This window comes from Ruegeria sp. BHSB196 (assembly GCF_059613135.1).
On sequence record NZ_JBXWRY010000001.1, the window covers coordinates 1 to 220,976 of the forward strand.

216 protein-coding genes and 4 tRNA genes (1 of these 220 running past the window's edge) are annotated in these 220,976 nt (G+C 64.7%); 117 read left to right on the forward strand and 103 right to left on the reverse strand.

Annotated features, from left to right (window positions below; translation table 11 throughout):
- The 3 genes from AC2FNJ_RS00005 to AC2FNJ_RS00015 all read left to right on the forward strand — a co-directional run.
- On the forward strand, window positions 1-970 hold a 970-nt coding region (locus AC2FNJ_RS00005; RefSeq protein ID WP_496761528.1), incomplete at its 5' end, for an NAD(P)(+) transhydrogenase (Re/Si-specific) subunit beta.
- A gap of 101 nt (window positions 971-1,071) precedes the next feature.
- Window positions 1,072-1,428 carry a VOC family protein gene (locus tag AC2FNJ_RS00010; RefSeq protein WP_496761529.1) on the forward strand — a complete coding sequence of 119 codons (357 nt, stop codon included), beginning with the start codon at window positions 1,072-1,074 and terminating at the stop codon, window positions 1,426-1,428.
- 107 nt (window positions 1,429-1,535) lie between these two features.
- Window positions 1,536-2,825 (forward strand): DUF3422 family protein, encoded by a 1,290-nt coding sequence (locus AC2FNJ_RS00015; RefSeq protein WP_496761530.1) that lies wholly within the window; start codon window positions 1,536-1,538, stop codon window positions 2,823-2,825.
- A gap of 22 nt (window positions 2,826-2,847) precedes the next feature.
- Here the strand turns inward: AC2FNJ_RS00015 and AC2FNJ_RS00020 are convergent, their stop codons facing one another.
- From AC2FNJ_RS00020 to AC2FNJ_RS00030, 3 genes are all read right to left on the reverse strand, one after another.
- Window positions 2,848-3,828 carry an ABC transporter permease gene (locus AC2FNJ_RS00020; protein ID WP_496761531.1) on the reverse strand — a complete coding sequence of 327 codons (981 nt, stop codon included), beginning with the start codon at window positions 3,826-3,828 and terminating at the stop codon, window positions 2,848-2,850.
- Window positions 3,821-4,828 carry an ABC transporter permease gene (locus tag AC2FNJ_RS00025; protein WP_496761532.1) on the reverse strand — a complete coding sequence of 336 codons (1,008 nt, stop codon included), beginning with the start codon at window positions 4,826-4,828 and terminating at the stop codon, window positions 3,821-3,823. Before AC2FNJ_RS00025 ends, AC2FNJ_RS00020 begins: the two co-directional genes overlap by 8 nt.
- A 96-nt stretch (window positions 4,829-4,924) precedes the next feature.
- Window positions 4,925-6,634 carry a peptide ABC transporter substrate-binding protein gene (locus AC2FNJ_RS00030; RefSeq protein WP_496761533.1) on the reverse strand — a complete coding sequence of 570 codons (1,710 nt, stop codon included), beginning with the start codon at window positions 6,632-6,634 and terminating at the stop codon, window positions 4,925-4,927.
- Between the two features lie 284 nt (window positions 6,635-6,918).
- Here AC2FNJ_RS00030 and AC2FNJ_RS00035 point away from each other — a divergent pair, with 284 nt between their 5' ends.
- The 5 genes from AC2FNJ_RS00035 to AC2FNJ_RS00055 are packed head-to-tail and all read left to right on the forward strand — an operon-like array spanning window position 6,919 to window position 13,478.
- Complete coding sequence (locus tag AC2FNJ_RS00035; protein WP_496761534.1) at window positions 6,919-8,739, forward strand: ABC transporter ATP-binding protein; 1,821 nt, start codon at window positions 6,919-6,921, stop codon at window positions 8,737-8,739.
- A 4-nt stretch (window positions 8,740-8,743) separates the two neighbouring features.
- Window positions 8,744-9,910 carry an acetylornithine deacetylase gene (argE, locus tag AC2FNJ_RS00040; RefSeq protein WP_496761535.1) on the forward strand — a complete coding sequence of 389 codons (1,167 nt, stop codon included), beginning with the start codon at window positions 8,744-8,746 and terminating at the stop codon, window positions 9,908-9,910.
- A gap of 35 nt (window positions 9,911-9,945) precedes the next feature.
- A complete protein-coding gene (locus AC2FNJ_RS00045) occupies window positions 9,946-11,112 on the forward strand; it encodes a M20 aminoacylase family protein (RefSeq protein ID WP_496761536.1) in 1,167 nt (388 codons plus the stop codon).
- Between the two features lie 14 nt (window positions 11,113-11,126).
- Window positions 11,127-12,290, forward strand: coding sequence for a M20 aminoacylase family protein (locus tag AC2FNJ_RS00050; protein WP_496761537.1), 1,164 nt, complete (start codon window positions 11,127-11,129; stop codon window positions 12,288-12,290).
- A 24-nt stretch (window positions 12,291-12,314) separates the two neighbouring features.
- On the forward strand, window positions 12,315-13,478 hold the full coding sequence (locus AC2FNJ_RS00055) for a M20 aminoacylase family protein (RefSeq protein ID WP_496761538.1): 1,164 nt from the start codon (window positions 12,315-12,317) through the stop codon (window positions 13,476-13,478).
- Between the two features lie 36 nt (window positions 13,479-13,514).
- On the opposite strand, the gene AC2FNJ_RS00060 is transcribed toward AC2FNJ_RS00055, so the two are convergent.
- Entirely contained in the window at window positions 13,515-14,813 is a 1,299-nt protein-coding gene (locus AC2FNJ_RS00060; protein WP_496761539.1) for a 3-deoxy-D-manno-octulosonic acid transferase, read from the reverse strand.
- Window position 14,814: 1 nt separating this feature from the next.
- Entirely contained in the window at window positions 14,815-15,822 is a 1,008-nt protein-coding gene (gene moaA, locus AC2FNJ_RS00065) for a GTP 3',8-cyclase MoaA (RefSeq protein ID WP_496761861.1), read from the reverse strand.
- A gap of 90 nt (window positions 15,823-15,912) precedes the next feature.
- Between moaA and AC2FNJ_RS00070 the strand changes: the two genes are divergently transcribed.
- Window positions 15,913-16,353: a hypothetical protein gene (locus AC2FNJ_RS00070; protein ID WP_496761540.1), complete on the forward strand. Its 441-nt coding sequence runs from the start codon at window positions 15,913-15,915 to the stop codon at window positions 16,351-16,353.
- On the opposite strand, the gene AC2FNJ_RS00075 is transcribed toward AC2FNJ_RS00070, so the two are convergent.
- The 4 genes from AC2FNJ_RS00075 to glmU are packed head-to-tail and all read right to left on the reverse strand — an operon-like array spanning window position 16,341 to window position 20,756.
- Entirely contained in the window at window positions 16,341-17,027 is a 687-nt protein-coding gene (locus tag AC2FNJ_RS00075) for a DNA alkylation repair protein (protein WP_496761541.1), read from the reverse strand. The two genes, AC2FNJ_RS00070 and AC2FNJ_RS00075, sit on opposite strands and share 13 nt — an antisense overlap.
- Window positions 17,028-17,033: 6 nt before the next feature.
- Entirely contained in the window at window positions 17,034-17,576 is a 543-nt protein-coding gene (locus tag AC2FNJ_RS00080; RefSeq protein WP_496761542.1) for a pyridoxamine 5'-phosphate oxidase family protein, read from the reverse strand.
- A gap of 3 nt (window positions 17,577-17,579) precedes the next feature.
- Complete coding sequence (glmS, locus tag AC2FNJ_RS00085; protein ID WP_496761543.1) at window positions 17,580-19,400, reverse strand: glutamine--fructose-6-phosphate transaminase (isomerizing); 1,821 nt, start codon at window positions 19,398-19,400, stop codon at window positions 17,580-17,582.
- 3 nt (window positions 19,401-19,403) lie between these two features.
- Window positions 19,404-20,756, reverse strand: a complete 1,353-nt coding sequence (gene glmU, locus AC2FNJ_RS00090; RefSeq protein ID WP_496761544.1) for a bifunctional UDP-N-acetylglucosamine diphosphorylase/glucosamine-1-phosphate N-acetyltransferase GlmU — start codon at window positions 20,754-20,756, stop codon at window positions 19,404-19,406.
- A gap of 133 nt (window positions 20,757-20,889) precedes the next feature.
- Here glmU and AC2FNJ_RS00095 point away from each other — a divergent pair, with 133 nt between their 5' ends.
- From AC2FNJ_RS00095 to AC2FNJ_RS00105, 3 genes are all read left to right on the forward strand, one after another.
- Window positions 20,890-21,561 carry an HAD-IA family hydrolase gene (locus AC2FNJ_RS00095; protein WP_496761545.1) on the forward strand — a complete coding sequence of 224 codons (672 nt, stop codon included), beginning with the start codon at window positions 20,890-20,892 and terminating at the stop codon, window positions 21,559-21,561.
- 58 nt (window positions 21,562-21,619) lie between these two features.
- Entirely contained in the window at window positions 21,620-22,810 is a 1,191-nt protein-coding gene (locus AC2FNJ_RS00100) for a DegT/DnrJ/EryC1/StrS family aminotransferase (RefSeq protein WP_496761546.1), read from the forward strand.
- A gap of 173 nt (window positions 22,811-22,983) precedes the next feature.
- The gene (locus AC2FNJ_RS00105; protein WP_496761547.1) at window positions 22,984-24,147 is read left to right on the forward strand and encodes an isovaleryl-CoA dehydrogenase; all 1,164 of its coding nucleotides are present in this window, start codon (window positions 22,984-22,986) and stop codon (window positions 24,145-24,147) included.
- Window positions 24,148-24,219: 72 nt separating this feature from the next.
- Here the strand turns inward: AC2FNJ_RS00105 and AC2FNJ_RS00110 are convergent, their stop codons facing one another.
- Entirely contained in the window at window positions 24,220-24,825 is a 606-nt protein-coding gene (locus tag AC2FNJ_RS00110) for an OmpW/AlkL family protein (RefSeq protein WP_496761548.1), read from the reverse strand.
- 188 nt (window positions 24,826-25,013) lie between these two features.
- On the opposite strand from AC2FNJ_RS00110, the gene AC2FNJ_RS00115 reads away from it, so the two are divergent.
- The 31 genes from AC2FNJ_RS00115 to AC2FNJ_RS00265 all read left to right on the forward strand — a co-directional run bounded on the left by AC2FNJ_RS00115 (window position 25,014) and on the right by AC2FNJ_RS00265 (window position 54,531).
- The gene (locus tag AC2FNJ_RS00115; protein ID WP_496761549.1) at window positions 25,014-26,534 is read left to right on the forward strand and encodes an AMP-binding protein; all 1,521 of its coding nucleotides are present in this window, start codon (window positions 25,014-25,016) and stop codon (window positions 26,532-26,534) included.
- Complete coding sequence (locus AC2FNJ_RS00120) at window positions 26,527-27,327, forward strand: hypothetical protein (protein WP_496761550.1); 801 nt, start codon at window positions 26,527-26,529, stop codon at window positions 27,325-27,327. Before AC2FNJ_RS00115 ends, AC2FNJ_RS00120 begins: the two co-directional genes overlap by 8 nt.
- Window positions 27,324-28,928, forward strand: a complete 1,605-nt coding sequence (locus tag AC2FNJ_RS00125; RefSeq protein WP_496761551.1) for a carboxyl transferase domain-containing protein — start codon at window positions 27,324-27,326, stop codon at window positions 28,926-28,928. The genes AC2FNJ_RS00120 and AC2FNJ_RS00125 overlap by 4 nt, the downstream gene beginning before the upstream one ends.
- Window positions 28,929-29,014: 86 nt before the next feature.
- Complete coding sequence (locus tag AC2FNJ_RS00130; protein WP_496761552.1) at window positions 29,015-30,952, forward strand: acetyl/propionyl/methylcrotonyl-CoA carboxylase subunit alpha; 1,938 nt, start codon at window positions 29,015-29,017, stop codon at window positions 30,950-30,952.
- Window positions 30,953-31,021: 69 nt separating this feature from the next.
- Window positions 31,022-31,882 carry a hydroxymethylglutaryl-CoA lyase gene (locus AC2FNJ_RS00135; RefSeq protein WP_496761553.1) on the forward strand — a complete coding sequence of 287 codons (861 nt, stop codon included), beginning with the start codon at window positions 31,022-31,024 and terminating at the stop codon, window positions 31,880-31,882.
- Between the two features lie 3 nt (window positions 31,883-31,885).
- Complete coding sequence (locus AC2FNJ_RS00140; RefSeq protein WP_496761554.1) at window positions 31,886-32,680, forward strand: crotonase/enoyl-CoA hydratase family protein; 795 nt, start codon at window positions 31,886-31,888, stop codon at window positions 32,678-32,680.
- Window positions 32,681-32,782: 102 nt separating this feature from the next.
- A complete protein-coding gene (locus tag AC2FNJ_RS00145; protein WP_496761555.1) occupies window positions 32,783-33,232 on the forward strand; it encodes a VOC family protein in 450 nt (149 codons plus the stop codon).
- Between the two features lie 265 nt (window positions 33,233-33,497).
- Window positions 33,498-33,863: an NADH-quinone oxidoreductase subunit A gene (locus tag AC2FNJ_RS00150; RefSeq protein WP_496761556.1), complete on the forward strand. Its 366-nt coding sequence runs from the start codon at window positions 33,498-33,500 to the stop codon at window positions 33,861-33,863.
- Window positions 33,854-34,387 carry a NuoB/complex I 20 kDa subunit family protein gene (locus tag AC2FNJ_RS00155; protein ID WP_496761557.1) on the forward strand — a complete coding sequence of 178 codons (534 nt, stop codon included), beginning with the start codon at window positions 33,854-33,856 and terminating at the stop codon, window positions 34,385-34,387. Before AC2FNJ_RS00150 ends, AC2FNJ_RS00155 begins: the two co-directional genes overlap by 10 nt.
- Window positions 34,384-34,701 (forward strand): hypothetical protein, encoded by a 318-nt coding sequence (locus tag AC2FNJ_RS00160; protein WP_496761558.1) that lies wholly within the window; start codon window positions 34,384-34,386, stop codon window positions 34,699-34,701. Before AC2FNJ_RS00155 ends, AC2FNJ_RS00160 begins: the two co-directional genes overlap by 4 nt.
- Complete coding sequence (locus tag AC2FNJ_RS00165; RefSeq protein ID WP_496761559.1) at window positions 34,698-35,303, forward strand: NADH-quinone oxidoreductase subunit C; 606 nt, start codon at window positions 34,698-34,700, stop codon at window positions 35,301-35,303. Before AC2FNJ_RS00160 ends, AC2FNJ_RS00165 begins: the two co-directional genes overlap by 4 nt.
- Window positions 35,303-35,476: a hypothetical protein gene (locus AC2FNJ_RS00170; protein WP_496761560.1), complete on the forward strand. Its 174-nt coding sequence runs from the start codon at window positions 35,303-35,305 to the stop codon at window positions 35,474-35,476. The genes AC2FNJ_RS00165 and AC2FNJ_RS00170 overlap by 1 nt, the downstream gene beginning before the upstream one ends.
- Window positions 35,477-35,698: 222 nt before the next feature.
- Window positions 35,699-36,922, forward strand: a complete 1,224-nt coding sequence (locus tag AC2FNJ_RS00175) for an NADH-quinone oxidoreductase subunit D (RefSeq protein WP_496761862.1) — start codon at window positions 35,699-35,701, stop codon at window positions 36,920-36,922.
- Window positions 36,922-38,070, forward strand: coding sequence for an NADH-quinone oxidoreductase subunit E (locus AC2FNJ_RS00180; protein ID WP_496761561.1), 1,149 nt, complete (start codon window positions 36,922-36,924; stop codon window positions 38,068-38,070). Before AC2FNJ_RS00175 ends, AC2FNJ_RS00180 begins: the two co-directional genes overlap by 1 nt.
- A 56-nt stretch (window positions 38,071-38,126) precedes the next feature.
- On the forward strand, window positions 38,127-38,354 hold the full coding sequence (locus AC2FNJ_RS00185) for a DUF5337 domain-containing protein (protein WP_496761562.1): 228 nt from the start codon (window positions 38,127-38,129) through the stop codon (window positions 38,352-38,354).
- A 7-nt stretch (window positions 38,355-38,361) separates the two neighbouring features.
- A complete protein-coding gene (gene nuoF / locus AC2FNJ_RS00190; protein WP_496761563.1) occupies window positions 38,362-39,660 on the forward strand; it encodes an NADH-quinone oxidoreductase subunit NuoF in 1,299 nt (432 codons plus the stop codon).
- Between the two features lie 4 nt (window positions 39,661-39,664).
- On the forward strand, window positions 39,665-40,081 hold the full coding sequence (locus AC2FNJ_RS00195; RefSeq protein ID WP_496761564.1) for an MAPEG family protein: 417 nt from the start codon (window positions 39,665-39,667) through the stop codon (window positions 40,079-40,081).
- On the forward strand, window positions 40,078-40,512 hold the full coding sequence (locus AC2FNJ_RS00200) for a hypothetical protein (RefSeq protein ID WP_496761565.1): 435 nt from the start codon (window positions 40,078-40,080) through the stop codon (window positions 40,510-40,512). The genes AC2FNJ_RS00195 and AC2FNJ_RS00200 overlap by 4 nt, the downstream gene beginning before the upstream one ends.
- A gap of 98 nt (window positions 40,513-40,610) precedes the next feature.
- Window positions 40,611-41,018, forward strand: coding sequence for a DUF5333 domain-containing protein (locus tag AC2FNJ_RS00205; protein WP_496761566.1), 408 nt, complete (start codon window positions 40,611-40,613; stop codon window positions 41,016-41,018).
- 3 nt (window positions 41,019-41,021) lie between these two features.
- Entirely contained in the window at window positions 41,022-43,043 is a 2,022-nt protein-coding gene (nuoG, locus tag AC2FNJ_RS00210; RefSeq protein ID WP_496761567.1) for an NADH-quinone oxidoreductase subunit NuoG, read from the forward strand.
- A gap of 243 nt (window positions 43,044-43,286) precedes the next feature.
- Entirely contained in the window at window positions 43,287-44,324 is a 1,038-nt protein-coding gene (gene nuoH, locus AC2FNJ_RS00215; protein WP_496761568.1) for an NADH-quinone oxidoreductase subunit NuoH, read from the forward strand.
- A gap of 2 nt (window positions 44,325-44,326) precedes the next feature.
- Window positions 44,327-44,821, forward strand: coding sequence for an NADH-quinone oxidoreductase subunit NuoI (nuoI, locus tag AC2FNJ_RS00220; RefSeq protein WP_496761569.1), 495 nt, complete (start codon window positions 44,327-44,329; stop codon window positions 44,819-44,821).
- Window positions 44,818-45,228, forward strand: a complete 411-nt coding sequence (locus tag AC2FNJ_RS00225) for a carboxymuconolactone decarboxylase family protein (RefSeq protein WP_496761570.1) — start codon at window positions 44,818-44,820, stop codon at window positions 45,226-45,228. The genes nuoI and AC2FNJ_RS00225 overlap by 4 nt, the downstream gene beginning before the upstream one ends.
- On the forward strand, window positions 45,225-45,827 hold the full coding sequence (locus tag AC2FNJ_RS00230) for an NADH-quinone oxidoreductase subunit J (RefSeq protein WP_496761571.1): 603 nt from the start codon (window positions 45,225-45,227) through the stop codon (window positions 45,825-45,827). Before AC2FNJ_RS00225 ends, AC2FNJ_RS00230 begins: the two co-directional genes overlap by 4 nt.
- A 4-nt stretch (window positions 45,828-45,831) precedes the next feature.
- Window positions 45,832-46,137, forward strand: a complete 306-nt coding sequence (gene nuoK, locus AC2FNJ_RS00235; RefSeq protein WP_005984024.1) for an NADH-quinone oxidoreductase subunit NuoK — start codon at window positions 45,832-45,834, stop codon at window positions 46,135-46,137.
- Window positions 46,138-46,143: 6 nt separating this feature from the next.
- The gene (gene nuoL / locus AC2FNJ_RS00240; RefSeq protein ID WP_496761572.1) at window positions 46,144-48,270 is read left to right on the forward strand and encodes an NADH-quinone oxidoreductase subunit L; all 2,127 of its coding nucleotides are present in this window, start codon (window positions 46,144-46,146) and stop codon (window positions 48,268-48,270) included.
- Window positions 48,270-49,814 carry an NADH-quinone oxidoreductase subunit M gene (locus tag AC2FNJ_RS00245; protein WP_496761573.1) on the forward strand — a complete coding sequence of 515 codons (1,545 nt, stop codon included), beginning with the start codon at window positions 48,270-48,272 and terminating at the stop codon, window positions 49,812-49,814. Before nuoL ends, AC2FNJ_RS00245 begins: the two co-directional genes overlap by 1 nt.
- A gap of 15 nt (window positions 49,815-49,829) precedes the next feature.
- Window positions 49,830-51,272, forward strand: coding sequence for an NADH-quinone oxidoreductase subunit NuoN (gene nuoN / locus AC2FNJ_RS00250; protein ID WP_496761574.1), 1,443 nt, complete (start codon window positions 49,830-49,832; stop codon window positions 51,270-51,272).
- 53 nt (window positions 51,273-51,325) lie between these two features.
- Window positions 51,326-52,075, forward strand: coding sequence for a biotin--[acetyl-CoA-carboxylase] ligase (locus tag AC2FNJ_RS00255; protein ID WP_496761575.1), 750 nt, complete (start codon window positions 51,326-51,328; stop codon window positions 52,073-52,075).
- A 12-nt stretch (window positions 52,076-52,087) separates the two neighbouring features.
- Entirely contained in the window at window positions 52,088-52,867 is a 780-nt protein-coding gene (locus AC2FNJ_RS00260) for a type III pantothenate kinase (RefSeq protein WP_496761576.1), read from the forward strand.
- Window positions 52,864-54,531: a ribonuclease J gene (locus tag AC2FNJ_RS00265; protein WP_496761577.1), complete on the forward strand. Its 1,668-nt coding sequence runs from the start codon at window positions 52,864-52,866 to the stop codon at window positions 54,529-54,531. Before AC2FNJ_RS00260 ends, AC2FNJ_RS00265 begins: the two co-directional genes overlap by 4 nt.
- A gap of 10 nt (window positions 54,532-54,541) precedes the next feature.
- On the opposite strand, the gene AC2FNJ_RS00270 is transcribed toward AC2FNJ_RS00265, so the two are convergent.
- Window positions 54,542-55,243 carry an NUDIX hydrolase gene (locus AC2FNJ_RS00270; protein ID WP_496761578.1) on the reverse strand — a complete coding sequence of 234 codons (702 nt, stop codon included), beginning with the start codon at window positions 55,241-55,243 and terminating at the stop codon, window positions 54,542-54,544.
- A gap of 25 nt (window positions 55,244-55,268) precedes the next feature.
- A complete protein-coding gene (locus tag AC2FNJ_RS00275) occupies window positions 55,269-55,667 on the reverse strand; it encodes a DUF983 domain-containing protein (RefSeq protein ID WP_496761579.1) in 399 nt (132 codons plus the stop codon).
- 228 nt (window positions 55,668-55,895) lie between these two features.
- Here AC2FNJ_RS00275 and AC2FNJ_RS00280 point away from each other — a divergent pair, with 228 nt between their 5' ends.
- Genes AC2FNJ_RS00280 through AC2FNJ_RS00295 form a run of 4 tightly spaced genes read left to right on the forward strand, consistent with a single transcriptional unit; the run spans window position 55,896 to window position 57,804 of the window.
- Window positions 55,896-56,363 (forward strand): EF-hand domain-containing protein, encoded by a 468-nt coding sequence (locus AC2FNJ_RS00280; RefSeq protein ID WP_496761580.1) that lies wholly within the window; start codon window positions 55,896-55,898, stop codon window positions 56,361-56,363.
- 6 nt (window positions 56,364-56,369) lie between these two features.
- Complete coding sequence (locus tag AC2FNJ_RS00285; protein WP_496761581.1) at window positions 56,370-56,984, forward strand: RNA polymerase sigma factor; 615 nt, start codon at window positions 56,370-56,372, stop codon at window positions 56,982-56,984.
- Entirely contained in the window at window positions 56,977-57,330 is a 354-nt protein-coding gene (locus tag AC2FNJ_RS00290) for a hypothetical protein (protein ID WP_496761582.1), read from the forward strand. The genes AC2FNJ_RS00285 and AC2FNJ_RS00290 overlap by 8 nt, the downstream gene beginning before the upstream one ends.
- Window positions 57,331-57,804, forward strand: a complete 474-nt coding sequence (locus tag AC2FNJ_RS00295) for a periplasmic heavy metal sensor (RefSeq protein WP_496761583.1) — start codon at window positions 57,331-57,333, stop codon at window positions 57,802-57,804.
- 17 nt (window positions 57,805-57,821) lie between these two features.
- Here the strand turns inward: AC2FNJ_RS00295 and AC2FNJ_RS00300 are convergent, their stop codons facing one another.
- Entirely contained in the window at window positions 57,822-59,204 is a 1,383-nt protein-coding gene (locus tag AC2FNJ_RS00300; RefSeq protein WP_496761584.1) for a diguanylate cyclase, read from the reverse strand.
- Window positions 59,205-59,300: 96 nt separating this feature from the next.
- Here AC2FNJ_RS00300 and AC2FNJ_RS00305 point away from each other — a divergent pair, with 96 nt between their 5' ends.
- The 6 genes from AC2FNJ_RS00305 to AC2FNJ_RS00330 all read left to right on the forward strand — a co-directional run bounded on the left by AC2FNJ_RS00305 (window position 59,301) and on the right by AC2FNJ_RS00330 (window position 65,268).
- Window positions 59,301-59,585 (forward strand): DUF3572 domain-containing protein, encoded by a 285-nt coding sequence (locus AC2FNJ_RS00305; protein WP_496761585.1) that lies wholly within the window; start codon window positions 59,301-59,303, stop codon window positions 59,583-59,585.
- Between the two features lie 31 nt (window positions 59,586-59,616).
- Window positions 59,617-60,306, forward strand: a complete 690-nt coding sequence (locus AC2FNJ_RS00310; protein ID WP_496761586.1) for an HAD family hydrolase — start codon at window positions 59,617-59,619, stop codon at window positions 60,304-60,306.
- 122 nt (window positions 60,307-60,428) lie between these two features.
- Window positions 60,429-61,988 carry a trimethylamine methyltransferase family protein gene (locus tag AC2FNJ_RS00315; protein WP_496761587.1) on the forward strand — a complete coding sequence of 520 codons (1,560 nt, stop codon included), beginning with the start codon at window positions 60,429-60,431 and terminating at the stop codon, window positions 61,986-61,988.
- A gap of 198 nt (window positions 61,989-62,186) precedes the next feature.
- Window positions 62,187-62,774 carry a heme NO-binding domain-containing protein gene (locus AC2FNJ_RS00320; protein ID WP_496761588.1) on the forward strand — a complete coding sequence of 196 codons (588 nt, stop codon included), beginning with the start codon at window positions 62,187-62,189 and terminating at the stop codon, window positions 62,772-62,774.
- A complete protein-coding gene (locus tag AC2FNJ_RS00325; RefSeq protein WP_496761589.1) occupies window positions 62,771-63,790 on the forward strand; it encodes a diguanylate cyclase domain-containing protein in 1,020 nt (339 codons plus the stop codon). Before AC2FNJ_RS00320 ends, AC2FNJ_RS00325 begins: the two co-directional genes overlap by 4 nt.
- Before the next feature lie 185 nt (window positions 63,791-63,975).
- Window positions 63,976-65,268, forward strand: a complete 1,293-nt coding sequence (locus AC2FNJ_RS00330; protein WP_496761590.1) for a peptidoglycan-binding domain-containing protein — start codon at window positions 63,976-63,978, stop codon at window positions 65,266-65,268.
- A gap of 40 nt (window positions 65,269-65,308) precedes the next feature.
- Here the strand turns inward: AC2FNJ_RS00330 and AC2FNJ_RS00335 are convergent, their stop codons facing one another.
- The 30 genes from AC2FNJ_RS00335 to AC2FNJ_RS00480 form a co-directional block, all read right to left on the reverse strand.
- Window positions 65,309-66,034: a CbiX/SirB N-terminal domain-containing protein gene (locus tag AC2FNJ_RS00335; protein WP_496761591.1), complete on the reverse strand. Its 726-nt coding sequence runs from the start codon at window positions 66,032-66,034 to the stop codon at window positions 65,309-65,311.
- Between the two features lie 88 nt (window positions 66,035-66,122).
- Complete coding sequence (locus AC2FNJ_RS00340) at window positions 66,123-67,055, reverse strand: AEC family transporter (RefSeq protein ID WP_496761592.1); 933 nt, start codon at window positions 67,053-67,055, stop codon at window positions 66,123-66,125.
- 74 nt (window positions 67,056-67,129) lie between these two features.
- Complete coding sequence (locus AC2FNJ_RS00345) at window positions 67,130-67,930, reverse strand: MBL fold metallo-hydrolase (RefSeq protein ID WP_496761593.1); 801 nt, start codon at window positions 67,928-67,930, stop codon at window positions 67,130-67,132.
- A complete protein-coding gene (locus AC2FNJ_RS00350; protein ID WP_496761594.1) occupies window positions 67,927-68,739 on the reverse strand; it encodes a TatD family hydrolase in 813 nt (270 codons plus the stop codon). The genes AC2FNJ_RS00345 and AC2FNJ_RS00350 overlap by 4 nt, the downstream gene beginning before the upstream one ends.
- Window positions 68,736-69,854: a DNA polymerase III subunit delta' gene (locus tag AC2FNJ_RS00355; RefSeq protein ID WP_496761595.1), complete on the reverse strand. Its 1,119-nt coding sequence runs from the start codon at window positions 69,852-69,854 to the stop codon at window positions 68,736-68,738. Before AC2FNJ_RS00355 ends, AC2FNJ_RS00350 begins: the two co-directional genes overlap by 4 nt.
- 6 nt (window positions 69,855-69,860) lie before the next feature.
- On the reverse strand, window positions 69,861-70,487 hold the full coding sequence (gene tmk / locus AC2FNJ_RS00360; RefSeq protein ID WP_496761596.1) for a dTMP kinase: 627 nt from the start codon (window positions 70,485-70,487) through the stop codon (window positions 69,861-69,863).
- Window positions 70,484-71,611, reverse strand: coding sequence for a D-alanyl-D-alanine carboxypeptidase family protein (locus tag AC2FNJ_RS00365; RefSeq protein WP_496761864.1), 1,128 nt, complete (start codon window positions 71,609-71,611; stop codon window positions 70,484-70,486). Before AC2FNJ_RS00365 ends, tmk begins: the two co-directional genes overlap by 4 nt.
- A 51-nt stretch (window positions 71,612-71,662) precedes the next feature.
- On the reverse strand, window positions 71,663-72,553 hold the full coding sequence (locus AC2FNJ_RS00370) for an SPOR domain-containing protein (protein WP_496761597.1): 891 nt from the start codon (window positions 72,551-72,553) through the stop codon (window positions 71,663-71,665).
- A 303-nt stretch (window positions 72,554-72,856) separates the two neighbouring features.
- Window positions 72,857-72,946 (reverse strand) — tRNA-Ser (locus AC2FNJ_RS00375).
- Between the two features lie 107 nt (window positions 72,947-73,053).
- Window positions 73,054-75,405, reverse strand: coding sequence for an oxidoreductase (locus tag AC2FNJ_RS00380; protein ID WP_496761598.1), 2,352 nt, complete (start codon window positions 75,403-75,405; stop codon window positions 73,054-73,056).
- Window positions 75,406-75,524: 119 nt separating this feature from the next.
- Window positions 75,525-76,349: an alpha/beta hydrolase gene (locus AC2FNJ_RS00385; RefSeq protein WP_496761599.1), complete on the reverse strand. Its 825-nt coding sequence runs from the start codon at window positions 76,347-76,349 to the stop codon at window positions 75,525-75,527.
- 3 nt (window positions 76,350-76,352) lie between these two features.
- Entirely contained in the window at window positions 76,353-77,240 is an 888-nt protein-coding gene (locus AC2FNJ_RS00390; protein ID WP_496761600.1) for a tryptophan 2,3-dioxygenase, read from the reverse strand.
- Between the two features lie 47 nt (window positions 77,241-77,287).
- Complete coding sequence (locus tag AC2FNJ_RS00395) at window positions 77,288-77,689, reverse strand: RidA family protein (RefSeq protein WP_496761601.1); 402 nt, start codon at window positions 77,687-77,689, stop codon at window positions 77,288-77,290.
- Window positions 77,686-78,093, reverse strand: a complete 408-nt coding sequence (locus AC2FNJ_RS00400) for an acyl-CoA thioesterase (RefSeq protein WP_496761602.1) — start codon at window positions 78,091-78,093, stop codon at window positions 77,686-77,688. Before AC2FNJ_RS00400 ends, AC2FNJ_RS00395 begins: the two co-directional genes overlap by 4 nt.
- Before the next feature lie 2 nt (window positions 78,094-78,095).
- Window positions 78,096-78,785: an ABC transporter ATP-binding protein gene (locus AC2FNJ_RS00405; RefSeq protein ID WP_496761603.1), complete on the reverse strand. Its 690-nt coding sequence runs from the start codon at window positions 78,783-78,785 to the stop codon at window positions 78,096-78,098.
- Window positions 78,782-79,531, reverse strand: a complete 750-nt coding sequence (locus AC2FNJ_RS00410) for an ABC transporter ATP-binding protein (protein ID WP_496761604.1) — start codon at window positions 79,529-79,531, stop codon at window positions 78,782-78,784. Before AC2FNJ_RS00410 ends, AC2FNJ_RS00405 begins: the two co-directional genes overlap by 4 nt.
- Entirely contained in the window at window positions 79,524-80,507 is a 984-nt protein-coding gene (locus AC2FNJ_RS00415) for a branched-chain amino acid ABC transporter permease (RefSeq protein ID WP_496761605.1), read from the reverse strand. The genes AC2FNJ_RS00410 and AC2FNJ_RS00415 overlap by 8 nt, the downstream gene beginning before the upstream one ends.
- Window positions 80,504-81,424, reverse strand: coding sequence for a branched-chain amino acid ABC transporter permease (locus AC2FNJ_RS00420; RefSeq protein ID WP_496761606.1), 921 nt, complete (start codon window positions 81,422-81,424; stop codon window positions 80,504-80,506). Before AC2FNJ_RS00420 ends, AC2FNJ_RS00415 begins: the two co-directional genes overlap by 4 nt.
- Before the next feature lie 51 nt (window positions 81,425-81,475).
- Entirely contained in the window at window positions 81,476-82,618 is a 1,143-nt protein-coding gene (locus AC2FNJ_RS00425) for an ABC transporter substrate-binding protein (RefSeq protein ID WP_496761607.1), read from the reverse strand.
- A gap of 48 nt (window positions 82,619-82,666) precedes the next feature.
- Window positions 82,667-84,154 carry a flavin-containing monooxygenase gene (locus AC2FNJ_RS00430; protein ID WP_496761608.1) on the reverse strand — a complete coding sequence of 496 codons (1,488 nt, stop codon included), beginning with the start codon at window positions 84,152-84,154 and terminating at the stop codon, window positions 82,667-82,669.
- A gap of 10 nt (window positions 84,155-84,164) precedes the next feature.
- Window positions 84,165-84,611: a cupin domain-containing protein gene (locus tag AC2FNJ_RS00435; protein WP_496761609.1), complete on the reverse strand. Its 447-nt coding sequence runs from the start codon at window positions 84,609-84,611 to the stop codon at window positions 84,165-84,167.
- A gap of 65 nt (window positions 84,612-84,676) precedes the next feature.
- On the reverse strand, window positions 84,677-86,296 hold the full coding sequence (locus tag AC2FNJ_RS00440; protein ID WP_496761610.1) for an AMP-binding protein: 1,620 nt from the start codon (window positions 86,294-86,296) through the stop codon (window positions 84,677-84,679).
- Between the two features lies 1 nt (window position 86,297).
- Window positions 86,298-87,458, reverse strand: a complete 1,161-nt coding sequence (locus tag AC2FNJ_RS00445; protein ID WP_496761611.1) for an acyl-CoA dehydrogenase family protein — start codon at window positions 87,456-87,458, stop codon at window positions 86,298-86,300.
- Window positions 87,459-87,461: 3 nt separating this feature from the next.
- On the reverse strand, window positions 87,462-88,262 hold the full coding sequence (locus AC2FNJ_RS00450) for an enoyl-CoA hydratase family protein (RefSeq protein WP_496761865.1): 801 nt from the start codon (window positions 88,260-88,262) through the stop codon (window positions 87,462-87,464).
- A 5-nt stretch (window positions 88,263-88,267) separates the two neighbouring features.
- Window positions 88,268-88,738 carry a MarR family winged helix-turn-helix transcriptional regulator gene (locus tag AC2FNJ_RS00455; protein ID WP_496761612.1) on the reverse strand — a complete coding sequence of 157 codons (471 nt, stop codon included), beginning with the start codon at window positions 88,736-88,738 and terminating at the stop codon, window positions 88,268-88,270.
- Complete coding sequence (locus AC2FNJ_RS00460; RefSeq protein WP_496761613.1) at window positions 88,735-89,478, reverse strand: SDR family NAD(P)-dependent oxidoreductase; 744 nt, start codon at window positions 89,476-89,478, stop codon at window positions 88,735-88,737. The genes AC2FNJ_RS00455 and AC2FNJ_RS00460 overlap by 4 nt, the downstream gene beginning before the upstream one ends.
- 199 nt (window positions 89,479-89,677) lie before the next feature.
- The gene (locus AC2FNJ_RS00465; protein ID WP_496761614.1) at window positions 89,678-92,338 is read right to left on the reverse strand and encodes an adenylate/guanylate cyclase domain-containing protein; all 2,661 of its coding nucleotides are present in this window, start codon (window positions 92,336-92,338) and stop codon (window positions 89,678-89,680) included.
- Window positions 92,335-93,591 (reverse strand): TfuA-like protein, encoded by a 1,257-nt coding sequence (locus AC2FNJ_RS00470; protein ID WP_496761615.1) that lies wholly within the window; start codon window positions 93,589-93,591, stop codon window positions 92,335-92,337. The genes AC2FNJ_RS00465 and AC2FNJ_RS00470 overlap by 4 nt, the downstream gene beginning before the upstream one ends.
- On the reverse strand, window positions 93,579-94,814 hold the full coding sequence (locus tag AC2FNJ_RS00475) for a YcaO-like family protein (RefSeq protein ID WP_496761616.1): 1,236 nt from the start codon (window positions 94,812-94,814) through the stop codon (window positions 93,579-93,581). The genes AC2FNJ_RS00470 and AC2FNJ_RS00475 overlap by 13 nt, the downstream gene beginning before the upstream one ends.
- Window positions 94,815-94,824: 10 nt before the next feature.
- The gene (locus AC2FNJ_RS00480; RefSeq protein WP_496761617.1) at window positions 94,825-95,028 is read right to left on the reverse strand and encodes a hypothetical protein; all 204 of its coding nucleotides are present in this window, start codon (window positions 95,026-95,028) and stop codon (window positions 94,825-94,827) included.
- Window positions 95,029-95,187: 159 nt separating this feature from the next.
- Between AC2FNJ_RS00480 and AC2FNJ_RS00485 the strand changes: the two genes are divergently transcribed.
- Together AC2FNJ_RS00485 and AC2FNJ_RS00490 are read left to right on the forward strand one after the other, a co-directional pair.
- The gene (locus tag AC2FNJ_RS00485) at window positions 95,188-95,898 is read left to right on the forward strand and encodes an iron-containing redox enzyme family protein (RefSeq protein ID WP_496761618.1); all 711 of its coding nucleotides are present in this window, start codon (window positions 95,188-95,190) and stop codon (window positions 95,896-95,898) included.
- 55 nt (window positions 95,899-95,953) lie between these two features.
- Entirely contained in the window at window positions 95,954-98,140 is a 2,187-nt protein-coding gene (locus AC2FNJ_RS00490; protein ID WP_496761619.1) for a S41 family peptidase, read from the forward strand.
- Window positions 98,141-98,163: 23 nt separating this feature from the next.
- Here the strand turns inward: AC2FNJ_RS00490 and AC2FNJ_RS00495 are convergent, their stop codons facing one another.
- Window positions 98,164-98,925, reverse strand: a complete 762-nt coding sequence (locus AC2FNJ_RS00495; protein ID WP_496761620.1) for a DeoR/GlpR family DNA-binding transcription regulator — start codon at window positions 98,923-98,925, stop codon at window positions 98,164-98,166.
- Window positions 98,926-99,213: 288 nt separating this feature from the next.
- Between AC2FNJ_RS00495 and glpD the strand changes: the two genes are divergently transcribed.
- On the forward strand, window positions 99,214-100,809 hold the full coding sequence (gene glpD / locus AC2FNJ_RS00500) for a glycerol-3-phosphate dehydrogenase (protein ID WP_496761621.1): 1,596 nt from the start codon (window positions 99,214-99,216) through the stop codon (window positions 100,807-100,809).
- 25 nt (window positions 100,810-100,834) lie between these two features.
- Here the strand turns inward: glpD and AC2FNJ_RS00505 are convergent, their stop codons facing one another.
- The 9 genes from AC2FNJ_RS00505 to AC2FNJ_RS00545 all read right to left on the reverse strand — a co-directional run bounded on the left by AC2FNJ_RS00505 (window position 100,835) and on the right by AC2FNJ_RS00545 (window position 112,509).
- Entirely contained in the window at window positions 100,835-103,981 is a 3,147-nt protein-coding gene (locus AC2FNJ_RS00505; RefSeq protein ID WP_496761622.1) for an efflux RND transporter permease subunit, read from the reverse strand.
- A 3-nt stretch (window positions 103,982-103,984) separates the two neighbouring features.
- Complete coding sequence (locus tag AC2FNJ_RS00510; protein ID WP_496761623.1) at window positions 103,985-105,157, reverse strand: efflux RND transporter periplasmic adaptor subunit; 1,173 nt, start codon at window positions 105,155-105,157, stop codon at window positions 103,985-103,987.
- A gap of 229 nt (window positions 105,158-105,386) precedes the next feature.
- Entirely contained in the window at window positions 105,387-107,105 is a 1,719-nt protein-coding gene (gene metG, locus AC2FNJ_RS00515) for a methionine--tRNA ligase (RefSeq protein ID WP_496761624.1), read from the reverse strand.
- Between the two features lie 116 nt (window positions 107,106-107,221).
- On the reverse strand, window positions 107,222-108,445 hold the full coding sequence (locus AC2FNJ_RS00520) for an MFS transporter (protein ID WP_496761625.1): 1,224 nt from the start codon (window positions 108,443-108,445) through the stop codon (window positions 107,222-107,224).
- Between the two features lie 82 nt (window positions 108,446-108,527).
- Entirely contained in the window at window positions 108,528-109,115 is a 588-nt protein-coding gene (locus AC2FNJ_RS00525) for a YceI family protein (protein WP_496761626.1), read from the reverse strand.
- A 14-nt stretch (window positions 109,116-109,129) separates the two neighbouring features.
- Window positions 109,130-110,344, reverse strand: a complete 1,215-nt coding sequence (locus AC2FNJ_RS00530; protein WP_496761627.1) for an MFS transporter — start codon at window positions 110,342-110,344, stop codon at window positions 109,130-109,132.
- Between the two features lie 62 nt (window positions 110,345-110,406).
- The gene (locus tag AC2FNJ_RS00535; RefSeq protein WP_496761628.1) at window positions 110,407-111,015 is read right to left on the reverse strand and encodes an ImuA family protein; all 609 of its coding nucleotides are present in this window, start codon (window positions 111,013-111,015) and stop codon (window positions 110,407-110,409) included.
- Window positions 111,016-111,110: 95 nt separating this feature from the next.
- The gene (locus AC2FNJ_RS00540; protein WP_496761629.1) at window positions 111,111-111,929 is read right to left on the reverse strand and encodes a DUF2189 domain-containing protein; all 819 of its coding nucleotides are present in this window, start codon (window positions 111,927-111,929) and stop codon (window positions 111,111-111,113) included.
- Window positions 111,930-112,110: 181 nt separating this feature from the next.
- A complete protein-coding gene (locus AC2FNJ_RS00545) occupies window positions 112,111-112,509 on the reverse strand; it encodes a rhodanese-like domain-containing protein (RefSeq protein ID WP_496761630.1) in 399 nt (132 codons plus the stop codon).
- Window positions 112,510-112,622: 113 nt separating this feature from the next.
- Between AC2FNJ_RS00545 and AC2FNJ_RS00550 the strand changes: the two genes are divergently transcribed.
- Window positions 112,623-113,669 (forward strand): aldo/keto reductase, encoded by a 1,047-nt coding sequence (locus AC2FNJ_RS00550; protein WP_496761631.1) that lies wholly within the window; start codon window positions 112,623-112,625, stop codon window positions 113,667-113,669.
- Window positions 113,670-113,740: 71 nt separating this feature from the next.
- Here the strand turns inward: AC2FNJ_RS00550 and AC2FNJ_RS00555 are convergent, their stop codons facing one another.
- Window positions 113,741-114,727: a GlxA family transcriptional regulator gene (locus AC2FNJ_RS00555; RefSeq protein ID WP_496761632.1), complete on the reverse strand. Its 987-nt coding sequence runs from the start codon at window positions 114,725-114,727 to the stop codon at window positions 113,741-113,743.
- A 133-nt stretch (window positions 114,728-114,860) separates the two neighbouring features.
- Between AC2FNJ_RS00555 and bcoG the strand changes: the two genes are divergently transcribed.
- Genes bcoG through AC2FNJ_RS00570 form a run of 3 tightly spaced genes read left to right on the forward strand, consistent with a single transcriptional unit; the run spans window position 114,861 to window position 118,037 of the window.
- Window positions 114,861-115,784 (forward strand): 3-dehydrocarnitine:acetyl-CoA trimethylamine transferase BcoG, encoded by a 924-nt coding sequence (bcoG, locus tag AC2FNJ_RS00560; protein ID WP_496761633.1) that lies wholly within the window; start codon window positions 114,861-114,863, stop codon window positions 115,782-115,784.
- Window positions 115,785-115,812: 28 nt separating this feature from the next.
- On the forward strand, window positions 115,813-117,279 hold the full coding sequence (locus AC2FNJ_RS00565) for a carnitine 3-dehydrogenase (protein WP_496761634.1): 1,467 nt from the start codon (window positions 115,813-115,815) through the stop codon (window positions 117,277-117,279).
- Window positions 117,276-118,037 (forward strand): SDR family oxidoreductase, encoded by a 762-nt coding sequence (locus AC2FNJ_RS00570; protein WP_496761635.1) that lies wholly within the window; start codon window positions 117,276-117,278, stop codon window positions 118,035-118,037. The genes AC2FNJ_RS00565 and AC2FNJ_RS00570 overlap by 4 nt, the downstream gene beginning before the upstream one ends.
- Window positions 118,038-118,094: 57 nt before the next feature.
- On the opposite strand, the gene AC2FNJ_RS00575 is transcribed toward AC2FNJ_RS00570, so the two are convergent.
- Together AC2FNJ_RS00575 and AC2FNJ_RS00580 are read right to left on the reverse strand one after the other, a co-directional pair.
- On the reverse strand, window positions 118,095-118,277 hold the full coding sequence (locus tag AC2FNJ_RS00575) for a hypothetical protein (RefSeq protein ID WP_496761636.1): 183 nt from the start codon (window positions 118,275-118,277) through the stop codon (window positions 118,095-118,097).
- Between the two features lie 114 nt (window positions 118,278-118,391).
- Window positions 118,392-119,255, reverse strand: coding sequence for a helix-turn-helix domain-containing protein (locus AC2FNJ_RS00580; protein WP_496761637.1), 864 nt, complete (start codon window positions 119,253-119,255; stop codon window positions 118,392-118,394).
- Window positions 119,256-119,365: 110 nt separating this feature from the next.
- Here AC2FNJ_RS00580 and AC2FNJ_RS00585 point away from each other — a divergent pair, with 110 nt between their 5' ends.
- Genes AC2FNJ_RS00585 through AC2FNJ_RS00595 form a run of 3 tightly spaced genes read left to right on the forward strand, consistent with a single transcriptional unit; the run spans window position 119,366 to window position 121,391 of the window.
- Window positions 119,366-119,569: a DUF2061 domain-containing protein gene (locus tag AC2FNJ_RS00585; RefSeq protein ID WP_496761638.1), complete on the forward strand. Its 204-nt coding sequence runs from the start codon at window positions 119,366-119,368 to the stop codon at window positions 119,567-119,569.
- A complete protein-coding gene (locus AC2FNJ_RS00590; protein WP_496761639.1) occupies window positions 119,562-120,467 on the forward strand; it encodes a fatty acid desaturase in 906 nt (301 codons plus the stop codon). Before AC2FNJ_RS00585 ends, AC2FNJ_RS00590 begins: the two co-directional genes overlap by 8 nt.
- Window positions 120,468-120,488: 21 nt before the next feature.
- Window positions 120,489-121,391: an EamA family transporter gene (locus AC2FNJ_RS00595; RefSeq protein WP_496761640.1), complete on the forward strand. Its 903-nt coding sequence runs from the start codon at window positions 120,489-120,491 to the stop codon at window positions 121,389-121,391.
- Between the two features lie 37 nt (window positions 121,392-121,428).
- Here AC2FNJ_RS00595 and AC2FNJ_RS00600 read toward each other — a convergent pair whose 3' ends face one another.
- From AC2FNJ_RS00600 to AC2FNJ_RS00610, 3 genes are all read right to left on the reverse strand, one after another.
- Window positions 121,429-122,793 (reverse strand): DEAD/DEAH box helicase, encoded by a 1,365-nt coding sequence (locus tag AC2FNJ_RS00600; RefSeq protein ID WP_496761866.1) that lies wholly within the window; start codon window positions 122,791-122,793, stop codon window positions 121,429-121,431.
- Between the two features lie 183 nt (window positions 122,794-122,976).
- On the reverse strand, window positions 122,977-123,912 hold the full coding sequence (locus tag AC2FNJ_RS00605) for a glycosyltransferase family 2 protein (protein WP_496761641.1): 936 nt from the start codon (window positions 123,910-123,912) through the stop codon (window positions 122,977-122,979).
- 67 nt (window positions 123,913-123,979) lie between these two features.
- Window positions 123,980-125,587, reverse strand: coding sequence for a peptide chain release factor 3 (locus tag AC2FNJ_RS00610; protein ID WP_496761642.1), 1,608 nt, complete (start codon window positions 125,585-125,587; stop codon window positions 123,980-123,982).
- Window positions 125,588-125,697: 110 nt separating this feature from the next.
- Between AC2FNJ_RS00610 and AC2FNJ_RS00615 the strand changes: the two genes are divergently transcribed.
- The 7 genes from AC2FNJ_RS00615 to AC2FNJ_RS00645 all read left to right on the forward strand — a co-directional run bounded on the left by AC2FNJ_RS00615 (window position 125,698) and on the right by AC2FNJ_RS00645 (window position 132,086).
- A complete protein-coding gene (locus AC2FNJ_RS00615; protein ID WP_496761643.1) occupies window positions 125,698-126,060 on the forward strand; it encodes a SnoaL-like domain-containing protein in 363 nt (120 codons plus the stop codon).
- A 74-nt stretch (window positions 126,061-126,134) separates the two neighbouring features.
- On the forward strand, window positions 126,135-126,914 hold the full coding sequence (locus AC2FNJ_RS00620; protein WP_496761644.1) for an SDR family oxidoreductase: 780 nt from the start codon (window positions 126,135-126,137) through the stop codon (window positions 126,912-126,914).
- A gap of 2 nt (window positions 126,915-126,916) precedes the next feature.
- Window positions 126,917-128,029 carry a YhaZ family DNA alkylation repair protein gene (locus AC2FNJ_RS00625; RefSeq protein WP_496761645.1) on the forward strand — a complete coding sequence of 371 codons (1,113 nt, stop codon included), beginning with the start codon at window positions 126,917-126,919 and terminating at the stop codon, window positions 128,027-128,029.
- 232 nt (window positions 128,030-128,261) lie between these two features.
- Window positions 128,262-129,281, forward strand: a complete 1,020-nt coding sequence (locus AC2FNJ_RS00630; RefSeq protein ID WP_496761867.1) for an ABC transporter ATP-binding protein — start codon at window positions 128,262-128,264, stop codon at window positions 129,279-129,281.
- Between the two features lie 151 nt (window positions 129,282-129,432).
- A complete protein-coding gene (gene surE / locus AC2FNJ_RS00635) occupies window positions 129,433-130,215 on the forward strand; it encodes a 5'/3'-nucleotidase SurE (RefSeq protein WP_496761646.1) in 783 nt (260 codons plus the stop codon).
- Window positions 130,212-130,862, forward strand: a complete 651-nt coding sequence (locus AC2FNJ_RS00640; RefSeq protein ID WP_496761647.1) for a protein-L-isoaspartate(D-aspartate) O-methyltransferase — start codon at window positions 130,212-130,214, stop codon at window positions 130,860-130,862. Before surE ends, AC2FNJ_RS00640 begins: the two co-directional genes overlap by 4 nt.
- 63 nt (window positions 130,863-130,925) lie before the next feature.
- A complete protein-coding gene (locus tag AC2FNJ_RS00645) occupies window positions 130,926-132,086 on the forward strand; it encodes a peptidoglycan DD-metalloendopeptidase family protein (RefSeq protein WP_496761648.1) in 1,161 nt (386 codons plus the stop codon).
- Between the two features lie 22 nt (window positions 132,087-132,108).
- Here AC2FNJ_RS00645 and AC2FNJ_RS00650 read toward each other — a convergent pair whose 3' ends face one another.
- Together AC2FNJ_RS00650 and AC2FNJ_RS00655 are read right to left on the reverse strand one after the other, a co-directional pair.
- Entirely contained in the window at window positions 132,109-132,774 is a 666-nt protein-coding gene (locus tag AC2FNJ_RS00650; protein ID WP_496761649.1) for a helix-turn-helix transcriptional regulator, read from the reverse strand.
- Window positions 132,775-132,807: 33 nt separating this feature from the next.
- Window positions 132,808-133,113 carry a hypothetical protein gene (locus AC2FNJ_RS00655; RefSeq protein WP_496761650.1) on the reverse strand — a complete coding sequence of 102 codons (306 nt, stop codon included), beginning with the start codon at window positions 133,111-133,113 and terminating at the stop codon, window positions 132,808-132,810.
- 220 nt (window positions 133,114-133,333) lie between these two features.
- Here AC2FNJ_RS00655 and AC2FNJ_RS00660 point away from each other — a divergent pair, with 220 nt between their 5' ends.
- The 4 genes from AC2FNJ_RS00660 (at window position 133,334) to AC2FNJ_RS00675 (ending at window position 135,865) form a co-directional block, all read left to right on the forward strand.
- Window positions 133,334-133,549, forward strand: a complete 216-nt coding sequence (locus AC2FNJ_RS00660; protein WP_496761651.1) for a twin-arginine translocase TatA/TatE family subunit — start codon at window positions 133,334-133,336, stop codon at window positions 133,547-133,549.
- Between the two features lie 6 nt (window positions 133,550-133,555).
- Window positions 133,556-134,029, forward strand: a complete 474-nt coding sequence (tatB, locus tag AC2FNJ_RS00665) for a Sec-independent protein translocase protein TatB (protein WP_496761652.1) — start codon at window positions 133,556-133,558, stop codon at window positions 134,027-134,029.
- On the forward strand, window positions 134,026-134,904 hold the full coding sequence (gene tatC / locus AC2FNJ_RS00670; protein WP_496761653.1) for a twin-arginine translocase subunit TatC: 879 nt from the start codon (window positions 134,026-134,028) through the stop codon (window positions 134,902-134,904). The genes tatB and tatC overlap by 4 nt, the downstream gene beginning before the upstream one ends.
- Before the next feature lie 118 nt (window positions 134,905-135,022).
- A complete protein-coding gene (locus tag AC2FNJ_RS00675) occupies window positions 135,023-135,865 on the forward strand; it encodes an ATP-binding protein (protein ID WP_496761654.1) in 843 nt (280 codons plus the stop codon).
- A 43-nt stretch (window positions 135,866-135,908) separates the two neighbouring features.
- Here the strand turns inward: AC2FNJ_RS00675 and AC2FNJ_RS00680 are convergent, their stop codons facing one another.
- The 10 genes from AC2FNJ_RS00680 to alr form a co-directional block, all read right to left on the reverse strand.
- Window positions 135,909-136,553, reverse strand: coding sequence for an SDR family NAD(P)-dependent oxidoreductase (locus AC2FNJ_RS00680; RefSeq protein WP_496761655.1), 645 nt, complete (start codon window positions 136,551-136,553; stop codon window positions 135,909-135,911).
- Between the two features lie 42 nt (window positions 136,554-136,595).
- Window positions 136,596-136,844 (reverse strand): hypothetical protein, encoded by a 249-nt coding sequence (locus AC2FNJ_RS00685; protein ID WP_496761656.1) that lies wholly within the window; start codon window positions 136,842-136,844, stop codon window positions 136,596-136,598.
- A gap of 155 nt (window positions 136,845-136,999) precedes the next feature.
- Window positions 137,000-138,460, reverse strand: coding sequence for an amidophosphoribosyltransferase (gene purF / locus AC2FNJ_RS00690; protein WP_496761657.1), 1,461 nt, complete (start codon window positions 138,458-138,460; stop codon window positions 137,000-137,002).
- A 177-nt stretch (window positions 138,461-138,637) separates the two neighbouring features.
- Window positions 138,638-139,204, reverse strand: a complete 567-nt coding sequence (locus AC2FNJ_RS00695) for a CvpA family protein (RefSeq protein ID WP_496761658.1) — start codon at window positions 139,202-139,204, stop codon at window positions 138,638-138,640.
- A gap of 39 nt (window positions 139,205-139,243) precedes the next feature.
- Complete coding sequence (radA, locus tag AC2FNJ_RS00700) at window positions 139,244-140,608, reverse strand: DNA repair protein RadA (RefSeq protein ID WP_496761659.1); 1,365 nt, start codon at window positions 140,606-140,608, stop codon at window positions 139,244-139,246.
- A gap of 39 nt (window positions 140,609-140,647) precedes the next feature.
- On the reverse strand, window positions 140,648-141,082 hold the full coding sequence (locus AC2FNJ_RS00705; RefSeq protein ID WP_496761660.1) for a paraquat-inducible protein A: 435 nt from the start codon (window positions 141,080-141,082) through the stop codon (window positions 140,648-140,650).
- Window positions 141,083-141,159: 77 nt separating this feature from the next.
- Entirely contained in the window at window positions 141,160-141,642 is a 483-nt protein-coding gene (locus AC2FNJ_RS00710) for a cytochrome b (protein ID WP_496761661.1), read from the reverse strand.
- A 105-nt stretch (window positions 141,643-141,747) separates the two neighbouring features.
- Window positions 141,748-142,494, reverse strand: coding sequence for an ABC transporter ATP-binding protein (locus tag AC2FNJ_RS00715; protein ID WP_496761662.1), 747 nt, complete (start codon window positions 142,492-142,494; stop codon window positions 141,748-141,750).
- Entirely contained in the window at window positions 142,491-143,273 is a 783-nt protein-coding gene (locus tag AC2FNJ_RS00720; RefSeq protein WP_496761663.1) for an MlaE family ABC transporter permease, read from the reverse strand. The genes AC2FNJ_RS00715 and AC2FNJ_RS00720 overlap by 4 nt, the downstream gene beginning before the upstream one ends.
- Window positions 143,270-144,304, reverse strand: a complete 1,035-nt coding sequence (gene alr / locus AC2FNJ_RS00725) for an alanine racemase (RefSeq protein WP_496761664.1) — start codon at window positions 144,302-144,304, stop codon at window positions 143,270-143,272. Before alr ends, AC2FNJ_RS00720 begins: the two co-directional genes overlap by 4 nt.
- Window positions 144,305-144,484: 180 nt before the next feature.
- Here alr and AC2FNJ_RS00730 point away from each other — a divergent pair, with 180 nt between their 5' ends.
- A complete protein-coding gene (locus tag AC2FNJ_RS00730) occupies window positions 144,485-145,234 on the forward strand; it encodes a sulfite exporter TauE/SafE family protein (RefSeq protein ID WP_496761665.1) in 750 nt (249 codons plus the stop codon).
- On the opposite strand, the gene AC2FNJ_RS00735 is transcribed toward AC2FNJ_RS00730, so the two are convergent.
- The 3 genes from AC2FNJ_RS00735 to pyrC form a co-directional block, all read right to left on the reverse strand.
- Window positions 145,228-146,718 carry a replicative DNA helicase gene (locus AC2FNJ_RS00735; protein WP_496761666.1) on the reverse strand — a complete coding sequence of 497 codons (1,491 nt, stop codon included), beginning with the start codon at window positions 146,716-146,718 and terminating at the stop codon, window positions 145,228-145,230. The genes AC2FNJ_RS00730 and AC2FNJ_RS00735 overlap by 7 nt on opposite strands.
- Window positions 146,719-146,977: 259 nt before the next feature.
- Complete coding sequence (locus AC2FNJ_RS00740) at window positions 146,978-147,655, reverse strand: orotate phosphoribosyltransferase (RefSeq protein ID WP_496761667.1); 678 nt, start codon at window positions 147,653-147,655, stop codon at window positions 146,978-146,980.
- A 70-nt stretch (window positions 147,656-147,725) separates the two neighbouring features.
- Window positions 147,726-148,763: a dihydroorotase gene (gene pyrC, locus AC2FNJ_RS00745; protein WP_496761668.1), complete on the reverse strand. Its 1,038-nt coding sequence runs from the start codon at window positions 148,761-148,763 to the stop codon at window positions 147,726-147,728.
- A 118-nt stretch (window positions 148,764-148,881) separates the two neighbouring features.
- Here pyrC and AC2FNJ_RS00750 point away from each other — a divergent pair, with 118 nt between their 5' ends.
- The 3 genes from AC2FNJ_RS00750 to AC2FNJ_RS00760 all read left to right on the forward strand — a co-directional run bounded on the left by AC2FNJ_RS00750 (window position 148,882) and on the right by AC2FNJ_RS00760 (window position 151,653).
- Window positions 148,882-149,319: an SRPBCC family protein gene (locus AC2FNJ_RS00750; protein ID WP_496761669.1), complete on the forward strand. Its 438-nt coding sequence runs from the start codon at window positions 148,882-148,884 to the stop codon at window positions 149,317-149,319.
- A gap of 107 nt (window positions 149,320-149,426) precedes the next feature.
- Window positions 149,427-150,335, forward strand: a complete 909-nt coding sequence (locus tag AC2FNJ_RS00755; RefSeq protein ID WP_496761670.1) for an AAA family ATPase — start codon at window positions 149,427-149,429, stop codon at window positions 150,333-150,335.
- Window positions 150,336-150,393: 58 nt separating this feature from the next.
- Window positions 150,394-151,653, forward strand: coding sequence for a vWA domain-containing protein (locus tag AC2FNJ_RS00760; protein WP_496761671.1), 1,260 nt, complete (start codon window positions 150,394-150,396; stop codon window positions 151,651-151,653).
- A 177-nt stretch (window positions 151,654-151,830) separates the two neighbouring features.
- Here the strand turns inward: AC2FNJ_RS00760 and AC2FNJ_RS00765 are convergent, their stop codons facing one another.
- On the reverse strand, window positions 151,831-152,322 hold the full coding sequence (locus AC2FNJ_RS00765) for a hypothetical protein (RefSeq protein ID WP_496761672.1): 492 nt from the start codon (window positions 152,320-152,322) through the stop codon (window positions 151,831-151,833).
- 206 nt (window positions 152,323-152,528) lie between these two features.
- Here AC2FNJ_RS00765 and AC2FNJ_RS00770 point away from each other — a divergent pair, with 206 nt between their 5' ends.
- The 7 genes from AC2FNJ_RS00770 (at window position 152,529) to AC2FNJ_RS00800 (ending at window position 159,758) form a co-directional block, all read left to right on the forward strand.
- Window positions 152,529-153,080 (forward strand): YeeE/YedE thiosulfate transporter family protein, encoded by a 552-nt coding sequence (locus tag AC2FNJ_RS00770; protein WP_496761673.1) that lies wholly within the window; start codon window positions 152,529-152,531, stop codon window positions 153,078-153,080.
- Window positions 153,081-153,083: 3 nt separating this feature from the next.
- Window positions 153,084-153,674, forward strand: coding sequence for a DUF6691 family protein (locus tag AC2FNJ_RS00775; protein WP_496761674.1), 591 nt, complete (start codon window positions 153,084-153,086; stop codon window positions 153,672-153,674).
- 138 nt (window positions 153,675-153,812) lie between these two features.
- Window positions 153,813-154,781 carry an XdhC family protein gene (locus AC2FNJ_RS00780; RefSeq protein WP_496761675.1) on the forward strand — a complete coding sequence of 323 codons (969 nt, stop codon included), beginning with the start codon at window positions 153,813-153,815 and terminating at the stop codon, window positions 154,779-154,781.
- A complete protein-coding gene (locus AC2FNJ_RS00785; protein ID WP_496761676.1) occupies window positions 154,778-155,779 on the forward strand; it encodes a molybdopterin-binding protein in 1,002 nt (333 codons plus the stop codon). The genes AC2FNJ_RS00780 and AC2FNJ_RS00785 overlap by 4 nt, the downstream gene beginning before the upstream one ends.
- Before the next feature lie 153 nt (window positions 155,780-155,932).
- The gene (locus AC2FNJ_RS00790) at window positions 155,933-156,418 is read left to right on the forward strand and encodes a (2Fe-2S)-binding protein (protein WP_496761677.1); all 486 of its coding nucleotides are present in this window, start codon (window positions 155,933-155,935) and stop codon (window positions 156,416-156,418) included.
- An 83-nt stretch (window positions 156,419-156,501) separates the two neighbouring features.
- The gene (locus AC2FNJ_RS00795) at window positions 156,502-158,865 is read left to right on the forward strand and encodes a xanthine dehydrogenase family protein molybdopterin-binding subunit (protein ID WP_496761678.1); all 2,364 of its coding nucleotides are present in this window, start codon (window positions 156,502-156,504) and stop codon (window positions 158,863-158,865) included.
- Window positions 158,866-158,966: 101 nt separating this feature from the next.
- Entirely contained in the window at window positions 158,967-159,758 is a 792-nt protein-coding gene (locus AC2FNJ_RS00800; protein WP_496761679.1) for an FAD binding domain-containing protein, read from the forward strand.
- A 43-nt stretch (window positions 159,759-159,801) separates the two neighbouring features.
- On the opposite strand, the gene AC2FNJ_RS00805 is transcribed toward AC2FNJ_RS00800, so the two are convergent.
- On the reverse strand, window positions 159,802-160,704 hold the full coding sequence (locus AC2FNJ_RS00805; RefSeq protein WP_496761680.1) for a MurR/RpiR family transcriptional regulator: 903 nt from the start codon (window positions 160,702-160,704) through the stop codon (window positions 159,802-159,804).
- 76 nt (window positions 160,705-160,780) lie between these two features.
- Here AC2FNJ_RS00805 and AC2FNJ_RS00810 point away from each other — a divergent pair, with 76 nt between their 5' ends.
- Entirely contained in the window at window positions 160,781-161,590 is an 810-nt protein-coding gene (locus AC2FNJ_RS00810) for a beta-keto acid cleavage family enzyme (RefSeq protein WP_496761681.1), read from the forward strand.
- Window positions 161,587-162,909, forward strand: a complete 1,323-nt coding sequence (locus AC2FNJ_RS00815) for an aspartate aminotransferase family protein (RefSeq protein ID WP_496761682.1) — start codon at window positions 161,587-161,589, stop codon at window positions 162,907-162,909. The genes AC2FNJ_RS00810 and AC2FNJ_RS00815 overlap by 4 nt, the downstream gene beginning before the upstream one ends.
- Before the next feature lie 72 nt (window positions 162,910-162,981).
- Here AC2FNJ_RS00815 and infC read toward each other — a convergent pair whose 3' ends face one another.
- The 7 genes from infC to cobA form a co-directional block, all read right to left on the reverse strand.
- Window positions 162,982-163,530 (reverse strand): translation initiation factor IF-3, encoded by a 549-nt coding sequence (gene infC, locus AC2FNJ_RS00820; protein WP_496761868.1) that lies wholly within the window; start codon window positions 163,528-163,530, stop codon window positions 162,982-162,984.
- 156 nt (window positions 163,531-163,686) lie between these two features.
- Window positions 163,687-164,520, reverse strand: a complete 834-nt coding sequence (locus AC2FNJ_RS00825) for a ferredoxin--NADP reductase (RefSeq protein ID WP_496761683.1) — start codon at window positions 164,518-164,520, stop codon at window positions 163,687-163,689.
- Window positions 164,521-164,627: 107 nt separating this feature from the next.
- Window positions 164,628-165,035, reverse strand: coding sequence for a DUF934 domain-containing protein (locus AC2FNJ_RS00830; protein ID WP_496761684.1), 408 nt, complete (start codon window positions 165,033-165,035; stop codon window positions 164,628-164,630).
- Entirely contained in the window at window positions 165,032-165,793 is a 762-nt protein-coding gene (locus AC2FNJ_RS00835) for a phosphoadenylyl-sulfate reductase (protein WP_496761685.1), read from the reverse strand. Before AC2FNJ_RS00835 ends, AC2FNJ_RS00830 begins: the two co-directional genes overlap by 4 nt.
- The gene (locus tag AC2FNJ_RS00840; RefSeq protein WP_496761686.1) at window positions 165,783-167,447 is read right to left on the reverse strand and encodes a nitrite/sulfite reductase; all 1,665 of its coding nucleotides are present in this window, start codon (window positions 167,445-167,447) and stop codon (window positions 165,783-165,785) included. The genes AC2FNJ_RS00835 and AC2FNJ_RS00840 overlap by 11 nt, the downstream gene beginning before the upstream one ends.
- Window positions 167,448-167,515: 68 nt before the next feature.
- Window positions 167,516-167,830, reverse strand: a complete 315-nt coding sequence (locus tag AC2FNJ_RS00845; RefSeq protein ID WP_496761687.1) for a DUF2849 domain-containing protein — start codon at window positions 167,828-167,830, stop codon at window positions 167,516-167,518.
- On the reverse strand, window positions 167,830-168,606 hold the full coding sequence (gene cobA / locus AC2FNJ_RS00850) for a uroporphyrinogen-III C-methyltransferase (protein ID WP_496761688.1): 777 nt from the start codon (window positions 168,604-168,606) through the stop codon (window positions 167,830-167,832). The genes AC2FNJ_RS00845 and cobA overlap by 1 nt, the downstream gene beginning before the upstream one ends.
- A 143-nt stretch (window positions 168,607-168,749) precedes the next feature.
- On the opposite strand from cobA, the gene AC2FNJ_RS00855 reads away from it, so the two are divergent.
- Entirely contained in the window at window positions 168,750-169,226 is a 477-nt protein-coding gene (locus AC2FNJ_RS00855) for an Lrp/AsnC family transcriptional regulator (RefSeq protein WP_496761689.1), read from the forward strand.
- Between the two features lie 32 nt (window positions 169,227-169,258).
- Here AC2FNJ_RS00855 and AC2FNJ_RS00860 read toward each other — a convergent pair whose 3' ends face one another.
- Window positions 169,259-170,440: a cytochrome P450 gene (locus AC2FNJ_RS00860; RefSeq protein ID WP_496761690.1), complete on the reverse strand. Its 1,182-nt coding sequence runs from the start codon at window positions 170,438-170,440 to the stop codon at window positions 169,259-169,261.
- Between the two features lie 46 nt (window positions 170,441-170,486).
- Here AC2FNJ_RS00860 and AC2FNJ_RS00865 point away from each other — a divergent pair, with 46 nt between their 5' ends.
- The 7 genes from AC2FNJ_RS00865 to AC2FNJ_RS00895 all read left to right on the forward strand — a co-directional run bounded on the left by AC2FNJ_RS00865 (window position 170,487) and on the right by AC2FNJ_RS00895 (window position 177,975).
- Entirely contained in the window at window positions 170,487-172,220 is a 1,734-nt protein-coding gene (locus AC2FNJ_RS00865) for a sensor histidine kinase (RefSeq protein WP_496761691.1), read from the forward strand.
- The gene (locus AC2FNJ_RS00870) at window positions 172,217-173,446 is read left to right on the forward strand and encodes a sigma-54-dependent transcriptional regulator (protein WP_496761692.1); all 1,230 of its coding nucleotides are present in this window, start codon (window positions 172,217-172,219) and stop codon (window positions 173,444-173,446) included. The genes AC2FNJ_RS00865 and AC2FNJ_RS00870 overlap by 4 nt, the downstream gene beginning before the upstream one ends.
- Window positions 173,447-173,783: 337 nt before the next feature.
- On the forward strand, window positions 173,784-174,785 hold the full coding sequence (locus AC2FNJ_RS00875; protein WP_496761693.1) for a DctP family TRAP transporter solute-binding subunit: 1,002 nt from the start codon (window positions 173,784-173,786) through the stop codon (window positions 174,783-174,785).
- Between the two features lie 114 nt (window positions 174,786-174,899).
- Window positions 174,900-175,577, forward strand: coding sequence for a TRAP transporter small permease (locus tag AC2FNJ_RS00880; protein ID WP_496761694.1), 678 nt, complete (start codon window positions 174,900-174,902; stop codon window positions 175,575-175,577).
- Window positions 175,577-176,953, forward strand: coding sequence for a TRAP transporter large permease (locus AC2FNJ_RS00885; protein WP_496761695.1), 1,377 nt, complete (start codon window positions 175,577-175,579; stop codon window positions 176,951-176,953). Before AC2FNJ_RS00880 ends, AC2FNJ_RS00885 begins: the two co-directional genes overlap by 1 nt.
- Before the next feature lie 151 nt (window positions 176,954-177,104).
- Window positions 177,105-177,416 carry a DMT family transporter gene (locus AC2FNJ_RS00890; RefSeq protein WP_496761696.1) on the forward strand — a complete coding sequence of 104 codons (312 nt, stop codon included), beginning with the start codon at window positions 177,105-177,107 and terminating at the stop codon, window positions 177,414-177,416.
- Window positions 177,417-177,528: 112 nt separating this feature from the next.
- Window positions 177,529-177,975: a nucleoside deaminase gene (locus AC2FNJ_RS00895; protein ID WP_496761697.1), complete on the forward strand. Its 447-nt coding sequence runs from the start codon at window positions 177,529-177,531 to the stop codon at window positions 177,973-177,975.
- A gap of 30 nt (window positions 177,976-178,005) precedes the next feature.
- Here AC2FNJ_RS00895 and tpiA read toward each other — a convergent pair whose 3' ends face one another.
- The 4 genes from tpiA to AC2FNJ_RS00915 form a co-directional block, all read right to left on the reverse strand.
- The gene (tpiA, locus tag AC2FNJ_RS00900; RefSeq protein WP_496761698.1) at window positions 178,006-178,755 is read right to left on the reverse strand and encodes a triose-phosphate isomerase; all 750 of its coding nucleotides are present in this window, start codon (window positions 178,753-178,755) and stop codon (window positions 178,006-178,008) included.
- Between the two features lie 118 nt (window positions 178,756-178,873).
- Entirely contained in the window at window positions 178,874-179,239 is a 366-nt protein-coding gene (locus tag AC2FNJ_RS00905; protein WP_496761699.1) for a HesB/IscA family protein, read from the reverse strand.
- A gap of 123 nt (window positions 179,240-179,362) precedes the next feature.
- A complete protein-coding gene (locus AC2FNJ_RS00910; RefSeq protein ID WP_496761700.1) occupies window positions 179,363-179,632 on the reverse strand; it encodes a hypothetical protein in 270 nt (89 codons plus the stop codon).
- A 568-nt stretch (window positions 179,633-180,200) separates the two neighbouring features.
- Window positions 180,201-180,563: an SUF system Fe-S cluster assembly protein gene (locus AC2FNJ_RS00915; protein WP_496761701.1), complete on the reverse strand. Its 363-nt coding sequence runs from the start codon at window positions 180,561-180,563 to the stop codon at window positions 180,201-180,203.
- A 254-nt stretch (window positions 180,564-180,817) separates the two neighbouring features.
- Here AC2FNJ_RS00915 and AC2FNJ_RS00920 point away from each other — a divergent pair, with 254 nt between their 5' ends.
- Both AC2FNJ_RS00920 and AC2FNJ_RS00925 read left to right on the forward strand, forming a co-directional pair.
- The gene (locus tag AC2FNJ_RS00920) at window positions 180,818-181,750 is read left to right on the forward strand and encodes a hypothetical protein (RefSeq protein WP_496761702.1); all 933 of its coding nucleotides are present in this window, start codon (window positions 180,818-180,820) and stop codon (window positions 181,748-181,750) included.
- 4 nt (window positions 181,751-181,754) lie between these two features.
- Window positions 181,755-181,967, forward strand: a complete 213-nt coding sequence (locus tag AC2FNJ_RS00925; RefSeq protein WP_496761703.1) for a hypothetical protein — start codon at window positions 181,755-181,757, stop codon at window positions 181,965-181,967.
- A gap of 54 nt (window positions 181,968-182,021) precedes the next feature.
- On the opposite strand, the gene AC2FNJ_RS00930 is transcribed toward AC2FNJ_RS00925, so the two are convergent.
- Both AC2FNJ_RS00930 and AC2FNJ_RS00935 read right to left on the reverse strand, forming a co-directional pair.
- On the reverse strand, window positions 182,022-182,300 hold the full coding sequence (locus tag AC2FNJ_RS00930) for an NfeD family protein (RefSeq protein WP_496761704.1): 279 nt from the start codon (window positions 182,298-182,300) through the stop codon (window positions 182,022-182,024).
- A complete protein-coding gene (locus AC2FNJ_RS00935) occupies window positions 182,297-183,190 on the reverse strand; it encodes an SPFH domain-containing protein (protein WP_496761705.1) in 894 nt (297 codons plus the stop codon). The genes AC2FNJ_RS00930 and AC2FNJ_RS00935 overlap by 4 nt, the downstream gene beginning before the upstream one ends.
- Window positions 183,191-183,453: 263 nt before the next feature.
- On the opposite strand from AC2FNJ_RS00935, the gene tgt reads away from it, so the two are divergent.
- Entirely contained in the window at window positions 183,454-184,584 is a 1,131-nt protein-coding gene (gene tgt, locus AC2FNJ_RS00940) for a tRNA guanosine(34) transglycosylase Tgt (RefSeq protein ID WP_496761706.1), read from the forward strand.
- Window positions 184,585-184,592: 8 nt separating this feature from the next.
- Here the strand turns inward: tgt and AC2FNJ_RS00945 are convergent, their stop codons facing one another.
- Entirely contained in the window at window positions 184,593-185,246 is a 654-nt protein-coding gene (locus AC2FNJ_RS00945) for an isochorismatase family protein (protein ID WP_496761707.1), read from the reverse strand.
- Between the two features lie 306 nt (window positions 185,247-185,552).
- Here AC2FNJ_RS00945 and lon point away from each other — a divergent pair, with 306 nt between their 5' ends.
- From lon to AC2FNJ_RS00975, 6 genes are all read left to right on the forward strand, one after another.
- Window positions 185,553-187,961, forward strand: a complete 2,409-nt coding sequence (gene lon / locus AC2FNJ_RS00950) for an endopeptidase La (protein WP_496761708.1) — start codon at window positions 185,553-185,555, stop codon at window positions 187,959-187,961.
- 135 nt (window positions 187,962-188,096) lie between these two features.
- Window positions 188,097-188,171: transfer RNA gene (locus AC2FNJ_RS00955), tRNA-Val, on the forward strand.
- A gap of 210 nt (window positions 188,172-188,381) precedes the next feature.
- The gene (locus AC2FNJ_RS00960; RefSeq protein WP_496761709.1) at window positions 188,382-189,320 is read left to right on the forward strand and encodes a pirin family protein; all 939 of its coding nucleotides are present in this window, start codon (window positions 188,382-188,384) and stop codon (window positions 189,318-189,320) included.
- Between the two features lie 21 nt (window positions 189,321-189,341).
- A complete protein-coding gene (locus AC2FNJ_RS00965) occupies window positions 189,342-189,839 on the forward strand; it encodes a GNAT family N-acetyltransferase (RefSeq protein ID WP_496761710.1) in 498 nt (165 codons plus the stop codon).
- Between the two features lie 84 nt (window positions 189,840-189,923).
- Window positions 189,924-190,000, forward strand: a tRNA-Asp gene (locus tag AC2FNJ_RS00970).
- A gap of 45 nt (window positions 190,001-190,045) precedes the next feature.
- Window positions 190,046-190,122 (forward strand) — tRNA-Asp (locus tag AC2FNJ_RS00975).
- 86 nt (window positions 190,123-190,208) lie between these two features.
- Here AC2FNJ_RS00975 and AC2FNJ_RS00980 read toward each other — a convergent pair.
- Window positions 190,209-191,594, reverse strand: a complete 1,386-nt coding sequence (locus AC2FNJ_RS00980; RefSeq protein ID WP_496761711.1) for a M20/M25/M40 family metallo-hydrolase — start codon at window positions 191,592-191,594, stop codon at window positions 190,209-190,211.
- A gap of 343 nt (window positions 191,595-191,937) precedes the next feature.
- Here AC2FNJ_RS00980 and hemA point away from each other — a divergent pair, with 343 nt between their 5' ends.
- From hemA to ispG, 3 genes are all read left to right on the forward strand, one after another.
- Window positions 191,938-193,161, forward strand: a complete 1,224-nt coding sequence (hemA, locus tag AC2FNJ_RS00985) for a 5-aminolevulinate synthase (RefSeq protein ID WP_496761712.1) — start codon at window positions 191,938-191,940, stop codon at window positions 193,159-193,161.
- Between the two features lie 129 nt (window positions 193,162-193,290).
- Window positions 193,291-194,502 (forward strand): helix-turn-helix domain-containing protein, encoded by a 1,212-nt coding sequence (locus tag AC2FNJ_RS00990; protein WP_496761713.1) that lies wholly within the window; start codon window positions 193,291-193,293, stop codon window positions 194,500-194,502.
- Window positions 194,503-194,573: 71 nt separating this feature from the next.
- A complete protein-coding gene (gene ispG, locus AC2FNJ_RS00995) occupies window positions 194,574-195,695 on the forward strand; it encodes a flavodoxin-dependent (E)-4-hydroxy-3-methylbut-2-enyl-diphosphate synthase (protein WP_496761714.1) in 1,122 nt (373 codons plus the stop codon).
- A 55-nt stretch (window positions 195,696-195,750) separates the two neighbouring features.
- Here the strand turns inward: ispG and AC2FNJ_RS01000 are convergent, their stop codons facing one another.
- Window positions 195,751-196,506, reverse strand: a complete 756-nt coding sequence (locus tag AC2FNJ_RS01000; RefSeq protein ID WP_496761715.1) for a DsbA family protein — start codon at window positions 196,504-196,506, stop codon at window positions 195,751-195,753.
- Window positions 196,506-197,879 (reverse strand): M48 family metalloprotease, encoded by a 1,374-nt coding sequence (locus tag AC2FNJ_RS01005; RefSeq protein WP_496761716.1) that lies wholly within the window; start codon window positions 197,877-197,879, stop codon window positions 196,506-196,508. Before AC2FNJ_RS01005 ends, AC2FNJ_RS01000 begins: the two co-directional genes overlap by 1 nt.
- On the opposite strand from AC2FNJ_RS01005, the gene AC2FNJ_RS01010 reads away from it, so the two are divergent.
- The 6 genes from AC2FNJ_RS01010 (at window position 197,878) to AC2FNJ_RS01035 (ending at window position 206,461) form a co-directional block, all read left to right on the forward strand.
- On the forward strand, window positions 197,878-199,023 hold the full coding sequence (locus AC2FNJ_RS01010; protein WP_496761717.1) for a pyridoxal phosphate-dependent aminotransferase: 1,146 nt from the start codon (window positions 197,878-197,880) through the stop codon (window positions 199,021-199,023). The genes AC2FNJ_RS01005 and AC2FNJ_RS01010 overlap by 2 nt on opposite strands.
- Before the next feature lie 81 nt (window positions 199,024-199,104).
- Window positions 199,105-200,325 carry an N-acetylmuramoyl-L-alanine amidase gene (locus AC2FNJ_RS01015; protein ID WP_496761718.1) on the forward strand — a complete coding sequence of 407 codons (1,221 nt, stop codon included), beginning with the start codon at window positions 199,105-199,107 and terminating at the stop codon, window positions 200,323-200,325.
- 138 nt (window positions 200,326-200,463) lie between these two features.
- A complete protein-coding gene (locus AC2FNJ_RS01020; protein ID WP_496761719.1) occupies window positions 200,464-202,953 on the forward strand; it encodes a penicillin-binding protein 1A in 2,490 nt (829 codons plus the stop codon).
- Window positions 202,954-203,021: 68 nt separating this feature from the next.
- The gene (gene prfB, locus AC2FNJ_RS01025; protein WP_496761720.1) at window positions 203,022-204,149 is read left to right on the forward strand and encodes a peptide chain release factor 2; all 1,128 of its coding nucleotides are present in this window, start codon (window positions 203,022-203,024) and stop codon (window positions 204,147-204,149) included.
- An 84-nt stretch (window positions 204,150-204,233) separates the two neighbouring features.
- Window positions 204,234-205,631 carry an amidase gene (locus AC2FNJ_RS01030; RefSeq protein ID WP_496761721.1) on the forward strand — a complete coding sequence of 466 codons (1,398 nt, stop codon included), beginning with the start codon at window positions 204,234-204,236 and terminating at the stop codon, window positions 205,629-205,631.
- A gap of 26 nt (window positions 205,632-205,657) precedes the next feature.
- Window positions 205,658-206,461, forward strand: a complete 804-nt coding sequence (locus AC2FNJ_RS01035; protein WP_496761722.1) for a DUF2189 domain-containing protein — start codon at window positions 205,658-205,660, stop codon at window positions 206,459-206,461.
- Between the two features lie 91 nt (window positions 206,462-206,552).
- On the opposite strand, the gene AC2FNJ_RS01040 is transcribed toward AC2FNJ_RS01035, so the two are convergent.
- The 5 genes from AC2FNJ_RS01040 to AC2FNJ_RS01060 form a co-directional block, all read right to left on the reverse strand.
- Window positions 206,553-206,771: a hypothetical protein gene (locus AC2FNJ_RS01040; RefSeq protein ID WP_496761723.1), complete on the reverse strand. Its 219-nt coding sequence runs from the start codon at window positions 206,769-206,771 to the stop codon at window positions 206,553-206,555.
- Window positions 206,768-207,913, reverse strand: a complete 1,146-nt coding sequence (locus AC2FNJ_RS01045; protein WP_496761724.1) for an aromatic ring-hydroxylating oxygenase subunit alpha — start codon at window positions 207,911-207,913, stop codon at window positions 206,768-206,770. Before AC2FNJ_RS01045 ends, AC2FNJ_RS01040 begins: the two co-directional genes overlap by 4 nt.
- 127 nt (window positions 207,914-208,040) lie before the next feature.
- On the reverse strand, window positions 208,041-208,601 hold the full coding sequence (gene ilvN / locus AC2FNJ_RS01050) for an acetolactate synthase small subunit (RefSeq protein ID WP_496761725.1): 561 nt from the start codon (window positions 208,599-208,601) through the stop codon (window positions 208,041-208,043).
- Complete coding sequence (locus tag AC2FNJ_RS01055; protein WP_496761726.1) at window positions 208,598-209,860, reverse strand: glycosyltransferase family 87 protein; 1,263 nt, start codon at window positions 209,858-209,860, stop codon at window positions 208,598-208,600. Before AC2FNJ_RS01055 ends, ilvN begins: the two co-directional genes overlap by 4 nt.
- Window positions 209,861-209,903: 43 nt before the next feature.
- A complete protein-coding gene (locus AC2FNJ_RS01060; RefSeq protein ID WP_496761727.1) occupies window positions 209,904-211,655 on the reverse strand; it encodes an acetolactate synthase 3 large subunit in 1,752 nt (583 codons plus the stop codon).
- 423 nt (window positions 211,656-212,078) lie between these two features.
- On the opposite strand from AC2FNJ_RS01060, the gene AC2FNJ_RS01065 reads away from it, so the two are divergent.
- On the forward strand, window positions 212,079-212,924 hold the full coding sequence (locus tag AC2FNJ_RS01065) for a HalD/BesD family halogenase (protein WP_496761869.1): 846 nt from the start codon (window positions 212,079-212,081) through the stop codon (window positions 212,922-212,924).
- Between the two features lie 2 nt (window positions 212,925-212,926).
- On the opposite strand, the gene AC2FNJ_RS01070 is transcribed toward AC2FNJ_RS01065, so the two are convergent.
- The 3 genes from AC2FNJ_RS01070 to AC2FNJ_RS01080 are packed head-to-tail and all read right to left on the reverse strand — an operon-like array spanning window position 212,927 to window position 216,009.
- Window positions 212,927-213,874, reverse strand: a complete 948-nt coding sequence (locus tag AC2FNJ_RS01070) for a calcium/sodium antiporter (protein WP_496761728.1) — start codon at window positions 213,872-213,874, stop codon at window positions 212,927-212,929.
- A gap of 57 nt (window positions 213,875-213,931) precedes the next feature.
- Window positions 213,932-214,579: a response regulator transcription factor gene (locus tag AC2FNJ_RS01075; RefSeq protein WP_496761729.1), complete on the reverse strand. Its 648-nt coding sequence runs from the start codon at window positions 214,577-214,579 to the stop codon at window positions 213,932-213,934.
- Window positions 214,576-216,009 carry a cache domain-containing protein gene (locus tag AC2FNJ_RS01080; RefSeq protein WP_496761730.1) on the reverse strand — a complete coding sequence of 478 codons (1,434 nt, stop codon included), beginning with the start codon at window positions 216,007-216,009 and terminating at the stop codon, window positions 214,576-214,578. The genes AC2FNJ_RS01075 and AC2FNJ_RS01080 overlap by 4 nt, the downstream gene beginning before the upstream one ends.
- Before the next feature lie 254 nt (window positions 216,010-216,263).
- Here AC2FNJ_RS01080 and AC2FNJ_RS01085 point away from each other — a divergent pair, with 254 nt between their 5' ends.
- From AC2FNJ_RS01085 to AC2FNJ_RS01095, 3 genes are all read left to right on the forward strand, one after another.
- Window positions 216,264-217,346 (forward strand): TRAP transporter substrate-binding protein, encoded by a 1,083-nt coding sequence (locus AC2FNJ_RS01085; RefSeq protein WP_496761731.1) that lies wholly within the window; start codon window positions 216,264-216,266, stop codon window positions 217,344-217,346.
- Window positions 217,347-217,463: 117 nt separating this feature from the next.
- Window positions 217,464-218,390: a TRAP transporter small permease subunit gene (locus AC2FNJ_RS01090; RefSeq protein WP_496761732.1), complete on the forward strand. Its 927-nt coding sequence runs from the start codon at window positions 217,464-217,466 to the stop codon at window positions 218,388-218,390.
- 18 nt (window positions 218,391-218,408) lie between these two features.
- Window positions 218,409-220,763: a TRAP transporter large permease gene (locus AC2FNJ_RS01095; protein ID WP_496761733.1), complete on the forward strand. Its 2,355-nt coding sequence runs from the start codon at window positions 218,409-218,411 to the stop codon at window positions 220,761-220,763.
- A 70-nt stretch (window positions 220,764-220,833) separates the two neighbouring features.
- Here the strand turns inward: AC2FNJ_RS01095 and AC2FNJ_RS01100 are convergent, their stop codons facing one another.
- On the reverse strand, window positions 220,834-220,976 hold the end of the coding sequence (locus AC2FNJ_RS01100; protein WP_496761734.1) for an arginyltransferase. Its footprint extends 682 nt past the window's final position; 143 of the gene's 825 nt are visible here — the last part of the coding sequence; its start codon lies beyond the right edge, outside the window — the gene reads right to left on this strand; the stop codon is at window positions 220,834-220,836.

Below are 220,976 nucleotides of genomic sequence, written 5' to 3' on the forward strand. Positions count from 1 at the left end.
CTTCACCGGCTCGGTCATCGCCTATGGCAAGCTGGCGGGCAAGGTCACGTCTGCGGCCACCAAGCTGCCGGGCGGGCACATGCTGAATGCCGGCGCGGCGGCGCTGTCGCTGATCTGCCTGATCTGGTACTTCAACACCGGCGGCTTCTTTCCGCTGTTCCTGATGACGCTGGCGGCGCTGTTCATCGGCTATCACCTGATCATGGGCATCGGCGGCGCCGACATGCCGGTGGTGGTGTCGATGCTCAACTCCTACTCGGGCTGGGCGGCGGCGGCCATCGGCTTCAGCCTCGGCAACGACCTGCTGATCGTGGTGGGGGCGCTGGTGGGCTCATCCGGTGCCATCCTCAGCTACATCATGTGCAAGGCGATGAACCGGCATTTCGTCAGCGTGATCCTCGGCGGCTTCGGCAACACATCCGGCCCCGCGATGGAGGTCGAGGGCGAGCAGATCGCCATCGAGGCCGATGGCGTGGCCGCGGCATTGAACGATGCCGACAGCGTGATCATCGTGCCCGGATACGGCATGGCGGTGGCGCAGGCGCAGCAGTCGGTCAGCGAACTGGTCCGCAAGCTGCGGGCCAAGGGCAAGACCGTCCGCTTCGCCATCCACCCCGTCGCGGGCCGTCTGCCGGGCCACATGAACGTGCTGTTGGCCGAGGCCAAGGTTCCCTACGACATCGTGCTGGAGATGGACGAGATCAACGACGATTTCCCCGATACGGATGTGGCCATCGTCATCGGTTCGAACGACATCGTGAACCCGGCGGCGCAGGAGGATCCCAACAGCCCCATCGCCGGGATGCCGGTTCTGGAAGTGTGGAAGGCCAAGCAGGTCTTCGTCAGCAAGCGCGGCCAGGGCACCGGGTATTCGGGCATCGAAAACCCGCTATTCTTCAAGGAAAACACCCGGATGTTCTATGGCGACGCCAAGCAGTCGCTGGACAAGCTGTTGCCGATGATCGACTGAGGCCGGCTCCGACGCAATCGGAAGAGGCGCTCGGCTCGGGCGCCTTTTCTTTTGCGAACCCGGCCCTGACCAAGCTACCGTCGCCCTTGCGGAGGTGGCCCATGGAACAGGTGAACGGAATTGGCGGTGTCTTCTTTCGCGCCCGCGATCCCGAGAGGCTGGCGGAATGGTACGAAACCCATCTGGGCGTGACACGGTTCACCGCCGGTCCCTGGCGGCAGCGTGCGGGGCAGACGATGTTTGCGCCTTTTGCCGAAGACACGGAATATTTCGGCGATACCCGGCGGCAGTGGATGTTCAATTTTCGGGTGAACGACCTGGAGGCGATGATCGCACAGTTGCAGGCCGCTGGCATTGCCGTCGAAACCCGCACCGAGTGGGACGGCGACATCGGCCGGTTCGCCCGGCTTCACGATCCCGAGGGCAACCCGATCGAACTGTGGGAGCCGAAAGGCTGAAAAGGTCGCTTTTGTATACGGCGGTATTCCGCTAAACATCTGAAATAAAACGGAATTGATGTCTTTCCGGGATCGCGTATAGTGGCCCGCATCCGCAGGAGCTTGTCATGACGCCGATCCAGGACCATCCGTTGCGCTACGCGCTGGCCAATGAGCTGCACGCTCGGCCCTTTCCGGCGGCATCGGCACCCTGCACCGTGGTCTTTCTGGCCATCAAGCAGCCTGTGGAGGCCGCGGCGCGGGACAAGGCCCGCGATCTCGCGCATCTGATCGATCTGCTCGACCGGCACGGCGTTCCGCACCCGCAGCCCGACGCCACGCATTATGCCGGGCAGATCGGACGGCACTGGCTCAAATGGGAGCAGCATACCGAATTCGTCACCTACACGGCGATTTCCCAAACCGTCAGCGAGCGGGCCTTCAACCCTGCGGATTTCGAGATCTTTCCGCAGGACTGGCTGATGCAAAGTCCGGGCCAAAGGGTCACGTCGGCGATGGTGCGGGTCGTGGACCATCCGGGCGAAGATCGGATCGACGAGGCTTTGGGGGAATGGTTCGAGGCCGAAAGCCTTGCCGTGGCGCGGGTGCTGGACGATGCCGCGGTGGCCGCCAGCGATTTCCGCATCGATCCGGCCGGGCACATGCGCTTTGCCCTCTTCGTGGCCCGCGAAACCGGACGCCGCCGCACGGGCAGGATCATCCAGCGCCTGTGCGAGATCGAAACCTACAAGGCGATGTCGATGCTTGGCTTTGCGCGGGTCAAGGCGCTGACGCCGCGCATCGGGGAACTCGACGGCCGGCTGACGGCCCTGATGACCGAGATGACTGGCGGAGGGGCGCAGGCCGACGAGTTGCTGCCGCAGCTCCTTTCGACCTCGGCCGAGCTCGAAACCCTGTCGGCGCGCTGCGCCTTTCGCTTCGGCGCCACCGGGGCCTATGAGGCCATCGTGAACCAGCGGATCGAAGTCCTGCGCGAAGAACGGTACCAGGGCCGCCAGACTTTTGCGGATTTCATGATGCGCCGCTACGAACCGGCGATGCGCACCGTCAAATCGACCGAAAAGCGGCTGGAGGCGCTGTCCGACCGCGCCATTCGGGCGGGCGAACTGCTTCGGACCCGCGTGGACGTTGAGCGCAGCGCGCAGAACCAGGCGCTGCTGGAGAGCATGGATCGGCGTGCCGATCTTGCCCTGAGGCTTCAGCACACGGTCGAAGGGCTGTCCGTGGTGGCGATCAGCTATTACGCGGTGTCGCTCGCGGGATACCTGCTCTACCCGTTGACCGGGGCCGGGATCAGCAAGGGGACGCTGACGGCGGCGATCACGGTGCCGGTCGTCGCCGCGGTCTGGTGGTCGGTCCGCCGGATCCGCAGAAAACTGGAAACCAAACCGTCCTGATCGGACAGCCGGTCGGGGCCGGTCAGCGGCCCCGAATCCTCGGGTCGAGCGCGTCGCGCAGGCCGTCACCCAGATAGTTGACGCTGAGCACGGTCAGCGAGATCGCCAGCCCCGGCCAGAACACCCGCTCGGGGTATTGCTGCAGGTAATCGACGCCATCGAACAGCAGGCGGCCCCAGGTCGGGAAATCGGGCGGGAAGCCCAGCCCCAGGAAGGACAGCGCACTTTCGGTGATGATTGCCGTGGCGATGCCCAGCGTGGCCGACACCATGATAGGCGACAGCACGTTGGGCAGGATGTGCCGGGTGATGATCTGGGTGTTGCTGGTGCCGATCGAGCGGGCGGCCAGAACGAACTCGCGTTCCTTGATGGCCAGCACGTCGCCGCGCACGATCCGCGCCGTCGGCATCCACGAGGTGATTCCGATGGCGCAGACGATCAGGATGAAGATCCCGCGTTCCAGCCCGAAGGCGGCCGAAAGCGGCTCGCGGAACAGCAGCATCATCACCAGCAGCAGCGGCAGCAGGGGTAGTGCCAGGAACAGGTCGGTCAGGCGCATCAACGGTCCGTCGAGCCGCCGGAAGAACCCGGCCAGCACCCCGATCAGCGAACCGAGGAGCAGCGCCAGCAGCATCGCGGTGATCCCGACCGAAACCGAGGTCTGGCCCCCCGCCATCATGCGCGCCAGTATGTCGCGACCGAGCTGATCGGTTCCGAAGGGATGTGCCCAGCTCGGGCCCTGGTTCCGTTCGCGGATCGCGGTCTGGGTCGGGTCGATGTCCCAGAAGAACGGGCCGAGATAGACCGAAGCGACGATCAGGATGAACAGGATCGCGCCGATCATGGCGCCGCGGTGGGTCTTGAACTGATCCCAGACATCCCGCCACTGGCTGCGCGGCGGGCTGACCAGTTCATCCATGACGCCGGCCGTGGGCAGCGCGGTCGAGGCCGGTACGAGTCCTTCGTCAGGGACCAGCGTGTCTGTGCGATCCTTCTCAGTCATAGCGGATCCTCGGGTCCAGAATGCCGTAAAGGACGTCGGCGACCAGATTGAACAAAACGATCAGCACGGCAAAGATGAATGTGAGGGTTTGTACCATCGGCAGGTCGTTGGCCTGGATCGCGCCGATCAGCAGCTGGCCGATCCCGTTCACCTTGAACACCTGTTCGGTGATGATGGCGCCGCCGAAGATCGCCGGAATCCCGAGGGCGATAACGGTGACGACCGGGATCATCGAGTTGCGCAGCACGTGGACCATGACCACCGTGTATTCGCTCAGGCCCTTGGCGCGGGCGGTGCGCACGTAATCCTGGTTCAGGTTGTCCAGCATCGATGCGCGCATGAACCGGCTCAGCTGCGCGGTGATCTGCAGGGCCAGCACCATCACCGGCATGATCATCTGCTGAAGCTGGATCACGAAGCTGTCCCAGTCCGTGACCTTGTGGGTGGTGTCGTAGATCGACGGGAACCAGCCCAATTGCACCGAGAAGATCACGATGACCAGAACCCCCGAGAAGAACGGCGGCACCGAGAACCCTACCATCGACACGAAGGTGCCCATCTGATCGAACCAGGAATACTGCCGATAGGCGGAATAGATGCCGATCGGCAGGGCGATGATGATGGCCACGACATAGGCCGTACCGACGACCCAGAGGGTCTGCGGGATGCGCTGAACGACAATGTCCATGACCGGCGAGCGGGTCTGCCACGAGATCACCCGCAGGTCGCCTTGCGAAAACGTCGTTCCGAAAATGTGGTCGATGAGAACCTGCGGCTCGATCCAGAAGAACTGCACGATCCATTTCCAGAACCGGATGTGCATGGGTTGGCCCAGCCCCAGCGCCTCGCGCATCTTTTCCTTCACTTCCGGCGGCACCGTCAGCGGCACCTGCGCCATCGGATCTCCGGGCGCGAGTTCGAGAAGCAGGAAGATGACAAGACTGATGAACAAAAGCGTCGGGACAGCCAGGACCAGACGTCGGATGGTGAAGGTCAGCATTCAGGTGCGCCTTGGTTTACGAGTCTTTTTCTTGCGGCCGCTTGTCAGAGGCCGCGCCCCGATACGAGTCGGAGCGCGGCATTGCAAGTGCAGTGATCAGGAACCGGTCTTGCGGAACCAGTCGGCAGCGTTCCAAAGCTCGCTGTCCCACACGTTCAGCACGACGCCGCCCAACGTGGTCGAATGCGCGGACAGACGGCCACGGTGCACCAGCGGGATCATCGCGCCGCCTTCGATCGCCATGTCGTTCAGCTGTTTGGCGATTTCGGCGCGTGCCTCGGCACCGGCGGTCTCGGCCAGCTTGGCATGCAGCGCGTCATACTCCGGGTTGCACCAGCGCGAGATGTTCTCGCCCTGCCACTGGGTTTCGGGGCGAGGCGCCTTGTCGCAAAGCAGGTTGCCCAGATAGGACTGCGGGTCGGTACCGTTGAAGGTGTTGGCGTACATCTGCACGTCGGCGTAGAACTTCTGGAAGGTGTCGGGCGAGCCCGGATCACCGCCGAAGAAGACCGAAGCGTTGATGTTGCGCAGTTCGGTCTCGATGCCGATCTGGGCCCACCACTCCTTGATCAGCGCCTGGAAGTCCTGACGCACGGCGTTGGTCGAGGTCTGGTAGACGACCTTCATCGGAACACCGTCGGGCGTTTCGCGCACGCCGTCGCCGTTGGTGTCCTTGTAGCCTGCGTCTTCCAGCAGCTGGTTGGCCGCATCCAGATCCTGTGTGTCGCAGGTGAAGGTGTCGGAATTGACCGCGGCAGGTGCGGGCACCCAGTTGCAGGTCACCTGACCGGCCTTGCCGTATCCGATTTCGACCAGCAGCGGACGGTCGATGGCCAGGGACATCGCCTTGTAGACCGCCGGGTCGGTTAGGAACGGATGCGGATGCGCGGCCGTCGAACGCTCGCCTTCCGGCAGGTCCGGCGACGGGTTCGTCTGGTTCAGCATGATGCGTTCGACCAGCGGACCGAAACCAGCCACCGGAATGCCTTTGCCGCCCGCTTCCATCTGCGCGATCACTTCCGGCGCCAGCTGCAGGTTCCAGGCATAGTCGAACTCGCCTGTTTCCATCACCGCGCGACCGGCCGCGGTGGCATCGCCGCCGCCCTTGAAGGTCAGCGTGGCAAAGGCCGGCTTGTTCGGATCACGATAGTTCGGGTTGGCCGACATGGTGATCACGTCGTTCGGCTTGAATTCGTCCACCACGAAGGGGCCGGTGCCGATCGGGCCGAAATTCTGCTCGGTGCATTCCGGGGCCTTGGCGCCGATGCAGTTCTCGAACTGGGCCTTCTGGATGATCGGGCTTTCGCCGCCGACGAACGGGCCGTAGGGGAAGGGCGTCGGGGCCTCGAACGTCACCTTGACGGTCATGTCGTCAACCGCCTCGACCGAGGTCACGCCTTCGAACTTGGTCAACTGCGCGCAGCCGCCTTCGGGGTGCATGCAGTAATCGGCCGTGAACTTCACGTCATGCGCGGTGAAAGGCGTGCCGTCCGACCAGACGATTCCCGGTGCGATCTTCCAGGTGATCGAGGTCAGGTCTTCGCTGACGCCGCCGTTCTCGACGGTCGGAATCTCGGCGGCCAGATAGGGCACCATGTTGCCGTCCTGGTCGTACCGGGCCAGCGGTTCGATGATCAGGGACGAGGATTCCACGTCCTTGGTGCCGCCCGACAGGAACGGGTTCAGGATCGACGGGGCCTGCCAGTAGATGATGCTGACATTGCCGTCCGATCCACGCTCGGCAAAGGCCGCCGGGGCCAGCGCCGTGCTTGCGATCGCACCAAGTAAAAGGGCTTTGGTTTTCATTCTACACTCCATGTTGGACACGAATGTGCCGCGTCTATCTCCGCATTGCCTGCGGATTTGGCGTTGCCGGTCGTAAGGTAAAGTATTGAAAACAAACGGTGCGCAAGCTGCGCGTCGTGGTTTTCGTTCTCTCCCCAGGAACGGTTACGAAGCGTATCGAAACAGAGTTTCCGAAAATTGCAAGCCTTGCCGTGGGGAAAATCTGCAATGGGTTTGACTTTCCCCTCCGAGCGGTCATAGCGTTTGTCGCACGACAGATAAGGGCGACCGAGGGGAGCGCGCGCGTGCTGGATCAGCCTATTGCACAGATCAGAAAACTCCGGGTCGAGTTCCAGACCAAGGATGGCCCCGTGGTGGGGGTCGAGGATGTCTCGTTCGAGGTCAGACCAGGCGAAACCGTTTGTATCGTTGGAGAATCCGGGTCTGGCAAGTCGGTGTCGTCGCTGTCGCTGATGCGGCTGGTCGAATTCGGCGGCGGCGAAATCGCCGGCGGCCAGCTGCTGTTCGACCGCCGCGACGGCGAGGAACTGGATCTGTCGAAGGTCGATCAGGATCTGATGAAGCAGATTCGCGGCAACGAGATCGGAATGATCTTTCAGGAGCCGATGACGGCGCTCAATCCCGTCTTCACGGTGGGCCGGCAGCTGACCGAGGGTCTGCGCATCCACAAGGACATGTCCAAGGCCGCGGCCGAAGCGCGGGCGCTCGAACTGCTGAGGCAGGTCCGCATTCCCGAACCGGAACGCAGGCTGCGGCAGTATCCACATGAACTGTCGGGCGGGATGCGCCAGCGGGTGGTGATCGCGATGGCGATGGCTTGCGAGCCGCGCCTGCTGATCGCCGACGAACCGACGACGGCGCTGGACGTGACCATCCAGGCCGAGATCCTGGCCTTGATGGACCGGCTCAAGCGTGAAACCGGAACAGCGGTGATGTTCATCACGCATGACATGGCGGTTGTGGCCCAGATGGCCGACCGCGTGGTGGTCATGTATCGCGGCAACAAGGTCGAAGAGGGGACCGTCACCGAAATCTTCGAGAACCCGCAGCACGACTACACCAAGGCGCTGCTGGCTGCCGTGCCGAAACTCGGGGAGATGCGGGGCAAGGCGGCGCCCGAGCCGATGAAGCTGTTGGGGGCCGAAAACCAGACCATCGCGCCGATCCCGGGCACGAACGAAGTGCTTTTGACCGTCAGGAACCTGACGACGCGGTTCCCGGTCAAGGGCGGCCTGTTGCGGCGCACGGTCGCGAACGTGCATGCGGTCGAGGATGTCTCGTTCACGCTCAACCGCGGCCAGACCCTCAGCCTCGTGGGCGAATCCGGCTGCGGAAAGTCCTCGGCGGGGCGCTCCATCCTGCGGCTGGTCGAGCCGATGGCGGGTGAGATCAACCTTGACGGCGTCGACATCATGAAGCTGGATCAGGCCGGCCTGCGCAGGGCGCGCCTGGACATGCAGATGATCTTTCAGGATCCCTTCGCGTCGCTCAACCCGCAGATGCAGCTTGTCGACCAGGTGGCCGAGCCGCTCAAGAACTACAACGTCGCCAGCGGCTCCGAACTGCAGGACCGCGTCGCGCATCTGTTCGACCGCGTGCAGCTGCCGCGCAGCTTCATGCGCCGGTTTCCGCACGAAATGTCAGGCGGACAGCGGCAGCGCATCGCCATCGCCCGCGCGCTGGCGTTGAACCCCAAGCTGATCATCGCGGACGAGGCGGTGTCGGCGCTCGACGTGTCGGTGCAGGCGCAGGTTCTGAACCTGATGATGGAGCTTCAGGCCGAGCTGGGGCTGAGCTATCTGTTCATCAGCCATGACATGGCGGTTGTGGAGCGGGTCAGCCATTACGTGGGGGTCATGTATCTGGGCCGGATCGTTGAACTCGGGCCGCGTGCGCGGGTTTTCGAGAACCCGCAGCACCCCTATACCCAAGCCTTGATGAAGGCGGTTCCGATCGCGGATCCGCACAAGCGCAAGTCGGAAAAGGATTTGAATTTCAAGCCGATACCGTCACCAATTCATCCTCTGAACTACCAGCCCGAACCTTCGGAGTACCGCGAGGTCGAACCGGGGCACCTGATCCTGACGACCGACAGCGGGTACTGATGGCATGACCCCGCGCCTCACGCCCCTTGAGATCATGACCAGGTTGATCTCGTTTCCGACCGTGAGCCGTGAAACCAACCTGCCGCTGGTCGATTGGGTCGAGGACTATCTTCGGGGTCACGGCATCGAGACCCATCGCTGGCCCGACCCGGACCAGCCGCACAAGGCGGCCTTGGTGGCGCATGTGGGACCAAGGGAGGAGGGGGCCATCGTACTGTCGGGGCATACCGATGTGGTGCCGGTCGATGGCCAGCCCTGGGAGACCGATCCATTCGAAGTCGTCGAGCGTGACGGAAAGTATTTCGGGCGCGGCACCTGCGACATGAAGGGGTTCGACGCGCTGGCGATCTGGGCGATGGTCGAGGCGCAGAACCGCAACATCTCCCGCCCGCTGCAACTGGCGCTCAGCTTCGATGAGGAAGTCGGGTGCACCGGAGCCCCGCCGATGATCCGGGCCATGCAGGACATGGTGCCGAAAGGCTCGGCCGTGATCGTCGGTGAGCCGTCGATGATGCAGGCGGTGACGGGGCACAAGGGCGGCTTCGGATACGATACCCACGTCGTGGGGTTCGAAGTCCACAGTTCGATCATGCATACGGGCGTCAATGCGGTGATGTCCGCGGCCCCGCTGATTGACTGGGCCAACCACCGAAACGCCGCGAACAGGGCGACAGAGCCGTCGGGAATGGCGGCGCTGTTCGATCCGCCCTGGACAACCTGTCATGTCGGGCAGATCAGCGGCGGCACGGCGCACAACATCACCGCCAAGGATTGCCGGTTCATGATGGATTTCCGCGTCGTGCCGGGCGAGGATCCTGCAAGCTGGCGGAACGCCTACCTGACCGAGGTGCGCGCGGTCGAGGCCGAGATGCGGGCGGTTCACCCGGAGGCGCGGATCGACGTGTCCGAGCATTTCGCCGTGCCGGCCCTGGAACCGGAGCAGGATGGCGAGGCCGAGACGCTGGTGCGCGCCATTACCGGCGACAATGCGCGCCACGTGGTCAGCTATGGGACCGAGGCGGGCCACTTTCAGCAGGCGGGCTATTCGGCGGTCATTTGCGGACCCGGCGACATTGCGCAGGCGCACCAGCCCAACGAATTCATCACCGTGGCCCAGTTCCAGGCGGGCCAGGGCTTCATGGAGCGGCTGTTGGACCGGCTGACCGGCTAGCGCCGCAAGACGCGTCAATCAGGGGAGGACTGGACATGCCGATCAAGAACCGGCTGGCCGAGATGCATGACGAAATCACCGGATGGCGCCGCCATCTGCACGCCCATCCCGAACTCATGTACGACGTGCACGAGACCGCCGCTTTCGTCGTCGCGCGTCTGAAGGAATTCGGAATCGAGGACATCACCACCGGTGTCGGCAAGACCGGGGTCGTGGCGGTGATCAAAGGCAGGACCGATACCAAAGGCCGCGTCGTGGGCCTGCGCGCCGACATGGATGCCCTGCCGATCGAGGAGGCGACGGGTGCCGACTATGCCTCGACCGTGCCGGGCAAGATGCATGCCTGCGGCCATGACGGGCACACCTCGATGTTGCTGGGGGCCGCGAAATACCTTGCGGAGACACGGAATTTCGACGGCACGGCGGTGCTGATCTTCCAGCCCGCCGAAGAGGGCGGCGCAGGCGGTCTTGCCATGTGCCAGGACGGGCTGATGGAGCGTTGGGGCATTCAGGAGGTCTATGGCATGCACAACATGCCCGGCCTGCCGGTGGGCGAATTCGCGATCCGGCCCGGCGCGTTGCTGGCCTCGTCCGACGAATTCGAGATCGTCGTGACGGGCAAGGGCGGCCATGCCGCCGCGCCGCACGAGGCGGTGGACACCACACTGGTTGCGTCGCATATCGTCGTCGCCCTGCAATCGGTGGTGTCGCGCACGGTGGACCCGATCAAGCGCGTGGTGCTGACGGTGGGGACATTCGAAACCGACAGCGTCGCCTCGAACGTGATCGCGCATACCGTGACCCTCAAGGGGACGGTCCGGACGCTGGACCCGGAATACCGGAGCATCGCCGAGGAGCGGGTGCGCCGGATCGCCGAGGATACGGCCTCGGCCTTTGGCGCCAGGGCCGAGGTGACATGGACGCCTGGCTATCCCGTCACGGTCAATTCCGAAGCCGAGACCGCCCATGCGGCAGAGGCGGCCGAAGCGGTGGCAGGCAAGGTGAATTCGGACACCGATCCCATCATGCCGTCCGAAGATTTCGCCTACATGCTTGAACAGCGGCCCGGAGCCTACATCTTTGTCGGCAACGGCGACACGGCGATGTGCCATCATCCCGCGTATGATTTCGACGACGATGCCATTCCGGCCGGGTGCAGCTGGTTCGCCGAATTGGTCGAACGCCGCATGCCGGCGGCGTGACGGGGAGAAAAAAGATGCCGATCAAGAATCGCCTTGCGGAAATGCATGCAGAGATCACGGCCTGGCGGCGTGACATCCACGAAAACCCCGAAATCCTGTATGACACGCACCGCACCAGCGCGCTGGTGGCCGAAAAACTGCGGGAATTCGGTTGCGACGAGGTGGTGACGGGCATCGGACGTACCGGAGTGGTTGGTGTGATCAAGGGCAAATCCGACACCCAGGGACGGGTGATCGGGCTGCGGGCCGACATGGACGCTTTGCCGATGCAGGAGCAGACCGGGCTCGACCACGCTTCGAAAACGCCGGGCGCGATGCATGCCTGCGGCCATGACGGGCACACGGCCATGGTGCTTGGGGCGGCGAAGTATCTGGCTGAGACGCGGAATTTCGACGGCACCGCCGTGGTGATCTTTCAGCCGGCCGAAGAGGGCGGTAACGGTGCCGAGGCGATGTGCCAGGACGGGCTGATGGACCGGTTCGGGATTCAGGAGGTCTATGCCATGCACAACGTGCCCGGCCTGCCGACCGGACAGTTCGCGATCCGTTCGGGGCCGTTGCTGGCGGCGGCGGACGAATTCGACATCCGGCTGGAAGGGCGGGGCGGGCATGCGGCCAAACCCCAGGAAACGGTGGATACGACGGTGATGCTGTCTCAGGTGATCGTTGCCTTGCAGACGATCGTGTCGCGCAACGTGGATCCGACCCTGCAGGCGGTCGTGTCCGTTACGTCGGTGGAAACCTCTTCGACGGCCTTCAACGTGATCCCGCAATCCGCACGGCTGCGCGGCACGGTCCGGACCCATTCCAACGAGGCTCGGTCGCTGATAGAAACGCGGCTGAAAGAGGTTGTCGAGGGTATCGCGGCTTCGTTGGGAGGCCGCGCCGAGATCCGCTACAGCCACGGCGTGCCGGTGACGATCAATGCCGAGGCGCAGACGCAATTCGCTGCCGAGGCGGCCATTGCCGTGGGCGGCAGCTGTACCGAGGCGCCGATGGTGATGGGGGGCGAGGATTTTTCCTTCATGCTGCAGGAGCGCCCGGGCGCCTTCATCGTTCTGGGCAACGGGGACACTGCCGGGCTGCACCACCCTGAATACGATTTCAACGACGAGATCATCCCGCTGGGATGCTCGTGGTTCGCCGAAATGGTCGAGCGCCGGATGCCGGCGGCCTGACCCATCCAAGGAGAGTTGAGACACATGCCAGTCAAGAACCGGTTCGCCGAATTGCACGATGAGATCACCGCATGGCGACGCGACATTCACGAAAACCCCGAGATCCTGTTCGATACCCATCGCACCAGCGCGCTCGTGGCCGAGAAACTTCAGGAATTCGGCTGCGACGAGGTGGTGACGGGCATCGGACGCACCGGCGTGGTGGGCGTGATCAAGGGCAAATCCGATACCAGGGGCCGGGTGATCGGCCTGCGCGCGGACATGGATGCGCTGCCGATTCACGAGGCGACGGGGGTGGACCATGCCTCGAAAACGCCGGGCGCGATGCATGCCTGCGGCCATGACGGACACACCGCCATGCTGCTCGGCGCGGCCAAGTACCTCGCCGAGACCCGCAATTTCGATGGCACCGTCGTGGTCATCTTCCAGCCCGCCGAGGAAGGCGGCGGCGGCGGCCGCGAAATGTGCGAAGACGGGATGATGGAGCGCTGGAACATCCAGGAAGTCTATGGAATGCACAACTGGCCCGGGAAACCCGTCGGCAGCTTCGCGATCCGGCCGGGCGCATTCTTTGCGGCGACGGATCAGTTCGACATCACCTTCGAGGGCCGTGGGGGTCACGCCGCGAAGCCACAGGAAACCGTGGACACCACGGTAATGACCGCGCAGGCGGTTCTGGCGCTGCAGACCATTGCATCGCGCAACGCCGATCCGATCGATCAGGTCGTTGTTTCGGTGACCTCCTTCGAGACCTCGTCCAAGGCGTTCAACGTGATCCCGCAAAAGGTCCAGATCAAGGGCACGGTTCGGACCATGAGCAAGGAGATGCGGGAACTTGCGGAAACCCGCATCAAGGAAATCTGTCAGGGGGTCGCCACGACGTTCGGCGGCACGGTGGATGTGAATTACATCCGCGGCTATCCGGTGATGGTCAACCACGACGAACATACCGAGTTCGCCGCCGAGGTGGCGCGGGCGGTGTCAGGCGATTGCGAAGAGGCGCCATTGGTGATGGGCGGCGAGGATTTCGCGTTCATGCTGGAAGAGCGGCCCGGGGCCTATATTCTGGTCGGCAATGGCGACACGGCGATGGTGCACCACCCCGAATACGACTTCAACGACGAGGCCATCCCGGCCGGGTGCAGCTGGTGGGCGGAAATCGTGGAACGGCGCATGCCGGCCGCGTGACGCAACGCGAAGGAACACTTGGGATACGTGAACGGCTCAGCCGAGTCGGAGCCGTTCGCAGAGCGCGTCCATGACGCCGTCCAGTGCGTGTTTCTGATCCGAGACGCATTCCCGCGCCGCGGTGCGGGCGGCTTCAAGGGCCGCATCGTCCTCCAGCCAGTGCGCGACCGCCTGGGCCAGATCCTCGGCGGTGTGCACCTCGACCGCGCCGCCGCTTTCGACGAGCGGCTTGTAGGTTTCCGCAAAGTTGAAATAGCCCGGTCCGGTGATCACCGCCGCCCCGGCCTGGGCCGGTTCGAACGGGTTGTGCCCGCCGATCTCCCTGAGCGAACCGCCCAGAAAGACAAGCGGGCAGAGCGCGTACCAGGTGCCCGTTTCGCCGAGCGTGTCTGCCAGGTAGACCTGCGTTTCGGACTCGATCCCCTGGCGCAAAGTGCGCCGGGCCATGCTCAGGCCGGCCTTGGAGATCAGTGCAGACACGTCGTCGCCCCGTTCGGGATGGCGCGGGATCAGCAACAGCAGAAGGTCGGGCCGGCGCGCCAGCAGCGCGGAATGCGCGGCCAGCACGATATCCTCTTCGCCTGCGTGGGTGGAACTGGCGACCCAGACGGGGCGTGCGCCGATCTGGTCGCGAACCTGCGCCAGCGTGTCCGCATCGACGGGCAGCGGATCGGACATCGCCTTGAGATTGGTGCCCGGCCTGACGCGCGCCGGATCCGCCCCCATCGCAACAAGGTTGGCGGCGGTCTTGTCGTTCTGGGTCAGAAACAATTGAAAGTGGTCAAGTACGAAGCGCGCGGTGTCGGGCCGGCGTTTCCACTGTTGCACCGACTTCTCCGAAAGGCGCGCGTTCAGCAGCGCCAGCGGCACGGCGCGCCGCGCGCTTTCCACGACCAGCCTGGGCCAGATCTCGCTTTCGACGAATATCCCGGCATCCGGCCGCCAGTGATCCAGAAACCGGCTCACCGGGGCCGGGGTGTCCAGGGGCGGATACTGGTGACGGGTCCGAGGCGGCAGGCGCTTGGCAATCAGCGCGGCCGACGTGGGGGTGCCGGAGGTGATCAGGAACTCGGCCTGCGGCAGACGTTCGCCGATGCGCCGGATCAGGCTCAGGACCGACAGGCTTTCACCGACGCTGGCGGCGTGAAACCAGATCACCTTCGCGTCGGGGCGCGGCATGCTGGGCTGGCCCAGCCGTTCCCGTTGACGGTCACGCGAAACACCGGCCCGCTCCAGCTTGCGTCGCACGACGGACCATGCAAGCGGCGCCAGAAGCGCGGTGGCGCCCCGATAGACCGAATAGAGCAGCGGTTCCTTGCTGCGCGGGTCTGGCACCCTAGCCGCCCGTGTGGCTCATGTGGCGGGGCATCTGCCCGGCGATCTGCTGGCGGGAATAGTCGAAATCGTGCCCCTTGGGCTTGCGGTCGATGGCGGCGCGAATGGCGTCTTGCAACGGCGCGTCGGTGTCCGGGTGATCGCGCAGGGGCTTGCGCAGATCGGCCATGTCTTCCTGCCCGAGGCACATGTAGAGCTCGCCCGTGCAGGTCAGGCGCACCCGATTGCAACTTTCGCAGAAATTGTGGCTGAGCGGGGTGATGAAGCCGATTTTCTGGCCCGTTTCTTCCAGCCGGACATAGCGCGCGGGGCCACCGCTCCGTTCGGCCAGATCCGAAACGCGGTAGTGCTTTTCATATTCGGCGCGCACATCCTTGAGCGACCAGTACTGATCCAGCCGGTTTTCGTTGCCGATATCGCCCATCGGCATGACCTCGATCCAGGTCAGGTCCATGTCCCGTTCGGCGCACCATTCGGTGAGGCGCGGAAGCTCGGCCTCGTTGAAGCCCTTCAGCGCCACCGCATTGATCTTGACGCGCATTCCTGCCTTTTGCGCCGCGTCGATGCCGCCCAGCACCTGCTTCAGGCGGCCCCAGCGGGTAACTTCGGCGAATTTCGCCTCGTCCAGGGTGTCCAGCGAAACGTTCACGCGCCGCACGCCTGAGTCGTAGAGCTGATCGGCAAAGCGGGACAGTTGCGAGCCGTTGGTCGTCAGGGTCAGCTCCTTCAGCGCCCCGCTGTCCAGATGACGGGTCATCGAGCGGAAGAAGGTCATGATGTCCCGGCGCACCAGCGGTTCGCCCCCGGTGATCCGCAGTTTCTGAACGCCCATGCGGACAAAGGTCGAACACATGCGGTCCAGTTCTTCCAGGGTCAGCAGATCCTTCTTGGGCAGAAAGGTCATGTTCTCAGACATGCAATAGACGCAGCGAAAATCGCAGCGATCCGTGACGGAAACACGGAGATAGGTGATGGCGCGCGCAAACGGGTCGATCAACGGAGCAGTCATGCGATATAGGTAAAGCGGAGAGCGGCCTGCGGCAAGAGCCAACCGTCTTTCGGCTGGCATGTCCCAAGCCTGAGAGATAGGGTCGCGGCCATGAAACATGTCCTTCTGATCCTGCTGATGCTGGGGGCCGGGTGTTCGGCCGTTCGCACGACGACGGACCGGTGGTTCGGCGAAGCGCAGGATCCCGCGATCTCGGCCGATGAACAGGCATTGCCCGAAGCGGAGCGGGCGGAACCCGCGCCGGAGGAAGACGCGGTGCCGGTGGCCGACAATCCGGGTTGGGAAGGCGCCAGACGGACGGTCGCCGGCCTTGGCGATCCGACACGCCCCGGACGCTGGATGGAAACGCCGCTGGTGTCGTCCGAGGTCAATGGCCGGGTGGTCACGCGGAGGACCGGGGCGCAGGCCTTCGTGCTGCTGATCCCGGCGCCGGGCCCGCAAGGCGGCGGCAGCCTTCTGTCGCTGGAAGCGATGCAGGCCATGCTGGTGCCGCTGGACGAGCTGGTGGAACTGGACGTTTATTCCGACTGATCGGCCAGGTATTTCGCCGCTTCCCTGCGGGCAAACGGTTTCATGTCCTCGCCATGGTCGTCCAGAAACGCGATGACGCGCTGCGCGTCGTGTTTCGACAGTTCGCGCAGCCACCAGGCGACGGCCTTCTGAATGAACCAGTCCCGATCCCGCACATATCCGGCGGCCCAGCCCAGAATGCGGTCGCGCCGGGCCAGATCGTCCGGCTTGGGGTGGTTCTGCTTGGTCCAGGGCAGGGTGGCGACCAGCACGGCGCGGCGCGTCCACATGTGGTCTGAGCGCGTCCAGTCCTGAACCTGATCCAGCCGCGCGGGATCGGCGACCAGCCGTTTCTGCATCGCCATGCAGGCGTGATCGGCCACCGCCCAGGCGTCGAAATCCGGCAACCAGCTCGTCAGCAGGGTCCAGACCTCCGGGTCGGGCCGGATCCGCGCCTGGGTCAGCAGTTTCGCGGCGGCCAGGCGTGCTTCGTGGATGTTCGTCCGCCACAGGGAATCGGCCAGTTCGACTCGTTCACCGACGGTTAGTTGCCGCCGCCACGCCTTGGTCAGGTCGTTCAGAACCGGATTGCCGACGCCCAGATACGGTCGGTCGGCCTTGTGATAGGAGGCCATCTGGGCGGCGCGCTCCGGATCGGCATGGGCCTTGATCTGGTCGAGATAGGGCGCAAGCATCGTGGATCAGTCCGGAACGCCGGTGGGCTTTCCGTCGATCGTCGAACGGTTCCTTTCGACCCAGTAGGCACGGATCTCGTCATCGGACTTTCCGTCCACCCATTTCTGCATCGTATCGCGCTCGGACCTGTAGTCCATGAACGGTACAGCGTAGCCGCAGGAGGTCTGCACCAGGTCCACCGCCATGTCGAAGATCTGCCGGGCGCTGCGATGGGCCGGAAACTGCGCGCCAAGCTCCGCCCAGTCGGCATCACCCGGCTGAACGGTTCGGGCGGTACCATAGGCGCGCAGGATCAGCGGGCGCGTCGTGAACGAACACCACATCAGGGTCATCCGATCGCTTTCGAGCAGATGACCCGCGGTTTCGTTGCCGCTGCCGGTCAGGTTCATCCACAGGATGCGGTTCGGGCCAAGGACGCGCAGCGAGTCCATCCCTTTGGGCGAGATATTCACCCGGCCCTCCGGTGCGGCCGTGCCGGTGAAGAACAGATGCTGCTCTTCGATGAATTTCCGATGGGCCGCGTCAAGCGCGGGAAACTGTTTGGCCATGCGTCACTCCACCGTCACGGATTTTGCCAGGTTGCGCGGCTGATCGACATCCGTCCCCTTGGCCACCGCCGTGTGATAGGCGAGAAGCTGGGCCGGTATGGCATATAGGATCGGCGTCAGGCTGTCATGGATGTGCGGCATCCGGATCGTGGTCCAGACGCCATCCTCGGCCTTCGCGATGCCGTCGTCGTCGGAGACAAGGATCACCTTGCCCTTGCGCGCCATGACCTCCTGCATGTTGGATACGGTCTTGTCGAACAGCGCATCGTGCGGGGCCATCACGACCACGGGCATATGCTTGTCGATCAGCGCGATGGGCCCATGCTTGAGTTCGCCCGAGGCATATCCTTCGGCATGGATGTAGCTTATTTCCTTGAGCTTCAGCGCACCTTCCAATGCCAGCGGATACATCACGCCCCGACCCAGGAACAGCACGTCGCGCGCCTCGCTCAGTCGCTGCGCGGCTTTGCGTATCGGCTCGTTCTGGTCGAGCGCGGCGTTCAGGGCTGAGGGCAGGCCCCGCAGCGCCGCCGCGTGATCCGCCATGTCCTCGGCCGACAGCGTGCCCCGGTCGGCCGCCGCCTTGAGCGCCAGCAGCAAGAGCACGGTCAGCTGACAGGTGAACGCCTTGGTGGAGGCCACGCCGATCTCGACACCGGCATGGATCGGCAGGGCGAGGTCGCTTTCGCGCGCGATCGAGCTTTCCGGTACGTTGACGACCGACACGATCCTGTCCGCCTTGCCGTCGCAATAACGCAACGCCGCCAGCGTGTCGGCGGTCTCGCCGGACTGGCTGACGAACAGCGCCAGCGTTTTGTCGGCCAAGGGCGGTTCGCGATAGCGAAACTCCGAAGCGATGTCGACTTCGACCGGGATCCGGGCCAGGGTCTCGAACCAGTATTTGGCGGTGAGGCAAGCATAGAAGGCGGTTCCGCACGCGACCATGACCAGCCGATCCAGCTTGGAGAAATCCAGCTCCGCCGGCAGGTTCACCCGGTCGCTGCCCGTGGGCAGGTAGGACCGGACCGCATCGGCCACGACAACCGGCTGCTCGGCGATTTCCTTGGCCATGTAATGTTTGTAGCCGTCCTTGCCGGACCGGGCCCGGTCCAACTTGATCTTGCGGATTTCGCGGTTGGCGAGTTCCCCGGATTCGGTCCGTATCTCCAACGACTCGCGTGTCACGACCGCGCGGTCGCCTTCCTCGAGATAGGTGATGCGATTCGTCAACGGCGCCAGCGCGATGGCGTCCGATCCGATGAACATTTCGCCGTCGCCATGGCCAACCGCCAGAGGCGATCCCTTGCGCGCCGCAACGATCAGGTCATCCTCACCGTCGAACAGAAAGGCAAGCGCGAACGCTCCTTCCAACCGGTCGATCGTCTTGAACGCCGCCTCGACCGGTTCCAACCCGCCCTGGATGTAGCGTTCGGTCATCAGCGCGACCGTTTCGGTGTCGGTTTGTGTCTGGAACGCGATGCCGGCTTCGGCCAGTTCGGCCCGCAGTTCGCGATAGTTCTCGACGATACCGTTGTGCACCACGGCGACCGACCCGGCCCGGTGCGGGTGGGCATTGGTCACGGACGGAGCACCATGCGTGGCCCATCTGGTATGACCGATGCCGGATTTTCCGGGCAGCGGATCGTGAACCAGCAGATCGCTCAGGTTCACGAGTTTTCCGACCGCGCGCCGACGGTCGAGGACACCGTTGTTGACCGTGGCGATGCCGGCGCTGTCATACCCGCGGTATTCCAGCCGCTTCAAGGCTTCGACGAGAATGGGCGCAACTTCGTGGTTGCCCAGCACACCAACTATGCCGCACATCCGTCAGACCCCCTCGCCTTGGCGGGTCTTTCGTGCCCTCAGCATCTCGAACAATCTGCGCGCGTGTCCCGGCTTGTTTTCCTGCCGCGCGCGGGCGACCGCCAGCGCGTCGGCCTCGACATCTCGCGTCACCACCGTCCCGGTCGCCGTCATGGCGCCGGCGCCCACGGCGACGGGTGCCACTAGCATCGTGTTCGAGCCGATGAACGCGTCCCTGCCGATGACGGTACGGTGCTTCATGACCCCATCGTAGTTGCAGGTGATGGTACCCGCACCGATGTTCGCGCCCGCGCCGATCGAGGCATCTCCCACATAGCTCAGGTGGTTGACCTTGGCGCCTTCGCCGATTTCGGCATTCTTGATCTCGACGAAATTCCCGATCCGCGCGGCTTCGGCAATCTCTGCGCCGGGCCGCAACCGCGCATAGGGTCCGACGACCGCGCCGCGGCTGACATGGCAACCTTCGAGGTGGGAAAACGCGCGGATCGTCGCGCCGCTTTCCACTGTTACGCCGGGGCCGAACACGACATTGGGCTCGATCACCGTATCGCGGCCGATCACCGTATCCGCGGCCAGAAAGACGGTTTCCGGAGCCATCAATGTCACGCCAAGCTCCAGCAGCTCCGCCCGGGCCCGCGCCTGAAATACCGCGTCGGCCGCGGCGAGTTCGGCCCTTGAGTTGACCCCGAGCGTTTCCTCTTCGGCGCATGTCACGGCCGTCACCTTCAACCCGCGCCGCCCCGCGATCTCGACGATGTCGGTCAGATAGTATTCGCCGGCCGCATTTTCGTTGCGGACTTCTTCGACGAGGGACAGAATGTTCGCGGCGTCACAGGCCATCAGCCCTGAATTGCAGAAGGTTATGGCGCGTTCCTGATCCGTTGCGTCCTTGAACTCGACGATCCTCTCCAAACGGTCGCCGCTCATGACCAGTCGGCCATAGCGGGCGGGATTCGCCGCTTCGAACCCGAGAATGACCAGATCGTGGGTCTTTCGGGCCGCCAGCATCCGTTCGAGCGTATCCGGCCGCAGAAACGGCGTGTCTCCGTAGAGCACGACAACGTCGCCCCGAAACCCCGCCAGCGCCTCGCTTGCGCAGCCGACCGCATGAGCCGTGCCAAGCTGTTCGTCCTGATGCACGACAATTGCGGTTTCGTCTTCGGCCGCTGCAGCCGCTTTGACCAGATCCGCACCGTGCCCGGCCACGATGATGGTGCGCTCGGGCTCGAGAGCCGCGCCGGCGCGCATCGTGTGGATCAGCATGGGAACCTGGGCGATGGGATGCAGTACCTTCGGCAAGTCCGAATTCATCCTGGTGCCTTGTCCGGCCGCAAGGATGACAAGTGCGATGCTCATGAATGCGTTTTCTCTTTTGTTTTGTCGGCAACCGTTTTATCCGCTGGTTTCCAAGGCGCAAGCGGTTCATCCATCAAACAACATTGCCGTTTGCAACACGCAAAGGCGGAAACTCGCCGAAGCCGGAGGCAGGATGCGCACGGTCATTTTCGATCTCGACGGCACGCTGGCGGACACGTCCGGCGATCTTCTGGCGGCCGCAAACCACTGTTTCCGGCTGATGGGGCACGGCGACGTATTGGTTGAGGATGGGGATGCCGCGATCGCCCTGCGCGGCGGCCGGATGATGTTGACCCGCGGGCTGGAACGCCTGGGCGTCTACGATGCCGCGACGGTGGATCAATACTATCCGGTGCTGCTGTCGGCCTATGGCGAGGCCATCGATCGCCACACCTTTTTCTATCCCGGTGCGCTGGATGCGGTCGAGGCGCTCAGGTCGGCCGGCTACGGGGTGGGAATCTGCACGAACAAGCCCGAAGGGCTGGCCGATCTGCTGTTGCGGCGCCTCGGCGTGCGCGAGGTGTTCGGCTCGCTGGTCGGGGCCGACACGCTGCCGGTGCGCAAACCGGATCCGGAACCGTTGCGCGAGGCGGCGCGGCGCGCCGGCGGCGATCCCGCAAGGTGCGTGCTGATCGGGGATTCCGATACTGACCGGCATACGGCGCGCGCCGCCGGCGTGCCTTCGGTTCTGGTGACGTTCGGGCCGTCCGGCGAAGACATGGCGGCGCTGGAGCCCGACGCGCTGCTGCATCATTTCGACGATTTGCCGGATCTGGTCGCGGAACTGATCGGCGACGCGGCGTAGATTGCGCCTCCGGCGCGATGCCCCTTGACCGGGCGAGGCCAGCGCCCCACAAGACGGTATGACCGAACGTTTCACCGGCAGTTTCACGCAGCAGGAACCGATCCCAGACGATGCGATCGAGGCCGCCGTGGCCGTACTGCGCCACGGTCGCCTGCACCGCTACAATGTCGCGTCCGGGGAGTTGAGCGAAACCGCGCTGCTGGAACGGGAGTTCGCGGATTTGATGGGTGCCCGGTACTGTCTGGCGGTGGCTTCGGGCGGCTATGCGCTGGCCACCGCGCTGCGTGCCGCCGGCGTCGGGCCGGGCGATCCCGTGCTGACCAACGCCTTCACGCTGGCCCCGGTGCCCGGTTCCATCGCATCGGTCGGCGCGCATCCGGTCTTCGTGGACGTGACCGAAGCCCTGACCATCGATCTCGACGACCTGGCGGCCAAGGCGGATCAGGCCAGGGTTCTGATGCTCAGCCACATGCGCGGCCATCTGTGCGACATGGATCGGCTGATGGAGATCTGTGACGGCGCGGGTGTTCTGGTGATCGAAGACTGCGCCCACACGATGGGTGCGCGCTGGAACGGCGTCTTGTCGGGGCGTCATGGCGCCATCGCCTGCTATTCCTGCCAGACCTACAAACACGTGAATTCGGGCGAGGGCGGGTTGCTGATCACCGATGACGAGGATCTCGCCGCCAGGGCGGTGATGTTGTCCGGATCCTACATGCTGTACGAGCGGCATCTGGCCGCGCCGCGCCCCGAGGTGTTCGAGCGGATCAAATACGACACGCCCAACATCTCCGGCCGGATGGACAACCTGCGGGCGGCGATCCTCAGACCGCAACTCCGGAACCTCGATACTCAGGTGGCGCGGTGGAACGAGCGCTATTTCGAAATCGAGTCCGGGCTGCGCGGCACGCCCGGCCTGACAATCGTCGAGCGGCCCGAGGCCGAGGCAATTGTCGGATCCTCCATCCAGTTTCTTCTGCTCGACTGGGCCGCCGAACGGGTGAGTGAGGTCATCCGTCGCTGCGCGGCGCGCGGGGTCGAGCTGAAATGGTTCGGCGGGGCGGAGCCCACGGGCTTCACCTCCCGCTATGACAGCTGGCGCTATGCCAAAAGCGCGCCATTGCCCAGAAGCGACCGGATTCTGGCAGGCATCATCGACATGCGCGTGCCCTTGACCTTTTCGCTGGAGGATTGCCGCCTGATCGCGCGCATCATCCGCGCCGAGGTTGGCGCGGTGTACCAGTCGTGAGGCGGCCGGCCGCCTAGGTTTCTTGCGGCACGCCGATCGGGCGCCATCCGGAACGGATCGGCGCCCTTTTTTCCTGTATGGCTGGCGGTGCGCGACGCAACCGTTGACCGGCGGGAGATTCGCTGGTATCTGATTATTGAACAGTTGTTCATTAACGCGGGAGGAAAGCGCAGATGTTCACTGCCACCATGCAATTCGACCTGGGCGAAGACGTGAATGCCCTGCGCGAGATGGTGCATCGCTGGGCCCAGGAGCGCATCAAGCCGATGGCCGCCGAAATCGACAAGTCCAACGCGTTTCCGAACGAGTTGTGGAAAGAGATGGGTGAGTTGGGACTGCTGGGCATCACCGTGCCCGAGGAGTATGGCGGCGCGGGAATGTCCTATCTGGCGCATACGGTTGCGGTCGAAGAGATCGCACGGGCGTCCGCCTCGGTCTCGCTGTCCTATGGCGCGCATTCAAATCTTTGCGTGAACCAGATCAAGCTGAACGGCACCGCAGAACAGAAGCAGAAATACCTGCCACGCCTGATTTCCGGCGAACATGTCGGCGCACTGGCCATGTCCGAGCCTTCGGCCGGGTCCGATGTGGTGTCGATGAAGCTGCGCGCCGAGAAGCGCAATGACCATTACCGGCTGAACGGCAACAAGTACTGGATCACCAACGGGCCGGATGCCGATACGCTTGTCGTATATGCCAAGACGGATCCGGATGCGGGGTCCAAGGGGATCACGGCCTTTCTGATCGAAAAGGAGATGAAGGGATTCTCCACCTCGCCCCATTTTGACAAGCTTGGGATGCGCGGGTCGAATACAGCGGAATTGATCTTCGATGATGTCGAAGTGCCGTTCGAGAACGTTTTGGGTGAAGAAGGCAAGGGCGTCGCGGTGCTGATGTCCGGCCTGGACTATGAACGGGTGGTTCTGGCCGGGATCGGAACGGGCATCATGGCAGCCTGTCTGGACGAGATCATGCCCTATCTGGCCGAGCGCAAGCAGTTCGGCAAACCCATCGGCACCTTCCAGTTGATGCAGGGCAAGATCGCCGACATGTACACCGCGATGAACTCGGCGCGGGCCTACATCTACGAGGTCGCCAAGGCCTGCGACCGTGGCGACGTGACCCGTCAGGACGCGGCTGCATGTTGTCTCTATGCCTCCGAACAGGCGATGTCGCAGGCGCATCAGGCGGTGCAGGCCATGGGGGGCGCAGGGTTTCTGTCCGATGCACCCGTCAGCCGCATCTTCCGCGATGCCAAGCTGATGGAGATCGGCGCGGGCACCAGCGAGATCCGCAGGATGCTGATCGGTCGCGAACTGATGAGCGAGATGCTCTGAAAACGGACGCCCCGCGACCGGGAGGGGCGCGGGGCGCGATGATCGGCGGCGAGGCCGGCCGATACCGGGAGATCAGAAACGGTGCACGTAGGAGAAGCCAACCAGAATCGGGTCGATCTCGGCGGTGCCGATCGGTGCGCCGTTGAGCGTTGCGTCGGAATCGATGTCGAACCAGCGCACATTGAGCCTGACGGCGCCTGCGGCACTGAGTTGGTAATCCACGCCGGCCTGAACTGCCACGCCAAAGGAATCGTCAAGTTCCAGCGTTCCCAGCGACGATTGCTCGTCGAAGAACGTGGTATAGTTCAGACCCACGCCGACATAGGGCGTCCATGCGCTGTTGTTCGCGAAGTGATAGTTCAGCGACAGGGTGGGCGGCAGGTGCTTGACCGAGCCGATATCCCCCAATCCGGCCAGAGAGATGTCGTGCTCGAACGGCGTCGCGGCCAACAGCTCGATCCCCAGATTGTCGCGGATGAAATATTCCACGGTGAAGATGGGGCGGGTATCGGCGTCGATCGTGGCGCTCAGCCCGGCCAGCGTTCCGTTGTCGGATTTCGGGTCGAGATAGCCAACGCCGACACCAACCGTCCAGTCGCCTTGCGACTGCGCAAGGGCCGGAACGGCGAGGGCGGTCAATGCAGTGGTCAGCACCAGGGCGGCGGCTGTCGTTTTCATGGTGACTCCTGTTCTTGTTCAGTGGTTTCACGCGTCGAAGTCAATTCTTTCAGTCGGCGGCAGCCGCACTCTGATCTGGATCAAAACGCCCATCTGGAACAGCGCGTCAGGGTGGCAAGAAGGTTCAGGAAACAGGCACAAGTACATGATAATAGTCAAAATTTAAAAACATCCCGCGGGGCCTATTCATGAGGCGCATACCGGGTTTGCAGGAAACGGGAGGCTGGGACATTCCCGCGCGGCTCAACATGGCGCGGCAATGCCTGTCTCGGCCGGACCAGGAAACGGCGATCATCGATCTTGCAGGTGCCACGCGCACCGAAGTGACCTACGGCGCGTTGCGGCACAAGGTGGATGCGCTGGCCCGCCGCCTTCTGCGCGACGTTGCGCCCGGCGACCAGGTGGGCGTGCTGCTCAGCCAGTCTCCCTGGTGTGCCGCCGCGCACCTGGCGATCTGGAAGATCGGCGCGATCTCGGTGCCTCTGTTCAAGCTCTTCAAGCGGGATGCCCTGCATTCACGCATCGACGATGCCGGGGTCCGGCTAGTCCTTACGGATCCCGAGGGCGCGGCCCAGCTGGGCGATCTGGCCAATGCCCTGATCGCCGCCGAAGCCGGCGAAGCGGGCCAGCAGGTGGCCTTTGCCGATACCGGCCCCGAGGATCCGGCGGTATTGATCTATACCTCGGGCACCACCGGCCGCCCCAAAGGTGCAGTGCACGGCCATCGGGTTTTGACCGGGCATTTGCCGGGCGTTTCGATCAGCCACAACCACCTGCGCGGCGGCGATTGCCTCTGGACGCCGGCCGACTGGGCCTGGATCGGCGGGCTGTTCGACGTGCTGATGCCGGGGCTTGCCCTGGGCATCCCGGTCGTGGCGGCGCGCCTGGACAAGTTTTTGCCGGAGGCTTGCGCCGACGTGATTGCCCGCGGCGGCGTGCGCAACGTGTTCTTCCCGCCGACCGCGTTGCGGATGCTCAAGGCCGCGGATCAGGCGATTCCCGGTCTGCGCTCGGTCGCCTCGGGCGGAGAGCCGCTGGGGGCCGAGATGCTGGCCTGGGGAGAGAAGGCGTTCGGCCTGACCATCAACGAATTCTACGGTCAGACCGAGTGCAACATGGTGGTCTCCTCCTGCGCCGAGGATTTCCCGGTGCGCCCGGGGTGCATCGGCAAGCCGGTGCCCGGTCACGACGTGGCGGTGATCGACCAGGACGGCAACCCCACCGGGGAAGAGGGCGATGTGGCCATCCGGCGCGGTTCGGCCTCGATGCTGCTGGAGTATTGGAACAATCCGCAGGCCACGGCCGAAAAGTTTCGCGGAGACTGGCTGGTCACCGGTGATCGCGGCATCTGGGAGGGCGACTATCTGCGTTTCGTCGGGCGCGAGGATGACGTGATCACCTCGGCCGGGTATCGCATCGGCCCCTCCGAGATCGAGGATTGCCTGCTGACCCACCCGGCGGTGGCGACGGTGGGCGTGGTGGGCAAACCCGACCCGCTGCGGACCGAGATCGTCAAGGCCTACGTGGTGCTGAAACCGGGGGCTGTGGCGTCAGAGACCGAGTTGCAGAGCTGGGTCAAGGACCGGCTGGCGCATTATTCCTACCCGCGCGAAGTGGCTTTCGTGCAAGGATTGCCGATGACCGTAACCGGAAAAGTCATTCGCAAGGACTTGAAACGCCTCGCGTCCGAGGAGGAAAGCCATGGCTGAAAAATCCAGCTTCAGAACGGGTATCGAATTCAGCGCAGCCGTTATTGCCGTGGTCGGCGCCGTCTGGGCAGGCGTGACCTATCTTGAATCGTGGATGCGGCGAACGATTGACGAGGCGGTGGAAGAAAAAGTCGTCGTTATCGAACAACTGCAATTGTCGGATCTGCTCGTCTACTACGACTATCCGGACGATGCCATTGTCGAACTGCGAAAGATCGTCGACAGAATGGCCGGAGTACCTGGGGAGGACAGACGGAAGATCGCGTTTTACGACAACTACCTGGAAGCGATTTCGCAATCCGAGAACACCCTCAAATACGAGCCCGAAATCCGGATGCTCAGAGATGTCTTCAGCACAGAGATGCAGACACACGGGTGGCACGACGAGAAACTGGCCTATGTTTCGATGTTTCTGCCCGAGGCGCGCGCGGAGAAGACCTTTTTTGATGGTCAGGTCATCGGCCGGCTGAACTCTGCGGTGCACCAATATGAGGTTGATGGCGATCTGGAGGGATTGGAAAGCGCATTTCACACCCTTGCACTGGCCTACCTGTGCCGGGGCGATCAGACGAGTGCGCAGGAGTCCATCGACCGCGCAGCCGAGTTTCTGCCGTTCGATTATTTCCTGATAAACCCGTTGATTGGCAGCGAAGAACTCGCTGACGATCCGGCGATCAAGAAGCTGAACGCAGTCTGCCCGAACGATGTTTCCCGCGGTTACGGTGTTCTGCTGCAGAACCTTGCCGGCGGCGAAAACCCAATTCGCGACTTGATAAGAGAGTATTCTGAATGAAGCTGCAATCTTCTGCTCTGCCCTCGTCCCAAGGGTTTCAACAAAACCGCGCCGCCCATCTGGAGGCGCTGGCCCAGGTCGCGGCCGCCGCCGAAGCCGCCCGGATGGGCGGGGGCGAGAAGTCCCGCGCGCGCCACGAGGCCCGCGGCAAGATGCTGCCGCGGCGCCGGGTGGCGAACCTGCTCGATCCCGGTTCGCCGTTCCTCGAAATCGGCGCGACGGCGGCGCATGGCATGTATGACGGTGCCGCCCCCTGCGCCGGCGTCATCGCCGGCATCGGCCGGGTCGAGGGGCAGGAGGTCATGGTGGTCTGCAACGACGCCACGGTGAAGGGCGGCACCTACTACCCGATGACGGTCAAGAAACACCTGCGCGCGCAGGAGATCGCCGAGGAAAACCATCTGCCCTGCATCTATCTGGTGGACAGCGGCGGCGCCAACCTGCCCAACCAGGACGAGGTGTTTCCCGACCGCGACCATTTCGGCCGCATCTTCTACAACCAGGCGCGGATGAGCGCCAAGGGCATTCCGCAGATCGCCGTGGTCATGGGGTCGTGCACAGCCGGCGGCGCCTACGTCCCGGCCATGTCGGATGTCACCATCATCGTCCGAGATCAGGGCACCATCTTTCTCGCCGGTCCGCCACTGGTGAAGGCCGCCACCGGCGAGGTGGTCAGCGCCGAGGATCTGGGCGGCGGCGACGTGCACACGCGGCTTTCCGGCGTGGCGGACTATCTGGCCGAGGATGACGCCCACGCCCTGGCGCTCGCGCGCCGCGCCGTCCGGTCGTTGAACCGGCGCAACCCGCAGACGGTGGACTGGGCCAGCCCCGAAGAGCCCGCCTACGATCCCGAGGAAATCCTCGGCGTCGTTCCCGCCGACCTGCGCACGCCCTATGACATCCGCGAGGTGATCGCGCGGCTGGTGGATGGTTCGCGCTTCGACGAATTCAAACCGCGCTTCGGCGAGACGCTCGTGACCGGCTTCGCCCACGTAAAGGGCTGCCCCGTCGGGATCATCGCCAACAACGGGGTGCTGTTCTCCGAGGCCGCGCAGAAGGGCGCGCATTTCGTCGAACTGTGCAGCCAACGCAAGATCCCGCTGGTCTTCCTGCAGAACATCACCGGCTTCATGGTCGGGCGCAAATACGAGAACGAAGGCATCGCGCGCCACGGAGCCAAGATGGTGACGGCGGTGGCCACGACCTCGGTGCCCAAGATCACCATGCTGGTGGGCGGCTCGTTCGGGGCCGGCAACTACGGAATGGCCGGGCGCGCCTATCAACCGCGCTTCCTGTGGACCTGGCCCAATTCCCGAATCTCGGTGATGGGCGGCGAACAGGCGGCAGGCGTGCTGGCCACGGTCAAGCGCGACGGCATCGAGCGGGCGGGCGGCACCTGGACGGCCGAGGAGGAAGCCGAATTCAAGCGGCCCACGCTGGAAATGTTCGAGCACCAGTCCCACCCGCTCTACGCCTCGGCACGGCTCTGGGACGACGGCATCATCGACCCGCGCAAGAGCCGCGACGTACTGACCCTGTCGCTGAGCGCGACGCTGAACGCGCCCATCCCCGACACCCGCTTCGGCGTGTTCCGGATGTGAGGGCGCATGCTTCATCTTGCTGAAAATACTCCGGGGGTCCGGGGGCAGCGCCCCCGGTCCGACGCGAGACACAAAGGACCAACCCCATGTTCGACAAGATCCTGATAGCCAACCGCGGCGAGATCGCCTGCCGCGTCATGGAAACGGCCCGCAAGATGGGCGTGGCCTGCGTGGCGGTCTATTCGGACGCGGATGCGACCGCACGGCATGTGCAGATGGCCGACGAAGCGGTCCATATCGGCGGCGCGGCGCCGGCCGAAAGCTATCTCAAGGGCGATGCCATCGTCCAGGCGGCATTGGACACGGGGGCCCAGGCCATACACCCCGGTTATGGGTTCCTGTCCGAGAACCCCGATTTCGTCGAGGCAGTGGAGGCAGCGGGTCTGACCTTCATCGGCCCGTCGGCGGATGCGATCCGCAAGATGGGGCTCAAGGACGCGGCCAAGGCATTGATGGAAAAGGCGGGCGTGCCGGTCGTGCCGGGCTATCACGGCGACAACCAGGACCCCGAACACCTGTCGGGCGCTGCGGACGCCATCGGTTATCCGGTCCTGATCAAGGCGGTCGCGGGTGGCGGCGGCAAGGGAATGCGGCTGGTCGAACGGCCGGCGGATTTTGCCGCGGCCCTCGACAGCGCGCGGGGAGAGGCGCGCACGGCCTTCGGCAATGACGCGGTGCTGGTCGAGAAATACGTGGCCAAGCCGCGCCATATCGAGGTGCAGGTCTTTGGCGACGGCACCCATGCCGTCCATCTCTTCGAGCGAGACTGTTCCCTGCAGCGCCGACACCAGAAGGTGATCGAGGAGGCCCCGGCGCCGGGCATGACGCCCGAGATGCGCGAGGCGATGGGCCAGGCGGGCGTGCGCGCCGCCGAGGCGATCGGCTACAGGGGGGCCGGCACGGTCGAGTTCATCGTGGACGCCTCCGAGGGGCTGCGCCCCGACCGGTTCTGGTTCATGGAGATGAACACCCGCCTGCAGGTCGAGCATCCCGTGACCGAGGCGATCACCGGCATCGATCTGGTCGAATGGCAGCTGCGCGTGGCGGCGGGCGAGAGCCTGCCGAAACGGCAGGAGGATCTGGCGATCGACGGGCACGCCTTCGAGGCGCGCCTCTATGCCGAGGACGTGGCAAAAGGGTTCCTGCCCGCCACGGGCACCTTGACGCACCTGTGCTTCCCGCCGGAATGCCGGGCCGACAGCGGCGTGCGCGCCGGCGACACGATCAGCCCCTGGTACGATCCGATGATCGCCAAGATCGTCGTGCACGGACCGACCCGCGCGGTGGCTCTGGCCAGCTTGTCCCGGGCGCTGCGCGGGACGCAGGTTGCGGGCACCGTCACCAATCTGGCCTTTCTGGGCGCGCTGACCCGGCACGAAGGTTTTGCCGCCGGCGATGTGGATACCGGGTTGATCGGCCGCGATCTGGACGGGCTGGCGCAGAGCCCCGTTCCGCAGCCGCGTCACAAGGTGGCCGCGGCGATGGCGGCGCTGGGCCTGGTCGATACGTCCGACCTGGCGGGCTTCACGCTTTGGGCGCCTTTGCATCGGGCCGTGCACCTGTCCTGGCAGGGGGAACCGTTCGATGCCGACGTTCAGGTGGAGGGTCCGGACCGGCAGGTCTGGCAGGTCGAGGGCTCCGAGATCGTGGCGGAACGGCGCGGAGGGCGCTGGCATATTGACGGCTGGCCGATGCCGCCGGCAGCGGTTGCGGGATCGGTGGTCACCGTGTTCGACCGGTTCGGCCTGGCATTCGGGGTCATCGATCCGCTCGACCGCGATTCGCGCGCGGCCGGCGATACGAACGTGATCGACGCGCCCATGCCCGGCCTGGTCAAGGCCGTGTTCGCAGCGCCGGGGCAGCCGGTGAAGGCCGGCGACAGGCTGGCGATTCTCGAGGCGATGAAGATGGAGCATTCGCTGCTGGCGGCGCGGGACGGCCAGGTTGCAGAGGTGCTGGCCCGGGCCGGAGATCAGGTCGAAGCGGGGGCGGCGCTGGTGCGGCTCGAGGAAGATGGCGCCTGACGCCGCGCTTCTGGCCGGTTGCGGGATTTGTTGGGTATTTTTGACCAGAAAGAAGCAGGAGACACACCCATGGGAGAGCGCGTCGAAATCTTCGAGGTCGGGCCGCGGGACGGTTTGCAGAACGAGAAACGCGCGATACCGGTTTCCGAAAAGGTGGCGCTGGTCGACTGCCTGAGCCGCGCCGGATTCAACCGGATCGAGGTGGCGAGCTTCGTGTCTCCGAAATGGGTGCCGCAGATGGCCGGGTCGGCCGAGGTTCTGGCGGGGATCCGGCGCGTCGAAGGCATCCGCTATGCGGCGCTGACGCCGAACATGCGCGGCTATGAGGACGCGCTGGCGGCCGGCGCCGACGAGATCGCGGTCTTCGCGTCGGCCTCCGAAGGGTTTTCGAAGGCCAACATCAACGCCACGATCGAGGAGAGCATTGCGCGTTTCGTGCCGATTCTCGAGGCCGCGCGGCATATCGACCTGCCGGTGCGGGGCTATGTTTCCTGCGTCACCGACTGCCCCTATGACGGGCCCACGCCGCCCGACAAGGTGGCCGACGTGGCCGACCGGCTGTTTTCGTTGGGCTGTTACGAGATTTCCCTCGGCGATACCATCGGTCAGGGCACGCCGGATTCCATCGCGCGGATGCTTCTGGCGGTGCGCGAGAGAGTGCCGGTGACGCGGCTGGCGGGCCATTATCATGACACGGCCGGGCGTGCGCTGGACAATATCGACGCGTCGCTGGCGCTGGGGGTGCGGGTTTTCGATGCGGCCGTCGGCGGACTGGGCGGGTGTCCCTATGCGCCCGGCGCGGCCGGAAACGTGGCCACCGAAGCGGTGGCGGCGCATCTGGAGCGGCTCGGCTATGAAACGGGGCTCGATGCAGCGGTTCTGGAAGAGGCGGCGGACCTGGCCCGCGGGATGCGGACGGATGAGGGGTAACTCATGTTTGAAACGATTGCACTGGAAACCGATGCGCGGGGCGTGGCCACGCTGACGCTTGACCGCCCGGACAAGCACAATGCCATGTCGGCACGGATGCTGCAGGACCTGAGTGAAGCGGCGCGACGCCTGGCGGCGGATGACCGGGTCCGCGTGGTGGTACTGACCGGGGCGGGCAAGAGCTTTTGCGCCGGCGGCGATCTGGGCTGGATGCAGGATCAGATGGCGGCGGATCCCGCGACCCGGTTTTCAGAGGCCCGCAAACTGGCGGAGATGCTGCAGGCGCTCAATAGCTTACCGAAACCCGTGATCGGCGCCCTGCAGGGCAACGCCTTCGGCGGCGGCGTGGGCATGGCCGCCGTCTGCGATGTCGCCATCGGCGTCGACAGTTTGAAGATGGGCCTGACGGAAACCCGCCTGGGACTGATCCCGGCGACCATCGGACCCTATGTGATCGCCCGGATGGGCGAGGCCCGCGCGCGGCGCGTCTTCATGTCGGGCCGTCTGTTCGGCGCGGCCGAAGCGGTGGAGCTTGGGCTGCTGGCCAGGGCGGTTCCGGCCGAGCGGTTGACCGAGGCCACCGAGGCCGAGATCGAACCCTACCTCTCCTGCGCGCCGGGTGCGGTGGCTGCGGCAAAGGCGCTGGTCCGCGGGCTTGGTCCGACGGTGGATGACGCCGTGATCGACCAGACGATCCAGGCGCTGGTGGACCGATGGGAAACCGAAGAGGCGCGCGAGGGGATCGCCGCGTTTTTCGACCGGAGGCCCGCGTCTTTCGCCGCCAAGAAGTCCAAATAGCGCCGATCGGAGGGCGGTGGGCGGAGGGTGCCACGCGCATGTGACAGGCGCCCCTGTTATCGGTTATCCTGGGGTTTTCGTGTCCTCGCCCGGGAGAAGCCGATGTCCATCACCCCCAACCACATGTCGATCGTCGTGCGCGAGGTCGAGCCTGCAAAAGCCTTTCTTGCCTTGCTGGGGTTCGAGGAGGTTGAGACCAAGATCATTTCCGGACCGGTCATGGAGGAATATCTGGGTGTTCCCGGCATCGAGGCCGAACACGTCACCATGGTTCTGAAAGGTGCGGACCCGTATTTCGACATTCAGTTGCTCAGATATCGGACTCCGAAATCACCGGAGAACGCGCATATCCGCGATCTGTCGGCGGTCGGCTTCAATCACTTTGCCTTTGCGGTTGACGATCTGGATTCAACGCTTGCGCGGCTCGAGAAGGGCGGCGTGAAGATGCGCAACAAGGTCATGGAGTTTCGCAGCTACCGAATGGCGTTCGTCTGGGGGCCGGAGGGGCTTACCTTCGAACTGGTGGAGCATCTGGACGGCTCCGGACGATAACGGCGATTGCCGGTGGATTTTCGTTCGTCGGCGGGGCAAAGGCGACCGGACCCGGGGGCGACGAAACGGTAGCCGGAGGTGGTCGAATTGCGGGTTTCCGCGGCCGGGGGCGTGCATCGCGAATTCCCCATGACATTTGCCGGATCGCCCCCGCGCAAATGGTCGCGCTCGGTTGACCCCCTGACCGCGCAGGGATAGAGAATGTCCAGTCAACTCGCCAATTGACGGCGTGTCCCGGGTCGGACGCGCAGGAAAGGAGCCACTCGTGGAAGAGCTGTTGCGGGAATACCTCCCGATCCTGGTGTTTCTGGCCGTTGCCGTCGGCCTTGGACTCGTCCTGATTCTGGCCGCTGTCGTTCTGGCCGTCCGCAACCCCGACCCCGAAAAGGTCAGCGCCTATGAATGCGGTTTCAACGCCTTCGACGACGCGCGGATGAAGTTCGACGTGCGGTTCTATCTGGTCTCGATCCTGTTCATCATCTTCGACCTGGAAATCGCCATGCTGTTTCCCTGGGCCGTCGCGTTCCGGGACGTCAGCGACGTGGGATTCTGGTCGATGATGGCGTTTCTGGCGGTTCTGACCATCGGCTTTGCCTATGAATGGAAGAAGGGGGCCATGGAATGGGAGTGATGACCGGAGCCAACACCGCCGGAGCGGACAAGGAGGCCGCCACCAAGGCCCTTAATGCCGAGTTGCAGGACAAGGGCTTTCTGCTCACTTCGACCGAGGACATCATCAACTGGGCCCGCACCGGCTCGCTGCACTGGATGACCTTCGGTCTGGCCTGCTGCGCGGTCGAGATGATGCACACCTCGATGCCGCGCTATGACGCGGAACGGTTCGGAATCGCCCCGCGCGCCTCTCCGCGCCAATCCGACGTGATGATCGTGGCCGGAACGCTCACCAACAAGATGGCCCCCGCGCTGCGCAAGGTCTACGACCAGATGCCCGAGCCGCGCTATGTGGTTTCGATGGGTTCCTGCGCAAATGGCGGCGGATACTACCATTATTCCTACTCGGTGGTGCGGGGATGCGACCGGATCGTTCCGGTTGACATCTACGTGCCGGGCTGCCCGCCGACGGCCGAGGCGCTGCTCTATGGCCTGCTGCAGTTGCAGCGCAAGATCCGCCGCACAGGGACGATCGTACGATGACCGTCGTCCGCCGCTGGGAAGCAAAAGTGGCCCGGGCCGATCTTGGTGACTGGGTTGCCACCTATCGCGAGAGGGTTCTGCCTGACGTGCGCGAGATCGATGGATTCGAGAGCGTGACCTTTCTGGCCGGGCGCGAAGGCGATCCTGCGCCGGTGACGGTGCTCATGCGCTGGCGCGACATGGACGCGATCAAGAGCTTTGCCGGGAAAGACCCGGCCAAGACCGTGCTGCCGGATTTCATGGCGCGATTCCTGCCAGAGTACGATGAGCGCGCCACCTTCCACGACGAATTGCTTCTGGAGACCAAGGCATGACCGAAGCCCTGAGCGAACTCGGCGCACATATCGAGCTCAAGCGTCCCGATTGCGTCCTGGCCTGGGATGTGAGCGTCGGTGAGTTGAACGTGGATGTCGCGCCGTCCAGCCTTGTGGACTTCGTCGAATTCCTCAAGGCCGATCCCAACTGCAAGTTCTCAACGCTTGTGGACATCACCGCGGTGGACTACCCCGAGCGGGCCAAGCGGTTCGACGTGGTCTATCATTTCCTGTCGATGTATCAGAACCAGCGCATTCGGCTGCGGGTGTCGATCCGCGAGGAAGACATGGTACCGTCGATCGTGGACGTACACCCCTCGGCCAACTGGTTCGAGCGGGAAGTGTTCGACATGTTCGGGATCCTGTTTTCCGGCCATCCCGATCTGCGGCGCATCCTGACCGATTACGGATTTCGCGGCTATCCGCTGCGCAAGGACTTCCCGACCACCGGCTATACCGAGGTGCGCTATGACGAGGCGCAAAAACGGGTCGTCTATGAACCGGTTTCTCTGGTTCAGGAGTACCGTCAATTCGATTTCATGAGCCCGTGGGAAGGGGCGACCTATATTCTGCCGGGAGACGAAAAGCAGGAGAAAACGTGATGGGTGGCATCTGGTGGCTGGTCCTTTCTGCCCTGACCATCATCCCGATGGTCAAGCTGCTTCCGTTCTTCGGGATCAACAAGTACTGGGCCCTGGCCTGTCTGGTCCCGTTCGGAACCATCGCCCTGTTGTGGTGGATGGGGATCAAATTGCAGGAATTGGAGCGGCGCTGACATGCTGGCGGTGGTAGGTGAATTGATGGTCGTCGCTGCGTTTGGGGTGCTGCTTGCAACAGTCGCGGCAAGACCGGCCCGGGCCAAACGGGTACGCGCCCTTGCCAAGCGCGGAAAGAACATGCGGGGCCGGCATTGAGTCCGACCCGGAACTCCGGCTCCGGCCGGATGCGGACCGATTGACTATGCCGGGCCTTGCGCCCGGACAGGAGAGACAGGATGATGGACGGCTCGAGATATGACGACGGCAGCACCGACGCGCTGATCGGCGAGCAGAAGATCCGCAATTTCAACATCAACTTCGGCCCGCAACACCCTGCGGCACATGGCGTTTTGCGGTTGGTGCTCGAACTGGACGGCGAGATCGTCGAGCGCTGCGACCCGCATATCGGGTTGCTGCACCGTGGCACCGAAAAGCTCATGGAAAGCCGGACCTATCTGCAGAACCTGCCGTATTTCGACCGGCTGGACTATGTGGCGCCGATGAACCAGGAGCACGCCTGGTGCCTGGCCATCGAAAGGCTGACCGGGGTCGAGGTGCCGCGCCGGGCCTCGCTGATCCGGGTTCTGTATTCCGAGATCGGCCGCATTCTGAACCACCTGCTGAACGTGACCACGCAGGCCATGGACGTGGGCGCGCTGACCCCGCCCTTGTGGGGCTTTGAAGAGCGCGAAAAGCTGATGGTGTTCTACGAGCGCGCCTGTGGCGCCCGCCTGCACGCGGCGTATTTCCGCCCCGGCGGCGTGCATCAGGATCTGCCGCCGGAACTGCTGGACGACATCGAGGCCTGGAGCCACGAATTCCCCGACGTGCTGGACGACATCGACGGTCTGCTGACGGAAAACCGCATCTTCAAGCAGCGCAACTGCGATATCGGTGTCGTCACCGAGGACGACATTCAGAAATACGGCTTTTCCGGCGTCATGGTGCGGGGCTCGGGGCTGGCGTGGGACTTGCGCCGTGCGCAGCCCTATGAATGCTATGACGAGTTCGAGTTCCAGATCCCCATCGGCAAGAACGGCGACTGCTACGACCGTTATCTGGTCCGGATGGAAGAGATGCGCCAGTCGATCTCGATCATCCGTCAGGCCATCGCCAAGCTGCGCGAAACGCCGGGAGACATCCTGGCGCGCGGCAAGATCACCCCGCCCAGCCGGACGGACATGAAAACGTCGATGGAGGCGTTGATCCATCACTTCAAGCTGTACACCGAAGGGTTCCACGTGCCGGCGGGCGAGGTCTATGCCGCCGTCGAGGCGCCCAAGGGCGAGTTCGGCGTCTATCTGGTTGCCGACGGCACCAACAAACCCTACCGCGCCAAGCTGCGCGCGCCCGGCTATCTGCACCTGCAAGCCATGGATCACGTCGCCAAGGGCCACCAACTGGCCGACGTGGCCGCCATCATTGGCACCATGGATGTCGTTTTTGGAGAGATCGACCGCTAATGCTCCGCCGTCTGCATCCCGAACAACCCGAAAGCTTCGCCTTCACCGCTGCCAACCAGCAATGGGCCGAGGCGCAGATCACCAAATACCCCGAGGGCCGTCAGGCCAGCGCCATCATCCCTCTGCTCTGGCGGGCGCAGGAGCAGGAAGGGTGGCTGACCCGGCCTGCCATCGAGTACGTGGCCGACATGCTGAACATGGCCTATATCCGGGCGCTGGAAGTCGCCTCGTTCTACTTCATGTTTCAGCTGCAACCGGTCGGGTCCGTGGCGCATATTCAGGTTTGCGGCACCACCTCCTGCATGATCTGCGGGGCCGAGGATCTGATCGCGGTGTGCAAGGAAAAGATCGCCGCGAAACCGCATGAACTGTCCGCCGATGGCAAGTTGTCCTGGGAAGAGGTGGAATGCCTCGGATCCTGCGCCAATGCGCCGATGGCCCAGATCGGCAAGGATTACTACGAGGATCTGACGGCGGACAGCTTTGCCCGGATCATCGACGATCTGGCTGCGGGAAAGGTGCCGGTGCCAGGCCCGCAGAACGGCCGATACGGGGCCGAACCGCTCAAGGGACTCACCAGCCTGACCGAGTACGAAAGCGGCCGGACCCAGTACAATGCCAGCGTTCAATTGGCGACCGACATCGGCGATACCGTCAAGCGCATCGACGGGACCGAGGTACCCTTGCTGACGCCATGGCTCGGCACGGACGGCAAGGCCGGCGGCGCGGCGGCCAGGGCGCAGCCCCCCAAAGCGCCGGCGACCCCGAAGCCCGCCGTCAAGCAGGCCGCCGAGGTCAAGAAGGCCGCTGTCGCCGAGCCGTCCTCGCCCGAAGGTGCGGCGGCCAGGGCAACCGAAGACGCCAAGCCCGAAACGCTGTCCGAAGCGCGCGGGGGTAAGGCCGACGACCTCAAGCTGCTCAAGGGTGTGGGGCCGAAGCTGGAGCAGACGCTCAACGATCTGGGCTTTTTCCACTTCGACCAGATCGCGGCCTGGACGCCGGAACAGGTGGCCTGGGTCGATGCGCGGCTGAAGTTCAAGGGCCGGATCGAGCGGGATGGCTGGATCGAGCAGGCGGCCAGACTGGCCAAAGGCGAAGAAACCGAATTCGCCAAGCGCGCCAAAAAGGACGGTTTGTACGACGAATAGGCGTCGGGATGTGATGCGAGTGGCGCCCGTACGGGCGTCGGGATGAAACGAAAGCGATGGACACGGAAAAGGAACGCGCCATAGCCCGCAAGGGCCGACATATCGGCCTGGTCATCGCCGTGACGATGATCGGGTGGCTTGCGCTGTCGCTGTTCATCGGCCCGGCGCTGAACCTGCCGGACCGCTATGCGTTTCTTTTCGATTTCGCCGCTCTGGCCGGCCTCATCTATGCGGTCGTCAACATATTTCAACTCTGGCGCATGCGTCAGGACAGCCAAAGGTAATCAGGCGATGCTGAAGGATCAGGACAGGATCTTCACCAACATCTACGGGATGCACGACCGCAGCCTGAAAGGCGCGCAGGCCCGCGGGCATTGGGACGGCACCGCTGACCTGATGGCCAAGGGGCGCGACTGGATCATCCAGACGATGAAGGATTCCGGCCTGCGCGGTCGTGGCGGCGCGGGCTTTCCCACCGGCCTGAAATGGTCATTCATGCCCAAGGAAAGCGACGGCCGCCCGGCCTACCTGGTGGTGAACGCCGACGAGTCCGAACCGGGCACCTGCAAGGACCGCGAGATCATGCGCCACGATCCTCACACGCTGATCGAAGGCTGTCTGATCGCCTCTTTCGCGATGAACGCCCATACCTGCTATATCTACATCCGCGGCGAATACATCCGCGAGCGCGAGGTGCTGCAGGCCGCCATCGACGAGGCCTATGACGCCGGTCTGCTGGGCAGGAACGCGGCCGGATCGGGCTGGGATTTCGACCTGTTCCTGCATCACGGCGCGGGCGCCTACATCTGCGGCGAGGAAACCGCGCTCCTGGAAAGCCTCGAAGGCAAGAAGGGGATGCCGCGCATGAAGCCGCCGTTCCCCGCCGGTGCGGGCCTCTATGGCTGCCCGACCACCGTGAACAACGTGGAGTCCATCGCCGTTGTGCCGACCATCCTGCGGCGCGGCGCCGACTGGTTTGCGGGTTTTGGGCGCCAGAACAATTCCGGCACCAAGCTTTTCGCCATTTCAGGCCATGTGAACAACCCCTGCGTGGTCGAAGAGGCGATGTCGATCAGCTTCGAGGAACTGATCGAAACCCATTGCGGCGGCATTCGCGGCGGCTGGGACAACCTGCTGGCGGTGATCCCAGGCGGGTCGTCGGTGCCCTGCGTGCGCGGCGAGCACATGCGCGACGCGATCATGGATTTCGACCACCTGCGCAGTGAGTTGGGCTCGGGTCTGGGAACCGCGGCGGTGATCGTGATGGACAAGTCCACCGACATCATCAAGGCGATCTGGCGGCTGTCGAAATTCTACAAGCACGAAAGCTGCGGCCAGTGCACGCCCTGCCGCGAAGGCACCGGCTGGATGATGCGGGTGATGGATCGCCTGGTGCGCGGAGAGGCGGAGCTGGAAGAGATCGACATGCTGTTCGACGTGACCAAACAGGTCGAGGGTCACACGATCTGTGCCCTGGGGGATGCGGCAGCCTGGCCGATCCAGGGCCTGATCCGGAATTTCCGGGAAGAAATCGAAGACCGCATCAAGGCCCGGAAATCGGGCCGCATGGGTGCGATGGCGGCGGAGTAGACCCATGGAATCCCTGGCCGCATATTCTCATGCGATCGCCGCGCTGGTGATCTTCGCCCTGATCGTTCTTGCGCTGTCGCCGTTCTCGGCCCTGGCCAAGGCGGGCAAGGGGCTGGCGCCGGGCGCAACGCCCGAGCAGGACTATGCCGACCGGGCCTATCGCCTGAACCGGGCTTATCTGAACGGCTGCGAGACGCTGCCGGCGTTTCTGACCGTGACCGTGGCGGCGATCCTGGCCGGGGCCAGCCCGTTCTGGGTCAACCTTCTGGCCTCGGTCGCCTTGCTGGCTCGGATCGTGATGCTGGTCATCCATTTGCGCGGCATCGGCAAGCCTCACAGCGGTGTGCGCTCGGTCTTCTACGTCATCGCCTGGGCCTGCATGGTCGTCCTGGCGCTCTTGGCATTGGTGGGGTTGCTGTGATCGGGATCACGTCATATCACGAGGCTGAACCGGCCCCCGGTGCCGGCTGCGACTCCACTTCGCCGGCGCGGAAACGCAGCCGGGCGCGCACGATCCTGACCGTCGGCCTGATCTCCGCCATGACCGCGACCGCAGGGTGCGGGCAGAGAAACGAAGAGAACCAGGTGCTGTTTGACGGGCATTTTTTCCGGACCAAGGCGCAGGTCGTGGACAAGAAGGTCACGCTGGCCGACTTCACGGTCCGGATCGACGACGTGGCCGCGTCGCTCGACGGCGCGCGCGAGGCGGGGCGCTATGCCGGAACCCGCTACTGCATCGAGAATTACGGCTCGTCCAAGATCGACTGGAAGGTGGGGCCGGATACCGAGCCGCAGCAACTGCGGATCGTGGACAACACGCTGACCTTTTCGGGAACCTGTCAGAGGCCATGAAGGGCGGGCTGGCATATCCCTGCCGGGTGGCGACGGCGTTATTGCATAGCGCCGCGGCGTCTTCTTGCCTGAGCAAGCTCGGGACGAAAGGAAATGCCATGCCATCGAAACTGCTTGCCGCCATTCTTGCCGGGGGGCTTGCGCTCCCCGCCCTGGCCAACGCGAAACCCCCGCTGCGCGACGTGCCGCAGATTGCCGACGGGATCTTCACCATCGTGGTCGCGAACGAGATCCGCCGCCACTGCGACGACATAAACGGCCGCATCTTCAAGGGGATCGGCGAAATCCGCCGTCTCAAGTCCAAGGCCAATGCGCTGGGCTATTCCGACGCTGAAATCCGCGCCGTGCTTGATTCGGATCAGGAGAAGGAGCTGATGCGCGCGCGTGGACGGAAATACATGTCCCAGCTGGGGCTGGACTATGACAAGCCGGGCGATCTGTGCCGGCTGGGCCGGCTGGAAATCGAAAGAAAAAGTGCCATCGGCGCTTTATTGAGGGCGAATTAGATCATGTCTGACCTCCGCAAGATCATCATCGACGGGCGGGAAATCGAAGTCGAAGGCGCGATGACCCTGATCCAGGCTTGCGAACAGGCCGGTGTCGAGGTGCCGCGCTTTTGCTATCACGAACGCCTGTCGATCGCGGGCAACTGCCGAATGTGCCTGGTCGAGGTCGTGGGAGGCCCGCCGAAACCGGCCGCGTCCTGCGCCATGCAGGTGCGCGACCTGCGTCCCGGCCCGGAAGGCCAGCCACCGGTGGTCAAGACCAACTCGCCCATGGTCAAGAAGGCCCGTGAAGGGGTGATGGAGTTTCTGCTGATCAACCACCCGCTGGACTGCCCGATCTGCGATCAGGGCGGCGAGTGCGACCTCCAGGACCAGGCGATGGCCTATGGCGTGGATTTCAGCCGGTTCCGCGAGGCCAAGCGCGCGGTGGACGATCTGGACCTCGGGCCTCTGGTCGAAACGCACATGACGCGCTGCATCTCGTGCACCCGATGCGTGCGTTTCACGACCGAGGTGGCCGGGATCACCCAGATGGGCCAGACAGGCCGCGGCGAGGATGCCGAGATCACGTCCTATCTGGGTGAAACGCTGGACTCGAACCTGCAGGGCAACATCATCGATCTGTGTCCGGTGGGCGCGCTGACCTCGAAACCCTATGCGTTCACCGCGCGTCCGTGGGAACTGACCAAGACCGAAACCATCGACGTGATGGACGCTCTGGGCTCGAACATCCGTGTCGATACCAAGGGCCGCGAGGTGATGCGCATCCTGCCGCGCAACCACGACGGCGTGAACGAGGAATGGATTTCCGACAAGACGCGCTTTGTCTGGGACGGGCTGCGCCGTCAGCGTCTGGACCGCCCCTATGTGCGCGAGAACGGCAAGCTGCGTCCGGCAAGCTGGCCCGAGGCTCTGGGCAAGGCGGCCGAGGCCCTGAAGGGGGCGGCAAAGCCCGCCGGTCTCGTGGGTGATCTGGCCCCGGTGGAGGCGGTGTTTGCCCTGAAACAGGTGATCGAAGGTCTGGGCGGCATCGTCGAGTGCCGAACCGACGGTGCCAGACTGCCGGCGGGCAATCGGGGCGCCTATGTCGGAACGGCGGCCATCGAGGACATCGACACCGCCGAACGGATTCTGCTCATCGGCACCAACCCGCGTGACGAGGCGCCGGTGCTGAACGCCCGGATCCGCAAGGCCTGGATCCACGGTGCCGAGGTCGCGCTGGTCGGCCCGGCCGTCGATCTGACCTACGACTACCGCCATATCGGCGACGACCGCGCCGCATTGCAAAGCGTCGTGGAGATGGGCGGCGATGACGAGATCAGGGCGAAGCGTTCGCTGGTGATCGTGGGGCAGGGCGCCCTGCAGGAAGCCGACGGCGCCGCCGTTGTGGCCGCCGCCCAGGCCGTCGCGGCCAATACGGAAAGCGGCCTGCTGATCCTGCACACCGCCGCATCGCGGGTCGGCGCCATGGATGTGGATGCGACCAACGACGGCGGCATGGACGCGATTGGCGAGGCGGATGTGATCTACAACCTCGGCGCGGACGAGGTGGAGATCGGCGAAGGCGCCTTCGTGATCTATCAGGGCAGCCATGGCGACCGGGGCGCCCATCGTGCCGACGTGATCCTGCCGGGCGCGGCCTATACCGAAGAGAACGGGCTGTTCGTCAACACCGAAGGCCGGCCGCAGCTGGCCATGCGCGCCGGCTTTGCGCCGGGCGAGGCCAAGGAGAACTGGGCGATCCTGCGGGCGCTTTCGGCGGAACTGGGCCACACACTGCCCTATGACTCGCTGGCGCAACTGCGCATGGCGCTGGTCGAGGCGGTGCCGCATCTGGCCCGGATCGACGAGGTCATCGAGAACGAGGTTCAGCCGCTGGCGGCAGGTCCGTTGGGCCAGGCTGCCTTCCGCCCTGCGATCAAGGACTTTTACCTGACCAACCCGGTTGCGCGCGCCTCGCAGCTGATGGCCGAGCTGTCCGCGCAGTCCAGGGCGCGCAAGGCCGAGAAGATCGCGGCGGAATGAGGGCGCTGACCGGCATATCAGGCGCCACGGCCTTCGCGGGGGCGACGCGAGGCGCGGTCGCGCTCCGGCGCGGCCATGTGGCGCGGGGAATGCGCGGGAATGCAAAGAAAAAGGGTGGCGTCCGGACGGCGAATGCTGTTTACACCAACGCGCCATCCCAACCGCAGGACATGCGGGTTTCCGGTGCGGCTGCCGGAAATCGCAGGTCTGGCGGAAAACGGAATACCCACGGTGTGAGGACCAATGGCTGATTTCTTTACCACCCCAGGCGGCATCGCCGTGATCATCCTGGCGCAAGTGATTGCAGTCGTGGCCTTCGTGATGATCTCGCTGCTCTTCCTCGTCTACGGCGACCGCAAGATCTGGGCCGCGGTCCAGATGCGCCGGGGTCCGAACGTGGTGGGCGTCTACGGCTTGCTGCAATCGGTGGCCGACGCACTGAAATACGTGGTGAAAGAGGTGGTGATCCCCGCCGGCGCCGACCGCACGGTGTTCATTCTGGCGCCGCTCACATCCTTTGTTCTGGCCATGATCGCCTGGGCGGTGATCCCGTTCAACGACGGCTGGGTGCTGTCGGACATCAACGTGGCCATCCTTTATGTCTTCGCGGTGTCCTCGCTGGAAGTCTACGGCGTGATCATGGGCGGGTGGGCGTCGAACTCGAAATACCCGTTCCTGGGCTCGCTGCGCTCGGCCGCGCAGATGATTTCCTATGAGGTCTCCATCGGCCTGATCATCATCGGGGTGATCATCTCGACCGGGTCGATGAACTTCGGCGACATCGTGCGGGCGCAGGACACCGGATGGGGCTTTTTCGGCTGGTACTGGCTGCCGCATTTCCCGATGGTGTTTCTGTTCTTCATCTCGGCGCTGGCCGAGACCAACCGGCCGCCGTTTGACCTGCCGGAGGCGGAATCGGAACTGGTCGCGGGCTATCAGGTCGAATACTCGGCCACGCCCTTCCTGCTGTTCATGGCCGGTGAATACATCGCCATCTTCCTGATGTGCGCGCTGACCACGCTGCTGTTCTTCGGCGGCTGGCTGTCGCCGATCCCGGGCCTGCCCGATGGCGTGCTGTGGATGGTCGGCAAGATGGCGTTCTTCTTCTTCCTCTTTGCAATGGTCAAGGCGATCACGCCGCGCTACCGCTATGACCAACTGATGCGGCTGGGCTGGAAAGTCTTCCTGCCCTTCTCGCTGGCCTGGGTGGTGTTCGTGGCCTTTGCGGCGAGGTTCGACTGGTTCTGGGGGATCTTCGCCCGTTGGAGCATAGGAGGCTGACAATGGCAAATATCGACTATACCCGCGCCGCCAAGTACTTCCTGCTCCAGGACTTCTGGGTCGGTTTCAAGCTGGGGATGAAATACTTCTTTGCGCCCAAGGCCACCGTGAACTACCCCCATGAAAAAGGCCCGCTCAGCCCGCGGTTCCGGGGCGAGCACGCGCTGCGCCGCTATCCGAACGGCGAGGAACGCTGCATCGCCTGCAAACTCTGCGAGGCGATCTGCCCGGCCCAGGCGATCACCATCGACGCAGAACCGCGCGAGGACGGCTCGCGCAGAACGACGCGCTATGACATCGACATGACCAAATGCATCTATTGCGGCTTTTGCCAGGAGGCGTGCCCGGTCGATGCCATCGTCGAAGGCCCGAACTTCGAATTCGCCACGGAGACCCGCGAAGAGTTGTTCTATGACAAGCAGAAACTGCTTGAGAACGGCGACCGCTGGGAGGCCGAGATCGCCCGCAATCTGGAATTGGATGCGCCCTACCGATGAGTGATCCGGCCAAAAACCCGTTCGAGCTGATGATGCAGCAAGCCCAGGACATGGCCAAGGCGTTCAACCCGGCCCTGGAGAACTTTTCGCCCAAGGGGTTCGAGGCGCTGTGGCCGACCATGCCCAAAGAGGTCATGGAGATGATGTTCGGCAACGCCGTCAACAAGGATGGTCTGGACGCCAAGACCCGGCTGCTGCTGACATTGGCCGGGCTGACCATGCAGGGCGCTCAGGCGGACACGGCGGTGCGGCAGACCGTGCGCCATGCGATCGAGGCGGGTGCGAGAAAGCAGGAGATCGTGGAAACGATCGGTCAGATGTCGGTCTTTGCCGGCATCCCGGCCATGACCCGCGCGCTGGATCTGGCGCGGGAGGCCATGGGCGAAGAAGGGGACGATGACCAATGAGCGTGTTTGCCTTTTACCTGTTTGCCATCAGCGCCATCACCGGAGGGCTGTTCACCGTGATCAGCCGCCAGCCGGTGCATTCGGTGCTGTGGCTGATCCTGTCCTTCATCTCGTCGGCGGGGCTGTTCGTCCTGCTTGGGGCGGAATTCGTGGCCATGCTGCTGATCATCGTCTATGTCGGCGCGGTCGCGGTTCTGTTCCTGTTCGTGGTGATGATGCTGGACGTGGACTTCGCCGAGTTGAAGGCCGAGATGGCGCGCTATATGCCGCTGGCTCTGCTGATCGGGCTGATCATCCTGATGCAGTTCGTCATGGCCTATGGGGCCTGGGACACCGCCGAAGGCGCCGCCACCAACCTGGCCCAGCCGGTGCCCGAGGGCCGTCACAACACCGAGGCGCTGGGCCTCATCCTCTACGATCAATACTTCCTTCTGTTCCAGCTTGCGGGGCTGATCCTGCTGGTCGCCATGATCGGCGCCATCGTGCTGACCCTGCGCCACCGCCAGGACATCAAGCGTCAGGACATCGTCGGCCAGATGATGCGCGACCCGGCCAAGGCGATGGAACTGAGGGACGTGAAACCGGGGCAGGGACTTTGAGACGATGATCGGACTTGAACACTATCTTACGGTCGCGGCGACGCTGTTCGTCATCGGCATCTTCGGTCTCTTCCTGAACCGCAAGAACGTCATCATCCTGCTGATGAGCATCGAGTTGATGCTACTGGCGGTGAACATCAACCTCGTGGCGTTTTCCAGTTTCCTCGGCGATCTGGTCGGGCAGGTCTTTACGCTCTTCGTTCTGACCGTCGCCGCCGCCGAGGCTGCCATCGGGCTGGCCATCCTGGTCTGCTTCTTCCGCAACCGCGGCACCATCGCGGTGGAAGATGTCAACATGATGAAGGGGTAAGGGATCATGGAAACGACCATCCTGTTTGCCCCGCTCGTGGGTGCCATCCTCTGCGGCTTCGGCTGGAAGTTCATCGGAGAGAAGGCGGCGCTCTGGACCGCCACGGGCCTGCTGTTCCTGGCCTGCCTGCTGTCATGGATCGTGTTCTTCACCTTTGACGGCCAGACCCAGCAGATCGAGATTCTGCGCTGGATCGAAAGCGGATCGCTGTCCACGTCCTGGGCGATCCGGCTGGACCGGCTGACGGCGATCATGCTGATCGTGGTGACGACGGTTTCGGCGCTCGTGCACCTGTATTCGTTCGGCTACATGGATCACGACCCGCAGTGGCGCGAAGGCGAAAGCTACAAGCCGCGATTCTTCGCCTATCTCAGCTTTTTCACCTTCGCCATGCTGATGCTGGTGACTTCGGACAACCTGGTGCAGATGTTCTTTGGCTGGGAAGGCGTGGGCGTTGCCTCGTATCTGCTGATCGGCTTCTACTACCGCAAGCCCACGGCCAACGCGGCCGCCATCAAGGCGTTCATCGTCAACCGGGTGGGCGATTTCGGCTTTGCCCTGGGGATTTTCGCGTTGTTCTTCCTGGTGGACAGCATCAATCTCTCCGACATCTTCGCAGCCGCGCCGTCGCTGGCGGAAAGCCAGTTGACCTTCCTCTGGGGCGAATGGACCTCGATCGAGGTGGTCTGCGTGCTGCTGTTCATCGGTGCGATGGGCAAGTCGGCGCAGCTGATCCTGCACACCTGGCTTCCGGACGCGATGGAAGGCCCGACGCCGGTTTCCGCGCTGATCCATGCCGCAACCATGGTGACGGCGGGCGTCTTCCTGGTCTGCCGCATGTCGCCGCTCTATGAGTTCGCGCCCGGCGCTGCCGGGTTCGTGACGGTATTGGGCGCCTCGACGGCCTTTTTTGCCGCCACCGTCGGACTGGTTCAGACCGACATCAAGCGGGTGATCGCCTATTCGACCTGTTCGCAGCTGGGTTACATGTTCGTGGCCGCCGGTGTGGGCATGTATTCGGCGGCGATGTTCCACCTGTTCACCCACGCCTTCTTCAAGGCGCTGCTGTTTCTTGGGGCCGGCTCGGTGATCCACGCCATGCATCACGAGCAGGACATGATGAATTACGGCGGGTTGCGGAAAAAGATCCCCTATACCTTTTGGGCGATGATGATCGGAACGCTGGCGATCACCGGCGTCGGCATTCCGCTGACGCAGATCGGCTTTGCCGGCTTCCTCAGCAAGGACGCCATCATCGAAAGCGCCTATGCAGGCGGGTCTTCCTATGGGTTCTGGCTGCTGGTCATCGCGGCCGCCTTCACCGCCTTCTATTCCTGGCGCCTGATCTTCCTGACATTCTATGGCGAGGAACGCGGCGACAAGCACACGCATGAGCACGCGCATGAAAGCCCGATGACCATGCTGGTGCCCTTGGGCGCGCTGTCGCTGGGGGCGGTGTTCGCGGGCATGATCTGGTACAACAACTTCTTCGGTCATGCCGATCAGGTCGGCAAGTTCTACGGCATCCCGGTGGCCGAAGCTCATGCCGAGGGCGGTGATCAGGCCAAGGCCGACGACCATGGCGGCGACGCGCATGCCACGGACTCGCAGGGCGACGACGCTGCACATGGCGACAAGGCCAAGGGTGGGGATCACCACTATGCCTTTGTCGGAAAGCCGGGCGAGGGCGCGTTGTATGTCGCGCCGGACAACCACGTTCTGGACGACGCGCACGCGGCGCCGAAATGGGTCAAGGTCTCGCCTTTCGTCGCGATGGCTCTGGGGCTTGCGCTGGCCTACCTGTTCTACATCGTGAACCCGGCGCTGCCGCGGAAACTGGCCGAAAACCAGCGCCCGCTATACCTGTTTCTCAAGAACAAGTGGTACTTCGACGAGATCTATGACGCGATCCTTGTCAAACCCACGGTGGCGCTGGGCCGGTTCCTGTGGAAACGCGGCGACGGCAACACGATTGACGGATTCCTGAACGGAGTGGCAATGGGCGTCGTACCGTTCTTCACCCGCCTCGCAGGCAAGGCGCAGTCGGGCTACATCTTTACCTACGCCTTCTGGATGGTTTTGGGCATCGCCGCCCTTGTCACCTGGATGTCGATCGGCGGGGGGGCGCAGTGATGGACAATATCCTATCCATTGTCACCTTCATTCCGGCGGTCGCTGCGCTGATCCTCGGCGTTTTCCTGAGAGGCGAGGATGCGGCCGCGCAACGCAACGCGAAATGGGCGGCGCTGTTCGCGACCACTGTGACCTTTCTTGTGTCCATCGGCATCTACACCGGCTTCGATCCCTCGAATACCGGCTTCCAGATGGTGGAAGAGGGCGAATGGCTGCTGGGCCTCAAATACAAGATGGGCGTGGACGGCATCAGCATCCTGTTCGTTCTGCTGACGACCTTCATCATGCCGCTGACCATTCTGGCCAGCTGGCACGTGACCGACCGGGTCAAGGAATACATGATCGCCTTCCTGCTGCTGGAAACCCTGATGCTGGGCGTGTTCATGGCGCTGGATCTGGTGCTGTTCTACCTGTTCTTCGAGGGTGGCCTGATCCCGATGTTCCTGATCATCGGCATCTGGGGCGGCAAGGACCGGATCTATGCCAGCTTCAAATTCTTCCTCTACACCTTCCTCGGCTCGGTGCTGATGCTCGTCGCCATGGTGGCGATGTATGCGGACGCGGGCACGACGGATATCGAGGCGCTGATGAGCCACCAGTTCTCGTCCGAGAGCTTCAGTGTCCTGGGCATCCATATCTTGGGCGGCATGCAGACGCTGATGTTCCTGGCCTTCTTCGCCTCGTTCGCGGTGAAAATGCCGATGTGGCCGGTCCATACCTGGTTGCCGGACGCGCACGTGCAGGCGCCCACGGCCGGGTCGGTGGTGCTGGCCGCGATCCTGTTGAAGATGGGCGGCTATGGTTTCCTGCGCTTCAGCCTGCCGATGTTCCCCGTCGGCTCGGCGGTGATGACCGACGTGGTCCTGTGGATGTCCGCGATCGCCGTCGTCTACACCTCGCTGGTCGCGCTGGTGCAGGAGGACATGAAAAAGCTGATCGCCTATTCCTCGGTCGCGCATATGGGGTTCGTGACCATGGGCATCTTTGCGGCGAACCAGCAGGGCATCGACGGGGCCATCTTCCAGATGCTCAGTCACGGTTTCATCTCGGCGGCGCTCTTTTTGATCGTCGGCGTGATCTATGACCGGATGCACACCCGCGACATTGACGCCTATGGCGGTCTGGTGATCCGGATGCCGGCCTATGCGTTGGTCTTCATGCTGTTCACGATGGCGAATGTGGGCCTGCCCGGCACCTCGGGCTTCATCGGCGAGTTCCTGACGCTGATGGGTGCCTTCCAGGTCAACACCTGGGTCACGGCCGTTGCCGCGTCGGGCGTCATCTTTTCGGCGGCCTATGCGCTGTGGCTCTACCGGCGTGTGGTCTTTGGCGATCTGATCAAGGAAAGCCTGAAATCCATCACCGACATGAGCGCGCGCGAACGCCTCGTCTTTGCCCCGCTGGTCGTCATGACCATCCTGTTGGGCGTCTATCCGTCGCTGGTGACCGATGTGATCGGCGATTCCACCGCCGCGCTGATTTCGAACTATGACTCGGCACTGGCCGCGGCCGAAGCCGCGACCCAATACGCCGCTTCGCATTAAGGGAGCTTTGGAGGCATGATCCAGGCTGATCTCACCATAATCCTGCCGGAAATCGTTCTGGCGATCTATGCGATGGTGGCGCTGCTCGGGGCGGTCTACACGACCAAGGACGCGCTGGGCCCGCTGCTGGTCTGGACGACGGCGGGGTTGATGGCGGTCCTGTCCTTCTGGATCGCGACCAACGGCGGTGGCACCAGGGTGGCATTCAACGGCATGTTCATCGACGACGGCTTTGCCCGGTTCTCGAAGGTTGCGATCCTTCTGGCCGCGGCCTCGGTCCTGGTGATGAGCCAGGACTACATGGCGCGCCGGGGGCTTTTGCGGTTCGAGTTTCCCTTGCTGGTGGCGCTGGCCGCGGTCGGCATGATGATGATGGTCAGCGCGGGCGATCTGATGGCCCTGTACATGGGGCTGGAGCTGCAGTCCCTGGCGCTCTACGTGATCGCGGCGCTGCGCCGGGACAGCGCGAAATCGACCGAAGCCGGCCTCAAGTATTTCGTGCTGGGCGCGCTGAGTTCGGGCCTGCTGCTCTATGGCGCATCTCTGGTCTACGGCTATACCGGCACGACCCTGTTCACCGGCATCATCGACACCGCCAGACATGACGAGGTTTCCCTGGGGCTGCTGTTCGGCCTGATCTTCCTGATCTCGGGCCTGGCCTTCAAGGTGTCGGCGGTGCCGTTCCACATGTGGACCCCCGACGTCTACGAAGGGTCGCCCACGCCGATCACGGCCTTCTTCGCGACGGCGCCCAAGGTGGCGGCGATGGCGCTGTTTGCCCGCGTCCTGCATGATGCCTTTGGCGGCGCTGTCGCGGATTGGCAGCAGGTGATCGTGCTGCTTTCGGTTCTGTCGATGTTCCTTGGCGCGATCGCCGCCATCGGACAGCGCGACATCAAACGGCTGATGGCCTATTCCTCGATCGCCCATATGGGCTATGCGCTGATCGGACTCGCGGCGGGCACCGAAATGGGCATCAAGGCGATGCTGATGTATCTGGCGATCTACGTCACCATGAATGTCGGCACCTTCGCGTTCATCCTGATGATGGAGCGCGACGGAAAGCCCGTCACCGACATCGACGCGCTGCGCCAATACTCCCGGCGCGATCCCGGCAAGGCGCTGGCCGTATTGATCCTGATGTTCAGCCTGGCCGGGGTGCCGCCGATGCTGGGGTTCTTCGCCAAGTTCGGCGTCTGGCAGGCGGGTATCGATGCGGGGCTGACCGGTCTGGTCATCGCCTCGGCCATCGCCTCGGTCATCGGCGCGTTCTATTATCTGCGGATCGTGTTCTACATGTATTTCGGGGACGAGAACGAAGACCCGATCGAGACCCGTTCCACGCCGGTGCTCTGGGCTGCGCTGATGGGCTCGGCCGCCCTGATGCTGGTCGGCGTGTTCTATCAGTTCGGTGTGGAAGGCGCGGCTGCGGCCGCGGCAGCGACGCTTGTCAACTGATCCGGCGTTCTCGGTCGTGCCTTGGGGCCGGTCCCTGAAACGGGCCTTTTGACATGAGCGGCTGGCCGCAGGGATACGGGCTCCACGTCCTGGAAGAGGTGGACAGCACCCTCAACGAGGCGGCGCGCATCGCGCCGACGGCCCGCGGCCCGGTCTGGATCATGGCGCATCGCCAGACGGCGGCCCGCGGACGCCGGGGGCGCGGTTGGACCCAGCCGCTGGGAAATCTGGCGGCGACGCTGCTGATGCAGCCTCAGGGGTCGCCGGAACAAGCGGCGTTGCGCAGCTTCGTTGCGGCGCTGGCGCTCTACGATGCGTGCGTGGCCGTCACGGGCCGGACCGAGGGGCTGGCCCTGAAATGGCCCAATGACGTGCTCCTCAATGGCGGAAAGCTGGCCGGGATCCTGCTGGAAAGCACCGGCAGGAACGGGGGCGTTTCGCATCTGGCCATCGGTATCGGCGTGAACCTGGTGGACGCCCCGCCGCCTGGCGCGGTCGAACCAGGGGCCGTTCGCCCGGTGTCGCTGCTGTCTGAAACCGGGGCGCGGGTCGAAACCGACGACTTTCTGACCGAACTGGCCACCGCCTTTGCGCATTACGAAACCCAGTTTTCGACCTTTGGGTTCGAGCCAATCCGGTCCGCCTGGCTGGCGCGCGCCGCGCGGCTGGGCGAGGTGATCACCGCCCGTACCGTGGCGTCGGAGACAGTCGGAACCTTCGAGACGGTGGACGCGGACGGCAACCTTGTCCTAAACACCGCCAAGGGCCGCCTCCGCATCCCCGCGGCCGAAGTCTATTTCTGAAAGGGTCGCCCAATGCTTCTGGCGATAGATTGCGGCAATACCAACACGGTCTTTTCGATCTGGGACGGCGAGCGTTTCCTGTGCACGCTGCGCACCTCGACGCATCATGCGCGCACGGCGGATGCCTATTTCACCTGGTATTCGACGCTGGTGCGACACTACGGCATCGAGGCGGATATTACCGATGTCATCATTGCTTCGACCGTCCCGCGGGTGGTGTTCAATCTGCGTGTCTTTGCGGATCGGTTCTTCGGTTGCCGGCCCCTGGTCGTTGGCAAGCCAGACTGCTTGCTGCCGGTCAACCCCCGTGTGGACGAAGGGACCATTCCCGGCCCCGACCGGTTGGCGAACGCCGCAGGCGCCTTCGACCGCCACGGCGGAAATGTCGTCGTCGTCGATTTCGGTACGGCGACGAATTTCGACGTGGTTGCCGCGGACGGAGCGTATGTGGGGGGAATCATTGCGCCGGGTGTGAACCTCAGTCTGGAAGCCTTGCACCAGGGCGCGGCGGCGCTTCCGCATATCGATGTCACGCGTCCGGAAAAGGTGATCGGGACGAATACCGTGGGCTGCATCCAATCCGGCGTGTATTGGGGATATTCCGGCCTGATCGAGGGCTTGATCGCCCGCATCAAGGACGAATATGGAATGCCGATGAAAGTTGTGGGGACCGGCGGGCTGGCACCGTTGTTCGACCAGGCGGATGTGGGGTTCGACACAATTGAAGACGATCTGACGATGCACGGCCTGACCGTGATCCATCGCTACAACAAGGAAAACGGCTCGGCATGAGCAAGGAAAGATTGATCTACCTGCCCCTCGGCGGGGCGGGTGAAATTGGCATGAACGCCTATGTCTATGGCTATGGCAAACCTGGGAAGGAGCGGCTGATCCTCGTCGATCTCGGCGTGGCCTTCCCCGACATGGACAGTTCGCCCGGTGTGGAGGTGATCTTTGCCGACATCACCTGGCTCAAGGAGCGCGCCGACCGGCTCGAGGCGATCTTCGTCACACACGCGCATGAAGATCATGTCGGGGCCGTGGCGCATTGTTACGACGCGCTCCGTGCACCCGTCTATGCGCGCGCCTTCACCGCCAATATTGCGCGCCGGAAGATGGAAGAGTACGGCCATCCGGTCGAGGCCGTCAGAACCGTGTCCGCCTGGCCGGAACAGGTCACGGCAGGGCCTTTCACGGTCGGATACCTGCCGGTCTCGCATTCGATCCCCGAAAGCGCGGGCCTCGTGATCGACACCCCGGCCGGCCGGATCGTGCATTCCGGCGATTTCAAGCTCGACCCGGAACCCGTGGTCGGCGAACCCTTCGATCCCGACCTGTGGGCCGAGGCGGCCAAGCCGGGCGTCAAGGCGTTGGTCTGCGACAGCACCAATGTGTTTTCGCCGCACCCGGGCCGATCCGAGTCCGAACTCGCTCCGGAAATCACCCGGCTGGTCGCAGAGGCACAGGGCATGGTGGTCGCGACGACCTTCGCCTCGAATGTGGCCAGGGTCAAAACGCTGGCCGAGGCCGGGGCACGGGCGGGGCGGTCCATCGTGCTTCTCGGCCGGGCCATGCGCCGCATGATCGAGGCGGCGACCGAAACAGGATTGCTTTCGGACTTTCCCCGCATGATCAGCGCCGAGGAAGCCGTCGATATGCCGCGCCAGAACCTGATGCTCATCGTCACCGGCAGCCAGGGCGAACGCCGGGCCGCCAGCGCGCAGCTGGCGCGCGGCAAGTATCGCGGGTTGGAGATGGCCGAAGGCGATCTGTTCCTGTTCTCGTCCAAGACCATTCCGGGCAACGAACGCGGGGTGATCCGGGTCATCAACCAGTTCAGCGAAAAAGGCGTGGATGTGGTCGATGACAGTTCGGGCCTCTATCATGTATCGGGCCATGCCAACCGCCCGGATCTGGAGCGCATCCACGCGATTGTCGATCCGCAGATCGTGATCCCCATGCATGGCGAGCACCGCCACCTGCGCGAACATGCGAGGCTGGCGGAAGCCGGCGGGCGCACCGGGATCGTCGCGGTCAACGGGATGATGCTGGATTTGTCCGGAAACACGCCCAAGGTGGCCGAATACATCGAAAGCGGCCGGACCTATCTGGACGGTACCGTGCAGATCGGCGCGCTCGACGGCGTCGTGCGCGACCGCATCCGCATGGCGCTGAACGGTCACGTCACGGTGACGGCCATTCTGGACGAGGAAGACGAACCGATGGGCGAGCCCTGGTGCGACACGATCGGCCTGCCGGAAACCGGCAGTTCCCGGGCGGGACTCGTCGAGGTGCTGGAAGAAGACCTGAGCCAGTTCCTGATGCGCGCCGAGGCCAAGACGCTGGGCGACGATGACAAGCTGGAAGAGGCGCTGCGCCGGATCGTGCGGCAGACCGCACAAAACGAGATCGGCAAGAAACCCGAAGTTACCGTCGTGATCAGCCGGATCCGCTAGGTCGCAGGGCTCAGGGCGTGTCGGGCATCGGGTAGCCGCGCAGACGCAGGAACAGGCTGGCCTCGTCATTGTTGCGGAAGTACGGAACCGAAGTCGGCGGCGCGCGGTCGGTCACACGCGCGGCCACTTCGGCCAGCACCACCTCGGTGATGAAGGGCAGGTCGAAGGCGCGGGCATCGCTCAGCCGGATCCATTGCAGGTGGGACAACTCATCCGAGGCATGGGTGAAATCGTCCAGATCGCCCTGGATTTCATCCGCATCCACCAGGAAGAACCGCGCGTCGAACCGGCGGGGGCGTCCCGGTGGGGTCAGCGCGCGGAACACGAACTGCAGCGCATCGGCCGCGGGAAGATGGCCGGTGGCCGCAAAGCTCTGCCAGTCGGAGGGGACATCGCCCGCCCAGGCGCCGGGCTTGCCGAGGATCAGCCCGGTTTCCTCCCAAAGCTCCCGGACCGCCGCCACCGCCAGCGCGTTCTGCAACCCTTCGGGCGCCATTTCGCCCAGTCTTTCGTGGCAGACCTTGGGCAGGGGCGCGGCCAGTGGCACCTCGGCGTCCACCGCATCGACCGCGCCGCCGGGAAACACGAACTTGTTGGGCATGAAGGCGGCCTTGGCGCCGCGCTGCCCCATAAGGATGGCCGGATCGTCCATGCGGTCGCGCAGGACGATAACCGTGGCCGCGTCGCGGATCGCTGTCTTGTCGGTGCTCATGCCCCCTCCTGCCGCGCCGGAAGGGTCAAGCGGCCTTGTCAAAGCCGTGCATCCGTTTCGCCCATTGATAGGCGACGACCATCCCCTTCAGCCTGGGCAGAAGGTAAAGCGACAGCGCCAGACAACCAAGGGCAAAAACCAGGAACAGGGTCATGGGCTCGGGGCGCCACTGTACATAGGACACATGCAGGGCCGGGGCCATCAGGTGCCCGACGATCAGAATGGTCAGATAGGCCGGGCCGTCATCGGCGCGGTGGTGGAACAGTTCCTGTCCGCAGTTCGCGCAGGTGTCGTTGACCTTGAGATAGCTGTGCAGCAGCCGGCCTTGACCGCAGTTCGGGCATTTGCCGCGAAACCCCTTGGCGATGGCGGGCCAGGTCGGGCGATCCGGCCCGGCGGCGGTTTCGATGGTCTGATCGGTCATGCTGTCACTCGTGCGTTTGGATGTTCCAATTGTGGGGTTGTTTGCCCCGGATCGGAAGGGGGCGCGCCAGGCTTGCGTCGCGATGTCGCAAAACCGGCTTTTGGGAGTCAGGTTTCGGTTCGCGCGGTGTCGCAGGTTTTTTCCTGACGGGCGACGGAATCGGCTCCTTGCCGCGTATCAGGTTCAGGAACGGCGACACGGGGTTGCCGAACAAAGGGAAGAACCGACATGAAACATGCAGGCGTGATATCGGGACTCATCGTGGCGGCTTTGGCGGTGGGGGGTACGACCGCATCGGCCATGGGGCCGCGCGATGGCAAGCCCGCGACCTTTCAGGAACTGGATGCGGACGGAAACGGCGAAATCACCCAATCCGAACTGGACGCGCACCGCGCCGCCAGATTCGGTGCCGCTGATGCGGACGGCGATGGCAAGATAAGTACCGAGGAGATGCAGGCCGCAGCGACGGAACGCGCCAAGACGCAGGTGTCGCGGATGTTCGAACGTCACGACGCCGACAAGGACGGGTATCTGACCCAGGAGGAGCTGCCCAAGCCGCGCCGGTCCGGGCGTTTCTTCGAGCGGATGGATGCCGACGGCAACGGGTCGATTTCCGAACAGGAGTTTGCTGATATGCAGGACCGCATGACTCGGCATTTCGGAAAGCGCGGCCATGGCCCGAGCGACGACAACTGACGCGGAATGGAGGATTTGACCTCCGAACCGGGATCCAGCCGTGGCGGCACGTCCGCCACGGCCCTGACGGGCGACGACGCCCTGTTGACGCTGTTCGCCAATGGGGATCAAGCGGCCGCACGCGAATTGACCGCGCGCATGGGGCCGCGCGCCTATTCGGTGGCCCTGCGCGTGCTCGGGAACCGGGCCGAGGCGGAAGATGTTGCGCAGGAGGCGATGATGCGGTTGTGGCAAATTGCGCCCGAATGGCGGTCCCGACAGGCGAAGGTAACGACCTGGCTCTATCGCGTGACGGTGAACCTTTGTCTGGATCGCAAGCGCCGGAAGCGGCACGAGCCCCTGGACGCCGCGCCCGAGCCACGGGACGAGACCAGATCCGTGCCGGAGCGGATGCAGGACGCGGCGCGCATCGACGCATTGCAGCAGGCCCTCATGTCGCTGCCTGAGCGTCAGAGGCAGGCCGTCGTGCTGCGCCATATCGAGGAACTGCCGAACCCCGAAATCGCGCGCATCATGGATGTTTCGGTGGAGGCGGTCGAGAGCCTGACCGCAAGAGGAAAACGGGCGTTGGTCCAGGCCCTGTCGAGCCGGCGCGAAGAATTGGGATACGAAAATGGTTGAGAACGACAAGGAACTGGAGACCCATTTCCGCGCAGCGCGCCAGGCGCGCGACGACCTGCCGGCGGAACTGGCGGCGCGGATGCTTGCTGACGCGGCTGATGTCCAGGCCGCGCTCCGGCCATCCGTGGCGCGACACGAACGCCGACCGGTTCTGGCGCAGATCGCAGAAATGCTCGGTGGCTGGCCCGGCCTTGGCGGCCTCGCCACGGCCTGTGCGGCAGGGATCTGGATCGGCCTTGCGCCGCCGACCTTCCTGCCCGATCCGGCCGGTCTGCTGGTGCCCGAGGCGGAACCGGACCTGATCTGGGATCTGGGCCTGACGGAACTGGATGTGGAGGCCGAATAGATGACGCAGGAGACACCGAAAAAGACCCGGAGATGGATGCCCGTCCTGCTGGTGATATCGCTGGCGCTCAACCTGCTGGTAATCGGCGTGATCGTCGGAACCGTTCTGCGGTTCCACGGCGCGGGTACTCGGACGCCGCCCAGCTTCGGACCCGCCCTGTACCGGGCGTTGCCGGATGCGGATCGCGCGGCGCTGCGAGAGCGGATGCACCAGGAACGCGAGTCGGGGCGCAAGATGCGTCAAGGGGAATTCGAGGCCCTGACGGCCGCCTTGCGGGCGGTGCCGTTCGATCGGGCTGCGGTCGCAACCGTGATCGAGGCTCAGGCCGTCGCCCGGGACAGGGCACAGGAGGCGCTCAATGCTGCCTGGCTGGCGCGCGTGTCCGACATGACCGACGCGGATCGGGCCGCCTATGCGGACCGAATCGAGGAGGTTGCAAAACGCGGAAAACGGCGGTGGGGGCCGCGCGACTGAGGCGCGACCCGCCGCTCCTACATCAGCGAAACGCGATTTCGCCCGGTTTCCTTCGCGGCGTAGAGCGCGCGATCGGCCTGTTCGATCAGGGATGTGACGATATCGCAGGGTGCCCGCGCCTTGGAGTTCACCGGGTCAAAGATCTTCAGACCAAAGCTCGCGGTCACATGGATCGGCTCGGATTTGCCGGGTACGCGGAACGGACGGCCGCCAATCTCCTCGCACAGAGTTCGCGCCACCCGCAGAGCGTCCGCCCTGCCGGTTTTCGGCAACGCGATCAGGAACTCCTCGCCGCCGTAGCGCGCGGCCATGTCCTGTGGCCGCAAGACGTTGCGAAACCGGTTTGCGGTCTCGACCAGCACCGCATTTCCCGCCTGATGGCCGAAACGGTCGTTGACGTGTTTGAAATGGTCCAGATCGACCATGATCAGGGCCAGGCATTCGGTCGTTTCGCGGGCCTTGCCGGTCAGCTCCCTGAGCGCCGACAGGGCGTAGCGGGCGTTGTGCAGACCGGTGAGCCCGTCGCTCAGCGCGGCCCGCAGACCTGCGCGCACCGAGGCCCGGTGCAGATCGCCGCGCGCCTTGCGATCGATCTGCGTGGACAGGTGCAAGGCAAGCTCATCGGCGCGGGTATCGCACCCGAGCACGACATTCGCGCCCCGGTCCAATGCCTCGGCGGCCAGCGCGTCGCCAGCCCGGTCCAGCACGGCGATCAGGGCCGTGTGCCGGGTCACGGCGCGGGCGCGCAGATCGGCGATCAGGTCGATGCCCAGGCGATCCGCGCGCAACGGCACGACCACGGCATCCGGCACGCTTCCACTGAACAGCGAGCCGATTTCGCAGCTTTGGACCCAGCGGATCCGGTGATGCGTCAGTCGTTCCAGCCCGGTCTGCCAATCCGCCGCCTGAGGCGCGTCGTCCGTCAGGATGCAGACCGATGCCGGGGCTTGCCGGGCGCGGAAACGGCCGGCCGGTTCACCGAAGCCAAGCGCCTGAGCCTCCGCTGCCCAGTTCCAGTCGTCCGTTTCGGAACGCAGGCGCAGCAAACTCCGAATCCGCGCCAGCAACAGCTTGTCGTTGTAGGGTTGTTCCAGCACGTCATCCGCCCCCGCGGCAAGCGCGCGCAGGCGGGCGTTGCGGTCGTTCTGCGGCACGGTCGCGACGATCGGGATGCGGTCGATCTCGCCCCGCGCTTCCAGCAGGCGGCGCACCTCGTGCACACCGCCATCCGGCAACGCGGCCGCCGTCAGCACCAGATCCGGCGAGCCATGCTGCAGAACCGCGTCCAGACCGGCGACGCGATCCGCCTGAATGACACGGTAGCAGGCTGCCGCCAACTGGACATTCAGCATGATGCGATTGGTCGATACGCCGTCGAGGACAAGAACCGTTCCCTGCACGCGCCTGGCCTTTCCGATGATGCTTTGGAGCGATACAGAAGGTTTGACCATTCTGGTTAACAAACCCTTGCCGCCGTCGTAAAACGAGGTTCCCCTATGCCGATTTCCGCCGACTCCGCCGAAACGCTTGCTCTCCGGGCGCTGACCTGGCTGGTCGGCAACGACGAATTGCTGCCGGTCTTCCTCGGATCCACCGGCGTTTCTGAGGCGGATCTGCGGACGCGCGCCGCCGATCCCGAGTTCCTGGCCTCGGTGCTCGATTTTCTGATGCTTGACGACGCCTGGGTTGTGGCGTTTTGTGACGCCGGTTCGGTGCCCTACGACCTGCCCGGGCAAGCCCGCACGGCCTTGTCCGGCGGCGCGGACATGCATTGGACCTGAGTCAGTGGAAATGGTCCAGCGGAGCGCCCGGATGCCCATCAAAGCCCTGTTGTTCGACAAGGACGGCACGTTGTTCGATTTTGCCGCCACCTGGGGGGCATTTGCGCAGAGTTTTCTTTCGCGCCTCAGCGGCGACGATCCGGCGCGCGCCGCACATCTGGGCCAGGTGATGGGGTTCGATCTGGAAACCGGGCTCTATGCCCGTGACAGCGTGACGATCGCCGGAACACCGGCCGAGATCGCGGACGTGCTTTTGCCGGAACTGGATGGCCTGAGCCATGCGGCGCTGGTCGCGATAATCAACCAAGAGGCGTCCAACGCGCCTCAGGTTCCGGCGGTCCCGCTTGTCCCGTTCTTCGATGGCCTGCGGGCGTCGGGCTTGAAACTCGGCGTAGCGACCAACGACGCCGAGGGTCCGGCAATGACTCATCTGGCCTCGGTCGGAATTCGCGATCACTTCGATTTCATTGCCGGGTTCGACAGCGGGCACGGCGCCAAGCCGGGGCCGGGCCAGTTGCTCGCCTTTGCCCGCCATGTCGATATAGCGCCAGTGGAGATCGCGATGGTGGGCGATAGCCGGCACGATCTGGAGGCGGGCCGCGCCGCCGGCATGACGACCGTTGCGGTTCTGACCGGCCTTGCCCGGACCGAGGAACTGTCGGATCTGGCGGATGCGGTTCTACCGGATATCGGACACCTTCCGGCTTGGCTGGAGGTCTGAGATAACGGGCGTTCCAAAACGCCGCAGTTTCGAACGAAAACGACACGGCCTGTCGCAGATGGAGCGGCCAATCGGGCGCAGTTGGGGCCTTGCTTGAGTCAGAGCAAGCGAAAGAGATGCCCATGTCCGACAGTTTGACCCGCAGACGCCGTGGCGGCGGGCGCGCCGGTGCAGCAGCGCGCCGGGGCGCGGCCGTCATCGATCAGATGCCCTGGAACCCGCCCGTCAACATCGACCGGCCGACGGAACCGCTGGATCAGGACGGCATCGAGGCCATCCACGACGGGGCGATGCGCATTCTGGAAGAGATCGGCATCGCCTTCTACAACGAAGAGGCGCTGGGTATCCTGCGCGAGGCGGGATGCATCGTCGATGGCGACAATGTCCGCATGGGGCGGGACTTTGTGATGGAGATGATCGCCAAGGCGCCTGCGCGGTTCACCATCTCGCCCCGCAACCCGGATCGGACCATCGAGATCGGCGGCCGGACGATGCTGTTCGGAAACGTGTCTTCGCCGCCGAACTATTGGGACATGGAGATCGGCAGGAAGGTGCCCGGCAATCGTGAAATGTGCCGCAACCTTCTGAAATTGACGCAATATTTCAACTGCATCCACTTTGCCGGCGGATATCCGGTGGAACCGGTGGACATCCACGCAAGCGTCCGGCACCTCGACGTTCTCTACGACAAGCTGACCCTCAGCGACAAGGCGATGCATGCCTATTCGCTGGGCAAGGAGCGGGTCGAGGACGTGATGGAGATGGTGCGCATCGCGGGCGGCTTGAGTCATGAAGAGTTCGAAGCCACGCCGCGCATGTACACCAACATCAACTCCACATCGCCGCTCAAGCACGACCATCCGATGATCGACGGGTGCCTGCGGCTGGCCCGTCGGGGTCAGGCGATCGTGGTCACGCCGTTTACCCTGGCCGGGGCCATGGCGCCGGTGACGATGGCGGGCGCCGTGGCGCAATCTCTGGCCGAGGCGCTGTGCGCGATCGCGCTCTTCCAATACGTGCGTCCGGGCATCCCCTGCGTGATCGGCACGTTCACGTCGAATGTGGACATGAAGTCGGGGGCGCCGGCCTTTGGCACGCCGGAATACATGCGCTCGACCCAGATGACCGGGCAGATGGCCCGCCATTATGGCTTGCCGATGCGGTCTTCGGGCGTATGCGCGGCGAATGTGCCCGACGGGCAGGCGATGTGGGAAACGTCGAACTCGCTCTGGGCGGCGGTGCAGTCGGGCACGAACATGGTCTATCACGCGGCGGGCTGGCTGGAGGGCGGCCTGATCGCATCGCCCGAGAAGTTCATCATGGATTGCGAGGTGCTGCAGCAGATCCAGCGCTACATGCAGCCCGAGATCACCGCCACCGGACCCGACGAGATCGCGCTCGACGCGATCAGGTCGGTCGGCACCGACGGGCATTTCTTTGGCATCCAGCATACGCAGGACCGCTATACCACGGCCTTCTATCAGCCGTTTCTGAGCGACTGGAAGAACTTCGAAGGCTGGCAGGCGGCCGGGGGGATCTGGACCCCGGAGCGCGCCCATCACATCTTCAAGGAGATCATCGGCAGCTTCGAAGAACCGCCCATGGACATCGCCATCCGCGAGGAACTGGCGGATTTCGTGGCGCGGCGAAAGGCCGAAGGCGGCGCCCCCACCGATTTCTGAGACGAGATCCGCTGCGCCGGGCCTCTCGATCCGGTTCTCCGGCAATCCGGTCTTGCCCTGCGGACCGTTTCGCCGGATAACCCGTTCGGCAAAATTTGACCCAAAAAGGGCCGGGCCGGGCCTTCACGCGCGGCAGGTCTTGGCGTTTTGTTAACGGTTCTGGCGGCAACCTGTCGTCAGGTGGTTCAGGGGTGTCCGATGCACGGGTTGATAAACAAGGCGATTCAGTCCTTTGTGAGCAACACCTATGGCGTGAATCGCTGGGTCCGCGTGACCGAAAACGCCCAGCTGGGTTTCGTCGAGTTCGAGGCGATGCTCGTCTACAAGGACGAGGCCACATTTCGCGTTCTCGACGCATTGTGCCGCGAACTCGGGCGGCCGCAGAACGAAATTCTCGAGGATCTGGGCACCTACCTCGTTTCGAACCCGAACACCGAATCCCTGCGGCGCTTGCTGCGCTTCGGCGGCGTGAACTACGTTGAGTTCCTGCATTCGCTCGACGATCTCGCGGATCGGGCGAGGCTGGCGGTTTCGGATCTGGAACTGCCCGCTCTGGAACTATGGGAACAAAATCCGGCGGATTTCACATTGACGTGCCATCCGGGCCTGCCCGGCTATGCCGATGTCATGATCGGCATCCTGCGCGCCATGGCCGACGACTACGGCACGCTGGCCGTATTCCAGCACATGGGGCGCCAGCGCAAGGGCGAGGCCATATCGATCCAACTGATCGAAACGGCGTTCTCCAAGGGACGGCGGTTCGAGCTGGGAGCGCGCGCCGTATGATGGACAGCGACGACCTTTCGGAGCTGCTCGACCGGCTGTGTCCCATGTTCATGCTGCTGGATGGGGCGGGACGCATCTGCCGGGCGGGGCGGACCCTGCGCAAGTTGCGAGCCGAGGGGGCGATCGAAGGCGCGCCCTTTCTGGACCGGTTCGAGCTGCTGCGCCCGCGATCCGTTTCGACCGCGCATGACCTTCTGGATGCTCCGGGCGGCAAGCTGCATCTGCGGTTTCGCGATGCGCCCGCCACCGCCTTCAAGGGCCTCATCGTACCGCTGCCGCATCGATCCGGCGCCGTCATCAACCTGTCCTTCGGTATCTCCCTGCTGGATGCGGTGCGCGACTACGCCCTCACCAGTTCGGATTTTTCGGGCACGGACCTGGCGATCGAGCTTTTGTACCTGGTCGAGGCGAAATCGGCGGCGATGGAATCGTCGCGGCAACTGAATCTGCGCTTGCAGGGCGCACGGATCGCGGCGGAGGAGCAGGCCTATACCGACACCTTGACCGGCCTCAAGAACCGCCGCGCGATGGAGCATGTCCTGAACCGGTACCGCCTGGCTTCGACCCCTTATGCCCTGATGCATCTGGATCTGGATTTCTTCAAGTCGGTCAACGACACGCTGGGTCATGCGGCCGGCGATCACGTTCTGCAATGCGTGGCCAGGATCATGGTCGAGGAAATCCGCGAAGAGGACACCGTGGCCCGGATCGGCGGCGATGAATTCGTGCTGATCTTCCGGGATCTTCTGGACCGGGTCATCCTTGAATCAATCGCGGAACGGTTGATCGCGCGGCTGGAGGAACCGGTGCCCTATGAAGGCAAGGCGTGCCGGATTTCCGCAAGCATCGGCATGGCGCTGTCCTCGGAGTTCGGCACGCCCGACCCGGCACAGATCCTGAACGCGGCGGATCTCGCGCTTTACGCGGCCAAGCGGGCGGGCCGCGCGCAGCACCGGTTTTTCACGTCGGAGCTCGCCGGAGTCGCCGCCGGCGAAACGCCCCTGCGCCAAGGCTGAACCGGTTCGCCCCCGCGCATTCTTGCGCAGCTCGAACCAGCGCCGCGCGCGCGCTTGACAAAGCAGAGCAGGTTTGTTCGCCTTGTGATATACTAAAGTCATTCAGTGTTCTCGGGTCCGCACCTTTCGGGCCCGCGGAAAAGCGAGGTTTTACAATGTTTGCAAAGTATCTATGCGCAACCGCAATGGCAGCGAGCGTTGCGCTCGTGCCGGCACGGGAATCACAGGCCGACGAAGCGGCGGCCTTTCTGGGCGGCGCCCTGCTTGGCGGTCTGGTGGTGAACGAGGTTCACAAGAACAAGCAGCGCAAGCAGCAACAGGCGACCCGGTCCACCGGCTACAAGTCCTCGGGCATCTCATCGGCGCAAAGACAGCAGAACCGCGAAGTGCAGACGGCCCTGAACTATTTCGGCTACAATGTCGGTGTCGTGGACGGTGCTCTGGGGCGCCGCAGCCGCGCTGGCATTTCGCAATACCAGGCCGATATGGGCTACAATATCGACGGGTATCTGGACGACTACGAACGGAATTTCTTGCTGACATCCTACAACCGCGCGTTGTCCAGCTCCCATGTTGCGCCCTACAACCAGATCGTGGCGACCCAGGGTCCGGGCGGTCTGTTGCGGACCTATCGCAATGAACAGCTTGGAATCGCGACGCCGCAGGCAACCGGGCAGTCGCAGCCTCAGCTGGTGACGGCGCCCCAGCCCGCCGCGCCCGCGCCGATCACCGCCCCGACCCTGGGGGGTGAAACGACGGTGACGGCGCGCGCGGATACGGGCGGGCAGTTGCCGACCTTCGCCTTTGCGGCGCCGACGGGGCAGTCCGCAAACGATCTGTGCAACGACACCAACGTGCTGTCCGCCTCGGCCGGCGGCGCCACCCAGCCCGGATCGGTGACCAATGCGGAACTCGCGCTCAATGAACAGTTCTGTCAGGCACGAACGCAGGCGATGGTGGAGTCCTCCAAACTGGAAGAGGCGATCCCCAACATGACCGCGCCCCAGATCGAGGCCCAGTGCAAGCAACTGACTGACGCGATCGCGCCGAAACTTGCCGGCATCGACAGTCAGTCTCCGGATCAGGTGATTGCGGCCACGTCGGCCGTGCTCACGCAATCCGGCAATTCCATGGACCAACTGATTTCGGGCGGCAAGGTCTGTCTGGGGGTTGGATACCGCACGGATGACGCGCAGATGGCGCTGGCATCGGCGGTCATGCTCGTGGCGGCAGGTCAGAAAGGCTATGCCGAGATGGTCAGCCACCAGTTGCGGGAAGGCGTCGGCGTTGCCAAGGCAGCCGGGGCGCAACCGAAGGAATGGATGCAGATGGCGCTGAATGCGGCGGATTCGGGCAGCCCGGTGCTGGGTCAGACACCTGACCGTGTCGCCGTCCTGACCGAGGCGTCGGGCGGCGGTGGCGGTGCCGGCGGCGGCTCCACGACCTTGCCGATCTTCTCGACGACATCCAGCGACTGACCGGAGCAGGAAGAGAAACGCATCAAGGCGGGTGACGCGTTCACCCGCCTTTTTCTCTGCCCGCGACATGCGCGGTGTGAAAATGTGCGTGCAGGCGTCGGCCGATATGGGCGGGAACCGGTTCAAGCTCTCCCAGGACCGGCAGCGTCTGCCCCTGAAACGCCGCGGCAGTGAGCGCGCGCGGCACGTCTTCCAACGCGTGTCCGCCGGAACAGGCGAAGAACGGCAGGCACAGGGATGTCACCCCTGCATCACGCGCGGCCTCGGTGATGTCCGGCCGCTCCTCGACGAAACCGACCCGTATCGACTTCACGGCCAGCAAACCCGCGAGTTCATCCGCGAAAGCTCGTGCCACCCGCGCCGGGTTTCTGCTGCGGCCCGAACCGTGCGCCGCAAGAACGAGTGCCGTGTCCTCAACCCTCCAGCCAAGATCTTGCAACCGGTCCGCCAGGGCTGACGCCGCGAGTTGCGGCAAGTTCGGATCCGTTCCCAGCGGGTCGAGAATGGTGCGGCGCCTGGCTCCGATGCGCTTGGGCAGCACGCTGTCCACGAACCAGCCGCGCGCCATGAAGAGCGGATAGATGACCGTGTCATCGGGCAGGGCGTCCAGCGCCGCCTCGAACCGGCCCGGCGCGGCCAAGGTCGCCGAATGTACCGCCAGGTCCGAAACCGTGGCCTCGACGCGCGCCGCAAACGCCTCGAGCGCCGCCTCGGCGGGGTTCGGATCAGAGGGTTGGCCATGAGCGACGATCAGAGCGTGGTGCATGAGTCCTTCCGCATTGGTTCAGGGCAAGATGTGCCGCGCGGGCGCAATGTCAATCGCTTGCATGGCGCAGGCGGCGTTCGGGCAACGCCTAACCCAGCAGGATCAGCCATATCCAGACCGTCAGAATCGACGCGCCGGTGGCCACCAAAACCGACGAGGCCGCCACCCGCTTGGCTCGCCCATAGATGCTGGCGAAGATATAGGCGTTGAAGCCAGGCGCCATCGCGGCGTTGAGCACCCCGGAGCGGAACAGATCCTGCGGCAGGGACAGCGCCTTGCCGAAGGTCCAGACCAGGGCGGGATGCAGCATCAGCGAGACGCAGCAGACGAACAGTATGGTGCGCATGTCGCCTTCGGGTCGATACTGAACCAGCACGCCCCCGAGGGCGAACAGCGCACCGGGCAGCGCCGCCAGGATGACAAGGTCCAATGCCTGGTTGGCCACCTCGGGAATCGGGAGTCCGGTCAGGTTCACCACGAATCCCAGCGCGATGCCCAGGATCAGGACGTTCCGGAACATCGCGTTCAGAACCGCGCCGATCATGCGGCGGCCGCCCAGACCGCGATTGCGCACGAATTCCATCACCGTGATGCCGACGCCGTAACAGAACGGCGAATGGAACGCGATGATGGCGTAGTTGCCGGTCAGGTTCTCGGGGCCATAGGCGCGCTCGGTGATCGGCAGGCCCAGCAGCACGGAATTCGAGAACAGACAGCAGAAACCGATGGCCACGCTGTCCTCCCAGTCGCGCTTGAACAGGACATGCGCGCCGATCATGCCGATCGCGAAACACAGGCCCGCGCCGCCAAAGAAGCTGGCCAGCAGACGCGGATCGAAACTGGCCTGCAAATCCAGCGAGGCGATGGCGCGAAACAGCAGGCACGGGATCGCGAAGCCCTGGGTGAACCGCATGATCCCGTCGATATGCTCGGGGCGAAAATACCCGGCGCGCGTCACGGCATAGCCCGCACCGATCACAAGAAAGACCGGCAGAATGACGTCAATCAGGCTCTGAAACATGGCCAAGCTCTTCTTTCGTCGGCCATGGCGGCCTCGGCTTCGGACGGGCCAAGCCGATGGACGGGCGCAACCGCCTAGATCGGATAGCGGATCACCATGCCGTCATAGGCGGGTGTGATGTGATCCGGAGTTTCCGCATCGACGGTGGCATAATCAAGGTCGATATGCATGTTGGTCAGAACCGCGCGCTTGGGCCGGGCGCGTGCGATCCATTCCAGCGACTGTTCCAGATGGGCATGGGTCGGGTGCGGGTTCCGGCGCAGGGCGTCGAGAATCCAGCAGTCCAAATTCTCAAGCTCCTCCCATGCCTCGTCTTCGATCTCCGAGGCGTCGGGAAGATAGGCGACCCCGCCGATCCGGAAACCCAGTGAATCGATATTGCCATGGCGCACCCAGAAGGGCCGGAACGGGATCGGGCCGCCGGGGCCGGGCACTTCGAACGGCCCGTCGATGGTCTTGAGTTCCAGGATCGGCGGGTAGGGCGAGCCTTCGGGCTGGACGAAGGCGTAACCGAACCGGCTGAGCAAGGCGTTCTGGGTGTCGCCATCCGCCCAGACGGGGATTCGGGCGCGCATGTTGAAGACGATCATGCGCAGATCGTCGATACCGTGCACATGGTCGGCGTGGGAATGGGTGTACAGCACGCCGTCCAGCCGCCCGGTGCCGGAATCGAGCAACTGGCTGCGCATGTCGGGCGTGGTGTCGATCAGCACGGTGGTCACGCCGTCCGGGCCTTCGCGTTCGACCAGCAGGGAACAGCGGCGGCGGCTGTTTCTGGGATTGGACGGATCGCAATCGCCCCAATGACCGCCGAGCCGCGGCACCCCGCCGGACGACCCGCAGCCGAGTATGGTGAACCGCAGCTCGTCGCTCATGCGGCGGCCTTGTAGGCTGCGGCCTTGGGGAACAGCCGGTCGAAATTCTCCTGCGTCTGCGCGGCGAAGGCCGCGTAGTCCATGCCGAATATCTCGGCGCCCTTGCGGGCGGTATGGGCGGTATAGGCAGGTTCGTTGCGCTTGCCGCGATGCGGCGGCGGCGCAAGGTAGGGCGCGTCCGTCTCGATCAGGATGCGGTCGATCGGGGCGGCGGCGAAAATGTCGCGCAGCTCCTGACTTTTGGGAAAGGCGGCGATGCCCGACATGGACAGATAGAACCCCAGGTCCAGCGCCGCGCGTGCCAGTTCACGCGAGGACGAAAAGCAGTGCATGACGCAGGTGTAGGGCGCGTTGCGGAACTCCTCGGTCAGGATGCGCGCCATGTCGTCATCTGCCGCGCGGGCATGCACGATCAGGGGCAATCCGGTGCGGCGGGCCGCCTCGATATGGATGCGCAGAGACTGTTTCTGCGCTTCTGCGCTCTCTGCCGTGTAGTGATAGTCCAGCCCGGTTTCCCCGATGCCGATGAACTTGGGATGCCGCGCCAATTGCTCCAAATCCTCGACTGTGGCCATGGGTTCTTGGGCCGCGCTCATGGGGTGGGTTCCGGCGGCGTAGAAAACCGGCGCATATGCCTCGGCAATCGCGCGCACGCCGGGTTCGTTGCGCAACCGTGTGCAGATCGTCACCATGCGGGTCACGCCGGCTGCGGCCGCGCGCGCCACGATATCATCCAGTTGGCCCTCGAAATCGGGAAAATCCAGATGACAATGGCTGTCGGTGATGACCGGGGGTGTCGTTTCGCTCATCTGCTCTGACCGGCGGTTTCCTGCATTTTGAACACCGTATCTAGGACGAGCGCCGCGGGGTCAAGGTTCACCGCCCGTCCGTGGCGGGTGCGGGCGGTGATGGTGGCCGCAGCCTCGGCCCACAGACGCCCGGAACGGGGCGTGGCGGCCAGCCGTCCGAGCATGTCGGCCTCGCCCGGCGCCGCCTCGGGCAGCGGCGGCTGACCCGTGGCCCCGGTGCGGGACAGGCGCGCCAGCAGAATGTCGAACAGCGACAGCAACAGGTCGAAGCGGTCCGCCGCGCCGCGCTGGGCGGCGGCCTCGGCCAGAGCCAGGGCGCGCGACCGGTCCAGGCGGGGCAGGCTGCCGAGGATCGCGACGAGTTCCGCATAGATGTCCATCCCGCCCAGATTGATCAGCCGGATCGCATCCCCGACCGAACCCCCGGACAACGCCGCCAAGGCATCGGCCCGCTCGGGCAGGACAGCGCCGCATTGCGCCAGCGCCGCCTGCATGTCCTGCGGCGCCAGCGGGGACAGGCGCAGCATCCGGCAGCGCGACCGGATCGTCGGCAACAGGCGCGACGGCTGATGCGACACCAGCAGGATGGTCGTGCGCGCCGGCGGCTCTTCCAGCATCTTCAGCAGGGCGTTGGCCGCGTTGACGTTCATCTCGTCCGCGCTGTCCACGATGACCACCCGCCGGCCCCCGTCCGTTGCCGAAAGACCGAAGAACCGGCCGAGTTTCCGGATGTCTTCGACCACGATCTCGGCGCGCAGCTTGCCCTGATCGTTGGGTGTGCGCGTGACCGCGGCAAGGCCCGGTTCCGCCCCGGCCAGAATACGGCGCGCGACCGGGTGTTCGGGGTCCGTGTCCAACGATTCAGGCGGCGGTGGCGCGCCGAACAACCCGTCGTCCGCAGGCGGCGTCGCCAGCAGGAACCGCGCGATGCGCCAGGCCAGCGTCGCCTTGCCGACGCCGCGCGGTCCGGTCAGCAGCCAGCCATGATGCAGCCGGTCCGAGTTGAATGCGGTCAGAAAGGCGTGTTCCGCCTCCGACTGCCCGAACAGCCGTTCGGTCTCGCGCGGGTGCGGGGCGCCGGGCGCCTGATCCGGGGTCGGAGTGTCGTCTGCCATTCGTGCCTATCGCAATGCCTGCATCACGATGTGTGACACATCCCTTGCGACGCTGTCCATGTCGCGGTTGCCGTCGATCACGCGGAACCGGGCAGGGAACTCGTCCGCCAGCGACAGGAACCCCGCGCGCATCCGCTGTTGCAATTCCGGGCCGAAATCCTCGAACCGCTCTTCCGAACCCTGCCGGCCCTTGGCGCGCGACAGGCCGGTGTCGGGATCCATGTCGATCAGCAAAGTCAGATCCGGCTCGCGCCCGATCATCAGGTCATGCAACGTATCGACCAGATCCCGCAGATCGCCGCGGGACAATCCCTGATACATGCGCGTGCTGTCGGCAAACCGGTCGCAGATCACCACCTTGCCCTGGGCCAGCGCCGGCGCTATGGTGCGCTCCAGATGGTCCCGCCGCGCAGCCGTGAACAGCAGGATTTCGGTTTCCGCCGACCATCGCTCGGGATCGCCTTCAAGCACGAGTTTGCGGATTTCCTCGGCCCCCGGCGACCCGCCCGGCTCGCGGGTCAGAACGACCTCGCGTCCCCGCGCGCGCAGGTGTTCGGCCAGAAGACGCGCCTGTGTGGATTTTCCCGATCCGTCGATTCCTTCGAAGGTCAGAAACAGACCTTGTTGCGTCACATCGCCTCCAGCGGGCGGTTGATGAAGTCCTTCATCAGAATGCCGGCAACGGTTGAAATGCGAACGACGAAGCCACCGAGGGGCACGGCCTCCGCCGCCACCAGCGGGCGGCGGATTTCCGGCAGGCCTTCGGGCCGGATGACGAGCTCGGCCAGCTTCTGGCCCTTTTCCACTGGGGCGTTGACCGGACCGTCATAGACCACCTCGGCCTCGAGCGTCTTGCCACCCAGCACCGGCAAGAGCAGGTTCAGATCCCCGTCCGGGACCAGGGCTACCGATCGCTTTGCCCCCATCCAGACCTTTGCGTCCGCGATTGGGGTGTCGGCACGGGCAACGGTTTTCTCGACAAAGTGGCGAAAGGACCAGTTTATGATCGCTTCCGCCTCCTCCGCGCGGCGGGCCTGGGTGTCGATGCCGGTCAGAACGAAAATGACACGCCGGTCGCCCTGCTTGGCCGATCCCACAAGGCCATATCCGGCTTCGGATGTGTGGCCGGTCTTGAGCCCGTCCGCGCCGATGCCGAGTTTCAGCAGCGGGTTGCGGTTGCGCGTGTTCGACGGCGCGCGGCCGTCGAACTCATACACTTCTTCGGCGAACAGCGGATAGTATTCCGGGAAATCGGTGATCAGCCGGTCCGCAAGGATCGCCAGATCCTTGACCGACATCATGTGCCCGGCGGCGGGCCAGCCGTTGGAATTGGCAAAGTTGGACTGCGTCAATCCCAGTTGCTTGCCCCGCTGCGTCATGTAGCGCGAAAACCCGGCTTCGGTGCCGTCAGGGCTCAGCGCCTCGGCGATCACCACGCAGGCATCGTTGCCCGAGAGCACGATGATGCCCCGCAGCAGATCCTCGACTCTTACGCGATCCTGGGTATTGAGGAACATGGTCGATCCGCCATAGCTCATCGCGTGTTCCGACACCGGCAGCTCTTCGTCGAGCGTCAGCCGCCCGTCGCGCAATGCCTCGAAGGCCACGTACAGCGTCATGAGCTTGGACATGGAGGCCGGTGGCAGCGGCAGATCGGCCTCTTTCGACAGCAGCACCGTGCCGGTCGTCTGATCCAGCACATAGGCGGCCTTGGCGGATGTGTCGAAGGCCAGCGCAGGCAAGGCCGCCAGGGCCATGCCGACGGACAGTGCGGTTGAGCGAAGCAGGGTCAACAAGGTGCTTCCTCCTCAGTTCTTGACGATATAGGCATCGGCATAGCCGAGTTCGCGAACCTGCGTCAGCAATTCGCGGCGTTCGGATCGGGTCTGCGCGGGCCCGGCCAGGACGCGCCAGAACGGCTTGTCGTCTTTCGACCCGTCCTTGATTTCCACACCCAACTCCGCCCCCTGAAGGGTTTCGGCGGCCTTCTTGGCGTTCTCCTCGACACTGAAGATGCCGACCTGGACATAGGGTTTCGACAGGGGAATGAGACTGGTCTGCGTATCCGCCGCCGCCACCTCGGTACTTTCTGCGGCGGTCTCGTCGGTGGCTTCCGAAGCCGCGATCGCGGCCGCGGCGCCTCCGGCAACCGGGTCGAGCTTGGTTTCGGTGATCTCGGTGCCGGGTTCGATCGCCTCCGCGGTGTCGGGGGCTTCGTCGACTTCGGGCGGTTCCGGCTCGATCACCTCGCGTTTCAGCGCCACCACCGTCAACTGCGCCGGCGCGCCGGCCAGCATCTCCAGTTCGACCGCCGCATCGGACGAGACCTGCAGGCGCGGCCCCGGCAGATTGAGTTCGCGGCGGAACAGGGCGCCCACGACGCTCTTGTTGTTGTCGTCATTCTTGATCATCACGCGCTGCGGTTCGGTCACGTCGGGGTGGGCGACCCAGACACCGCCAAGCGACGGGCGACCGTCCCAAAGGCCCTTTTCAACGGTCTGAAACACCTCCGGTGCTTCCACGTCGCGCTCAATCACGTCGCCCGCGCGACTTGTGCCGGCGGATTCGGTCGCGGCTTGGTCCTTGGCCTCCAGGAAAGGAAGCTTCGCGCCTTCTTCGCAGCCGGCCAGTGCCCCAAGTCCCAAGGCCAGCACCACCAGCCGAATAGGCCTGTTGCGTGTCGCCGTCGCTCGTTTCATGTCGTCTTCGCCTCTTGCCTGTTTCCGGGCCGTTTCTACCCGTGTCGCCGGTTGACCGGTCGTTACCTTTCAAGGCCCCACACTGACTGCGCCCGAATAATAACCCGCGCCCGGAACTATTGAAAGCCTGCCTGAATGGCCTCGGCAAGTTTTCCCACCCGGGCTTGCCGGTGCACCGAGCGTGAAGACCCCGCGCCCTTCCTGGCCGCCCGCCTGGTTGCCGAACCGGACAAAAACGCGGCGTGCGACTTGCGCGCAGTCGCCCCAGGCCACGGCCTGCAGATCGAAAGATGTCGGCTAGGCTGGCGGAAGCGGTGGGATTCGAACCCACGGTACGCTCTCGCGTACGCCGGTTTTCAAGACCGGTAGTTTAAACCACTCACTCACGCTTCCGATCTGCGGTCAGGTAGCATGGCGGCCAAGCCACCGCAAGCGGCGGCCCGTCCCGGTCGGGGTCGATTGCCGGACTAAGATGAAGAACGATGGCAAACGTCCTGATTTCAAAAAGATCTTGCATGCCGGCCTGGGGCGGCCTTGCGTTGCAGTTCCAGCATCTTGTCGCGGTTCTTCTCGGCCTCGCGGAACGCCTGCGCCCCTCCCGACAGGTACTGTTTGGGCCAGGCCGCTTCGTTCCTGACGCCATACCAGGCGGCGGCCTGATGCGTGAAAAACGGGTTCCAGAGGTGCGGGCGGCCCAGTGCAACCAGATCGGCGCGGCGCGTGTGCAGGATCGTGTTGACCTGTGCAGCCTCGGTGATGGCGCCGACGGCCATGGTGGCGATCTTGGGCACGTTGCGGACCGCCTCGGCCAGATGCGCCTGGAACATCCGGCCATAGACCGGCTCCTGATCGGGAACCGTCTGACCGGCAGAAACGTCGATCAGATCGCAGCCTGCGTCCCGGAAGGCCTCGGCGATGCCGAACAGGTCGGACTCGGTCAGCCCTCCGTCTTTCCAGTCGGTGCCGGACACCCGGACCGACATCGGACGTTCCGCGGGCCAGACGGCGCGCATGGCGGCAAAGACCTCCAGAGGAAAGCGCAGCCGGTTTTCCAGACTGCCGCCATAGTCGTCGCTGCGCCGGTTGGTCAGCGGCGACAGGAACGAGGCCAACAGGTAGCCGTGCGCACAATGGAGTTCGAGCATGTCGAACCCGGCGCGCGCCGCCCGTTCGGCGGCCTGCACGAAATCGGCCCTGATCCGGTCCATCCCGGCCCGGTCCAGTTCCGCCGGAACCTGGCTTTCGCCCTCGAACCACGGAATCGGCGAGGCCGAGACCAGCGGCCAGTTGCGCCGCGGGTCGGCGATCGGGTGATCCGCGCGTTCCCATCCCAACTGGGTCGACCCCTTGCGCCCGGCATGGCCCAGCTGCATCGCCACCTTGGCCGCCGAGTTGGCGTGGATGAAATCGACGATCTCTTTCCAGCGGGCCTCATGCTCGTCCGTCCACATGCCGGCACAGCCCTCGGTGATGCGGGCCTCGGCCGAGGGACAGGTCATCTCGGTAAAGATCAACCCCATGCCCCCCATCGCGTGGCTACAGTAGTGCACCTTGTGCCACTCTGTCGGATTGCCGTTCTCGTCCGCCGAATACTGCGCCATCGGCGACATCACCACGCGGTTCATCACCTCCATGTCGCGCAGCTTGAACTTGGCGAACATCGGGGTCGGGCGGGTCTTGGTCAGATCCTCGCCGGTCTCGCGCAGGTGGCGGGCGTACCATTCGTCATCCGCCTTCTCGACGAAACCGGGATCGCGCAGGATGAGGTTGTCATAGGTGATCGACTTGGCCCGGCACATGACCACCATGGCGAACTGATAGGGCTCCATGTCCCAGGACCGGTTCATGTGTTCGAACCAGGCCAGCGAGACATCTGCATTGTGCTGGATGATCTGGCAGGGCGTGCGGCGCGCGTCGTCATAGGCCCGGAACGCGGCCTGCACATCGGTTTCGGCATGATCAACCAGCGCATCCGACAGCGCGATCGCGCATTCCATCGCCAGTTTCGTGCCCGACCCGATCGAGAAATGCGCGCTGGCCTTGGCGTCGCCCAGAATGACGATGTTGTCGACATACCAGTTCTCGCAGAAGATCCGGGGAAAGTTGCGCCAGTTCGACCGGTTCAGCAGCAGCGGGTGGCCTTGCAGTTCCTCGGCAAAGATCGCCTCCAGCTTGGCCTTGGACCCTTCCTCGTCGAACTCCTTGAACCCGTGGCCCTGCCAGGTGGCCTCGTCCATTTCGAACACCCAGGTCGAATGGTTCCTGTCGTATTGATAGCAATGGGCGACCATCTGGCCGTGCTCGGTCTCGCGGAAGAAATAGTTGAACTCGTCCATCGGCCGCGTCGAGCCCATCCAGCAGAACCGGTTGGACTTCCAGGTGGTGGTGGGGCGAAACCCGTCCTTGTAGTGCTCGCGGATCGCCGAGTTGATCCCGTCGCTGGCCACGATCACGTCCGAGTCGGGAAACTGCGCCCTGAGATTGCCGGCGTCGATCTCGGCGCCAAACGTCATCCTGACGCCCAGCTCGGCGCAGCGCTCCTGCAGGATGCGCAGCAGGGTGTGCCGCGAGGTGCCGCAGAACCCGTTTCCGGCGCAGCGCATTTCCCGGCCCTTGAAATGCACCGCCACATCGTCCCAATAGGCGAACTGGTCGCGCATCCGGTCGAACACGGGTTTGTCGCGGCTCAGGAACTCGTCGAGCGTTTCGTCAGAGAACACGACGCCAAAACCGAACGTGTCATCGGCCCGGTTGCGCTCAAAGACCTCGATCTCCCAGTCCGGGCGCGCCTTCTTGGTCAGAAGCGCCGTGTAAAGCCCGCCGGGTCCGCCCCCGATAACCGTGATCTTCATTGCCGTTCTCCCCGCGTTTCAACCGTCGCGTCCCTGAATTGGGTATCACATCCGCACAGATAATTTAAGTATGAAATATTTATGCATGCAGAATTTTCCAGCCTGCCCATGCCTGTCTCCTAGTTCGACCCCAGAAAGGTTCCCGGATGCAGGATGATGTCAAAGTGGTGCAGGCCCGGTTGCAGATCGAAGCTGACCGAATGACCCGCCTTGCGCAGGCGTTCGGCATAGTCCCGGCTCTGCCGGATGAACTCGGCCGTATCCCGTTCGGCCACCGTCACGCGATACTGCGGCCCGGCCTCCGGCAGATGCAGAACCGGCGACAACGCCTCGATTTCCCCGGCACTCAGTTGCAGCGGATCGTTGACTGGGGTCAGCGCGATAGGCTCCAGGTCGAACACGCCGCTGATCAGGATGACGTTGCGCACCGTCAGGCCCGCCTGCGCCAGCGCGGCCCGCGACGTGGCCATCACCATCGCGGCCAGATGCCCGCCGGCGCTGTGCCCCGAGAGGGTGACATTTGACGCGTCAAACCCCAGTTCCCCCGCCGCGCCCGCCAGCCAGATCAGGGCGTCACGGCATTCCGACACCATGTCGCTTAGACGCGCACCGGGGGCGATGGTGTAGTTCAACGTCGCGAAAGCGTGGCCGGTTTCGATCAGTCCCGGCGCCATCATCGCCGACTCGCGCTGGCTCAGCGCCTGCCAGTACCCGCCGTGGATGAAAACGTGCAACGGGGCGCCGGGCCGGTTGGCGGGAAAGTAGTCGAGAAGGTGGGTGTCACCGGGGCCGTAAGACAGGTTCTCGCGTACCGACAGCCTCTCGCGGGACTGCGCGCTCAGCGCCGCATAGCTTGCCAGATAGGGCGTGATGTCGCCCCCCACCATGGCGCTGGGAGAGTATTCCCGCGCCAGTTCGTCCTTGGAGAATCCGCGATACAGCACGCGTCAGGCCCCCTGGTTGTACATCAGTTCGGTCCGCATGTCGTAGAGGTCGTGGAAGAACTTGAGCTCCAGCGCCTTCTTGAGGAAGGCCACGCCGCTCGATCCGCCCGTGCCGGGCTGCATGCCGATCACCCGTTCCACGGCATTGGCATGGTCGAACCGCCAGCGCTGGAACAGCGATTCCACATCCATCAGCTTTTCCGCCAGGGCATAGAGATCCCAGTATTTGTCCGTGTTCCTGAACACTTCCACCCAGATCTTCACGATGCGCGGATCGCCGGAATAGGGCTGCGAATAGTCGCGGTCCAACAGTTCCTGCGGCACGTCGAATCCCTGCCGCGCCAGCATGTGCAGAACCTCGTCATAGAGCGAGGGTTTGGTCAGGGCCGCATTCAGCATCTCCATCACTTCGGGATCGTGTTCGTGGACCTTCAGCGTCGAGGTGTCCTTGTTGCCCAGAATGAACTCGATCTGGCGATAGCCGTAGCTCTGGAACCCCGACGAGTTGCCCAGCGCGCCGCGGAACGTCAGGTAGTCGGCCGGCGTCATAGTCAGCAGCGTGTCCCACGCCGCGATCAGCTGCCGCTGGATCGCCTTGATGCGGTCGAGGTTCTTCATCGCCGGGCCGAAATCGTCCTGCTGCAGGAACCGGCGCACTTCGACCAGTTGGTGGTGCATCAGTTTCAGCCACAATTCGCTGACCTGATGAATGATGATGAACAGCATCTCGTCCGGCTGCGCCGGATCCTGAAAGGTCTTCTGGATGCTCAACAGCGTCTTGAGTTCCAGGAAATCGCCATAGCTCTTGCGGTGCGTATTGGCGAAATCGGTGACCAGCGAATCCTCGATCCCGCGTTTGAGCAGCCGTTCCTTCTTGTCTTCGTCCGCCATCTCGTTTCTCCGGATCACAAATGGGCGTCCCGCCGCGACGGGCGCGGTCAGCGGGGCAACAGCTTGGCCGTCGCCTCGATCTCGACCAGCGCCTCGTCTTCGATCAGCCCGGCCACGACCACCATGGTCATCGCCGGGAAATGCCGCCCCATCACCGCGCGATAGGCTTCACCGACCTCGCGCTGTCGCGCCAGGTATTCGCGCTTGTCGGTCACGTACCATGTCAGCCGCGTGATGTCCTCGATTCGGCCGCCCGCGGCCAGAACCACGTCCACGACATTCTGCAGGGCCTGCCGCATCTGGCCGATGAAATCGTGGCTTTCGAACCTCTGCGCGGCGGTCCAGCCGATCTGGCCGCCCACGTACAGCGTCCCGTCCGCGCTCAGAATGCCGTTGGCATAGCCCTTGGCCGGGGCCCAGCCCTCGGGATGTATCACCGTGTTGCTCATTGCGGATCTCCGATCATCTGGGAAATCTTCTCCTTCACGTCCCGCGGCCAGGGGGCCGAGGCGTAGTTTCGGGTATGGACCAGCGTCGCATTCGCGCTCAGCCGGGTTTCGCCGTCGCAGGTCGCCACCATGGCAAAGTCGAAGCTGCTGCGTCCGACGCGCCGAGGCTGCAGCACGAAGTCCAGCCAGTCGCCATGCCGGCTGATGGCCTGAAACGTGGTTTCGATCCGCACCGTCGGTGCGCCTGCGTCGATCTTGTGAAAGTCTTCGAACGGATAGGCCAGCGCGTCGAAAAAGAACGCCTCGACGCAGTCGTTGATCATCTCGAAATAGCGCGGATAGAACACGATCCCGGCCGGATCGCAGTGTTTGAACAGTATTTTCTGCCGCCAGCGATAGCCCATCTTCAAACCCCCAGGTACCTGTCGGTGATGTCCGCGCTCAGAGCGTCCATCGTGCCGTGCCAGACGGTTTCACCCCGTTGCAGCACCACGGCCTCGTCGGCGACTTTCGCCAGTTCGTTCAGCGACTTGTCCACGACCAGAATGGCCAGCCCGGTCTCGCGTTTCAGCGTGGCGATGGCGGCCCAGATCTCCTGGCGGACGATCGGGGCCAGCCCCTCGGTCGCTTCGTCCAGGATCAGCAGGCGCGGATTGGTCATCAAGGCGCGGCCGATGGCCAGCATCTGCTGCTCGCCGCCCGAAAGCGAGGCCGCCGATTGCGACCGGCGCTCTTCCAGGCGCGGAAACAGATGGGCGACGCGCTTGAAATCCCAATGGCCGGGCCGCGCCGCCGCGATCAGGTTTTCCTCGACGCTGAGATTGGGAAAACAGCGGCGGCCCTCGGGCACCAGGCCCAGACCCAGCCGGGCGGCCTTGTGGCTCGGCAGGCGGCGCAGGTCGTGCCCGTCGAACATCACCTCGCCGCCCGAAACCGGCAGCATCCGCAGGATCGTCTTGATCGTCGTGGTCTTGCCCATGCCGTTGCGCCCCATCAGGGCGACGACCGCGCCTTCCTCGACCCGCAGGCTCACCTTGAACAGGGCCTGCGAGGCGCCGTAGAAGGCCGAGACATTGGTCAGCGTGAGAAGGCTCATGCGTCTTCTCCCAGATAGGCGCGGCGCACGTCCGGATGGGTGCGGATCTCATCGACCGAACCGGTCGCGATCACCTCGCCATAGACCAGAACGCTGATCCGGTCGGCCAGGGCGAACACGGCGTCCATGTCATGCTCCACCAGCAGGATCGGCGCCTCGTGCCGCAGCTCGTCCAGAAACCCGGTCAGCCGTTTGGAGCCGCTCGTGCCGAGCCCGGCCATCGGTTCGTCCATGATGAAGGCGCGGGGGTTGAGCGTCAGGGCCACGGCCACCTCCAACTGGCGGCGCTGCCCGTGCGACAGGTCCGAGGTCCGGATCGCCGCGTGCTCCTGCAGCCCGACCCGTTCCAGCGCGCGTTCGGCAACCTGGCGCAGCGCCCTGTCGCCCAAGACGGGGCGGAAGAACCGATAGGTTTGGCCACTGGCCCCCAGGGCGCCCAGCATGGCGTTCTGCAGAACCGTATCCTCCATCGCCAGGGCCGAGATCTGGAAGGTGCGTCCCAACCCCATCCGGGCGCGCTGCACGGTGTTCAGCCCGGTCACGTCCCGGCCCAGGAACTCCACGCGACCGCTGTCCGGCTTCAATCCCCCCGCGATCTGCTGGATCAGCGTCGATTTGCCGGCCCCGTTCGGGCCGATCAGGGCATGGATTTCACCGGGAAACAGGTCGAGGTTCACATCGTTGGACGCGACGACCGCACCAAAGCGTTTGGACAGGTTGCGCACGGAAAGGACGGGTTCAGTCATGCTTGACCTCCTGTCCCGCCAGCGTGCCGATGATGCCGCCCCGCGCATACAGGACCACGGCCAGCAGCAGCAGACCCAGATAGATGTGCCAGAATTCCGACAGCCCGCCCAGAACGTGTTCAAGCGTGATGAACAGCGCCGCCCCCGCGACCGGGCCGAACAGCCGTGCGGTGCCCCCCAGAATGACCAGGATCATGATCTCGCCCGAGGTCTGCCAGCTGAACATCGTCGGGCTGACGAAGCGGTTGAGATCGGCGAACAGCGCGCCGGCAAGACCGGTGATCATGCCCGACAGGACAAAGGCGGTCAGGCGCAGCCGATAGGGCGCGATCCCCACCGTTTCCACCCGCGCCGGCGTCTGCCGCGCGGCGTTCAGGGCCAGCCCGAACGGCGATTTCGCCAGGCGCGCCGACAAAAACAGCGCCAGCGCAAGCAGGACATAGGCGATCAGGAAGAACTGGATCGGATCCAGCGTGTTGAGGCCGGGAAAACTGTTGCGCACATAGATCGACAGCCCGTCCTCGCCGCCATAGGCGGGCCAGCTGATGGCGAAGTAGAACAGCATCTGGCCAAAGGCGAGGGTGATCATGATGAAATAGACGCCCGAGGTGCGCAGCGACAGCGCGCCGATCACCAGCGCCGCCAGCGCCGAGGCGGCCAGCGCCACCAGCCAGATCACCGGCATGGATTTGGTGCCCTCGATCAGGAACGGCGTTTCCATCAACGGCGCATAGTTCTGGGCGTGGCTGGCCAGAATGCCCATCGCATAGCCGCCGATGCCGAAAAAGGCCGCGTGCCCCAGGCTGACCAGCCCTCCCAGACCCAGGGCGAGGTTCAGCCCCACGCCCGCCAGCGCAAGGATCGCGACGCGGGTGGACAGCGTGATCATGAACGGCTCGTCCGCCATGTAGGCCCAGAGCGGGAACAGCAGCAGGCCCAGCGCCAGCACGGCGTTCAGAATGGTCTCTCGGCTCATGCGCGCGCTCCGTAAAGGCCGGTGGGCTTCACGATCAGGACGATCGCCATGAGGATGTAGATCAGCATCGAGGCCAGCGCCGACCCGACCGACGTGGCGGCCGACGGTTCCATGAACAGTTTGAAGGTCTCGGGCAGCAGAACGCCGCCCAGCGTGTCGGTGACGCCGACCAGTATCGAGCCGACCAGCGCCCCCTTGATCGAGCCGATGCCGCCGATGACGATGACGACGAAGGCGAGGATCAGAACCGGCTCGCCCATGCCCACCTGCACCGACTGGATCGCGCCCACCAGGGCGCCCGCCAGACCGGCCAGCGCCGCGCCAAGCGCGAAGACGATCGTATAAAGCCGGGTGATGTCGATCCCCAGCGCGGCGATCATCTCGCGATCGCTCTCGCCGGCGCGGATCTGGATGCCCAGCCGGGTGCGGGCGATCAACAGGAACAGGCCCAGCGCGATCAGCAGGCCGACGGCGATGATGGTCAGGCGATAGACCGGGTACTCGATGCCGCCGGGCAGGGTGATCGGCCCAGACAGTGCCTCGGGAATGTTGAGATAGAGCGGGAACGACCCGAACAGCCAGCGGGTGCCTTCGGAAAAGATCAGGATCAGCGCGAAGGTCGCCAGAACCTGATCCAGGTGGTCGCGGTTGTAGAGCCGCCGGATCACCACGATCTCGACCAGCGCGCCGGCGGCGGCCGCGGCGGCTAGACTGGCGGCCAGGGCCAGCAGAAAGCTGCCCGTCGCCGCCGCTGTGGCCGCCGCCGCAAACGCCCCGATCATGAACAGCGACCCGTGGGCGAGGTTGATCAGCCCCATGACCCCGAAGACCAGGGTCAGGCCGGCCGCCGTCAGAAACAGCATCACCCCGAATTGCAAGCCGTTCAGGATCTGTTCGATCAGAAGGATAAGGGACATTTCGCTACCCGTTGCTGCGGCGCAGGGCCGTGGCCCCGCGCCGCAAGGCGGTTACATATTGCACTCGCCCGCATAGGCGTCGGCATGGTCTTCCAGTGCCACACCAAGGATCTTGTTGGTGAACACGTCGCCTTCCTGCACCACTTCGCGGACATAGATGTCCTGGATCGGATGGTGGTTCGGGCCGAACCTGAAGTCGCCGCGCACCGAGTCGAACTCGGCCGCCTTGAGCGCGGCGCGGAAGGCGTCCGGATCGCTGACATCGGCCTTTGCCATGGCCGACAGGATCAGGTTGGCGGTGTCGTAGCCCTGGCTGGCGTAAAGCGAGGGCAGGCGGCCGTATTCGGCCTGGAACGCCTCGACGAACGCCTTGTTGGCCGGGTTGTCGATGTCCTTGTTCCACTGGCTGGTATTCTTGACGCCCAGGGCGGCGGCTCCGACCGCCTGCAGGATGCCCTGATCAAAGCTGAAGGCCGGCCCGACCACCGGCAGATCGACACCGCTGTCGGCATATTGCTTGAGGAACGAGATCCCCATGCCGCCGGGCAGGAAGAAGAACACGCTGTCCGCGTCCGACGCGCGGATCTGCGCGATCTCGGCCGCGTAGTCGGTCTGGCCCAGCTGGGTATAGATCTCGCCCGCAAGATCGCCCTCGTACATCCGCTTGTATCCGGCCAGCGCGTCCTGACCGGCCGGATAGTTCGGGGCCAGGATGAAGCTGTTCTTGAACCCTGCGGATTTCGCATAGGCGCCGGCGGCTTCGTGCAGGTTGTCGTTCTGCCAGGCCACGTTGAAATAATTCGGATGGCAGCCCTTGCCCGCCAGCGCCGACGGCCCGGCATTGGGCGACAGATAGAACTTGCCCTGTGCGGTGGCCGACGGCACCACGGCCATCGCCAGGTTCGACCAGATGATGCCGGTCAGGATGTCCACCTTTTCGGACTGGATCATCCGGTCGGCCAGCTGCACGGCGATGTCGGGCTTGCGCTGGTCATCCTCGACCACGACCTCCAGATCGGTGTTCCCCGATTGCTTGACCGCCAGCAAGAAGCCGTCGCGCACATCGATGCCCAGCCCGGCGCCGCCGCCCGACAGGGTGGTGATCATGCCGACCTTGACCGGTTCGGCCGCGACCGGGGCGGCCAGGGCGGTCGCCGCAAAAAGCGCCGTTAAGCTCAGTTTCTTCAGGTTCATGTTTTCACTCCCAGTTGGTACGGGCGGGCGTTGCGCCCCCGCCCTTCGTCATTGCGCCACATATTGCGGTGCAGAGGCCAGAAAGGTGCCATAGGCCCGCGCGTTTGGATAGGAGAATTGTTCGGCCAAGGGATTGCTGCGCTTGCGTTTTGTGGCGCCGATGTCTCGCAGCAGCTCGTCGAAATGCTTGAAGTGGAAAGGCGCCGAGCAGAGCCCGCCATAGACCTTTGCCGCAGGCCGTTCCCGTCGGCGCCAGTCCAGCATCATCTCGATGTTGTCCCGCATCTCCTGATCCGTCGGCTGATGCGCCAGCTGCCCGTCGGCATAGCGCACCAGCCAGTTCGCGATCATCTCGGCCGACAGGATGGTGCAGAAGCTGGAATTGAAACCGACAAAGCCCATGTCCGGCAGATCCGGATTCACCGCCAGGCGATAGACCCGGTACTGGCCGTCGTCGTCGATCAGCTTCCGGCGGTATTCCTCGGGGATGATCGGCACGCCCAGCTTCCATCCGACCGCCAGCACCGAAACGTCGCACGGCACCCGGTCGCCGGTGGTCAGCACCACATGGCCGTCCTCGTAATGGTCGTAGGTGCCCTGGATCGGCTTGATCGAGCCGTCCTTGAACCCCTCGAACAGGCCCGGCGTCACGATCGGGACCGAGCATGACACGTCCTTTTCGATCGGCACCTTGGGCACCATGTTCCATTTCTTCAGACCCAGCTGGGTCTTCAGGATCATCTCGAGCGCCCGGAAATTGGCCCAGACCAGCGGCTTGAACACCGCCGCGACCACCCGTTGCAGCGGAGACTTGCCCCAGGCGTTGAACTGCTGCTCCTGCGCCCGCATGTAGAGCAGCCGCTTGAAGTTGATGCCGCCCACGAAATAGGGGATCCGCCAGACCGGCTCGCGATAGACCAGCGTGACCTGTCTGGCGCCGTTCTCGGCAGCATTCACCGCCAGATCGGTCGCGGATTTCGAGCCGCCCAGAACCACCACGTTCTTGCCGCGGGCAATCTCGGGGTCGTTGTAGTCCGACGAGTGCAACACCTGACCGCCCCGGGCGACGAATTCGTCCTGCCCCGGATGCGTGATGATGTTCTTGTCGGAAAACTGCCCGGTGCAGATGGCGACGAAATCGAAATCCTCCTCCCGCGTCCGGCCCGCCTCGTCGATGGTCAGGGTCCAGCCCGGCTGCCCGTCCGCGCGCCGCTGCATCGCGGTGATGTTGCTGTTCAGACGGAACAGGCGCGACAGCTTGTGCTTGTCGGCATAGGAATGCAGATAGGCATGCACCTGCGGCCCCTTGGGCCATTCCGGATAGTCGTCCGGCATCGGATGGTCGGTGAAGCAGTACAGATCCTTGGGCGATTGCGTCTGTACGCCGGGATAGGACCGCGACAGTTCCCACACGCCGCCGAAATCCTGCGTGCGCTCGAAACCGGTCACCCGGTGCCCGCGCTCGTCGAACGCCTTGGCGGCGGCGAGGCCCGAGACCCCGCCTCCGATCACGGCGACATTCTTTCGCTTGACCATGGGCGTCGCCTCAGGCTGCGTCCGGGGGCGGCAGGAAATCGACCTCGTGCAGGGCCGACAGGCGCACCAGCTCCTCGGGATCGGTCACGCCGTCCAGCGCGATGAACAGATCGAACAACTTGCGCGCCGGGGCCACGCCGAAGACGCAGGTCGCCTCGGCACCGGAACGGTTGAAGATGCCATGCGCGATGCCCTTGGGCATACGGATCGTGTCGCCGGCGCCGGCCTTGTGCACGTCCGGCCCGAATTCGCATTCCAGTTCGCCGCTCAGCACCGTGATCCATTCGTCCTGGGTCGGGTGGATGTGCGGCGGAACGAAGGTGCCGTCCGGAATCACCGCATGCCAGATGAAGACGTTGTCGGAATGTACCTTGGGCGTGTACGTGTGGCCGACGACGTTCCACGACAGCCCTTCGAGGCCGGAATTGGCGGGGGTTACACCTGGGGTTTCTTTCATGGTCCTCTCCTTGTTGAAATACGGGTGATCGATCACCTCTTTTTGTTTTTGTTGATTGGCGCGGGTCACTCCCGCTGCCGCAACTGGAACCGCTGGATCTTGCCCGTCGCGGTTTTCGGCAGCGCCTCGGTGAACACCACGCTGCGCGGGTACTTGTAGGGGGCGATGGTGGCCTTGACGTGATCCTGCAGGGCCTTGACGGTCGTTTCGTCGGGCACGGCGCCGTCGGTCAGAACCACATGCGCCTGCACGATGTTGCCGCGGGCCTCGTCCGGCGTTCCGACGACGGCGCATTCCGCCACCGCCGGGTGCGACAGCAGCGCCGCTTCGACTTCGGGGCCCGAGATGTTGTAGCCCGAACTCAGGATCATGTCGTCGTTGCGGGCGCAGAAATGCAGATAGCCGTCCGCATCCATGGTGAAGCTGTCGCCGGTGATGTTCCAGCCGTTCAGCACGTAATCCGTCTGCCGCGCATCGTTCAGATAGCGGCACCCGGTCGGCCCGCGCACCGCCAGCCGGCCGACCTCGCCGCGCGGAACCTCGTTGCCGTCATCGTCGATCACGCGGGCCTCGTAGCCGGTGACGGGTTTGCCGGTGCAGGCGGGGCGGTGATCCGAGAACCGGTTGGTGACGAAGATATGCAGCAATTCCGTGGCGCCGATGCCGTCCAGCATCGGCTTGCCGGTCTTGGCCATCCAGTCCCGGTAGATCGGCGCGGGCAGGGTCTCGCCCGCCGACACCGCCGCGCGCAGGCTGGTCAGGTCCGCGCCTTCCTCCATCGCCGCCAGCATGGTGCGATAGGCGGTGGGCGCGGTGAAACACACCGTCGCCTTGTAGGTCTGGATGATCTCGATCAGGTTCGGAGGCGAGGCGTTCTCCAGCAGCGCCGCCGCCGCACCGAACCGCAGCGGAAAGATCGCCAGCCCGCCAAGGCCAAAGGTAAAGGCCAGCGGCGGCGAGCCGACGAACACATCCTCGGGCGTGACGTTCAACACCTCTTTGGCATAGCCGTCGGCGATGATCAGCAGGTCGCGGTGGAAATGCATCGTGGCCTTGGGCGACCCGGTGGTGCCGGAGGTGAATCCCAGCAGCGCCACGTCGTCCTGGCTGGTCTCCACCGCGTCGAAATGCACCGGCTTCTGCAGCGCCAGCCGGTCAAGCTCGGCATCATGGTTCGCGGTTCCGTCGAAACCCACGACCGTCTTCAGGAACTTCGAGGTTTTGGCGCAGGCGACAAGCTCGTCCTTCAGGCGGGTGTCGCACAGGGCATGGCTGATCTCGGCCTTGTCCACGATGGCGGTCAGTTCGCCGGCCCGCAGCATGGGCATCGTGTTCACCACGACCGCACCGGCCTTGGTCGCGGCCAGCCAGCACGCCACCATGGCCGGGTTGTTGGCCGAGCGGATCAGCACGCGGTTGCCGGGCACGATCCCCAGGTCTTCGACCAGCACATGGGCGATGCGGTTGCTCCAGTCGGACAGCTCCTTGTAGGTCCGGCGGCGGCCATTGCCGATCAGCGCCGTGTGATCGCCAAAGCCCTTTTCAACCATCCGGTCGGTGAGTTCCACCGCCGCGTTCAGGCGGTCGGGATAGTCGAACCCGTCCAGCAGCAGATCGGGCCATTGGTCCCTGGGCGGCAGATTGTCCCGCGCGAACGTATCCTTGTGGGCCGAAGGTCCGAGCATGTCATCCTCCCTGATGCGCGCCCAGGGTCTGCCGCGCGATCACCACGCGCTGCACGTCCGAGGCGCCTTCGTAAATGCGCAGAGCCCGTATTTCCCGGTACAGCTTTTCGACCGTCTCGCCGGATTTCACACCATCGCCGCCGAACAGCTGCACCGCCCGGTCGATGACCTGCTGGGCCTGCTCGGTGGCGAACAGCTTGGCCATGGCCGCCTCGCGCGTCACGCGCGGCGCGCCCGCATCCTTGGTCCAGGCGGCGCGGTAGACGAGCAGGGCGGCGGCATCCACATCCAGCGCCATGTCGGCGATATGGCCCTGAACCATCTGCAGATCGAACAGCGGCGCCCCTCCGATCCGGCGCGCCTGAACCCGGTGCAGCGCCTCGTCCAGCGCGCGCCGGGCAAAGCCCAGCGCGGCTGCGGCCACGGTGGCGCGAAACACGTCCAGCACCGACATGGCGATGGCAAAGCCCTGACCCGGCGCGCCGATCATCGCGCTGGCCGGCACCCGGCAATCGGCAAAGCGCAGGGTCGCCAGCGGGTGCGGCGCGATGGTGTCCAGCCGTTCGACGATCTCGAAACCGGGCAGGCCGGCGGGCAGGACGAAGGCGGACAATCCCTTGGCCCCCGGTGCCTCGCCGGTGCGGGCGAACAGCGTGTAGACATCCGCAATGCCGCCATTGGAGATCCAGGTCTTCTCGCCGTTGAGCACGAAACCGTCGCCGTCCCGCGTGGCGGTCATCGTGGAGTGGGCCACGTCCGATCCCGATTGCGGCTCGGTCAGGGCAAAGGCCGAAATCGCCTGTCCCGACCGCGTCAGCGGCAGCCATTCCGATTTCTGCGCCTCCGATCCGAACAGCGAAATCGCCCCGGTGCCAAGCCCTTGCATCGCAAAGGAAAAGTCTGCCAGCCCGTCATGGCGCGCCAGGGTCTCGCGGATCAGGCACAGGGTCCGCACGTCGAGCGTTTCCCCGGCGGCGGCAGTTCCGGTATGCGACAGCCAGCCGTCGCGCCCCAGCGCCGCGACCAGGTCGCGGCAGGCGCGATCCGTGTCCGCATGATCGATCCCCGCCAGTTCCCGGCCGGCCCACGACTCCAGCGCCGCCGCCAGGTCGCGATGCTTGTCGTCGAAAAACGGCCAGGACAGGAAGGACCGGTCGGGCATCGCTCAATCCCCCTCGAAAACCGGTTTCTCGCGCGCCACGAAGGCGTTGTAGGCGCGTTCGAAGTCGCCGGTCTGCATGCAGATCGCCTGTGCCTGCGCCTCGGCCTCGATCGCCTGTTCGATCGACATCGACCATTCCTGCGCCAGCATGGTCTTGGTCATCATATGCGCGAAATTCGGACCCGCGGCCAGCCGCGCGGCCAACGCCTGCGCGGCGCCGTCCAGGTCCGCCGCCGCGACCAGCCGGTTGAAGAATCCCCAGCGTTCGCCTTCCTCGGCGCTCATCGACCGGCCGGTGTAGAGCAGTTCCGCCGCGCGCCCCTGGCCGATGATCCGGGGCAGGATCGCGCAGGCGCCCATGTCGCACCCGGCCAGACCGACCCGCGTGAACAGAAACGCGGTCTTGGCCTCGGGCGTCGCGATCCGCAGATCGCTGGCCATCGCGATGATCGCCCCGGCGCCGACACAGACCCCGTCCACCGCCGCGATGACCGGCTTGCCGCAGTTCACCATCGCCTTGACCAGATCGCCGGTCATCCGGGTGAAGGCCAGCAGATCCTTCATGCTCATCCGGGTCAGCGGCCCGATGATGTCGTGCACGTCGCCGCCCGAGCTGAAATTGCCGCCGTTCGAGGCAAAGACCACCGCCTTGATGTCGTCGGAATAGGCCAGATCGCGGAACCAGTCGCGCAACTCGGCATAGCTGTCGAAGGTCAGCGGGTTCTTGCGGTCGGGACGGTCCAGTGACACCGTGGCGATACCGTCGGTGATGCGGCACAGAAAATGCGTCGTGTCGCTGCGCATATCCATCAATTCCTCCCGTCCATGGACTTGATCAGTTCCTCGAGCCGCGCGGAAAAGGCTGCGGCCTCGTCGGCGTCCAGCGTTCCGAGGATCTCGTCGATCCAGCTTTCGTGCGCGGCGGCTTGGGTCGCGAAATCGGCCTGTCCCTTGGGTGTCAGGCGCACCAGCGAGGCCCGCCGGTCGCCCTTGACGGCCACGCGCATGACCAGCCCTTCCTCGACCAGCCGATCGACGATTCCCGTGACATTGCCGTTGGACACCCGCAGCACGCCGGACAGTTCGCTCATCTTCAGCCCGTCCTTGTGCCGCGACAGCGCGGCCATCACGTCGAAACGGGGCAGGGTCGAGCCGAACTCGCTGCGCAGGTTGGCGCGCAGCTTCGTCTCGATCCCGCGCGAGACCTTGAGCAGGCGCAACCACAGGCGCAGGCGTTCCTTGCTGGGCGTCGCCACCGGTTTCGGATCGGGGCGGGTCATGTCTCGCCTCCCGACAGGGTCAGCGTGTGTCCGTTGACGCTGCGCGCCGCTTCCGAACACAGCCACAGCGCCGCGCCGGCCACCTCGTCCACTTCGACGAACCGGTTCTGGGGATTGCCCCGTTTCAACGCCTGTTCGGCGGCTTCCCGATCCGCGCCGGTCTTTTCCATGATGGTTTCGATGGACCGCTCCAGCATCGGCGTGGCCACGAATCCGGGGCAGATCGCATTGACCGTGATGCCGGACGGCGCAAGTTCGATGGCCAGGGCGCGGGTCAGGCCGACGACCCCATGCTTGGCCGCACAATAGCCCGCGACGTAAGGATAGCCCTTGAGACCCGCCGTCGAGGCGACCGCGATCATGCGCCCGCCGCCGGCCTCCTGCATGTCCGGCAGCGCCGCCTTGAAGCAGTGGAACACCCCGGCCAGGTTCACGTCCAGGGTTTCGCGAAACCCGTCGGCCGTCATCCTGGCAAAGGGCGCGCTGGGCGCGACGCCGGCATTGGCGATGATCGCCCCGATGCGCCCGCGTTCGCGGCGCGCGGTGGAAAAGGCGGCCTCTACCTGATCCGGATCGGTCACGTCGCAAACCGCATAGGGCATGTCCTGCGCGCGCAGCCGGTCCTCGTTCCGGCCCAGGATCGTGACCCGCGCACCCGCTGCGGCGAACTGGCGGGCGCATTCCGCGCCGACACCGGAGCCACCGCCCGTCACAATCACATGGGTCTCGGTTAGATCCATCTCGCACCTCGGTTTCGGAAAAGCTTAGCAAGGCGAATTTATTTCAACAATAGAAATTTTGTGCTTGAAGTAAATTGGCGGAAATCGAGCCAGATCAGGACTTGGCGGCTCAAACCGTCAGGGTTCTGGCGAAGGCAATGACAAAACGGACGGCGCCGCGGCCTGCGCGGCGCATCGCAGGACGGGGACGGATCCGACGTTAACCGGCGCCGTAGGCGCGCGCTTCCTCGCGCATGGTCTCCCACGGCACCGCGGCGCCCGCCTGGGCGCATTCGTCGTATTTCGCGCGCCCCAGAACCTCGATGGCCCGGGCCACGTACCCGTCCACGTCGGCCTTGTCGGTCGGTTCGAACTTGGCGCCGATCTTCGACAGATTGTGCTCGACCGCGCCCAGGAACCGTGCCGCGGTTTCCGCGTCGCCCCTGGCCAGCGCCAGGCCGCCATAGGCCGCGACGCACAGGTTGATGACGATCGGATAGTCGAAGTCGCGCCCCAGATCAAAGGCCTCGGCTAGATAGGTCTGCGCCTCGTCCGTCTTGCCCTCGGCGATGCGGAAATGCGCGATGTTCTGCTTCAACAGCCCGGGCCAGAACGTGTTGCGCTCCACCGCCAGCAGGTCCAGCGCCTGACCATAGCAGTCCTCGGCCGCCTCCTTCATGCCTTCCATCCGTGCGCCTTCCCCCATGATCAGAAGGCCCAGGGCGGTGAAATAGTTGTCGCCCTTCTGCTGCATATGCGCGATGCAGCCCATGATGGCTTCGCTGGGGTCTTCGATGTTGCCGGTGGCCGCGCCGCAGATCGCATGGATCATCGCCGCCTTCTTGGCTTGGTCCTCTTCCCCAAGTTCGGCGAACATGCGCTCGGCCTTCTGACCGTGCCCATAGGCCCCTTCGTAATCGCCCGCCATCGCCTTGGTATAGGCCGCCGCAAGGTTGATCTTGGCCGCCGCCGCGCTGTCGCCCAGCTTTCCGGCAAGGTCGTCGGCCTGGCGAATCCAGTCCAGGCTCTCGGTGAACTGCCCCTGCGAGATCCAGTACCAATACAGCGATTCGACGATCCGGGCGCAGGTGTCGATATCCTTTCGCTGCAGCGACACCCGCAGCGCGGCGCGAACGTTGTCCGCCTCGTCGCTCAGGCGGGTGACGTGCCGTTTCTGCTCTTCCGTCAGTACCAGCGCACCGCAGCTTTCGCAGAGCGTGGCGAAATGTTCGATGAACGCGTCCTGAACCGCATCGGCGTCACCGGCGCGCTGCAGGGCGTCCTGCGCGAATTCCCGCACCATGTCATACATGCCGAAACGCGGCGCGCCGTTGACGATCCGCCGATACAGCAGGTTCTTGGAGGTCAGCGATGACACCGCGTCCAGCACATCCGCATCGAAACCGGGCACTTCCAGCAGCGCATCCTCGGCATCGTCCACGCGGAACCCGCCCGAAAACGCCGAGAGCGCCATGAAGGTCTGGCGCTCTTCGTCATTGAGCAGGCTCTCGCTCCATTCGATCGCCTTGCGCAGCGTCCGGTGGCGGCCCGAATCCTGCTGCGAACTGCGCAGCAGCTTCAGCTTTTCGTCCAGCCGTTCCAGCAGTTGCGCCGGCGACAGCAGCGACATGCGCGCCGCCGCGAGGTTGAGCGCCAGCGGGATGCCTTCGAGCCGGGTCACGATCCGGGCCACGGTGTCGCGGTTTTCGCTGGTGATCTCGAAGCCGGGGGTCTCGGCCTGAACCGCCTCGACAAAGACCCGCATCGCGCCGCTGGTTTCCGGGGTCGGATCGCCGGGCTGGGGCAGTTTGAGCGGATCGAGGACATATGTCTTTTCCGAGGCGATCCGCAATTCGGCCCGGCTCGTGACCAGCAAGCGCAGATTGGGGCACTCGTTCAGCAGGTCGGACAGGGCCACCGCCGCATCCAGGACATGCTCGAACGTGTCGAGCACCAGCAACATGCGGCTGGTGCCGATGAACGACGCGATGTCCAGATAGATCGGGCGGCCCGGATAGTCCCGAACGCCCAGCGCCTGCGCAATGCTGGGCAGAACCAGGCCGGGATTGTCCAGCCCGCCGAAATCCACGAAATAGGCGCCGTCCTCGGTATCGCGCAGCCAGAGCGCCGCCACCCGCTGCGCCACGGTGGTCTTGCCGGTGCCGCCCATGCCGGTGACGGTCACAAGGCGGCTGTCGCCTTCGTTCAGCAGGCCCATGATCTCGGCGGTCTCGCGGTCGCGGCCGACGATCGGCCCGCGCGGCTGCGAGATGTTCGTCCGACGCACGTCCAGCGTCCGAAGCGGCGGAAAGTCGATGCAGATTTCCGGATCGACGATGTCGAACAGCGTTTCGGGATAGCGGATCGCCTTGAGGCGGTGCACGCCGAGCGGGCGCACCTTCACGCCCCAGGACGCGAAATCGCTCTCGTCGAGCAGCTGATAGGCGTTGCGCGACAGCACGATCTGCCCGCCGTGCCCGGTATCGCCGATGCGGGCGGCCAGGTGCAGGTCATAACCGACCAGCTGCTGCCCGAGTTTCTCGACCGGGCCTTCGTGCAGCCCGATCCGCACCCGCAGATCGATGCCGCGCGGCCAGGTTTCGGCCTTGAGCCTGCGCTGAATCTCGATCGCCGCGCCCAGCGCCTGCCGGGGCGAGTCGAACAACACCAGAAAGGAATCCCCCTGGGTGCCGTCCTCATCTCCGCCAAAGGGGGCGTAACAGGCCCGGATGATGTCCTGGTGACGCCTGAGAACGGCCGGGTACTGATCGCCAAGGGCCTGCAGCAGGGCGGTCGAGGCCTCGATGTCCGTGAACATCATGGTCCTGCTTACCGGGCCCGTTCGGTGCTCGGTCGTTTGCTCCATCAGGGTTTCGCTCATTGTCCGTTCCGTTCGTGTTCTTTTTGTCGTGCGACCGCGGTTCTAGCCTGCGCCCACCGGAATGTCAGGTCCGAAATCAGGTTCCGCACCTCTGGAGAGGCGGCGGCCATCAGCCCGGCCCAGTCATCGGCCCCGTGCGCGACCGCGAGTCGGTTTCGCGTCAGCCACAACTCTTTATCCTGCGGAGCCCCGGTTCCGGCGCTCCCGATATGCTCGCAAACGGCCTTGTAACGAAATCGTTCCGATACAATGTCGCCCGAAGCCGTGATGCGGTCAATCAGTAAACCCGAAATTGCCGCTGCCTGATCAACGTCTTCGCAGTTGACGTCGCGCCAGTTCAACCGGTCATGGCGCGCCATCCAGCCGGCTGGAGGAACCGGTCCGGTCCGGTTCAGCCGGTTCAGCGCGGCCCGCGGGTCGTCAAGCCACCTGTTGGCGCGTCCCGAAAGCAGCAGCCACAGCACGAACCCGGCCTCCGCGCCCCCCGTGTCCGGGCCCAGCGCCGCCGCCGGAGCGCGCGCCCGCCGCGCGTCGAGATCGACGAAAGGCGCGCGTGTCGCCCGGGGCCGCCTGCACCGGTCCGGATCGCGGCGCAGGGTTCGCGCCGCCAGATGCAAGGTCTGGCGGGCGTCCTCGCGCTTGGGATCCTGGCGCCGCAGCCAGTCCATCAGCGCCGCCGGGGCCTCCGCGCCGTGGGCCTGCCGAAAGATGGCGCGCCAGCTGCGCTCGGAATAATGCAGGCGCCGCGCCGCCGAAAACAGTCGGTCGGCCTCGGCCGCGCCCATCCGGCCTTGCCGCACCGCGCGCCGCAGGGCGATCCGGATTCCGGCCAGCGGCAGGGTCAGGGCCGGCCAGGGCGCGTCGGGGTTGAAGGTGACGGCGACCTCATCCTCGCTGTCGATCAGCCCGCGCCGGAACATCCGGTAGATGCGCCCGGCGCCGCGCGCGCCCAGGGGGGCGCAATCCACCGCGCGCAGCGCCCCCATGCTGGCGCCGCCGATCACCAGGGCGCCGTCGCGCAGCACGTCCGCGACCTCGCGCGGAGACAGCGCATCGGTCTGGGCGAACACGCCGTCCAGGATCACGAAGACCGAATAGCGCAGCATCCGGGCCAGGTGCAGATCACCGCGCCGGACCGGCGGCCGCACTTCGGCCTCCGGCAGGATCTGCCGCACCTCCGCGGCAGGCAGCGACGGGCCGACAAAGACCAGTGGCGGCGTCGCCGGGGCAAGAGGCGCGTTCACAGCAGCCATCTGAGGTCTCGCCTGGACACGCGGCTGTGGTCCACCAGAAACACGCTCAATCCCGGCACGCAGACACGGACCACCGCCACCGGCAGGTCCGGGCGCGACAGATCGGCAAAACATGCGGTCGAAAATCCCGCGCCCGCCAGCGCGGCAAGGATGTGGTTCAGATCATCCGCCAGATCGACGCTCGTCAGGCTGGGAATGTCGTCCCAACCCACCGTTGCCGGCTCCTGCGCCGGGTTCGGGGCCGCACTCCGCCGGCTGGGCGTCAGGTTGAAACTGTCGCGCGCGCCCTGAATCCGCGCCAGCCGCGACTGCACGGCCTCGGTCAGCGCGCGCGACAGGGCAACGCCGGCATTCGGATGGCATCCCAGACCGCGAAACTTCATTGCGCGCGGGCCGGTAGGCGTCGGATAGGCCGGATCGAGGATGGTCGCGCGCAGCACCGGAACCGTGATGTCCTGCGTGACATCCTCGATCCCGACCGACATGCCCTGCGCGCGCATCGCGTCCACCAGCTCCCGGCAGTCCCGCGGCAGGGCCGCATCCGCCGCGATGGCCCGGCACTTCGGGGCGGCGTCACCGGCCTCTCCGAACAGTTCGGCAAACACAAGCTGCCCGATCGCGTCGCGCTCGATCACTTCGCACAAGCCGTGAACCACCGCCTCCAGCCGGGTATTGCCCGATGCCAGCCCATTCGTGTCGGGCAGGCGCAGCAATCCGTCATTGGGCGGGCAGACGACCATATCCGCGGGCAGCCAGACCTCGTCCGACATGAACAGATCGGTTGCCGGCACCCAGCCGCATTCGGCCTTCGGTGCAAACCCGGTGTCGGGGGGCAGGGTGAAGGCGCGCGGGTCCAGAAACCGTCGGCCTTCCGATGTCAGCGCCGCAACGCTGGCGCGCCGGGCCGTGTCGGGCAGGGTTTCCGCCGTCACGCGCTCGCAGGCTTCCATGACGGCGCTCGCCTTGGCCGCCGCCGCGTCGCGCCCCTTGCCCATATGCGTGGTCAGATCCCGGGCCAGGGGCGTCACCGCGCAATAGACCGGAAGCCCCAGCCGATCCAACGGCGTTAGATCGGCAAGCCGGGTGATCGGCAGCGCCGACCGGATCCGGTCAAGATGGTCCAGCGTGCACTCCGCCGTCACCGTACGCGGAATGTTCGCGGCAATCTTGATCGTGTTTTCATGTGCGAAAAGGTGCCGTACGGCGTGGGTCGTGCACGGCACTCAGATCACCTCAGAGCGCGGCCATGCCGCCGTCGTCATCCCCGTCGGACGAGAAAGGCATGCCGGTGATCTTGTCCTTGAGCTTGATGATCGCGTCAACTTCTTCCTTCGAGAATTCCTCATTCAGGATCCGCTTGTGCTCGTCCGAAACGTGGCTCGCGTCCTTGACTGCACCCGCGTCGATCAGACGATCCAGATTTGAAGCTTCGGCCATTTTCTTTCTCCCCTAGGCTGAGTCTTTGCTTGCATATTGATATTCGTTAACAGTTTCCATGCACGACGATTATCGGCGGCATGTCAACGAATATTGTTGTATCTCTGCCATTTCCAATCGTAACTTCACAAGAGCTTAATGTACGGGGGGTAGGTGCCGATGAACGAAAAGCTTTCAGCGGTGGGTGAATTGACCAACAGCCAGATCGTGCGCACCAAGATGCGGCTCACCTGCCATGCCGCCAACGCGGCCTTCGCGCAGTTCTGGGCGCGGCCCGACCTGCCCGAGATGCTGCCGGGCTTTCTGGTGACATTGCAGCAGATCATGCGCGCGACCGTTCCGCTGATGGAGGCCGCCCGCGACCGTGCCGCGGACATGGCCGAGCGCGACGCGCTCTGCCGCCATCTGCGCGACTATTTCGCAAAGCACGTGGATGAAGAGCGCGATCACGACCTCTGGGCGCTCGAAGACCTCGAGGCGGCCGGATTTGCCCGCGCCGAGGTGCTGGACGTGCTGCCGCTGCCGGACGTGGCCTCGATGATGGGGGCGCAGTACTACTGGATCCACCACTATCACCCGGTGATGCTGCTGGGCTGCATCGCGCTGCTGGAATCCGGGCCGCCCAGCGACAGCCTGATCGAGAAACTCGAACGCGAGAGCGGCCTGCCAAAAGAGGCGTTCCGCACCTATCATTTTCACGGCCGGGTCGATCCGCATCACCGCGACGACCTGGACAAGGCGCTCGATGGGATGCCGCTCAGCCGGCGGCATCTGGGTCTGATCGGGATCAGCGCGACGCATACCGCCAACACGCTCGCCTCAATCGTCGAACGGATCTCTCCGACCGACGCTCCCCAAAGACGGATCTGACAGCGCGCCCCGCGGTTTCGGGGGGGATCGCGGGCCGCAGAAACAGGAGTCCACTGTGTCTGAACGCGGAAACGGTCCGCTGCGAAACCCGATGGTTTTGCGCGGCAGCCCCTATGCGGACGATGCCGTCGATCGCATTGCCGAGGTTGAAATTCCGGCGCTGGCCAAGGCGCTGGAAAGCATCGGCACCACCTGTTCGGTGGGCGAGGCGCTGGCCATGCCCGAAACCCGGCCGCTTTCGACCAACGAACGCCGCAAGATCATCGACCAGGCGATCCTGGTGCTGAGCGAACTCTACGTTCACCGCGAACTCAAGCGGACCAAGCACGCGGTCGATCCCGTCACCGCCCTGCGCCAGCTCAAACGCCGGTGCGAGAAACTCGACGGCTACGAGTTCCACAACCAGATCATGAAGATCTTCAAGGGCCTGCGCGACATCCACACGGCCTATGTCATGCCGCCGCCCTATTCCAACATGGTGGCGTTCCTGCCGTTCCTGCTGGACGCGCATGTCATTCCCGGCAACGCCCCGGTTCACGGCCAGGTGTGCGAGATCGAGGATCTCAGCGAGGACAGCTTCAACCCCGAGGCGGAGCGCTGCGTGATCGTCACCGGCCTGCTGGCCGATTTCAAGCACCCGCATTTCAAACCCGGCGCCGAGATCCTCAGCTGGAACGGAATGCCGATACACGAGGCGATCCGGCGCATCGGCGAAGAAGAGCAGGGGTCCAACATCTACGCTCAGTTCGCTTTGGGCCTGCGGTTGATGACCGTGCGGTGGTTCGGCGGCTCGCTGCCGCCCAGCGAATATTTCGTGACCATCGCCTACCGCAGCGAGGACGGCAAGATCCGCGAAATCCGGTTCCCCTGGCGGGTCATCCTGGATGACGAGGCCAAGGATCGCGTCGCCTCGGTGCAGGCGATGTGGGAGCTGAAGAAGAACTTTCAGAACAACACCACGTCCGACCCCTCCATCGAACACCGGTCGCTGTATGAGTCCACGGTGCGCAACACGCTGTTTGACAGACAAAGGGAAATCGACCGCAAGGAACGCATCATCAAGATCCCGGCCGAGATCGACGGCTTGCCCGAAGGCGTCTTCACCGTCCACAACGTCAAGGTCGATCACGGCCCCCGGGGGTTCAAGTTCGGGCTGGTCAAGATCAACCACTTCAACTGCTCGCCCAGGAAGTTCGTCGAAGCCTTCCTCAAGATCCTGTACAGCATTCCCCAGACCGGACTGCTCATCGACATCCGCTCCAATCCCGGCGGGCAGGTGGTGGCGGCCGAACGGATCCTGCAACTGCTGACCCCGCGGGTCATCACCCCGCTGCCGTTCCAGTTTCTGGCCACCACGCTGGTCGAACAGATCGTCTGGTCGCCGAAAAGCAGCGCCAAAAAGCTCCACTCCTGGCAGAACCGGGTGTCGCCGGCCGTGGATGTCGGCAACCAGTTCTCGGGGCAGGGGCCGCTGACCGACCCCGCCCAGGCCAACGATCTGGGCCAGTACTACTACGGTCCGGTCGCGCTGGTGACGAACGCCATCACCTACAGCTCCGGCGACATCTTCGCCGCCAGTTTCCAGGACCACGAAATCGGCCCCGTCATCGGCGTCGATCCCAGCACCGGCGGCGGCGGCGCGAACATGTGGACGCATCGCTATTGCGTCGATCTGGTCGATCCCGGCGAAACGCTGGATTTCCTCCCGCCGCGGTCCCTCAGGAACGAGCCCAAACCGCATTACGCGGTCCGGCGCTGCACGCGGGTCGGCAAGAATCAGGGCATGCCGATCGAAGAGGACGGCGTGCGCCGCGACCATTTCCACAATCTGACCCGCGACGACCTGCTGGGCGGCAACGTGGACCTGATCCGGCACGCCGCCAAGGTGCTGAGCGAGATCCCGAAACAGCAATTCGACATGACCGTCCGCATCGACGGGCAGGAGGTGCCGCTGAACAGGCCGGTTCTCGACGTCCAGACCCAGAAGCAGAAGGTCCGGGTCGAAATCGAAGTGGATGTCGGCAAGCGTTTCGGCGGGCTCCAGTTCATCCTGTCGGTCGATGGGCGTCCGGTCTATCTTCAGATCCCGACCCAGAGAAAGACCAGGATGACCTTTGAGCTTGAGACCAGCCGCCCCGCGGACATCCGGCTCGAAGCGCATGACTTCGACATCGTCAGCGGCCACAGCTCGGGCGTCGTCGCGTCGTTCCGGCGCAAGGTGGCTTTCGCCTCGGTCGGATAGCGGCGCAATGCCCGTGGCCGGGCTCAGCCGCAGATCACCACCTGCGTGTTCCAGTCCCGGCACCGCGCGGCCAGACCGGGTGGCACCGGAGCGTCGGTGAAAAAGCTGTCGATCCGCGCCAGCGAGGCGATGCGCGCCGGGGCCGCGCGCTGAAACTTGGAACTGTCGGCAACCAGGAACGTGTGCCGCGCCTGCGCGATGATGGTCTGGCTGACATGGACCTCCTGAAAATCGAAATCCAGCAGATCTCCCTCCGCGTCCAGCGCCGAACAGCCGATCACCGCATAGTCGAACTTGAACCGCTCGATGGTCGAAACCGTGAGGTTCCCGATCAGACCGCCATCCGACCGCCGCAGCACCCCGCCCGCGACCACGATCCGGCAATCGGGATTGGCCACCAGGATGTTGGCCACGTTCATGTTGTTGGTCACGACCATCAGGTTCCTGTGCGACAAGAGCGCCCGCGCCACGGCTTCGGTCGAAGTGCCGATGTTCAGAAACAGCGACGCGCCATCGGGAATCGCGCGCACGCATTTGGCGGCGATCCGCTCCTTGGCGTCTTCGTTCAGACCGCGGCGATCCTCATAGCCGATATTGGTCACGCCGGACCTCAGCACCGCGCCGCCATGGACCCGCTCCAGCTTGCCGGCATCCGCCAATTCGCCAAGGTCGCGGCGGATTGTCTGCACCGTGACCCCGAACCGCTCGGCCAGATCCTCGACCGTGACCCGGCCCTCGCTGCGGGCAATCTCCAGAATGTCCGACTGTCTGAACGAAAACGACATGGTTCCTGTCCCGTGGCGAAGCGGCGCGCACCGGAACTTTGCCGCGTTGTTCCGCATATGCAAGGAGTTTCGTTTTTCTTCCGTTGCGCTCTGTGTGCATTTCGCCAGGGTCGTGGCCCCTTGAACGCGGTTTGCCTGTTTTTCAATGATCGCAGGCCGATGCCCCTGCCATCCAGGCGCCTACCCGTTCTCGCGTATGCAAAAACGAAAGATTACGAAAAAAGACATTGACCATTCGAAGGGCGCTGGCATTAGTATCCGCCGTCATCCCCGCATGGAGAATCGCCCATGTCCGAGCCGGACCCTCAGCCCTGCGACCTTTTCGTGATCGGCGGCGGCATCAACGGATGCGGGATCGCGCGCGATGCGGCCGGGCGCGGCCTGTCGGTGGTTCTGGCCGAGATGAACGATCTTGCCTCCGCCACGTCCTCCGCCTCGACTAAGCTGTTTCACGGCGGCTTGCGCTATCTGGAATATTTCGAGTTCAGGCTTGTGCGCGAGGCGCTGATCGAGCGGGAAACGCTGCTCAGGGCCATGCCGCATATCAGCTGGCCGATGCGTTTCGTGCTGCCCTATCACCCCGAGATGCGGTTCGACGCCGAAACCCCCACTTCGCGCCTGCTGAAGACGGTGATGCCCTGGATGCACGGCCGGCGCCCGGCCTGGCTCATTCGCCTCGGCCTGCTCCTCTACGATCATCTGGGCGGGCGCAAGATCCTGCCCGGAACCAGTTCGGTCGATCTCCGCACCGTGCCCGAGGGGGCGCCGTTGCAGGACAGGTTCCATCGCGCCTACGAATATTCCGATTGCTGGGTCGAGGACACCCGCCTCGTGGTTCTCAACGCGCGCGACGCCCAAGCCCGCGGCGCGAAAATCCTGGTGCGGACCGAGGTCGTGTCCGCCGAACGGACCGGCAGGGTCTGGACCGTGACCGTGCGGGACCGTGACCGGGACACGACCCGAACCCATCGCGCCCGCATGCTGGTGAATGCGGGCGGGCCCTGGGTCGGCGACATCCTGCAGACGCGAATCCGGTCGAACGCCCACGACCGGGTGCGGCTGGTCCGCGGCAGTCACATCGTGACCCGGCGGCTTTACGACCACGACAAGTGCTATTTCTTTCAGGGCGCGGACGGGCGCATCATCTTTGCGATCCCCTACGAACGCGATTTCACCCTGATCGGGACGACCGATCACGACCACCCGGACCTGTCGGAGCCGCCGGTCTGCACCGACGCGGAACAGGACTATCTCTGCGCCTTCGCGTCGAACTATTTCAAACGGCCCGTCACCCGGCAGGACATCGTATGGACCTATTCCGGGGTCCGGCCGCTCTATGACGACGGCGAAGGCAGCGCCACCGCCGCCACGCGGGACTACACGCTCAAGGTCGAGGATGGCGGCGGCGTGCCGGTGCTGAACGTGTTCGGCGGCAAGATCACCACCTACCGCCGCCTGGCCGAAAGCGCGATGGAAAAGATCGGCGCGCATTTCCCGAACCTGCCGGGGCCATGGACGGCGGGCGTGCCGCTGCCCGGCGGCGATTTCCCGGTCGATGGCTTTGCCGATCTGGTGTCGCGGCTGGCGGCGGACCATCCATACCTGAACGACGTCTGGGCCGACCGCCTGGTGCGCGCCTACGGGACCGAGGCCTGGGACGTGTTGGGGTCTGCCACGACACCGGCGGATCTGGGCGAGGATTTCGGGGCCACCCTGACCGGGCGCGAGGTCGCGTGGCTGATGGACCGCGAATTCGCCCGCACCGCCGAGGATGTGGTGTGGCGGCGCAGCAAGCTCGGCCTGCGCCTGACCGCCGCGCAGATCGCGGCGCTGGACCGGTGGATGGCGCGGCACCGGCAGAACGGATCCCCGACCGCCGCCTGACACCGGGCCGCGCGGCGCGCCGGCGTCACCCGGCCGAGGCCGCCGCGTCGTCGGACGGGTCCGGATCCTTGTGGCCTTTGATCCGTTCGCGCAGCCCCTGCATCACCGCATAGAGCACCGGAACCAGGATCACCCCGACCAGGGTCGCCATCAGCATCCCGCCAAAGACCGCCACGCCGATCGCCCTCTGGCTGGCCGCGCCGGCGCCGCTCGCCGCAAGCAGGGGCACGACGCCCAGAAGGAAGGACAGCGCGGTCATCATCACCGCCCGGAACCGCTGATGCGCGGCCTCGGCCGCGGCCTCGAGGATCGACAGACCCTTGGCCCGCTGCTCCATCGCGAATTCGACGATCAGAATGCCGTTCTTCGACGCAAGCCCGACCAGCATGATCATCCCGATCTGCGTATACAGGTTGATGTCGCTGCCGACGATGGCCACCGCCGCCACGGCGCCGAACAGGGCGACGATGACCGACAGCAGGATCGAAACCGGCATCGTCCAGCTTTCGTACTGTCCGACGAGGAACAGATAGCCGAAGGTGATCGCCAGGATCAGGATGACGACGACGAGGTTGCCCGAGGCGAGCTGCTGCTGCGCCGTCCCGGTCCATTCAAAGGCATAGCCCGCGGGCAGGGCGGTCGCCGATTCCTCGGTCATGACGTTGATCGCGTCACCCGTGGACAGCCCTTCGGCCGGAACCGCCGTCACGGTCGCGGACCGGAACAGGTTGTGCCGCTTCAGCAGCACCGGTCCCAGCACGTTTTCCACATCGACCAGCGTCCCAAGCGGCACCATCTCGCCGGTCTCGGAGCGGACATAGAGGTTCGAGATGTCCTCGACCTTGTCGCGATAGCTGCCCTCGGCCTGGATCATCACCCGATAGACGCGCCCGAACAGGTTGAAGTCGTTGACGTAATACGACCCGAGCTGCGCCTGCATGGTCTGGAAGATCTCGGCGATCGAGACCTGCAGCGTCTTGGCCTTTTCGCGGTCCAGATCGACGAACAGCTGCGGGACATTGGCGCGGAAGGTGGTATAGGCCTGCGCGATCTCGGGCCGCTGGTTGGCCGCATAGACGAACGAGCCGACCGCCGAGGCCAGATCCTGCGCGCTGCCGCCGCCGGTCTGCTGCACCTCCATCTCGACGCCCGCCGACATCCCCAGGCCCTGGATCGGCGGCGGGTTGAAGGCGACGATCGACGCCGCGGATTCGCCGAAGGCGATGGCCAGAACCTTTTGCAGGATCGCATCGGCGCTCAGATCGTCCTCCTGCCGTTCGTCCCAGTTGTCCAGGTTGACGATGATCATCGCGCCATTGGCGGTCAGGCCGTTCAGCAACGAAAAGCCGTTGACCAGCACCGTGTTGGCCACGCCGTCGATCTGCTGAATCTGCTCGTTGACGCGCGCGGTGACGATTTCGGTCCGCTGCAGCGTCGCCGCGTCCGGCAGCTGCACATCCACGAACAGATACCCGTTGTCCTCCAGCGGGATGAACCCCTTCGAGGTGTTGCCCATGATCGTCCAGGCGCTTGCGCCGATGGCGGCCACGATGACCAGCGAGATCACCGGCAGGCGCAGCAGGCGCCGGACGATGGCCACGTATCCGCCACGCATGGTGCCGATGAATCCCTCGAACAGCGCCAGAAGCCCCCGCGGCGGACCCGAACGCGCCTTCAGCACCAGGCCGCACAGGGCCGGCGACAAGGTCAGCGCATTGATCGACGAGATCACCACCGCGGTCGAGATGGTGACGGCGAATTGCGAATAGAGCCGCCCGGAAATGCCGGGCATGAATGTGACCGGAACGAACACGGCCAGCAGCACCAGGGTGGTCGCGATCACCGGGCCGGTGATCTGCCCCATCGCCTTGCGCGTGGCCTCGGGCGGGCTCAGACCCTCCTCGGCGATGATGCGCTCGACGTTTTCGACCACCACGATGGCGTCATCCACCACGATGCCGATGGCCAGAACCAGCGCGAACAGCGAAATCGTGTTGAGCGACATGCCGAAGGCCAGCAGAAACGCGAAGGTGCCGATCAGCGACACCGGAATGGCCACGGCGGGAATGATCGTCGCCCGCCAGCTGCCCAGAAAGATGAACACGACCGAGATCACCAGGGTGAAGGTGAGCATCAGGGTCGTCACCACGTCGTTCAGCGACTGTTCGACGAAATCGGTTGTGTTGAACGGGATCTGGTATTCCAGATCGTCGGGAAAGGCCCGCGACAGGCGTTCCAGCTCGGCTGTCACCCGGTCCGACACGGCCAGCGCGTTGGCGCCGGGGGCCTGGTAGATGCCCAGAACGGTCGCGGGCTGGCCCTGGAAAAAGCCCGAGGCGCTGTAGAACTCCGCGCCCAGTTCGACCCGCGCCACGTCCTTGACCCGGACGATGGCGCCGGCATCGCCGGTGCGGATGACGATGTTGCCGAATTCCTCCGGCGTGCTCAGACGGCCCTTGGTCTTGATCGTGTACTGAAACGTCTGGCCCTCGGGCGCGGGCGGCGAGCCGATGGCGCCGGCCGAAACCTCGATGTTCTGTTCGCGGATCGCGTTGATCAGGTCGCCCGGCGTGATCGACAGCGCCGCCATCTTGTCCGGGTTCATCCACATCCGCATGGCGTATTCGAGATTGGTCAGAACGTCCGCCTTGCCCACGCCCTGAACCCGTGCCAGCGCATCCTTGAGATTGATCGAGGCGTAGTTAGACAGGAACACGCTGTCATAGGTGCCGTTCGGCGATGTCAGCGTCACCACCATCAGCATGTTGGTGGACGCCTTCTGCGTGACCACGCCCGAGGCAGTGACCTCGGTCGGCAGCGACGCCATGGCCTGCGCCACGCGGTTCTGCACGTTGACCGAGGCGATGTCGGGATCGGTGCCGACCTCGAAGGTCACGTTCAGCGAATAGGAACCGTTGTCGGCCGAGGTGGAGGTCATGTAGATCATGTCGTCCACCCCGTTCACCTGCGCCTCGATCGGCGCGGCGACGGTGTTCTCCACGGTTTCCGCATTCGCGCCGGTGTAGTTGGCCGAAACACTGACCACGGGCGGCGTGATGTCGGGGAACTGCGCGACCGGCAGCACCAGATAGGCGATGCCGCCCATGATGGTCAGGACCAGCGAAATGACGAGCGCCAGCTTGGGCCGGCTGATGAAAAGCGCCGAGAACATGGCTTATTCCCCGCCGCTCTCGGAGGCCACGACGGCATCGACCGCCACGCCGGGGCGCACCCGCTGCAGGCCCTCGACGATCACGCTTTCTCCCTCGCGCAGCCCGTCCAGCACGATGATCGCGCTGCCCACGCTGTCGCCGGTGGTGATGTAGCGCTGCTCGACCATCTGCTTGTCGTTGACCACCAGCACGAAATCGCCGCGCTGGTCGCGCTGCAGCGCGGCCTGCGGGATCAGAACGCGGAGCGTCGGCTCCAGCGCCTGAATGCGCACCTGCACATAGGCGCCGTCCACGATCAGGCGACCCGCATTTGCGAATTCCGCCCGCACCAGGATCGCGCCGGTCAGCGGGTCGATGCGGTTGTCCACGAAAACGATCTGACCGGTCTCATCCAGTTCCGAGCCGTTCGGCAGGTTGACGTGGACTTCGGGGCTCTGGGGGCTGTCCGCCAGCGAGCCGCTGGTCTGGCCCAGCTGCTCCAGCACGTCCACCAGCTGTTTCTCGGTCAGCGAAAAACTGACATAGATCGGCGCTTCGCGCACCATCGTCACCAGCGGCGGGTTGTTGGGGCCGACCACGTCGCCGACGCTCGTCGCCACCCGCCCGATCCGGCCGGGAAAAGGCGCATGGATCTTGGTATAGCTCAGATCCAGTTCGGCCTGCTGGATCGCCGCCTTGGCCGCCTTCACCTCGGCCTCGGCCACCAGTTCGTTCGCCCTGGCCACGTCCACCTCGGATTCGGGCACCGCGTCGCGCCGCAGCAGCTCGGTTTTCCGCGCCAGGTCCACCTTGGCGAGTTCCAGATTGGCCTCGGCGCGGTCCAGATCGGCCTTGCGGGCCTCCAGCGTGGCCTCGTACAGGTCCGGTTCGATCTCGAACAGCAGCTCCCCTTCCTCGACCGAGGCGCCATCCGGCACGTTCTGCTCCTGCAGGAAGCCGTTCACGCGGGCGACGATATCGACCTTGTCGATCGCCTCGCCGCGCCCGATGAACACCGCCTCGTCAACGATCTCTTCGGCATAGGCCGCGGCGATCGAGACCTTGGGCGCCGGCGCCGCCGCGTCGTCCTGGGCCATCGCGGTGCCGGAACCCAGCAGCGCCATCAGCGCGAATGCTGCAACCAGGCGCAGCGCAAGGCCGCCGTTGTTCATCGGATTTCGGGAAGCGATTGGCATGAAAGGGGCCTCGTTCAAAAGGGGTCGCCACAGGGTCACGGCAGTGGCGTGACAGGCCGAGTCAGCGGATTCGGCCTCAGGATGGACGCAAACCGGAAATTACTCAAGGCAAGCGTCCCCGCCCTTGCCCTTGAATCGCCAATGAAATCCGTCAGGGGCGGCCGCACCCGCCTGCGGGCCGCGGACAACCCCTTGCCCCGCAACCGGCAGAACCCGCCGCGACCGGCCCTCAGCCCCGCTGGCCGGCGAACCGCTCCTGCCACGCTTCGCGCTGTTCGTCGGTGATCTTGGCAAACAGCACTTCGGGCACACTGAAGGCATGTCCGGCAGGCAGCGCGTTCAGCGCCGCCCCGACATCTTCGGGCCAGCTGTCATCGGTCGTGTTCATCGCCTCCAGCATCCGGGCCGAGGCATGCGGGATGAACGGCGCGCTCAGCACGGCATAAAGCCGGATCAGGTTCAGACCCAGCCGCACCTGCGCCGCCGCGCGGTCGGGGTCTTCCTTGAAGGTCGACCAGGGCGCGGCAGCCTGCAGGTATTCGTTGCCCGCCACCCAGATCGCCCGCAATTCCTGCGCCGACTTGCGCACTTCCATCGCGTCCATATGGCCCTCATAGGCCCGGATGCGGCGGGTCAGCTCGGCGATCAGCGCCCGTTCCCGCTCGCCGTAATCGCCGCCCTCCGGCACCGCCTCGCCGAATTTCGACCGGCAGAACTTGGTGATGCGGCTGACGAAATTGCCCAGCACGTCGGCCAGATCCTTGTTGACCGACGCCTGGAAGTTTTCCCAGGTGAACTCGCTGTCGCTCGACTCCGGCGCGTGACTCAACAGCCACCAGCGCCAGTAATCCGCCGGCAGGATCTCCAGCGCCTGATCCATGAACACGCCGCGGCCCTGGCTGGTCGAGAACTGCCCGCCGTCATAGTTCAGAAAGTTGAAGGACTTCAGGTGATCGACCATCTTCCACGGCTCGCCCGAGCCCAGAATGGTCGCCGGAAAGCTGAGCGTATGGAACGGCACGTTGTCCTTGCCCATGAACTGCACATAGCGCACGTCATCGGCGCCCTTGTCGGTCCGCCACCAGCGTTCCCATTCGGCATCCGCCTTGCCGTTGGCATCCGCCCATTCCCGGGCGCAGGCGATGTATTCGATCGGAGCGTCGAACCAGACATAGAAAACCTTGCCTTCCATGCCCGGCCAATCCTCGTCCCCCCGCTTGACCGGAATGCCCCAATCCAGATCGCGGGTGATGCCGCGATCCTGCAACCCGTCGCCGTCATGCAGCCATTTCTTGGCGATCGAGGTGGTCAGCACCGGCCAGTCGGTCTTGCTGTCGATCCAGGCATCCAGCGCGTCCTTCATGGCCGACTGGCGCAGATACAGGTGCTTGGTCTCGCGCACCTCCAGATCGGTCGAACCGGAAATGGCGCTGCGCGGCTCGATCAGGTCGGTCGGGTCCAGCTGCTTGGTGCAGTTCTCGCACTGATCGCCGCGGGCGCGTTCATAGCCGCAATTGGGGCAGGTGCCCTCGATGTAGCGGTCCGGCAGGAACCGGCCGTCGGCCTTGGAATAGACCTGTTTTTCATTCACCTCGCGGATCAGCCCGGCCTCGGCCAGCTTGCCGGCGAAATGCTGCGTCAGCCTGTGGTTCTGCGGGCTGGACGAGCGGCCGAAATGGTCGAAGCTCAGGCCGAACCGCCTGGCGATGTCGGCCTGCACCTCGTGCATCTCGGCGCAGTATTCGGCCACCGGCTTGCCCGCCTTGGCCGCGGCCAGTTCCGCCGGGGTGCCGTGCTCGTCGGTCGCGCACAGGAACATGACCTCGTTGCCCCGGCCGCGCTGATAGCGTGCGTACAGATCGGCGGGCAGCTGGCTGCCGATCAGGTTGCCGAGATGCTTGATCCCGTTGATGTAGGGGATCGCCGAGGTGATGAGAATCCGAGCCATGTTCCGTATCCGCGTAACTGTCTGCGCGCCCGTCTAACCCATGTTGCGGCGCAGAAAAAGCCCGGCTTTGCGCGGGCAACGGGATTTGCACCGGCAAGCGGGCCGGTTGCCCGGGCCTACCGGCCTTCGCGCGACCGTTTCAGCAGACGGCCGATGGTGAAGGACGTGCGCGGCGCATAGACATAGCGCGTGCGGTCCTCGGGCGTCGGGCGGGCGCGCATCCGCGTCAGGCCGAACACGATCAGGACGACATGCCCCAGCGCCACGAAGGCGAACAGCGCGCCGGGACCGAAGGACTGGATCAGCGACGAGGACACATAGGGCGACGCGATGGCCCCCAGCGCGAAGAAGAACATCAGCGCCGCCGACAGCTCGACCCGCTGTTCCGAGGTCGCGAAATCGTTGGCATGGGCCGCCGAGACCGAGAAGATCGGAAAGGTGGTAAAGCCGAAGAACCCGGCGGCCAGCATGACGCCCACCGTGCCCGATCCGCTGGCCGCCATGGTCACGCCGCAACTCAGCACGGCGGCGGCGGACAGCCAGATCAGAACCCAGCGCCGGTCGTACTTGTCCGCAAGCCACCCCATCGGATACTGCGCGACCGCGCCGCCCAGCACGAAGGAGGCGAGGAAAAAGGCGATCTGATCGACCCGCAGCCCGACCTCCTGACCATAGACCGGGCCGACCATCCGAAAGGAGGCCGAACTCAGCGCCGCCACGATCACGCCGGCCACCGCCAGCGGCGAACAGCTCCAGGCCAGCTTCGGGCGCAGGCGCGGCGCGTCCGGCGTTTCCGGCTGACTCGCGCGGGTGAGCGTCAGCGGCAGCAGCGCGGCGCAGCAGAGAATGGCCAGGATGTTGTAGGACACGTAGGAGGCCGGCGGCAGAACCGCGATGATGAGCTGCGCACAGAGCGAGGCGCTCATGTCCACGATCCGGTAGATGCCGGTCGCGCGCCCCCGCGTCGCGTTCGTGACCTTGGCGTTCAGCCACGCCTCGATCACCGTATAGCAGCCGGCGACGCAGGTGCCCGACGCGATCCGCAACAGCGCCCAGACATAGGGGTTTTCCGTCAGGGTATGGCCCAGCAGGCCCATCGCGCCCAACGCCGTGCAGACCGCGAAGGCGCGGGAATGGCCGACGGTGCCCATCAGCCGCGGCGCCCACCAGCAGCCGATGAAAAAGCCCAGGAAATGCGCCGATCCCAACAGACCGATCTGCTCGGTCGAGAAGTCGAGCGTCAGCCCCGAGATCGCGTCCAGCGGGCCGACCCCTCCGGTGGAAAGCTGCAGCAGGATGACGGACAGGAAAAGGGCGGCAAAGGAAAGGATCGTACGCATGACATGCCCAAAATGACGGTCTGGTTTCGATGTGCTTGATCGTTCTCGACTTTTGGGCGTCGGTTTTGGCCAAAGCCGGGTCTCAGGCCCCGCGCGCGATCACCGCGCGGATGTCCAGATCGACGGCGTCCGCCACCAGTTCGGGATAGCCCTCGGCCCCGAACGCGCTGCGGCTGATCCGGCCCGTCAGGGCAAAACTCAGCTCCCCCAGCTCGGTCGCCGCCGTGCCCCGCTGCCGGTATAGGCTGGCCTCCAGGGTGACGGGCCGGGTGACGCCGCGCAGGGTCAGGTCGCCGGTGACGCGCGCCCCGTCCGACAGCCGCCCGCCGTCGCCAAGCTGGATGCGGGTCGAAACGAAACGGATAGTCGGGAAGCGGGCGGCGTTCAGAACCTGCGCCCCCAGCATGGCGCTGCGGGCAAAGGCGAACCGGGTCTCGGCCCCGCTCACATCCATCACCACATCCACGCGGCTCCGCGCCAGATCGCTCAGGTCGATGCGGATGTCGGCGGATCTGACCGGCATGGTGCCGACCTGGCGCGTGCCCGCCAGGGTGAACAGGAACCCGACCTCCGATTTCCCGATGTCCAGGTCATACGGGGTCAGCGCGGCCCGCAGCGGCGCCGCCGCCACCGCAGCCGCCGCCAGACACAGCAGGGTCCGCCGGGACATGGCGCCGGACCCGCTCACGCCAGCGCCTCTCGCCGGCGCGGGCGCGACCGCGCCAGCAGCATCAGCATGATCGCGATGTTCAGGCCGTTCCAGGCGATGCCGTTGATGAAGGCCAGCTGATAATTCCCGGTCACGTCGTAGATCCAGCCCGACATCCACCCGCCCAGCGCCATGCCGAGGATCGTCATCATCATCACGAACCCGACCCGCGCGCCCGCCTCGCGCGGCGGCATGTATTCCCGCACGATCAGCGCATAGCTCGGCACGATCCCGCCCTGCGCCAGGCCGAACAGCGCGCTCACCAGATAGAGCGAGACCAGCCCGTCATAGGGCAGGAACAGGAACAGGGCGATGCACTGCAGCACCGACCCGATCAGCAGGGTGCGCACGCCGCCCAGCCGGTCGGCGACCAGGCCCGAGATCACCCGGCTGACCACGCCGCCCAGCAGCATCAGCGACAGCATCTCGGCCCCGGCCACGGGACCATAGCCCAGGCCCACGCAATAGGCGACGATATGGACCTGCGGCATCGACATCGCCACGCAGCAGCCGATCCCGGCCAGCCCCAGCACGTATTGCAGCGCCCGCGGCGACAGGCCGGCGCTCTTGGCGTTCAGGCGGGCCGCGGTCGCCGCGGTGTCATGGGCATCGGCCGGCAACGACCGGCGCAGCAGCAGCGCCAACGGGATGACCGCCACCAGCGTGATGCCGGCAAGGTTCAGATAGACCTGCTGCCAGCCATGCTCGGCCAGGGTGCTCGCCAGCAGGGTGGGCCAGATCGCGCCGGACAGATAGTTGCCGCTGGCCACCAGCGCCACGGCGATGCCGCGCCGGCGGATGAACCAGTGCGAGATGTCGGCGATCAGCGGGCCGAACCCGACGGCGGTGCCCAGCCCCAGCAGCAGATGCGCCGCCGCCAGCAGCGTCATCGACGGCGCCAGCGTGGACAGCACATAGCTGGCCGCGCTCACCCCGGCCGCGCCGATCAGCGCCCAGGTGACGCCCAGCCGGTCGACCAGCCGCCCCAGCCACAGATTGCCCAGCGCAAAGCCGATCATCGTCAGCGTGTAGGGCAGCGAGGCTTCGGCCCGCCCGGCGCCGAACTGCACCTCGATATCCGGCATGACCACGATCACCGCCCACATGCCCACATTCGCCACCGTCGCGATGGCCAGCGTGACCAGCAGGCGGAACCAGGAATATCGGCTGTCATGGATCGGGTGGGTCATGCGCGCACGCTAAGCAGGCCGGGTTCGTTTGACCAGTAACAAGTTGCGTGAACCGGGCCGCGTCAATCCGCGCCGATCCGTTCCAGCGTCAGCCGGGTGCGCGGGGCGGTCTGCGTGACCCGCCACGCCGCCGGGGGCAGGGCGCGGGCGCGGCGGCGGGCCAGGGTCCAGCGGCGCGCCTCGCCGTGATGCGCCGGGGCCATGTGCCAGCGCGTCTCGATCCCCTGCGCGCCGCCCTCGCCGGGGGTCAGCAGCAGCCCCAGCGGCGCCCGTCCCATCGCACCGCCCTGTTCGGCGGCCAGATGCATCCGCCGCACCGGCGTCAGGCCCGGCGCCTCGGGCAGATCGCCCACCACCAGCGGCACCGCGCCGCTGCGCAGCGCCTCTTCCAGGCACCACAGCAGATCCTCGGCCCGGGTGGGGTGCACGAACAGGAACCGCGCCGGATCGGCAAAGGGCATCATCCCGTCCGGGTTCAGCTGATCGGCGCCCCAGGCGGGCGCGATCCACAGCACCGGCCCCTGCATCTGTCCCGCCAGCCACATGGCGAAACTGCGCCGGGCCGGGCCGCAGGCTTCGTGTACGCGGGCCAGCGCCAGGCTGATTTCCGGATGCAGGACCAGCGCCGGCACATCGCGGGCGGGCTTGCGGCTGAGCAGGTGAGTCGACATGGAAAGACTCTATCGTGTTCCCTTTTTGTTCTCAATGCCGGAATGAGGGCGGGCCGGGGCGCGGCCCGCGACCGGGAAGGACCGGCTTCACCGGATCATGCCTCGGCAGGTGGCACCGCCCGCTGATAGAGATGCCATGTGGCGTGGCCCAGGATCGGCAGGGTAAGGACCAGGCCCAGAAAGGCCGGAACCAGCGACACCAGCATGGTGATCGAGATGATCGCCGCCCAGGTCAGCATGACCACCGGGCTTTCCGAAACCACGCGCAGCGACGTGAGCATGGCGGAAACGAAATCGGTTTCCCGGTCGAGCAGCATCGGCATGGCGATGACTGTCACCGAGAACAGGACCGCCGACAGAAACGCGCCGACACAGGTGCCGACGGCAAGAAAGGCCCAGCCCTGCGGCGTGAAGAAGACCGAGTTCAAAAACCCGTCAAGACTCGAAAAGGAGGCATCCTTCAGGATTATCGCCAGCCAAAGCCGCACCTGATAGATCCACACCCAGAAAATGAACAGGGTGACAAAGGCCATCCAGCCCATTTCGCGCTTGCGCTGACTGGCCATGACGCTGAGGATTTCAGACCAGCCGAAACTTTCCCCCTTCTGCATCCGGCGGGACATTTCATACAGCCCGGCGGCGGCGAAAGGCGCGACCAGCGGAAAGCCCACGGCGGCGGGAATGATCATCCAGACCGCGCCGAGCCAGACCAGACACCAGACGAACAGAATACCGAAAAGCGCATAGAACAGGCCGAAGAAGCCGCTCATGACGGGGCGGGCCAGAAAGTCCGAAAACCCGGCCTTCAGCGACGCGGTGACATCGTCCCAGGTCACCCTGTGGACCTCGGGCATGTTGCGCTGCTGCGGCGTCAGATTGTCCGGCGGCGTGGAGCCCGCGGTCTTGGATGTCATGACATACGCCTCCCAAAGCATGGCGCCGCGCTGGTCCGGTTGCCGACCGGCGCGGCGGTGAAACAGACATCCCTCCTCCACCACAAAGTCTGCAACAGGCGAGGCTCAAGGGCAAGCGGGGCGTATGCCGGCCGGGTCCGCGGTCCGGTCCTCGAACCCGACGGACACAGGCCGCGCCGCCTCACGCCCGTTTTTCCACCGGCCCGCCCTGTTTCACCCATTCCGTGAACCCGCCTTCCAGATGCAGCACCGGGCTCAGCCCCATCTCCTGCGCCACCTTGGCGCTCAGCGCCGAGCGCCAGGCGCTGGCGCAGTAGAAGACATAGGTCTTGTCCTGGTTGAAAACCTCCTTGTGATAGGGGCTTTCCGGGTCGATCCAGAATTCCAGCATCCCGCGCGGGCAGGAAAACGCGCCGGGAATCCGGCCCGTGCGCTGCAGCTCGCGGATGTCGCGCAGATCGACGAAGACATGGCCGGGGTCGTCGAACAATGTCCTGGCCTCGGCCACCGGCATGATCCGGACCACAGCGTTCGCCTCGTCCAGCAACGCCTTGATCCCCTTGGTGATGGTCTGCGCCATGGCTGGTCTCCTTCCATCCGCAAGGCTGTCGGAAACCGGCGCGCATCACAAGGGGGTTGCCCCCGGAAACCGGCCCGTTAGGGTTGCGCCGGCAGCAGCAGGAGGATCAGGCCATGAAACGCAAGCCGCTGGGACGCACCGGCGTGATGGTGTCGGAACTGTGCCTTGGCACGATGACCTTCGGCACCCAGACGCCCGAGGCCGAGGCGCATGCCCAGATCGACATGGCCCTGGCTGCCGGGATCAACTTTGTCGATACCGCCGAGATGTACCCGGTGAACCCGGTCTCGAAAGAGACCGTGGGCCGCACCGAAGAGATCGTCGGAACCTGGAACGCCGCCCATCCGGGCCGGCGCGGCGACTATGTGCTGGCCACCAAGCATTCCGGTGCGGGGTTCATGGGCGCGCGTGACGGCGCGCCGATTTCGGCGCGGACCATACCGCAGGCCATCGAGGGATCGCTGCGGCGCCTGCAGACCGATTACATCGACCTCTACCAGTTCCACTGGCCCAACCGCGGCAGCTACATGTTCCGGCAGAACTGGACCTACGATCCGTCCGGCCAGGATCGCGCGGCGACGCTGGCCAACATGGAGGAGTGCCTCGAAGCCCTGCAGCACGAGGTGGACAGGGGCCGGATCCGCGCCTTCGGCCTCAGCAACGAAAGCGCCTGGGGCACGGCGCAGTGGCTGCGCATCGCCGAAGCGCGCGGATGGCCGCGCGTGGCGTCTGTACAAAACGAATACTCGCTGCTCTGTCGCCTGTACGATACGGACATGTCTGAACTGAGCGTTAACGAAGACGTGGGCCTGATGGCCTTTTCACCCTTGGGCGCCGGATTTCTGACCGGCAAGTATCAGGGCGGCACGGTCCCCCACGGCTCGCGCATGTCCCTGGTGCCCGAGATGGGCGGGCGCAAATCATCCCGTGTTTTCAATGCGGTGGAGGCCTATCTTGAGATCGCCCGGCGGCACGGGCTGGACCCGGTCCACATGGCCCTGGCCTGGTGTCACACCCGGCCCTTCATGATGTCGGCGATCTTCGGGGCCACAACCCGGACCCAACTGGAGCACATCCTGCACGGCGCCGACCTGCAACTGTCCGATGCCGTTCTCGACGAGATTTCGGCGGCCCACCGCGCGCATCCGATGCCGTATTGAGTGGGAAGGGGGCCGGCCCCCTCTTGCCCTTCGGGCAATTCACCCCCGGAGTATTTCCGGCAAGATGAAGATCAGGGCTGTGGCGCGCCCGCGCGTTCCTGCCGCAGGTCGCGGGCCGAGAGCCCGTGGGCGGTGCGGAAGGCGCGGGCGAAGCTGGATTGCGAGGCGAAGCCGGTCGCCAGCGCCACGTCCATCAGCGGCATGTCGGTGTCCGTGACCAGCCGGCGGGCCTCGGCCAGGCGCAGGTGCAGATAATGGTCCTGCGGGGTGGTGTTCAGGCGCAGGCGGAACTGCTGCTGCAGGGTGCGGGGGCTGGTGCCCAGGGCCTTGGCGATGTCGGCCAGCGGCCGGGGCTCGTCCAGGGCGGCCTCCATCAGCGCGTTGGCCCTGGCCGTCAGGGCGTTGTGACGGTGCGGCGCGCCGATCCGGCTTTGCGGGCGCGACGGTTCGGCGATGCCGTCATAGAGAAAGAGGCCCGCGACCCGTGCGGCGAACCGTGCGCCATGACGGGCGGCGATGACGTGTAGCATCATCTCGACCGCGGGGATGGCGCCGCCCGAGGTCAGGCGGTTGCCGGACACCGCGAACCGGTCGGGCAGAACCGTCACCTCCGGAAAACGGGCCGCGAAGTTCTCGAGGTCTTCCCAGTGGGTGGTGGCGGAATGGCCGTCGAGCAGGCCGGCCTCGGCCAGCAGCCAGGGGCCGCCGTCGATCCCGGCGAGGGCAGCGCCGGTTCCCGCGATCCGGCGCAGACCGGCCAGCAGGCTGGGCGTGGCGTGGCGGGCCAGTTGAAAGCCGGCGACGACGATCAGCAGATCGCAGGCCTCGAGCCGCGCCAAGGGTATTCCCGGCACGCTCAGCGCGCTGGTCAGCTGCGCCGGCGCGGCCGAGGCGGTGACGTAGTCCCAGTCGAAGGCGGGCCGGTCCGCCAGCCGGTTGGCCGCGCGCATCGGATCGACCGCGGCGGCGAAGCTGAGCGTATTGCACTCGTCCAGCACCAGCACCGCGGTCTTGAGGGCGCGGTGTTCCGGCTGGAGGATGTTTTTTGCGGATTTCATCAAGTTCGATTCGCATTCTGGCAAGTTGTCGTGTTCAGGCTGCGCCAGAGTCGCCTGCGAAAGCAAATCGGAATCCGGGGACAAGTCTGGGGAAAACCGACAGTGCAACCCGGTACAACATGGGGAAAACGACATGCCTCTGGAAATGAACCGCGACGTCTTCATCACCTGCGCCGTCACCGGCTCGGGCGGCACGCAGGATCGCAGCCCGCATGTGCCGCGCTCGCCCAAGCAGATCGCCGACAGCGCCATCGCGGCGGCCAAGGCCGGAGCGGCGGTGGTGCATTGCCATGTGCGCGACCCCGAGACCGGCGCGCCCAGCCGGCGGCTGGACCTCTATCGCGAGGTGACGGACCGGATCCGCGATGCGGAGGTGGACGTGGTTCTGAACCTGACCGCGGGCATGGGCGGGGACATGGTCTTTGGCGGGGTCGAGAACCCGCTTCCGCTGGCCGAAGCCGGGACCGACATGATCGGCGCGTCCGAGCGGGTGGCGCATGTGGCCGAGTGCCTGCCGGAGATCTGCACGCTGGATTGCGGCACGATGAACTTTGCCGAGGCCGATTATGTGATGACCAACACGCCCGGCATGCTGACCGCGATGGGCCGGATGATGACGCATCTGGGTGTCAAGCCCGAGATCGAGGCCTTCGATACCGGGCATCTTTGGTATGCCAGGCAACTGGTCAAGGACGGCGTTCTGGACAGCCCGGCGCTGGTGCAGCTGTGCATGGGAGTGCCGTGGGGGGCGCCCGACGATCTGAACACGTTCATGGCGATGGTGAACAACGTTCCCGACGACTGGACCTTCAGCGCGTTTTCACTGGGGCGGCACCAGATGGCCTATGTCGCCGCAGCGGTGCTGGCGGGCGGCAACGTGCGCGTTGGACTGGAGGACAACCTGTGGCTGGAGAAGGGCGTGCTGGCCGAGAACTGGCAGCTGGTGGAACGGGCGCAGACCATCATCGAAAACCTGGGAGCGCGCGTGATCGGTCCGCAGGAGGTGCGGGAGAAGCTGGGTCTCACCAAGCGCGCGCCGGTGGGCGCCGCAGGCTGAAACCCGATACGAAGTGAAAGATGCGACCATGACGAAAACGGCTGCAATCATCGGCGGTGGTGTGATCGGCGGCGGGTGGGCCGCGCGATTCCTGCTCAACGGCTGGAACGTGCGGGTGTTCGACCCGGATCCCGAGGCCGAGCGCAAGATCGGCGAGGTTCTGGACAACGCGCGCCGGTCCCTGCCGGGGCTGAGCGATGTGCCTCTGCCGCCCGAGGGCGCGCTGAGCTTCCACGCGGACATGGCCGAAGCGGTGCAGGAAGCGTCGTGGATCCAGGAGAGCGTGCCCGAGCGGCTGGACCTGAAGCTGAAGGTCTATGCGGAACTGCAGGAGGCCTGCGACAAGCAGGCGATCATCGGGTCTTCGACAAGCGGCTTCAAGCCGTCGGAGTTGCAGCAGGGTGCGCAGCGGCCCGGGCAGATCGTGGTGACGCATCCGTTCAACCCGGTCTATCTGCTGCCATTGGTCGAGCTGGTGCCCTCGGCGGCCAATCCGCCCGAATTGATCGAGCGGGCCAAGGCCGAGTTGCGCTCGGTCGGGTTCTTCCCGCTGCAGGTCCGCAAGGAGATCGACGCGCATATCGCGGACCGGTTCCTCGAGGCCGTCTGGCGCGAGGCGCTGTGGTTGGTGAAGGACGGTGTCGCCACGACCGAGGAGGTGGACGAGGCGATCCGCATGGGCTTCGGCATCCGCTGGGCGCAGATGGGCCTGTTCGAGACCTATCGCGTGGCCGGGGGCGAGGCCGGGATGCGACATTTCATGGCTCAGTTCGGCCCCGCGCTGAAATGGCCCTGGACCAAGCTGATGGACGTGCCCGAGTTCACCGACGAGTTGGTGGACATGATCGCGGATCAGTCGGATGCCCAGTCGGGGATGCACTCGATCCGTGAGTTGGAACGCATCCGGGACACCAACCTGGTGGGCATGATGCGGGCGCTGAAACAGCAGGATTGGGGTGCGGGGGCGGTGCTCAACCAACACGACGCGCGGTTGAAATCCGGGGCCTTGCCGACTTTGGATCAGGCCGATCTGAGCCAGCCGATCCTGACGCTGGCGCGCGCGGTGCCGCTGGACTGGACCGACTACAACGGCCACATGACCGAGTCCAAGTATCTGGAGGCGTTTGCCAACGCCACCGACCGGTTCATGGAGATCATCGGCTGCGATGCGGACTACATCGCCTCGGGGGGCAGTTATTTCACCGCCGAGACCCATATCCGCCACCTCGATGAGGCCCACGCCGGAACCAGGATCGAAGTCCGGACGCAGATGCTGCTGGGGCAGGGCAAGAAACTGCACCTGTTCCACCGCATGTACGAAGGCGACAAGCTGCTGGCGACCGGCGAGAGCTTTTTGCTGCACGTAAGCCTGGAGACCCGGCGGCCTTGCGCGCCGTCGCCCGAGATCGAGGCGGCGATGGCGCGGGTCGCCGAGGCGCAGGCCGGACTGCCCTATCCCGACGGGGCCGGCAACTCGATCCGCAGGCCCGCATGAGCAGCCGGGTGCTGATCACGGCCGGGGCCTCGGGCGTGGGCCGGGCGATGGCAGAGGCGTTCGATGCAAGCGGGGCGCGGGTTTGGGTTGCGGACGTGGACGAAGCGGCGCTGGCGCTCTGCCCGGAGCATTGGCGCAGATCGCGCGTCGATGTCGCGGACGAAGACGCCGTGGCGGAAGCGTTCGATGCGATCGAGGCTGATTGGGGCGGTCTGGATGTGCTCTGCGCCAATGCGGGCATCGCTGGTCCGACGGCCTTGGTTGAGGATGTGGCGCTAAGAGATTGGCAAAAATGCATTTCCGTCAATATGGACGGCGCGTTTCTGTGTGCGAAACACGCGGCGCCGATGCTGAAGCGGCAGCGCAGCGGCGTCATCCTCATCACCTCGTCCACGGCCGGATTGTACGGCTATCCCAACCGGGCGCCCTATGCTGCGGCCAAGTGGGGAGTCATCGGCCTCGGCAAGACTCTGGCGATGGAGCTTGGTCCGTTCGGCGTTCGCTGCAACGTCATTTGCCCCGGTGCGGTGGAGGGACCACGCATGGAGGGCGTGCTGGAACGCGAAGCGGCGGCCAAGGGCATGACCCGCGACCAGGTCTATGCAGGATATGCGTCGGGGACTTCGATGGGTCGGTTCGTCGAAGGGCGCGACATCGCCAACATGGCGGTGTTCCTCGCCTCGGATGCCGCACGGCTGGTGTCCGGACAGGTGATCGCCGTGGACGGGCACACGGTCAATCCCGACCCCAAACCTTGAACCGCCGCGCCAAACCGGCCCGCCTGGCGGGCCGGCGCACGGCGTCGTCTCTGCGGCTCACGCCTGATTCGGACCTCGGATTTGGCGGATGGCCTGGCGCACGGCTTCCCAGTCCCTGGCCTCGTCCGTCTTGCCGGCCTCTTCGCAGGCGCGCATCTTTTGCGCAGCCTCGGCTTCGGCCTTGTCTCCGTGGGCCGAATAGAGCGCACGGGCATATTCGGCAGTCTTGAGTGCGTCCATTTGTCGAATCCTCCGTTGTTCGTCTCGACCGGTGGGAATTCCATCAGGTTCGCGCCCGAAGACTATACCGCAACGGACCGGGCCTTGCACAGCCTGTGCGCAGCGGTTGCCGCGTCACGCCGTGATCGCATCGCGCAATTCCCGCAGATGTATCGGCAGATCTCTGGCCGTCAGATCGGCCTCGCGCACCAGCGTGTCGAAGTGCCGCGTGAACAGTTCGATCCGGTCCCGGTCGCGGAAAGCCATATAGTGCGAGCCCGCATAGAAGACGCAAAGCAGCGGGCCAAAGATCGTGACCGGCGCCGAGTAGAGGCGCTTGGCGTCGTAGAGGTAGATTCGCAGGCGCGGATAGAGCTGTTCGCAAAGCTCCAGCAGGTGGTCGATCTGCTCAAGCCGCACGTCGAGCGGCAAGCCGTCGTAGTAGCCGGTGCCGTGGGCAAAACTGTGAATCTCATACAGCGGCATGGCGATCTCGTAGTCGGATTGTGCGCTGCGCATCCAGGCCAGCCGGTCGCCGGACGCGCCGATGGCCTGATCCGCCGTTTTGCCCAGATGGGGCGAATACTCCCATTCCAGAATTGCGCGCGTCTTGAGCATGTCGGGCAGGGCCGCCGGGACATAGCGGATCTTGTAGCCCGCGGCCTGCTGGTGCCATTCGAAGATGCGCTCGTCCACCAGCGCCCTGGGCGCTTCGGTGAGCGTCAGCGAACTGGCCAGCAACTCCGCCGCGCTTTCGGGTCGCTCCGACAGGCTGAGCAGCCAGTCGGCCGAGACCCCCAGCGCCGCGCCGCAACTTCCGACGACATGGGCGTTCGGCAGGCGCGCGCCTTCGTCGGTCAGGAGTTGCGAGACCGTTGAACGATCCACGCCGATTCGCCGCGCGAGCTCGCTTTGGCTGATCTCGGCCTCTTCCATGGCACGGGCCAGCCGCATACGAAACTGCGCTGCCCGGTCGCGTTTGTCCATTTTCTCATACATTCGATAACTTTTATCACATCCGCTTAGTTTTGTTAATCATATTCCGAATTCTCACACGTCTCGGTGATCTGTAACAATTTGAAAAAGACCAAGAAAACTTGGGGAACGGAATGGAAACGCGACGCAGATCAGTCGTAAAGGCTGTGATCTGGAATCTTGTGGGTTTGATCTCCATGACGGTGGTGGGTCTGGTCGCGACCGGATCCGCGGCGGTTGGCGGTACGCTCGCCGTGATCAATACGGCCATCGGGCTGAGCTTGTACTTCGTCTATGAACGGATCTGGGCCGGTATCCGGTGGGGGCGCAATGTCTGAGCGGCGCACCCGGAACACCGGCCCCGAATGGCCGACCTTCTTTCTGATCCTCATCTGCTATGGCGCCTGGCTCGCCTCGATCTTCTGGCTGGCGGCCTGGAGTCCGTGGCTGGCCATACCGGTGATGGGCTGCGTGGCGGCGCTGCATTCCTCGCTGACCCATGAGGCGCTGCACGGACATCCGTTCCGCACCAGATGGCTGAACGAGGCGCTGATGGCGCTGCCGCTGACGATCTGCATTCCCTACAACCGGTTCCGGGATCTGCACCTGGCGCATCACCGGGATTCCAACCTGACCGATCCTTACGACGATCCGGAATCGAACTACCTCGACCCCAAGGTCTGGAACGGCCTGCCGCGCTGGAAGAAACGGCTCTACGCGATGAACAACACCTTGCTGGGCAGGATGGTCCTGGGACCGGCCATCGGTCAGGCCGCGTTCTTGCGGGACGAATGGCGCGGGGCGCTGCGGGGCGATCGGGCGATCTGGTGGGCCTGGGGGCTGCACATCCCCGGCGTGGCCGTCGTTCTTTGGATCGTGGCGGTCTCGGCGATGCCGGTCTGGGCGTTTCTGGTTTCGGCCTATATCGGATTGGGTCTGCTCAAGATCCGCACGTTCCTGGAGCACCGCGCGCATGAAAAGGTGCGGGGCCGCACCGTCATCATCGAAGACCGCGGGCCGCTTGCCTTCCTGTTTCTGAACAACAACCTGCACGTCGTACATCACATGAATCCGAATGCCGCCTGGTACCAGTTGCCGGCGCTCTACCGCGCGGGCAAGGACCGCTATCTGGCCTCCAACGAGAGCTACGTCTACCGTTCCTACGCCGAGATCTTTCGCCGGTATTTCTGGAAGGCCAAGGATCCGGTGCCGCATCCGCTCTGGCCAAAGCACTGATTTCCTTCCACAAGGGGAACCATGAGCCTTTGGATCCCCGTCACCGTTGCGGCCGCGCTGTTTCAGACCGTGCGCTTCATGCTGCAGAAATCGCTGAGCACGGTCAAACTGTCCGCCGCGGGCGCGACCTTTGCCAGGTTCGCCTATTCCGCCCCGCTGGCGGGTCTGGCTCTGGCGATCCTGCTGATATCGGGCGCTGCAGACCTGCCGCCGCTGTCTGGCCGGTTCTGGCTGTTCGTCGCCATCGGCGGGACGGCGCAGATCCTCGCCACCGTCTGCGTCGTTGCGTTGTTCAAGCAACGCAACTTTGCGGTTGGCATAACGTTCAAGAAAACCGAAGTGATCCAGACCGCGATTGTCGGATTGCTGGTTTTGGGCGAGGGCGTGTCGATCGGCGCGCTGGGCGCGATCCTGCTGGGTCTGGTCGCCGTCCTGTTGCTGTCCAAGACTCCGGGGGGCGACGGCACGTGGTGGCGGCACCTGACCAACCGTGCGTCGCAACTCGGGCTTGGCTCCGGCGTTCTGTTTGCGTTTTCCGCAGTCAGCTACCGCGGCGCCTCGCTGCAGCTGGGGGATGTCGATGCCTGGTTTCGGGCGCTTGTGACATTGGCGGCCGTGACAGCGTTTCAGTTGCTGTCGATGGGGGCCTGGCTGTTCTGGCGCGACCGTGCGGAACTGGTCGCGGTATGGCAGGCACGGAGGACGGCCGTATTTGTCGGACTGACCAGCTTGGGCGGCTCGTTCTGCTGGTTTCTGGCCTTCACCTTGCAGAACGCCGCCTATGTCAAGGCGCTGGGCCAGGTGGAGCTGATCTTCAGCCTGATGGCCTCGACCTTTTTCTTCCGCGAAACGATAACGCGGCGCGAGATTGCGGGGATCGGATTGCTCGGGGTGTCGATTCTGGCCCTGGTGCTGGCCATCTAGGCGGTCGTATCGCGGAACCCGGCCCGCACCGATCCAGTCAACCGGCGCGGCGTTCCTCGAAGCTGAGCGCGATGAAACGCGGCAGGTGATCGCCCATGCCGACGACGGTCTGGCCGTTGTCGTCCCTTCGGACCTGCTTGCGCCCCTTCGGTTCCCTGGCCTTGCGTGCCTCGCCGGCGCCCTTCTTTTCTCTCTTCTCTTTCGCGCGCTTCGGGTCCGGTTTCAGGGCTTCGGCCTCGGGCTCGGGCTCGGTTGCCGACGGGTTGTCGAGGCGCGGGATCTCTTTTTGGATCAGCTTCTCGACCGCGTCCAACGCCTTCGCATCCCGCGGACCGCAGATCGTGATCGCCTTGCCCGCGCGTCCGGCACGACCGGTGCGGCCGATGCGGTGGACGTAATCCTCGGCATGACCGGGTACGTCATAGTTGAACACATGGCTCACCGACGGGATGTCCAGCCCGCGCGCCGCAACGTCCGAGGCCACCAGAAGCCGCAGGGAACCGTCGCGGAACCCGTCCAGCGTCCTGGTCCGCTGCGACTGGTCCAGATCGCCGTGAATGGCGGCGGCGTCATAGCCGTATTTCTTGAGCGATTTCGCGCAGATATCGACTTCGGTCTTGCGGTTGCAAAAGATGATGGCGTTGGTGCATTTGTCGCCTTCGGCATCGATCAGCTGGCGCAGCAGCTTGCGCTTCTCGCTTGCTTCGCGATCGCGGCGGCTGGCCTTGAACATCACCACGGCCTGCTCGATGGTCTCCGACGCCGTGGCCTGGCGCGCAACCTCGACCCGCGTCGGGGCCGAAAGGAACTCCGAGGTGATGCGCTCGATCTCGGGCGCCATGGTGGCCGAGAAGAACAGGGTCTGCCGGGTAAACGGCGTCAGCTTGAAGATGCGCTCGATGTCGGGAATGAACCCCATGTCGAGCATGCGGTCGGCCTCGTCCACCACCATGATCTGCACGCCGGTCAGCAGCAGCTTGCCGCGCTCGAAATGGTCGAGCAGACGCCCCGGTGTGGCGATCAGCACATCGACGCCCCGGTCGATCAGCGCATCCTGTTCCTTGAAGCTGACGCCGCCGATCAGCAGCGCCTTGGTGAGCTTGAGGTGCTTGGCATAGGTGTCGAAGTTCTCGGCCACCTGCGCCGCCAGTTCGCGGGTCGGGCACAGCACCAGGCTGCGCGGCATCCGCGCCCGCGCGCGCCCGCGCGCCAGCAGGGTGATCATCGGCAGCACGAAGCCGGCGGTCTTGCCCGTGCCGGTCTGTGCTATGCCCAGAACGTCCCGGCCTTCGAGAGCGGCGGGAATGGCGCCGGCCTGAATCGGGGTGGGGGTTTCGTATCCGGCTTCCTCAACAGCTTTGAGGACCTTGGGGTTCAGGTTCAGTTCGTTGAATTTCGTCATATATGTCCGGTTCATGCGGACACTGACCTGGCCCGCGCGTCTGAGATCAGCCGGGTCCGTATGACCATGCGCCCCATGCGCGTTTCGGCTTGCGCGGGGACATAACAAAAAGGCGTGACAGGGTCAAATTAACTCGTGGCGGCGCGTCAATTCCCGCCGAAGGTCGTGCAGGGCCTCAACAATTCAACCCTCGGAAGGGAAGTGTTTCGCCACCTTCGAATCGAGATCGAGCGGGCGGTGCAGCAGCAGCCCATGGGCATCGAGGCGTTTTCGTACCGGCGGGTCGGCGCCGCTCAGCTCGTCGAAAAACGCGCGCAGGCCGGCCTCGCCGCGTTCGGATTCAAGTCCGCTCAGCAATTCGTGCATCGTCACGCCACCCTTGGCGCGGTCGGTGTTGGGGGCAAGGTCCGGCCGGTACGCACCGTGTTCCAGCCGAAAGCGGTAGCGTGAGATCCAATCCTCCCAGCTGCGCGCGTGATTGTGGCAAAGATCGATCCGCGCGAGTTCGGCGCGGCAGGGCAGGCGCTGCCCGTCGCGAAACAGGTCGTGGATGCGGAATTCGATGCCGGTCTGACCGGTTCGCGCGAACACCTTGCCCGCGACATGGCTCAGGAATCCGGCCTTCACATGGGCTCCGAATTGCGGATGGACGCGGCGCACGATGGCGTCCCGGTCCGGGCCTGCGGGGATGAACCCCTTGTATAGGTCCGTCCCTCCCGCCAGGGCTTCGACGGGACGAACCCGCGCGCAGACCGTGTCGCTTGGAAGCGCATGCAGGGCATCCGCAATGGGGCGGTCGCTCCAAAGGAACTCATCGGCGTCGATATGCACCAGCCAGTCCACATCGGCGCGGTGATAGGCGTGGGTCGCGTTGGCGGTCTGGCGGACCTGGTGCTTTCTGGGCCGTTTGTGTCTGAACCCGGCCCAGTGGGCCTGGTCGCAGGTCGTGACGCAGATTGCGGGATGGGCGGCGAGGCGGTCAAAGGCCATGGGGTTCGGGGCATCGAGATAGATGAACAGCCGCTGCGCCCCCATGTCCAGATGATGCGCGGCAAATCGCAATATGTCCGCAGGCGAGGCCTTGATCGTGGCGACCACGCCCCAGGTCGGTCTATCCATCGGCGTCACGGGTTCTGAATTGCGGGTCTGTTCGGCTCATGCCCCGGACGTTAGGCCAGCGTTGCGGTCAGGTCATCATCTCTTTGGTGGCGGACAGGTGCAGCGCCGGATAGTCGCGCACCACCCGGTCGATGTCCCATTGCAGGCGGGTCAGATAGACGATGTCGCCGTCATGGTCGTGGGCGATGTGCTGCTTGTTTGCGGCCACGAATTTGTCGATCTCGGCCTTGTCTCCAGAGACCCAGCGCGCGCTGGTGAATTGCGACGGTTCGAATCGTACGGGCAGGCCGTATTCCAGCTCGATCCGGCTGGCCAGCACCTCGAACTGCAGCGCGCCCACGACGCCCACGATGAAGCCCGAGCCGATCGAGGGCTTGAACACCTTGGCCGCACCTTCCTCGGCAAACTGCATCAGCGCCTTTTCTAGGTGCTTGGCCTTCATCGGGTCGCCCGCACGCACGCCCTGCAACAGTTCAGGCGCGAAGGACGGGATGCCGGTCACGCGGATCGCCTCGCCCTCGGTCAGGGTGTCGCCGATGCGCAGCTGGCCGTGGTTGGGAATGCCGATGATGTCGCCGGCCCAGGCCTCGTCGGCCAGTTCCCGGTCGGAGGCGAGGAACAGCACCGGGTTGGAAATGGCCATCGGCTTCTTGCTGCGCACATGGGTCAGCTTCATCCCGCGCTTGAAGTGGCCGCTGGCCATGCGGACAAAGGCCACCCGGTCGCGGTGCTTGGGGTCCATGTTGGCCTGCACCTTGAAGACAAAGCCCGCCACCTTTTTCTCGTCCGGCGAAATCTGGCGCGGTTCGGCCGATTGCACCTGCGGCTGCGGACCGTACTGGCCGATGCCCTCCATCAGTTCCTTGACGCCGAAGGAATTGATGGCCGAGCCGAACCAGATCGGGGTCATGTGGCCTTCAAGCACCGCCTGCGGGTCCAGCGCGGGCAGCAGTTCGCGCGCCATCTCGACCTCTTCCAGCAGCTTGTCCAGCAATTCGGCGGGCACGTGCTCGGCCATTTTGGGGTCGTCCAGCCCGTTGATCTCGATGCTTTCAGCCACCTTGTTGCGGTCGGCGCGGTCCATCAGTTCCAGCCGGTCGCGCAGCATGTCATAGCAGCCGATGAAATCGCGCCCCATGCCGATGGGCCAGCTGGCCGGGGTCACGTCGATGGCCAGCATTTCCTGGATCTCGTCGATGATCTCGAACGTGTCGCGGCTTTCGCGGTCCATCTTGTTGCAGAAGGTCAGGATCGGCAGGTCGCGCAGGCGGCAGACCTCGAACAGTTTCTGCGTCTGGCTTTCTACGCCCTTGGCCCCGTCGATCACCATGATCGCGGCGTCAACGGCGGTCAGCGTGCGATAGGTGTCTTCCGAGAAATCCGAGTGACCGGGCGTGTCCACCAGGTTGAACCGGTAGGGGCCGTAATCGAAGGACATGGCCGAGGCCGAGACCGAGATTCCCCGATCCTTCTCCATCTGCATGAAGTCCGACCGCGTGCGCCGCGCCTCGCCCTTGGCCCGCACCTGTCCGGCCATCTGGATGGCGCCGCCATACAGAAGGAATTTCTCGGTCAACGTGGTCTTGCCCGCATCCGGGTGCGAGATGATGGCAAAGGTCCGGCGCCGCGCGATCTCGGGCGGCAGGGTGGGGCGGTTGATGGCGACGTCCAGCATGAGCGCGCGTATAGGCGGGGAATTCTGCCGAGGCAAGCCAAAGGGGCTGTTGCGAATCGCCGGGATGTGACAGAAAGAACATATAGTGAACAAAATAATGGAGTGGACCGATGAATTTGAAGGAAATCGCCCAGGAATTGGTGGCCGGCTGTCGCGAGGACCGGGCCAAGGAAAACCTGGACAAGCTCTATGCGCCCGATGCCGTGTCGGTTGAGGCGATGGACATGCAAGGCATGGGTCGGGAAACAAAGGGCCTCGACGGAATTCGCGGCAAGCACGATTGGTGGGAAAGCGCGCATGAGGTCTCGGGTGGGTCGGTCAGCGATCCGTTCCTGCACGGAGAGGACCGCTTTGCCGTGATCTTCGAGGTGCAGGGCAAGGTGAAGGAAAGCGGCGAAACCTTTGAAATAAAAGAGGTCGGCGTCTATCACGTGGCCAATGGCAAGATCGTGCGGGAGGAGTTTTTCTACTAACTCCACGTCGCCAACTGGTCTTCCCTGTCCGGCCGGTGCTAGACATGCGGGCAACAACGGACAGGGGGGATCGCATGGATCTGGGAATTTCAGGAAAACGGGCGCTGGTCTGCGCCAGCAGCAAGGGTCTGGGCCTGGGCTGCGCCGAGGCGTTGGCGTCCGAGGGCGTCGATCTGGTGATGAACGCGCGCGGGGCCGAGGCGCTGGAGGCGCAGGCCGACCGGTTGCGCGCCGATTACGGTGTCGAGGTGCAGACCGTGGCCTGCGACGTGACCACGCCAGAGGGTCAGGCGCAGGTGATCGAAGCCGCGCAGGGTGTTGACATCCTTGTGACAAATGCCGGTGGCCCGCCGCCGGGCATGTGGTCGGACTGGGATCGGGACGATTTCATCAAGGCGCTGGATGCCAACATGCTGACACCGATCGCCTTCATGAAGGCGCTGCTGCCGTCGATGATGGACAAGGGCTGGGGCCGGGTGGTCAACATCACCTCGCAATCCGTGCGCGCGCCGATCGCGGTGCTGGGCCTGTCGAACGCGGCGCGCACCGGGCTGACCGGCTATGTGGCGGGAACCGCGCGCCAGGTCGCGCCCCATGGGGTGACGATCAACAACCTGTTGCCGGGCATCCACGCGACGGATCGCGCGGATTCGCTGGACAGTGGCGTGGCCAGGCAAAAGAGCATCTCGCTGGACGAGGCGCGCGCCGAGCGCGCCGCGACGATCCCCGCCCGCCGCTACGGCACCCGGCAGGAATTCGGCGCGGCCTGTGCGTTCCTGTGCTCGCAACAAGCCGGGTTCATCGTGGGGCAGAACATCCTGCTGGACGGCGGCGCGACCAACCTGACGATGTGACCGTGGCGCAGGGGTTTTCGCTCAAGGATCAGCTTTTCAACGCCGAAAAGACCCGTTACCTGGCGGGGCTGTTTGCCCAAGCGGAACCCGAATTCGACGCCGCGGCCTTCGAGGCGCGGGTCATGACCCGGCTGCCGGACCTGGAGTTGAAGGCCCGGATGGCATGGATCGCGGAATGCCTGCAGCACGGTCTTCCGGGCGGCTTGCCGGATGTGGCGCCGGTGATCCTGCGTGCCCTGCCGCCGCCGCTGGATCCGGCGCGCAGCGACGACGATTTCGGCGATTTCATCTTCGCTCCTCTGGGCGAATGGATTGCCGCCGCGGGTCTGGACCAACCCGAACTGGCGCTGGACCTGCTGGAAGAGGTGACGCAGCGGTTCTCGATGGAATGGGCGATCCGGCCGTTTCTGAACCGATGGCCGGAACTTGTCCTGGCCCGGATGCAGCTCTGGTGCGATCATCCCAGCTATCACGTGCGCCGGTTGGTCAGCGAAGGAACCCGGCCGCGCTTGCCCTGGGGCATCGGCGTGAAACTCGATCCGCGCGATCCGCTGCCGCTGTTGGACCGCCTGCACGCGGATGCGACCCGCTATGTCACCCGTTCGGTGGCCAATCACCTGAACGACCTCTCCAGGAAAGATCCGGGGATGGTGTTGGACAGGCTGGATTCCTGGCGCGCCGCGGGCCGGCAACGCCCGGACGAGCTCGATTGGGTGACGGGTCATGCCTTGCGCGGATTGGTCAAGTCCGGGCACCCGGGCGCCATGAAACGGCTGGGCTACGATCCCGATGCCCGCCTGAATGTCTCGCTGGACCTGCCGGAACGGGCGCGGATCGGCGAAAGCCTCGACTTCACCGTAGCCATTGACGGCGATGCGCGACAGCCGGTTCTGGTGGACTATGTCATCCATTTCCGCAGGCCCGGAGGCAGACTGTCGCCCAAGGTCCACAAGCTGAAACAGTCCGTGACCGGCCCCGAACCCCTGCGATTGCACAAACGCCACAGGCTCAAGGGCGATGCGACCACGTTTCGGCTGGTGCCCGGCCGACACAGGGTCGAGGTTCAGGTCAACGGCCGCATCCGCGCCAGCGCCGACTTCGAGCTTTTGGCGTGAGCCCGGTCATCGGGTACCGGCAAGCGCGGCCCATGCCGTCGAACGCTTGGCCCCGCGAATGGTCCGGTCCGCGCGGGGATTGCTGATCTCTTGCGTGGACGGGGCGGGGTTGTTATCCCCGCCCAAGCCCGATGGAATTGATCGGGAAAGGCAACGGGGTCCATCGGTGACGGTCAAGGCAGTTCCACCACGTCTCGAAATCCGCAACATCAAACGCGCCTTCGGGGGCCGCATGGTGGTCGATGACGTGTCGCTGCGGATCAATGCCGGGCAGGTGACGTGCCTGCTGGGTCCGTCGGGCTGCGGGAAATCCACGACCTTGCGCATGATCGCCGGGGTCGAGATGCAGGATTCCGGAGAAATCTATGTCGATGGCAAGCTGGTCTGCGACACGGTGTTCCGGGTTCCGCCGGAGCGGCGCGAAATCGGGCTCATGTTTCAGGATTTCGCCCTGTTTCCGCATCTCAGCGTCGCTGAAAACGTGGCTTTTGGCCTGAAGGGGCCAAGGGACAGGAAACGGGCGCGTGTCGAGGAACTGTTGGCCAAGGTCGATCTGCTGCGCTTCATCGACGGGTATCCCCATCAGTTGTCGGGCGGCGAACAGCAACGGGTGGCGCTGGCCCGCGCCCTGGCGCCGCGCCCTCGGATCATGCTGATGGACGAGCCGTTTTCGGGCCTCGACAACCGGTTGCGCGACGGTATCCGGGACGAGACCCTGGCCATTCTCAAGGATGAGGACGCGGCGGTTCTGCTGGTCACGCACGAACCGGAAGAAGCCATGCGCATGGCCGACGAAATCGCGCTGATGCGCGGCGGCAGGATCGTGCAGCAGGGCGCGCCCTACAATGTCTATACCCGGCCCGTGGACAAGGCCGCGGTGGCGTTTTTCAGCGATGTCAACGTGTTGCGGTCCCAGGTCAACGGCGCGCTGGCGCAGACTCCGTTCGGGCAATTCCTGGCGCCTGGCGTTCCGGACGGGACCAATGTCGAAATCGTGTTCCGGCCGCAGCACGTCAAACTGGACTTCGACCGGGGCGGAAAGGGGCCGGTTCCCACGCCGAGCGACGGGGTCGCGGCGCGCGGCGTGGTCGAGCGTGCGCGCTTTCTGGGCAACGAAAGCCTGGTCGAGTTCCGGATGGATTATGACGGCTCGATCCTCAAGGCGACCGTACCCAATGTCTTCATGCCGCAGCCCGGGCGGGTGATGTGGCTGACGATCCGCCGGGACCGGTGTTTCGTGTTTCCGGCCTGAGCGGACCGGCTTTGGCACGCCGCAGCCGCTGGCCTTGTCGAGATGAAATTCCCCCTCAGTGGTGCGCGAAAGCCGCAGGTTGCGGGCCGGGTTTGCTTGCCGCTGCGCGAGGCCGCGTCTATCAAGGGCCAAACCGGATCGGGATCAGGCAATGCGCATACTTCTGACCAATGACGACGGGATCAACGCGCCGGGCCTCAAGGCGCTCGAGGCGATTGCCGCCGAGTTGGCCGGAGCCGAGGGCGAGGTCTGGACGGTCGCACCCGCCTTTGAGCAGTCGGGAGTCGCGCATTGCATCAGCTACACGCATCCGATGATGATCGCCAAGATGGGCGAGCGCCGCTACGCCGCCGAGGGGTCGCCGGCGGACTGCGTGCTGGCGGGATTGCATGACGTTATGAAGGACAATCCGCCGGATCTCGTCCTGTCCGGTGTGAACCGGGGCAACAACTCGGCAGAGAATGCGCTCTATTCCGGCACTTTGGGCGGCGCGATGGAGGCGGCCTTGCAGGGTCTGCCGGCCATTGCGCTGTCGCAGTATTTCGGCCCGCGCAATCTTGGGCTGGACAACGCCTTTGAAACGGCCGAACGCTATGCGGTCGATCTGGTGCGCCGGATCCTGGCCGCCAGCCCAGACGAACAGGCGGATTACCGGCTGTTCTACAACGTGAACTTTCCTCCGGTGCCGGCGGACGAGGTGCTCGGCGTGCGCGTGGTTCCGCAGGGTTTCCGGCAGGGCACCAATTTCAGCGTCGAGCCGCACAGTTCTCCGTCGGGACGGCGGTTCTTGTGGATCAAGGGAGGGTACCAGCACAATCCCACCGCGCCGGACACCGATGCGGCTGTGAACCTGGACGGCTATATCTCCGTCACGCCGATGCGCGCGGACCTGACGGCCTATGATGTGCTGGCCGAATTGAAGGCGATCGAATGACCGGCCCCGATCCCGAAACGAAGATGCAGTTCCTCTTTGCGCTGCGGTCCAAGGGGGTGACGGACGCGCGCGTTCTGGCCGCCATGGAAGAGGTCGATCGCGGCCATTTCGTCACCGGCCTGTTCGCCGAACGGGCCTATGAGGACATGCCGTTGCCGATCGCCTGCGGTCAGACCATCAGCCAGCCCTCGGTGGTCGGTCTGATGACCCAGGCCCTGCAGGTGCGCCCGCGCGACACGGTCCTGGAAGTGGGAACCGGATCGGGCTACCAGGCGGCGATCCTCGCCAAGCTCGTCCGGCGCGTCTACACCGTCGAGAGGCACAGGCGGTTGGTGCAGGAAACCGGCGTGCTGTTTCGCAAGCTGGGCCTGACCAATATCACCGTGGTGCTGTCGGACGGCTCGCACGGTTTGCCCGAACAGGCGCCCTTCGATCGCATCATCGTCACCGCTGCGGCCGAAGACCCTCCGGGCCCGCTCTTGGCGCAACTCAAGATCGGGGGTATCATGGTCTTGCCGGTTGGCCAGTCCGATGCGGTGCAGACGCTGATCAAGGTCACCCGCACCGAAACCGGGCTGGACTATGAAGAATTGCGGCCCGTCCGATTTGTGCCCTTGCTTGAAGGGCTTGGCAGGGACGGGGCGTGAGAAGCGAATGTGTTTGGAACGCCAGAACCCCGGCAAACAGGGGGCGGCATTGAGGATGGCAAGATGAGTGCAGTTTCACGATCGGTAGCAGCGGTTGCGGCCTTGGCCGTGCTGGCCGGATGCGACGGCCCGCTGGATTACGACTTGCGGGGGAACGTCGGGGGCTTCTCGACCGCGCCGGCCGCTCAATCCGTCAGCACCGCCAACAGGCCCGCGCCCGACTCCCGCGGCGTCATCACATATCCGAACTACCAGGTCGCCGTGGCCCGAAGCGGCGACCGGGTCAGCGATGTTGCCGCGCGAGTCGGATTGCCGCCAGCCGAACTGGCGCGGTTCAACGGCCTTCAGGTGGACGACACCCTGCGCGACGGCGAAGTTGTCGCCCTGCCACGATCGGTCGGTGGCGCGCCGGGTTCCGGTGTGGACATCGAATCCATCGCCAGCACCGCGATCGATGCCGCGCCGGCCAGCACAACCGTGCAAACCACCACCCTGGAACCTGCCGCGCCGGCGCCCGCGGCGACGGTCGCCGCGGGGCCGGAACCGGTGCGCCACAAGGTCAAGCGGGGTGAAACCGCCTATACGATCTCGCGGCTCTATCAGGTGCCGGTTGAGGCGCTGGCGGAATGGAACGGGTTGGGGTCCGATTTCATGGTGCGCGAAGGGCAATACCTGCTGATCCCGGTCAAGAACCAGCCCGCGCCGCAACGCACCGTCGAAAACACCGCATCCGCCGCGGCCGTGACGCAACCGGGGCAGGGTTCTCCGACGCCGACGCCGCCAAGCGCGACGCAACCTTTGCCGGATGAACAGGTCGCCCCGAAAACCACGCCCGAACCGGTGGTGCAGTCGCAGGCTCCGACCACGGCCAGCAACGCGGCCTTGGCCATGCCGGTGGCCGGCAAGATCATTCGCCCCTACAAGAAGGGCAAGAACGAAGGCATCGACATCGCCGCCGCACCGGGCACCGCCGTCACGGCGGCCGAGGCCGGGACGGTGGCGGCGATCACCGCCGACGCGGATCAGATCCCGATCATCGTGGTCCGGCACCAGGGCGACCTGCTGACCGTCTATGCCAATGTCGAGGGGATCAGCGTCAAGAAGGGCGACCGGGTCAAGCGCGGCCAGAAGATCGCGCAACTCCGGGACGGCGACGACGCCTATGTACATTTCGAGGTGCGCAAAGGTTTCGATTCGGTCGATCCGAATCCCTACCTGAACTGAGCGGCAGTGCTCCGATGCCGGCTCAGGGCTCGTAGTCGCTGAGCCGCTTTCCGGGCTCGTCCGCAAAAACCTCGGGCAGTGGCGTCACCGCTTCGATCAGATCGACGCGAAACACCCGGAACGCGGCGCGCAGCTCGCACCAGGCGGTCAGCGTCCAGACCCGGCCCCAATACTCCATGTGCAGCGGGCGCACGACCCGATCGGTCAGGGTGCCGTCGATACGGCGGTAGGACAGGCGCAGCTTTTGCCGGGCCTTGATGGCGGCGCGGATCGGGGCCATTTGCGCCAGACCGCGTGCGGCGTCGGCAAACGGATAGACGGCGAATTTCCAGGCATCGGCCTCGGCCACGACCTGAGTGGGCAGAACCGCGTCGATCTTTTCGGCCAGTGACTCGGCAGCGGCTTTCAGGTCTGGGTCCGCCGCCTCGGCCACGATGGCCATGCCGAGGTTCAGCGCCTCAAGCTCGGCCGGGGTGAGGTTCAGCGGGGGCAGGGTGATCTGCTCGCGAACCATGTAGCCCACGCCGCGTTCGCCCTCGACCGGAACGCCGGATGCCGCCAGCGTGTCCATGTCGCGATAGATCGTGCGCACCGACACTTCCAGCCGGTCGGCAATGTCCTGCGCGCGGTGCAGCTTTCCGTCGCGCAGGATCTGTATGATGTCGAACAATCGGTCGGTGCGGCGCATGGATCTACCCTTGGCGCGCCGCCGCTGGCGGCGTCAAGCGTTCATGTCCCAGAGCACGGTTTCATGCCGGACTTCAAGGCTGTCGGGGCGGATCGCGGTCATCAAGGCCGGTGCAAAGTCCTGCTCGGCAAACGCGGCCGCGGCGGTCTGGGCGCAGGCCATGTCGCGCCAGACCACGTAATCGGTCCAGCGCCCGTCCGCGCCCTGGCTCAGTTGGCGATGCAGGAATCCCTCCAGGCTGCGCACGAAGCCTTCCGAAGCGAGGCTGAGCGCCACGAAGTCCTGCGCGGATGTGCCATCGGCCAGCGAGAAGGTCACGATTTCTGCGACTTGGGTCATGGGTATTTCCTTGTTTGGACGCAATGCTCTGGACCTAGCAGGCATTAACTGACATAAACCTGTCAGTTGGATGGGCGCCGCAGAAGAATTCGCGCGATTTTGACGCGATCGCGCCCGCGCCGGGCCTCTGGCCGCTTCCCGTGACCGAGACAGAGGCGTAGAACACCAGTCGAATTCGGATGTCCGGCACGATCCGCGCCGGGAAGAAAGGAGAAAGAACATGCTCAACAATATCGGCCTTCCGGGTCTGCTGCTGATCGCGGTTGTCGTTCTTGTGCTGTTTGGGCGCGGCAAGATCAGCTCGCTCATGGGCGAAGTCGGCAAGGGCATCACCGCCTTCAAGAAGGGCGTGAAGGACGGAACCGAAGAACTCGAACAGGACGCCGCCACCGCCGCCAAGGACGTGACGCCCGATACCGACAAAGACAAGGCCTAAGCCTCCATGTTTGATCTTGGCTGGACCGAGCTTCTGGTCATCGGCATCGTCGCGCTGATCGTTGTCGGGCCGAAGGACTTGCCGGTGCTGTTCCGAAACATCGGACGATGGGTCGGAAAGGCCCGGGGCATGGCGCGCGAGTTCAGCCGCGCGATGAACGAAGCCGCCGACGAAGCGGGCGTGAACGAGATCTCCAAGGGCATCAAGGCCGCGACGAACCCCGTCGGGTCGGCCATGGACGGCGTCAAGAAGGCGGCGCAGGACATGGCGTCGGACATCACCGCGGGCGTCGATCCGGCCAAGTTCGATCCTGACAGCGAGACCGGCAAACTGGCCGCCGAACGCGCTGAGCAGGCCAAGAAGATCCAGGTCGCCACCGCCCGCGCCGCCGCCGAGCGCAAGGCCCGCGAAGCCGCCGAAGCGATGGCCAAGGCGGAAGAGATGGAAGCCGCGCTCAAATCCGAAACGGACAAGACATGAGCAAGACCGACGAGATCGACGACACGTCCGCGCCGCTGATCGAGCATCTGACCGAGCTGCGCACGCGGCTGATCCACAGCGTCGTGGCCTTTCTGATCGGCATGATCCTCTGCTTCACGGTCGCGACGCCGATCTTCAACTTTCTGACCCAGCCCTTGTGCGATGTTCTGTCCGAACGCGGTCAGGATTGCGACCTGATCTTCATTTCACCGCAGGAAGGTTTCTTTGTGGCGATCAAGGTCTCGTTGCTGGGCGGGTTCATCCTGGCCTTCCCCTACATCGGGATGCAGATGTGGCGGTTCGTGGCGCCGGGGCTGTACCGTTCGGAAAAGAACGCGTTCCTGCCGTTCCTGCTGGCCTCGCCGTTCATGTTCCTGCTGGGCGCGAGTTTTGCGTTCTATGTCGTGACGCCGCTGGCCTACGACTTTTTCCTGGGCTTCCAGCAATTCGGTGCCGAAGGCGAAGCGGTCGCGACCGAAACAGGTGCCCCGCTCAGCGTCGTGTTCCAGGGCTCGGCGCAGGAATACCTCAACCTGACCATCAAGTTCATCGTGGCCTTCGGTCTCTGCTTTCAGCTGCCGGTTCTGCTCACGCTGATGGGCAAGGCCGGGCTGGTCAGCGCCGAGGGGCTGGGCAGCGTCCGCAAATATGCGGTTGTGGGTATCCTGGTTCTGGCCGCGATCGTGACGCCGCCGGACGTGATCACCCAGGTCATCCTGTTCGTCGTGGTCTATGGCCTCTACGAAGTCTCGATCTTCCTTGTCGCGCGGGTCGAGAGGAAGCGCGAGGAACAGCTTCGGACCGAGGGGTATTACGACGACGAGGAAGTGGCCGACGATCCGATGATGGCCGAATTCGAGGAAGACGCGAAATAGGCCCTTCGATCACGAGTTGAACAGGCGCGCCGGGCGACCCGCGCGCCTGTTTGCCGTGCGGGCTTGCCGGTCGCTGCGGAACATGGTTTGAAGCGCCGCAATCGACCGGAGGAGCGAGATGGACAGCCAAGCCCTGAACCGAATTGCCGACGCCCTGGAGCGCATGGCGCCCGCGCCGTTGGCAGCACCCGATTTCTCCGCCGCCTCGGCTTTTGTCTGGCATGTTGAACCGGATCGGCTGGAACCGGTCGCGACCGTCAACCGCGTCGATCTGGAGCTTCTGGTCGGGATCAATCGGTCGCGCGATACGCTGCTCGACAACACACGGCGGTTCGCGCGCGGGTTCAAGGCCAACAACGCCTTGCTCTGGGGCGCGCGGGGGATGGGTAAATCAAGCCTCGTCAAGGCGGTGCATGGCACTTTGCTGGCGGACTTCCCGGAGCTCAAACTGGTCGAGCTTTTGCGCGAGGACATGAGCACCGTGGCGCGTCTGCTCAACCACCTGCGCGCCGCGCCATACCGGTTCATCCTGTTCTGCGACGATCTTTCGTTCAGCCATGACGACCAGCATTACAAGTCGCTCAAGGCGGTTCTGGATGGCGGTATCGAGGGGCGGCCCGAGAACGTGGTCTTTTACGCCACATCGAACCGCCGCCACCTGATGCCGCGGGACATGATCGAAAACGAACGCTCCAGCGCCATCAACCCGTCCGAGGCGGTCGAGGAGAAGGTCTCGCTGTCGGACAGGTTCGGCCTGTGGCTGGGATTCCACCCGTGCAGCCAGGACGAATACCTTGCCATGATCGACCGCTATTGCGCCGCCTATGGCGTCACCACCGATCCCGAGACCCTGCGCGCCGAAGCCATCGAGTGGCAGGCAACGCGCGGCGCGCGGTCGGGCCGCGTGGCCTGGCAGTTCTTTGTCGATCTGGCAGGGCGGCAGGGCGTCCACATCGCATGAGCCGTTCAATGCCCGCCGGAAGATGGTCGGCGGGCAGGCGGGATCAAAGCATCGCCAGCAGCCGCACCGCTTCGTCCGTCGGAGTGGAAAGCGCCGAGCGATCCTCACCGGGGTGGAACCTGGCGCGCAGCGCCGTCGCCATCGGCGCGGGGTCCAGAATGGTCACGCGCGGACCGGTCCGGACGGTTTCGGCCTGCCAGCTGCGCGCCAGCGCCATTTGCGCCGCCTTGGTGGCCCCGTAAGCACCATAGAACTTCTCGCCCGCCTTCGGATCGTCAAAGAACACCGCGTGGCCGGTTTCTCCCAGCAGGGGCGCGACATAGGGAATCAGCACCGAGGTTGCCGTCGCGTTGACCGAGACCGACTTTTCCCAGTCCTTGGGGTCAACGAAAGGCGCGGGCGACAGCGGCGCCGTGTGGATGGCGGTGTGCAACCACAGATCCAGCTTGCCCCAGCGGTCATGGATGCCGCGGCACAGGGTTGCCATCGCGTTCGGATCGGTGATGTCCATCGGCGCCAGGGTGGCAGTGCCGCCCTTGGCCTGGATGTGGTCGTCCAGTTCCTCCAACGCACCGGTCGTGCGGGCCACCGCCACGACGTGATGATCGGGTGCCAGCGCTTCGGCCAGGGCAAAGCCCAATCCGCGGGACGCGCCGGTGACGAGGGCGAGTTTCTTTTGATCGGTCATGCGCGCGGTTTGGCCTGCCACGCGCGAGGCGTCAAGGCGCCATCAGCTTCCCGGGATGTCAATGCGCCGCGTCTGGCCGCTTTGTCGCAGCACCAGGCCCGTCCTGTCGATGGCCAGAACTCTGCCCGACGCGACACGGCTGCCCGGTTTGATCCTGCGCGTGCGGCCGCTCGACAGGCGCACCAGCGCGCGCAGATCATGCTCGGGCCCGAAGACGCCCAGAACGGTGACTGTATTTCGCGCCAGCGCGCCTTTCTGCGTCGCCGCGCCGTTGACTCGTGCGTTCGCCATGGATTCCGACCGGTGAGTGGATAGCCCGCGTCGGGTATCAAGGCCCGCTGTCGAGGTGAAGAAGGGGCGCTGCCATCGGCAGGGTTTTGCCGTTCAGGTCCGGCCGAAGTCGCCCGACGCAGCCGAGCGCTTTCAATCCGTCCGGAAAATCAGCCTCATTCGGCCGCGGGCTGCATCTTGAATCCCTGCTCGATCATGTCGGCCGGGGTGACGGGATATTCGCCCGAGAAACAGGCATCGCAGTATTGCGGGCAGGACTTGTTGCGGCCGCCGGCTTCGCCGACCGCGCGATACAGCCCGTCCAGCGAGATGAATTTGAGGCTGTCCACCGCCAGATGCTTGGTCATCTCTTCCTCGGTCATCGTCGCGGCCAGCAGTTTCTCGCGCTGGGGCGTGTCCACGCCATAGAAACAGGGCCAGGCGGTCGGTGGCGAGGCGATGCGGAAATGCACTTCCTTCGCGCCGGCATCCAGGATCATTTCCTTGATCTTGCGGCTGGTCGTGCCGCGCACCACCGAATCGTCTACCAGGATCACCCGCTTGCCCTCGATGAGCGCCCGGTTGACGTTCAGCTTGAGCCGCACGCCCATGTTGCGGATCTGTTCGGTGGGTTCGATGAAGGTTCGGCCCATATACTGGTTGCGGATGATCCCCATCGCATAGGGAATGCCGGATTCCAGCGAATAGCCGATGGCCGCGGGCGTGCCGCTGTCGGGGACGGGGCAGACCAGATCGGCCTCGACCGGGCTTTCCTTGGCCAGTTCGCGCCCGATGCTCTCGCGCGTTTCATAGACCGAACGTCCGCCCAGAATGGAATCGGGGCGCGAAAAGTAGACATGCTCGAAGATGCAGAACTTCGGCGGCTGCGGGCGGAAGGGAAAATTGCTCTCGACACCCTTTTCGGCGGTGATCACGACCATTTCGCCGGGTTCGATCTCGCGGATGAACTCGGCGCCGATGATGTCGAGCGCGCAGGTCTCGGACGACAGGCACCAGCCGTCGCCGATCCGGCCCAGGACCAGCGGCCGAACCCCCATCGGATCGCGCACGCCGATCAGCTTGGTCCGGGTCATGGCGACGACGGAGAACGCGCCCTCGACGCGGCGCAGGGCGTCTTCCATCCGCTCGGGGATATTGCGCTGCAGGGACCGCGCCATCAGGTGGATGATGCATTCGCTGTCCGACGAGGACTGGAAGATCGAGCCGCGCTCGATCAATTCGCGCCGCAGCGCGTTGGCGTTGGTGATGTTGCCGTTATGGGCGATCGCCGCGCCGCCCATCGAGAACTCGCCGAAAAACGGCTGAACGTCCCGGATGGCGGTCTGGCCCTTGGACCCGGCCGTGGAATAGCGCACGTGACCGATCCCGAGCGGTCCCGGCAGCGCCTCCATGATGTCGGCCGAGGTGAAGTTGTCGCGCACATAGCCGAAGCGGCGCACCGAATTGAACCCCTTCTCGGGATCGTGGGTGACGATCCCGCCGGCCTCCTGCCCGCGATGCTGCAGGGCGTGCAGGCCAAGGGCGATGAAGCTGGCGGCGTCCTGTACGCCGATGACCCCGAATATCCCGCATTCCTCGCGGAGCTTGTCATCGTCGAAAGGGTGGGCGGGTGGCATCTGCGGGCTTGGCAAGGCGGGCAGCTCCGATTCCTTTGCTGTCTGGCCTCCACATAATGCCTCAGGCCACGCATGTCACCAAAGGATCACATTCACGTTTTGCCGCAGGCGCGCCGGGCCTGGCTTTTGCAAAAACAGACATCCTCTGTGGCGGTTCCCGCAGCTGCCGCCGCTGTGTTACTGCTGCACGGCGCTGTTGCAGCTGCCGACCAGTTCCTCATATTGCCGCGTGACCCATCCCAGCGCCTGTTCCGGGTTCTGTTCCTCGATCTTCTCGCTCATCTGGGCGAAGACCTGTGCCGAACGGCTCTCGTCAACCATGGTGAAGTTCTGGCCGGTCATCACGGTGTCATAGACAAAGAACGCGATGGCCACCAACAGGATGCCGCGCGCGACGCCAAAGAAGAACCCCAGCGCCTGATCCAGCCCGCCGAGCGCCGAACGTTGCACGAGCGACGAGAACAGCGGCGTGAAGACGCTCACGACGATCAGGGCCACCGCAAAGACGGCGGCGAAGGAGGTGATGACCGATAATTCGCAGCTGTCCTTGAGGAATTCGCCCAGAACCGGGACTTCCTTGATCAGGGGCATGGCTTGCGGTGCGAAGATGAAGGCCAGAACCGCGGCGGCGACCCAGCCGACGATGGCCAGGGTTTCGCGCACCAGGCCGCGGGAATAGGCCAGCAGCGCTGACAGCACGATGATCAGGGCTACGACCCCGTCAATGATGTTGAAACCTTCCATGGCCCTCGCCTGTTCTTTTTTGCGCCTCGCGGGCGGATACTACCCCGCTCCAAAGGTTTCGCCAACAAACCCGATCAGATCAGAGGGGCGGGTCAGTGTCAGTCCTGCCACAGTACCGGTTTTGCCGCCTGCCGGAGCAATTGCCGCCGTGAAACCAAGTTTTTGCGCTTCTTTCAACCTGTTTTCGGTCTGGGGGGCGGGTCTGAGCGCGCCGGAAAGCGATATTTCCCCGAAAACCACGGTATCGGCCGGCAGGGCGGTGTCCTCGCGCGCGCTCAGGAGGGCGGCGGCCACCGCAAGATCGGCCGCGGGTTCGGAAATCTTCAGCCCGCCCGCGACGTTCAGATAGACATCCAGCCCCGCAAACGGGATGCCGCAGCGCGCCTCGAGCACGGCCAGGATCATCGCCAGCCGTCCGCCATCCCAGCCCACCACGGTGCGGCGCGGCTGGGACAGGGGAGACGGGGCGACCAGCGCCTGCAACTCGACCAGCACCGGGCGGGTGCCCTCGATCCCGGCAAATACGGCCGAGCCGGGGCTGGGCTCGCCGCGCTCCGACAGAAACAGGGCCGAGGGGTTGGATACCTCGGCCAGTCCGCGCCCGGTCATCTCGAACACCCCGATCTCGTCGGCGGGGCCGAACCGGTTCTTGACCGCGCGCAGGATGCGGAACTGATGGCCGCGCTCGCCCTCGAAATAGAGCACGGTATCGACCATGTGCTCGACCACGCGCGGGCCGGCGATCTGGCCTTCCTTGGTGACATGGCCGACCATGACGATCGACACGCCATGCCGCTTGGCGAAGGAGGTCAGTTCATGCGCCGCCGCGCGCACCTGGCTGACCGACCCCGGCGCGCTGTCCACGTTGTCGGCCCACATGGTCTGGATCGAATCGATGATGGCGAGGCCGGGCTTTTCCGCCTCAAGCGTGGTCAGGATGTCGCGCAGGTTGGTCTCGGCGGCCAGTTGCACCGGCGCATCGGCCAGACCCAGGCGACGCGCGCGCATCCGGACCTGCGCGCTGGCCTCTTCGCCCGAGACATAGATGGTCTTGAGACCCGTTCGCGCAAACCGCGCGGCGGCCTGCAGCAGCAGGGTGGACTTGCCGATGCCGGGATCGCCGCCGACCAGAATGGCCGAGGCCGGAACCAGCCCGCCGCCAAGCACGCGATCCAGCTCGGTCACGCCGCAGACCGTGCGCGGCGGCGGCGTTTCACCCGCCGCCAGATCGCTGAGCGCGACCGCCCGGCCGCGCTTGCCGCCCAAGGATTTCGACGCTGGGCCCGAAGACAGCGGCACCTCCTGCACGATGGTGTTCCAGGCACCGCAGGCGTCGCAGCGCCCGGACCAGCGGGCATGGGTCGCGCCGCAACTCGAACAGGAAAAGGATGTCGTCTTGGCCATGTGGTCTTGGTGCCCGAGGAACGCCGAAGCTGCAAGCCCTCAGGTCGCGCGCCGCTCGGTCAGGATACCGAGCCCGATCGAGGCCAGAATGCAGCCGGTGAACAGGTAGAGCCCCCAGGCGGTCTCGATTGTGGCATAGGAGATGCCCTTGGCCAGCGTGATGTAGAGCGCGATGAGGAAGATGTCGGCCATGGCGAGCTTGCCGAGAATGTGCAGGACGGGCTGGGCGCGCGGATCCAGCAGCTTCCACTGCACCAGGGCGGTGCCGATGGTCTTGAGATAGGGCGCGAAAAGGGCAAAGGCGGTGACGATCAGCGCCAGAAACACATCCGAGCGCCAGAGCGACTGCAGCCCGGTGATGACGCTGATCTCGCTGAGGCCGAATATCGGCAGCAGCCCCGCGCGCAGCAGGGGCGCGAACCACGCGATGGGGTAGAGGATCAGGAGCGAGAGGGTGGCGAGGCGGAGGGTCATGAGAGCCTGTTCGAGGTGCGTGATTTCACACACCTTACGGCGGCAGGCGGTGCGCGCAAGCACGCACCGCTTTCTTGCTATCCCGCCCGCCCCATGCGCGCCATCAGGTTGGTCTTGAGAACGAACTGATGAAACAAGGCGGCCACCACGTGAAGCAGGACCAGGATCAACATCAAGGGTTTCATTACCTCATGCGCCTCGGCGGCCATTTCGAACCCGCCAAACCAGGCAAGTGCGCCCGACACCGGCATCAGGATCATCAAGGCATAAAGCGACAGACGGGTGGTGTGCGCGGCCAGTTTCATCGCGGCGGTTTCCTGTGCCGGCAAGGGCGGCGCACCGCGTTTCACGCGCAGCGCGACCCGCCAAACCACAAGCGCCAGGATCAACAACCCGCCAAACACGTGGGCGGCGATCAGCGGCTGAAAGGTGACCGGCAAGCCGTCCTCGATCTGTTCCCACGCCTCGGCGATGGGCTCATGGAAAACAAACTGGGCGGCGATCAGCAGAAAGATGATCCAGTGCAGGGCAATCTGCGCGCGGGAGTACGCCTTGGGCATGGGAGAGCTCCGGTAGACAATCGGGTTACAACTGTACTACGCGGGGCGCGGCGCGTTCCGTCGGAGGACGAAGATATTTTTGACCGGCGGAACTGCGCGCGGCCTCTACCGCACCGCCTCGATCGGCCCCTCGGCGCTGCCGTGGATGAATTGCTCCAGGTAGGGATCGCCCGAGGCATCCATCTGTCCGACGGGTCCGGTCCACTGGATCACCCCGTCATGCAGCATCGCCACGTTGTCGGCGATGGCCCGAACCGAAGACATGTCGTGGGTGATGGTCATCGCGGTGGCGCCCATCTCGGTCACGATCTCGCGGATCAGGTCGTTGATGACGCCGGCCATGATCGGGTCGAGCCCCGTCGTGGGCTCGTCGAAAAAGATGATCTCGGGCTCGGCGGCGATGGCGCGGGCCAGGCCCACGCGTTTCTGCATCCCCCCCGACAGCTCGGACGGAAACAGATCGGCCACCTTGGCGCGCAGGCCGACGCGGCGCAGCTTGTCGATGGCGATCTCGCGCGCCTCGTCGACGGGCCGCTTCAGCGATCCGCGCAGCAGGCGAAAGGCCACGTTCTGCCAGACCGGCAGCGAATCGAACAGCGCGCCGCCCTGAAACAGCATCCCGAACCGCGCCAGAAACTTGTCCCGGTCGCCTTTCGAGGCGTCCTTGCCATCCACATAGATCCTGCCGCTGTCCGGCGTGATCAGGCCAAGAATACATTTCAGCGCCACCGACTTGCCGGTGCCCGATCCGCCGATGATGACCATCGAGGTGCCCTTGGGAATCTCCAGGTTCATGCCCTGCAGGACGCGGTTGTCGCCAAAGGCCTTGTGTATGTTCTCCATCCGGATCATAGCGAGAAGAACACCCCCGTGAGCACGAAATTGGCGGCCAGGATTAGCACCGCCGCGGCTTCGACCGACCCTTTGGTGGCCCGGCCCACGCCCTGCGCGCCGCGGCCCGAATTCATGCCGTAATAACACCCCATCAGCGCGGCGATCACGCCGAAGGCCGCGCCCTTGACCAGCGACGAGACGATGTCGCGCGCCTCCAGGAAATCCACCGTGTTCTGAAGATAGGCGGCGGCGTTGAAGCCGAGGTTCTGGGTCGCCACCGCATAGCCCCCGGCAATGCCTATGACATCGCCGACGCCGACCAGGGCCGGCACGGTGATCAGCGCGGCCAGAACGCGAGGGGCGGTCAGATACTTCATCGGGTGGGTGGACAGGGTCACCAGCGCGTCGATCTGTTCGGTCACTTTCATCGTCGCGATCTCGGCCGCGATCGAAGATGTCACGCGCGCGGCGATCATCAGGCCGACCAGCACCGGGCCAAGTTCCCGCACCATGCCGATGGCGACGATCTGGGGCACCACCGCCTCGGCATTGAACCGGGCGCCGCCGGCATAGATCTGCAAGGCCAGCGCGCCGCCCGTGAAGATCGCGGTCAGCCCCACCACCGGCAGCGACAGCCAGCCGATATTCATCAGCGCGACACCGAATTCGCGGGGATAGAAAGGCGGTCGAAAGATGTGCGACACCGCATCCAGCGCGAACAGGCCGACCCGGCCGAAGGCCGCAAGAATGGTCAGAACCGTGCGGCCAAGCCCGGCAAGGAGGGTGAGAGGGTTCATTCCACGTATTTCCGCGAATAGCGCGCGCCCAGCGAGGTCAGGATTTCATACCCGATCGTACCGGCGGCGTCAGCCAGATCGTCCACCGTCTGCTGGTCGTTCAGGATCTGCAGGGCTTCGGGCACGTGGTCGGCATCGGTCACGTCCACGGTGATCAGGTCCATCGAAATGCGACCGACCACCGGGCAGGCGGCGCCGTCGGCATAGGCCCTGATCCGCCCGCCGGTGGCCCGGTGCAGCCCGTCGGCATAGCCGGCGGCCACGGTGGCGATGCGCGACGGCCGGTCGGCGGTCCAGGTGTTGGAATAGCCCACGGTCTCGCCGGGCCGCACGTCTCGCACCTGAACCACCGGCAGATCGACGCTCACCACCGGCCTGGCCTCGGCAAAGGGCCGGCCGCCGTAGAGCCCGACGCCGGGGCGGCAAAATTCGAAATGATAGTCCGGACCCAATAGCAGCCCGCCGGTGGCCGCCAGCGAGCGTGGAACGTCAACATCGCCTGCCATCTCCTTGAAAACACGCAATTGATGGAGGTTCATCGGGTGATCCGGCTCGTCGCTGCAGGCGAGATGAGACATGACCAGCGCCGGGCCTTTCGCCAAGGCCCGATCGCGCAGTTCCGCCCAGTCGGCAGGCTCCAGACCCAACCGGTTCATGCCGCTGTCGAGCTGGATGCCGAAAGGGTGATCCGGCAGCGCGTTCATGTGCCGCTGGAACTGTTCGGCGGAATTGATCATCGGCACCAGATCGTGCTGGCGCAGGATGTCGGTGTCGTGCGGCATGTGACCCGAAAACACCGCGATCAGCGGGCCGGGGCCGAGCGCCGCGCGCACCTCCGCGCCCTCTTCGGCCACCGCGACAAAGAACTTGCGGACGCCGGCCCGCGCCAGGGCCGGGGCAACCCGCCCCACGCCCAGGCCATAGGCATCCGCCTTGACGACCGCAGCGGTCTCGACATCCGTCCTGGCGTCAAGCGCCCGCCAGTTCTCGACAAGGGCGGTCAGATCGATGTTCAGTCTCGCGGTTCCCATGGCCCGTTCATGACATCCGGGTTCGGCAGGTCAAGGGGGAATTGGTGCGATCTGGCGGGGGCTTGCACACCGTGACCGCCGGCTTTGGCCTTTGCCGCGGAAAATCCGCTGTGCCGATGGTGCTGAGCGATCGGAGGCATTGCCAGAGGTGCGGCAACGCGTAGAGATGCGGGGATGGACATGCCCGATCTTCTTACCGTGCTGGTGTTGCTGGCCTCGGGAACCTTTGCCGGGGCGCTGAACGCGGTGGCGGGCGGGGCCACGTTCCTTACGTTTCCGACGCTCATGGCGGTCGGACTGCCGCCAATGGCGGCCAATGCCACGAATTTCGTGGCCTTGGTGCCCGGCAACCTGGCCGCCTTGCCCGCCTTTCGCGGAGAACTGCGCGCAGCGGCGCGCGACCTGCTGCCCCTGCTTTGCGTCTGCGGCGCCGGTGGGGTGGTCGGTGCGGTCGCGCTTCTGTGGCTGGGCGGCGGCGTGTTCGAACGGCTGGTGCCCTGGCTGATGGGCACGGCAACTCTGTTGTTCGCCGCTGCTCCGCATCTGCGCCGCTACGTGGCCGGGACCAGACCCGGACAGGCGGCGGTCTGGCCGATGCTGTTCCTGTTCTCGGTCTATGGCGGCTATTTCGGGGCCGGTCTGGGCCAGATCATGCTGGCGGCGCTGATCCTGGCCGGTTACGCGGATTTCCATCAGGCCAACGCCCTGAAGAACGCCGTGATCGGTTGGATCAGCGTGCTTGCGGTCGTGATCTATGGCCTCAGCGCCGCGGTGGTCTGGCCCTATGCCCTGGTCATGATGGCAGGCGCCACGCTGGGCGGGTATGCGGGCGGCGCGCTGTCGCGGCTGGTCCCGCCAAATGCCCTGCGTCTTGCCGTGATCGCCTTTGGCGCGCTGTTGACGGCCTATTACTTCCTGCGCGGTCAGTAGCCCTCGATCTGCCCGCCCTGCTGCCAGGGTTTGACCAGATTGCCGAACCGCGTGAACTGCGCTTCGAAGGACAGTTCGACCGTTCCGATCGGGCCGTGGCGCTGCTTGCCCACGATCACCTCGGCCTTGCCGTGCAGGCGTTCCATCGCGGCCTTCCACTCTTCCATCTTTTCCAGTTCGTGGTCGCCGGGTTTCTCGCGTTCCTTGTAATACTCCTCGCGGAACACGAACATCACCACGTCGGCATCCTGTTCGATCGAGCCGGATTCCCGCAGGTCGGACAGTTGGGGCCGCTTGTCGTCGCGCGATTCGACCTGCCGCGACAGCTGCGACAGGGCGACGACGGGAATGTTCAACTCCTTGGCGATTGCCTTGAGCCCCATGGAAATCTCGGCGATCTCGTTCACGCGGTTGTCGGCCATGCCCCGGCAGAGCTGCAGATAGTCGATCACCAGCAGATCCAGCCCATGCGTCCGCTTGAGCCGCCGCGCCCGTGCCGCAAGCTGCGCGATGGGCAGGGCGGGCGTGTCGTCGATGAAAAGCGGACAGGCTTCGAGCTCCTTGGCGGCGTCCACGAAGCGGCGGAATTCCGCTTCGGTCATGTCGCCTTGCCGGATCTTGTGCGAGGAAATCTCCGAGGCTTCGGCCAGAATCCGACCCGCCAGCTGTTCGGCGCTCATCTCCAGCGAGAAGAACCCGACCACGCCGCCATCGACCGCGCCTTCGGTGCCGTCGGGTTTCATCCCGCGCTTGTAGGATTTGGCCACGTTGAACGCGATATTGGTGGCCAGCGAGGTCTTGCCCATCGAAGGACGCCCCGCCAGGATGATCAGGTCCGACGGGTGCAGACCGCCCAGCTGCTTGTCGAGATCGGCCAGACCGGTAGAGATCCCGGCCATGCCGCCGCCACGCTGATACGCCTCGTTGGTGACGTTCACGGCCTCGGTGACCGCCTTGAGGAAGGATTTGAATCCCTGCTCGGTCTGGCCCTGCTCGGAAAGCTGATAGAGTTTCTGCTCGGCTTCGACGATCTGCTCTTTCGGTTCGCTTGCCACATCCACCCGCGCGGCCTTGTCCGAGATGTCCCGGCCCAGGCGGATCAGCTCGCGCCGAATCGCCAGGTCATAGATCATCTGGGCATAATCCCGCACGGCAAAGGCGCTGATCGAGGCGCCGGCCAGCTTGACCAGATAGGCCGGCCCGCCCAACTCCTTCAGCCCCTCGTCCTCGGCCAGGAAGGATTTCAGCGTCACCGGCGAGGCAAGCGCATTCTTGGCGATGCGCGCCGCCGCGACCTCGTAGATGCGCGCATGCACCGGATCATAGAAGTGCTCGGCCCCGATGATCGAGGCGACCCGGTCATACAGGTCGTTGTTGGTCAGGATCGCGCCCAGAAGCTGCTGCTCGGCCTCGATCGAATGCGGCATCGTGGTGGGATCCTGGATCTGCGCCGCCGCCTGCTCGATACTGCTTATCTCGTTCATCTCGTCCCCGCTGCCCTTCGGGATTTCTATACGCGCTGCCCCGGATCAAGCCATCTGCAAATGATTGGGGGTAAGTCGGAATAACTGACTTTCACTGCGGGATAAGTGTGGACCCGACTGGGGATAACCTCGAACCATCATGTCACGAAACAAGGACTCCCGCAACATCTTGGGGGCAGTTGCCTTGCCATTCGCAAGATAGGCTGGCGGACTGGCGATTCGGTATTCAAATGTCCCCACTATGCCCACAGGTCGAATTTCAGGATCTCCGGGCTTCTTGCCATTCGCGCGGATCGTTCAGAAACGCCTCCACGCCGGTCAGCGTTTCGGGATCGAACGCGCCTTGCGCGCGGGCTTCGGCGAGCACGTCCCACCAGGTGCACAGGTGATGCAGCCGCACGCCGTGATCGCCCAGCGTCTTCTCGGTTTCGGGGAAGATGCCATAGTAGAAGATGACCGCGGTATGCCCGCAGGTCGCGCCGGTTTCGCGGATCGCGTCGACGAAGCTGAGCTTCGATCCGCCATCGGTGGTCAGATCCTCGACCAGCAGCACCCGTTCACCCTCGCGCATCTTGCCCTCGATCCGGGCGTTGCGGCCATAGCCCTTGGGTTTCTTGCGGACATAGGTCATCGGCAGCGCCATCCGTTCCGCCACCAGCGCGGCAAACGGGATGCCCGCCGTCTCGCCCCCGGCGATGTTGTCGAAAGCCTCGAACCCGGCGTCGCGCAGGATCGTGACCGTCAGGAAATCCATCAGGGTCGCGCGGATGCGCGGGTACGAGATCAGCTTGCGGCAGTCGATATAGGTCGGGCTGGGCAGCCCGCTGGCCAGCGTGAACGGCTCGCGCGCGTTGAAATGCACCGCCTCGATCTCCAGCAGCATCCGCGCGGTCAGGCGGGCGATTTCCTTTGCGTCAGGGTAGCTTGAAGGGATCATGTCATACCATCCTGGGGTCTGGGCGGAGGCGGCGGACGCCTCCGGCGGGAGTATTTGGAGCAAGATGAAGTCAGCTGACGCGCCAATGCAGCGGAAAGCCCGGATCGAAAACGGTGACCGGCCCGTCGCCGGTTTCGATTCTGGCCGGATAGGTCACCGGTGCGCCCTTGGTCAGCGTGATCGTCTCTTCGTTCGGGGGCAGGCGATAGAAGGCCGGGCCGTGCAGCGATGCGAAGCCTTCGAGCCTGTCCAGCGCGCCTTCGCGCTCGAACACCTCGGCCAGCACCGACAGGGTGTTGGTCGCGGTGAAGCATCCGGCGCAGCCGCAGGCGGTTTCCTTGTTCGCATCCGTGTGCGGTGCGCTGTCGGTGCCCAGAAAGAAGCGCGCGTCGCCCGAAGTGGCGGCGGCCAGCAGGGCGCGGCGGTGCTCCTCGCGCTTGGCGACGGGCAGGCAGTAGTAGTGCGGTTTGATCCCGCCCACCAGGATGTGGTTGCGGTTGATGACCAGGTGGTGCGTGGTGATGGTCGCGCCCAGATCGGCGTCGTTCGCCCGCACGTAATCGGCGCCGTCCGAGGTGGTGATGTGTTCCATGACGACCCGCAGACCGGGTGTGGCCCTGCGGATCGGGTCCAGAACGCTGTCGATGAACACGGCCTCGCGGTCGAAGATGTCGATCTCGGCATCCGTCACTTCGCCATGGACGCAGAGCGGCAGGCCGATCTCGGCCATCGTCTCCAGCACGCCGCGTACTTTGTCGAAGTCGCGCACACCCGAGGCCGAATTTGTCGTGGCCCCGGCGGGGTAGAGCTTGACCGCCTTGATCAGCCCGCCGGCATGGGCCTCGGCCACGTCCTCGGGGTCGGTGTCCTCGGTCAGATACAGCGTCATCAGCGGCTCGAACGACATCCCCTCGGGCAGCGCCGCGAGGATGCGGTCGCGATAGGCGGCGGCCTGCGCGCCGGTCACGACCGGCGGCACCAGGTTGGGCATGATGATCGCGCGGGCGAAGTGGCGCGCGGACTCGGGCAGGACGGCTCTCAGCACCGCGCCGTCGCGCAGGTGCAGATGCCAGTCGTCGGGGCGGCGGATCGTGAGGCTTCGGGTCATGGCGCTTCCGCTAGCACAGCCGTGGCGGGCGGAAAAGTCCCGCCGCGACCGACCGAGGCAATTTGCGCGCTTCTCAGCCCCGCATGGGGGAGGCAGGCTGTCGGTGCTGGGAGAACGCATGAAACGCACACTGACTTTCAGGCACGTCTATCCGACCGATCCGGACCGGTTGTTCGAACTGGTCACGGATCTGGATACGCTCGAGGCGGTCTCGCGCCCCTGGATGCGTTTCGATCACCTGCCATCCGGACCGGTGCGCGAAGGACAGGTGATCGACGTGGATCTTTCGCTGTTCGGCCTTCTGCCTGCGCGTCCCTACAAGATGATCGTCACGAAATGCACCGATGCCGATCACCAGATGACCTCGGACGAGACCGGTTTCGGCTCGCATCTGGTGCACCGGCTCGAAGTGCGCCCCTGCGACGAGGGTGCGGAACTGGTGGATGTGATCGAGGTGGAGTCCGGTTGGGTCGCCCCTTTCCTGGCACTCTGGCTCAGGCTGACCCACCGTTGGCGCCATCGCGTCCGATTGCGTCTGTTGAGAAATGCGGGGTGAGGCGTGGCGCGGTCTTGCAATCAATTCGATTTGGCACAGCTTCACCCAGCAGGCGGCTTGACCTGCCAGGCCCGCCGTGACCTGTTGTGCGCGGGAGAGGAGACGAGATGACCCAAACGCGATCCATAGACGGCGTGCAACAGATGCTCGCAGCGCAAGGATATGTGTGCGGCCGCGCGCTGGCGACGGTCGTGTTCCTGGCGCTGAAACTCGGACGCCCCTTGTTTCTGGAGGGTGAGGCCGGCGTCGGCAAGACCGAGATCGCCAAGGCGCTGGCCGCGGGTCTGGGACGCCGCCTGATCCGGCTGCAATGCTACGAGGGTCTCGACGCGGCCTCGGCGGTCTACGAATGGAACTTCCCCGCGCAGATGGTGGCGATCCGAACCGCCGAAGCCGCCGGCGGCGCGGACCGTGCCGCATTGCAATCGGAGCTTTTCTCCGATGAATACCTGATCGAAAGGCCGTTGCTTCAGGCCATGCGCCCCGACGAACAAGGCGCGCCGGTCTTGCTGATCGACGAGCTTGATCGAACCGACGAGCCGTTCGAGGCGTTCCTGCTCGAGGCGCTCAGCGATTTCCAGGTGACGATTCCCGAATTGGGCACGGTTTCGGCGCCCCAACCTCCGGTCGTGATCGTCACGTCGAACCGCACCCGCGAAGTGCATGACGCGCTCAAGCGCCGGTGCCTCTATCACTGGGTGGACTATCCGGATTTCGATCGCGAGGTGGAGATCCTGCACGCCCGCGCGCCCGAAGCCGCCGAAACCCTCAGCCGCGAGATCGTCGCCTTCGTCCAGAAGTTGCGCACCGAGGATCTGTTCAAGAAGCCGGGTGTCGCCGAAACCATCGACTGGGCCAAGTGCCTGCTGGCGCTCGACGTGATCAATCTCAGCCCGGAAGTGATCGGCGACACCGTTGGCGCGATCCTGAAATACCAGGATGACATCCAGAAACTTCAGGGTTCCGAAGCCAAGCGCATTCTGGATCAGGCCAGGGCCACGCTCGAGCCGGCCTGATGCTTCATCTTGCCGAAAATACTCCGGGGGTATGGGGGCAGAGCCCCCATGGAGCGTGATGGCCGAACAGCTCCCGCTCGAGATACCTGACGATCCGAAGCTGGCCCAGAATATCACCCATTTCGCCCGTGCCCTGCGCAAGGCGGGGCTGCCCATCGGGACCGGGCGGGTAGTCGATGCCATCCGCGCGGTCGAAGCGGCGGGTTTCTCGGCGCGGGAAGACTTTTTCTGGACGCTTCATGCCTGTTTCGTCAGCCGTCCCGAGCATCGGGAGGTCTTCGCCCAGGTGTTCCGCCTCTACTGGCGCGACCCGCGCTACCTGGAGCACATGATGGCGATGATGTTGCCGGCCCTTCGCGGCGTGCAGGAGGAGCGCAAGGCGGACGCCGCGGAAAAACGTGCCGCCGAGGCGCTTCTCGACGCGCTCGAACGCGACCGTCCCGACACGTCCGGCACGGAAGAGGACTCCGAAGTCGAGATCGACGCCTCGCTGACCGCAAGCGGCGAAGAGCGTCTGCGAACTCTCGATTTCGAACAGATGAGCACCGCCGAGATCGCCGCGGCCAAACGCATGCTCGCGCGTCTCACCCTGCCCGTGAAGCCCATAGCGTCGCGGCGGGGGCAGGCCAGTCCCCTGGGCCATCGGATCGACCGGGCGCGCACCCTGCGCGCGGCGATGCGGCAGGGGGGCGACCTGCGCGACATCGCGCGGAAGAAACCGCGCCCGCGCTGGCCCAACCTGGTCGTGCTGTGCGACATTTCCGGATCGATGAGCCAGTACAGCCGCATCGTGCTGCACTTCCTGCATGCGGTTTCGAATTACAAGGGGGCGGGCTGGGCCAGGGTCCACGCTTTCACCTTCGGCACCCGCCTGACCAACATCACCCGCCATCTGCATCAGCGCGACGTGGATGCAGCCCTTGCGGCGGCGGGGGCCGAGGCGCAGGACTGGGAAGGCGGCACGCGCATCGGCGCGTGCCTGCATGCGTTCAACCGGGACTGGTCGCGCCGGGTGATGGGCCAGGGTGCGGTGGTGCTGTTGATATCGGACGGTCTCGACCGGGGCGACCCGGCGGTTCTGGCGCATGAGATGGAGCGGTTGCACCTGTCTTCGCGCCGCCTGATCTGGCTGAACCCGCTCTTGCGCTGGGATGCATTCGCCCCCAGAGCGCAGGGAATCGCCGCCATGCTGCCGCATGTGGACAGCATCCGGGCCGGCCATTCGATCGCGTCGCTGGAAGACCTGGCCGGGGTGATCTCGGCGCCCGACGACGTGGGGGAGAAGACGCGGCTGATGGCGCAGGTGACGCAAGGCTGACTTTCTCTCGGCCCGGGTCGAGGCGGCAACCGGGGCGAGGGGCGCTGCCCCTCTTGCCCTGCGGGCAATTCACCCCGGGGTATTTCGGACCAGAAAGAAGCCCTGCGACGGGACGCGCCGGGTTGCCGGGCCCGGTATGTCGCGCGAGCGGCCGCGAACGATCGCGGCGAGGCCCACCTAGCCGAGCAGCTTGGCGTTGCACTCCCGCGCCATTTCGATGGCCTTGTAGGTGCCCGTCAGATCGACGGTGAAGCCGAACTCCTTTTCCGGGAAGACGGCCATCACCTTCTCCTTCGCGACGGCGTCGACGAAGCCTGGATCGTCGGTCAGAACGTAGCCGCCGGAATATCCCTTGGTGATGTTGCCGCGCATGCCGGTGGCTTCCCCGACATAGAGCTTGTCGCCCAGCAGGATCGCGACCGCTTCCTTTTCGCCTTTCTTGATGTTGGTTTCAGCCTTGGTGAAGACGCCGACATAGGCGACGCCCCGATCCTGTGTCAGGCCCATCTGCACCACGTTTTCGGCGTCATCGACGGCCTCGATCAGGCAGGACTGCTTTTCGTTGTCGATGAAGACCTTCCAGCCTTCGACCTCGCCGTAGCGCTCGAACGTATCCGCCCAGGCGGCGGAGGATGCCAAAACGACTCCAAGGGTTGCGCAAGTTTTCATGACAAGTTTCATTGCTCTACATCCTTCAATCAATGGTTTTGGCCCCTTCGGTCGCCGGGCCCGGGCTCAGCATGAGGCGGGGCGCGCGACTTCGCAAGCGGGTGCGCGGAAATCTGCGGAGACAGCGACTTGATCTATGTCATGCGGGAATTGGAATGTGTATGATATTCTGACAACGGAATGTGAAAGTTCGAAAGGGAAACGCCATGCCACTGAACTGGAAAACCGGCGGGTTGTTGCTGGGGCTGGTCTTTTTTGCCGCGGTCCTGCTGGTCAAACCCATCGGCGTCTCGACGCAATTCGTGATTCTGGACGGGATCATCGCCGATGCCGCAAATCCGGGCTTCGTGACGCAGACCGATGACGGCTATACCTCGACCAACGCCTACATGGCCAAGTCGGGGGGCAAATATGCCAAATCCGTCGCCAATCCGCTGAACTACTCCTTTGTCTTCGTGATTGCCATGATGATCGGCGGCTTTCTGTCGGTACTCGCCCGCGGCGGGCTTTCGCGGGAGGAGCGGTCCGTGCCCGCGCTCTGGCGCGCCAATTTCGGAGACAGCCGGGTCAAGCGCTATGCGGCGGCCTTTCTCGGCGGCTTCATCGTGCTCTACGGCGCACGGCTCGCCGGCGGGTGCACGTCGGGCCACATGATGTCGGGGATGATGCAGACGGCACTCAGCGGCTACATCTTTGCCGCCGGAGCCTTCGCCGCCGCCATTCCCGTATCCATGATGATGTTCAGAAAGGAGGCCTGATCCATGACCTCGATTCTTCTTGCACTGGTGATCGGCGCCGCCTTTGGCGCGGTGCTGGACCGGGTGGGGGCCGCGAACCCGTCCTACATCAACGCGATGCTCAACCTGACCAACCTCAATCTGGCCAAGGCCATCCTGCTGGCCATCGGAACCGGATCGGTTCTGATGTTCGGGGGGCAGATGCTGGGGCTGGTCGATGTGGGCCACATGTCGGTCAAGACCGCCTATGCCGGCGTGTTCCTCGGCGGGCTGCTGCTGGGGGCCGGGTGGGCGATCGCCGGCTATTGCCCCGGAACGGGTGTCGTGGCGGCGGCGTCGGGCCGCAAGGACGCGCTGTTTTTCATCGCCGGAGGATTGCTGGGCGCGGCCGCCTACATGGCGACCTATCCGGCTTGGAAAGCCTCGGGACTGCTCGACAAGTTCGCGGGCGGCGCGGTGACGCTGGGCAGCGTGCCGGGATCGAAATACGACGGTCTCACCGGTTTGCCCGGTGACGTTCTGGGCATCGTGCTGGGGCTGGTCTTCGTCGCCGTCGCCTTTGCCCTGCCCGAACGCCTGGTCGGTCAGCCGGCCCGGACGCAGCCGGCCGAGTAGGACACAAGGGACGCGCGCGGCGACTCGCGCTATTTTCCCCGCCGCGCGTCAGCGGCCCGGCGTTCCGTGTTCCCGCCGGGCCGCTTTTCATTGCGCGATTCCTCCTTATGTTGGTTCACAGCACCCCGGGAGGAGCAGATGGACAGATTCGACAACGGTCCCGAGACGGCCCTGCGCTGGCACCGCAAGGGCCTGGGCGCGGCGCTGGCCACCGTGGTCGAGACCTGGGGCAGCGCGCCGCGCCGGGTCGGCGCGCAGCTCGTCATAGGCGGCGACGGCCGGATCGAAGGATCGGTCTCCGGCGGCTGCGTCGAAGGCGCGGTGATCGTCGAGGCGCTGGAAGCCATCGAAGAGGGGGAGGCGCGGCTCCTGGAATTCGGCGTCAGCGACGAGGATGCCTTTGCCGTGGGTCTGGCCTGTGGCGGCACCATCCGGGTTTTGGTGGAACCGGTGGGACGGGTCTTGCCCGAGGCCATGCTGGCCGATCTGGTGAAGGCCCGTGCCGGGCGCGACCCCGTGGCCTACGAAGTCAATCTCGCGACCGGGCATCGCGCCCTGAAACGGAATGCCTATCCCGACCGGATGCGGATGGATCGGTCGGGCTTCGAGGAGGATGGAGAGACCTTCGTCGCGGTCCACAACCCGCCTCTGAGGCTGATCGTCGTGGGCGCGGTCCACATCGCGCAGGCGCTGGTGCCGATGGCGCGGATCGCGGGCTATGATCCGGTGATCGTCGATCCGCGCGATGCCTTCGCGTCCGAGAAACGCTTTCCCGGCGAAACCATCCTGACCGACTGGCCGGACGAGGCGGTGGCGCGGCTGGGGCTCGATTCGCGCACCGCGCTCGTGCTGCTGACCCATGATCCCAAGCTTGACGATCCGGCGCTGGAGGCGGCCCTGCGGGCGGGAGTGTTCTATATCGGCGCTCTGGGTTCGACCCGCACGCATGCCAAGCGGGTCGAACGGATGAAGGCCGCCGGGTTCTCGGACACGGACATCGGGCGCATTCACGGCCCGATCGGGCTGGATATCGGCGCGGCGGGTCCGTCCGAGATCGCCGTGGCGATTCTGGCCCAGATGACGGCCGTGTTGCGGGGCAAGGCGTGAAGTTCGGACCGGTTCCCGTCGCCGAGGCCGAAGGCGCCGTGCTCGCCCATTCGGTCAAGGTGGGCGACCGCAAGCTGCGCAAGGGGCTGACGCTTGCGGGCGAGCATCTGGCCGCCCTGGGCGCGGCGGGAATATCCGAGGTCATCGTGGCCCGGCTGGAACCCGGCGACCGGCATGAGAACGACGCCGCGCGCGTACTTGCGCAGGCACTGGTTCCGGACCCGGCGGCGGCCAATCTGCGCGTGACCGATCCCTTCACCGGCAGGGTCAACATCCTGGCCGACGGGCCGGGCGTGGTCGTGCTGGATGTCGCGGCCATCGAACGGTTCAATCAGGTCCACCCCATGATTACCGTCGCGACGGTGCCGCAGTATCAGCAGATGGGCACCGGCGGCATGGTCGCGACGATCAAGGTGATCTCCTACGCCGTGCCAGGGGCCGACGTTGACAAGGCGGCGGATCTGGCGCGGGCCTCGATCCGGCTTGTGCGCCCGGTTCACGGCAGCGCGGGGCTGGTCGTGACCGACATTCCGGGCGGGCCGTCCAACGACAAGGGCATCGCCTCGGTTCGGGGCCGGGTCGAGGCGCTGGGCATGGAACTGTCCGACATCCGGACGGTCCGGCACAGGGCCCGGGATCTGGCCGAGGCGGTTGCGCAGGTCGGGGGCGATCTGGTCATGATCCTGACCGGTTCGGCGACCTCGGACCCGGACGATGTCGCCCCCAGCGCCGTGCGTATGGCCGGTGGCACGGTGGACCGGTTCGGCATGCCGGTCGATCCCGGGAACCTGCTGTTTCTGGGGCAGATCGGACCGCGCCCGGTGATCGGCCTGCCGGGCTGCGCCCGGTCGCCGGCGTTGAACGGGGCCGACTGGGTGTTGTCGCGGGTGGCCTGCGGAATCGAGACCACCGGCGCGGACATCGCGGCGATGGGGGTGGGCGGCCTGCTCAAGGAAATCCCGACGCGCCCGCAGCCGCGGGCCGGCAAGTCCAAGTGACGCAGCGGCAGAGTGGTCCGAGCCAGGCCATGGCTTAGCTTGTGAAAGTCGCGTCCGCGTATCGCGTCGAAGGCGACGAATATTTTTGTTCTCAAACGAATTTTCCCATGTTTAACTCCCACCCAAGGGAGAAAAATCAAAAGGGAGGATCTCATGGCACAGGTCGCAATGACCGTGAACGGGAAATCCGTGACCGGTGATGTCGAAGGCCGGACGCTGCTGTCCACTTTTCTGCGCGATCACCTGTCGCTGACCGGAACGCATGTCGGCTGCGACACCGCGCAATGCGGGGCCTGCGTCGTCCATGTCGATGGCGAGGCGGTCAAGTCCTGCAACATGCTGGCGCTGGAGGCCGACGGATCTGCGGTGGACACGATCGAAGGGCAGGCCAACGCCGACGGGTCGCTGAACGTGATCCAGCAGGCCTTTCAGGATCATCACGGGCTGCAATGCGGCTTCTGCACGCCGGGCATGGTGATGTCGGCGGCGGCGCTGCTCAAGGAAAACCCGCGCCCGACCGAGGCCGAGATCCGCAAATACCTGGAAGGCAACCTGTGCCGCTGCACCGGGTATCACAACATCGTCAAGGCGATCATGGCCGCGTCCGGACAGGACGTGAGCCGCATCGCCGCCGAATGATGCCGCTGCGGGCGCCGGGGAGGCGCCCGTGGATGACGCAACGATGCGCCCGGCGCGCATCGCCTTAGGGAGGAGAACCAGCAATGCCCAAAGACAGTGGCATCGGAGCCAGTTCCAAGCGCCGCGAGGACGTGCGCTTTCTGACCGGAGCGGGCAACTACACCGACGACATCAACGTGCGCGGCCAGGCCTATGTGCATTTCCTGCGCTCCGACATTGCGCACGGGCGGATCAACAGCCTCGACACTTCCGCGGCCGAGGCGATGCCCGGCGTGGTGCGCGTGTTCACCGGCAAGGATTTCGAAGGGGTCGGCGGGCTGCCCTGCGGCTGGGAAGTGGCCGACCGGCACGGCGCGCCGATGCAGGAACCGCCGCACCCGATCCTGGCGCAAGGCAAGGTCCGCCATGTGGGCGATCCGTTCGCGGCGGTTGTCGCGGACACCGCCGAACAGGCGCGTGACGCCGCCGAAGCCATCGTCTTCGACATCGAAGAACTGCCGGCGGTCATCGACATGAAGGCCGCGGCCGAGGACGGGGCGGTCAAGGTCCACGACGATCTGAAATCCAACATCTGCTATGACTGGATGCTGGGCGAAACCGACAATGCCAAGGTGGACGAGGTCTTTGCCAATGCCGCCCATGTCACGACGCTGGAACTGGTCAACAACCGGCTTGTGGCCAACCCGATGGAACCGCGGGTCTGCGTCGCCGAATACAGCCGCGGCACCGACGACTACACGCTCTACACCACCTCGCAGAACCCGCATGTGATCCGGCTGCTGATGTGCGCCTTCGTGCTGGGGTTGCCGGAACACAAGGTGCGCGTGGTTGCTCCGGATGTGGGCGGCGGCTTCGGCTCCAAGATCTTCCACTACGCGGAAGAGGCGTTCTGCACCTTTGCGGCCAAAGCCTGCAACCGGCCGGTCAAATGGACCGCCAGCCGCAGCGAAGCGTTCATGTCGGACGCCCAGGGCCGCGATCACGTGACCAGGATCGAGCTGGCGCTGGACGCGCAGAACAACTTTACCGGATTGCGCACCCATACCTTCGCCAATCTCGGGGCCTATCTCTCGACCTTTTCCAGCTCGGTGCCGACCTGGCTGCACGGTACGCTGATGGCGGGCAACTACAAGACGCCGGTCATCCAGGTGAACGTCAAGGCGATGTTCACCAACACGGTGCCGGTGGACGCCTATCGCGGCGCGGGCCGCCCCGAGGCGACGTTCCAGCTGGAGCGGGTGATCGACAAGGCGGCGCGCGAACTTGGGGTCGATCCGATCGCGCTGCGCCGTCAGAACTTCATCACTGAGTTCCCCTATGACACGCCGGTGGCGCTGACCTATGACACCGGCAACTATCACGGCACGATGGACAAGCTCGAGGCCGCCGCCGATCTGGCCGGGTTCCCGTCGCGGCGCGCGGAAAGCGAGGCCCGGGGCAAGCTGCGCGGCCTGGGCATCAACTGCTATATCGAGGCCTGCGGCATCGCGCCCTCGAACATCGTGGGCATGCTGGGCGCGCGTGCCGGGCTCTACGACGCGGCGACGGTACGGGTGAACGCCACCGGTTCGATCAGCGTCATGGTCGGCGCGCACAGCCACGGGCAGGGGCACGAAACCTCGTTCCCGCAGATCGTGGCGGAGATGATCGGCATCGACGAGTCGATGGTCGAGATCGTGCATGGCGACACCTCCAAGATCCCCTTCGGCATGGGCACCTATGGCTCGCGCAGCCTTGCGGTCTGTGGCTCGGCCATGGTCAAGGCGACCGAGAAGGTGATCGACAAGGCCAAGAAGATCGCGGCGCACCTGCTGGAAGCCTCGGAGGCCGATATCGAGCTGAAGGACGGCCAGTTCTCCGTGGCGGGCACCGACAAGTCGGTGGCCTGGGGCGATGTCACCCTGACCGCATATGTGCCCCACAACTATCCGCTGGAATTCACCGAACCGGGGCTTGAGGAGACCGCCTTCTACGATCCGGCGAACTTCACCTTCCCGGCCGGCGCATATGCCTGCGAGGTGGAAGTGGACCCGGAAACCGGCCAGGTCACAATCGAGCGTTTCACGGCCGCGGACGATTTCGGCAACATCATCAATCCGATGATCGTCGATGGCCAGGTGCATGGCGGCATCGGTCAAGGGATCGGACAGGCCTTGCTGGAGAACTGCGTCTACGACGAGAACGGCCAGCTGCTGAGCGCGACCTTCATGGACTATGCGATGCCGCGCGCCGATGACGTGCCATTCTATACGGTCGATCATTCCAGCCAGACGCCGTGCACCCACAATCCGCTGGGGGTGAAGGGCTGTGGCGAGGCCGGGGCGATCGGGTCTCCGCCGTCGGTGGTGAATGCGGTGATCGACGCGCTGCATTCGGCCGGCAAGACGGTGGATCACATCGACATGCCGGTGAGTCCGTCGCGCGTCTGGGCGGCGATGAACGGATGAGTTGAGAGGGCGGGTGCGAGGGGCCGGCCCCTCGCGCTCCCCGGAGTATTTTCAGCAAGATGAAGTGGCAGCCTCGGGCTTGCGGACTTCAGGAGGACGAGATGTACAGCTTCGAATTCGAAAAGCCTACGACCATCGCCGAGGCGGTAGCCGCGCTTGCGACGGAAGAGGCGCAGGCGCTGGGCGGCGGGCAGACGCTGATCCCGACACTGAAGCAGCGGCTGGCGGCGCCGGCCAAGCTGGTGAGCCTGAGCGGCATCGCCGAGATGAAGGGCGTTTGCGTCGAGGATGACGGGGCGCTCGCCATCGGCGGGGCGACGACCCATGCGACCGTGGCCCGCGAGGCCGCGGACCGGTACCCGGCGCTGGCGGCGCTGGCCGGGGGCATCGGCGATCCGGCGGTGCGCAACCGCGGCACCATCGGCGGGTCATTGGCCAACAACGATCCGGCGGCGTGCTATCCGGCGGCGGCGCTGGGATTAGGCGCGACCATCGTCACCAATGCGCGCCAGATCGCCGCGGACGACTTCTTTCAGGGCATGTTCGAAACGGTTCTGAACGACGGGGAACTCATCACCTCGGTGCGGTTCCCGGTTCCGCAGGCGGCGAATTACCAGAAGTTCCTGCAGCCGGCCTCGCGCTTTGCGCTGGTCGGCGTGTTTCTGGCGCGGTTCGCGGACGGCGTCCGGGTCGCCGTCACCGGCGCTTCGGAAAACGGCGTGTTCCGTTGGAGCGAGGCCGAGCAGGCGCTCAACCACGATTTCCGCACCGATGCGCTCATGGACCTGCGCATCAATCCGATGAACATGATCGCGGATCTGCACGGAACCAAGGAATACCGCGCGCATCTCGTATCGGTTCTCACCAAGCGCGCCGTGGCGGCGGCCAGCTGACGCGGCACGGCTTTCCCGCCCCTGCCGCGCGGGGCGGGCGGTGTCAGGGTCGCCGGATACGGGGCGGTTTCGGCGCCTGCCAATAGGCGCCGGTATCCTCGCGCATCGCCTTGTATTCCGCGATCCGCAGGCGCGCGGCGTCGCCGCCGGCGGTGACGAGGTGGCCGAGCAGACATTCCAGAACCACCATCGCCCCGGCGAAGCATCCGAAATGGTGCTGCGACTGGGTGCTGACCGGCAGCACCACGTCCGGGTCGATCCTGGGCGCGATGACGTCGCTGTCGGACACCAGCACGATCCGGGCGCCGCGCCCCCTGGCAAACCGCAGCGTCTTGATCGTTTCGGCGGAATAGGGCGCCACCGTGATCGCCAGCAGACAGTCGTTTTGATCCGCGTCCACCAGATCGTCCACCGCCGATCCCATGTGGCGCGGCACCAATTGCAGGCCGGGCAGGGCCATGCGGCCCACATAGTGGAAATAGTAGGCCAGCGCATAGCTGACCCGCGTGGCGGTGACGAAGCAGCGGCGTGATGTCGTGATGTCGGCGACGGCGGTGCGGACCTTGTCCGGATCGAGCAGCCGCAGCGAGCGGGTGACGATGTTGATCTCGTTGCGCGCCAGCGCGGCCTGGGCCCGGGCAAAGGCATCGCCGCCGGACATGCGGTCCAGCCAATCCGTCCCCAGACGCTCCTCGCTTTCCGTGACCAGGGCGGAGCGGAACGGCGCGCGGAAGGCTTCGAACCCGTCATAGCCCATGCGGTCCGCCAGCCGGACGAGCGAATTGGAACTGACCCCGATCTTGTTCGCCGTCACCCGGATCGGATCGATCCCGAAATCGCCGGGATGATCGATGATGTATTTGGCTGCAGCCTGGAGCTGCGGCGGCAGCCGGTCGATGGCGGATCTGAGCCGGGCCACCAGTTGGATATGGGAGTGATCTGACATGCGTGGACAAGAACACATGTTCTTGATTCTGGGAATTGAAAACATGTGCGCGCATGGGATTAGATCGGAACATGTCATGTCGGGAGTTGCCATGCGAAACGAGGCGCGCGTTATCGCCAGGAAGGGATCGGTCCGGCCGGTGATCCCTTATGTCCTGGTCGCACCGAACGGGGCGAGGCGCGGGCCGGGGGATCATCCGGCCGTGCCGGTTCGGTTGGAGGACACTTTGCGCGCGGCCCGATCGTGTTTTCTGGCCGGCGCGCAGGGGCTGCATCTGCACATCCGGGACCGGGCGGGTCGTCACAGCCTGGATGCCGGCCAGTATCGGGAGGCACTGACCGCCCTGGCCGAGGTGGTGCCCGAGATGGACATCCAGATCACCACCGAGGCCGCGGGCCGCTATGACGTGGGCGCACAGTTGGACTGTCTCGAACGGGTCCGGCCGCGATGGGCGTCGATCTCCGTCCGGGAAATCGCGCGCGCACCGGAAAGCGCGGCGCAGGTCTATGGAACATGCGCCGATCAGGGGACGCGCGTTCAGCACATCCTGTACGATGCCGCCGACGCGGCCCTGCTTGCCCGATGGCAGGCGCAGGGGGTCGTGCGGCCGGGACAGGAGGACCGGCTGTTCGTTCTCGGCCGGTATTCGGATGGCCCGATGTCGCATCCGAGTGATCTCGACCGCTTCCTGCCGGTGCAAGCTCCGTGGATGGTCTGTGCTTTCGGACCGGCCGAGCATGCCTGTCTGCTGGCGGCGGCGCGGCTCGGCGGCGCTCTGCGGGTTGGTTTCGAGAACAGTCTGACCGATGCTGAGGGCAACGCCTGGGCCGACAATGCAGCCTCGGTCGCAGCCCTGATCGCAGCCCTTGAAAGGAATCCGGCATGAGCCACGTCTTTCCGCGCCACACGAAATCGAACCTGCCGGTCGCGGCGGGGGGCGATGGCTGCTACCTGATCGACGCCGAAGGCAAGCGTTATCTCGACTGCGGCGATGCGGCGGTCTCCTGCCTGGGCCATTCCGATCCGGCGGTGATCCGGGCCGTGCAGCAACAGGTGGAACGGATCGCCTTTGCACATACCGGGTTCATGACCTCGGAACCGGCCGAGGCGCTGGCGGATGTGCTGATCGACCACGCACCGGGCGATCTGGACCGGGTCTATTTCGTGTCGGGCGGTTCCGAGGCGACCGAGGCGGCGATCAAGCTGGCCCGGCAATACTTCCTCGAGATCGGGCAGCCCGAGCGCCGCCGGGTGATCGCGCGGCGGCAGAGCTATCACGGCAACACGCTGGGGGCCCTGTCGGCCGGGGGCAACGCATGGCGGCGGGCGCAGTTCGCGCCGCTTCTGATCGAGATGAGCCATATCGCCCCGTGCTATGAATACGCCGAAAAGCCCGAGGGCGAGAGCAGCTTTGATTACGGGCAGCGGGTTGCCAACGAGCTGGAGGCCGAGATTCTGCGCCTCGGGCCGGAAACGGTCATGGCCTTCATGGCCGAGCCGGTGGTGGGGGCCACGCTGGGCGCGGTTCCGGCCGTCGAGGGCTATTTCCGGCGGGTGCGCGAGATCTGCGACGCCCATGGTGTCCTGCTGATCCTGGACGAGGTGATGTGCGGCATGGGACGCACGGGGCATCTGTTTGCCTGCGACCATGACGGCGTTGCCCCGGATATCCTGTGTATCGCCAAGGGGTTGGGCGCGGGGTATCAGCCGATCGGCGCCATGCTGTGTTCTGCCGCGATATACGATGCGATCCGTGCCGGATCCGGGTTCTTCCAGCACGGGCACACCTACATCGGCCATCCGGTCGCGACCGCCGCGGCCCTGGCCGTGGTGCGGGAACTCACGGAGCGCGACCTTCCTGCCCGCGCGGGCGCGATGGGCGACAGGCTGCACACGGCTCTGGAGGCGGCGTTCGGCCAGCATCCCAATGTCGGCGACATCCGCGGCCGGGGGTTGTTCCGCGGCATCGAACTGGTCCGCGACCGCGAGACCAGGCAGCCTTTCGACCCGTCGCTTGGGGTCGCGGGCAGGATCAAGACGGCGGCTCTGGCCGAAGGTCTGATCTGCTACCCGATGTCCGGTACACGGGATGGCCGGAACGGTGATCATATCCTGCTGGCGCCGCCCTTCATCATCGAGGAGGCCCAGATCGGCGAACTGGTCGAAAAACTGTCCCGATCCATCTCGGCCGCCCTGCCGCACTAGCGACGGCGCCATCGAAAAAGACCCTGCCAAAGTGCTTCTGACAGGGTCCAACGCCAACCATGGTTGCGCTTGTTACTTCTGCGGCAACGGGCCGATCATCATGATCATCTGACGGCCTTCCATCTTCGGCATGTTTTCGATCTTGCCGATTTCCTTGATGTCTTCGGCCACCCGCTCCAACAATTCGCGCCCGAGATTCTGGTGTGCCATTTCGCGACCCCGGAACCGCAGGGTGATCTTCACCTTGTCGCCGTTTTCAAGGAACTTCATGACGTTCCGCATTTTCACGTCATAGTCGTGGGTGTCGGTGTTCGGCCGGAACTTGATTTCCTTCACCTCGATGACTTTTTGCTTCTTGCGGGCTTCGCTTTCGCGTTTTTGCTGTTCGTACTTGTACTTGCCGAAATCCATGATCTTGCAGACCGGTGGATTGGCATTGGGCGAGATCTCGACCAGGTCGAGACCGGCATCTTCTGCCATTTGGAGGGCTTTTGCGGGATGGACCACCCCGACATTTTCACCATCGGGGCCGATCAGACGGATTTCGGGGGCACGAATCTTGTCATTGACGCGCGGGCCGGTGTCGCGTTGCGGCGGCGCGTTGTGGGGTCTGCGGGCTATGGGTCCATTCCTTTGTTGATTGCAGAATACGGGACGGGAATCTAGACTGGCGCGCGACCCGTTTCAAGCGGGATCGCGCAGGTCGCCGCGGAAATTTCCGGCACAGTGCCGAAACTTGGGCGTTCGCGTCCGGCCCGTCGGCGCCACGCCGGACCGTCAGCCCACGAAAGCCTTTTCCACCACGAATTCCTTGGGCTCGGAATTTGCCCCCTCGCGCAGGCCGTACCCTTCCAGGATCGCCTTGATGTCGTGGTTGAAGGCCAGCGACCCGCAGACCATCGCGCGGTCGGTTTCCGGTTTGATGCCGCCTTCGATCCCGAGATCCTCGAACACGGTCCCGTCTTTCAACAACTCGGTGATCCGGCCCATCCTGGGGCTCTGTTCGCGGGTCGTGGTCGGGTAATAGCGGATCTTGTCGGCAAAGCCCTGGCCAATCAGCTCGGCCAGTATCTCGTCCTGGCGGATGCTCTCGATCAGCTGGCGGCCGTATTCCAGCTCGGCCACCTCGCGGCAGGTATGGGTGATGATGACCTCGTCGTAATCCTCGTAGGTCTGCGGCTCGCGCAGCAGCGATGCGAAAGGCGCAAAGCCGGTGCCGGTGGCAAAGAACCAGATCCGCTTGCCCGGCAACAGCGCGTCATGCACCAGCGTGCCGACCGGCTTGGGCCGCAGGATGATCTGGTCGCCGGGCTGTATGTGCTGAAGTTTCGAGGTCAACGGACCGTCCTGCACCTTGATCGAATAGAATTCCAGCTCGTCGTCCCAGGACGGCGACGCGATGGAATAGGCGCGCAACAGCGGTTTGCCGTTGTCGCCCAGCAGGCCGATCATCACGAACTCGCCCGAGCGGAACCGCAGCGATTGCGGGCGCGTCACCTTGAAGGAGAACAGCCGGTCGGTCCAGTGCTTCACCTCAAGAACGGTTTGTGCATCGGGCAGGACAGGGGCCTTGACGGCAGCGGCTTCGGTCACGGATTTCATCTCTGTCATCGTTTCACTACCGGTCTGCTAGACCGGCGCCTTTCCATATTCTTTGACATACGTCATGAAAAGGGGAAAGTCTCCCCTTTTCGTTTGTATACAAACGGTATCCGGCGCTAGCCGCGCAACCGCGCCTGATAGTCGTGCGCCTGCCAGTCGGCCCGGGCGAGCCACTGGTCCTCGGGCTGGCGCGCGGCCAGTGCCTGGTCGATCTCGACCTCGTCGAACCCGCTGCGCCGCGCCATGGCATACTGGTCGGCCAGCACATGCCCCCTGGCGCGCAGCCGGCCGGCATAGCCCTTGAGGCGCAGGGTGCGGGCAATCGTGAACCCGCGGCCATCGGCGAAGGACGGGAAATCCACCCGCACCATGCGGACCCCGCTCAGCCGTTCGGCCAGGTCGTCCGGGTCCGTGTCCGAGGTCACGTCCAGCGCCACAACATCATTCGCGGCGTCGTCCAGCGTGACGAAGCCGTCGGTCCAGTCGTCGGGGGCGAACCCCTCGTCAGTCACGATCACGTTCATTGTCTTTCTCCATCGCGGACCATCCTGCCATCGACGAAATGGATGCCGCATTCTTCCTTGTTCCGGTCGCGCCAGCGTCCGGCGCGGGGGTCTTCGCCGTCCTTCACCGGCGAGGTGCAGGGCGCACAGCCGATCGAGGGATAGCCCTTGGCCACCAACGGATGGCGGGGCAGGCGGTTTTCTTCCATGTAGGCGCGCACGTCCTCGGGCGCCCAGTGGGCCAGCGGGTTCACCTTGATCCGGCCGGTGCCGTCCTCGACCTCGAAGAACTCCAGCGCCGCACGGGTGCCCGACTGGAACCGCTTGCGCCCGGTGATCCAGCCGTCATAGCCCGCCAGGGCGCGCTGCAAGGGGATCGTCTTGCGCAGCGTGCAGCAGGCGTCAGGGTCGCGCAGGCGCAACGCGCCATAGGGGTCGTCGCGGTCCAGTTCCTCCTGCTCGGCGCGGACGATCCGTACATTGCGCAGCCCGAGCCGCTCGCTCACCTCCTGCTGATAGATCAGCGTTTCGGTGAACAGCATCTGGGTATCGACAAAGAGGACCGGCGTCGCCTTGTCGATCACCGCCGCCATGTGCAGCAGCACCACGGATTCGGCGCCGAAACTGGACACCAGCGCGATCTTGCCAGCCTCCTCCAGCGCGCCGTGCATCACGTCATGCGCGCTGTGATGGCGGAAGCGGGCGTTGAGCGCCGCCACCCTTTCGGTCAGCGCGTGACGCTCCTTGCCGAGTTCGGTCTGAATCTCGTCAAGCGGCATTGGCCCGCGCCTCGGGATACAGGGCCGCCTTGAAGGGTGCCATTCCCAGGCGCCGGTAGGTCGCCAGAAAGGTTTCCTCGGGTCCGTCGCGCAGGTCGAGATAGGCATCGATCAGACGCTCGATGGCCGGCACGATTTCGTCATAGGCAAATCCCGGACCGGTCCGCTCGCCCAGGCTTGCGGTTTCGGTGCCGTCGCCGCCCAGAGTGATCTGGTAGTTCTCGACGCCTGCGCGATCCAACCCCAGGATGCCGATATGGCCCACATGGTGATGGCCGCAGGCGTTGATGCAGCCCGAGATCTTGATCTTCAGGTGGCCGATATCATGCTCCAGCTTCAGTTCTTCGAACCGGGTCGCGATCTGCTGCGCCACCGGGATCGAGCGGGCCGTCGCCAGCGCGCAATAGTCCATGCCGGGGCAGGCGATGATGTCGCTGATCAGGCCGATATTCGCGGTGGCCAGGCCATGCTCTTTCAGCTTGGCATGGATCGCGGGCAGGTCCGATTTGTGGACATGCGGCAGGATCACGTTCTGCTCATGGCTGATGCGCAGTTCGTCATAGGCGTATTGCTCGGCCAGGTCGGCCATCACGCGCATCTGCTCGGCGGTCGCATCACCCGGCGTTGCGCCGTGCTTTTTCAGCGAGATCGTAACGATCGCGTGGTCCGCCTGCTTGTGCGGCGCGATGTTGGTGTCGATCCACGACCGGAACACCGGGTCGTTCGAATAGGCGCTTTCGAACGCCGCGACCGAGCCTTCGCGGAAGGCGGGCGGGGCGAAATGCGCCTTGATCTCGTCCAGCAGCGCCATGTCGGCGCCCTTGAACTGCGGACGGACCTGCAGGAAGCGCTCGTTCACCTTGGCGCGGATCGCGTCGATGCCGTGTTCATGCACGGTGATCTTGATGCGGGCCTTGTACTTGTTGTCCCGCCGGCCGATCTGGTTCCAGACCGAAACGGTGGCTTCCAGATAGGCCAGCAGGTCGTCGAACGCGACGAACTCGGACAGCTCCTTGCCGATCATCGGTGTCCGGCCGAGACCGCCGCCCACCAGGACGCGGGCGCCCAGAACGCCGTCGCGCTCGACCAGTTGCAGGCCGATGTCATGGGCCTTGATCACGGCGCGGTCATTCTCGGACCCGGTGATCGCGATCTTGAACTTGCGCGGCATGAACTGGAATTCCGGGTGGTCGGTGGACCACTGGCGCAGCAGTTCGGCATAGGGGCGCGGATCGGCGATTTCATCCGCGGCGGCGCCCGCGAAATGGTCGGCCGTCACGTTGCGGATGGTGTTGCCGCTGGTCTGGATCGCGTGCAGGCCGACCTCGGCCAGCGCGTCCAGCATGTCGGGCACGTCACGCAGCTTGGGCCAGTTGTACTGGATGTTCTGGCGCGTGGTGAAATGGCCGTATCCCTTGTCCCATTTCTCGGCCAGCAGGGCCAGCTGCCGCATCTGGGCGCTGTTCAGCGTGCCATAGGGGATGGCGACCCGCAGCATGTAGGCGTGCAGCTGCAGATACAGCCCGTTCATCAGCCGCAGCGGCTTGAACTCGTCCTCGGTCAGCGAGCCGTCGATGCGGCGTTCGACCTGGGTGCGGAACTGGGCGTTGCGCTCGGTCAGAAAGGCTTTGTCGAACTCGGAGTAGCGATACATGACTGGCTGTCCTTTTTTGCAGCCCCGGACCCGGGGCCTGGTGTTGGGGAGAGAAGGGGGGCCTGAGGTCAGGCCCGGGGCTGCGGGGAAGATTCCTGTTTGCCGTGGGCATAGTTGGACGGGCCAGTCCGGCGGAAGTCTTCCCGGAAATGGGTGGGCTCTGGGCCGTTTTCGCCGGCGACGGCATCGGCAAGGTAGGCGCCGACGATCCTGTCCACCTGCCGTTCGGCCTCGAGCAGGCGAAGCTGCGCATGGGCTTCGTCTGTGATCAGTTCCGCTTCGGACAGGTGGCGCGACCAGCGGTCATCGGCGGTCATGTAGATCACGTCGCCTTCCAGCAGATCGTTGGCGGTGACGACTTTGGGGGTGAATGCGCGGGCCATCAGGCGAGCTCCTTGTTGAATTCGGTCAGGGCCTCGATCGCGTTGCGCGGCGCGAGGCCAAAAAATGTCAGAACCGGGCCGTCCATTCCGGCCGCCGCCAGATCGGCGGGGAGGGCGCCGAGCGTTGTCGCCAGAATCCTCTGCCGGGGTCGCGTGGCGTTTTCCACCAGCGTGACCGGTGTCGCGCGGTCCGCGCCGTGCATGATCAGGCGGCCCTGTACGAAACGGGCGGATTTCTTGCCCATGTAGATGGCGGCGACTTCTCCGGGCCGGGACAGGGCGGCCCAGTCGTGATCCGCAAATCCCCGAATGTCGTGACCCGTAAGGAACCGGACCGATGAATTGCGCCCGCGCCGCGTCAGACTCTGTCCGATCGCGGCCACCGCGGCCGAGGCGGCGGTGATGCCGGGAACGATGCGCCACGAGATGCCCGCGGCCTCGACCGCTTCGATTTCCTCGTCCAGCCGGCCGAATACGGTCGGATCGCCCGATTTCAGGCGAACGACCCGCGCCCCCGTGCGCGCCTGCGCCACCAGAAGCGTATCGATGTCGGCCTGTTTCCAGGACGGGCCGAATCCGGCCTTGCCCACGTCGATCAGACGCGCGGACCCGCCGGCCAGCGCGAGGATTTCCTCGCTGATCAGGCGGTCGTGCAGCACCACGTCCGCCGCTTCCAGCGCGCGGAGGGCCTTGAGCGTCAACAGGTCGGGATCGCCGGGGCCGGCGCCGACGAAATCGACGTGGCCTTCGGATCTGATGGTGGCGCGTCCTTGCATCGTGTTCTCTGCGATCGGTTTGACTCGACCTCCAATATAGGAAATATTCCCGTCCAACCGCCATATCGGCGCGCAAATAAGGACGCTTGTTCCAAAATGGACCAGATGCGAGACGCGAGTTTCGAAACGAGGGAAAATCAGGAATGTCGGTGCGGATAGACGAAACGGATCGGAAAATTCTGGTCGAGCTGCAACGCGATGCCAGCCAGTCGCTGGACGAAATCGCGTCGCGCGTAGGCAGTTCCAAGACACCGGTCTGGAATCGCATCCGCAAACTCAAGAGCGCGGGGGTGATCGGCCAGCAGACGGTTCTGCTGGACGCCGAGGCGCTGGGATTCGAGGCGACTTTCTTTGTCCTCATCCGCACGTCCGAGCACGAGGCGGAATGGCAGAAGAAGTTCCTGCAGGCCTTGCGCGACCGCCCCGAAGTGCAGGAGGCACACCGGTTGGCGGGCGACATCGACTACATCCTGAAGGTGCGGGTCAAGAACGCGCGCGCCTATGATGCCTTCTATCAGGCGCTGATCTCCGAGGTGCGGGTCTACAACGTGACCGCGCTGCTTTCGATGGAAGAAATCAAATCGACCACGATGTTGCCGCTCGATCAGGTCGCCGGGTGACGCACCGCCGCCGGAGCTGACGAGGCCGATCCTCAGCGCAGGACGCGAAGCGCGCGCAAACCGCGAAAGTGATAGCTGTCGGAATAGACCGGCGGCGCGGCCAGGCGCAGGTCCGGGCAGCGTTCGAACAGGATCGGCAGGGCGATCTGCAGTTCCAGCCGCGCAAGCGGTGCGCCGACGCAGAAATGCAGCCCGCCGCCAAAGCTCGCATTGGTCCGGATTTCGCGCGCCGGATCGAACCTCTCGGGCCGTTCCCAGTGCTCCGGGTCGCGGTTCGCCGCGCCCAGCAGCAACGCGACCTCATCGCCGCGGCGAAACCGGTGTCCGAATACTTCGACCTCCTCATAGGCATATCGCCTGAACATGTGCAGCGGCGGATCGAACCGCAGGATTTCCTCGACGGTCCGTTCGAGAGCCTCGGGGGCCAGCGCGGCAGGGCCGGTTCCGGTTTCAAGCAGGGCCTTGATGCCATTGCCGATTGCGTGAACCGTCGCCTCGTGACCCGCGTTGAGCAGCAGAATGCAGGTGGCGATCAATTCGTCCGTGGACAACCGCGCCCCTTCCTCCTCGGCCACAATGAGCCGGGTGATCAGGTCGTCGCGCGGCGCCGAGCGGCGTTGATCCACATAGGCGCGCAGAAAGGCGCTGAACGCCCGCGCCGCGTCCGCGGCGGCGTCCTCGGTATCACGCGTCCGCCCGGCCTGATACATGGCGACCATGGCGTGCGACCATGTCAGCAACTGCGGCGCCATCGCCTCGGGCACCCCCAGCAGCCGGCAGATCGTGATCACCGGCACCTGCGTGCAATAGGCATCGATCAGATCGAAAGGCGTTTCGGGAAAGGCATCGATCAGGCTGTGGCACAGGGTTGCGATATCCGGCCCGAGCGCGGTCACGGCGCGCGACGTGAAGGCGCGCAGGACCAGGGCGCGCAGGCGGGTATGGCGCGGCGGCTCGGCTTCAAGCAGCGAATGTGCCTCGACCGCAAGCCAGGGCGCGAGATGGGCCGGGCCTTCGGTCGCCCGTTCCCGTGGCACTTCCCGCCCGAACCGCCGGTCGCGCAGGATCGCGTGCACCAGGTCGTGCGACAGGGCGGCGGGCAGCCCATAGTCGGCCCAGTGGACCAGTGGGCCGTTCCGGCGGGCCGAGTCATAGAAGGCATAGGGGTTCTGGACGAAGGCAGGATCGGTGGGATCCTGATGCACGGTTCTCATCCGAGCACCCTTGCCATGCGCCCCCGTGAATGCAAGACCCTATACCATGCGACGCGCGTTGGTCATTCTCGGGTTTCTGCTTGCCGTCGGGCTGCTGTCTGCCGGGGTCTGGTCCTATGCCTACCGTCAGGCGCTGACGCAGCTGAGCCTGCGGGCCGAGGCCGATCTCGAACTCGCCGCCGACCGGCTCGGGACACAGTTGCAGGTCTATCAGGAACTGGCGGTGCTCATGGCCGAACACCCCGACCTGCGGGAACTGGCCGGACCGCAGCGCCGGCAAGCGGCGCGGGCGCTGCTTTTGGAGATCGCCGACAAGACGGCGGCGATGGATGTGCTCTATGCCGATACCGAGGGCCGCGTACTGGCGGCCGCGCAGGGCATCCTCGGAGACCGCATCGCCGGCGACCCGGCCTTCGAGCGCGCGATGCACGGCGCGCTGGGCAGCCGGCACGGGATCCTGCCGCCCGACGGCCGGCGCATCCATGCCTATGCCGCCCCCGCCTTCGACCCTGACGGCGCGGTTCGCGGCGCTCTGATGGTGATTGCCGATGTCGAGGACATCGAACAAACCTGGCGCGGCAGCCCCGAGGCGGTGTTCTTCACCGACCGCCAGGGGCGGGTCTTGATCTCGAACCGATCCGAGCTGCTGTTCTGGCGCCGGCCCGACGGTCAGCCGGGTCTCGCGCCGCCCTCTGGCGCAGCGCCCGAATTTGCCGCGACGCGCGTGGCCGGGCACGAGATCTGGCGCCTGGGCTGGGGGCCGTATCTGCCGCGCCACGCCCTGCATCTGGTACGCGACCTGCCGGCGATCGGCATGACGGGTGAAGTCCTTATGGATGCCGCGCCGGCCCGCCGCCTTGCGGCGCTGCAGGCCGCGGCCGTTGCCGCCATCTGCCTCGCCTTCGGGGCGATGCTCTATCTCGCGACCGAGCGCCGCCGCGCCCTGGCCGATGCCAATGCGGTTCTCGAAAGCCGCGTCGCCCAGCGCACGCGGGCGCTGACGGCGGCCAATGCCGCGCTGCGCCGCGAGGTGGTCGAACGCCAGGAGGCCGAGGCCGCCCTCAAACGCGCGCAGGCCGATCTGGTGCAGGCCGGCAAGCTCAGCGCGCTGGGGCAGATGTCGGCCGGGATCAGTCACGAACTCAACCAGCCGCTGATGGCCATCCGGCAATTCGCCGAGAACGGCGCCGCCTTTCTGGACCGGGGCGAGGGGGCGAAAGCCAGCGACAACCTGGGCCGCATCTCCGAACTGGCGGGGCGCATGGCCCGGATCATCAAGAACCTGCGCGCCTTTGCCCGCAATGAAAGCGAACCCACGGGCCGGGTCGATCTGGCGCAGGTGGTCAACACCGCCGTCGAACTGACCGAGGCCCGCTTGCGCGCCGAAGGCGTGTCGCTGCAATGGACACCGCCCGAACGGCCGGTCTTTGCCTGGGGCGGCGAAGTGCGGCTGGTTCAGGTCTTCGTCAACCTCATCAACAACGCCGCGGACGCCATGTCGGGGCAATCCGACAAGCGCATCTCGGTGGCTTTGGATGTCGGGGACCGGATCACCGTCACCGTGCGCGATTCCGGTCCGGGCATCGCGGACCCCGAGAAGATCTTCGAACCCTTCTACACCACCAAGGCGGTCGGCAGTTCCGAAGGGATGGGGCTGGGCCTGTCGATCTCCTACGGTCTGGTGCAGAGTTTCGGCGGTGAGATCCGGGGCGCGAACACGCCGGACGGCGCCGAGTTCACCGTCGTTCTGGACCATGAACGCAAGGAGCGCGCGGCATGATCCGCAGGGTGCTTTTGGTGGATGACGACGCCGCGGTGCGCGAAGCCCTGGGGCAGACCCTGGAACTGGCCGACTACGAACCGCTCACGGCCAGTTCCTTCGTGGCGGCCAAGGACCACATCCGACGCGATTTTCCCGGCGTGATCCTGTCGGACATCCGGATGCCCGGTCGCGACGGGTTTCACCTGCTCGGCTATGCGCAAGAGGTCGATCCGGAGTTGCCGGTCATCCTGCTGACGGGCGAGGGCGACATTCCCATGGCGGTGCAGGCGATGGGGCAGGGCGCCTTCGGCTTCCTCGAAAAACCCTGCGCTCCCGCCGATCTGCTCAGCGTACTGGAACGCGCCTGCAAGACCCGATCGGAAGTGCTGGAGAACCGCGAACTCAAGCGGCAACTGGAAAGCGGCGATCCGGCGGCGCGGATGCTGTTCGGGATTTCGGCGCAGGCCGAGGTCTTGCGGGAAAAGGTCCGCAGCGTCGCACCGACAGGCGCCGAGGTGCTGGTGACTGGGCCGCCGGGCAGCGGCATCTCGAAAGTCGCCGAGGTAATCCACCTGATGTCCAGATCGGCGCAGGGTCCGTTCGTGAAGCGGCCGGCCTCCGGCCTGGACGTGGCCGAATTCCAGCGGCTATGCGTCGATGCCGCAGGCGGGTCGATCTATCTCGACGAGGTTTCGGCCATGCCCGAGGCAACGCAATACGCGGTGCTCGAACGTCTGGAACAGGGCGCCGGCCTGCGCATTCTGGCCGGGACCACCGTGGATCTGGCGGGACTGGTCGCGCAGGGACGGTTCCATGCCGATCTCTACTATCGGCTGGACGTGATGCGGGTGCGCATCCCGTCGCTGGCCGAACGCCCCGAAGACATACCGGTGATTTTTCGCCACTACGTCGCGCAGGCCGCCGAGCAGGCCGGGCTGCCCGAGCCCGAGCTGAGCCAGAGCCAGCTGGCCGAGCTGATGGCGCAGGACTGGCCCGGCAACGCGCGGGCGCTGATGTCGGCTGCGATGCGTTTCGTGCTGGGGATGCAGGAGGACGGGGTGAAAGGCTCCGAACTCGGTCTGGCCGAACGGATGGCTCAGGTCGAACGCAGCCTGTTGGCCGCGGCCCTGTCCCGCCACAAGGGCAAGGCGGCCGATGCGGCGCGGGCGCTCAAACTCCCGCGCAAGACATTCTATGACAAGCTGGCGCGATACGGGCTGCGGCCGGAAGATTACCGGGGCTAGCGGGCAGAGTGCCCGTCCGCCTCAAGGCATCCTGCGCCACGAACCGAATTCCGCGGACCAGGACGCGACCGGGTGAGTCGCGCATGATTCGCATCTGTGCGGGATTCCGCACAATCCGGGTGCATGCCGTGCGGGATTTCGCACAGGCGATCCGGTCCAGACGATGCCAGTCGCGCAGATCGGAACCTAAAGCATTTAAAAACAAGCAAAAAGTTTGGTTTTCGGGATTCGATCACGAATCGTTGAGCCAATGACCGCGATTCGCTTCACTGCCCTCGATGCGACGCCATCCGGGCGTGCAGCACTGTGATCTGAGAATTTCGGGAGGATGAAAACGATGAAATTCCTGACAACCGCCGCAACCGCGCTGGCCCTGTCCGTCACCGCAACCGCCGGTTTCGCCGCCTGCGACGATGGCGAAATCGTCGTCAAGTTCGCGCATGTGACCAACACAGACAAGCACCCCAAGGGGATTGCGGCCTCGCTTCTGGAAAAGCGGGTGAACGAAGAGATGAACGGCGTGATGTGCATGGAGGTCTATCCGAACTCCACGCTCTACAACGACGACAAGGTTCTCGAGGCGATGTTGCAGGGCGACGTGCAGCTGGCCGCTCCGTCGCTGTCGAAGTTCGAGAAATTCACCAAGCAGTTCCGCCTGTTCGATCTGCCCTTCATGTTCAAGAACATCGAGGCCGTGGATGCGTTCCAGGCGTCCGAACAGGGCCAGGCCATGAAGGACAGCATGCAGCGCCGCGGCCTGCAGGGACTGGCGTTCTGGCACAACGGCATGAAGCAGATGTCGGCCAGCAAGCCGCTGATCGAACCCTCGGATGCCGAAGGTCTCAAGTTCCGGGTGCAGAGCTCGGACGTGCTGGTGGCCCAGATGGAAGCCATCGGCGGCAGCCCGCAGAAAATGGCCTTCTCTGAAGTCTACGGCGCGCTGCAGCAGGGTGTGGTGGACGGTCAGGAGAACACCTGGTCGAACATCTACGGCAAGAAGTTCTTTGAGGTGCAGGACGGCATCACCGAAACCAACCACGGCATCATCGACTATCTCGTCGTGACCTCGGTGGACTGGCTCGACAGCCTCGATCCGGAAGTGCGCGAACAGTTCCTGACCATCCTCGCCGAAGTGACCGAGGAGCGGAACAAGGAATCCTCCGCGGTCAACCAGGCCGCGCGGCAGGCGATCATCGATGCCGGCGGCGAGATACGCGAACTGACGCCGGAACAGCGTCAGGCCTGGGTCGATGCGATGAAACCGGTCTGGGACAAGTTCGCCGGTGATGTCGGGCAGGACAAGATCGACGCCGCCCAGGCGATCAACGCCGGGTTCTGATCCCACCGACCAGGGCGCCGACCCCATGCGCAGCGCGCCAGGGTCGGTCGCCGTCCGGCGGGCCGAAACAGGGCCCGCCGCCACCTTCTCAACGAAAAATGCGGGGACGATGAAATGTCTGGTGCGAAATCCGCTCCGACAGGGTTGATCGATCATATCGAGGAAACCCTGATCGCGGTGCTGCTCGGCCTGATGACCGCGGTGACCTTCGCCAACGTGATCGCGCGGTTCGTGTTCAATTCCAACATCCTCTGGGCGCTGGAACTGACGGTGTTCACCTTCGGCTGGCTGGTGCTGCTGGGCGCCTCCTATGCGGTCAAGAAGCATGCCCACCTGGGCGTGGACGCGATCCTGAACATGCTGGCTCCAAGGCCGCGCCGCGTCATGGCGCTGATCTCGGTCGGGTTCTGCCTGATCTTCTCTTTGCTGATGCTGAAGGGCGCCTATGACTACTGGGCGGTCTTCGCCGATCTGCCGCCGACCTCGGGCCGCTGGTTCCCGACCGGTTTCGATACCTCTGCCCGCAGCCAGAGCTTCTATGAGGTCGACGACATTCCGATGGTCGCGCCGCTGCGCTTTCTCGAAGGTCTCATCAACTATGGCGAGGCTTACGAAAAACTGCCCAAGGTCGTGCCCTATCTGGTTCTGCCGGTGTCCATGCTGCTTCTGGTGATCCGCTTTGCGCAGGTCGGCGTGCAGATCTGGCGCGGCGAGACCGACCGTCTGGTGGCCAGCCATGAAGTCGAGGACGAAATCAAGGAAGTCCGCGAACAAAAGGGGGAGCATGACTGATGGATGTCGTTCTCCTCTTCGCGATGGTCATCGGCCTTCTGATGATCGGCGTGCCGATTGCGGTGTCTCTCGGCCTCAGCTCGACGGTGTTCCTGCTGATCTACTCCGACAGTTCGCTGGCTTCGGTCGCCGGCACCCTGTTCGAAGCCTTCGAAGGCCACTTCACGCTGCTGGCGATCCCGTTCTTCATTCTCGCATCGTCCTTCATGACGACCGGCGGGGTGGCGCGGCGGATCATCCGGTTCTCCATCGCCTGCGTCGGCCATCTGCCGGGCGGGCTGGCGATTGCGGGCGTCTTTGCCTGCATGCTGTTCGCCGCGCTGTCCGGATCGTCGCCGGCAACCGTGGTCGCCATCGGCTCCATCGTCATCGCCGGGATGCGCCAGGTCGGCTATTCCAAGGAATTCGCCGCCGGTGTCATCTGCAACGCCGGGACGCTGGGCATCCTGATCCCGCCCTCCATCGTGATGGTGGTCTATGCCGCCGCGGTCGAGGTGTCCGTGGGCCGGATGTTCCTTGCCGGCGTCATTCCCGGCCTGATGGCCGGGCTGATGCTGATGGTCACGATCTATGTCATGGCCAAGGTCAAGAACCTGCCCAAGGGCGACTGGCTGGGATGGGGCGAGATCTTCGAGTCCGCCCGCGAGGCGGCCTGGGGCCTGTTCCTGATCGTCATCATCCTGGGCGGCATCTATGGCGGCATCTTCACCCCGACCGAGGCCGCGGCCGTCGCAGCCGTCTACGCCTTCCTGATCGCCAGCTTCGTCTACAAGGACATGGGGCCGCTGCGCACGAAGGGCGACGCCAGGAACCAGTCGTTGCTGAAGAAACCCCATGCGCTGATCACCGCCTTCTTCCACCCCGACACCAGGCATACGCTGTTCGAGGCCGGCAAGCTGACCGTGACGCTGCTGTTCGTCATCGCCAACGCGCTGATCCTCAAGCACGTTCTGACCGACGAGCAGGTGCCGCAGCACATCGCCTCGGCCATGCTGTCGGCGGGCCTCGGGCCGATCACCTTCCTGATCGTGGTCAACGTGATCCTGCTGATCGGCGGCCAGTTCATGGAACCGTCGGGCCTGCTGGTGATCGTGGCGCCGCTGGTGTTCCCGATCGCCATCGAATTGGGCATCGACCCGATCCATCTGGGCATCATCATGGTGGTCAACATGGAAATCGGGATGATCACGCCGCCGGTCGGTCTGAACCTGTTCGTGACTTCGGGCGTGGCGGGCATGCCGATGATGAGCGTCGTGCGCGCGGCGCTGCCCTTCCTGGCGGTGCTGTTCGTGTTCCTGATCATGATCACCTACATCCCGTGGCTGTCGACGGTGCTGCCCAACACCTTCATGGGGCCCGAGATCATAACCAACTGAACCGGCTCGGAACCGACCGAACGCCAGGCGGCCATGCCCGCCTGGCGTGTTGCGTTCTTGCAATGCGAATACCGGCGCTTATCTTGAGGGCAGAGGACGGCCTCTCCCATCATGGGCAGCAATTCGGGACGACCCGATCACGGGGGTTCCGATGGCTTGGATCTATCTTCTCTTTGCCGGTTTACTCGAAATCGTCTGGGCGGTCGCGATGAAACAGTCGCACGGTTTCACGCGCTGGATGCCGACCCTTGTCATGATCGTGACCATGATCGGCTCGTTCGGGCTGCTGGCGCTGGCCATGCGCAGCCTGCCGCTGGGCACGGCCTATGTGATCTGGACCGGAATCGGTGCGGTCGGCGCGTTTCTGGTCGGCGTCGCGTTTCTGGGCGAGGCCCTGACACCCACGCGGATCTTCGCCGCATCGCTCATCGTCGTCGGGCTGGTGGCGATGAAACTTGCCTGAGCGGCGGCCTCAAACGGTCACGCGGCGATTGACCGGCCCAGCGCGGTCGGGCAGGCTCGGGGCAAGGGGACAAGCCCCGTTTCGAACCGACCGCGAAAGGATTCAGAGCACCATGCTGACCGAAACCGACCAGCGCCTGCTGCGGATCGCCTTTGAAGAGGCGAAGGCGGGCTTCGACGAAGGCGGATGTCCCATCGGATCGGTTTTGGCGCGAAACGGGCAGGCGGTGTCACAAGGCCGCAACCAGCGGGTGCAGAAAGGCGACCCGATCGCGCACGGCGAGATGGACGCCCTGCGCAAGGCCGGCCGTCAGCGCACCTATCGCGACACGGTCCTGTATACCTCGCTGTCGCCCTGCATGATGTGCGCCGGCACCATCGTTCAGTTCGGCATCCCCCGCGTGGTGATCGGAGATGCGGTGAATTTCGGCGGCAACGAGGATTTCCTGCGCAGCCGTGGCGTCGAGGTCGTGGTGGCCGATGACCCGGATTGCGTCGCGCTGATGCGGCGGTTCATCGCGGAAAAGCCCGAACTGTGGGCCGAGGACATCGCGGAATAGCACGGCCCCGCCGTGCCGCGTGAAACCCGGTCAGGCGTTTTCCAGCGCCGTGACGATGGGCGAGAAATCCGCCGCCTTCAGACTCGCACCGCCCACCAACGCCCCGTCCACATTCGGGACGCCAAATATCCCGGCCGCATTGCCCGGCTTGACGGATCCGCCATAGAGCAACCGAACGGACCGGCCCACACCGGCGCCAAAGCGACGTTCCAGGCGCGCGCGGATGAAATCGTGCACCTCGCCGATCTGTTCCAGCGTGGGCACCTTGCCCGTCCCGATCGCCCAGATCGGCTCATAGGCGACCACAAGGTTTTCGCCGGTGGACTGGTCGGGGATGGAGCCCGACAACTGGCCGGCGATGATGTCGAGCGTGTTCGCGGCCTCGCGCTGCGCAAGGCTTTCGCCGACGCAGATCACGGCGGTCAACCCGGCATCCATTGCCGCGCGGGCCTTGGCCCGCACGTCCTCGTTGCGTTCGTCGTGGTCCTCGCGCCGTTCGGAATGCCCGACGATCACGGCGGTCGCACCGGCATCGCGCAGCATCTCGGCGCTGATGTCGCCGGTATGGGCGCCCGAGGCGGCGGCATGGCAATCCTGACCGCCGATGGCGACCGCCGCGCCGGAGACAGTCTGAGCGGCGCGGTGAAGCAGGGTCGCGGGCGGGCAGATCAGGATGTCGAGGCCGGGCTCGGGATGCGCCTGCGCCAGCGCCGCCAGCTCGGCCAGGGCCGCGCCGGTGCCATTCATCTTCCAGTTGCCTGCCGCAAGCTTGCGCCGCATCCGCCTCTCCCCCGTCCCGAAACTTGTCTCGTTGCCTCCCGGATACCACCGGCGCGCCGGCGAGACAATTGCCCGGGCGGGCCGGTTCCGGGTCACGGGCAGGGGCGTTTGGGCGCGGTCAGTTCTGGGCCGAGATGTTCTCGTCGAACTTGATCGACTCGCCGCAGCCGCAGGCATCGACCACGTTGGGATTTCTGAACTTGAACCCCGATTCGAGCAGCGACACCTCGTAGTCGATCTCGGTTCCGAACAGGAACATCTGGGCCATCGGTGCGATCATCACCCGGGCGCCGTCCTGTTCGACCACCTCGTCATGCGGATCGGCCGCGTCCACATATTCCATGGTGTATTCCATGCCCGCGCATCCGCCCTTCTTCACGCCGATGCGCAGACCGGCATGACCGCCCTTTTCCATCAGGTGGGTGATCTGGGCGGCGGCCTTGGGCGTCATGGTCACGGCCTGTTTGCCGGGAATTCCGAACATGGGTGTCTCCGTCGTTCGCGCGTTGCCCCTAATCTAGGTCCGCGCACCGAAAGGCTCAAGGGACCGGGTGCAATCGGCGCGTCCGGGTCGCGCGGCAGTCGCGCCGCCGACCGGCCGCATCGGTCAGAAATACAGGAAGCCGGGCAGGAACAGAATGGCGAACAACATGGTCATGACGACAAGGACCGGCCAGTAGGCAACCTGGGTCAGCACCGCCAGTGTCGCGCCGGTATAGTCCGCGCCGCGATGGATCACGGTCAAAAGCGCGGGTTTGATCTGCGGATGCCTCGCAAGAAACCGCGAACCGGCGCGCGCCACCCAGCGAACCGCAAGCAGGTAGATCCCGAAGGTTGCGGCAAAAACAACGGCATAGAGCGTCACCTGCAAGGTCATTGCGCCACTCCGCACAGCCGATCCTGTGTGCCGAGGCGGGTGCGGTGCGCACCCCCCGCCGGGCCAATACGCTCGCTGCCGAATCTTTGCGGCAAACCGGCCATGCAATACCGATCCCTGACCATCCACAGCCCCCTCGTGGTCGTCTGTTTCAACCCTAGCGGAGCTTGCCCGGAAACCGCCAGACCAAAATGCCACAATTTTGCCGCAATCTGCGGGATCGTCCTGAATACATGAACAGTCAGGCCGAAACGCCTAAAATTGTTGCTGTAAAAGCGATGAAAGCCACGCCGTCCGGCTGGACTTCGGCCGGTGAACGCGAAGCGCGGCGCATCTCCGGCATTCCGCGGCGAATCCCCCGGGTTCGACGCGCAAGAAAAGGACCGCCTCGGGCAAGGCGGCCCTTGAATTCGGGCCAGAGACCGGGGGAAGGCTTGGTATTGCGTATGGCCCGTGGACAGGAGATTTCTGTCGCGCGGATCGTGGCGATGGTTTGTAAAGGCAAGAAAACAAAAGCGTAACACTGCGGTTACGCCTTTGTGAAATTTCGCGATCCGTGCGCGCCTGGTTACATGAAACCGAGTTCCAGCCGCGCTTCGTCCGACATCATCTCCATGCCCCAGGGCGGATCCCAGGTCATTTCCACATCGACGCTCTTGACCCCGGGCAGCGGCGTGATCGCGTCCACCACCCATCCCGGCATCTCGCCGGCCACCGGGCATCCCGGCGCGGTCAGGGTCATGATCACCTTGACATCGTTCTCGTCGCTGATCTCGATCGTGTAGATCAGGCCAAGTTCATAGATATTCACCGGAATTTCCGGATCGTAAACCGTTCGGCACGCCTCGACCACCGCCTCGTACAGCGGGTGATCGACGGTGGAAGGCGCGATCAGGGGCGCACCTTCGAGCGGTTCGGTCGCATGGGTCATCAGAACCTCGGATCTGTTACCTGAGCGATTATATAGGGAAATCCGCGCGCAGCGTCCAGAGGCGGGCGCGGGTTCCCGCAGCGCGCGCCGCCGGGACTTGCGGTCGGTCGGACGGAGTTCCCGACACTGATGCTCAAAGGTTGCGGTCAGGGCTCAGCGCCAAAAGAATCGGACCCGACGCTAAACCAGAGGGAGAACTGGAAAAAGAATGCTGTTATGATAGGATTACCTCATTGTTTTTGAGGATTTGAATCATGCGCCAGTTGTACATATCGGCGGCCTTGGGCGTTCTGGCCTCGGCGGCTCTGATCTCCACCAGCCTCGCGCAGTCCGAGGGCGCCTTGCCGCGCGACGAGGAAGAGGAAGAAGAGGCGGGCGGCGGTACCGGCTGGTCGGGCGGCTATTCGGCTGGCAGCGGCTGGAGCACCCATGGAAACACCGGCAGCGGCTACGTGATTGTCCCGGACACGAGCAGGGGCCTCAGCATCGCGCCGACCGCGCCGGCCACGCCAGCTCCGACACCGGCGCCGGATGTCGCGGTTGCGCCCGCAGATCCCGCCGCGGGCGCAGGGCGCGCGACCCGCATCTTTGCCGGACCGGGCATGTTCCCGCCCGAACATTTCGCGGCCTACGCCATCGTCGCCTTCAAGTCGCGGCCGCTGCCGCAGGATCGCGACCGCTTCGTGCGCATCTGTCAGGGCTATGTCGCGGCGATCCTCGCCTATTCCGAGGTCGAGGTGCCGCTGGATCAGCAACTGGTCACCGTCTGGCCGGTCAGCCAGGATTACGTGGCGCAGGAGGCCATGAGCGCGACCGGCGCGGAGGCTTGTGAAAAAGCGGTGGATGCCTACGGGCTGGCCACCTCGCTGTCCGCGCTCGAGGACGCGCGGGCAGCCCTCGAGGCGGACGACATCGAAACCCTGCAGGGCCGCCGCGGCCCGTTCGTTCTGGCCTGGAGCCCGACGCATCAGAAAGGCGCCGATGACGCGCTGATCCTGCGGATGGATCTGTCGGACGTGGAAACCGCGATCCAGGCGCGCGAGAAGTTCGAGGCCTGGCGCGACGAAATCGAGGCCAAGCAGGATCTCTGGATCGACGGCTGGAAAGAGGACTCGCTGTCGGACACCATCGGCAACTGGGCGGATCGCTGGGGCAACGAGATCCTGTCCTTCCTCGGAAAGGACTGACGCGATGGGCTGGTTCTCCTACGGGGCCTGGGGTGCGTTCGGGCTTCTGGTCGGCATAGCACTCGTCACCTACGCCGCGCCCGACACCAATGCCGGGGTCGGATTGCTGCTGGTGATCTGCCTGGCGTTCTCTCTTATCGCCCGGGGCATCTGGAGCTGGGCGACGGCGAAATCGGACAACAGTGAGGACGACGCCGAAGATCAGGAAAAAAGCTGAACTTCCCGGTGTTCAACTGCACAGTGTTGGCCGACCCGAAAGACATCCGCCGCGCTATCCGTTGATGTCATCCTTGAACCGCTTCACCTGGCCCTTGGGCAGGGCAAAGACCCGGCGCAGCACCAGCCAGGTGATCAGCGACAGCACCGCGAAGATCAGCAGCAGGACCGGCAGCGAAATCGACAGGCCGGGGACCATCAGCAGAAGCCCGGTGATGGCCGCGCCGATGGCGAAGCCGAGAAAGACGAAGCCCGGCAGCAGCACTTCGGCGATGGCCAGGATCAGCGCCCCGGCCAGCCAGACCCACCAGATCGACCAGAGCGGTTCGGTCATGACTTGCCTCCATTCAGCATCTTGAACGCATCGCCGAACGCTTCCAGCGCGTTGGCCGGAACGATGATGGTCTGCTTGCCGGCGCCGTTGCCCAGGGCGTTCAGCGCCTCGACCTGTTTCAGCGCCACCTGGTACTGCGCCGCTTCCATCCCGTTGTCCTGGATCGCCTTGGCGACCACGCCGGTGGCATAGGCTTCGGCCTCGGCCTGGATCCGGCGCGCCTTGGCGGATTGTTCCGCCGCGTAAAGCTCGGCATCCGCCTGCAGCTCGACGGCGCGTTTCTGGCCTTCGGCCTCCGTCACCTGCGCGCGGCGGGCGCGCTCGGCGTTGAGCTGCTGCAGCATCGCGTCGCGCGTCGCCTGATCCAGGTTCACGTCCAGGATCTCGGCGCGCGTCACCTCGATGCCCCAGTCGTCCACCGCCGTCTCGACGCTTTCCTGTATGCGGTCGATCAGTTGCGCGCGGTTGGACTGCACCTCGTCCAGATCCATCTTGCCGATCTCCGCCCGCACGATCCCGGCAACGGTCGTGGCGATGGCGGCATCGACATCGCGGATGCGATAGACGGTCTTTTCCGGCTCCAGAATGCGGTAGAACACCGACGTGTCGATCTGGACCAGCACGTTGTCCTTGGTGATCGCGTCCTGCGTCGCATTGGGCAGCTGGCGTTCCAGAATCGAGATCTGATGCCGGGCAACATCCAGAAACGGCACGATGAAGTTGATGCCCGGCCCGAGGACCGAGTGCAGGCGTCCGAACCGCTCGATCACGTATTTCTCGGATTGCGGCACGATCTTGATGCCCTTCAGAATGATGACGATGACGAATATCGCCGCCAGAACGTAGACGATGTTCTCGGTGATCAATCCGATGATCTGGTCTTCGGTCATGCCTGTCCCCTGATTATGTATACTATCGTATGCATTTGGTGGTTGAGTCGCTGGTTTTCAATACTGGTAGGGGGAGATCGGGGGGCGTGACAAGCGTGCGCAGGCCCCGACAGGGCCGGCGGCGGCGCGGTTGTGGCGGGCGTGCATCCGTCGTCCGAGCGGCCGGGACCGCAGGCGCGCGTCCGGCCCGCGCGGACGTGCGGGTTGCATCGCACGGGCATTTCGGGCAAAGCCTGCCCGGTTCAGCGATCCGGGGCGGCAAGATGACCCAGCGTTTCTCATTCGACCTGAAAGCGACGGACGGCAAGGCCCGCACCGGCGTGATCCGCACGCCGCGCGGCGATATTCGCACGCCCGCCTTCATGCCGGTGGGCACGGCGGCGACGGTCAAGGCGATGCTGCCGGAAAGCGTGCGCGCCACCGGGGCCGACATCCTGCTGGGCAACACCTATCACCTGATGCTGCGCCCCACCGCCGAACGGATCGACCGCCTCGGCGGGCTGCACCGGTTCATGAACTGGCACCGCCCGATCCTGACCGACTCGGGCGGGTTCCAGGTCATGTCGCTGGCCGGATTGCGCAAGCTCACGGAAACGGGCGTCACCTTCAAATCCCATATCGACGGCTCCCGGCACGAACTGACGCCCGAGCGCTCGATGGAGATCCAGCGCCTGCTGGGCTCGGACATCGTGATGTGTTTCGACGAATGCCCCGCGCTGCCCGCCGACCGCGACCGCATCGCCGACTCGATGCGGCTTTCGATGCGCTGGGCCGACCGGTCGCGCGCGGCGTTCGGCGACCGGCCCGGACATGCGCTCTTCGGGATCATGCAGGGCGGTCTGGAACCGGACCTGCGCGAGGAAAGCGCCGAGGCGCTCACGCGGATCGGCTTCGACGGCTACGCCATCGGCGGGCTGGCCGTGGGCGAGGGGCAGGAGGCGATGTTCGCCTGCCTCGACTACGCCCCGGGCTTCCTGCCGGCGGACAAACCGCGTTACCTGATGGGCGTGGGCAAGCCCGACGACATCGTCGGCGCGGTCGCCCGCGGCATCGACATGATGGATTGCGTGCTGCCCTCGCGCTCGGGCCGCACCGGCCAGGCGTTCACCCGCCGCGGCGTCGTCAACATCAAGAACGCGCGGCACGCCGACGACCCGCGCCCGCTGGACGAAACCTGCACCTGCCCGGCCTGTTCGGGATATCCCCGCGCCTACCTGCACCACGTCTTCCGCGCGGGCGAGATGATCTCGGGGATGCTGCTGACCTGGCACAACCTGCACTATTTCCAGCAGATCATGCAGGGCATGCGCGATGCCATCGCCGCCGGGGCTTTTGCGGACTGGCAGGCGGATTTTCATTCCCAGCGCGCGCAGGGCGACATCGACCCGCTCTGAACCGGCGTTCAGGCGATGCGCATTTCCGGTTTGGCGCTCGTGGCTTCGTTGCCCTGGGCGCGGTTCAGATGCGGCGCGTCGGCGCTCAGCAACCCGATCAGCGCCGCTGTCGGCAAGGCCGTGCAGAATTCGCCGTGCATCGCCGCAACCGACAGGTCGTGCACCAGTTCGGGATCGTGATCGGTGCCGTTCAGGTCCACGCGATTGGTCGTGGCGCAGGCATCATGGGCCAGATAGACGTCATACCCCATGTTTCCGGCCATGCGCGTCGTGGTCTCGACGCAGAAATTGGTGAAATACCCGGCAATGACCAGCCGTCGGATTCCGGCCCGGCGCAGATCGATTTCCAGAGATGTCCCCAGAAAACCGGAATTGACATCCTTGATCACCACGATGTCGCCGTCGCGCACCGAAAGCCCCTCAAGCTGCTCGCCGGTCGGCAGCGCGAGCTTCAGAGGCGAGTCCGGCTCCAGACTGTCATGGCGCGTAAAGGCCACCTGGCGCCCGGCCGCACGGAATCCGTCGAGCAGCGATCTCAGATTGCGGTGACAATCCGGATTGTTCATGCGTCCGCTCGGTCCTCCCCAATGCGACAGCTCGTGCACGCCCTTCTGCACGTCGATCAGCAACAAGGCCGCATCGGCTCCGAATTTCTCGATCATTGAAGTCTCCCGGGGTAACGCGAACGTGTTTCGCCGATGTTAGTGGGGCCGCCGCAGACCACTGGCCCATTTGCGACCCTTGGCCATGACGATCGCGACCTTTGCTGCACAGGTCAATCCGTCACGCAAAAACTGAAGAACCGCCCTTGCGGTCGCAGCACGCAGACGCCATTGTTGACCAAATGCCATGACAGGCTGGGTTGAAACAACGGGGTCATCGCCCCACCTTTTCACCTGATGAACGGAGAAGGCCCATAGTTGCCGCAAAGCGGGGCTGAGCCTTCTTGCCAAAGATAAGGATAGAGCATGCAAGAGCCTCTGAACTCCTCTTACCCCGTCCTGCCGCTGCGCGACATCGTTGTGTTTCCGCACATGATCGTGCCGCTTTTCGTCGGTCGCGACAAATCGGTCCGGGCACTGGAAGAGGTGATGCAGGACGACAAGCAGATTCTGCTGTCCAGCCAGATCGACCCCAGCGTGGACGATCCCGATACCGACGGCATCTACCGCAGCGGCGTGCTGGCCAATGTGCTGCAACTGCTGAAACTGCCCGACGGCACCGTCAAGGTGCTGGTCGAAGGGCAGGCGCGGGTGAAGATCACCGAATTCCTTGAAAACGACTCGTTCTTCGAGGCACGGGCGGAATATCTCACCGAGATTCCGGGCGACGTGACCACCACGCAGGCCCTGCTGCGCACGGTCTCGGACGAATTCGAGCGCTACGCCAAGGTGCGCAAGAACATCCCCGAAGAGGCCCTGGCCGCGGTCGGCGAGACCGCCGAGCCCGCCAAGCTGGCCGATCTTGTCGCCGGGCATCTGGGCATCGAGGTCGAGCAGAAGCAGGATCTGCTGGAGACGCTCAGCGTCAGCGAGCGGCTGGAAAAGGTCTATGGCCTGATGCAGGGCGAGATGTCGGTTCTGCAGGTCGAGAAAAAGATCAAGACCCGCGTCAAGTCGCAGATGGAGAAGACCCAGCGCGAATACTATCTGAATGAGCAGATGAAGGCCATTCAGCGCGAGCTGGGCGATGGCGAGGACGGCTCGAACGAAGTGGCCGAGCTGGAACAGAAGATCGCCGAAACCAAGCTGTCGAAAGAGGCCCGGGAAAAGGCCGAGGGCGAGCTGAAGAAGCTCAAGAGCATGTCTCCAATGTCCGCCGAGGCGACGGTGGTGCGCAACTACCTCGACTGGATCCTGTCGATCCCGTGGGGCACCAGGTCGCGCGTGAAAAAGGATCTGGGACGCGCCGAGGAAATCCTCGACGCCGATCACTACGGCCTGGAAAAGGTCAAGGAGCGGATCGTCGAATACCTTGCCGTGCAGCAGCGGTCCAAGAAGCTGAAAGGCCCGATCCTGTGCCTCGTCGGCCCGCCGGGCGTCGGCAAGACCAGCCTGGGCAAATCCGTGGCCAAGGCGACCGGGCGCGAATTCATCCGTATCAGCCTTGGCGGCGTCCGCGACGAATCCGAGATCCGCGGCCACCGCCGGACCTATATCGGCTCGATGCCGGGCAAGATCATCCAGTCGCTGAAAAAGGCCAAGACCACGAATCCGCTCATCCTGCTCGACGAGATCGACAAGATGGGGCAGGATTTCCGCGGCGACCCGGCCTCGGCCATGCTCGAAGTGCTGGACCCGGAACAGAACAACACCTTCGTGGATCACTACCTCGAGGTCGAATACGACCTGTCGAACGTGATGTTCCTGACCACCTCGAACAGCTACAACATGCCCGGGCCGCTGCTGGACCGGATGGAGATCATTCCGCTGGCCGGCTATACCGAGGACGAAAAGCGCGAGATCGCCAAACGTCACCTGATCCCCAAGCAGATCAAGAACCACGGGCTGAAGTCCAAGGAGTTCGAGCTGACCGACGACGCGCTGAACGGGATCATCCGCACCTATACGCGCGAAGCGGGGGTGCGGAACCTCGAACGCGAGATCGCCAAGGTGGCCCGCAAGTCGCTGACCAAGATCATCAAGGGCGAGGCGGACAGCGTGACGGTCACGCAGGACAACCTGGACGAGTTCCTGGGCGTGCCCAAGTTCCGCTACGGCCTGGCCGAAAAGGAGGACCAGGTCGGCGTCGTCACCGGGCTGGCCTATACCTCGGTCGGTGGCGAGCTCCTGTCGATCGAGGCACTGCGCCTGCCGGGCAAGGGCCGGATGAAGACGACCGGCAAACTGGGCGACGTGATGAAGGAATCGATCGAAGCCGCGTCGTCCTATGTCCGCTCGATCTCGCCCAAGCTGGGCATCAAGCCGCCGAGCTTCGACAAGTGGGACATCCACGTGCACGTCCCCGAAGGCGCCACGCCCAAGGACGGGCCGTCGGCCGGTCTGGCCATGGTGACGTCGATCGTCTCGGTGCTGACCGGCATCCCGGTGCGCAAGGACATCGCCATGACCGGCGAGGTCACGCTGCGCGGCAACGCGCTGGCGATCGGCGGGCTCAAGGAGAAGCTGCTGGCAGCTCTCCGCGGCGGCATCCGCACCGTGCTGATCCCGCAGGAAAACGAAAAAGACCTGCCCGAGATCCCCGACAACGTCAAAGAGGGGCTCGAGATCATCCCGGTGGCCCATGTCTCCGAAGTGCTGAAGCTCGCGCTGGTGCGCGAACCCGAGCCCATCGAATGGGACGAGGCGGCGGAAGAGGCCGCCGCCGCGGCCGCCAAGGCCGCCAGCGAAAGCGGCGCGTCGGCCACGGCGCATTGATCGGTCCGCGACCGAGATCAGGGGTGGGCCGCGCGGTCCGCCCTTTCTGCATCCGCCCGCCGGCTCGACCCGGCGAATTTCTCGCCCCGGACCCTCTTGCAGCGGCCGGAAAGTCGCGGTAATACCCCGCCTCACGGGTGATTAGCTCAGTGGTAGAGCGCTTCGTTCACATCGAAGATGTCAGGAGTTCGAATCTCTTATCACCCACCATTCTCCCTCTGACACAGAAATCCCCGGCCCAAGGCCGATGCGGCGGTGCGGTCAGGCGCGTGGCGCCCGTCGTTTCGAAGGTTCTGTTCGAATCCGCACAACGCCTCTCACGCCCCTTGCCTACCGTTTCCCCGGCGATGCCCTAGATTAGGCGCAGTAACCCGATGCCAGCCCCGGCCAAGGGCGGCGCCAGGACAGAGGAGCCCGACCATGAGCTGGAACCCCGCCCTTGACCCCCATTGCCCCACCGGCGACGGCGTTGACGCCATCGAAACGGTGATCATCCCGCGCGCCCGCGATCTCGGCGGGTTCGAGGTGCGCCGGGCGCTGCCGGCTCCGCGCCGGCAGATGGTCGGCCCCTTCATCTTCTTCGACCAGATGGGGCCGGCCGAGTTCCTGACCGGGCAGGGGATCGACGTGCGCCCGCACCCGCATATCGGGCTTGCGACCGTGACCTACCTCTATGACGGAAAGCTGCATCACCGCGATTCCCTCGGAACCGACCAGTGGATCATGCCCGGCGCCGTGAACTGGATGGTCGCCGGACATGGCGTGACCCATTCCGAGCGCACCGACGGCGACGCGCGCAAGCAGCCGCTCCGCATGTTCGGGATCCAGACCTGGGTGGCCCTGCCGGAAGAGAAAGAGGACAGCCCGGCATCCTTCGAACATGCCGGAGCCGATGCGCTTCCCGTGCTGCGGGCCGAGGGCAAGGAACTGCGCCTGATCCTCGGAAACGCCTATGGCGAAACCGCTCCGGTCTCGACCACGTCCGAGATGTTCTACGCCGATGCGATCCTCGAACCCGGCGCGGCGATACCGCTGCCCGACAATCACGAGGACCGGGGCGTGCATGTCGTGCAGGGCTCGGTCCAGGTCGCGGGCCAGACCTTCGAGGCGGGGCAGATGATGGTCTTTCGCCCCGGCGACCGGCTGAGCCTCACCGCCGGAGAGCAGGGCGCGCGCCTGATGCTGCTGGGCGGCGCGACGCTGGGCGGGCCGCGTCACATCTGGTGGAACTTCGTGGCCTCGTCCAAGGATCGGATCGACGCCGCTAAGGAAGCGTGGCGCGCCGGGGACTGGGCGCATGGGCGGTTCCAACTGCCGCCTGGCGACGATCAGGAATTCACCCCCTTGCCCGCGCGGTGAGGGTCTGTCATCCGTGCCCGGATGATCCTCCGACCCGCAACACCGCACGACCTGCCCGCGATCAAGGCGCTGCACCTGGCCAGTTGGCGGGATTCCTACGCCGGCATTCTGACCGCCGGGTTTCTGGGGGCGCCCATCGAGGTCAGGATGGATCGCCTGTGGTCGCAGCGCCCCCAAACCGGCGATATCGCCCTGGTGGCCGAGGAGGGCGGCCTGCAAGGCTTTGCCTATGTTTGCATGGGTGCGTCCGATGGCCCGCTTCTGGACAATCTCCACATCCAGGCCGATGCGCGCGGGCAGGGTCTGGGCCAGCGCCTGTTCCGGGCCGCGGCTGCCGCAGTGCAGGCGGCCGGGCAGGACAGCCTGTTGCTTGTCGTCATGGAAGGAAACCTCGGCGCGCGGCGCTTCTATCAACGGTTGGGCGGCACCGAAGGCGATGTTTTTCAGGACAAAATTTTCGGCCAGCCCGTACCGGCGGTGAAAGTGCGGTTTCAGGGCCTGAGCGAATTCGCTGCGTGAGGCAAAAAAAGTGTCCGTGGCCGCTTGACGATGCACGGGCGGGGCCATAATACACCCAAACGCTCCGCAGTGAGCGGGCAGTGAGCGGTTGTAGCTCAGTTGGTTAGAGTACCGGCCTGTCACGCCGGGGGTCGCGGGTTCGAGCCCCGTCAACCGCGCCACCGCTGCCAGCCCCGAATCCGGGCCAAGGGATTCCCGTTGTTTGCGCGGTTGTAGCTCAGTTGGTTAGAGTACCGGCCTGTCACGCCGGGGGTCGCGGGTTCGAGCCCCGTCAACCGCGCCATTTCCTCCGATCCTCGATCCGACGACCGACGGTTTCGGTCGCCGTTCCGTTTGTCCCTAAGATCGCGGGCAGGGCCTGAACAGCCCTTACCTGGTCAACCCGTCCAGAATCCGCGCCCAGGACCGGATGCCCTTGTGAAAGCTCGTCACGTCGTATTTCTCGTTGGGCGAGTGAATGGCGTCGTCGTCGTTGGCATAGCCGACCAGCATCGCATCCAGCCCCAGAATCGACTTGAAGAACCCCACCACCGGAATCGAACCGCCCATGCCGGTGAACACGGCCTCGCGGTTCCATTCGTCGGACAGGGCGGCGCGTGCGGCTTCGAATTCCGGGCGCGCGATGTTCATCACCGAGGCGGGCGAGCCTTCCAGATCGTTGTCCCAGATCACCTTGGCGTCGGGCGACAGGCGGTCCTCGACATGCTTTCGGATCCTGTCGCGCAGGGCGTCGGGATCCATGTCGCCGACCAGGCGGCAGGTGATCTTGCAATGCGCCTCGGACGGGATCACCGTCTTCGACCCGGCGCCGTTGTAGCCGCCCCAAAGCCCGTTGACCTCCAGCGTCGGCCGCGCCCATTGCTGTTCCAGGGTCGAGTAATCCTTTTCGCCATGCGCTTGGGTGTAGCCGACCGAGTTGAGGTATTCCGCCTCGTCGAAACCGCAATTCTCCCATTGGCGCAGTTGTTCGGCGGGCACCTCGTGCACGCCCTCATAGAACCCCTCGACCGCGACGCGGCCGGTTTCCTCGTCATGGAACGAGGCCACGATCCGCGACAGCTCCCGCAGCGGATTCAGGCCCGGCCCCCCATAGTGCCCGGAATGCAGGTCGATGCGCGGGCCGACGATGGTGAATTCATCCTTGAGCATGCCGCGCAGTTGCGATGCGATCGACGGCACGCCGCGCGACACCATCGACGTATCGCAGACCAGCGCCAGATCGGCCTTCAACTCATCCGCGTTGGCCTCGAGGAACGGGATCAGCGAAGGCGAGCCCGATTCCTCTTCGCCCTCGAAGAAGAAGGTGATGCGGCAGGGCAGTTTCCCATGCACCGCCTTCCAGGCGCGGCAGGCTTCGACAAAGGTCATGAGCTGTCCCTTGTCGTCCGACGACCCGCGCCCCCGGATGACCCGCCCGTTTTCAGTGTCCTCGATGGCCGGATCGAAGGGATCGCGCGTCCACAGGTTCAGGGGATCGACCGGCTGCACGTCGTAATGCCCGTAGAACAGCAGATGCGGCGCGTCCGCATCCTCGCCCACATGGCCGACCACCATCGGATGGCCCGGCGTCGCGCGCTTCTCGGCGGCGATCCCGATGCTTTGCAGATCGGCGACCAGCCAGTCGGCGGCCTTGTCGCAATGCGCCTTGTAGGCCGGATCGGTCGAGATCGAGGGGATCCGAAGCAATTCCATCAACCGGTCGATGGCAGAGGGCAGATCGGTGTCGATCCGGTTCAGTACGGCATCTAGCGACATGAGGGGCTCCTGTCTGGTCTCGTTTCGGGCGGAGCCTATCAGCGCCGTCGGTACAGTCCAGTAGATCGGCCCCGAAAATGGTGTACAATCCGGACGGTTTCGCAGAAGGCCGCGGCCCGCCTGCGTCGTTTCCCCGCGCCGGTGCGCCGGAACTCTGCTTGAGGCATCGGCCGCGAAAAGCTAATTGATACAAATCAAGGCTGCGCCCGACGGTTCGACGATAGGCAGTTGAAAAGAAGGTGTACAAAAGATATTCATTCACGAACGTGAATTCGTTCACGCCCGTGGATAGGTCCGACCGCTTGTACAAAAGGACAGCGGAACGACGATGAAGGAGACCCCGGTGGACTACACTGCTCAGCTCGATTCCGCGATTGCCAGGCTGCACGAAGAAGGACGATACCGGACCTTCATCGACATCGAACGCCGCAAGGGGCACTTTCCACATGCCGTATGGACCCGGCCCGATGGCAGCCAAAAGGACATAACTGTCTGGTGCGGCAACGATTATTTGGGGATGGGCCAGCACCCGGTGGTTCTGGCGGCGATGCACGAGGCCATCGACTCCGCGGGCGCCGGCTCGGGCGGAACGCGCAACATTTCGGGAACCACCGTCTATCACAAGCGGCTGGAAGCGGAACTTGCCGATCTTCACGGCAAGGAAGCGGCGCTGCTCTTCACCAGCGCCTACATCGCGAATGACGCGACCCTCTCGACACTGCCCAAGCTGTTTCCGGGGCTGATCATCTATTCCGACGCGCTGAATCACGCGTCCATGATCGAAGGCGTGCGCCGCAACGGCGGTGCCAAACGCATCTTCCGCCACAATGATGTGCAGCACCTGCGCCAGTTGCTCGAGGCCGACGACCCCACGGCGCCCAAGCTGATCGCCTTCGAATCCATCTATTCGATGGACGGAGATTTCGGACCCATCGAAGAGATCTGCGACCTGGCCGACGAGTTCGGCGCGCTGACCTATATCGACGAGGTGCATGCAGTCGGAATGTACGGCCCACGCGGCGGCGGCGTGACCGAGCGTGACCGGCTGGCGCATCGCATCGACATCATCAACGGCACTCTTGCCAAGGCTTACGGTGTCATGGGTGGCTATATCGCCGCGAGTGCGAAAATGTGCGATGCCATAAGGTCTTATGCGCCGGGCTTCATCTTTACCACCTCGCTGCCCCCGGCGGTTGCTGCGGGTGCGGCAGCGTCGGTCGCGCACCTCAAATCCGCACAGGAACTGCGCGACCAGCACCAGACCCAGGCGAAGATTCTGAAACTGCGCCTCAAGGGTATGGGTCTGCCCCTGATCGACCACGGCAGCCACATCGTTCCGGTCATCGTCGGCGACCCGGTGCACACGAAAAAGTTGAGCGACATGCTGCTGGAAAGCTACGGAATCTATGTCCAGCCGATCAACTTTCCGACCGTTCCGCGCGGCACCGAGCGGTTGCGTTTCACCCCGTCGCCGGTTCATGGCCCCAATGAAATGAACCGTCTTGTCCGCGCTTTGGACGAACTTTGGTCACATTGTGCGCTAAATCGCGCCGAACTTGCCGGTTAACCTTGGGGCTCGGTGTGCAACTCGCTTGCAGCGTGTTAGGGTTTCGCTAACAAGAATACCAGCGAGTCGTTGTGGGGACGATTCGCAGTCAGGTGCCAAGCTCGCAGCAGGCAAGATGGGGCAGCAGGAATGATTGGGCGCAGCAATCAGCGCGACTCCGGGCAAGTCGAAAGCGTCAGGCCAAAAGGCTTTGACGACTACGAGTTGCGCCTCGGCGACATCATGCGCGGCGAGCGCGCGACGATGGGAAAATCGCTGCTCGACGTTCAGCGAGAACTGCGGATCAAGGCCAATTACATCGCGGCCATCGAAAACTCCGATCCGGACGCCTTCGACACGCCAGGCTTCATCGCCGGCTATGTCCGGTCCTACGCGCGTTACCTCGGCATGAATCCGGACGAAACCTTTGCCACTTTCTGCCAAGAGAGCGGGTTTGAGGTTGCGCATGGCATGTCGGCGCAGGCGTCGGGGATCCGGAAGACAAGCGAGGCGCTGCCGTCGCGGGGGCCCATGGGCCGCGACCCGTTCATTTCGCCCAACACGCCTTTCGTGCCGGGCAAGGAATCCTTTCTCAGTCAGATCGAGCCGCGCGCAATCGGGTCTTCGCTGGTGCTTCTGGCGATGATTGCCGGCATCGGATACGGCGGTTGGGCCGTGCTCAAGGAGATCCAGCAGGTGCAAGTGACGCCGGTCGAACAGGCGCCGCTGGTTCTGTCCGATCTCGACCCCCTCAAGGAAGCGCAATCGCGCAGCGCCGCGGCCCAGTCGGCAGAGCTCGACCTGCCGCCGGCCGACGCGCTTGATCGTCTGTATCGGCCGCAGGCGCTGGATGTTCCGGTCCTCGTGGCCCGCGATGCGCCGATCTCGACTCTGGATCCGCGCACAGTCGGTACGTTCCGAACGCCGGATCTGCCCGACGTACAGATCGCCGAAGCGCAGCAGCAGCCCGCGGCGCCTGTGACCCCGCAGGTATTGGAAGAGGTTGCACCCTCGCTGACCATGGTGGCGGTGCGGCCGTCGTGGGTGCGGGTCACGGCGGCGGATGGCTCGACGATCTTCGAAAAGATCATGGAGCCGGGCGAAACCTACGAAGTGCCGCTGACCGAAGAACCCCCAACCTTGAGGGCGGGCGAGAGCGGTGCGATCTATTTTGCCACCAACGGACAGCATTTCGGCCCGGTGGGCGAGCGTGGCGTCGTGACCAAGAACATTCCGCTGTCGATCGACGCCGTGACCGAACGCTACCAGGTCGCCGATTTGCAGCAGGACGACGATCTGGCGCGTATGGTGGCCGAAGCGCAGACGCCGGTGGAAGACGTGGCGGAAGCACCCACCGACTGATCCGGCCATTGCAGGCGCGGGGCGACCGGCCTATGTAACCAGCGGCAACCTCCAGATGCGGATCGGACCTCATGTCGCTGAATCACGTGCGCCCATGGCGCAACATCTATCGCCGCAAGTCCCGTCAGATCATGGTCGGCAACGTGCCGGTCGGTGGCGATGCGCCCATCTCCGTTCAGACCATGACCAACACGCTGACCACGGATGTGGCAGCGACCATCGCCCAGGTTCAGGCGGCGGCCGAGGCGGGGGCCGATATCGTGCGCATCTCGGTGCCGGACGAGGCGTCGTCAAGGGCGCTGAGGGAAATCGTCCGTGAAAGCCCCGTGCCCATCGTGGCCGACATACATTTTCACTATCGCCGCGGGATCGAGGCCGCCGAGGCCGGAGCCGCCTGCCTGAGGATCAACCCGGGCAATATCGGGGACGAAAAGCGGGTCAAGGAGGTCATCAAGGCCGCCCAGGATCACGATTGTTCGATCCGGATCGGCGTCAATGCGGGCAGTCTGGAAAAACATCTGCTCGAGAAATATGGCGAACCGTGCCCCGAAGCGATGGTCGAATCCGGGCTGGAGCATATCCGGATCCTGCAGGAGAACGACTTTCACGCGTTCAAGATCAGCGTCAAGGCCAGCGACGTGTTTCTCGCGGCGGCGGCCTATCAGGGCATTGCCGAAGCCACGGATGCGCCCATCCATCTCGGCATCACCGAGGCGGGCGGGCTGGTCAGCGGCACCATCAAATCCGCGATCGGGCTCGGCAACCTCTTGTGGATGGGAATCGGCGACACGATCCGCGTGAGCCTGTCGGCGGACCCGGTGGAAGAGGTCAAGGTGGGATACGAGATCCTCAAGGCGTTGGGGCTGCGCCATCGCGGCGTCAACATCATCTCGTGCCCGTCCTGCGCGCGGCAGGGGTTCGACGTGATCAAGACGGTGGAAAAGCTGGAAAGACGGCTGGAGCACATCAAGACGCCGATGAGCCTGAGCATCATCGGCTGCGTCGTCAATGGCCCCGGCGAGGCGTTGATGACGGATGTCGGCTTTACCGGCGGTGGCGCGGGGTCGGGGATGGTGTACCTGGCGGGGAAGGCCAGCCACAAGATGTCCAACGAGCAGATGATCGACCACATCGTGGAACAGGTCGAAAAGAAGGCGGCCGAGATCGAGGCGGCGCAAGAGGCTGCGGAATAAAGGCTGCCAAAACAATATTTTGGCAGCCTTTCCTGATGCCAGCTGTCAAGTGGTGTCAGCTTTTCTCTTCGCGGATCTCGTCCGCGATCATCTGCATCTGTTCGGCCGGCAAATACCCGCGCAGCATCTCGGTTTCCAGAATAAAGGTCGGCGTGCCTGAAATCCTCAGCCGTTGCGCCAATTCCCGGGTCTCGGCGATTTCGCGGGTTACGTCATCGCTGTCCATGCGTTCGATGATCGCGTCGGTGTCCAGCCCGAGACCATCGGCAATCCGGCGCAGCGTCACGTCGCTCACGTCACCGGTGAATTCCAACAGGGCGTCATGCACCTGCTTGTAGGCGTCGTCGCCGGCTACGTGTTTGGTCGCCACGGCAAAACGCGAGGACAGGACCGACGCTTCGCCCAGGATCGGGAATTCCTTGATGATCAGCCGAATGTTGCCATCCTCGGTAAGCAGCTTGGTCACTTCGGGGACCGCGCGCCGGCAATATCCGCAGCGGTAGTCCATGAATTCGACCAGCGTGATGTCGCCATCGGGATTTCCGCCGACCCAGCTGTACCCGTCGTTGAACAGCGCGTCGGCATTGGCGGCCACTAGTTCGAGATCCTCCTGAGCTTCGGCGGCGGCCTGACGCTCTTCGAGAATGTTGATCGCCTCGACGATCACGTCCGGGTTTTCCAGCAGATAGGCGCGCACCTGGGCGCCAAAGGCGGCCTTGTCCTCGGCCGACATGTCCTTGAAGTCACTCGCCAGGGCGGACCCAGAGGCCAGTGTGAGACCCAAAAGGGCCGGGGCGGCAAATCGGAGCATTATCTCTTCCTTTTCCGTGCTCGTTCCGATGCAATCAACACATCCTGGGCCCTTTGCCAACCCGGAGAACCTTCGGGCAGGCGGCCAAGGGCCCGTTTGGCGTGAATGCCTGCATCCTCCAGTCGGGCTTGCAGCGCATATCTTTCCGCGGTCACGACGGACGCCATGCCGTCATTGCCGTTCCGTGCGTAGGCCAACGCCAGGTCGTGCATCATCCGCCCGTTACGGTAGTCCCGCGAGCGGGCCTTTTCCAGCACCTCCAGCGCCTTTTCGACCTGACCCGCCCCCAGCAGCGCCCGTCCGTAGCCGGCCAGGATCAGCGCGTCGGTCGGAGCAAGTTCGACGGCCGCTTCATAGGCGGCGACGGACTGGGACACCTTGCGGTTTTCCAGCAGGATCTGGCCCTTGAGCTCGTGATAGAAGGCATCGTCCGGGCGGATGTCCAGCGCGCCGTTGATCGCGGCCAGCGCCTTGGGCAGGTTGCGGTTCTGGTGATGGGCGGCGGCTTCGCGCATCAGGCGGATGTCGCGCTCTGGTTCTTCGGGCGCGCGGCGCAACGTCCAGGACGGCGACCGGGTGAAGGCCGACAGCTTGCCCTTGACGCGGGCGAACCAGTAATCCGCATTGGGGTTCGGTGTGGACGTGTCGCCATGTGCGGCCACGAAATCCTCGGCGGCCCGCATGCGGTCGCGGCTCAGCGGATGGGAGCGCATATAGGGATCCTGCTGTTGCGGCAGCAGCAGTTCCTGCCCCGCGAAGGTCCGGTGCAGGTCGATCAGGCCCCTCGTCGAGATGCCCGCCCACCGCATGTAGCTGGCGGCGGAGCGGTCGGCCGAGGCTTCCTCGGCCCGCGTGTGGCTCAGGAAACTGCGCAATGCGGAATTGGTGGTGCCGATGGCGATGCCACTGGCGGCTTCGCCCGCGCCCGCCGCGGCGGCGATCAGCGCCAGCGCGGTGCCCAGCGTCGCCACCCTCTGGGCGCTTTCCAGGTTGGCGATGCGGCGGTTCAGGTGGCCGTTTGCGATATGCGCCGCCTCGTGCGCGATCACGGCCTGAAGGATATCCGGGCGATCGACCTTGAGGATCAGCCCGTAGTTCAAAAAGATGGTGTTGTAGTCGATCACGAAGGCATTGAAGCTGTCGTCATCCACGACCAGCACGCGGACACGGTTGGTGTTCAGGCCGGCCGCACGCAGGATCGGAAACGCCAGTTCGCGCAACCCGTGTTCGATGTCGGGGTCGCGCAGCAGGCCGACCGCGGAAACTGGCGCTGCCGCCATCAGCCACAACGCCGACGCCAGGCACAGGGCCGGGATTGACGCCAGCCGGGATACGCGGTCAAAAGCCATGATCGCAACATGGGAGATGGCCATGCGAAACTCAAGCCGATCCGGCGTCGATCCCTTTATCGTGATGGACGTGATGGAGGCCGCCCGAAAAGCGGAGGAAGCCGGCCGCCACATCATCCACATGGAAGTGGGCCAACCCGGAACCGGCGCCCCCGAGGGCGCGCTGCGGGCGCTAGAAAAAGCCATGCAGAACGGTGCGTTGGGGTATACCGTGGCCCTGGGCCTGCCCGAGTTGCGCCGACGCATCGCACGGCTCTACGGGGACTGGTACGGGGTCGATCTGAACCCGGACCGGGTGGTCATCACGCCCGGCTCGTCGGGCGGTTTCCTGCTGGCTTTCACGTCGCTTTTCGACACCGGCGATCGGGTGGGCATCGGCGCGCCCGGCTATCCGTCCTACCGCCAGATCCTGCGCGCGCTCGGCCTGGTGCCGGTGGACCTGCCGACCGCTCCGGAGAACAGATATCAGCCGGTGCCGGAGGATTTTACGCACCAGAACCTGGCCGGACTCATGGTGGCGTCGCCGGCCAATCCGACCGGCACGATGCTGGACCGCGCCGCAATGGGCAAGCTGATCGACGCGGCTCGAAGCCGGGACATTTCCTTCATCAGCGACGAGATCTATCACGGCCTGGAATACGAGGCCAAGGCGGTCACGGCGCTGGAACTGACCGATGAGTGTTACGTCATCAATTCGTTCTCCAAGTATTTCTCGATGACCGGGTGGCGCGTGGGCTGGATGGTCGTGCCCGAGGATCATGTGCGCGTCGTCGAACGCATCGCCCAGAACATGTTCATCTGCGCGCCCCATGCCAGCCAGGTCGCGGCATTGGCGGCGATGGACTGCGAGGAAGAACTGCAAGCCAATCTTGACATCTACCGAGCCAATCGCGATCTCATGCTGAACGGCCTGCCCAAGGCCGGATTCACCAATATCGCACCACCCGACGGGGCCTTTTACGTCTACGCGGATGTCTCGGACCTGACCAAGGACAGCCGCGCCTTCGCCGCCGAGATTCTCGACAAGGCGGGCGTGGCCGTGACGCCCGGTCTCGATTTCGATCCCGCGCGCGGCGGCACGACGCTGCGCTTTTCCTATGCACGCTCCGTCTCCGACATCGAAGAGGGGCTGGACCGGCTGACGACCTTCATGCGGGCGCGGGGCTGAGTTGCGCGTCACCGAGCGCGTTCACAAATCCGGTGCCATGATATACGGTCCGCGCAATCGATCTCGGGACAAGCTGAGGCAATGAGCAGGATCATCAAATTCTTGGCGCTGTTCTGGGCGCTGGCTCCGGCCGTGCAGGCCCATGAATTCGGTGCCTTGGCGCGAATCCTGCCGCAGGACAGCCGGATCACGGATCAGGCGGAGGGCGGTGTCGCGGTGGACCTGGCGCTCAGCCAGGGCGTGCCGCACCGCCTGTTCACGTTGGACGCTCCGCCGCGCCTGGTTCTCGACTTTCGCGAGGTGGACTGGACTGGGCTGGACGCGGACGACCTGATCCAGAGCGACCGGATCGCCGGGATCCGGTTCGGAACCTATGTGCCGGGCTGGTCGCGCATGGTGATGGAGCTTGGGCGCCCCCTTGCGGTGGCGACGGCCGAGTTGCAGGTCGCGCCGGACACCGGTCGCGCGCTGCTTGCCGTCGAACTGGCGCCGGTCACGCCCGTGGAATTCGCCGCCCGCGCCGGCGCGCCCGAGGATCGCTTTTGGGACTTGCCGATGCCGGCGCGGATCGGCCCGAGCATGGAACGCGATCCGGACGCGCCGCTGCGGGTCGTGCTGGACCCCGGCCACGGCGGGATCGATCCTGGGGCCGAAACCGATCATACCGACGAAAAGACGCTGATGCTGACATTCGCCCGCGAATTGCGCGAGCAGTTGCTGCGCGCCGGCGGTTTCGAAGTGCGGCTGACGCGCGATGAGGACAGGTTCGTGTCGCTGGAACAGCGGATCGCCCTGGCGCATCGTTTCGGTGCGGACGTGTTCATTTCCCTGCATGCCGACGCGCTCTCGGCGGGGCGGGCGCATGGCGCCACGGTCTATACGCTGGCCGAGGAGGCCTCGGATATCGCCAGCGCCAAGCTGGCCGAGCGGCACGACCGCGACGATCTCTTGTCCGGTGTAGATCTAAGCGATACCGACGATCAGGTGACGGGCATCCTGCTGGACCTTGCCCGTCAGGAAACCAGACCCCGCACAGCGATTCTGGCCAAGGCGCTGGCCGACGGAATGGCCCAGCAGGGCGGTCCGATGAACGGCCGGCCCTTGCGTCAGGCTTCGTTTTCGGTGTTGAAGGCGGCGGATATCCCTTCGGTCTTGATCGAACTGGGGTTCCTGTCCAGTCCACGGGATCTGGAAAACATCTCGGACCCGAGCTGGCGCGCCGCCATCGCACGGGGGATCGTCCAGGGGCTGCAGAACTGGCAGGCGCAGGATTCGGCCGCCAAATCATTGCTGCGGCACTGACCCAGGCCCAAGGGTGCGGGGCGCGGGCGCCTTTTGCGGGTGGCGATGCGACGTGCAAACGGCTAGAATATGCCTTGGGTTTTGACCCTGCTCTGGTGCGTCCCTATATAGGCGTCACCGCGGAACAAAGGCTTCAAAGTGATCCGGTTCATACTTTCCATCTTCGGGGCGATCTTCAGCCTCGTGACGCTCGGCATTTTCATGGCTGCCCTGACGGTGGGCGGCGTGTTCTGGATGTATGGCCGGGATCTGCCAAGCCATGAGTCTCTGGCCCAGTACAAGCCGCCGACGATCAGCCGGATCTATTCGGGCGAAGGTCACCTGATCGACGAATTCGCGCAGGAACGCCGGCTGTTCACGCCGTCCGAGGAAATTCCGGACCTGGTGAAGCAGGCGTTCATTTCCGCCGAGGACAAGAATTTCTATACGCATCAGGGCTATGACATACGTGGCATCGTCGCGGCCGGGATCGAAGCCGTCCGGTCCAAGGGCGAAAACGTGCGGGGCGCTTCGACCATCACCCAGCAGGTGATGAAGAACTTCCTGCTGTCAGGCGACCGCCGGGCCGAGCGCAAGATCAAGGAAATCATTCTGGCGACACGGCTGGAGGATACGCTGGACAAGGAACAGATCCTCGAACTCTATCTGAACGAGATCTTTCTGGGCCAGAATTCCTATGGCGTGACCGCCGCGGCGCAGACCTATTTCAACAAGACCCTGTCCGAACTCGCCCCGCACGAGGCGGCGATGCTGGCGGCCATGCCCAAGGCGCCGTCCGACTATCACCCTGTCCGGCAGAAAGAGCGCCTGCTGGCGCGACGCAACTACGTGCTGCGGGAGATGCACGAGAACGGCTATATCGACAAGGCGACCTATGAAGCCGAGGTGGGAAAGCCGCTGCGGTCGGTGCAGAACGGCGATTTCGAGAGTTTCCGAACGGCCCTGCCGCCGCGAGACTATTTCACGGACGAGATCCGCCGCCAGCTGAGCGAGGATTTCGGCGAGGGCGAGTTCTTTACCGGCGGGTTCAGCGTGCGCGCCTCGATCGACGAGGAAATGCAGGTCGAAGCGGCCCGGGCGCTGCGCGAGGCGCTTGAAAAGTACGACCGGGCGCAGGGCCGCTGGCGCGGCACCGGCGAAACGCTCACCGAAGACGAATTGGCGACCGAGGAAACCTGGCGCGAAGCGCTGGCACGGACCGAGGTGCCGCGCGACGTGATCCTGCCCACCCAGTGGTTCCCGGCGGTGGTGCTGAATGTCGCTGACCAGCAATTGACGGTTGGCGTCGAAGGCGGGCCGGCCGATGGCATCGTGCCGCGCTCGGACATCAAGTGGATGTCGGGCGACTTCGCCCAGAATTTCAAACGCGGCGACATCATTCTGGTCCGCGAGGGCGAGGACGGCCAGTGGTCGGTGCGGCAGGTGCCCGAGGTTCAGGGCGGGTTCGTCGCGATGGATGTGAATTCGGGCCGCGTGCTGGCGATGCAGGGCGGCTTCAGCTATCAGGATTCGGTCTTCAACCGGGCCACGCAGGCGCTGCGTCAGCCTGGATCCAGCTTCAAGCCGTTTGTCTATGCCGCCGCCTTGGACAGCGGCTACAGCCCCGCCACCATCGTGGTGGATGCGCCCATCGAAGTGAATACGCCGCAGGGGTTGTGGCGGCCCAAGAACGCGTCGAACAAGTTCTATGGTCCCACCCCGTTGCGCACCGGGATCGAACGATCGCGAAACCTGATGACGGTGCGCCTGGCGCAGGAGGTCTCGATGCCGGTCGTGGCCGGCTATGCCGAGCGGTTCGGCGTCTACGATCACATGGGACCGTATCTGGCCAATGCCTTGGGTTCGGAAGAAACGACCCTCTACAAGATGGTGTCGGCCTATGCGATGTTCGCCAATGGCGGCGAGCGGGTGGAACCCACCCTGGTCGACCGGATTCAGGACCGCTTTGGCAGGACGATCTATCGCCATGACAAGCGGGAGTGCATCGACTGCAACTCGGAAAGGCTGGCGCCCGATGCATCGCCTCGGATCGTTACCAACCGCGAACAAGTGATGGACCCGATCACCGCCTATCAGCTCACATCGATGATGCGGGGCGTGGTCGAACGGGGCACGGCGGCAGGCGTGATCAACTTGCCGGTGCCGACCGCCGGCAAGACCGGAACGACCAATGACGCCAAGGATGTCTGGTTCATCGGTTTCACGTCCAACATCGTGGCCGGCTGTTACATCGGATTCGATCAGCCGCGTCCGATGGGGCGGAGCGCATACGGGTCGTCCATGTGCGGGCCGGTGTTTCAGAGCTTCATGCAAAAGGCGGTCGAAAAATACGGCGGCGGGCCTTTCGATGTGCCGCCGGGCGGGCATTTCATCAAGATCGACCGTTTTACCGGCGCGCGCCTGCCGGACGACGCGGCCGGAGAATATGTGGTGGCCGAGTATTTCCGCGACGGCGTCGAACCGATCTTCGGCCTGACCTATGATGGCGGATTCGCGATGGGATCGGACCTGCCGCTTTTCGAGGAAGTGCAGCAGGCCGGGCAGCAGGTGCGGACCTCTACGGGTGAGACCACCACCGTCGGCCCAAAGGCCAACTTTGGCACGGTCAGTTCCGGTGGGCTCTACTGACCGCTTGCCCAGACACGGGCGCTGGTCTATCAGAACCGCTCAGTTGACGCGAAGTTGCAGGACACACAATGCGTGCCGAGACCCAGAATATCGTGGCGGATATCCGCAAGTCGTTGGACCTGCTGGCCCAGCGCATGGATTACGAGACCGCGCCGCACCGGCTTGAGGAATTCAACGCGCGGGTCGAGGATCCCAATCTCTGGGACAACCCCGAGACCGCCCAGAAACTGATGCGCGACCGTCAGATCCTGGTCGATGCGATCGAGACCTATGAGTCGATCAGGACCGATCTCAACGACAATGTCGAACTGATTGAACTGGGCGAGATGGAAGAGGACGAAGAGGTCGTCCGGGATGCAGAAAACGCCCTGAAGGCGCTGAAGGCGAAGGCGGCCAAGAAAGAGCTTGAGGCGCTCCTGGACGGGGAGGCCGACTCCAACGACACCTTCCTTGAGATCAACGCCGGCGCCGGAGGCACGGAAAGCTGCGACTGGGCGGCCATGCTTGCCCGGATGTATGTCCGCTGGGCCGAAAAGAAGGGGTACACGGTCGAGCTGCAGTCCGAAACCCCGGGCGACGAGGCCGGCATCAAGTCGGCGGCCTACAAGATTTCCGGCCACAACGCCTATGGCTGGCTGAAATCGGAAAGCGGGGTGCATCGGCTGGTGCGGATTTCCCCCTTCGACGCCGCGGCCAAGCGGCACACGTCGTTCTGTTCGGTCTGGGTCTATCCTGTCGTGGACGACAATATCGAGATCGAGGTGAATCCGGCCGACATCCGCGTCGACACCTACCGTTCGTCCGGTGCCGGGGGGCAGCATGTCAACACCACGGACTCGGCGGTGCGGATCACGCATGTCCCGACCGGAATCGTCGTCACCTCGTCCGAAAAGTCGCAGCACCAGAACCGCGACATCGCGATGAAGGCCTTGAAGTCGCGCCTCTACCAGATGGAACTGGACCGCCGCAACGCCGAGATCAACGCGGCGCACGAGGCCAAAGGCGATGCGGGCTGGGGCAACCAGATCCGCTCCTACGTGTTGCAGCCCTATCAGATGGTCAAGGATCTGCGCACGAATTACGAAACGTCGGACACCAAGGGCGTGCTGGACGGGGATCTGGACGCCTTCATGGCCGCGACCCTCGCGCTCAATGTGGCCGGCAAGAGCCGGTCCGAGGCCAAGGCGGAAGGCTGATCGCCAAAAGATATATTGAAACGGTGGGTTTAAATGGGGTCGGACCGGGTCTAGGGTGGGTTCGAACATCACAAGTTGAACCCCATGGACCCGATCCGATCCTCAGCGACCGAGCTTTTGTCGGCTCTTGACGCCGGCCATCTTTCGGCCGCCGAACTGATGCAGGCCACCCTCGACCGGATCGATCGGGTCAACGGCTCGGTCAATGCCATCGTCGCGCTTCGGGATCCGGACGACCTGATGGCCGAGGCGCGGGCGCTGGACACAGGGCCTCGGCGCGGCGCGCTGCACGGGCTGCCGGTCGCGGTCAAGGATCTGGTCAACGTGGCCGGGATCGCATCGACGCAGGGTTCGCCGATCTTCAAGGGTTTCGTGCCGGAAGCGGACGATCTGATCGCCGCGCGGATGCGGAACGCGGGGGCGATTCTGATCGGCAAGACCAACGTGCCCGAGTTCGGTCTGGGCTCGCACACGTTCAACCCGGTCTATGGCGCGACCGGCAATCCCTATGATCCGTCCCGCTCCTGCGGGGGCTCGTCGGGCGGCGCTGCGGTGGCGCTGGCCACGGGAATGGTGGCGCTTGCGGACGGGTCCGACATGATGGGCAGCTTGCGCAACCCGGCGGCGTGGAACAACGTCTATGGATTCCGGCCAAGCTGGGGCAGGGTGCCTTCCGAGCCCGTGGGCGACACGTTTCTGCATCAATTGTCCACTCTGGGTCCGATGGCCCGCAGCCCCGAGGATTTGGGGCTTCTGCTCGACGTGATCTCGGGCCCCGATCCGCGTCAGCCGCACGCCATGCCAGTTGCGTCGGTCTCACCCGTCCGGCCCGCCGACGCGCGCGGCCTGCGGATCGGATGGCTGGCGGACTGGGAGGGTGCTCTGCCATTCGAGCAAGGAATACTCGATCTCTGCGAGACCGCACTTGGCGTTCTGCGGTCGCTTGGGTGTTCGGTGGAACCGGTCGCGCCGCCCTTCGACGCCGAGCGGATCTGGGACAGCTGGATCACGCTCCGGTCGTGGAGCGTGGCGGCTGGCCTGGCTCCGCTTGAATCGCATCGGTCAGACTTGAAGGACAGCGCCCGGTGGGAACTGGATCGCGGTCTTGCCCTGAGCGCGATGGAGGTGCACCGCGCCAGCGAAATCCGGTCCGACTGGTTCCGGCGCGCCGCGGCCTTGTTCGAGCACTATGACGCGCTGGTTCTGCCAACGGCCCAGGTCTGGCCCTTCGACCTGACCGCACCCTATCCGACCGAGATCGCCGGACAGGCGATGGACACCTATCATCGCTGGATGCAGGTGGTCGTCCCGGTCAGCCTGCTGGGACTGCCCTGTCTTGCCGTGCCGGCCGGATTCGGGGCGGCGGGCCTGCCGATGGGCATCCAGATCTTCGGCCCGCGAGGCAGCGATGCCGGGCTGTTGAAACTCGGCGCCGCCTATCACGTGGCGACGCGATGGCCGCAGGAACGGCCGGCCATGTAGGGACTGCATCTGCTAGGGAGGAGCACATGGAAAAACCGTTCGGCGTGCCGCGCCTGATCCCCGCCAGGTTCGAGATGCTGAGCACGGCGCTGGGTCGGGGGTGGCGGGATTTCATGAGGGCGCCGGTCTATGGCCTGCTGTTTGCGGGCTTCTATGTTCTGGCCGGCTGGGCGATGGCCTGGATCACCCTTCGCACCGGCACTTCATACTGGTTGGTGCTGGCGACCATCGGCTTTCCCCTGATCGGACCTTTTGCCGCTGTGGGGATGTACGAGGTTTCGCATCGCCTGGACCGTGACGAGCCGCTGGAGTTCGGTGCGATCTTCGGCGTCGTGGTCCAGCAGAGCCGCCGGCAACTGCCGTCGATCTGCGCGATCATCGTCGTGGTGTTCCTGTTCTGGTTCTTCATCGGTCACATGATCTTTGCCCTGTTCATGGGCCTGAGCACGATGACCAACATATCGACTTCGTTCGAGGTGTTTCTGACGCTGAACGGGCTGACCATGCTGGCCGTCGGTACCGTCGTCGGGGCGCTGTTCGCGCTGCTGCTCTACGCGATCACCGTATTGTCGATCCCGATGCTGCTGGATCGCGAACTGGATTTCGTCACGGCGATGATCACGAGCTTCGCCTATGTTACCACCAATGCAAAGGTGATGCTGGTCTGGGCCTTCTTCCTCGCCTGTCTGACCTTTCTGTCGCTTCTGCCCTGGTTTCTCGGCTTGCTGGTCGTCCTGCCCTGGCTTGGCCATGCCAGCTGGCACCTGTATCGTCAGATCGCGACGGAGGACGCGGCGGTCGCCGGGTCCGACAGCGCCGAAACCGCCTGACGCGACCGCACCGCGCGAGCCAGGCCCGCGCGGTGCCGGGCCCAACCTGAGGAGATGCCCGGCGGGCGTCGACGAAGGGCGGGAGCGTCCGCTATTCCGGCATCTCGCGCCCCATGTCCACGAGGCGGGCGCGCAAACGGGCGGCTTTGGGCAGGCCGGCTTCGAGTGCGAAGACATAGGCGTGGGTCAGGTAGAACCCAGATGCCGTGTCCGTTGCGGCGGTGTCGGCGGCCTCTTCGTAGAGATCGACCAGAGCCGCGCGGTCGCCGGCCGCATGCGCGGCCAGCAGCCGGGCATCCAGATCGCTCATTCCGCCGCCAGCTTGGTGCGGTGTGCCTGCAGACGGCCTGCGACCCAGTCATGGAACACATGGGTCGGCCCATCCATCGCGGGCGAGAAACGGCCGCCGTCGAAGCCGGGGGCCGCGCGCCCGCGCTGCATCCCTTCGACCACGAACACGTCCTCCTCGAACACCTCTTTCCACTGCGCGGTGTTGCGCGCGCGCAGCTCCGCGTCGGCCTGGGGCACCGCATAGAACAGGTGAATGTGTTCCGAGGTCCGGTCCTGGGCCTCGGGGATCAGAAGGATCGCGAAGGCGTGGTCCCGATGTACGCCCAGCAGGACATTCGGGAACACCGCGATGTATTCGGCGGCGGTGTTCCATTTTGGGCTGAGTCCCTCGAAATCGGGAAAGACATTGCCGTTTTCGCCGGTCAACTGGCGATAGACCAGCGTGCCCTGGCCGGAAAACTGCCCCGGTTCTTCGATATGATAGTGGTCCTCCAACCGGGAATAGCTGTTCAGGCCCGGATGCACCCAGGGCAGGTGATAGCTTTCGCAATAGTTCTCGACCGCGAGTTTCCAGTTGCAGTCCACGTCCAGCCGAAACCTGCTGTCCGCTCCGCCATGATGCAGCGGCGCGTCGAATTCGGACCAGCGCGCCATCAACGTGGCATTGGCGGTTTCGAAGTCGGGTGCCGTTCCGGACAGGTTGATCCACACGATCTCGCGCCAGATATGGCTGCGCACTTCGATCAGGCCCAGTTCGGACTTCTCGATGCCGGAATGGGTGTTCTGGCCGGGGCCGCCCACATGGGGGGTGGACACCAGCCGGCCCTCGGTCGAATAGCACCAGCTGTGATAGGGGCAGCGGATCGCGCCTTCGATCTTGCGCGGTTCCTCGACCAGGATCATTCCGCGGTGACGGCAGATGTTCTGGAATACCCGCACCTGGCCCTGACGGTCGCGCAGCAACAACAGCGGGATGCCGAGAAACTCCATCGGGACGGCATCGCCGGGTTCGGGAACGTCGGCGGTGACGGCCAGCCCGGCCCAGCCGTCAAGCAGAAGCGCGCGCGACTCTTCGGCATGAAGACCGGGATCGGTGTAATGTTCGTTGGGCAGACCGCGGGCGCGGTCGATCGGCTGACGGACATCGGCAAGGGTGGTCATGGCGGGTCTCTTCGCAAGCTCTTGAAACTGAGACGACTCTTCACAACCGGAGCCGTTTTGCTTCGGTTTTCGCGACTCCGATCCGTCGCACAACGACATTTTTGCCTGTTTGCCGGACGCCGCGCGGTCAATCGCCGCGCAGAAGCGCGGCAACGCCCGTCCGGGCAATCTCGACCAGGCCCAGAGGGCGCATCAGGTCGGCGAAGGCGTCGATCTTGTCCGGCGCGCCGGTGATCTCGAAGATGAAGGAATTCAGCGTACTGTCGACGACGTTCGCGCGAAAGATGTCCGCCAGGCGCAGCGCCTCGACCCGCTTGTCGCCTTCGCCCACGACCTTGAGCATGGCCAGTTCGCGCTCGACCGAGGCGCCCTCGACGGTCAGATCGTGCACGTCCAGAACCGAGACGATGCGGCCCAGCTGCGCCTTGATCTGTTCGATGACCTGCGGCGTGCCGGTGGTGACGATGGTGATCCGGCTGAGATGGCCGGTATGGTCCACCTCGGCGACGGTCAGGCTGTCAATGTTGTAGCCCCGGCCGGAAAACAACCCGATGACCCGCGCCAGCACGCCCGGCTCGTTCTCGACCAGAACCGCGATGGTGTGCTGTTCCTGAACGTCCGAAAAGGTCGGGCGCAGGTTGTAGGCGGAATGACGGGTGGAACCCTTGGTGATCTTGAGCGCGTTCATTGTGGATCCTCGATGGTGGCGGGGGCGGGGCCGCGGCCCCTGATGCGGTGAAGGATGGAGACGAGACAGGCGGCAAAGGCGACGGTCAGAAGCGGGGCGACCCAAAACCTGAGAGGGCCATTGTCCATGAGTGCCGGAAACAGGTTGGCCGGTCCGATGCCCAGCCACATCGCGCCGATCAGAAGCAGGCCCCACGTGTTCATGGGAACCGCGCCTGCGCGCAGCATGAACAGGGCCGCCGGCGCCAGAAAGGCGGTCTCGTAATACCAGAAATAGGCGCTGGACAGCATGATCGCCAGGATCAGGATCGCCGCCCGATGATCGAAGCCGACCTTCGGATGCCACCACGCGACGGCAACGACCAGGGCCGAGACGCCGATCAGTGCCCACTGAATGTGCATGGCGACGGATTCCGCGACCCCCAGCCCGATCAGGGCGGCGTAGACGCTCACCATGAGGCCGTAATACTCGATGGATTGGCGAAGAAGCTCGTAGTGCAGTTGTATGTTTCCGATCAGCGCGGACCAGTATTCGACTCCGTAGATCAGCGTTCCGGCACCGGCGACAACGATCGTCGTGATCGTCGCGGCGATGATCGTGCGCCACGCGCCACAGGCGAACAGGGCAAAGGGAATCATGATGCCCAACTGGGGCTTGAGCGTGAGGAGGCCGATCAGGAAGCCGGCCAGGACGGGCCGGCCGCACCGATGCGCATGGAGGGCGGCCAGCAATCCGGCCGCCCAAAGCAAGCTGTTCTGCCCGGCCAGAAGCGCCGGCAGATAGGCGGGCGCCAGGCCAAAAGCAAGCCATATCGGTGTCTGACCTTCGGTAAAGGGACGGACCGCCAGGACTATCGCGAGGATCGAGAGCGCCGAAAACAAGATCCAGGCGGGAAAATACCCCATCGTGCCGAGTGGCCAGAGCACGACAAGGAAACTGGGGGGATACAGCCAGCGCATCCCTTCCTCATGCGTGACGCCGTGGACCGCCCTCAGCCGGCTTTCGTCGAACGTGTCGAGCGGCAGACCGTCCACGGCCAGCCGTGCCGCCGCCCAGAAGACGCGGAAATCATTCTCTGCCGCGATTCCGCCGGTCTGTGAAAGTTCAAGATAATTGCGGAGGATGAAAAGCGCGCAGAGGATCAAGACCAGCGCCGGCACCAGCACGGCCACCTGCCAGAACCGCCGGCCTGAAAACACCTGCAGGCGCTTTCGAACCATCTGGTCCTTATCGTAAGGGCCGATCTGCGACTGGATCATGTCTCTGCCTGCCTGGTTGGGGCGTACTTGGCGGAGTGCGGGCCTAGACCAGCACCGCGCCTCCGGCCTGGATCACGCCCTGCGTTTCCGCCTCACCCAGAAGCATTTCGTTGTGCGCCTTGCCGGACGGGATCATCGGGAAGCAGTTTTCGTGTTTTTCGACGACGCAATCAAAGATCACCGGACCGTCATATTCGATCATTTCCATGATCGCATCATCCAGATCCTTGGGATCGGTCACGCAAATTCCCTTGGCGCCGAACGCCTCGGCCAGCTTGACGAAATCGGGCAACGCTTCGGACCAGCTGTGCGAATACCGTTCGCCGTGCAAAAGCTCCTGCCATTGCCGCACCATGCCCAGGCGTTCATTGTTGAGGATGAACTGTTTCACCGGCAGGCGGTATTGAACTGCGGTGCCCATTTCCTGCATGTTCATCAGCCACGAGGCCTCGCCGGCCACATTGATGACGAGCGCATCGGGATGCGCCATCTGCACGCCGATCGAGGCCGGGAATCCATAGCCCATGGTCCCAAGGCCGCCCGAGGTCATCCAGCGATGCGGGTCTTCGAAGCCCATGAACTGCGCCGCCCACATCTGGTGCTGCCCCACTTCGGTGCAGACATAGCGGTCGTGGTCCCTGGTCAGCGCCTCGAGCCGCTGCAGCGCATATTGCGGCTTGATGGCGGTCTCGCTGTTCGTGAAGGCCAGGCAGTTGACCTTTCGCCAGTCGGCGATCTGCGCCTGCCATTGCTTGACATTGGCCGCATCCGTCTTGCGGCCGCGGGCCTTCCAGACTTTCAGAACGTCCTCGAGCACATGGGCCACGTCACCCACGATGGGGATGTCCACCCGGATCACCTTGTTGATCGAAGACGGGTCGATATCGATATGCGCCTTTTTCGAATGGGGAGAGAACGCGTCGATGCGGCCCGTGATCCGGTCGTCGAAACGCGCGCCGATGTTGATCATCAGGTCACAGTCGTGCATGGCCATGTTGGCCTCGTAGAGCCCGTGCATCCCCAGCATTCCCAGCCAGTTCGGCCCCGAGGCGGGGTAGGCCCCCAGACCCATCAGTGTCGATGTGATGGGAAACCCGGTCGCGTCGACCAGTTCGCGCAAGAGCTGGCTGGCCGCCGTACCCGAATTGATCACGCCGCCGCCGGTATAGAAGACCGGTCTCTTCGCGACCTCCATTGCGGCCACCAGTTCGGTGATTTCGTCCAGATCGCCCTTGACCGCCGGCTGATAATGCGAGGTCGATGGTTTCGGCGGGCTGTAGTCACCGCTGGCGAACTGAACATCCTTGGGGATGTCGATCAGAACGGGGCCCGGACGCCCGGCCGTGGCGACGTGAAAGGCTTCGTGAATCGTGTCGGCCAGCCGGTCGGTGTCCTTGACCAGCCAGTTGTGCTTGGTGCAGGGGCGGGTGATGCCCACGGTATCGGCCTCCTGAAAGGCATCCGAACCGATCATGAAGGTCGGAACCTGACCGGTCAGAACCACGATCGGGATCGAGTCCATCAATGCATCGGTGAGCCCCGTCACCGCATTCGTCGCGCCGGGACCGCTCGTTACCAGAACCACGCCCGGCTTGCCGGTAGAGCGGGCATAGCCTTCGGCGGCGTGCACCGCGCCCTGCTCGTGACGCACCAGGATGTGGCGGATATCGTTCTGCAGAAAGATCTCGTCATAGATCGGCAGGACGGCGCCGCCCGGATACCCGAATACCGTGTCCACGCCCTGATCCTTGAGGGCCTGAACCACCATCTTTGCTCCGGTCATCTCACGTGTCATCTGATTTGCTCCATTGGCGACAAGTGTCCTGCGTCCGCATAAAAAAAGCCCCCGAACTTTCGGAGGCGCATGGGTTCGATTATGGTCTACCGTTACCGGCCCATGCGCTTTGTTCCTACGATTACGACTAGCGTGGTCATCTGCCAGCGGCTCCTTTTGCTTGCGCGCGACATTATGAGCGGGGGCAGGGGGCGTCAACCGCCAATCTGGCCAAAGCGTAACGGATCGGGCGGTTTTTGCGACATATTGTTGCGCAGATTGCCGCATGAGAGGAATTTCCCGCAAAAACGCGGCCGGGATGGCGGCGGGAAATCCGGCTGAATGGTTCAAAACCGTCAACCGAATGTCCGAAACAAGACGGAACCGGGCGAGTCGCGCTGGCACCCTGATCGCGCAATAAGGCGACAGGGGGCGATGCGCATGATGTTATACGACCTCGTGGATTTGGGGCGGTATCCGCTGGACCGGCCGGATTCCCAGGCCTATCGGCGCCTGATCCGGGATCTGCGGCGTGAACTGGCCGAGGATGGCTGCGCGGTTCTGCCCGGTTTCGTGCACGAACAGGGCGTCGAGCTGCTGGTGGCGGAGGCCGACTCGGTCGCGCCAAAGGCGCATCGCTCGTACAATCGGACCAACGCCTATTTCGGCAAGGACGATCCATCGCTCGATCCGTCGCATCCGGTGCGCCGGTTCTACGACCGGTCGAACGCCTTTGTACCGGCGGACAACTTCCCGGCAACCGGCCCGCTGCGCAGCATCTATGAATACGAAGGGTTCATGCCCTTCATCCGCGAAGCCCTGAACGAACCCGAGGACCGTTTCTTTCGCTACGACGATCCTCTGGCGGACGTGATCATCAATGTGGTCGAGGAGGGGCAGGGGTTTCCCTGGCATTTCGACACCAACAATTTCACCGTCACACTGGCAATCCAGAATGGCGAGTCCGGTGGCGCGTTCGAATACGTTCCCAACCTGCGCAGCGCGACGGACGAGAACTTCGACGCGGTGGCGTCGGTTCTGGATGGCAATCCCATCCCCGTGCGCCGGCTCGAGCTGCGCCCCGGTGATCTGCAGATCTTCAAGGGGCGCTACTCGCTGCACCGCGTGGCCCCGGTCGCCGGTCCCAGGAAGCGCTACGTCGGGATCTTCTCGTTCGTCGAGACCGAAGGCATGTGCGGTGGGGTCGAGCGCACCAGACAGCTCTATGGCCGGGTCTTGCCGCGCCATCACGAGCGCGAGGGGCTGCGGTCGGACTCCCTGCTGGATTGAGATCACAGCCCGCCTGCGAACGCCAGGTAAGCCGCGTAACAGGCCAGGAACGCGGCCCCCGCCGCGCGGCCAAGGCTCGATCGCACCCAGAGCAGGACCGTCAATCCCACGGCGACCGCCAGGGCCACCGGCAGGTCCACCTGCACGAACCGGGCTTGGGCGGGCATTGGCGCAATCACCGCCGTGACCCCCAGAATTCCCAGCATGTTGAACAGGTTCGAGCCGATGACGTTGCCCAGCGCCACCGATGCATTGCGCCGGTGCGCCGCCATGACCGAAGTCGCGAGTTCCGGCAATGACGTGCCCACGGCGACGATCGTCAGTCCGATCACCGCCTCGGAGAGTCCCAGGCCCCGGGCAATCATCGTGGCACTGTCCACCAACAGATCGGCACCCAGAAACAGCCCGGCCAGCCCGGCGCCCAGCTGGATCAGTGTCCGCAAGAGCGGCTGGGGCGCGACCCGAGGTTCCGTGGCCGGTAGTGCGGGATGACCTCTCAGGCACATCCAGAGAAAAGCGCCCAGAAGCGCGACAAGGATCACGCCTTCCATCCGGCCCAGATGGCCGTCGGACAGCGCGATCCACAGCACCCCCGTCGCTGCCAGAACGGCAAAAAGGTCGCGGCGGGTCTCGGAGAAGCGGCTGGCCAGCGGGTGGATCAGCGCCGCCGCTCCGAGGATCAGCAGAATGTTGGCGACGTTGGAGCCGATCACGTTGCCCAGCGCAATGGCGGGCACGCCGGACCAGGCGGCTTTGACCGAGACCAGAAGCTCGGGCAGGGAGGTGCCGAAGCCGACGACCGTCATGCCGATCACGAATTCACGCAGGTGCAGGGCGCGCGCCGAGGCCACGGCGCCGCGCAACAAAAGGTCTCCGCCCAAAAACAGCGCCACAAGACCGAGGCAGAACATCAGGATTGTCATGGAGGTGCCAAACAGAACGCGAGCCATAAATCGTGTCTGCAATGGCCGTTTCAAGTGGTGTGCAAAAACATACTTTCGGAGCGGTCAGAACCCGACGCCAGTCCCTTGCAGCACCCCGTGTTCCAAGGCGTAGCGGGTGAGGCCGGCGGTGGAGGAAATCCCGAGCTTGCGCTTGATGTTCTTGCGGTGGGTCTCGACCGTGCGCACCGAGATGTCGAGCGCGATCGCCACTTCCTTGTTCGACTTTCCCTGTGCCAGTTGCAGCAGGATCGTCTGTTCGCGCCCGGTCAGCGCCTCGCGCCCCTCGTCCTGTTTCGGTTCCAGCGACCCGATCGCACCGGTGCAGAGATACTGCTCGTCCCGCATCACCGTGTCGATGGCGAGTTTGATCTCGTCCGTCGGCACGTCCTTGAGAACATACCCCTTGGCGCCATGGCTGAGCGCGGTCGAAATGTATTCCGGGCTGTCATGCATGGACAGGATAAGGATGCGCGTTCCGGGCAGCCGTTCCAGGATCATTTCGGTCGCGCTGAGCCCGCCGAGGCCAGGCATGTTGAGGTCCATCAGGATCACATCCGGCCGCAGGGCCATCGCCCGGTCCACCGCATCCTGGCCGTTGCCGAGCGTTCCGACCACCTCGATATCCTCGAAGCTTTCCAGGATGGACTGGATGCCTTCGGCAACCATCGGGTGATCGTCCACGATCAGAACGCGGATGGCATCGCACGTCATGAGCCGGCCTTTCTCTTGGGCGTCGCCTCCTCCTCGGGCGACAGCAGGTGGCTGAGCGGCAGGCTGACCTCGATCACCGTGCCGCTCTGCGCGCCGCGTGATGACAGAATGCGCAGGGTGCCGTCAAGCTGCTCGATCCGTTCCTGCATGTTGCGCAGGCCGAGGCCCTGGCTCACCTGACCGGAGCCCGAGCGCAATCCGCGCCCGTTGTCGGCGATCCGCATCGTTGCCCCCTTCTTGTGGCCGCGCAGGTCGATCGAAACCCGCGTGGCGCCGGAATGGCGCTCGATATTCGTCAGCGCCTCCTGCGCGATGCGATAGAGCGCGATCTTGCTGTCCTGGTCCAGCCGGTTGCGGAACACGACCGTAGTGAACTCGGTTTCGATGCCGGTCCGTTCGCGGAAATCGTCGGTCAACGCCTTGAGCGCGGGGCCAAGGCCCAGATCGTCCAGCACGCCCGGCCGCAGGTCGCGGCTGATGCGCCGTACCTCGGTGATGGCCGAGCCGAGGTTCTCGATGCCCTTGTCCAGCGGCGCGCCCGCCCCGTCATAGTCGCCCCGGCCCAAACGGCGGCGGGCATTGTCCAATGCATAACGCACGCCGACCAGGATCTGGCTGATGCCGTCGTGCAGTTCGCGCGCCACCCGCCCGCGCTCTTCCTCCTGCGCGTCGAACACCCGTTGGGTCAGTTCCTTGAGCTTGGCATCCGCCAGCCGTCGCTCGCGGATGTTCAGCAGCATTCCGGACATGAACACGATCAGGAGCGCCGCAAGAACGATGCCGCCTATGTAGAAGAAGGTGCGCCGCACGCGCGCCTCGACCTCGGCGCGGGCGTTGGCCACGGTGGCCAGAATGTCGTCGATGAAGACACCGGTCCCGACCGCCCATTGCCAGTCCTGCAGGCCCACGACATAGGCGATCATCATCGCCTCTTCCCCGGTCGAGGGTTTCTGCCACATGAAACTGTGCCACCCGGCCCCCTGCCGGGCAAGGCGGATGAATTCGTCGACGATGGGTGTGCCGTTGCTGTCGGTCAGCCCTTCCCAGTTCCGGTTGATGAATTCGGTCTGGCGCGGGCTGACAAGGTTGGTTCCGTCATAGTCGTAGACGAAAAAGAACCCGTCGGTGCCATAGATCATCGCCGCTAGGATCTGCGTGACGAGATCCTTGGCCTCCTGATCGTTCGGCTCCGCCCGGCCATAGATGTAGGCAAACCCGTTGCGTGCCTGGGTCACGTAATTGCGCAATTCGTCCTTCTTCGCGGCGATCAGGCGGGTTTCCAGCGCCTGGATCTCGCGGTCGGCGGTCGCGCGCGCCTCGTAGGCCACCATCGCCGCAATGGCGGCCACGGCCACGATCAGCGGGATCGCGGCGATCAGCGACAGTTTCTGCGCATAGCTGAGTCGGATCAGGTTCTGGAGGGACCGCATGAGCGAATCGTTACGCAAATGGGGGCCGAAAATCAAAAAGATTGGATGCCATTCCTGCGGGCGACCCGTGTCGGCGCGCCGTCCGACATCCGATTTGAGCCCGCAGAACTGGCGTTTCCGGGCAAAAAAGCGGCGCATCTACGTAGTAATAGGTATTCACATCGATTTCCGCGTTGCTAGGGTGTTGACACCTGAAACGATCCGCTCGGAGCGATTGCTGCGGGCAAGTTTTACTATAGGGGAGGATCACTCACATGGATCGTCGCAAGTTTCTGAAGACTTCTGCATTGGGTGGCTCGGCCGCCGCCGCGACCGCACTGGCGGCACCGGCCTATGCGCAGGGCAACCGCACGCTGACCATGGTCACGTCGTGGGGCCGCGGCTTGGCCGGCGTGTTCGACAGCGCGCAGCGCTGCGCCGACAGCATCAACGCGATGTCCGACGGCAGCCTGACCGTTGACATCAAGGCCGCAGGCGAACTCGTCGGCGCGTTCGAAGTGTTCGACGCCGTGTCGTCGGGCCAGGCCGACATGTACCATGCGGCCGACTACTATTTCGTGGGTCAGCACCCGGGTTACGCGTTCTTCACGGCCGTTCCGTTCGGCATGACCGCGCAGGAGCTGGTGAACTGGTACTACCACGATGGCGGCATGGAACTGCATGACGAGCTGGGCCAGATCTTCGGCCTGAAATCGTTCATCGCGGGCAACACCGGCGCGCAGGCCGGCGGCTGGTTCTCGAAAGAGATCAACAGCCCCGACGACTTCAACGGCCTCAAGTTCCGCATGCCGGGTCTGGGCGGCAAGGCGCTGGGCAAGCTGGGCGCTTCGGTTCAGAACATTCCGGGTTCGGAAGTGTATCAGGCGCTGTCCTCCGGCGCGATCGACGGAACCGAGTGGATCGGTCCGTGGGCCGACGAAAAGGCCGGTTTCCAGGAGATCACCAAGACCTACTATACCGCCGGTTTCCACGAGCCGGGCGCAGGTCTGTCGCTGGCGACCAACCGCGAGGTCTTTGAAAGCCTGACCCCGGCGCAGCAGAAGATCATCGAGATCGCGGCTGCCGAATGTCACCAGTGGAACCTGGCGCAGTTCCTGGCCAACAACGGTGCGGCGCTGCAGCGTCTGCAGGCCGGCGGCGTCAAGGTCATGGAATTCCCCGACAGCGTCTGGGATGCCTTCGGCAAGGCTTCGCAGGAAGTCATGGACGAAAACATGGGCGACGAGCTGTTCAAGAAGATCCACGACAGCGCCATGGCGTCGATGACCGCGTCTTCGAACTGGCTCAACCTGTCCTCGGGCGTCTACACCTCGCAGCGCGACCGCGTGCGCGGCTGACCCCGGGCAAGTGAACCGTGGTTCCCCCGCCCGGCGGCGGGGGAACTTTACCCGTTGCAGAAGCGCGGACAGGTGGGGTCCGAGGGCACGCGCTGCAACCGATGAACCGGGGACAACATGCAGGACGACAACGGCATCTCGTTCTTTGGCGCCATCTGGGCCGGACTTGTCTGGCTCCTACAGAACATCGCCGAAGCCTTCTACAATTTCGGATACGCCATCACGCATCCGCAACTCTGGCTGAACTGGTCGGACAAGGAAGCGATCATGCGCTTCGTCTATTACGGCGGGTCGGTCGAGTTCTTCTTCGTGGTGTTCACCTTCTTCCTGGTGCTGACCGCGATCGGCGTCTATTACCGCAACTTCATGTGGGCGATGGTCCGCGGGCTCGAAGGATTTGCCAACACGACCGGTCGTTTCTTTGCCTGGGCCGGTCTGCTCATGGTGATCCAGCAGATCGTCATCGTCTTCATGCAGCGCGTGTTCGCCCGCCCGGACATGGCCTTCGGGCTGGGGATTCCGTTCCAGATGGACATCAGCTGGTATGCCGAGGAACTGAAGCTCTACAACGCCATGGTCGTGTGCCTGTGCTGCACCTACACCTTCGTTCAGGGCGGGCACGTGCGCGTGGATCTTATCTATGCCGGCATCAGCCACCGCGCCAAGAAGGTGGTGGACATGCTGGGCTCGCTGCTCTTCATGTTGCCGATGGCGGTGCTGGTCTGGCTCTACGGCTGGTTCTTCCTGTGGCGGCACCTGATCGTGCCGAACCCGTCGGCCAGCGACACGCTGGACCGGTTGCTCATGAAGTCCCGCGCGCTGCGCTGGAACGTCGAAACCATCGGGTTCAGCCCGAATGGCTTCAACGCCTATTTCCTGTTCAAGATCCTGCTCGTGGCCTTTGCCGCAATGGTCTTCCTGCATGCCATCGCGTTCTTCTACCGCTCGTATCTCGAGTTCGTGGAAGGGCCGGAAAGTGCGGGCAAATATCTCGACAAGGACACGCTTGGCGAGGGCGAAGAAGCCTATGAAGGCGCTCATTAAGTACGGGGACTAGGGACTATGCTATTCGGTCTTGATGGCGTCGAAATCGGCCTCATTATCGTGTTTCTTTGCCTCTTCGGAGGCATTCTCAGCGGCTTTCCGGTGGCCTTCGCCATCGGCGGTGCCGGCATCATCTCGTTCGGCATCATCGCGGCGCTGGACAGCGCCGGGCTGCTGGTTCATCAGGCGATCGACACCGGGTCGCAGATGTATGTCGATCTGGTCAATTCTGGGGTGAAGCCGGACACGATCTCGGTCTTCCGATACCCGGATTTGCCAAGGGTTGCCGAACATGTCTTCGTCGGCGGATGGGAAACCGCGCTGGACCGCAACGTGTCGTTCATCGTCAACCGGATGAACGAGCGGGTGCTGGCCGGGCAGTCCATCGAAACCCTGCTGGCGGTTCTGATGTTCGTCCTCATGGGCATCACGCTGGAGCGGTCCAAGATCGCCAACGATCTGCTGACCACCATGGCGCGCGTCTTTGGTCCGCTGCCGGGTGGCTTGGCGGTGTCCATCGTGGTGGTGGGGGCTTTCCTTGCCGCCTCGACCGGGATCGTCGGCGCAACCGTGGTGACGATGGGCCTGCTGGCCCTGCCGACCATGCTGCGCAACAACTATTCGCCCGAACTGGCCACGGGCGTGATCGCGGCCTCGGGCACGCTGGGGCAGATCATCCCGCCCTCGATCGTGATCGTTCTGCTGGGCACGCTTGCGGGCGATCTTTATTCCACAGCACAGGAAACCCGCGCCGTGACGGCGGGGTGCTCGGATGCGCTGACCTATCTTGGCGAACCGGCCGTGGTCTCGGTCGGCACCCTGTTCCAGGCGGCTCTGCTGCCGGGGATCATGTTGGCGATTCTCTATGCGCTCTATGCCTTCGGCTATGCGCTCTTGAACCCTGAACATGCGCCCGCGGTCGCCATGTCCGGCGGCAGCGGCGAGACGATCACCCGCGGCGAGGGGCTGACCTGGTTGCTGGTGGCGCCTCTGGGTCTGATCGTCGGCGCGGTCCTGATGGGCAGCGTGGGCCTGATCGGCAGCCAGGACATTTCGGTTTCGGCCTTCTCGGACACCACCGAAGGCGCGTCGCTGCGCACCAATGTCTCGGCCGAGTGCAAGGCGTCGATGATCGAACTGCACGGCCAGGAAGCCTGGGATCAGGCCGTGGCCGAGCAGGAGGCGATTGACGCGGCCGGTGGCGTGGCAGAGGCACAGCGGCTGAGCGAAGAGGAACTCGTGGCCGCGCGCGAAGCCAAGATCGCCGCCGCCGCACCGATCGGCAACGGCGTGGCCGTCATCGTGGTCCTGCTGGGGCTGACGCTGATCCTGGGCCGCGGCATCGCACCGTCCCGCCCGGCGCAACCGCTGATTCTCGGCGGTATCGGTCTGCTCTTGATGCTGCTTGTCGATATCCTGTTCATTGCACCAACGACGTCTTCGGGAGCGACGGTTCTGTGGCTCGCCGTGCCTGCCGTCCTGGCGCTCTATGGCTGCAAGGAGGCGGCGGCGCGCTGTGCGACCAACGATCTGATCCGCGTCGTGTTCCCGCCGCTGGTGCTGATCATCGCGGTGCTGGGCTCGATCCTGGGCGGCATCACCAACCCGACGCCCGCGGCGGCGCTGGGGGCGGGCGGGGCCATCATGCTGGCAGCCTATCGCAAGCTCCAGGATCAGGGGCGGTCCGGCAAGATCATCATCTGGTCCACCTTCGCCATCATCATCTGCCTGCTGATCGGTGTGAATTTCGACCTGCGCATCAATCAGGGCGGCGTCACCGTCGAGACCTGGATCGCCTTCATCTTCGCCTATGCGACCTATCTCTATGCGCTGTTCGGGCTGCTGTTCGGCTGCTGGGTGCTGTTCGCAAGCGGCGTCCTGACCCCGGTCGTGCGCGAGACGGCCAAGGTCACGTCGATGGTCTTTACCATCCTGATCGGGTCGCAGTTGCTGAATCTGGTGGTGATCTCGTTCGGGGGAGAGCACTATATCCAGCAGTTCCTCAAGAGCTTCGACAATGAATTCACGGTCTTCCTGATCGTGATGCTGGTGCTCTTCATCCTGGGTTTCGTGCTGGACTTCCTCGAGATCATCTACATCGTGATCCCCATCGTCGGCCCGGTGATCTATGGCGGGTCGTTCGATCCGAAATGGGTGACGATCATGGTGGCGGTGAACCTGCAGACTTCGTTCCTGACGCCACCTTTCGGATTTGCGCTGTTCTATCTGCGCGGGGTGGCGCCCAAAGAGGTCACGACAGGGCACATCTATCGCGGCATCATCCCGTTCGTGATCATTCAGGTCGTTGGCATTGCGATCCTGTGGTTCTTCCCTGCCATCGTGACGATCGTCCCGTCGCTGATCCCGAACTGAGACCGGGGACAGGAGAAAAAAAAAGAGGGCCCTCGGGCCCTCTTCTTTTGTCTTCGGTTCAGCGCGCGACCTAGCCGCGCGTTGGGTGCCGGTCTGGCAGCTGGATATTGGCGACCTGTTCCGCGATGGGATCGGTCGAAAGCGGGTGATGGGAGATCCCTTCGTACTTGCGGGGGTTCTTCACTTTCGTCCACCGGTTCTGAAAATAGACTT

Excerpts from the sequence above, each read along its gene's own strand:
- AC2FNJ_RS00010 (WP_496761529.1), top strand. The coding sequence starts at position 1,072 with ATGGAACAGGTGAACGGAATTGGCGGTGTCTTCTTTCGCGCCCGCGAT.
- AC2FNJ_RS00015 (WP_496761530.1), top strand. The coding sequence starts at position 1,536 with ATGACGCCGATCCAGGACCATCCGTTGCGCTACGCGCTGGCCAATGAG.
- AC2FNJ_RS00020 (WP_496761531.1), bottom strand. The coding sequence starts at position 3,828 with ATGACTGAGAAGGATCGCACAGACACGCTGGTCCCTGACGAAGGACTC.
- AC2FNJ_RS00025 (WP_496761532.1), bottom strand. The coding sequence starts at position 4,828 with ATGCTGACCTTCACCATCCGACGTCTGGTCCTGGCTGTCCCGACGCTT.
- AC2FNJ_RS00030 (WP_496761533.1), bottom strand. The coding sequence starts at position 6,634 with ATGAAAACCAAAGCCCTTTTACTTGGTGCGATCGCAAGCACGGCGCTG.
- argE (WP_496761535.1), top strand. The coding sequence starts at position 8,744 with ATGACCCCGCGCCTCACGCCCCTTGAGATCATGACCAGGTTGATCTCG.
- AC2FNJ_RS00045 (WP_496761536.1), top strand. The coding sequence starts at position 9,946 with ATGCCGATCAAGAACCGGCTGGCCGAGATGCATGACGAAATCACCGGA.
- AC2FNJ_RS00050 (WP_496761537.1), top strand. The coding sequence starts at position 11,127 with ATGCCGATCAAGAATCGCCTTGCGGAAATGCATGCAGAGATCACGGCC.
- AC2FNJ_RS00055 (WP_496761538.1), top strand. The coding sequence starts at position 12,315 with ATGCCAGTCAAGAACCGGTTCGCCGAATTGCACGATGAGATCACCGCA.
- moaA (WP_496761861.1), bottom strand. The coding sequence starts at position 15,822 with ATGACTGCTCCGTTGATCGACCCGTTTGCGCGCGCCATCACCTATCTC.
- AC2FNJ_RS00070 (WP_496761540.1), top strand. The coding sequence starts at position 15,913 with ATGAAACATGTCCTTCTGATCCTGCTGATGCTGGGGGCCGGGTGTTCG.
- AC2FNJ_RS00075 (WP_496761541.1), bottom strand. The coding sequence starts at position 17,027 with ATGCTTGCGCCCTATCTCGACCAGATCAAGGCCCATGCCGATCCGGAG.
- AC2FNJ_RS00080 (WP_496761542.1), bottom strand. The coding sequence starts at position 17,576 with ATGGCCAAACAGTTTCCCGCGCTTGACGCGGCCCATCGGAAATTCATC.
- glmS (WP_496761543.1), bottom strand. The coding sequence starts at position 19,400 with ATGTGCGGCATAGTTGGTGTGCTGGGCAACCACGAAGTTGCGCCCATT.
- glmU (WP_496761544.1), bottom strand. The coding sequence starts at position 20,756 with ATGAGCATCGCACTTGTCATCCTTGCGGCCGGACAAGGCACCAGGATG.
- AC2FNJ_RS00095 (WP_496761545.1), top strand. The coding sequence starts at position 20,890 with ATGCGCACGGTCATTTTCGATCTCGACGGCACGCTGGCGGACACGTCC.
- AC2FNJ_RS00100 (WP_496761546.1), top strand. The coding sequence starts at position 21,620 with ATGACCGAACGTTTCACCGGCAGTTTCACGCAGCAGGAACCGATCCCA.
- AC2FNJ_RS00105 (WP_496761547.1), top strand. The coding sequence starts at position 22,984 with ATGTTCACTGCCACCATGCAATTCGACCTGGGCGAAGACGTGAATGCC.
- AC2FNJ_RS00110 (WP_496761548.1), bottom strand. The coding sequence starts at position 24,825 with ATGAAAACGACAGCCGCCGCCCTGGTGCTGACCACTGCATTGACCGCC.
- AC2FNJ_RS00115 (WP_496761549.1), top strand. The coding sequence starts at position 25,014 with ATGAGGCGCATACCGGGTTTGCAGGAAACGGGAGGCTGGGACATTCCC.
- AC2FNJ_RS00120 (WP_496761550.1), top strand. The coding sequence starts at position 26,527 with ATGGCTGAAAAATCCAGCTTCAGAACGGGTATCGAATTCAGCGCAGCC.
- AC2FNJ_RS00125 (WP_496761551.1), top strand. The coding sequence starts at position 27,324 with ATGAAGCTGCAATCTTCTGCTCTGCCCTCGTCCCAAGGGTTTCAACAA.
- AC2FNJ_RS00130 (WP_496761552.1), top strand. The coding sequence starts at position 29,015 with ATGTTCGACAAGATCCTGATAGCCAACCGCGGCGAGATCGCCTGCCGC.
- AC2FNJ_RS00135 (WP_496761553.1), top strand. The coding sequence starts at position 31,022 with ATGGGAGAGCGCGTCGAAATCTTCGAGGTCGGGCCGCGGGACGGTTTG.
- AC2FNJ_RS00140 (WP_496761554.1), top strand. The coding sequence starts at position 31,886 with ATGTTTGAAACGATTGCACTGGAAACCGATGCGCGGGGCGTGGCCACG.
- AC2FNJ_RS00145 (WP_496761555.1), top strand. The coding sequence starts at position 32,783 with ATGTCCATCACCCCCAACCACATGTCGATCGTCGTGCGCGAGGTCGAG.
- AC2FNJ_RS00155 (WP_496761557.1), top strand. The coding sequence starts at position 33,854 with ATGGGAGTGATGACCGGAGCCAACACCGCCGGAGCGGACAAGGAGGCC.
- AC2FNJ_RS00160 (WP_496761558.1), top strand. The coding sequence starts at position 34,384 with ATGACCGTCGTCCGCCGCTGGGAAGCAAAAGTGGCCCGGGCCGATCTT.
- AC2FNJ_RS00165 (WP_496761559.1), top strand. The coding sequence starts at position 34,698 with ATGACCGAAGCCCTGAGCGAACTCGGCGCACATATCGAGCTCAAGCGT.
- AC2FNJ_RS00170 (WP_496761560.1), top strand. The coding sequence starts at position 35,303 with ATGGGTGGCATCTGGTGGCTGGTCCTTTCTGCCCTGACCATCATCCCG.
- AC2FNJ_RS00175 (WP_496761862.1), top strand. The coding sequence starts at position 35,699 with ATGGACGGCTCGAGATATGACGACGGCAGCACCGACGCGCTGATCGGC.
- AC2FNJ_RS00180 (WP_496761561.1), top strand. The coding sequence starts at position 36,922 with ATGCTCCGCCGTCTGCATCCCGAACAACCCGAAAGCTTCGCCTTCACC.
- AC2FNJ_RS00185 (WP_496761562.1), top strand. The coding sequence starts at position 38,127 with ATGGACACGGAAAAGGAACGCGCCATAGCCCGCAAGGGCCGACATATC.
- nuoF (WP_496761563.1), top strand. The coding sequence starts at position 38,362 with ATGCTGAAGGATCAGGACAGGATCTTCACCAACATCTACGGGATGCAC.
- AC2FNJ_RS00195 (WP_496761564.1), top strand. The coding sequence starts at position 39,665 with ATGGAATCCCTGGCCGCATATTCTCATGCGATCGCCGCGCTGGTGATC.
- AC2FNJ_RS00205 (WP_496761566.1), top strand. The coding sequence starts at position 40,611 with ATGCCATCGAAACTGCTTGCCGCCATTCTTGCCGGGGGGCTTGCGCTC.
- nuoG (WP_496761567.1), top strand. The coding sequence starts at position 41,022 with ATGTCTGACCTCCGCAAGATCATCATCGACGGGCGGGAAATCGAAGTC.
- nuoH (WP_496761568.1), top strand. The coding sequence starts at position 43,287 with ATGGCTGATTTCTTTACCACCCCAGGCGGCATCGCCGTGATCATCCTG.
- nuoI (WP_496761569.1), top strand. The coding sequence starts at position 44,327 with ATGGCAAATATCGACTATACCCGCGCCGCCAAGTACTTCCTGCTCCAG.
- AC2FNJ_RS00225 (WP_496761570.1), top strand. The coding sequence starts at position 44,818 with ATGAGTGATCCGGCCAAAAACCCGTTCGAGCTGATGATGCAGCAAGCC.
- AC2FNJ_RS00230 (WP_496761571.1), top strand. The coding sequence starts at position 45,225 with ATGAGCGTGTTTGCCTTTTACCTGTTTGCCATCAGCGCCATCACCGGA.
- nuoK (WP_005984024.1), top strand. The coding sequence starts at position 45,832 with ATGATCGGACTTGAACACTATCTTACGGTCGCGGCGACGCTGTTCGTC.
- nuoL (WP_496761572.1), top strand. The coding sequence starts at position 46,144 with ATGGAAACGACCATCCTGTTTGCCCCGCTCGTGGGTGCCATCCTCTGC.
- AC2FNJ_RS00245 (WP_496761573.1), top strand. The coding sequence starts at position 48,270 with ATGGACAATATCCTATCCATTGTCACCTTCATTCCGGCGGTCGCTGCG.
- nuoN (WP_496761574.1), top strand. The coding sequence starts at position 49,830 with ATGATCCAGGCTGATCTCACCATAATCCTGCCGGAAATCGTTCTGGCG.
- AC2FNJ_RS00255 (WP_496761575.1), top strand. The coding sequence starts at position 51,326 with ATGAGCGGCTGGCCGCAGGGATACGGGCTCCACGTCCTGGAAGAGGTG.
- AC2FNJ_RS00260 (WP_496761576.1), top strand. The coding sequence starts at position 52,088 with ATGCTTCTGGCGATAGATTGCGGCAATACCAACACGGTCTTTTCGATC.
- AC2FNJ_RS00265 (WP_496761577.1), top strand. The coding sequence starts at position 52,864 with ATGAGCAAGGAAAGATTGATCTACCTGCCCCTCGGCGGGGCGGGTGAA.
- AC2FNJ_RS00270 (WP_496761578.1), bottom strand. The coding sequence starts at position 55,243 with ATGAGCACCGACAAGACAGCGATCCGCGACGCGGCCACGGTTATCGTC.
- AC2FNJ_RS00275 (WP_496761579.1), bottom strand. The coding sequence starts at position 55,667 with ATGACCGATCAGACCATCGAAACCGCCGCCGGGCCGGATCGCCCGACC.
- AC2FNJ_RS00280 (WP_496761580.1), top strand. The coding sequence starts at position 55,896 with ATGAAACATGCAGGCGTGATATCGGGACTCATCGTGGCGGCTTTGGCG.
- AC2FNJ_RS00285 (WP_496761581.1), top strand. The coding sequence starts at position 56,370 with ATGGAGGATTTGACCTCCGAACCGGGATCCAGCCGTGGCGGCACGTCC.
- AC2FNJ_RS00290 (WP_496761582.1), top strand. The coding sequence starts at position 56,977 with ATGGTTGAGAACGACAAGGAACTGGAGACCCATTTCCGCGCAGCGCGC.
- AC2FNJ_RS00295 (WP_496761583.1), top strand. The coding sequence starts at position 57,331 with ATGACGCAGGAGACACCGAAAAAGACCCGGAGATGGATGCCCGTCCTG.
- AC2FNJ_RS00305 (WP_496761585.1), top strand. The coding sequence starts at position 59,301 with ATGCCGATTTCCGCCGACTCCGCCGAAACGCTTGCTCTCCGGGCGCTG.
- AC2FNJ_RS00310 (WP_496761586.1), top strand. The coding sequence starts at position 59,617 with ATGCCCATCAAAGCCCTGTTGTTCGACAAGGACGGCACGTTGTTCGAT.
- AC2FNJ_RS00315 (WP_496761587.1), top strand. The coding sequence starts at position 60,429 with ATGTCCGACAGTTTGACCCGCAGACGCCGTGGCGGCGGGCGCGCCGGT.
- AC2FNJ_RS00320 (WP_496761588.1), top strand. The coding sequence starts at position 62,187 with ATGCACGGGTTGATAAACAAGGCGATTCAGTCCTTTGTGAGCAACACC.
- AC2FNJ_RS00325 (WP_496761589.1), top strand. The coding sequence starts at position 62,771 with ATGATGGACAGCGACGACCTTTCGGAGCTGCTCGACCGGCTGTGTCCC.
- AC2FNJ_RS00330 (WP_496761590.1), top strand. The coding sequence starts at position 63,976 with ATGGCAGCGAGCGTTGCGCTCGTGCCGGCACGGGAATCACAGGCCGAC.
- AC2FNJ_RS00335 (WP_496761591.1), bottom strand. The coding sequence starts at position 66,034 with ATGCACCACGCTCTGATCGTCGCTCATGGCCAACCCTCTGATCCGAAC.
- AC2FNJ_RS00340 (WP_496761592.1), bottom strand. The coding sequence starts at position 67,055 with ATGTTTCAGAGCCTGATTGACGTCATTCTGCCGGTCTTTCTTGTGATC.
- AC2FNJ_RS00345 (WP_496761593.1), bottom strand. The coding sequence starts at position 67,930 with ATGAGCGACGAGCTGCGGTTCACCATACTCGGCTGCGGGTCGTCCGGC.
- AC2FNJ_RS00350 (WP_496761594.1), bottom strand. The coding sequence starts at position 68,739 with ATGAGCGAAACGACACCCCCGGTCATCACCGACAGCCATTGTCATCTG.
- AC2FNJ_RS00355 (WP_496761595.1), bottom strand. The coding sequence starts at position 69,854 with ATGGCAGACGACACTCCGACCCCGGATCAGGCGCCCGGCGCCCCGCAC.
- AC2FNJ_RS00365 (WP_496761864.1), bottom strand. The coding sequence starts at position 71,611 with ATGGCCCTGGCGGCCTTGCCTGCGCTGGCCTTCGACACATCCGCCAAG.
- AC2FNJ_RS00370 (WP_496761597.1), bottom strand. The coding sequence starts at position 72,553 with ATGAAACGAGCGACGGCGACACGCAACAGGCCTATTCGGCTGGTGGTG.
- AC2FNJ_RS00380 (WP_496761598.1), bottom strand. The coding sequence starts at position 75,405 with ATGAAGATCACGGTTATCGGGGGCGGACCCGGCGGGCTTTACACGGCG.
- AC2FNJ_RS00390 (WP_496761600.1), bottom strand. The coding sequence starts at position 77,240 with ATGGCGGACGAAGACAAGAAGGAACGGCTGCTCAAACGCGGGATCGAG.
- AC2FNJ_RS00395 (WP_496761601.1), bottom strand. The coding sequence starts at position 77,689 with ATGAGCAACACGGTGATACATCCCGAGGGCTGGGCCCCGGCCAAGGGC.
- AC2FNJ_RS00400 (WP_496761602.1), bottom strand. The coding sequence starts at position 78,093 with ATGGGCTATCGCTGGCGGCAGAAAATACTGTTCAAACACTGCGATCCG.
- AC2FNJ_RS00405 (WP_496761603.1), bottom strand. The coding sequence starts at position 78,785 with ATGAGCCTTCTCACGCTGACCAATGTCTCGGCCTTCTACGGCGCCTCG.
- AC2FNJ_RS00410 (WP_496761604.1), bottom strand. The coding sequence starts at position 79,531 with ATGACTGAACCCGTCCTTTCCGTGCGCAACCTGTCCAAACGCTTTGGT.
- AC2FNJ_RS00415 (WP_496761605.1), bottom strand. The coding sequence starts at position 80,507 with ATGAGCCGAGAGACCATTCTGAACGCCGTGCTGGCGCTGGGCCTGCTG.
- AC2FNJ_RS00420 (WP_496761606.1), bottom strand. The coding sequence starts at position 81,424 with ATGTCCCTTATCCTTCTGATCGAACAGATCCTGAACGGCTTGCAATTC.
- AC2FNJ_RS00425 (WP_496761607.1), bottom strand. The coding sequence starts at position 82,618 with ATGAACCTGAAGAAACTGAGCTTAACGGCGCTTTTTGCGGCGACCGCC.
- AC2FNJ_RS00430 (WP_496761608.1), bottom strand. The coding sequence starts at position 84,154 with ATGGTCAAGCGAAAGAATGTCGCCGTGATCGGAGGCGGGGTCTCGGGC.
- AC2FNJ_RS00435 (WP_496761609.1), bottom strand. The coding sequence starts at position 84,611 with ATGAAAGAAACCCCAGGTGTAACCCCCGCCAATTCCGGCCTCGAAGGG.
- AC2FNJ_RS00440 (WP_496761610.1), bottom strand. The coding sequence starts at position 86,296 with ATGCTCGGACCTTCGGCCCACAAGGATACGTTCGCGCGGGACAATCTG.
- AC2FNJ_RS00445 (WP_496761611.1), bottom strand. The coding sequence starts at position 87,458 with ATGCCCGACCGGTCCTTCCTGTCCTGGCCGTTTTTCGACGACAAGCAT.
- AC2FNJ_RS00450 (WP_496761865.1), bottom strand. The coding sequence starts at position 88,262 with ATGCGCAGCGACACGACGCATTTTCTGTGCCGCATCACCGACGGTATC.
- AC2FNJ_RS00455 (WP_496761612.1), bottom strand. The coding sequence starts at position 88,738 with ATGACCCGCCCCGATCCGAAACCGGTGGCGACGCCCAGCAAGGAACGC.
- AC2FNJ_RS00460 (WP_496761613.1), bottom strand. The coding sequence starts at position 89,478 with ATGGATCTAACCGAGACCCATGTGATTGTGACGGGCGGTGGCTCCGGT.
- AC2FNJ_RS00465 (WP_496761614.1), bottom strand. The coding sequence starts at position 92,338 with ATGAGCGAAACCCTGATGGAGCAAACGACCGAGCACCGAACGGGCCCG.
- AC2FNJ_RS00470 (WP_496761615.1), bottom strand. The coding sequence starts at position 93,591 with ATGGCTGCTGTGAACGCGCCTCTTGCCCCGGCGACGCCGCCACTGGTC.
- AC2FNJ_RS00480 (WP_496761617.1), bottom strand. The coding sequence starts at position 95,028 with ATGGCCGAAGCTTCAAATCTGGATCGTCTGATCGACGCGGGTGCAGTC.
- AC2FNJ_RS00485 (WP_496761618.1), top strand. The coding sequence starts at position 95,188 with ATGAACGAAAAGCTTTCAGCGGTGGGTGAATTGACCAACAGCCAGATC.
- AC2FNJ_RS00495 (WP_496761620.1), bottom strand. The coding sequence starts at position 98,925 with ATGTCGTTTTCGTTCAGACAGTCGGACATTCTGGAGATTGCCCGCAGC.
- glpD (WP_496761621.1), top strand. The coding sequence starts at position 99,214 with ATGTCCGAGCCGGACCCTCAGCCCTGCGACCTTTTCGTGATCGGCGGC.
- AC2FNJ_RS00505 (WP_496761622.1), bottom strand. The coding sequence starts at position 103,981 with ATGTTCTCGGCGCTTTTCATCAGCCGGCCCAAGCTGGCGCTCGTCATT.
- AC2FNJ_RS00510 (WP_496761623.1), bottom strand. The coding sequence starts at position 105,157 with ATGCCAATCGCTTCCCGAAATCCGATGAACAACGGCGGCCTTGCGCTG.
- metG (WP_496761624.1), bottom strand. The coding sequence starts at position 107,105 with ATGGCTCGGATTCTCATCACCTCGGCGATCCCCTACATCAACGGGATC.
- AC2FNJ_RS00520 (WP_496761625.1), bottom strand. The coding sequence starts at position 108,445 with ATGCGTACGATCCTTTCCTTTGCCGCCCTTTTCCTGTCCGTCATCCTG.
- AC2FNJ_RS00525 (WP_496761626.1), bottom strand. The coding sequence starts at position 109,115 with ATGTCCCGGCGGACCCTGCTGTGTCTGGCGGCGGCTGCGGTGGCGGCG.
- AC2FNJ_RS00530 (WP_496761627.1), bottom strand. The coding sequence starts at position 110,344 with ATGACCCACCCGATCCATGACAGCCGATATTCCTGGTTCCGCCTGCTG.
- AC2FNJ_RS00535 (WP_496761628.1), bottom strand. The coding sequence starts at position 111,015 with ATGTCGACTCACCTGCTCAGCCGCAAGCCCGCCCGCGATGTGCCGGCG.
- AC2FNJ_RS00540 (WP_496761629.1), bottom strand. The coding sequence starts at position 111,929 with ATGACATCCAAGACCGCGGGCTCCACGCCGCCGGACAATCTGACGCCG.
- AC2FNJ_RS00545 (WP_496761630.1), bottom strand. The coding sequence starts at position 112,509 with ATGGCGCAGACCATCACCAAGGGGATCAAGGCGTTGCTGGACGAGGCG.
- AC2FNJ_RS00550 (WP_496761631.1), top strand. The coding sequence starts at position 112,623 with ATGAAACGCAAGCCGCTGGGACGCACCGGCGTGATGGTGTCGGAACTG.
- AC2FNJ_RS00555 (WP_496761632.1), bottom strand. The coding sequence starts at position 114,727 with ATGAAATCCGCAAAAAACATCCTCCAGCCGGAACACCGCGCCCTCAAG.
- bcoG (WP_496761633.1), top strand. The coding sequence starts at position 114,861 with ATGCCTCTGGAAATGAACCGCGACGTCTTCATCACCTGCGCCGTCACC.
- AC2FNJ_RS00565 (WP_496761634.1), top strand. The coding sequence starts at position 115,813 with ATGACGAAAACGGCTGCAATCATCGGCGGTGGTGTGATCGGCGGCGGG.
- AC2FNJ_RS00570 (WP_496761635.1), top strand. The coding sequence starts at position 117,276 with ATGAGCAGCCGGGTGCTGATCACGGCCGGGGCCTCGGGCGTGGGCCGG.
- AC2FNJ_RS00575 (WP_496761636.1), bottom strand. The coding sequence starts at position 118,277 with ATGGACGCACTCAAGACTGCCGAATATGCCCGTGCGCTCTATTCGGCC.
- AC2FNJ_RS00580 (WP_496761637.1), bottom strand. The coding sequence starts at position 119,255 with ATGTATGAGAAAATGGACAAACGCGACCGGGCAGCGCAGTTTCGTATG.
- AC2FNJ_RS00585 (WP_496761638.1), top strand. The coding sequence starts at position 119,366 with ATGGAAACGCGACGCAGATCAGTCGTAAAGGCTGTGATCTGGAATCTT.
- AC2FNJ_RS00590 (WP_496761639.1), top strand. The coding sequence starts at position 119,562 with ATGTCTGAGCGGCGCACCCGGAACACCGGCCCCGAATGGCCGACCTTC.
- AC2FNJ_RS00595 (WP_496761640.1), top strand. The coding sequence starts at position 120,489 with ATGAGCCTTTGGATCCCCGTCACCGTTGCGGCCGCGCTGTTTCAGACC.
- AC2FNJ_RS00600 (WP_496761866.1), bottom strand. The coding sequence starts at position 122,793 with ATGACGAAATTCAACGAACTGAACCTGAACCCCAAGGTCCTCAAAGCT.
- AC2FNJ_RS00605 (WP_496761641.1), bottom strand. The coding sequence starts at position 123,912 with ATGGATAGACCGACCTGGGGCGTGGTCGCCACGATCAAGGCCTCGCCT.
- AC2FNJ_RS00610 (WP_496761642.1), bottom strand. The coding sequence starts at position 125,587 with ATGCTGGACGTCGCCATCAACCGCCCCACCCTGCCGCCCGAGATCGCG.
- AC2FNJ_RS00615 (WP_496761643.1), top strand. The coding sequence starts at position 125,698 with ATGAATTTGAAGGAAATCGCCCAGGAATTGGTGGCCGGCTGTCGCGAG.
- AC2FNJ_RS00620 (WP_496761644.1), top strand. The coding sequence starts at position 126,135 with ATGGATCTGGGAATTTCAGGAAAACGGGCGCTGGTCTGCGCCAGCAGC.
- AC2FNJ_RS00630 (WP_496761867.1), top strand. The coding sequence starts at position 128,262 with ATGGTGGTCGATGACGTGTCGCTGCGGATCAATGCCGGGCAGGTGACG.
- surE (WP_496761646.1), top strand. The coding sequence starts at position 129,433 with ATGCGCATACTTCTGACCAATGACGACGGGATCAACGCGCCGGGCCTC.
- AC2FNJ_RS00640 (WP_496761647.1), top strand. The coding sequence starts at position 130,212 with ATGACCGGCCCCGATCCCGAAACGAAGATGCAGTTCCTCTTTGCGCTG.
- AC2FNJ_RS00645 (WP_496761648.1), top strand. The coding sequence starts at position 130,926 with ATGAGTGCAGTTTCACGATCGGTAGCAGCGGTTGCGGCCTTGGCCGTG.
- AC2FNJ_RS00650 (WP_496761649.1), bottom strand. The coding sequence starts at position 132,774 with ATGCGCCGCACCGACCGATTGTTCGACATCATACAGATCCTGCGCGAC.
- AC2FNJ_RS00655 (WP_496761650.1), bottom strand. The coding sequence starts at position 133,113 with ATGACCCAAGTCGCAGAAATCGTGACCTTCTCGCTGGCCGATGGCACA.
- AC2FNJ_RS00660 (WP_496761651.1), top strand. The coding sequence starts at position 133,334 with ATGCTCAACAATATCGGCCTTCCGGGTCTGCTGCTGATCGCGGTTGTC.
- tatB (WP_496761652.1), top strand. The coding sequence starts at position 133,556 with ATGTTTGATCTTGGCTGGACCGAGCTTCTGGTCATCGGCATCGTCGCG.
- tatC (WP_496761653.1), top strand. The coding sequence starts at position 134,026 with ATGAGCAAGACCGACGAGATCGACGACACGTCCGCGCCGCTGATCGAG.
- AC2FNJ_RS00675 (WP_496761654.1), top strand. The coding sequence starts at position 135,023 with ATGGACAGCCAAGCCCTGAACCGAATTGCCGACGCCCTGGAGCGCATG.
- AC2FNJ_RS00680 (WP_496761655.1), bottom strand. The coding sequence starts at position 136,553 with ATGACCGATCAAAAGAAACTCGCCCTCGTCACCGGCGCGTCCCGCGGA.
- AC2FNJ_RS00685 (WP_496761656.1), bottom strand. The coding sequence starts at position 136,844 with ATGGCGAACGCACGAGTCAACGGCGCGGCGACGCAGAAAGGCGCGCTG.
- purF (WP_496761657.1), bottom strand. The coding sequence starts at position 138,460 with ATGCCACCCGCCCACCCTTTCGACGATGACAAGCTCCGCGAGGAATGC.
- AC2FNJ_RS00695 (WP_496761658.1), bottom strand. The coding sequence starts at position 139,204 with ATGGAAGGTTTCAACATCATTGACGGGGTCGTAGCCCTGATCATCGTG.
- radA (WP_496761659.1), bottom strand. The coding sequence starts at position 140,608 with ATGGCCAAGACGACATCCTTTTCCTGTTCGAGTTGCGGCGCGACCCAT.
- AC2FNJ_RS00705 (WP_496761660.1), bottom strand. The coding sequence starts at position 141,082 with ATGACCCTCCGCCTCGCCACCCTCTCGCTCCTGATCCTCTACCCCATC.
- AC2FNJ_RS00710 (WP_496761661.1), bottom strand. The coding sequence starts at position 141,642 with ATGCCCAAGGCGTACTCCCGCGCGCAGATTGCCCTGCACTGGATCATC.
- AC2FNJ_RS00715 (WP_496761662.1), bottom strand. The coding sequence starts at position 142,494 with ATGATCCGGATGGAGAACATACACAAGGCCTTTGGCGACAACCGCGTC.
- AC2FNJ_RS00720 (WP_496761663.1), bottom strand. The coding sequence starts at position 143,273 with ATGAACCCTCTCACCCTCCTTGCCGGGCTTGGCCGCACGGTTCTGACC.
- alr (WP_496761664.1), bottom strand. The coding sequence starts at position 144,304 with ATGGGAACCGCGAGACTGAACATCGATCTGACCGCCCTTGTCGAGAAC.
- AC2FNJ_RS00730 (WP_496761665.1), top strand. The coding sequence starts at position 144,485 with ATGCCCGATCTTCTTACCGTGCTGGTGTTGCTGGCCTCGGGAACCTTT.
- AC2FNJ_RS00735 (WP_496761666.1), bottom strand. The coding sequence starts at position 146,718 with ATGAACGAGATAAGCAGTATCGAGCAGGCGGCGGCGCAGATCCAGGAT.
- AC2FNJ_RS00740 (WP_496761667.1), bottom strand. The coding sequence starts at position 147,655 with ATGATCCCTTCAAGCTACCCTGACGCAAAGGAAATCGCCCGCCTGACC.
- pyrC (WP_496761668.1), bottom strand. The coding sequence starts at position 148,763 with ATGACCCGAAGCCTCACGATCCGCCGCCCCGACGACTGGCATCTGCAC.
- AC2FNJ_RS00750 (WP_496761669.1), top strand. The coding sequence starts at position 148,882 with ATGAAACGCACACTGACTTTCAGGCACGTCTATCCGACCGATCCGGAC.
- AC2FNJ_RS00755 (WP_496761670.1), top strand. The coding sequence starts at position 149,427 with ATGACCCAAACGCGATCCATAGACGGCGTGCAACAGATGCTCGCAGCG.
- AC2FNJ_RS00760 (WP_496761671.1), top strand. The coding sequence starts at position 150,394 with ATGGCCGAACAGCTCCCGCTCGAGATACCTGACGATCCGAAGCTGGCC.
- AC2FNJ_RS00765 (WP_496761672.1), bottom strand. The coding sequence starts at position 152,322 with ATGAAAACTTGCGCAACCCTTGGAGTCGTTTTGGCATCCTCCGCCGCC.
- AC2FNJ_RS00770 (WP_496761673.1), top strand. The coding sequence starts at position 152,529 with ATGCCACTGAACTGGAAAACCGGCGGGTTGTTGCTGGGGCTGGTCTTT.
- AC2FNJ_RS00775 (WP_496761674.1), top strand. The coding sequence starts at position 153,084 with ATGACCTCGATTCTTCTTGCACTGGTGATCGGCGCCGCCTTTGGCGCG.
- AC2FNJ_RS00780 (WP_496761675.1), top strand. The coding sequence starts at position 153,813 with ATGGACAGATTCGACAACGGTCCCGAGACGGCCCTGCGCTGGCACCGC.
- AC2FNJ_RS00790 (WP_496761677.1), top strand. The coding sequence starts at position 155,933 with ATGGCACAGGTCGCAATGACCGTGAACGGGAAATCCGTGACCGGTGAT.
- AC2FNJ_RS00795 (WP_496761678.1), top strand. The coding sequence starts at position 156,502 with ATGCCCAAAGACAGTGGCATCGGAGCCAGTTCCAAGCGCCGCGAGGAC.
- AC2FNJ_RS00800 (WP_496761679.1), top strand. The coding sequence starts at position 158,967 with ATGTACAGCTTCGAATTCGAAAAGCCTACGACCATCGCCGAGGCGGTA.
- AC2FNJ_RS00805 (WP_496761680.1), bottom strand. The coding sequence starts at position 160,704 with ATGTCAGATCACTCCCATATCCAACTGGTGGCCCGGCTCAGATCCGCC.
- AC2FNJ_RS00810 (WP_496761681.1), top strand. The coding sequence starts at position 160,781 with ATGTCGGGAGTTGCCATGCGAAACGAGGCGCGCGTTATCGCCAGGAAG.
- AC2FNJ_RS00815 (WP_496761682.1), top strand. The coding sequence starts at position 161,587 with ATGAGCCACGTCTTTCCGCGCCACACGAAATCGAACCTGCCGGTCGCG.
- AC2FNJ_RS00825 (WP_496761683.1), bottom strand. The coding sequence starts at position 164,520 with ATGACAGAGATGAAATCCGTGACCGAAGCCGCTGCCGTCAAGGCCCCT.
- AC2FNJ_RS00830 (WP_496761684.1), bottom strand. The coding sequence starts at position 165,035 with ATGAACGTGATCGTGACTGACGAGGGGTTCGCCCCCGACGACTGGACC.
- AC2FNJ_RS00835 (WP_496761685.1), bottom strand. The coding sequence starts at position 165,793 with ATGCCGCTTGACGAGATTCAGACCGAACTCGGCAAGGAGCGTCACGCG.
- AC2FNJ_RS00840 (WP_496761686.1), bottom strand. The coding sequence starts at position 167,447 with ATGTATCGCTACTCCGAGTTCGACAAAGCCTTTCTGACCGAGCGCAAC.
- AC2FNJ_RS00845 (WP_496761687.1), bottom strand. The coding sequence starts at position 167,830 with ATGGCCCGCGCATTCACCCCCAAAGTCGTCACCGCCAACGATCTGCTG.
- cobA (WP_496761688.1), bottom strand. The coding sequence starts at position 168,606 with ATGCAAGGACGCGCCACCATCAGATCCGAAGGCCACGTCGATTTCGTC.
- AC2FNJ_RS00855 (WP_496761689.1), top strand. The coding sequence starts at position 168,750 with ATGTCGGTGCGGATAGACGAAACGGATCGGAAAATTCTGGTCGAGCTG.
- AC2FNJ_RS00860 (WP_496761690.1), bottom strand. The coding sequence starts at position 170,440 with ATGAGAACCGTGCATCAGGATCCCACCGATCCTGCCTTCGTCCAGAAC.
- AC2FNJ_RS00865 (WP_496761691.1), top strand. The coding sequence starts at position 170,487 with ATGCGACGCGCGTTGGTCATTCTCGGGTTTCTGCTTGCCGTCGGGCTG.
- AC2FNJ_RS00870 (WP_496761692.1), top strand. The coding sequence starts at position 172,217 with ATGATCCGCAGGGTGCTTTTGGTGGATGACGACGCCGCGGTGCGCGAA.
- AC2FNJ_RS00875 (WP_496761693.1), top strand. The coding sequence starts at position 173,784 with ATGAAATTCCTGACAACCGCCGCAACCGCGCTGGCCCTGTCCGTCACC.
- AC2FNJ_RS00880 (WP_496761694.1), top strand. The coding sequence starts at position 174,900 with ATGTCTGGTGCGAAATCCGCTCCGACAGGGTTGATCGATCATATCGAG.
- AC2FNJ_RS00885 (WP_496761695.1), top strand. The coding sequence starts at position 175,577 with ATGGATGTCGTTCTCCTCTTCGCGATGGTCATCGGCCTTCTGATGATC.
- AC2FNJ_RS00890 (WP_496761696.1), top strand. The coding sequence starts at position 177,105 with ATGGCTTGGATCTATCTTCTCTTTGCCGGTTTACTCGAAATCGTCTGG.
- AC2FNJ_RS00895 (WP_496761697.1), top strand. The coding sequence starts at position 177,529 with ATGCTGACCGAAACCGACCAGCGCCTGCTGCGGATCGCCTTTGAAGAG.
- tpiA (WP_496761698.1), bottom strand. The coding sequence starts at position 178,755 with ATGCGGCGCAAGCTTGCGGCAGGCAACTGGAAGATGAATGGCACCGGC.
- AC2FNJ_RS00905 (WP_496761699.1), bottom strand. The coding sequence starts at position 179,239 with ATGTTCGGAATTCCCGGCAAACAGGCCGTGACCATGACGCCCAAGGCC.
- AC2FNJ_RS00910 (WP_496761700.1), bottom strand. The coding sequence starts at position 179,632 with ATGACCTTGCAGGTGACGCTCTATGCCGTTGTTTTTGCCGCAACCTTC.
- AC2FNJ_RS00915 (WP_496761701.1), bottom strand. The coding sequence starts at position 180,563 with ATGACCCATGCGACCGAACCGCTCGAAGGTGCGCCCCTGATCGCGCCT.
- AC2FNJ_RS00920 (WP_496761702.1), top strand. The coding sequence starts at position 180,818 with ATGCGCCAGTTGTACATATCGGCGGCCTTGGGCGTTCTGGCCTCGGCG.
- AC2FNJ_RS00925 (WP_496761703.1), top strand. The coding sequence starts at position 181,755 with ATGGGCTGGTTCTCCTACGGGGCCTGGGGTGCGTTCGGGCTTCTGGTC.
- AC2FNJ_RS00930 (WP_496761704.1), bottom strand. The coding sequence starts at position 182,300 with ATGACCGAACCGCTCTGGTCGATCTGGTGGGTCTGGCTGGCCGGGGCG.
- AC2FNJ_RS00935 (WP_496761705.1), bottom strand. The coding sequence starts at position 183,190 with ATGACCGAAGACCAGATCATCGGATTGATCACCGAGAACATCGTCTAC.
- tgt (WP_496761706.1), top strand. The coding sequence starts at position 183,454 with ATGACCCAGCGTTTCTCATTCGACCTGAAAGCGACGGACGGCAAGGCC.
- AC2FNJ_RS00945 (WP_496761707.1), bottom strand. The coding sequence starts at position 185,246 with ATGATCGAGAAATTCGGAGCCGATGCGGCCTTGTTGCTGATCGACGTG.
- lon (WP_496761708.1), top strand. The coding sequence starts at position 185,553 with ATGCAAGAGCCTCTGAACTCCTCTTACCCCGTCCTGCCGCTGCGCGAC.
- AC2FNJ_RS00960 (WP_496761709.1), top strand. The coding sequence starts at position 188,382 with ATGAGCTGGAACCCCGCCCTTGACCCCCATTGCCCCACCGGCGACGGC.
- AC2FNJ_RS00965 (WP_496761710.1), top strand. The coding sequence starts at position 189,342 with ATGATCCTCCGACCCGCAACACCGCACGACCTGCCCGCGATCAAGGCG.
- AC2FNJ_RS00980 (WP_496761711.1), bottom strand. The coding sequence starts at position 191,594 with ATGTCGCTAGATGCCGTACTGAACCGGATCGACACCGATCTGCCCTCT.
- AC2FNJ_RS00990 (WP_496761713.1), top strand. The coding sequence starts at position 193,291 with ATGATTGGGCGCAGCAATCAGCGCGACTCCGGGCAAGTCGAAAGCGTC.
- ispG (WP_496761714.1), top strand. The coding sequence starts at position 194,574 with ATGTCGCTGAATCACGTGCGCCCATGGCGCAACATCTATCGCCGCAAG.
- AC2FNJ_RS01000 (WP_496761715.1), bottom strand. The coding sequence starts at position 196,506 with ATGCTCCGATTTGCCGCCCCGGCCCTTTTGGGTCTCACACTGGCCTCT.
- AC2FNJ_RS01010 (WP_496761717.1), top strand. The coding sequence starts at position 197,878 with ATGCGAAACTCAAGCCGATCCGGCGTCGATCCCTTTATCGTGATGGAC.
- AC2FNJ_RS01005 (WP_496761716.1), bottom strand. The coding sequence starts at position 197,879 with ATGGCCATCTCCCATGTTGCGATCATGGCTTTTGACCGCGTATCCCGG.
- AC2FNJ_RS01015 (WP_496761718.1), top strand. The coding sequence starts at position 199,105 with ATGAGCAGGATCATCAAATTCTTGGCGCTGTTCTGGGCGCTGGCTCCG.
- prfB (WP_496761720.1), top strand. The coding sequence starts at position 203,022 with ATGCGTGCCGAGACCCAGAATATCGTGGCGGATATCCGCAAGTCGTTG.
- AC2FNJ_RS01030 (WP_496761721.1), top strand. The coding sequence starts at position 204,234 with ATGGACCCGATCCGATCCTCAGCGACCGAGCTTTTGTCGGCTCTTGAC.
- AC2FNJ_RS01035 (WP_496761722.1), top strand. The coding sequence starts at position 205,658 with ATGGAAAAACCGTTCGGCGTGCCGCGCCTGATCCCCGCCAGGTTCGAG.
- AC2FNJ_RS01040 (WP_496761723.1), bottom strand. The coding sequence starts at position 206,771 with ATGAGCGATCTGGATGCCCGGCTGCTGGCCGCGCATGCGGCCGGCGAC.
- AC2FNJ_RS01045 (WP_496761724.1), bottom strand. The coding sequence starts at position 207,913 with ATGACCACCCTTGCCGATGTCCGTCAGCCGATCGACCGCGCCCGCGGT.
- ilvN (WP_496761725.1), bottom strand. The coding sequence starts at position 208,601 with ATGAACGCGCTCAAGATCACCAAGGGTTCCACCCGTCATTCCGCCTAC.
- AC2FNJ_RS01055 (WP_496761726.1), bottom strand. The coding sequence starts at position 209,860 with ATGATCCAGTCGCAGATCGGCCCTTACGATAAGGACCAGATGGTTCGA.
- AC2FNJ_RS01060 (WP_496761727.1), bottom strand. The coding sequence starts at position 211,655 with ATGACACGTGAGATGACCGGAGCAAAGATGGTGGTTCAGGCCCTCAAG.
- AC2FNJ_RS01065 (WP_496761869.1), top strand. The coding sequence starts at position 212,079 with ATGTTATACGACCTCGTGGATTTGGGGCGGTATCCGCTGGACCGGCCG.
- AC2FNJ_RS01070 (WP_496761728.1), bottom strand. The coding sequence starts at position 213,874 with ATGGCTCGCGTTCTGTTTGGCACCTCCATGACAATCCTGATGTTCTGC.
- AC2FNJ_RS01075 (WP_496761729.1), bottom strand. The coding sequence starts at position 214,579 with ATGACGTGCGATGCCATCCGCGTTCTGATCGTGGACGATCACCCGATG.
- AC2FNJ_RS01080 (WP_496761730.1), bottom strand. The coding sequence starts at position 216,009 with ATGCGGTCCCTCCAGAACCTGATCCGACTCAGCTATGCGCAGAAACTG.
- AC2FNJ_RS01085 (WP_496761731.1), top strand. The coding sequence starts at position 216,264 with ATGGATCGTCGCAAGTTTCTGAAGACTTCTGCATTGGGTGGCTCGGCC.
- AC2FNJ_RS01090 (WP_496761732.1), top strand. The coding sequence starts at position 217,464 with ATGCAGGACGACAACGGCATCTCGTTCTTTGGCGCCATCTGGGCCGGA.
- AC2FNJ_RS01095 (WP_496761733.1), top strand. The coding sequence starts at position 218,409 with ATGCTATTCGGTCTTGATGGCGTCGAAATCGGCCTCATTATCGTGTTT.